Below are 230,686 nucleotides of genomic sequence, written 5' to 3'. Positions count from 1 at the left end.
CCACGCGGCTGACCGGCGGGCGGCCGAGCAGCGACGCCACAATGTTGGTCGCGGCAATCAGCCTGTCCATATCGACGCCGGTCGCGATCCCCATGCCTTCCAGCATGTACACCACGTCCTCGGTCGCGACATTGCCGGTCGCGCCCGGCGCATAGGGACAGCCGCCGAGGCCGCCGGCGGCGCTGTCGATGACGCGCGCGCCCTCTTCCAGCCCGGCATAGAGATTGGCGAGCGCCTGCCCGTAAGTGTCGTGGAAATGCATCGCCAGCGCGGCCATCGGCACCGCCTCGGCGCAGGCGCGCAGCAATTCGCGAACTTTCTTCGGCGTGCCGACGCCGATGGTGTCGCCGAGCGAGACTTCGTAGCAGCCGAGATCCCACAGCGTGGTCGTGGCGTCGACCACCGCCTGCACCGGCACGTCGCCATCGAACGGACAGCCGAGCACGCAGGAGACGTAGCCGCGCACTTTGATATTGTCGGCCTGGGCGCGCGCGATCACCGGCCTGAAGCGCTCGATCGATTCCGCGACCGAGCAATTGATGTTGGCGCGCGAAAATCCTTCCGAGGCCGAGGCGAACACCGCGACGACTTGCGCGCCGGCGGCGCGCGCGGCGTCATAGCCCTTCTCGTTCGGCACCAGCACGTGGAATTCGCCTTGCAGCTTCAGCGACGCGCGCAGCACTTCGTCGGAACCTTGCATCTGCGGCACCGCCTTCGGCGATACGAACGCGCCGACCTCGACGGTGGAAAGCCCTGCGCTGACCAACGCTTCGACAAAGGCGATCCGATCGGCGACGCTGACCGGCGTCTTCTCGTTCTGCAGCCCGTCGCGCGGGCCGACTTCGACGATGCGGACGGTGTCGGTCATTGGACTACTCTCAAGCAGTCGTCATGGCCGGGCTCGTCCCGGCCATCCACGCCTTACGCGTTGCTACGCAGAAAGACGTGGATGCCCGGCACAAGGCCGGGCCTGACGGTGAATGGTTCATTCCGGGTCCGGCTCGAGCTCGGCGAGCTCGGCGCCTTCCTGCACGATATCGCCGACCTTGCACTTGATCGCCTTGAGTGTGCCCGCGAACGGCGCGCGCAGAGTCTGCTCCATCTTCATCACTTCGAGCGTCAGGATCGCGGCGCCCTTTTGGAGTTTCGAGCCCAGCTCGGCGAGCAGCGCCACCACGGTGCCGGGCAGCGGCGCGACGATCTTGTCCTCGCCGACGGCCTCCTCGCTCTCGCCGCCGAACGGGTCGACGAGATGCAGCTCGAACCGGCCATTGCGGGTGCGAACATACAGCTCGTGGCCGTCGACCACGGCGGAGACGCGAGACCGCGTTCCGCCGAGCGTGACGTCGAGGCCGTCGCTGCTCGCCGCCGAGGCGAACGGCAAATCGCGGCCCTCGATCGTCAACGTCGCGGCGCCGCCCCCGTAAGTCAGTTCGACCTTGTGGTCGGTGTGTTCGGCGCCCTGCCCGCGCCGGAACACGAAGCTGCGCTTGCGCCGCCCGACCGGCATCCAGCCGGATGCGCGCCACGGAGTCGGCCCTTCGGCGCGCGCAGCGTCGTCCTCGCTGCGCAGGATCGCGGCGACCGAAGTCGCCAGTTCGAGATCGCCGAGCGTCGTCTGTGCCGCCGTCAGCGCCGCGAGATTGCGTTCGATGAAGCCGGTGTCGATGGCATTGGCGCGCACGTCCGGATGCGTCACCAGCGCCGACAAAAAGGGAATGTTCGTCACGACGCCGCGGACATCGGTCTCGTTCAGCCCGCGGTCGAGCCGGTCGATCGCCGCTTCGCGGGTCGGCGCGAACGCGATCACCTTGGCCAGCATCGCGTCGTAATACGGCGACACGCTGTCGTCGGCGCGGTAGCCGGCGTCGATGCGCAGGCCGTCGACCTCGGCCGGCGTGCGCCATGTGCTGATGCGTCCGACCGAGGGCATGAAGTTCTTCGCCGGATTTTCCGCATAGACCCGCGCCTCGATGGCGTGGCCGTTGAGCGCGAGCTGATCCTGCGTCAGCGGCAGCTTTTCGCCGAAGGCGACACGCAACTGCCATTCGACGAGGTCCACACCCGAAATCAGCTCGGTGACCGGATGCTCGACCTGCAGGCGGGTGTTCATCTCGATGAAAAACACGTCGCGGCCGTCGGAGACGAATTCGATGGTGCCGGCGCCGACATAGTTGACAGCGCCGGCCGCGCGCCGCGCCGCTTCGCAGACCTTGTCGCGCCCTGCCGCGTCGAGCGTCGGCGACGGTGCCTCCTCGATCACCTTCTGGTGGCGGCGCTGCAGCGTGCATTCGCGCTCGAACAGCGAGACGAGATTGCCGTGGCTGTCGCCGACGATCTGCACCTCGATGTGGCGCGGATTGTCGACGTATTTCTCGATCAGCAGCGTATCGTCGCCAAACGCCGCCTTGGCCTCGCGCTTGGCGCTGACGATCGCCTCGGACAATTCATCCGCCTTGCGCACCACGCGCATGCCGCGACCGCCACCGCCGGCCGAGGCCTTCACCAGCACCGGGAAGCCGATCCTGTCGGCCGCTTTCGCCAGCGTCGCGTCGTCCTGCGCCTCGCCGTGATAGCCCGGGACCAGCGGCACGCCGGCCTTTTCCATCAGCGCCTTGGAGCCCGATTTCGAGCCCATCGCGGTGATCATCTGCGGCGTCGGGCCGACGAAGACGAGGCCGGCATCGGCGCAGGCTTGCGCGAACTCGGCGCTCTCCGACAGAAAGCCGTAGCCGGGATGGATCGCCTCGGCACCGCTCGCGCGCGCAGCCTCGATGATGCGCGCGATGTTCAGATAACTGTCGGCCGCCCGCGCAGGTCCCAGCAGCACAGCTTCGTCGGCCTCGCTGACATGCAGCGCACCGGAATCAGCTTCGGAATACACCGCGACGCTGCGCAGCCCCATCGCGCGCGCGGTGCGGATGACGCGGCACGCGATCTCGCCGCGGTTGGCGATCAGCAGCGTGCGGAAGCGCTTGTACAAGCCTGTCGTTGCCATCATCACATCCTGAACAGGCCGAATGTCGTCGGCTCGATCGGCGCATTGCTCGACGCCGACAGCCCGAGGCCGAGCACGAGCCGCGTATCGGCGGGGTCGATCACGCCGTCGTCCCACAGCCGCGCCGTCGCGTAATACGGGCTGCCTTGAGTCTCGTATTGCGCGCGGATCGGCGAGCGGAATTCCTCTTCCTCCTCCGCGCTCCAGGCGCCGCCCTTGGCCTCGATATTGTCGCGGCGGAGCGAGCTCAGCACCATCGCCGCCTGCTCGCCGCCCATCACCGAGATCCGCGCGTTCGGCCACATCCACAGAAAGCGCGGCGAATACGCCCTTCCGCACATGCCGTAATTGCCGGCGCCGTAGGAGCCGCCGATCACGATGGTGAATTTCGGCACGTTGGCGGTGGCGACCGCCGTGACCAGCTTGGCGCCGTCGCGCGCGATGCCGCCGGCTTCGTACTTCTTGCCGACCATGAAGCCGGTGATGTTCTGCAGGAACACAAGCGGGATGCCGCGCTGGCAGCACAGCTCGATGAAATGCGCGCCCTTCAGCGAAGATTCGCTGAACAGGATGCCGTTATTGGCGATGATGCCGACCGGGAAGCCCCAGATATGCGCGAAGCCGCACACCAGCGTGGTGCCGTACAGCTTCTTGAACTCGTCGAATTCGGAGCCGTCGACGATCCGGGCGATGATATCGCGGACGTCGAACGGCTTGCGGCTCTCGGCCGGGACAATTCCATAGAGCTGCTCGGCCGGATACAGCGGCTCGCGCGGCGCGCGCATGTTGAGCACCGCCCGCTGCGGCGGCTTCAAGGTGCCGACGATTTTCCGCGCGATGCCGATCGCATGCGCATCGTTCTGCGCATAATGATCGGTGACGCCGGACTGCCGCGAATGCACGTCGGCGCCGCCGAGTTCTTCCGCCGACACCACTTCGCCGGTCGCGGCCTTCACCAGCGGCGGGCCACCGAGGAAGATGGTGCCCTGGTTGCGCACGATGATGCTCTCGTCGGACATTGCGGGCACATAAGCGCCGCCGGCCGTGCACGAGCCCATCACCACCGCGATCTGCGGAATGCCCTGCGCCGACATGTTCGCCTGGTTGAAGAAAATCCGGCCGAAATGCCGCTCGTCGGGAAACACCTCGTCCTGCTGCGGCAGAAAGGCGCCGCCCGAATCCACCATGTAGATGCACGGCAGATGGTTCTGCCGCGCGATGTCCTGCGCGCGCAGATGCTTCTTCACCGTCATCGGATAGTAGGTGCCGCCCTTCACCGTGGCGTCGTTGGCGACAATCATGCATTCGCGGCCAGCGACCCGGCCGACGCCGGTGACGATCGACGCCGAATGCACGTCGCCGCCATAGAGGCCGTTGGCGGCGAGCGGCGACAATTCGAGAAACGCGGTGCCGGGGTCGAGCAGCAGGTCGACGCGGTCGCGCGCCAGCAGCTTGCCGCGCGCGGTGTGCCGGGCGCGCGATACCTCCCCGCCTGCGCCGGCGACGCCGTCGAGCTTGTCCTTCAGCTCCGCGACCAGTGCGCGCATCGTCTCGGCATTGCGCGCGAATTCGGCCGATCCGGGATCGATCTTGGAATGCAGGGACATGGCGTTTCCGCTTTTATGGCTCGCCCCGGGGAGGAAGCGTTCGGGTCATGGTGTCATCGCGCGGGCGCAGGATGCAACCCCAACCTGCTGCGCTCCGAACAGGCGCAGCCCATAGCGGCACGGCTCGCAGCCGGCTTGCGCCGACAGGTCACGCGCCGGCCGATCAAAACGCTCTGCGCCGGAGCCTGCCATCGGCGGCAGTCCGGCGGAGAGTCCGGTCGGCGGATCCGGTCAGTGCGTCCAGGGCTCGCCGCGGCGAAAGGCGAAATTGTCGGCATAGGCCGCGCGCCGGCGGACCGGGAGCTTCGGCTCCAGCACCTGATACGGGATGCCCTCGCGCTCGCAATAGGCGATCGCCTCCTCGCGGGTGTCGAAGCGCAGGCTGATCTGCTGCTGCATGTCGGTGGACGAGGTCCAACCCATCAGCGGTTCGATCACCCGCGGTTGCTCGGGTTCGTAGTCGAGTTGCCAGTCCCGGGTCTTGGCGGTCCCGGATTGCATCGCGTTCTTGGCGGGCTTGAAGATCCGTGCGGTCATCGAAGGTTCGGGCCTGTCAGCTGCATTGCGGCGGTTTGGTGAAAGCGGCGCTCATAGTGTATCTTGGTGTGTCTTTCGAAGTCGAACATTTGCGTCACATTATAAGGGTCACGAAACGCAGCAGTTCGTGATCGGCACCGGCCACTTGTGATTCCGTCGCGAGGCGGTTGGTTTCAGAATTGGGTATATTCGGTCCCCGACGTCATGACAATCGATCGGGACCGACTACAACGGTTTCATAAAAAGACACGGGACGAACGGCTCCATGGAAATTCAGGCAATTCTCCCCGGCAAGGGCCGCGATCTGCGGCTGGACCTGTTCCGCGGCGTGGCCAACTGGGCGATCTACCTGGATCACATCCCGGACAATGTGGTGAACTGGATCACCACCCGGAACTACGGTTTCAGCGACGCCGCCGACCTGTTCGTGTTCATTTCCGGCTACACCGCGTCGTTCGTCTACGCCAAGATGATGCTGGAGCGCGGCTTCATCGTCGGCGGCACCCGGCTGACCAAGCGTGTCTGGCAGCTCTACGTCGCCCACATCGTGCTGTTCGTGATCTACATCGTCGCGATCGGCTACGTCGCGGTGCGCTTCAGTGACCCCGACATCATCAACGAATTCAACGTCGCAGGCCTCGTCGACAACCCGATCGAGACGCTGCGCCAGGGCCTGCTCTTGAAGTTCAAGCCGGTCAATCTCGATGTACTGCCGCTCTACATCGTGCTGATGGGGCTGTTTCCGCCGGTGCTGTGGCTGATGCTGCGCAAGCCCGATGCGGTGATGATCGCGTCGTTCGCGCTGTATTTCGCCGCGCGGCAGTTCGACTGGAATCTGCCGTCCTATCCGGCCGGCACCTGGTACTTCAACCCGTTCTGCTGGCAGTTGCTGTTCGTGTTCGGCGCCTGGTGCGCGCTCGGCGGCACCACGCGGTCGCGCTCGATCATCAATTCCAGCTATATGCTGTGGTTCTGCATCGCCTACATGATCTTCGCGCTGGTGATGACGATGGCCGGCCGGTTTCCGACCCTCGGCGAAATGTTCCCGACCTGGCTGTTCGACGCTTTCAACCCCAACGACAAGACCAATCTGGCGCCCTACCGCTTCCTGCATTTCGCGGTGCTCGTCGTGCTGGTGGTCCGCTTCGTTCCGAAGGACTGGAAGGGGCTGGAATCGCCGATCTTCGACCCGCTGATCAAATGCGGCCAGCAGTCGCTCGCGGTGTTCTGCGTCGGCGTGTTCCTGTCCTTCGTCGGCCATTTCGAACTGATGATGAGCTCGGGCTCGCTGCTGGCGCAGATCATCGTCAGCGTCACCGGCATCGCGCTGATGACGCTGGTGGCCTACTACATCACTTGGTCGAAAAAGCAGGACAAGCCGATGAAGCCGGCGATGGCGACGGCCGCGCCCGCGGCCCAGCCGGCCGGCATGGCGGCCTCGGCCGCGACCGTGGCGGCGGCCGGGCTCGGGCCGAATGCGCCCGGCGCGCCCGCCTCGGCCGCCGGCACAGTTTCTCCGGCAGCGGCGCAATCGGTGCCGTCGGCCGGATCGGGGAAGACGTGAGATTGAAAGGCTGACAACGGTCGGGAACGGCGGTGCGGACCTTCCGTCGCGAAAGTGGTCGGGGCAACAGGATTCGAACCTGTGACCTGCAGTACCCAAAACTGCCGCGCTACCAGGCTGCGCTATACCCCGATGCCGTGTCGGTTCGCCGTCGATACACGCTTCGGCGGACCCCAGCAAGCCGCCGGTTCAGCGGCCCTTGAACAACGGATGCCCGACGCGGTCGCCGGCGGCGATGCCGAGTTTCTTGGCGGTGCCGCCGATCACCTCCAGCACGCCCGTCACCGGACCGCCGGAGGCGATGATCTTCGTCGACATCGGCTCGGTATTCTCGGCGATCCGCAGGATCCGGCCGTCGGCGCGGATGAAGATCATGTCGAGCGAAATGTAGGTGTTCTTCATCCACATCGACACAGGCTGCTCCGGCCGGAAGTCGAACAGCATGCCCTGCCCTTCGGGCATCTGCTTGCGATACATCAGGCCGGTCTCGCGCTCCTGCTCGGTGGTCGCGATCTCGACGCTGAAGACATGCACGCCGGTCTTGGTGACGATCTCCAGCGTCTCCATCTTGGCCGCCTGCGCGTTCTGCGCGGCGAACGCGCACAGCAGCAGCAAGGCGACCAGCGCGCTCAGCACCCGGCCGGCATATCCGCAACGAAAGCTTGTCATCGACGCAACCTGTCCCGTCCAGTTCAATCCGGGACGACCCTAGCGCGACGATCATGGCGAACACCAGACCGCGCCGCGCAGAATGTCCGCGCGCCGCCGGCAATGGTCAAATTTTCAGGATCCGGCGCGGCGCGTCAGTGCGAGGACAATCCCGGGGCGCCATTCTCGGGCTGGATCTCCGCCGCCATCATCCCCTTGGAGCCCGGCCCGAACCGCACCAGCACATACTGGCCGGGACGCAATTCGGTCATGCCGTAGCGCCGCAGCGTCTCCATATGCACGAAGATGTCCGGCGTGCCCTCGCCGCAGGTCAGAAAGCCGAAGCCGCGCAGCCGGTTGAACCATTTCACCTGGGCGCGCTCGAGCCCGCTGGTCGGCGTCACGCTGACATGGGTGCGCGGCGGCAGCATCTGGGCGGGATGGATCGCGGTCGACTCGTCCATCGAGACGACGCGGAACGCCTGATAGCCCTTGGCGCGCTGGACGCATTCCACGACGATGCGGGCGCCCTCATAGGCGGTCTGGTAGCCATCCCGGCGCAGCACGGTCACGTGCAGCAAAACATCTGCCGCGCCATTGTCGGGGACGATGAAGCCGTACCCCTTCGAGGCGTCGAACCATTTGATGACGCCACCGATTTCGACCAGGTTCCCCGATTCGGCGATGCCCGCGAAGGCGCCCCCGACGCCGTCGCGAGGCAGGTATGCGTCGCGAGGCGCGAATTCCACGGCCCCGGACCGTATGGCGCCGGCGGCTGTCGATACGCCTGGCTTTTTGGACTCAAAACCGTCCGACCCCATGACCCCGGACCCCGCGCGTCAGAATTACAACCGTGTCGCCACCGCGACGCCAGCAATCCGCGTGCCCCAGTTCCATGACCAATCAGGATTGCGCCGCCGCGAATCTATTAATGCAAAGATAACACCGCGATGCCTCTCGCAAAGACAAAAAACGCGCGAGGCGACAGCTATGAACAGGCTTGAATACCTGCGAATCATACGGGGATTCAGTTGCCGACGAACGGTCCGAGCGTTTCGCCGATGTCGTGCCGGATCACCAGATCGGCGATCTCGTCCTGCTCTGTCGGCTCGTTGTTGATGATCACGAGCTTGGCGCCGGACTCTTTCGCGAGCATCGGAATCCCGGCGGCGGGCCACACCACCAGCGACGATCCGATCGCCAGAAACAGATCGCAATTCTGCGCGAGCTGGCTGGCATAACGCATCTCGTCGACGGGCATCGCCTGACCGAACGAGATCGTCGCGGTTTTCACCGGCTCGTCGCAGGCGGTGCAATGCGGCGCATGGCCGGCGCGCTGGAACCACTGCCGCACCCAGTCGAGTTCGTGGCGTTTGCCGCAGCCGATGCAGCGCGCATAGGTGGTGTTGCCGTGCAGTTCGACGACGTCGCCGGCACCAATGCCCGACGCCTGATGCAGATTGTCGATGTTCTGGGTGATCACCGCCGGCACCTTGCCGGCCTTGTACAGCGCGGCGAGCGCGCGATGGCCGCGTCCCGGCCGCGCCGCCGCGAAGGTGTCTTCCATCGCGAAGCGCCGCCGCCAGGCCTCGTCGCGCGCGTCCTGCCGCGCGACGAATTCCTCGAACGGGATCGGCCGGTTGCGGGTCCACAGCCCGCCGGGCGAGCGGAAATCCGGAATCCCCGACTCGGTTGAAATCCCGGCGCCGGTGAACGGCACGATCACCGAGGCGCCGGCGATCATGTCGCCGAGCTGTTCAACTCCGCTGCGCAGGTCGGGTGCGATCATGGCTGCAACATCCAACAAACATCAGACCCATCGCAATTTGCCCCGCCCGGCGCAAGCCAGGCCGGCGCGGGACGGATATGCCGATGTCGGTGCGCGAGCTGGCGCCGATCACGAATGGGTTCCGTTGCACGGATTCGAACCCACATTTTTTTGAATTGCAACCTGAGCATACCCCGTCGATAGTCGGGTGTCTCTACGGATGACCTCCCCGAAAAGAGCCCCGTGACCTCCAAGGCGGGGCTCTTTTTTTGTCGGCGGTTGTGGCCGGTTCGCCGGCTTCGGTTTCTCGTCGACTGGGTCATCTTCGTTTTCGTCCGGTTCGCCGCATTCCCCTGCATGCGATATCATCGACAAGTGACGGGCCCCGGAGCATCGCTCCGGGGCCCGTGTGTCTTCGCAGCGCCGGGTTCATCGATTGCGCGTGCGAAGCGGCGCACGGAAATGCCCGCACGTTCGGCCCGCGCTTTCCAATCCCGCGGTTTCGTCGCAAGATCGCGCTGCCACCCGCCTCACGGAGACACCACCATCATGCGTTTTCTGCACACCATGCTGCGCGTCCGCAATCTCGACACCGCGCTGCAATTCTTCTGCGGCGCACTCGGCCTCAAGGAGGTCCGCCGCATCGACAACGACAAGGGCAAATTCACGCTGCTGTTTCTGTGCGCGCCCGAGGACGAGGAGTTGGTCAGGCAGTCGAAGGGACGCCCGGCCCCGACCATCGAGCTGACCCACAATTGGGACGAGGAGACCTATGGCGAGGATCGCTTCTTCGGCCATCTCGCCTACGAGGTCGACGATATCTATGCGACCTGCGACCGACTGATGAAGATGGGCATCACCATCAACCGCCCGCCGCGCGACGGCCAGATGGCGTTTGTGCGCTCGCCGGATCTGCATTCGGTCGAACTGCTGCAGAAGGGCGACGCGCTACCGCCGCAGGAGCCGTGGGCCTCGATGCCAAACACCGGCCACTGGTAATCACCAGTGTAGCGCGACGTGGCGAACTAACACGTCGCGTACACGTCGCCGCGTTTTGTTCCGGATCGAGCGCGTTCGAAAACAGTCGCCCTCCAGGAACCAGCGTCGCTGCATGACGTTGGTTCTGCAAATCATGGAGGTTGACATGGCACGTGGACTACTTCTCTGGCTGATCGGCATTCCGATCCCGATCATCATTCTGCTCTGGCTGTTCTTCGGCTGATCGCGATCGCTGCGAACGCAACAGGCCCCGTCATTGCGGGGCCTGTTTTGCGTTCGAGAGGTTGTCGATCGACCGGTGACGTTGCGTCCTGTCGTTCAACTGACGAATTTGACGCCGACCGTCGTGCCGCGCCGCCACACCACTTCGCAATTCCGGCCCGTGCGGGAATCACGCGAAAACGCCAGCCGCAGTTTCGGCCCAAGCGAGATCGCGTCCGCGAGGGTGAGCTTGGCGCCCGAGGTCGACAGATCGACGACCTCGCAGGGCCGCGCCGCGAATCCGCCGTCCAGCGTGATCCAGCCGCTCTGTCGCACCGACTTGCGCGAGTCGCGCTTGTTTCGTTCTTTGGCCATGTCCGCTCCGTTACCCTTCGGTCTAGGCTCGCGGCCTTGAAAAAACGTTGCAAACTTGATCGAATTTTCGGGGTATTTGCGGTTCTTGGCGCGGCGGACTTGCCCGGCCCGGCAAACGCCACTATACGTTCGCCCGCCGCTGACGCACGGGGCCCCATGGCCGCTCGCTCGGAGGCGCCGCCAGTCAGCGCACCGCGTTGATATGGTTCGAGAATACGACGTACGACCGTGCGTTTCCGCCGGCCAGCGACCCCGAATCCGGTTCGCGCGCCACGCGGCTTCGCTCCCTTCGTCTATCGGTTAGGACGCCACCCTTTCACGGTGGAGAGAGCGGTTCGATTCCGCTAGGGAGCGCCAAAACTAACCCCCTGAAAACATTAACGGGCGCCTTCGCGGTCATTCAACGCGATCCGCCGTGGCTCAGCTGTAGAGGGTGAGGACGTCGAGATCCTCCTGGCTGAGGTCGAGCGCCGAGAAGTCGCTCGGCGAATAGCGGCGCTCCGAGTGACTCGCCACGGAACGGCAGGCGTCCGCCTCGACGGCGATAGCCCGCAGCAGCCGCTCGATGGTCGCGGCGTCATGGCCGGCGCCGAATTCGCAGCGGATCACCAGCGCGTCGTTATCGAGCCAGCAGTTGAAAGCAAGGCGGTGGGGGCGAACCGCCCGCGCGGCCCGCTCCCGGCCCGCGGACAACCGGATCAGCGGCAGCCCGGCATGGCCGAACCGACTGATGTCGCCCAGATAGTTGAACGACAGTTGCGGCCGCGGCCCGGTCAGCGGGACCGCGGCCCAGCGCAGCAATCCGTAACCCATCGACCGCGCCGCCGCAGCCCGCGCGATGTCCTTGACGGCCAGCAGCCAGCCCGGCAGATCGGTCGCGTCCGCCGGCAGCGCCAACGGATAGCGGGTGGTGAACCAGCCGATGCTGCGCGACAGATCGATGTCCGCATCACCCGGCTCGCGACCATGTCCTTCCAATTCGAGCTGCACCGCGCCTCCGGTCCAGCCGAACAGCGCGCGGGCGACCAGCGCCAGCGCGCTCTCATGCGGCTGGTGGCCGAAGTGTTCGGTGAGATCGGCGAACAGCGGCTGGCACAGTTCCGCGGCCAGTCGCAATTCACGGCATTGCGCGTCGCCTTCAAGATCCTCGTTGGTGGAGTGATCAAGCGGCACCGTCACCGATGTTTCCGCCACCGCCTGCCAATACGGACGATCGACCTCGAAGGCGGCGACCGTCGCCGGTTGATGGCGGCACCACCACGACCACGCCGTCGCCGGCGCCACAACCGGCCGCGGCGGGTCGGACAGTGCGTTGGCGAGATCGTCCGCCAGAATTGTCCAGGAGACCATGTCGAACACCAGATGATGCACAGCCACGACCAGGCGCCGCGCGGCGCCGGCTTCCACAAGCCCCGCGGCGAACTGACGTCCCGCAGCGGGGTCGAGTTGCGCTATCAGGCGATCGGCCATCCGATCCTCGGCGGCGGAAAATTCTTCGACGGCAGTTATCTGCTGCTGCAGCAATGCCGGCGAGATCTCGGCTGCTTCCACCTGCTGCAGCTGCGGATCGCCATCGCACAGCCGGGCGCGTAGCGCATCGTGACGCTGATGCGCCGCCGCGAGAGCCGTGCTGATAGCGTCCATCGTGGCACCGGGAGGAAGAGCGAACACCGCCGTCAGCGCCCAATGGCGGCGGTCGGGCATCGCGATGTCCATGAACCAATGCTGGATCGGCGTCAGCGGCACCGCCTCCGCAACCGGCCCGCGATCCACGACGGCGCGCGCCGAGACCGGCTGGATGATGGCGGCCAGGCCGCGCGGCGTCGGCGCGGTGAAGATCTGCGTCGGCGACATCAGCCAGCCGGCCGCCCTCGCTCTGCCGGCGAGCTGGATCGCCATGATCGAATCGCCGCCCAGCGCGAAGAAATCATCGTCAGCACCGATCATCTCCGCCGGCTCTCCAAGGCCGGCGAACAACTCGCGCCATAGCGCCAGGACCGTGGCGAGCACGCCTTCGGCGCGAACCGGCGCAGCGGCCGCAACGGCACGGGGCGCGGCGAACAGCTCCAGCAGCGCGTTGCGATCGACCTTGCCGTTGGCGTTGAGCGGCAGTGCCTCGACGATGATCAGGCGGGACGGACGATGCGCTTCGGGCAGCCGGTCGGCGAGGAGAGCGTCGAGGCTTTCCGGGCGCTGGCCGGGCGCCACGACGGCGCCGAACAGACGCGCCGCGCCGGCGTCGTCGCGCTTGACCAGCACCGCCGCATCAACGACGCCGGGGCAGCCGCGCAGCACCGCCGCCACGCCATTGGGATCGACCCGATGGCCGCGAATCTTTGCCATGTCGTCGTTGCGGCCGAGGAAGCGGACCAGGCCGTCGGCATCCATGCTGCCGAGATCGCCGGTGAGATAAGCGCGCGCGCCGTCGGCGCGGCGGATGAAGCCGGGCGCCGCATCCGTCGCCGGCGCCAGATAGCCCAGCGCGACGCCCGCGCCGCTGACGCGGATTTCGCCGGTCTCGCCGGCCGCAAGCACCGTGCCGTCGGCATCGACGATCTCCACGATGGCGCCGTCGAGCGGATGGCCGATCGGCACGCGGCCATCCGCCATCGCGCTCGCAAGCGCCGCGGTGACTTCCACCATGGTGCAGCCGATGGTGGTCTCGGTGGGGCCGTAGTGATTGAAGATGCGCAAGCCCGGCCGCAGCACCGTCAGCCGTTGTACCAATGCAAAGGTGAGCACGTCGCCGCCGCAGATCAGCGCGCGCCGCGGCAGCAGCGCGGCGGCGTCCGGATGCGTCAGCAGCGCGGCGAGATGGCTGGGGACGATCTTCAGCACATCGGCCGGCGCTTGCGCCATCCGGGCGATCAAGGCCGCAGGGTCGCGCGCGGTGGGCGCATCCACCACATTGAGCGTGCCGCCTGAAGCGATGGCGCCGATCACGCTGGTGTAGCCGAGGTCGGCGGCGAAGGAAGTGACGATCGCAAATACAAGCGGGCCCGGCATCGCCAGCCGGCGCAGCATGGCCTCCGCATAGGCGTGCAGGCCGCCGCAGGACACCATGACGCCCTTCGACCGCCCGGTCGAGCCGGAGGTGAACAGGATGTAGGCGAGATCCGAAGCGCCGCAGACAACGCGCGGTGGCGCCGCTATGGCCGGTGCATCGCGGCTCCAGCCCAGCGTCGGAACCGATGCCGTCGCGCTTCGCGTCGATGCATCCGTCACCAGCACCAAGGCACCGGATTCGGCGAGGAGCGTGGCGCGGTGCGCGGCGGGGTGCTCCGGCTCGAGCGGCACGAAGGCTGCACCGAGCCGGCTCGCGGCCGCCATCGCCACCAGCGAACCGGCGCCGCGCTCGAGGCAGAAGCCGACCCGGTCGCCATGTCCGACGCCAAGCCCCGCCAGCCGGGCCGCGAGATGTTCGCTCGCTTGCGCGAGTTGAGCCCAACTCAGCGTGCCTTCGTTATCGATCACCGCCGGCGCATCGGGCCGCTGCACAGCCCATTGCGCCACGTAGTCGGCGATCGTGCTAACTGGTGCCTCCGGTGCTGCGGGCTCCGCGCCGATGTCGTCCAGCAATTCGCGATAGCGGGCGACCCAGCCCTCGACCCGGGCGGCATCGAACAGGTCGGCGTTGAAATTCGCCTCGATGGCGAGGCCCGCTTCGCTGAGTTCGAGATTCCAGTTCAAATCCCAGCGCACGCTGCCATGGGCGTTGGCGCTGATTGTTGGCGCGAGGGCGCCGAACGCCGCGAGCGACTCCAGGCGGTCGAGGTTGAAGGAGACGCTCGCCAGCGGCGGGCGCGACGGATCGCGCCGTCCGCCGCTCGCCTTGACGATGGCGGACAGCGGATAGGCCGGATAGGCCATCGCCTGCGCCATCGCCGCGCGGGTCACGCCGAGCGCATCCGCGCCGCCGATGCCGGCGAGTCGCACCGGCACGGTGGAGATGCAATAGCCGGTCAGTCCCGGCTCGCCCACCATCGGCTGGCCGGCGGCGAAGATCGCCACCACCAGATCGTCCTGCCCGGAAAGTTCGGCCAGCAGCCGCCCATAGGCGGCGAGGCACAGCGTGAACAGCGAGCAATTCTGCGCCCGCGCTTGCGCCGCCAGCCGTTCGGCAGTGGCCGGCGGCAGCAGCGCAGCGATCCGCCCGCCCGCAAAACTCTGCAGCGGCGGCCGCGCCCGGTCGGCGGGAAGATCCAGCGGCGCGGGCAGACGGGCGAAGGTGCCTTTCCAATGCGCCGCGGCGTCCGGGTCGGCGGCCGCCACGCGGGCAAAGTCCGCGAAGCGCTGATAGCTGGCCGGCGCCGGCAGGCTCGCCGGGATCGCTGCGAGGCGAGCCGAATAGAGCCGGCCGAATTCGTTGGCGAGCACCTGCATCGACCAGCCGTCGGTGACGATATGCGGCTGGATCAGCACCAGCGCGCATTCGCCTGCGCCGATCCGCAGCAGATCAACTCTAAGTAACTGCCCGCCCGCCAGATCGAACGGCCGCGCCGCCTCGGACCGCACCCAGGCTGCAGCAGCCTCGACATCAGGCAGGTCGGCCTCGTCCAGCGTGATGGTGGCGGCGGTGGCGATGTGGACTTCGCGGCCGCCCTCGGCAAAATTCATCCGCAGGCTGTCGTGCCGCGCCGCCAGATCGGCCAGCGCGGCTCTGAGCATCTCCGCATCGAGTGAGCCGTCGAAACGCAGCAGCAGCGTCTGGTTATAGGCCGCAGCGCTTTCGGGGCTGAAGGCGGCAAGCGTCCACAGCGCCTGCTGTCCCGGCGAGGTGGCGATGGTCGCGGGCGCCGCCGGCCGCGGCGACGAGCCCATCAGGCCGACCGCCGTCAGCGCGCGGGCGCTGTCGCGCACCGCCTGCGCCACCTGGTCGAGATCGGAATCGGTATGCGCCGTGGAGAGGAAGCAGGTGCGCCCTTCCCAGACGTAGACGCCGCGCGAGATCAGCTGGCTGTAGAACAGATCGCTCGCACCCGCAAAGCGCAGCACCGAAGAGAAATGCTCGACCCGCAAGGCGCTGCCGTCGCGTTCGAGCGAGGCGTTGAGGTCGCGGCAAAAGCTGTCGGTGCGCGCGTTGAGGCGCTCCTGCAAAGCGGGGCCGGACGCGTCCAGGTGAGTAAGCACGGCGGTTGCGGCCGCCATCGCCAGCGGGTTTTTATTGAACGTGCCGGCGAAGAAGGTTCGGTCGGCCTGCGGACCGCCGGCGCCCTGCAGCGGCCATTGGCCGCCATCGATGCCGTCCAGATACGCGCGGGTGCCGGCAACGACGCCGATCGGCAGGCCGCCACCGACGATCTTGCCATAAGTCACAAGATCGGCCCGCACGCCGGCCCAGGCCTGCGCCCCGCCGCAGGCGACGCGAAATCCGAGCAGCACCTCGTCGAAGATCAGCGCCGCGCCGGCCCGGCTGGTGAAGCCGCGCAGCCATTGCAGGAAGTCGCGCGGCTGCAGGCTCGGGCGCCGGCTCTGCACCGGCTCGACGATCACCGCCGCGAGCCGGTCCGACAGCGCCTCCAGCGCGGCATGGCTGCCCTCGGGGTCGGCATAGTCGAGCACGACGACGTCGGCCAGCATGCCGAGCGGCGTGCCGCTGGCGAGCGGCAGGCTGCCGCCCTCGGCGGCGCGCGCCAGCGTGCCGTCGAAATGGCCGTGATAGGAGCCGGCGAACATCGCCACCAGCGGCCGGCCGGTGGCATGGCGGGCCAGCCGCAGCGCCGTCATAACCGCTTCGGTCCCGGTGTTGCAGAACAACACCCGCTCATTGCCGGTGAGCCGGGCGATCAGCGCCGCCGCCTCGCCGGCCTTCTGCGCCTGCGGCCCGAGGAACAGCCCCTGCTCCGACAATTGCCGCTGCATCGCCTCGACCACCATCGGCGGGTTGTGGCCGAACAATTGCACGCCGAAGCCCATGGTCAGGTCGACATAGTCGTTGCCGTCGGCATCGATGATGTGGCTGCCCTGCCCCTTCATGCCGATGATCGGATAGAGCATCGACTTGGTCTCGGGCCGGAAGCCCGCCACCGCGCGACTATCCGCCAGCACGGCACCGTAGGTCTCGCGCTGCCGGCGCGACGCTTGCCGGGCTGCGCCATAACTTGCGGCGAACTCCGCGATGAAGGTCTTCCCCTCCGCGCTCATCGGCTCTGCCTGCGGCTGAGCAGCCGCGATGCGCGTGACGGGCTGCAATGCGGGCGTCGACGCGGCTGTTACCTGCCCCATGGCGGACGGCGCAGTAGCCGTTTCAGGTGCGCGGGCCTCCACCTCGCTGACGACGCGCTCCAGCAGCGCGCGCGGTGTCGTCAGCGTCTCGAATAGTTCGCGGCGCGGGATTGCTACCTTCCAACGCCGTTCGAGCGTCGACATGGCTTCCATCAAAGCGAGCGAATCCACCCCGAGCGTGAAGAAGCCGGCATCGCCGGCCAGCGCCGCCTCGTCCAGTTGCAGGCTGCGCCGCAGGCTCGCCGAAATGCCGGCGCGCACTTCGTCCGGGCTCAGGGCCGGCGTCGCCGCCGGATGCGGCGCGGGCAGCGGCGCTGCGACCACGGCATCTTGCACGACAGCCGGCCGGTGCGGTGCCGCGATCCAGTGGCGCTCGCCGGCGAAGGGATAGCCTGGCAGGCTGACGCGCGGCGCGCCGCTCATTGGCCAGCGGATATCGATCCCGGCCGCGAACAGCCGGCAGAGCGCGAGCGCCAGAGTATCGGTCGCCGCACGGTTGCGACGCATGGTCGGAATGAAGTGCGTCGTAGCATGTTGGAAACCGGATGCGCGCTGGGCAAAGCCGACCAGCGTCGCGGCGGGGCCGATCTCCACCACCACATCCGCGCCGAAAGCGGCGATGCTGTCGAGGCCGTCGCCGAACCGCACAGGCTGGCGGATCTGCCGACCCCAATAGGCCGGGTCGAGGAAGTCAGCCGCAAGCGCCCCCGTCACATTCGAGACCATCGGCAGCCGCGGCTCTGCCAGGCCGGCGTCGCGTACCACCTGCTCGAACGGCGCAACCGCGGCGTCCATCAGATGCGAATGGAAGGCGTGGCTGGTGGCGATGCGCTGGCAGCCCATCCCTTCGGCGTCAAGATCCGCAAGTAACGACGCGATCGCCTCTTTGTCGCCCGACACCACCACCTCGTCCGGCGCATTCAGCGCGGCGACGTCGAGGCGCGAACCGAAACGCTCCATCAGCGGCGCGACGCGCGCGATCGGCGCGAACACCGCCGCCATCTCGCCGTCGCCCGGCAGCGCGCCCATCAGCCGGCCCCGCGCGGCCACCACATCAAGCGCAAGATCGAACGGCAGCATGCCGGCGACGCAGGCGGCAGACCATTCGCCCAGGCTGTGCCCGGCAACAATATCAGGCACCACACCGAACGACGCGAGACGCTCGGCCAGCGCATATTCGAGCACAAACAGCGCCGGCTGAACCTCGGCGGTGTCGGGCGCCCGCCCCCCTGCTACCGGATCGAATCGCAGCGCGGCCGGATCGGCGTCGAGCCGGCGCGTAGCGGCGTCCAGCCGGTCACGGAAGATCGGGTCGGCGGCATAAAGCTCCGCCGCCATGCCGGGCCATTGACTGCCCTGCCCGGAAAACAGGAAGGCGATTTTCGGCTGTTCGGCCCCCCCGAATCCGATGGCCCCGGCGATGGGCTGCTCGCCCTCCGCAATGCTGCGCAGACCCGCGAGCGCTTCGTCGTGACTGCGCGCGAGACAGGCGGCGCGATGGGCGAAGCGTCCGCGACCGCTGGCGAGGGTCGCGGCGACGGCCGCCAGCGGCGTCTCCGGATAGGCCGTCAGATGATCCGCCAGTGCGGCGGCGAGCCGGCGCAAGCCGCCATCGTCGCGCGCGGACAGCGCCAGCATGGTCGGCAGAATTTGTTCGGCTACTACACCGTGGCGCGGCGGCGCCTGCTCGACAATCAGATGCGCATTGGTGCCGGAAAAGCCGAAGCTGCTCACCCCGGCTCGCCGGTGCGTCGCGGAGGGCCAATCCATCGGCTGGTCGACGACGCGGACGGGCAGATCGCTCCAGGCGATGCGCGGATTGGGGGTGGACTGGTGCAGCGTCGCCGGCAGGCGCCCGGCCTGCAGCGCCAGCGCCATCTTGATCAGTCCGGCGATGCCGGCCGCGGCCTCCAGATGGCCGATATTGGTCTTGGCCGAGCCCAGCAGCAGCGGCGCGCCGCGATCCGCCCCATAGGCGGCGGCGAGCGCCTGCACCTCGATCGGATCACCGAGCGGCGTGCCGGTGCCGTGGCATTCCACGGCCTGGACATCGCGCGCCGACAGTCCCGCATCGGCCAGCGCCGCGGCGATCACCGCCTGCTGGGCGGCGCCGTTCGGCGCAGTGAGCGCGCTGGAATGGCCGTCATGATTGATGGCGGAGCCGCGGATGATAGCGCGGATGGCGTCGCCGTCGCGTTCGGCGTCGGCCAGCCGCTTCAGCACCACGAGCCCGCCGCCCTCGCCGCGCACATAGCCGTCGGCCGCCGCATCGAAGGTGCGGCAGGCATGGCCCGGTCCCAGCATCCCGGCGGCGGCGAGCGCCGCGGTGACGTCCGCATCGAGTACGAGGTTGACGCCGCCGGCGAGCGCGAGGTCGCATTCGCCGGTGCGCAGCGCGAGGCAGGCGGCATGCACCGCCACCAGTGACGACGAACAGGCGGTGTCGATCACCAGAGCGGGGCCGGTGATGTCGAGCCAATGGCTGATCCGACCGGCGGCGATCGATCCGGCGTTGCCCAGGATGGCCGCGGGCGACAGGCCGTCGGTGGCGTGAAAGCGGGCGTCGTAGTCATTGGCGCCGAGGCCGAGGAACACTCCGGTGGCGCGCGGGCGCAGCGCGGCATCCGCATAGCCGGCATCCTCCAGCGCCTGCCAGGCCAGCATCAGCGCGAGGCGGTGCTGCGGATCCATGGCGTCGGCCTCGACCGGCCGCAGCCCGAAGAAGGCGGCATCGAAACGCTCGACGCCGTCGAGATAGCCGCCCGGCGGCAGTCCGTCGCGCTCCGGCCGGTCCGCGGGCGCAGCACGGACCGCATCGCGCCCCTCGAACAGCATTTTGCCATAGGCTTCCGCCGAGCCGGCGTCGGCGAAACGGGCGGCCAGCCCGACGATCGCCAGCGGCTGGCTGGCCCGCGCCGTCTCGGTTCGCAGCCCGTCGATGCGGCCTTCCAGCGCCAGCATCAGATCGGTGATCTGCTCCGGACGCAGCCGGCCGAGCCGCTCGGTCAGGCTCGCATGCCGCTCCTCAGTGGCCGCCACGGCCGCCTCCCTCGATCATGGATAGCAAGTCTTCCAGGTCCCCGCCGGAAGCGGGTGGCGGAGACGGAGGTGGAGACCTGGCCGGGGCCGCCGGCGCTCCGCACAGATGCGCCACCAAGGCGCTGATGGTCGGGTGATCATAGGCGAGGGTCTGCGGCAGCTTCCGGCCGAGATGCGCGCCGAGCGCGCCGGCGAGTTCGACGGCATGGACCGAAGTCAGTCCGAGTTCGCCGACGCCGCGATCCACCCGCACCTCCGACAGCGGCAGTTCGAGCCGCCGCGCAAACCATTCGCGCAGCCATCGGTCGAGCGCCGCCGCGTCGCCCGTCGGGAGCAAGTTGGTCGTCGCCGTCGCGACCTCGCGAATCTGCTCTCCCGCGACGCGCCATTCGGCGATGACGGGAAGTGCGCCGTCACGCCAGGCCTGGCGGTTGGCGGCGCGCTGGATCTTGCCGCTGGAGGTGCGCAGCACTGCGCCCGGCTCCACCAGCACGATGCGCGACACCTGAAGCTCGAGCGTCTGCCAGACCGCCGTGCTGATCGCGCTGAACAATGGCGCCGGATCGGTGCGACGCTGGGTACGTTCCAGCTCCTGCACCAGCACGACCTGTTCGGCGCCCTGCTCGCCCGCAATGCCGAACGCGGCGCCGCTGTCGACGCGCAGCGCCGGATGCGCGGCCTGCGCGGCCCGCTCGATATCCTGCGGATAGTGATTGGCGCCCGACAGGATGATCAGATCCTTGATGCGGCCGGTGACGCAGAGTTCGCCATCGATCATCGCGCCGAGATCGCCGGTGCGAAGATATCTGATCGGGTCGTCTTCGCCGGCGATGCGGACCTCGAAAGTCGCCGCACTCTCGTCCGGCCGTCGCCAGTAGCCGCGCGCGATGGTCGGACCGCCGAGCCAGATTTCGCCGACCCGGTCGGCAGGCTGTCGGCGTCCGGTCGCCGGATCGACGATGGCAACGGCGACGTCGGCCAGCGGCGTGCCGGAGCCGGCAATTGTAGTACGTCGGGCAGCAGCACCGTCCAAGACGATCCGCCCGTCCTCCAGGGCGGCCGCATCCAGCGTGAACAACCGCGGCGCTACACCGACCGGGCTCGCGGTGACGGCGAGCGTGGATTCCGCAAGGCCATAGGCTGGTGCGAAGGTGGTGTCGCGGAATCCATGCGGGCCGAAAGCGTCGATGAAGTTATGCATCACCCGCGGATCGATCGGCTCGGCGGCATTCATCGCCATCACCAGACTGGAGAGATCGAGCCCCTCGCGCCGCTCGGGCGGAATCCGGCGGGCACAGAGATCGTAGGCGAAGCTGGGCGCGGCGGTGTGGGTGCCGCGAAAACGACTGATCGCCTCAAGCCACGACGCCGGACGCTGCAGAAAACTGTTCGGCGCCATCTGCACCACCGGGCAGCCGCTGAACAGCGTCTGCAACAGGCCGTAGATCAGGCCGAGGTCGTGGAAGGCGGGCAGCCACGTCACCATCGTGCTCGACGGCGACAGCCCCCAGGCGTCCTGCATCCGCGCCATGTCGGCCATCAGATTGGCATGGCTTACTTCCACGCCCTTGGGCAGCGCGGTGGAGCCGGACGTGTACTGGATGAAGCAGGTGGCGGCCGGATCGACCTCGCGCAGCGGGCCGGCCAGCGCCGGGTCGCGGTCGATGTCGCCGATGTCCTGCCAGCGGATCGCCGCGAGCACCGCGCTGTCGGCCTGCCACAGCGCCGCCTCCGCGACGCCGCCGGTCAGCGCCACCGCGGCGCCGCTGTCGGCCGCCACCGCCTGAAGCCGCTGGATCAGCCGGTGCCGGCGCGGCGGGTTGATCGGCACGGCGAGACGTCCCGACCATTGGCAGGCGAGGAACGCCACAAGGAAATCGACCGAAGGCTGAAACACCAGCAGCACCGGTGCGCCCGGCGCGCTGTCGCGCTCGAGGAAGCCCGCCACGGCGGCGGCCCGCGCCGCCAGCTCCGCCGCGCCGCAGCGTTCGACCACCGCGCCCTGGCTGTCCAGAAAGCTGATCGACCAGCGGTTGTCGGACGCGGCGGCGAGCGCCGCGAGACGGGTGGCGATGGTGCCGGCGGGCGCGTCAGGGCTCATTGCGGCCGCGCATGCGGCTGCAGCTTCTGCCAGGCGCAGTATTGCGTCATCGCCTCGTGGCGCGCCGACAGCGCTGTGACGATCCGTTGCTCGATAGCCGGATCCTCGGCGAGCAGCGCCCGCAGTGCCGTGTGATCGATCGTCAACAACTGGCAGGCCTTTCGCGTCACTACGCGGGTGAACTCCTCGGCTCTGTCCAGCGCCGCATATTCGCCCACCGCATCGCCGGCTTCGAGCACCTCGACCGCCATGAAGGTGCCGTCCGACAGACGCATGCTCTGCTGCGCCTCGCCCTGGGTGATGAAGATCAGGCGATCCGCCGGCTTGCCGTCCTCGATCAGCACGGTGTCGGGCCCGACCGCTTCCACCGTCATGCGGGCGAGCAGACCTTCGACGAAGTCGGCCGGCACGCCCTTAAGGATCGGACGCTTGCGCAGCCGGTCGAGCAGTTGCGCGTGGGGTACGGTGCCTTCGGCTCCGGCGATCACGCTGCGCTGCCACAGATCCGCATAGACGCCGTCGGCGGCCAGCAACGCCTGGTGGGTGCCGCTCTCGACCACGCGACCGGCCTTCACCACATAGACCAGATCGGCATGTTCGCACTGGGTGAGGTCGTGGGTGACCGAGACCACGGTGCGCCCGGCCGTGACCTTGCGCAACGTCGCCTCCACGGCGACGCGGCTCGCCGGATCGAGCGCCGAGGTGGCCTCGTCGAGCAGCATGATCTGCGGATTGTGCAGGATGGCGCGGGCGATGGCGAGGCGCTGGCGCTGCCCGCCGGACAGCTTGTTGCCGGCCTCGCCCACATTGGTGTCGTAGCCGTCCGGCAGCGACATGATGATCGGGTGGATGTCGGCGGCCTTGGCTGCGGCCTCGACCTCGGCGTCGGTGGCGTCGAGCTTGCCCATGCGGATATTCTCCCGCACCGAGATCTGGAACAGCATGGTGTCCTGCGGCACCAGCGAGATCAGCGAGCGGACCTGCGCCTCGCCGAGCAGGCGCAGATCGACGCCGTTGAACCGGACGTGGCCGCTGCCGGGCGAGAACTGGTTCTCGATCAGGCGCAGGATGGTGGACTTGCCGGAGCCGGACGGCCCCACCACCATCACCCTCCGCGGGCAGTCGATCGTCAGGGAGATCTTGTCCAGCACCGGGCTGCTGCCGTCATAGCTGAAACTCACCTCATCGAATTGCAGCGAATGCACCACCGCGCCGATCGATTCCGGCCGTTCCGGATCCGGCGCGGCATCGGGCTTGCCGAGCAGGTCTTGCGCACGCTCGAGGCCGCCGACGCCCTGAATCAGCAGCGGCAACTGCGCGCCGATGAACCCGGCCGCGCCGCCGATGGTGATCAGCAGCGTAATGAAGGCGACGATCGTGCCGGAGGACACCAGCCCGTCGACCGACTGCACGGCACCAAGCCCGATCACCAGCAATTGCGCGGCGCTGACGCCGAAGCTGGTCAGGCGGCCGACCAGGCCGGACGAAAAATACTGATGGTAGCTCGCGGAAAAGACCTCGCCCACCTGCCCGGCAAACAGCTTCGACCGCAATTCGCGCAGACCGAAGATGCGGATCACCCGCTGCATCAGCAGCGTCTCCTTGACGATCTGGGCAAGCCTGGCGTCCTTGGCGCCGCGCTCGTAGTTGTAGCGCACCGCGCGCTTGCTGACGCCGCGGGGGAGCCAGAACGCGAAGATCAGCGTGACAAGGGTGACGATCGCGAGTTGCCAGTCGAGCGTGAACGCCACCACGACGGAGCCGATCAGCATCAGGCCCTTGGAGAACAGCCCCGGGACCGCCCAGATCACGGCCTTTTCCACCACGGTGATGTCGTTGGAGAAGTGGGCGATGATCTCATCGGTGCTGGAGCTGGCGAGTTCGCGCGCATCGATGGCGTTGATCTTGCGAAACATCCGTTCGCGGAGGTCGTTGAGGATGCGCGGTCCGAGCTTGGCCAGCGTGTAGTCCAGCACCACGCCGAATCCGGACGCCGCCAGAAAGCCCAGAGTGAGGTAGGCCAGATACAGGCTGATGGCCTCGACATCGCTCGGCTTGATGCCCTTGTCGAACAGCGACTGCAACAGAACCGGCACGGTGACGGCGTAGAGAATCTGCACCGCGTTGGCGAGCAGGAACCAGAACAGCAGCACCCTGTGCTGGGCTGCCGCCCGCGCCACCCAAATCACCAGGTGCACAGGTCCCTTGCGGACCGGACCGCCGTTCGACGCTTGCTGCCATTTCAGCTCGAGGGCGGCCGTCGAGACGCCCGCCGCCGCCTGGCTGGCGGACTCCACTGTCCCATCGATACCCATCTCGCGCCCGAACTTGATGAAGCCCTTCGGTCCCTGCGCAAGCAGCAGATAGTCGACGAAGGCTGCGGCCCGGCGGACGTCCTTCTGGTCGACCTCCGGCAGCAACAGCCGGTTGGCGAGACCGTCGAGATCCTTCGCCTCGGTGCGCGGGATCACCACCGGCGTCGGCTTCTTGCCGTCCTCCCGGGCAACTTCCTGAAGCACCGAATGCAGCAGACCGAGCCCGAGTAGGCCCCAGGCGCCGCTGGGCATCGCCAGTTTGTAGGTGAACAGGTGATGCGCCAGGCGGCGCACGGGATCGCGTCGGGCAGCCTCCGGGTTGGCGGCCATCGCCTCGGCGATGAAGCCGCCGTCCGGCGTCAGGGCCAGACGGTCGCATGCGAGGCCGTAGAGGCGCTGCAGCTTGTGCTGCACCTCGTCGTCCGTTTCGGATTTCTTGAACCAGTCGAAATGCCGGTTGGACATGGCGCCCTTCAGGGTTTTGGTGTTGGCAGGGGGATGGCGGACCGTGCGGCCGAAGCCGGCCCAGGGTCGGCGGAAACCGGGCGCGTGACCGCGATCAGCTCCGTAACAAGGCCGGCTAAAGCGGCCGTGGCGCCGCTCCAGGGAAAGTGGCCCGAGTCGAGCGCGCGGAAGCGGACGGGGCCGGCGCAGATGTCGCGCCACGCCTCGTATTCCTGGTCAGAAACCGACGGATCGGCGAGCAGCCGGATGACCGACAGCGCGCAGCGCAGCGCTGGCGCATCGCCGGGCCGGTAGGTCTCGCAGGCCTCGATGTCGGCTCGCAATTCCGCTTCCTGCGTATCGCCGATCAAATCGCCGAGGCCCGGTCCGACGGCTCCGAAACACTCGCGCAATTCGGCGAGCAGGCGGGCGCGAGGCAGTCGGTGCAGCGGAGCGTCGCATGGCGGCCGGCTCGGCGAGCGGAATCCGGAGACGACAAGATGCAGCCGCTGCGCGACGGGAGCTTCGAGCCGCTCCAGCGCAACGGCCGTCTCGAAGGCGAGCAAGGCGCCGAAACTGTTTCCCAGCAGCGTCAGCCCGGCACTTTGCGGATCCAGCGCGAGGGCGATCTCCCCGGCCACCGCACCGGCGATCCGCCTCGCATCCGCAATCAGCCGGCCGCACGGCTGTCGCGGGACAGCCACCGTGGCGATGGCCAGATGATCAGGCAGCGCGGCTGCGAGGCCCATGCAGGACAGCACGGATCCGCCCGCATGGGGAAAACAGATCACCACCGGGGCGCCCTCGATCCGCCGGATCCAGCGCAGGATCGCGGGCGCCGGGGGCTTGTGGTCGGGTTCGGTGGACGGCCTCGCCTGAATCGCCGTCACGAAATCGATCGCGGCTGGACAGTGCCCTTCGATGTGCCGCATCGTGTGCGCGTCGTGGTCGATGGCCGCCCGGCAGCGCGCCCGGCGCTTTGCTCTACCCGCGCTTGCCCGCGAGGATGCAGGCCGGACAGAACGTCTTGCCGCAGACCATTGCAGGAGATTGCATGCCGAATCACACCGCGGCCATGGACGAAGACGCCATCCAGGCTCTCGACCGGGACGGCGCGATCTGCCTGAAGGGCGCCTTCGCGCAGCATTGGGTGGACGTCGCGGCGGAAGGCATCCGGCGCAATCTCGAGCACCCGAGCCCGATGTTCCAGAGCTTCTCGCCGGAAGGCCAGGGCGCGTTTCATTCCGACATCTGGTCGCGCCGGATCATCCCGCAGTTCGAAAGCTTCGCGCTGGAATCGCCGGCAGCCGCGATCGCCGCCCGCTGCCTGCGCACCAGCACCGTCCGGCTGCTGCAGGACACCTGGTTTTCCAAGAGCCCCGGCACGCAGGCGCGCACGCCCTGGCACCACGACAATGTGGTCCTCGGACCGTTCTGCTCGGTCTGGGTCACGCTCGATCCGCTGCCGCGCGAGGCCGCCCTTGAATTCGTGCGCGGCTCGCACCGCTGGAATCAGCTGTTCATGCCCGCAAACTTCTTCGAGAACGCCGAGCAGGACCTGCCGGCGGTCGAGGAATTTTACGCCCGCTATCATGGGCAGTTCGACATCGCGGCCAGCGAGACGTTCTCCCGCGTGCCCGACATCGAGGCCCGCCGCGATGACTACGACATCCTGAGCTGGGACATGGAGCCGGGCGACTGCCTCGTCTTTCACGCCCGGACACTGCACGGCTCTGCGGGCAATACCCTCGCGCACGACACCCGTCGCATGGTCACCCGCTGGGTCGACGAAACCGCGGTGCTTGCCCCGCATGGCCGCACGGTCGTCGACCGGCTGGTATCCGATGGATTCGAGGTGGATCTCGCGGTCGGCGCGCCGATTCGCGGAAATCTGTTTCCGGTCATCTCGCCCTTCGCCTGACGGATGACAGGGCCTGTGAGACGACCTGCGGGCCCCGCCGTCCGGCGCAGGCGGCCGCGCTCCGGTCCGCCTCGGGGATTCCGCGCCAGCCGCGAAGCGGCTACGCAAGGCTGACTTCGGACCCGCCATTCCCATCCTTTGTTCGGACGACCACCGACCCATCGCGGTAAGCGGGCTCCTGTGCCATTGTACCGTGACACTTTGCACGCTTTATGTGATTCGCACGCAATAGTTGATGCTTTCATTCAGTCGCAATTTTGAATTGCCTTATCTACTAATTGAAAACATTACGTGAAAATACTGATAATAAACAAAAAATATGCCAGTTGCGATTCAGTCTTCGCGCCTGTATGCCGACTCTACAACTTTGGATGGAGGAATCGCTGTGGCTAGTATGTTTATGACAATCTCTCGCTGTCACGTTAAGGCCGGGAGCGAGAAGGATGCGCGCGCCCTTCTCGAAAAGGAAATGCTCCCCAACGACGGCAAGAAGCCGAAAGACGTCGTCGAAGGTCTGGTGGGCTTTGGACTGATGAAGTCCAAGAAGGATCCGTCCATGTATGGCATCGCCACGGTGTGGGAAAGCGAAGCCGCTTTCGACAAGATGTCCTCCAACCCACGCGCCAAGGACGGCGGCGGGATCGTCGAAAAGCTGCAGAAGCTGTGCGACGGCGACATCAAGGGCGAAGGCTTCTACATCGAAAGCCTCTGATACTTCCCGACGGCGGACGATGATCCGCCGACGATCAGGCGACTCGCAAGGCCGGCGTCGATATGCCGGTTGCGGGTCGCCTTTGTAACTTCGTGCGTGGCCGGCACGTCGCGGCGCAAGGATAATGCCAGCCATTTCGGCGCGGCATCCTGGATAGAAGCCGACAGGCAGTGGCTTCCCGGCCGTCTCACGCTGAACCAGCCGGGGCACTGCAGTCCTACAAAGGAAAAAATGGCCCGAGGTCCGATCGAAGACATCTACGGCCTTACCGAAATGCAGCGCGCGATGCTGGTGCGGTGCGTCAGCTATCCTGATCAACCACTCTACATGGGCCAATGGTGGGCGCTGCTGACCGGTCCGCTCGATGCGCCCGGGTTCTGCGCGGCATGGGCGGCGGTCGTGGCACGCCACGCCGCACTGCGTTCGGGCTTTCACTGGGAGCTCAAGGGGCCGCCGGCCCAGATGGTGCTTCCAGCCCCCGCCTTCCAGGTCGAGCGCGTCGACTGGACCACGCAGACCAATTGGCGCTCGGCGCTCGATGTCCTGCTTGAGGACGACCGCGCCAATCCGTTCGATGTGCGGCGTCCGCCGCTGATGCGGGTCCGCCTGCTGACGCTCGCGCCCGACCGCCATCTGCTGGTGTGGACTCGCCATCACCTCACGGTCGACGGCTGGTCGCTGGGCGACATCCTGAACGAGGTGCTGACGCTCTACCAAGGCGCAAGCATTCCGCCCGCCGCCTCGTTCCGCCGCTACGTGGAATGGTGGCAGGGCCGCGACGGTGCTGCCGCGTCTCGGCACTGGGGCGCCGTGCTGGCCGACTATGCGCCGGACCCCGCGATTCGCAATTTCGCTGGATCGACACCGCGCATCGGCGAGGCGGCAAGCATTCTCCCCGCCGAAATCGCCGAGCGTCTCAACCAGGTCGCGCGAACCGAGCGGCTCACCTTGAGTACCCTGGTGGAAGGCGCGTGGGCACTGGTGCTGGCGCGCACCAGCGGTGCCGACGACCAGGTGTTCGGGTGCGTGGAGACGGTGCGTCCGCCGGAACTGCTGGGCGACAGCTCGACCCATATGGTCGGCCCGCAGATCGGCGTTTTGCCCAGCCGAATCCGCCGCGACCGGACGCCGCTACGTCAATGGCTGGCCGAGCTCCAGGTCGCCCGGGCGGCGGGCCGCGAGGCCGGACCGATCGGGCTCGACACGATGCGCGACCTGCTCGGCCTGCCAAGCGACGCGCTGCCGCTCCGCAGCCTGATTGCGGTTCAGACCTATCCTCTGGCGCTTGCCACCGCCTTTCGGGCAGCCCGCCTGGAGATCGCCGACAGCGGCGACGTCACGCTGCCGGACATGCCGATCAACCTGATGGTCGAGATCGGCGAGACCTTTCAGCTCCGCTTGATGTTCGACCACCAGCATGCGTCGGCGGAAGACGCCAGCCAGTTGCTCGACATGCTCGCCACGGCGCTGCAGCGGCTGCCGGCGGGGCTGGATGCGCCGGCCGAGGCGCTCGACGTGATGCCGGCAGTGCTGCGGACCAAGATCGAAGCCGCGCTGCAGGGCCGGCCGCTGCCCGCGCCGGCAGGCACGGTGCTGGACCTGATCCTCGCGCAGATGCGCGCGCAACCGGACGCCCCGGCCATCATCGCGAACGGCCGCATCTGGTCCTATGCCGATCTCGGCGCCCGCGCGGCTGCCGTTGCGGCGCGACTGGCAGCGGACGGCGTGCAGCCCGGCGCGCGCGTCGCCCTCATGCTCGATCATGGCCCGGAAGCGGTGGCCGCCATTCTCGGCATTTTGTGCGCCGGCGCGGCCTATGTGCCGCTCGATCCCGATGCGCCGGCCGAGCGGCGGTCGATGATCCTCGACAGCGCCGGCATCGTGGCGGTGGTGACCTGCCGGGCGTCGGCCGACGCATTCCCCGGCGTCGCCACCTTGTTGGTGGAGGATATCGAGCCGGGGCCGTTTGGTCTGGACGCAATGAAGCAAATGGCCGCCGCCGACGAGGCCTATGTGATCTTCACATCGGGCTCCACCGGGCAGCCGAAGGGCGTCAGCGTCGGCCACGATAATCTGCGCTACCACGTCGCAGCCAGCGCGGCGGAGAATGCCGACCTGCCGATCGACCGCTTCCTGCTGACATTCCCGATGTTCTTCGACGGCGCCGTGACCGGGCTGTTCTGCACCCTGTGCGACGGCGGCACGCTGGTGATGCCCGATGCCGCCGCGTCGCGCGATGTCGATGCGCTGGTCGCGCTGATCCGCGGCGCCGACGCTACTCATGTCTGCATGACGCCGTCGCTGTGGGCGATGCTGCTCGATGCCGCCGGTCCGCAGGGCCTCGCGGGCGTGCGGATGGCCAAAGTGGCTGCCGAGCCTTGCCCACCGGCCCTGGTAACAACTCATGCGGCCCGCGCCCCGCAGGCCGTGCTGTGCAACGAATACGGCCCGACCGAAGCGACCGTGTGGGTCTGCGTCGAGCGCTGTCGGCCTGAGACCACCGGCGCGAGCGTCGCCATCGGCCATCCGATTCCCGGCACGCGCCTGCATGTGGTCGATGCCGAAGGCCGACCCTGCCCGTTCGGCACGATCGGCGAACTGATCGTCTCCGGGCCGGCGGTGGCGCGGGCCTATGTGGGCGCGGCGCCGGGTGTCGAGTTGCGGACGACGCCTTTTGGCAGCCCGACATATCGCACCGGCGATCAGGTCTCCCTCGGCTTCGATGGGCGGCTGTCCTTCCATGGACGTCGCGACCGGCAGGTGAAACTGGCCGGCTATCGTATCGAGCCGGGCGAGATCGAAGCCGTTCTGCAGGCCCAGTCGGGCATTCTGGAAGCCGCCGTGGTGGTCGAACAGACCGACGGACAGCCGGCGCGGCTGGTGGCGCATCTCGGAGCCGGAGCCGACGCGCCGGATGACGCCGAACTGCGCCGGCAACTCGCCATCAAGCTTCCCGCCTACATGATCCCCCGCGCCTACCTGCGGCATCGCCGCCTGCCGCGCAGTGCGAACGGCAAGGTGGACGCGGCGGCGCTGCCTCCTGCGCCTCTGTCGATCGCCACCGATGCCCCGCCGCAGGGTCCGCTCGAAACCGCGCTGGCCGCGATCTGGAGCGAACTCCTCGGCGGCGCCAAAGTCGGGCGCCAGGACCACTTCTTTGCGCTCGGCGGCAGCTCGCTGCTCGCGATGCGGATGATCGCCCGGGTGCGCCGGGATCTCGCGCTGCCGGCGACGCTGGCGGACCTGTTCGAGGCGCCGCAACTGTCCGCTCTGGCGGAACGGCTCGATGCGGCCTCCGACAAGGTGGAGCCGGGCCCCGCTCTGGCCGTGCGTCGACGCACGCGGGTGGAGCTACCAACTTGATCGTCTCTCACCAGCCGGGATGCCGCTGATGGCGAACGGCTATATCGCGGGGCTCTCGTTCGGCCAACGTCAGATCCGGATGGCGGAGTTGCTGCGGCCGGGACGCACGCTGTTCGCGATGCCGCTGCTCGTGCACATCTCCGGGCGGGTCGATATCAATGCCCTGCGCGCCGCTCTCGATACGGTGGTGCGGCGCCATGACGGCCTGCGCGCCGCCTTTCCGCTGGTGGACGGCGCCCCGGTGCAGGCCGTGGCCGACGACTGCTGTTTCCCGCTCCCGGAGATTCGCAGCGGACTTCCCTTTGCCGGCGCAGCCTTCGAGGCGGAGCTGCGGGCGCGGGCGCAGGCGATGGTGGACGAGCCGTTCGATCTCTCCGCCGGACCGCTCGCCCGGTTCTGCCTGCTGATCGCCGCGGATGCAGGCGCAGCACTGGTGGCGGTGTTTCACCACATCGTCTGCGACGGCGCCTCGCTCGAGCTGTTCCTGCGAGACCTGACCGCAGCCTATGACGACGTGCTGGCCGGACGCAGCGATGCCCGCCCGGCTTTATCACTGCAATTCCCCGATTTCGCCGATTGGGAGCAGGAACGTTTCGGAACGGCAGGGCCCGCTTCGGACGCCGCAATGGCGGCTTGGCGCGACCGCCTGCGGGGCGCGCCGGCGCGGCTCGACCTGCCCTATGGCCGGCTGCCGGGCGACACCGCCGCCCGGTCGGCACAGGCCGATCTGCACCTGCCGGGCGGCGTTTCGACCGCCCTCGCCGCTTTGGCGCGGCAGCACAACACCAGCGAATTCAGCTTGTATCTCGCTGTGCTGTTCGTCGTGCTGCGGCGATGGAGCGGCCTGGAAGATCTTGTGGTGACCATTCCCGCCTCCCGGCGCGACCGGCCCGAGCTTGCGGACCTGATCGGGCTGATGGTGGATACCCTGCCGATCCGTGCCGCGGTGGCGGCGGATGCGCGCTTTCCCGCGGTTCTGGCCGAGGTGCGGGATGCGCTCCGCGCCGCCATGGCGCATCGCGAGCTGCCGTTCGAACGCATCGTCGAGGCAAGCGGCGTCGAGCGGCGCGGCGACGCGGCGCCCTTCATGCAAGTGCTGTTCGGAGCCGCCGAGGCGCCTCCCGCACCCGTCACCGCACAGGACGGCAGCCGTTTCGAGATCCTGCCCGAGCAGCTGGAGCAGGAAGCGAAGGCCGATCTGTCGATCGTGTATGCCAGCTCGGCGGCCGGCCTGCGGCTGTGGTGCCGTTACGACGCAAGCCTGTTCGACGCCGCCAGCATCGACGCCGTGCTCGGCTGCTTCGGCCGCATCGCCGAAGCGCTTGCCGCGCAGCCGGAGCAACTGGTCCTGGAGATCCCGCTGCAGTCGGCCGCGGACGGCGCGGCGCTGGTTGCACGCTTCAACACCTCTGCGCTGGCCTATGAGCGCGACACCAGCGCCATTGATCTGTTCTTCCGGGATGCAGCGCGGCATCCCGACGCGATCGTGATCGAAGACAACGGCATCTCCCTGAGTTTCGGCGAACTCGCCGCGCGGGTGCGCCGGCTGGCCACCGTCCTCGCCGCCGAAGGAATGCTGGCCGGCGACGTGGCGATCCTCGCGCTGCCGGTCTCGGCAGCGCTCATCGAAGCGCAACTGGCGGTGCTGGCGCTCGGCGCCGCCTACGCGCCGGTCGATCCGTCCCTCGCTTCGGAGCAGCGCGACCTCCGCGCGCGCGGCGTCGGGGCCCGGCATGCCGTGGTGCTCGACCCCGCCCAGGGCACGGCGGGATGCACCACGCTGCACTGGAGCAAGCTCGTCGCCGATGCGGCGACGGCGGCGCCGTTCAGCGGATGCGCAATCGCGGCGGCAAGCCCGGCCTATGTGATGTTCACCTCCGGCTCCACCGGCGCGCCCAAGGCCGTATCCGTGCCGCACCGCGCCATCGTGCGTCTGGCGCGCGCGCGCGGCCTCGCGGCGCCGGGACTGCGCGCCGCGGTCTATTCAAATCCCGCCTTCGATGCCTCGACGCTGGAGATCTGGCTGCCCTTGCTCAACGCCGGCACGCTGCTGCCGGTGGATCGGATGGTGGTCATGGACCCACGCGCCCTGCGGCTGTTCCTGGCCGAGGCGCGTATTTCGCTGCTGTGGGTCACAGCCGGGCTGTTCCAGCAGATCGCCGCCATCGACCCATCCGCCTTTGCCGGCCGGCGCCTCGTCATCACCGGCGGCGACGTGGTCAATCCGGTTGCGGCGCGGGCGGTTCTGGCGGCCGGCCGCGAGCAAGGACTGGTGCTACTCGATGGCTACGGCCCGACCGAGAACACCACTTTCAGCACCACATTCGACCTTGCCGGCCTGCGCGACGACGAACTCAGCGTCCCGATCGGCACGCCGATCTCCAACAGCACCGCTTATGTGCTGGATCCCGCCGGTCGGCCGCTGCCGCCGGGCCTGCTCGGCGATATCTGGGTCGGCGGCGACGGCCTGGCGCTGGGCTACACCGGCGACCCGGAGCTGACCGCCGAGCGGTTTCGCCCGGACCCGTTCGCGACGTCCCCCGACGCACGCATGTATCGCACCGGCGACCTCGGCCGCTGGCGGACGGACGGCAACATCGTCTTCCTCGGCCGCGCCGACAGGCAGGTGAAGATCCGCGGCTTCCGGGTCGAACTGGGCGAGATCGAAGCGGCGCTCGCCCTGCACCCCGCCGTCGGCGAAGCGGCGGTGGTCGCGCCCCGCCGGGCGGGAGGCGACCGCGACCTGCTGGCCTACGTCTCCGCCAGGCCGGGCACCGCGCTCACTGCGTCGGAGCTGCGCAACCACCTGCAGGCGCGCCTGCCGCGGCCGTTGTTGCCGCAGGCCTTCGTGATCCTGGACCGTCTGCCGCTGAATGCGAATGGCAAGATCGACGCACGGGCGCTACCTCCGGTCGAACTGGCCGATCCACCGACCGAAGCGCCGCTCGAACCCCGCACGCCGGAAGAGCGCATCCTGGCCCGGATCTGGGGCGATCTGCTCGGCAGCGCACAGATCGGCGTGCAGGATAATTTCTTCCATGTCGGCGGCGATTCGATTCTCACCATCCGCCTGGTGGCCCGCGCTTACGAGGCCGGCCTCGACATCGAGCTGAAGCACGTCTTCGAACAGCCCACCATCGCCGGCCTCGCCGCCATCGCGGTCAGCCGCAGGCGCGCGGTGCAGGCCGAGGGCCACGGCGCCCGCCTCAGCGTCGAGCTGGTCGCCGCCGCCTGCGACGACCGCAATCCGTGCCGCTTCGTCAGCATCGCCGTCGGGTCGAAGGTCTCGGCGGTGGATGTCGGCTATGCGATCCAGCGCCTGGCCGAGCGGCACGACGCGCTTCGCCTCGTCGTCGTCGAGGATGCCAGCGGACGCTCCATCGCCGTGTCGGACTTTCTGCCCGCCGTCCCGGTGCGCTACGTCGATGTGCCGGCTGGGACGCTCGACGATCTCGAGCGCTGGATCGCGGATCATAGCGGCCGGCTTTCGCGCGGCATCGACCTTGCGGCCGGGGTGACCATCGCGGCCACGCTGGTGCAGCAGCAGAGTTCGTCGGGCGCCGGCTACACCGTCGTACTCGCTTTGCATGAGGCGGTGGCGGACGACCGCGCTTTGCTTCTGCTCGCCACCGAACTCGAAGCCGCGCTGGCGGCGGGACCTGACAGCGCCCGCCTGCCGGCTCCGCCGTTGAGCTTTTCCCATTGGCTTGCCTGGCTCGCCAGTCACGCGGCCAGCCTCGCCGTGCGCGATGCGGCCATGGCCTGCGAAGCCGCACAGGTCGATGCGCCGCCGCTCGTCCTTGACGCAGCGGAGCCCGCCGTGCCCGGGGCGCATCTGTTGCTGGACGGCGGCATATCGCGGCGGCTGCTCGATGATCTGCCGGGCCGACTCAGCGTCTCGCTGCTGGACGCGCTGCTGGTTGCGCTCGGCGCGTCGCTGGGCGGTGCACCGGCGATCGAGGTCGTGGACGGACGCCGCATTCTGCCCACGGAGGCGCCGGCCGCGGCCGGCCTGATCGCCAATCTGGATGCCGTGCTGCCGCTGCGGGCCTGCGCGCCCGGGCCGAGCTTCGGCATCCGCCTGCGCGAAGCCAAGGCGGCGCGGCAACGCGCCGAGCCGCTCGGTCTCGCCTTCAGCGCGGTGCGGTCGGCGTTTCGCCTGGCTCAAGCCGAGATCGGCCTTGCCGTCATGCCGGCACCGGCTCAGGACCCAGCGATCCGGCTGCATCATTTGCCGAGCTTTTCTCCCTCGGTGCGCGCGAGCCTGACTGCGCAGGTAACCGGCGGGCGCATCGCGCTCGGCTGGTCGGGGGCAACACCCGGACAAACGCCGGCGGCGATGCTGGAGCAGATCTCCGCTACGCTGCACGCGATCGCGGACTGGTCCCGGGCGCAAGACGCTCCCCTGCTCACGCCCGAGGACTTTCCGCTCGCCGGTCTCGACGCCGCGACGCTCGACCGCGTGGCGGGATCGGCCACCGACATCGAAGACATCTACCCGCTGTCGCCGATGCAGGAAGCGATGCTGCTGCATTCCCTGAGCCGGCAGCACTCGGTGGTGAATTTCGAGCAGAGCTGCATGCGGTTTCGCGGCCCGCTCGACATCGCCGCCCTGCGCAAGGCCTGGACGCTGGTGTTCGACCGCCACCCGGTGCTGCGCACCGTGTTCCGCTGGCGCGGATTGGACCGTCCGCTGCAGCTGGTCCGCCGACTCGCCGGCCCGCCGGTGGAGCTGGAGAGCTGGCCCGCCTTCAGCGCCGAGCGCCTGCAGCAACGTCTGGCCGAGGACCGCGCCGCGGGTTTCGACCTGAAAGCCGGTCCGCTCGCACGCCTGATCTTGATCCGCGTCAGCGGCAGCGAGGCCTACCTGATCGCCAGCTTCCACCACATGCTGGCGGACGGCTGGTGCCTCGCCCAGTTGGAGCGCGAGGCGCGTGCCGCCTACGAGGCGTTCCGCCGCGGCATCCCGCCGGCGTTGCCGCCGCCCGCCCGCTTCCGCGATTTCATCGCCTGGAGCAGCACCGTCAAACGCGCCGGGATGCGCGACGCCTTCGTGCCGCTACTCGCCGGCGCGCCATCCCAACCGGCGCTTTGTCCGGCGGGCAACGGAGCTGCCTGCTACGTCACGGTCCGGCGCCAGCTCTCGGCGCAGGACAGCAAGGCGCTACGCGATCTGTCGCGGCGGCGCGGCCTCACCATCGCGGCGCTGGCGCATCTCGCCTGGGGGCTGTGGTCGGCGGCGCGGCGCGGCTGCCGCGACACCGTGTTCTGCACCACCGTGTCCGGCCGGCCGCCCGAGGTGCCGGGCGTGGAGCAGATGGTCGGCCTGTTCATCAACAATCTGCCGGTGCGGCTGCGCTTCGAGACCGGCAGCACGGTGCTTGCGCTCGCCGAAGACATGCAGCGGCAGATCGCAGCCCTGCAGAGCCAGTCGCAGGTCTCGCTGATGGAAGTGGCGGAGGCTGCAGGCATCGGCGATCGCGCGTCGGATCTGTTCGATACGCTGCTGGTCGTGGAGAACATGCCGTCCGGGTCAGACGCCTGGACCGGCGCGGGCCTCCGGGTCGACAGCGTCCACAATGCGCTGAAGTCCGCTTACAGCCTCACCGGCGTGGTCGTGCCCGGCGAACGCATCGGCCTGTCCATGGTGCTGCCGGACGCCGATGGCACCGCCGCCGCGATCGGTGAGCAGATGATCGACGAATTCGCGGCCGTGTTCGCCGCCTTGCCGGGCGCCATCGATCAGTTCGTATCGGCCATGCCGCTGCCCGCGGCGGCCCCCGTCGCTCGCGTGATCGCCGTGAAGCCCAGCGAGGCCGCCGGCAGCGCCGCACCGATCCAGCTCCGTCCGCGCCATCCGGACTCATCCGAGCAGACCGTTCTCGACGTGCTGTCGACCATCATCGGACGCCGGCTGGGAGTCACGGAGGACTTGCTGGCGGCTGGGCTCTCCTCGCTCGGCCTCGCGACCGCCGCGGCACGTCTGTCGACAAAGCTCGGGCGGCCGGTGCCGGTCACCGCGCTAATCGAGCATCGCAGCGCCGCCGCGCTGGCGCGCGCCGTGACGGCGAAGCCGGTCTGGGATGCGGTGGTGCCGCTGACCGCCGGCCGCGGCGAGCCCTTCGTCTGCGTGCATCCGATCGCCGGCGATGTCAGTGCCTTCCTCGAAATCGCCCGCGCCTTTCCGCCGTCGACGCCGTTCTGGGCGCTGCAGGCGCCCGGGCTGGAGCCCGGCCAGCAGGCGCCCGGCTCGGTGGCCGAACTCGCGACCGCCAATCTGGCGGCGCTAGCCCGACGGAATCTGCCTGCCCCGCGGCTGCTCGGCGGCTATTCGTTCGGCGGCATTGTCGCCTATGAGATGGCGTGCCAACTCGCCGCGCGCGGCACGCCGCCCGAGCGTCTCGTCATCATCGACACGCCCGCCCCGCTCGGCAGCCACTCCATCCTGCCGCACGACCCCGACCGCGCCGAGGCGGAATGGCTGGTGCGGATGGCCGGCGTGCGCGCCCGTCATCACGGCACCGCGTTGAGCCTCGGCATCGACGAGCTGCTGCCGCTCGGCACCGAAGCCCGGTTCGAATTCGCCACGGCGCGGATGCTGGACGCCGAACTGATCGCTCCAGAATCCGATGCCGCCTGGCTCGGCCGCAGCTATCGCGCCAGCCGCGCGCTGTACGATGCGTTCCTGGCCTACTCCCCGGCGCCGGGCGCGCCGGGCGCGCCGCGCGATCTGCCGCTGGGCCTGGTGCGCGCCTCTTCGGTCGGCCAAGGCGACCTCAGCGAAGCCGACATCGCCATCCTGTCGGCGCCCGACATGGGCTGGTCCCGGCTGGTTGATGGCATCCTCGGCGTGCGCACGGTCCAGGGTGATCATGTTTCGATTCTGTCGGGAGCGGCGGCCGCGCAAACGGCGGCCGCCATCGCCGGCTTTATCGCCCGCCCACGCGCTGCATTCGGATAGGATCACGCATGGGAGCAACGGCGATTCGCCACCGAGGGACGCACGAGCGCAGCGCTGGTCGATGCGGCATCGCTACGGCAGCGCCGCTCGGGCCGATCTGGGCGGTCGCGGGCTCCCTGCTGCTTGCCGGCTGCATGGTCGGCCCCGACTTCGAGCCGCCACTGCCACCGGACGCGAGCGGCTACACCCCGCAGGCAAGGCTGCGGCCGGCGATGGCGAGCGAGATTGCCGGCGGCACGCCGCAGAGTTTCGTGGAGGCGCGCGACGTCGGCGGGCAGTGGTGGCGGGAGTTCGGCTCTCCCCAGATCAACGCCTTTGTCGAAGAGGCCGTGCACAACCACCCGAATGTGCGGGCCGCGCAATATGCCCTGCGCGCGGCGCGCGAAACGGCGCTGCAGACCCGTGGGGCACTCGCTCCCCAGATCGATGGCACGGGCTCGGCAACACGCCAGCAGGTGCCCGCCGCCTCCGGCGGCACCACCGGCCCGCCGTCGATCTACAATCTCTACTACGCGACGGTGAATGTCAGCTACACGCTCGACGTGTTCGGTGGTCTGCGGCGCCAGGTCGAATCCGCCGAGGCGCTGGCGCAGTACCGGCGGTTCGAGATGGAGGCGACCTATCTGGCTCTGACCGCCAATGTCGTCACCTCCGCCATATCGGACGCCTCGCTGCGGGCGCAGATCGCCGCCTCGCAGGAGATCATCAAGGCGCAGACCGACCAGCTGCAACGCGTCCAGCGGCAGTTCGAAGTCGGTGCCAATTCGCAGGCCGAAGTCCTCGCCCAGCGTGCGACGCTGGCGCAGACCCAGGCCACCCTGCCTCCGCTGCAGAAGCAATTGGCGCAGGGCCGCAACCAGTTGATGGCCTATCTCGGTCGTCTGCCGCACCAGGACCGCGGCGAGAGCGTGCATCTTTCGAGCCTGCGGCTGCCACGCAAGCTGCCGGTGACCTTGCCGGCATATCTGGTGCGGCAGCGGCCCGATATCCGCCAGGCCGAGGCGACGCTGCACCAGGCGGCGGCGCTGGTGGGCGTCGACACCGCGAACCTGCTGCCGCAATTCACCATCACGCCCCTGGTGGGCACCGACGCCCTCACCGTCGGCCAGTTGTTCACGCCGCAAAGCCTCGCCTTCACCCTCGCCGCGAATATGGGGCAGAAGCTGGTCGACGGCGGCCAGGCCTATCGCACCAAGGAGGCGAGCGTCGCCGCCTTCGAGCAGAACTACGCGCTCTATCAAGGCACCATCATCACCGCCTTCCAGAATGTGGCGGACGCGCTACGCGCCGTGCAATTCGATGCAGCCACACTCCGCGCCCAGGCGCTGGCGGAGAAGGCCGCTCTGGACAGCCTGAAGATGTCGCAGGAGCAGTTCAAGTCCGGCGCCATCAGCTACGCCATCATCATCACCGCCCAGCAGACCTACCAGAACGCCCTCATCGCGCGCATTCAGGCTCAGGCCATGCGCTACTACGACACTGTGGCGCTGTTCCAGGCGCTGGGCGGCGGATGGTGGAATCGCTTCGACGAAACCCGAGAGGCCTTTCCCCGCAACGGCGGTTACTTCCAGGGGCCGGACGGGCCCGCGCTGTCCGCAACCCGGGAAGGCGCCATCAGCGCGCCCGCACCGTCTGCGGCGGCCGACACTGACATGGAGCGTATCCGGTGAGTCAAAAGCGTATCATCGGGTGGCTGGCGGTCGCGCTGCTGGCGGGAGCGGTCGTCTACGGCGTGAGGGACTACATCACCGGGCGCCACGCGCCAGCGGCCCGCCACGGCGCCCCGGCGCAGACGGTCTCGGCGCAGGCCGCAGAGCTGCAGACATGGCAGCCCGCGATGGATCTGGTGGGAGAGTTGCGCGCCTCCAAGGGCGCCGATCTCGCGCTCCAGGTCTCCGGCATCGTCCGTAGCCTGTCCTTCGAGTCCGGAGACGTGGTGCAGGCCGGCGCGCCGCTGCTGCAGCTGGTCGCCGACGACCAGATCGCCAAGCTCGACTCGCTCAGGGCCACCGCCGAACTCAACGCCCTGACCCTGAAGCGCGACACCGAACAGCTCAAGATCAAGGCCGTGAGCCAGGCGACGGTGGAGAGTGACGAAGCCAATCTGAAGAACTCCAGGGCCCTCGTGGCGCAACAGCAGGCGCTGGTCGCGCAGTACAGCCTCACCGCGGCCTTCGCGGGCCGCCTTGGAATCCGCAGCGTCGATCTGGGCCAGTATCTGAGCGCCGGCACGACGATCGTCACCCTGCAGGCGCTCGATCCGCTGTTCGCCGATTTCTTCGTGCCGCAACAGTTTTTCGGCCGCCTGCAGGTCGGGCAGCCGGTCAATGTGAGGGTCGACGCCTATCCGGGTCAGGAGTTCGCCGCCACGGTGAGCGCCATCAACGCCAAGGTCGAGAGCGGCAGCCGCAACGTCAAGGTGCGCGCCGTGCTGAAGAATCCGAAGGGACAGCTGGTGCCGGGCATGTTCGCCCGGGTCGGCCTCGAGATCGACGCCGCCGGACAATTCGTGACGCTGCCGCAGACCGCCATCGTGGCCAATCCCTACGGCTCGACGGTGTTCGTGCTCGAGAAGGGCGCCGACGGCAAAGGCCTGGTGGCGCGGGAGACCTTCGTCAAGCTGGGACAGGCGCGCGGCGACTTCGTCGCCATCGTGTCCGGGCTGAAAGCCGGCGAGACCGTGGTGGTGGCCGGCCAGATCAAGCTGCGCAACGGCACCCCCGTCGTGGTCGACAACAGCCATCTGCCGCAGGCCAAGCTCGATCCCAAAGTGTCGGACTGACAGGAGCCGCGATGCCCATCACCGACCTATTCGTCCGGCGTCCCGTGTTGTCGCTGGTCGTGAGCGCGCTGATCCTGGTGATCGGCCTGCGCGCCATGTTCTCGCTGCCGATCCTGCAATATCCACAGATGCAGAACGGCGTGGTGACGATCACCACCACCTATGCGGGCGCCGATTCCGACATCATCGCCGGCTTCATCACCTCTCCGCTGGAGAACGTGATCGCCCAGGCCAACGGCATCGACTACATGACCTCGTCGAGCCAGACCGGCGTCAGCGCCATCACCGTGCATCTGCGGCTGAACTACGACAGCGGCAATGCCCTGACGGAGATCAGCACCAAGGTGAGTTCGGTGCTGAATCAGTTGCCGGCCGGCACCCAGCAGCCGATCCTCGCTCTGAAGATGGGCGCCACCATCGATGCGATGTATATCGCCTTCTCCAGCACCGTGCTGGCCGAGAACGAGGTGACGGATTACGTCGCCCGCGTGGTGCAGCCCAAGCTGCAGGCGGTCGCCGGCGTGCAGGTGGCGGAAATTCTGGGCGGCAAGAATTTCGCGCTGCGCGCCTGGCTCGACCCGGACAAGATGGCCTCGCTCGGTCTCACCGCCACCGACGTGGCGACCGCGCTCAAGACCAACGACTACATCTCCGGCGTCGGCACCACCAAGGGCCAGCTGGTGCAGGTCAAACTGTCCGCCGCCACCAACATGCGCTCGGTCGACGAGTTTCGCGAGCTCATCATCAAGAACGTCTCCGGCGCCGTGATCCGCCTGAAGGACGTGGCCAACGTCACGCTCGGCAGCGACGACTACGATTCCAGGACCAGCTTCAACGGCAAGTCCGCGGTCTATATCGGGATCCAGGTCGCGCCCTCCGCCAACCTGCTCGATGTCATTCAGGGCGTGCGGCAGACGCTGCCCGGCATCGTCTCGGACCTGCCCACGGGGCTGTCCGGCACCGTGCTCTACGACGCCACCAATTTCGTCAACACCTCGATCCGGGAGGTGGTCACCTCGCTGTTCGAGGCGGCGCTGATCGTCACGCTCGTGGTGTTTCTGTTCCTGGGATCATGGCGTTCGGTGTTCATCCCGATCGTCGCCATCCCGCTGTCGCTGATCGGCAGCTTCGCGCTGATGCTGGCCTTCGGCTTCTCGATCAACCTGCTGACCCTGCTCGCGCTGGTGCTCGCCATCGGCCTGGTGGTGGACGATGCCATCATCGTGGTGGAAGGCGTCAACCGCCACATGGAACAGGGCCTGAAACCGATCGATGCGGCGATCACGGCGGCCCGGGAATTGTCGGGGCCCATCATCGCGATGACGGCGGTGCTGATCGCCGTCTATGTGCCGGTCGGCTTCCAGGGCGGTCTTACCGGCTCGCTGTTCTCCGAATTCGCCTTCACGCTGGTGGCGGCGGTGATCGTGTCGGCGGTGGTCGCCCTGACGCTGTCGCCGATGAGCTGCGCCTTTCTGCTGGCGCCGCACGATGCGTCCGCGCGCACGCTGGAGGCCCGCATGGTGCGCGCCATCGACGGCGTCATGACGTCCGTCACCGCGGCCTATCGCACCGTGCTAACGGCCTCGCTGCGGCTGTTGCCGCTCACCATCCTGTTCGGCGCCGTGGTGCTGTCGAGCATCACCTGGCTGTATTCCACCTCGACCTCCCAGCTCGCGCCACCGGAGGACCAGGGGGTGATCCTGACCATGATGTCGGCGGCACCGAACGCCACGCTGGCGCAGCGCGAAACCTATGTGCAGCAGATCTACGGCATCCTCGACAAGCGGCCGGAGACCGATCTGGTGTTCCAGATCGACATGCCCGGCCAGGTGATCGGCGGCTGGGTGCTGAAGCCGTGGGACCAGCGCAGCCGGTCGGCACTGGCGCTCGCCCCGCTGATCCAGCAGGACTTCAACAAGATCGCCGGCGTGCGCGTGGCGGCGTTCCAGCTGCCGCCACTGCCGGGCAGCAGCGGGCTGCCGATCCAGTTTGTATTGAAATCCAACGATTCCTATGCACGGCTCTATCAGGCGTCGCAGAACTTCCTCAGCGAGGCGATGAAGAGCGGCAAGTTCATCTTTCTCGACAGCGACATGAAGATCGATCAGCCGCACGCCAGCATCCATTTCGACCGCGACAAGGTGTCGTCGCTCGGCCTGAACATGAGCGACGTCGGAGCCGCGATGTCGACCATGCTGGGCGGCAGCTACACGAATTATTTCGACCTCGGCGGACGATCCTACAAGGTCATTCCGCAGGTGATGCAGCAGCATCGGCTGAACACCGATCAACTGCTCAATTACTACATCCGGGCCGCGGACGGGACCTCCGTCCCGCTCTCCACCATCGCCCGGATCGAAACCAGGACGGTGCCGCAGTCGCTCAACCATTTCCAGCAGCTCAACTCCTCGACCGTCTCCGGCATCGCGATGCCCAACGTGTCGGACGGCGACGCGCTGGCGGAGTTGAGGGCCGTCGCTGCCCGGTCGCTGCCGTCCGGATACAGTTACGACTATGCCGGCCCGTCGCGGCAGCTGGAGAACGAATCCAACGGCTTCGTCACCACCTTCGCGTTGGCGCTGCTGATCATCTTCCTGGTGCTGGCAGCGCTGTTCAACAGTTTCCGCGATCCGCTGGTGATCCTGGTCTCGGTGCCGATGTCGCTTGCCGGCGCGCTCGTCTTCATCCGGCTCGGGGTCGGTGGCGCCACCATCAACATCTATACCCAGGTGGGCCTCGTCACGCTGATGGGCCTGGTCAGCAAGCACGGCATCCTGATGGTGGAGGTGGCCAACAGCCTGCGCAAGGAGGGCCGGAGCAAGCGCGACGCCATCATCGAGGCGGCCACCATCCGGCTGCGCGCGATCATGATGACGACGGCGGCGATGGTGCTGGGCGTGACGCCGCTGATCATCGCCACCGGCGCGGGCGCCAATTCGCGCTTCGACATGGGCCTGGTCATCGCCACCGGTCTGGCGATCGGCACGCTCTTCACGCTGTTCGTGGTACCGGCCTTCTATCTGCTGCTCAGCCACCGCGACCAGCCCCAGCCGGCGCCCGCCGTGGCGCACGCCTGAGATGGCGGCGTCGCCATTGTCCGGATTCGAGCGGGGCGCCATCGTGCTGCTGCACGAAGGCGGTCGCACGTTGCGCTGCGCGATCTCGCTGGTGGATGCGCCGCTGCCGGCGCTGGAAGAAGCCACCCGGGACATCCTCGGTCCCGAGGAGGAGTCCCTGCTGACCGACCGTCTCGCGCCGGCCCGCCGTCAGTCCCTGCTCGCCGGGCGCCGCGCGGCGAAGAACGCTCTGTGCCTGCTCGCGCCCGGCGTTCCCGCCCGCGACATCAGCGTGCTGCCGGGCCTGCTGCAGCAGCCCGTCGCCTGCGTACCGGGCCGGTCGAATCTGCAGGTGACACTGGCGCATGCCGGCACTGCAGCGATGGCGGTGGCGCATCCCGAGGCGTGCCCGATGGGCATCGACCTCGAACGGGCCGCGCCGGAGCAGCAGTCGGCTCTGATTGAACAGACAACACCGCGCGAGCGGGCCCTGGCGCAGACCGTCCTGCCTTACGACGAGCATCAGCGACTGCTGTTGCTGTGGTGCCTCAAGGAGGCGCTCTCCAAGGCGCTGCGTTGTGGACTAACGGTGCCGTTCAGCCTGCTCGAGATTGCGAGCCTTGCGCCATTGCCGGGAGGCGTGCGCGCCCGTTTCGAGAACTTCACCCAATATGAGGGCGTCGCGTTCTGCGCCCCCCCGCTCTCGGCGGCGCTGGTCATGCCCCATACGGTGCGATGGGAGAGCGCCGGTGGGGCCGCCTCACCTCAGATGCTTCACGACTGGCTCAGGGAGATCGTCGCGCTGCACCACCATCGAAGCGGCTGAACTCGTCGCCCGGAGGGCGGCCGACACTAATCAATCTCGGGTTGGCCGCGCCGCCGGCCTGCCCCGCATGCTCAGCAGCACCGAATACGACCCCGGTCCGGCCTTGACGGCGTAGCGATCGACCTGGCCGCAGTTCGCGCATTCGAAGGTGCGCAGTTCGTGGATGCGCTCGATCGGCGACACCCGCGCCAGCGCCGTCCGCGCGCCGCATGCGCTGCATCCGGGCCGTGGTCGACAGTCCATGAAACATTCCTGACCGGATAGCAGCGGGGGTCGGCGGCGAGCCGACTGTTCGCCGCTCAACATAGTTTCGAAACCCTTGCGCACGTTGACGCAGAGCAAGCGACGGCTTGAATCAGCAACAATTCGAGGCCGCCGACCTCGGGTTGGCCTCGACGACCGTCGCGTTGCGCACCAGCCCTGCGCGTCCCGCGGCACCAAATCGCAATACCGGCGAACATTTCGCGCCACGGCTCGTTGCGCAGGGGTATGTTCCCGCGTGTTCACGGCACAGGAGATTCCCATGACACTCTCGGACGGACCGGCAGACGGACCGGAGCGGCTTCAAGCCACGGTCGAGGCGGCGATCGGCAAGCACTGGAAGGCGTATCTGATCGAAGGCATCCTGCTTCTGATCTTCGGCTTCGCAGCGATCCTGCTGCCGCTGCTCGCCAGCCTCGCGATCACCATCATGCTGGGCTGGCTTTTCCTGGTCAGCGGCATCGCCGGCCTCGCCTTCAGCTACTGGGCAAGGCAGGCGCCGGGCTTCTGGTGGTCGCTGGCCTCCGCGATCCTGGCGGTGGTCGCGGGCATCGTCCTGATCGCGATGCCGGTGCAGGGCACGCTGACCCTGACCTTCGTGATCGGCGTCTACTTCCTCGCCGAGGGCGTGGCGACCATCATGTACGCACTCCAGCATCGCGGCCGGCTGTCCGAGCGCTGGGGCTGGATGCTCGCCGCCGGCGTTCTCGACATCATCGTGGCGTTCATCATCATCTCGGGATGGCCCGGCACCGCGGTTTGGGCGCTCGGCCTGCTGGTCGGCATCAATCTGGTGTTCGGCGGCACATCGCTGATCGCAATGGCGCTCGCCGCCCGCAAAAAGACGTCATGAAGCCGTCCACATCTGCCGCGGCTCAGCAGCCGCGGCAGATGCTCTTGATCTTGCGGTCGAGCGCGGCGTCGGCCGGATCGACCTGGTCGATCGACCGCTCGGGCGGAACGTCCATGCGGCGCGGCTGCCGATGCCCGACGGGCGCCTGGCCGGTGACGCGCTGATCGTCCGTCAAGGCCGGCGGCACCGACGGATTGGCCGGACCGCCCAGCCCGCCGGCGCCGCCGCTTCGGCCACCAGACCCCATCCCGCCGCTCGTGCTCGCGCCGCCGGAGCTTCCGCCGGACGAACCACCGCCGGACTGCGCATACGCCAAGCCACCGCCCGCGAGCGTCAGGGCTGTGGCCGCAATGATCAGCTTTCTCATCTCGATCTCCTTGCCTGCGCGCTGCCGGGCCGCATCTGGGCAACAACGCGTTGTCGACGTTGCGGTTGCCGTCTCCGGTTGCGGCCCGAAGTCGCTCGTCACGACCCGGGCGGATAGAGATGGACGTCGCCGCAATAGTCGGTGACACGATAGCGCGAATCCGCACCGGTTCCATCGTGTAAATAGTTCGGGCCGACCGGCGCCTTGCCGTAGCCGCCCGGAATGTCGAGCACGTATTCCGGCTGGCACAGGCCGGAGACGCGGCCGCGCAATGCCCGCATCAGCGCCTGCCCTTCTGCGATCGTGGTGCGCAGATGCGCGGTGCCGGGCGCGAGGTCGCCGTGATGCAGGTAATACGGCTTGATCCGGCACTCGACGAAGGCCCGCATCAGCGCTTCCAGCGTCTCCGAATCGTCGTTGACGCCGCGCAACAGCACCGACTGGCTCACCATCGGAAGGCCGGCGTCGATCAGCCGCGCACACGCGGCGCGCGCAGCCGCGGTGAGTTCGCGCGGGTGGTTGGCGTGCAGCGCGACCCAGGTGGTTTTACCGGATGTCTGCAACGTCCGCACCAGCTCCGGCGTGATCCGCGATGGATCGGCCACAGGGACGCGGGTGTGGAAGCGGATGATCTTGACATGATCAATCGTCGCCAGCTCGGCCATGATCTCGGCCATCCGGCGCGGCGACAGCATCAACGGATCGCCGCCGGTGAAGATCACCTCCCAGATTTCCGGATGGGCGCGGATGTAGTCGAGCGCCGCCGCGGTCGCCTCGCGCGACAGCGCGTTGTCCTTGCCGGGTCCGATCGTCTCGCGGCGGAAACAGAACCGGCAATACACCGCACAGACATGCACCAGCTTCAGCAGCACGCGGTCGGGATAGCGATGCACGATGCCCTCGACCGGCGCGTGCGCGCCATCGCCGATCGGGTCGTCGCGCTCGATCGGCAGCGTCGCGAGTTCCTCGGCGCGCGGAATGTATTGCCGCGCGATCGGGTCGTCGGGATCGTTCGGATCGATCAGCGCCGCGACGTCGGGCGTCACCGCGATCGCGTAGCGCGCCGCGACCTTGTCGAGGTCGCCCTGCGCACCGGCAAGCGCCAGTCCCTGCGCGATCAGTTCGGCCGGCTGGCGCAGTGTTGTGGCGGCGGGCGTTTGCAATCGTGTGACCTTGCTCATGACGCCTCGCCCGCCGGCGGTGTCCACACCACCTGATCGATGCTGGTCGCGCCCGCCGCCAGCATCACCAGCCGGTCGAAGCCGAGCGCCACGCCGCTCGCCTCGGGCATCTGCCCGACCGCGGCGAGGAAATCCTCGTCGAGCGGATAGCGCTCGCCGTAGCGGCGCTGCTTCTCGTCCATCGCCGCGGTGAAGCGTGCGCGCTGCTCGACGGCGTCGGTGAGTTCGCCGAAGCCATTGGCAAGTTCGACCCCGCAGGCATAGACCTCGAAGCGCTCGGCGACGCGCGGGTCGCTGGCCTTGGTCCGCGCCAGCGCCGCCTCCGGCGCGGGATAGTCGCACAGCGCCGTCAGCCGCCCCTCGCCGAGCCGCGGCTCGACGTGCTCGACCAGCACCTTGCTGAAGATATCCGACCAATTGTCGTCATCGGCGACCCGCACCTTCGCCGCAGCCGCGTGCGCCAGCGCGTCGCGATCGCCCTCGCCGTCGATGATGGTCGCCAGCAGATCGATCGCGGCGAAGCGCCCGAACGAATCTGCGACCGTCAGCATCTCGGCCTCCGCCTGCGGATCGCAGCTCCGGCCACGAAACGTGAAGCCGCCGATGCCCGTGGTCCGCGCCGAAAGCGCGATCAGCGCGACGCAATCGGCGATCACCGCCTCATAGCTCGCGCCGGCCCGGTACCATTCCAGCATGGTGAATTCCGGCAGATGCAGCCGGCCGCGTTCCCGATCGCGGAACACGCGGGCGAATTCGAAGATCCGCGCCTCGCCGGCCGCGAGCAGCTTCTTGCAGGCGAATTCCGGCGAGGTGCGCAGGTAGCGCGTCCGGCGCTCGCCGTCGGGCCCGAGCAATTCGGTGCGCGGCGCGTGCAGATGAGTCTCGTTGCCGGGCGACAATTGCAGGATCGCGGTCTCGACCTCGGCGAAATCTGCAGCGGCGAACCAGTCCCGTGCCGCCCGGGTCACGGCGCTGCGCGCGCGCAAAAAAGGCTTTCGGTCCAGATACCTGCCCCGGTCCCACCACGGCGACGCGCCAGCCTCGCTTTGCATCTCAAGTCGCCCCCGCGGCAAAGCGCAAAACGCTGGCATAGTCGGGGCAAATGGGTATGTTGCGGCCCGAAACCGTTTCGCAGGCCGCCGGATGCCAACGCCCGGATCGGGCCCGGACCTGAACCACAGGAAATATTCCTTTGAGAGTCATCGCCAGTTCTATTCGCAAGGGCAACGTCCTCGAGCAAGATGGGAAGCTTTACGTCGTCCTGTCTGCCGAAAACATCCATCCCGGCAAGGGAACTCCGGTCAGTCAGATCGAAATGCGCCGAATCAGCGACGGCGTGAAGATTTCGGAGCGCTACAAGACCACCGATCAGGTCGAGAAGGCCACGATCGAAGAGCGCAACTACACCTTCCTGTACGAAGACGGCGAAGGCTTCCACTTCATGGAACCGGAATCCTTCGACCAGGTCCAGGTGACCAAGGACGTGATCGGCAACTCGGCGCCGTATCTGGCCGAGAACATGGTGGTGAAGCTGTCGATGCACGACACCGTCGCGGTCGCGATCACCCTGCCGCAGCGCGCCACCCTCGAAGTGGTCGAGACCGAGCCGGTCACCAAGGGCCAGACCGCGTCGTCGTCCTACAAGCCGGCCGTGCTGTCGAACGGCGTCCGCACCGCGGTTCCGCCGCATGTCGGCGTCGGCACCCGCATCGTTGTGCTGACCGAAGACGGCTCCTATGTCGAGCGCGCCAAGGACTGACCTGGACTGACGCGCCAAGGCGCCTCGAAGCCGATCCAAGCCCGCCGCATCCCGGCGGGCTTTTTCGTGGGCTCAGGGACCATGCACCCTCTGCGGACCTCCCGGGCTTGGCCGTCGGGCGAAAATACCGGTAGATTGCCTCCGAAGTGCAGGAGACGCGTCGCTTGAGATCGGTGTCGGTCGGCCAGATACTGCTACGGAGCCTGCGCGGTCTGCCGCTGCTGCTGATCGCCGCTCTCACCGCCACTGCGCCGGCCGACGCCGACAACTTCAGCACCCCGACCGTGACGACGCTGCGGACCGATTGGGGCGCAGCCCTGAGCCAGTTGCGCTCCGAACTGGGCGGCAGGCCCGCCGTCGCCGCCGAATTCATCTTCAGCGGCCGCCGTGGGCTGCGGGCCTATGATCCGCGCCGGATCCCGGCGCTGGTCCGGCTCAACGCCATCAGCGCGCGGTTCTTCCCCGGCATCGGTCGCAGCGCGGTGCCCGTGCTGCTGCCGTTCGACGTCGCCGCGCTGCTCGACGCCGATCCGAAGGCCGAACCGGATCACGAATTGCTGGCGCGCGTGCAGGCCGGCTTCCGCCCGGTCGAGATGTTCGACGCCGGCCCCTCCGGCTACGACGCGGTGTTCGCGCTCGAGCCCGGCGCGGGCGACGACACGCCGCCGCGGGTGTTCGCCAGCCCCGTCGAGGTGCAGATCACCGGCTCGAACCTGATTTACGACATCGCCGATCCGCTCGGCGGCAAGGGCGAGCCGGTCAAGGCGCTGGCCGCGCAATATCCGGACCTGCGCCGTTTCATCCGCGAGGGCCATGTGCGCTACGCCTTCACCCGGTTCGGCGCGGCCTATGTGGTGTCGATCCAGTGCCTCGACTCGGTTCCGAAGGCGCGGCGCCTCGCCTGCCGCGAAAGCTATCCGGTGGCCGAGCGTTTCCTGTCGGCGCTGCGCATCGCCGGCGGCCGGCCGCATCGCCCGCGCCGCGATATCGAACCTGCGATCGCCGAGCGGCCGACCGCGCTGTCGCCGGATTTCGGCTATCGGCCGAGCGGCGACATCATTGCGAATTCCGGCTTCCGCAAGCAGCAGGGCCGCCCCGATTTCACCGTCTACGCGCAGATGCGGTTTCCGATCGAGAAGTCGCCGGCCTATGCGCGGTCGCAGTCCTATGCGCGGCATCGGCCCGCGGTCGGCGGCAACGGACCCTATGCCTATCCGTGGCGGGACAATTTCTGCGAGAGCCGCGGTTTCGGCGTCGGCCAGTGTGCCACCGGCTTCGGCCATCAGGGTCAGGACATCCGCCCCGGCGCCTGCCTGCCCGGCCAGCCCGATTGTGATGTGAAGCAGCAAGGCGTGGTCGCGGTCCGCGACGGCGTGCTGATCCGCTCGCCGAAGCAGCAGGCGGTGACGCTGCAGGTCAACACCAGCCGCGAGCACATCCGCTTCCGCTATATGCACATGAATCCGTCGGAGCTCGACGCCGACGGCGTTGTCAACGGCCGCGTCGTCAGCGAGGGCGAGCGCTTCGGCGTGGTCGGCAACTATCTCGATTTCCCGAACGGCACGTCGCGCCATCTGCATTTCGACGTGCAGGTGTTCACGCCGGACGGCTGGCTCTGGGTCAATCCCTACGTCACGCTGATCGCCGCTTATGAACGGCTGCTCGGCGAGCGGGGCCGCGAGATCGTGCCGGAGGCCGCGTTTCCGCCCGCGGTCGCGCGCGCGGCTCCGGAGGATTGAACAATCCAGGTGAGCGGCACGTCTCAGTCGCGCGGCGGCGTCTCCTTCGGAACGAACACGCTGACGGCTTTCGGCAGCATTTCGAACCGGGCCGGAGTGGAGGTGACGATTTCACCGTCGGCATTGATCGGACGTCGCTTGCGGGTGTGGATTTCAAACGACACGCCGCGCTCGGCCCGGACTTCGCGCCACATCACGTGCCGGCCTTTGCGGAAATCATAGGCCATCGCCAGCAGCTTCCACAGCCGGCCGAATTCGAGCGAGTACAGATCGAAACGCGCATCGTCGATCTCGGCGGTCTGCTCGACCGTCATGCCGCCGCCATAATAGCGGCCGTTTCCCACGGCGATCTGCAACGTCCGCACCCGGACCGAAATGCCCGACGCAACGATCACGGCGCGAAACGGCCGCATTCGGCTCAGCACTTTCGCCGCCGTGATCGCGTAGCTCAGGCGGCCGAACCGGCGCTTGCTCTCGCTGCTCAGTTCGCGCGCGAGTTCGGTGCTCAGCCCGACGCTGGCGACGTTGAAGAACTTGTGGCCGTTGACCGAGCCGAGATCGATTCGCTTGCGGTGACCGGCCGCGATCACGTCCGCCGCGGCCTCGATGTCGAGCGGCAGGCAGAGCGTCCGCGCGAGATCGTTCGCCGTGCCGGCGGGAATGATGCCGAGCGGCAATCCGGTTGTCACCAGCGCGGGCGCGACCGCATTGAGCGTGCCGTCGCCGCCGGCGACCACCACCGCCTCGGCGCCGTCGGCATGGGCTTCGATCCAGCGCGGAAGGTCGTCCGGTTTGCCCGGCGGGGATACCAGCACGTCGAAACCGGCGGCCCTCAGCCGCGACTCCGCGATGCCCCCGGCCTCGCCGCCGGACCGGCTCCCGCCATTGACCACCATCAGGACGCGGCGCACCGAAATGGCCGCCGGGCCGCCCCCCTCTTCCGCCCCGCCGGTTTCGGTGGCGAGCGGCAGCTCTTCCGGAGTCGGAATGACGCGAGTTTCGATCATGCATGATCCATCTGGACGGAAACTGACAGGGCAAGCGCAGTGGTGCCGGAATGGCGACAACATGGGTTAACGCCCCGCAGCTGAAAGGTGCCGCCCCGAGACAACTTGTCGCTTCTCCCGCTGCAACCCTGCGCCTCGACCGCGGCCGCCTGCCCCGCGCTCGGCCCTCGGCTCTGGCGGCCTGCAGCAAAGCCGTTAAACTCGCGCAATGACACGCTCCGATTCCAGTTTCCTGCCGACCCGTCGCCTTCTGCTGCAATCCGCGCTCGGCGCAGCCGTGATGTGGCCGGCGGTGGCGCGCGCCGCCCCGGCCGGCTTCGAGGAATGGCGCGACGGGTTCCGCGGCCGCGCGCTCGCCAAGGGCATCTCGGCGCAGACCTGGGACCGCGCGATGGCCCGGGTCGAGCCGGACATGAGCGTGTTCAAGAAGATGCAGAAGCAGCCGGAATTCCACGAGCAGCTCTGGCAATATATCAACCGCCGCGTCTCCGACTGGCGCATCACCAACGGCCGTGAGGCGCTGAAGAAACACGAGCCGCTGTTCGCCCGGATCGAGCGCGATTATGGCGTCGAGCGCGGCACGCTGCTGGCGCTGTGGGGCGTCGAGAGCGCCTATGGCGACCCTTTGGTGCAGCAGAACCACATGCGCCCGGTGTTCCCCTCGCTCGCAGCATTGGCCTGGAACGAGCCGCGCCGCCGCGCCTATTGGGAAACCGAACTGATCAACGCGCTGAAGATCGTCGACCGCGGCTGGTCGACGCCCGACGAGATGCGCGGATCCTGGGCCGGTGCGATGGGTCACACCCAGTGGATGCCCGAAGTCTGGCTCAATGTCGGGATCGATTACGACCGCGACGGCCGCGTCTCGCCGTTCGGCCGCCCCGACGACGCGCTCGGCTCCAGCGCCAGATATCTCGTCAATCGCGGCAAGTATCGCCGCGGCGAGCATTGGGGCTACGAGGTCCGCGGCCCCGGTGGCGCGATCAGCGGCAGCCGCTCTTATCTCGCCTGGTCGCGCTCCGGCGTCGCCCGCGTCGACGGCGAGCCGTTTCCCGATCCGCAAGCGATGGCGCAGATGTGGGTGCCGGTCGCGGGCGGCCCGCAATTCCTGCTGGGCCCGAACTTCTACGCGGTGCGCAGCTACAACCCGTCGATGAACTACGCGCTGGCGATCTGCCACCTCGGCGACCGCATCCTCGGCGCGGGCCCGTTCGCGAACGCGTTCCCGGGCTCCGAGCGGGCGATGACGCTGGCCGAGGTGCAGGAAATGCAGACCCGGCTGACGCGCGCCGGCTTCGACACCGGCGGCACCGACGGCCGGGTCGGCAACGACACCATGAAGGCGGTGCGCGATTATCAGACCCGCGCCGGGATGCAGCCGGCCGACGGCTATGGCGGGCTCAAGCTGCTGGCGCGGCTGCGGCAGGGTCCGTAGGTCGCCCGCGATGCGGCATCACTGGACCTGGCACCGGGTGAAGGCGCTGGCGCACGAAGAGTGGCGCGCGCTGGTCACCATCAATCCGAGCGACCGCCCCTGGCAGATGCCGGCCTCGGTCGCGCTCGCCGCCGGACTGCCGATGCTGATCGGCGCGTATTTCGATCACCTCGATTACGGCCTGATATCCTCGCTCGGCGGTATGGCGTTCCTGTATCTGCCGCGCACGCCGCTGCACCACCGCATGGCGGCGATGATGGCGGCGTCGTTCGGCTTCCTCGCCTGCTACACGGTCGGACTGATTGTGCATCTGCTGCCCTGGCTGCTGGTGCCGGCGCTCACCTTCGTCGCCATCATGGTGACGATGGTGTGCCGGTTCTATCGGGTCGGGCCGCCCGGCAGCCTGTTCTTCGTGATGGCCGCCTCGATCGCCGCCTACACGCCGAGCGAGCTGATGCAGGTGCCGCTGAAGGCCGGGCTGTTCGCGATGGGCAGCCTGCTCGCCACCCTGATCGCCCTGGTCTACACGCTGTACGTCTCGCGCATCCGCGATCCGCTGCCGGTCGAGCCGCTGGCGCAAGCCGATTTCGATGTCGTCGTGCTCGACTCGGTGCTGATCGGCGCGGCGGTCGGCGTCTCGCTGGCGCTTGCCCAGGCGCTGCAACTGGAGCGGCCCTATTGGGTGCCGGTGAGCTGCCTCGCGGTAATCCAGGGCCTGTCGGTGCGGGCGATCTGGAACCGACAGCTGCACCGCATCCTCGGCACCGTGCTCGGCCTGGTGATCGCCACCGGCCTGCTGTCGCTGCCGCTGGAAAAATGGAGCATCGCGCTGCTGGTGCTCGGGCTGAGCTTCGTGATCGAGACCGCGGTGATCCGGCACTACGGCTTCGCGGTGATCTTCATCACGCCGCTGACGATCTTCCTCGCCGACGCCGCCACGCTCGGCCACGGCGTCCCGGTCGAGATCATCGAGGCCCGGCTGATCGACACCGTACTCGGCTGCCTGGTCGGATTTTTCGGCGGCATCCTGCTGCATAACGCCAATTTCCGCCGCTGGGTGCGCCCCGCGATCCGCCGGCTGACGCCGCTGCGGCTGGTGCCGGACCGCCCACCGCAGCAGCCGTGACAAAATCCACCGAAAGTCCGGGTGCGGATCGCCGCGCGCCGTGGAATAATACCCGCCTTCGCCCTCACCGCTGGATATGTCGCTGGATCGTGCCGTGACCGATATACGCCCGCAGGCCGAGACCTTTCAGGCTCCGCTCGACGAGATCGTCTGGAACACCGCCTTCCGCCGCGGCTTCGCCGAGGCGCGCTCCGGGCGGCTGCCGAAATTCGACGACGAGCTGATGTTTCAGGACGGGCTGGCCTGGGTCTACGAATGGGGCCGGCAATTCGCCATCCTCGCCCCGCCCGACCTGCCGCTGGTGCTGCCCGACGAAGGCGCGCTCAACCCGAAAGCCGTCGAGCTGTTCCGCGAGATGGTGATGCAGGGCGAGATCTGTACGTAACAGCGAGTCATTCCGGGGCGCGAGCAAAGCTCGCGAACCCGGAATCTCGACGTTCGGGGCGCTCAGCCCCTCGCATGCAGAACATCTCGGGATTCCGGGTTCGCGCCTTCGGCGCGCCCCGGAATGACGATGTCACCTGATCATCGCCGGCCCGGGGTCCGGCACCGCGACGTCGATCACGCGAAACTGCACGCGCTCGGCGCCCTGCCAGCGATCGATCGCAAGACAGCCGGCAACGTGGAGTTGCTGTCCGCGGTTCTCGGTGAGCGCCTGACCGAGCTTCTGGCCGACGCTGCGAAACGCGATGCCGTTGACGATGGCGCCGTCGCCGGACCTGAACCGCAGCCGCAGATGCGCCTGCCCGACTTCGTCGGCATAGACCAGTTGATGCGCCGGCAGCGCGATGACCGGCTCGGGATTGCCGGCGCCGAACGGCCCGGCGCGATTGAGCGTGGCGGCGAATTCCGGCGTCACGCCGCGCGCCGACACCGCGCCGTCGATCGACAATTCGTTGACGTGGCGCGACTTGGCGACGTCGGCGGCGAGTGCGGTCTCCAGCCAGCCGCGGAATTCGGCGAGGCGTTCCTTGCGCAGCGTCACCCCGGCGGCCATCGCGTGGCCGCCGCCTTTCATCAGGATGCCCTCGCTCACCGCCTGGCGCACCGCGCGGCCGAGATCGACGCCGCCGATCGAGCGGCCCGAGCCGGTGCCGATGCCGCCGGGCTCCAGCGCGATGGCAAAGGCCGGACGGCCGAATTTCTCTTTCAGCCGCGACGCGACGAGCCCGACCACGCCGGGGTGCCAGCCCTCCGACGCCGTGACGATCACCGCGCCCTTGTCCTCGAGCCCGAGCGACGCCATCGCCTCGGCTTCCGCCTGCGCCTCCGCCATCTGCTCGATGACGCGGCGCTCGGTGTTGAGCCGGTCGAGCTCGGCGGCGATCCGTGCCGCCTCCGAGACGTCGCCTTCGAGCAGCAGCCGCACGCCGAGATCGGCGCGGCCGATCCGGCCGCCGGCATTGATCCGCGGGCCGAGCATGAAGCCGAGATGCCAGACCTCCGGCGGCCCGTTGAGCCGCGCCACGTCCATCAGCGCAGTGTGGCCGACATGATCGCGCCTTCGCAGCGCGATCAGCCCCTTGGCGACGAAGGCGCGGTTGAGCCCGATCAAGGGCGCGACATCGGCGACGGTGCCGAGCGCGACGTGATGCAGCATGTCGAGCAGATTCGGCTCAGGCCGTTCCACCGTCCAGAAGCCGCGATGCCGCAGCTCGCGATTGACCGCGACCAGCGTCATCATCACCAGCCCGACGGCGGCGAGATGGCCGAGACCGGAGAGATCGTCGGGCCGGTTCGGATTGATCAGCGCCTCGACCTCGGGCAGTTCGTCGCCGCATTGGTGATGGTCGATCACCACCACCGACATGCCGAGCCGGCGCGCTTCGGCCAAAGGCTCCAGGCTGGTGGTGCCGCAATCGACCGTGATCAGCAGCGTCGCGCCCTTGTCCGCCAGCATCCGGATGGCGTCGACATTCGGGCCGTAGCCTTCGAAGATGCGATCGGGAATGTGGATCAGCGGATCGAGGCCGCAATGCCGCAGATGCCACGCCAAAAGCGCCGCCGAGGTCGCGCCGTCGACGTCGTAATCGCCGAAGATCGCCACCTTCTCGCGCTTCGTCGCGGCATCGGCGATGCGCGTGGCGCCGGCCTCCATCTGCGTCACCGTCGATGGATCCGGCATCAGCTTGCGGATGGTCGGATCGAGGAAATCGGCGACCGCGTCGATCTCGATGCCCCGCCCCGCGATCACCCGCGCCAGCATCTCCGGCAATTGATAGCGCTGCGCGATCGCCTGCGCCTTCGCGGTGCCGCGCCCATCCAGCCGGTCGCGCCACAGCTTGCCCGTGGCGGAGCGGCTCACGCCGAGAAACGCCGACACGGGATCAGGCGGCAATGCGGATGCGGGCAAGGTCATGGCGCGTGGAGATAAGCACGAAGCGAGGGCGAGGCAAACCGATGCCTCACCTCATGCATCGAGTCGTCATCCTGAGGTGCGAGCGCAGCGAGCCTCGAAGGATGCGGCGACAAGCGCCGTGCCGGCGGCACATCCTTCGAGGCGCGCAAGGGCGCGCACCTCAGGACGACGGAAACCTTGTGGCAGACTTGAAGATCAGCACCCCAGCCGGTCGGCGATGCCGCCGAAATCCGCGGCGACGATGTCCCAGGCGCCGGTCGCCTCGTAATCCTGCTTCTGCAGCGGGCCGTATTCGGTCGGACGGGCCACGAAGGCGGTCTTCAGGCCGAGCTTCTGCGCGGCGTCGAGGTCGTTGTTGTGGGCGGCGACCATCATCACCTGTTCAGGCGCCAGGTTCAGCAGCCGCGCCGCGCCGAGATAGGTCTCGGGGTCGGGCTTGTAGTGCTCGAACAGGTCGCCGCCGAGGATCAGGTCCCATGGCAGCCCGACGGTCTTGGCCATCCGCGTCAGCAGACCGACATTGCCGTTCGACAGCGGGCTGATGATATACTTCGTCTTCAGTCGGGAGAGGCCGGCGACCACATCCGGCCACGGCTTCAGCCGGTGCCAGCCGGTCGTCATGTAGTGCAGGTCGTCGTCGGTCAGCCCCGCGATGCCGAACTCGACCACCAGCTTCTCCAGCGAGCGGCGGTGCAGATCGTCGAGGATGATGAAGCCGCGCGACGGATCCTTGCGGACCGCGTCCATCGACGGCACATAGGCCTGCCGCCACGCATCGACCAGCCCGGCCCAGTCGCCGGCGACGCCGCGCTTCGCCGACCACGCGGTGAAGTCGGCGATCAGGCTGCTGCGCCAGTCGACCACGGTGCCGAAGATGTCGAACACCAGGGCCTGCACGTCTGTCGGTTCGGCTCTTCCGGCCATCGCTTCTCTCCCTTGCTACGTATACCGACCTCATGGTGAGGAGGCGCGCAGCGCCGTCTCGAACCATGATTTCCAGCCACTCATCCTTCGAGACGCGGCCGAAGACGGCCGCTCCTCAGGATGAGGGCCTTGCCCGTTGTTCTGGTCATTCCGGGGCGCGCGAAGCGCGAACCCGGAATCTCGAAGGCCAATGCCGGTCTCAGATTCCGGGTTCGCCCGCAGCTTCGCTGCGTGCGCCCCGGAATGACGAACTAGAACACCTTCCGATATTGCATGAAGCCGGAATCGTCGGCGATGCGGTCGTATAAGAGGCGCGCGGTGGCGTTGCCGGTTTGCGTGAGCCAGTGCACCCGGCTGCAGCCGTCGGCCTTGGCGCGGTCGTACACCGCCTCGATCAGCTTGCGGCCGAGGCCGAGCCCGCGCGCGCTGTCGGCGACGAACAGGTCCTGCAGGTAACAGTAATCGCCCGCCGTCCAGCACGAGCGATGATACAGGAACTGCACGATGCCGGTGAGCTTGCCGTCCACATAGGCGCCGAGCAGATACATCGGCTCGGCGGCATCGTGAAACCGCGCCCAGGTGACGTCATTGGTCCCGGGCGCGAGCGTCGCCTTGTAGAAATCGAGGTAGCCCGCCCACAGCGGCTCCCATGCGGCGCGCTCGTCGGGGCCGACGGGACGGATCTCAACGGCCATCGGCGTCATCCTCAATCCAGGTGGAATTTCTCGAACTGACGATGATCCGCCTTGATGTAGCGGACGGTGCCGGTCACCGAGCGCATCACCACGGTTTCGGTCTGGATCACATGCTTGCGGAACTTGACGCCCGAGAGCAACGAGCCGTCGGTGACGCCGGTCGCGGCGAACAGGCAGTCGCCCTTCACCATGTCCTCGATTTGATAGACGAAGTTCGGGTCCTCGATGCCCATCGACTCGGCGCGGTTGCGCTTCGAATAGGTGTCGAGCAACAGCCGGCACTGCATCTGGCCGCCGATGCAGCGCAGCGCCGCCGCGGCCAGCACGCCCTCCGGCGCGCCGCCGGTGCCCATGTAGATGTCGACGCCGGTGTTGTCCGGATCGGCGCAGTGGATCACGCCGGCGACGTCGCCGTCGGTGATCAGCTGCACGCCGGCGCCGGTGGCGCGGATCTTGGCGATCAGCTCGGCATGGCGGGGCCGGTCGAGCACCAGCACGGTGATGTCGTGCACCGACACGTCCTTGGCATTTGCCAGGCGGCGGATGTTGTCTTCGGGCGGTGCGTCGATGTCGATCACGTTCTTGTCGTAGCCCGGGCCGATCGCGATCTTCTGCATGTAGACGTCGGGCGCGTGCAGCAGCGTGCCGCCTTCGGCCATCGCCATGGTGGCGATCGAGCCCGGCATGTTCTTGGCGCACAGCGTGGTGCCTTCGAGCGGGTCGACCGCGATGTCGACCTTCGGGCCGCCGTCGATGCCGGCGCCGACCTTCTCGCCGATGAACAACATCGGCGCCTCGTCGCGCTCGCCCTCGCCGATCACCACGGTGCCTTCGATCGGCATCTTGTTGAGTTCGCGGCGCATCGCGTCCACCGCGGCCTGGTCGGCGCCCTTCTCGTTGCCGTGGCCGCGCAGCCGCGCCGCCGACACCGCAGCACGCTCCGTCACACGCACGATCTCGAGCGTCAGGATGCGCTCCAGCAACAATTGCGGCGGAACGGAAATGGTGGTGGACATCGGCCCTCTCCTCAAACTCTGCCCGCACCCCAGCGGCGCGGGCGTACTTGTCTCTGGCGTCTTCTAGTTCTTTTCGATCCGGATGACCTGCGGCCGGCCGCTGATCACCTTGTCGCGCTGCACCGCCTGCAAGGCGCGGCGCACCGCGTCCTCGCTGGTCGCATAGGTGATCAGGATCACCGGCACCGGCGCGGATTTCAGCGGCTTGCCGTTCGCATCGGTGGCGCGCTCGGGCTGGCGCTGCACGATCGATTCGATCGAGATGTCCTGCTCGGCGAGACGCGTCGCGATCGTCGCCGCGGTGCCGGCATGGTCGCGCGCCATCAGGCGCAGATAGTAGCCGCCCTCGTGGCGCTGCATCGGCGCCTTGGTGATCGCGGCGAGCTTGCCCACCGGGCGGCCGAACGGCTCGGCGCGGGTGCCGCGCGCGACATCGGCGATATCGGCAACGACCGCCGAGGCGGTCGCGGCCGCGCCGGCGCCGGCGCCGACCAGCGTGATCGGCGGAATGCCGTCGCCGTCGATGGTCACCGCGTTGGTGACACCCATCACCTGCGCGATCGACGAGGACTTCGGCACCATGGTCGGATGCACGCGCTGCTCGATGCCCTGCGGGGTACGCACCGCGACGCCGAGCAGCTTGAGGCGATAGCCGAGGTCGGCGGCGGCGCGCAGATCCTCCGGCGTGATCGAGGTGATGCCTTCGACATGAACCGCGCTCTGCGCGACCTTGGTGCCGAACGCGAGACTGGCGAGAATCGACAGCTTCTGCGCGGTGTCGTGGCCGTCGACGTCGAACGACGGATTGGCCTCGGCATAGCCGAGCCGCTGCGCGTCCTTCAGGCATTCGTCGAACGACAGACCCTCCTGCTCCATCCGGGTCAGGATGTAATTGCAGGTGCCGTTGAGGATGCCGTAGATGCGATGGATGTCGGTGCCGGCGAGGCCCTCGCGCAGCGTCTTGATGACAGGAATAGCAGCGCCGACGGCGGCTTCGTAGTTCAGCGCGACGCCGTGCTTCTCGGCGAGCGCCGCGAGCTTCAGGCCGTGCTTGGCGATCAGCGCCTTGTTGGCGGTGACGACCGACTTGCCGGCGGCGAGCGCCGCCTCGATCGCGGCCTCCGCCGGATCGCCGGCGCCGCCGATCAGTTCGACGAAGCAGTCGACCTCGGGATCGGTCGCGATCGCCAGCGGGCTCTTGGCCCATTTGATGCCGGAAAGGTCGATGCCGCGCTTCTTGGTCTTCGACCGCGCGGTGACGGCGACGACGCGCACGGGACGACCGCAGCGCGCCGCGAGCGTGCGCTGCTGCTGTTCGATGACGCGGACCACTTCGGCGCCGACGGTGCCGAGACCCGCAATACCCACTCTGAGTGGCGCGACCATGACGCGCTGAACCTGCTGCCGGAAGGCTGAAAAACCGGAAAGCCCGAGACGAGGAATCCGGGGCCGACGAACCGGGCCGAAGGCCGCGCGGGCCTTCGGGAACCGGGTCCTATCGCCGGGTGGCGAGAGGAACCACGTTGTGCAACGTTTCGACGCCGCTTTCAAGGAAGCGCCGGACCCCGCGCGCCGCCTGGCGGATGCGCTGCTCGTTTTCCACCATGGCGATGCGGACGAAGCCTTCGCCGTGCTCGCCGAAGGCGACGCCGGGCGACACTACGACGCCGGACTTCTCGACCATCAGGGTCGCGAACTGCATGCTGCCGAGCTCGCGGAACGCCGGCGGCAGCGGCGCCCAGGCGAACATCGAGGCCGACGGCGGCGGGATCTCCCAGCCGGCGCGGCCGAAGCTCTCGACCAGTGCGTCGCGGCGCTTCTTGTAGGTCTCGCGCATTTCCTTGATGCAGTCGTCCGGGCCGTTCAGCGCCGCGGTGGCGGCGACCTGCACCGGGGTGAAGGCGCCGTAATCGAGATACGACTTCACCCGCGCCAGCGCCGCGATGATGCGCTCGTTGCCGACCGCAAAACCCATCCGCCAGCCGGCCATCGAGAACGTCTTCGACATCGAGGTGAACTCGACGGTGACGTCCATCGCGCCCGGCACCTGCAGCACCGAGGGCGGCGGGTTGGAATCGTCGAAATAGACCTCGGCATAGGCCAGATCCGACAGGATCATGATCTCGTGCTTCTTCGCGAACGCCACCAGGTCCTTGTAGAAATCGAGGCTGGCCACATAGGCGGTCGGGTTCGACGGATAGCACACGATCAGCGCGATCGGCTTGGGGATCGAATGGATGATCGCCCGCTCGGCGGCGGCGAAGAACTCAGGGGTCGGCTCCGACGGCACCGAGCGGATCACGCCGCCGGCCATCAGGAAGCCGAAGGCGTGGATCGGGTAGCTCGGATTCGGGCACAGCACCACGTCGCCGGGCGCGGTGATCGCCTGGGCGACGTTGGCGAAGCCTTCCTTGGAGCCCAGGGTGGCGACGACCTGGGTGTCGGGGTTCAGCTTCACGCCGAACCGGCGGTCGTAATAGGCCGCCTGCGCCTTGCGCAGCCCGGTGATGCCGCGCGAGGCGGAATAGCGGTCGGTGCGCGGCTTGCCGAGCGTCTCCTTGAGCTTCTCCAGCACATGCGGCGGCGCCGGCAGATCCGGATTGCCCATGCCCAGGTCGATGATGTCGGCCCCGGCATTCCGCGCGGCTGCCTTGGCCCGGTTGACCTGTTCGAACACGTAAGGCGGCAAGCGGCGAATGCGGTAAAATTCTTCCATGGTCCTCGACTCCGGGGTGCGGCTGGATCGTTACCGCGTTCTTGATCGGAGGGGAATCCGATTCAGGCGCAGAAACGCTCCCATTGGCACGATTTTGCGGCGGATCAGGTCGAGGACGGTGTTTGTGCTGCGTCGGCCTGCGAACGGTGACCCACCACCGTCGCCGTTCGTGCTCCGGCGACGCTGACGGCTATTTGGCGGCGGCCGGCTTGGCGGCGCTGGCATTGGCGTTGGCCTGGCGCTCGCGGGCGGCGATCAGCTCCTGCTCGATCTTGTTGCGCTCGGCAGGGGCCAGCACGGCCTCGTCCCGGTTCGCCGGCAGGTCGTTGACCGCCGGGAAAGCCTCCACCTCTTTCGGCTTCTCGACGCTGTCGCTGGCGCCCATCAACGGCATGTCGGACAGCGAGATCGAGCAACCGCCGAGGCATGCCCCGGCCAGCAGCACGGCAAGAACCATGGCGGCGCGCCGGCTCGCGCGATCCCGGCTGCCGTCCCGCGCGACCTTTGCCCCCGTCTCTCGCATCACCCGCAAAACGCTGTTCCTTTGCTAGCGGCATCGACCCGCCGCTCGCCGAAGCAATCTTCGTCATCCGCCCGAACCAGGGCGGCCGTAAAACCTTAACGAACGACGACGACCCTCGCCACCCCGACCCTAGGCGACAAGGTCAAGTCAGTGGGATGCCAATGTGGCCAAATCAAGCGCGAATTGTCGCAGTGCAGCACATCGATTTCAGCGCCGTTCACTGAACTATGCCATCATCGGCGCGACAACGACAAAATCGTAAGCGACACGACCGTAAAGCGACAAAAACCGTATCAAGACATTCGAACAGGGTTGAAGCGTCCAGGCCATGAGCGACATGCTACCAGAAACCACGACGGCGAAGACGTTCGATCCCGAGGCTTTCGCGCGCAACCTGTCGCAGGCGATGGAGTGCGGCAGCCAGGCGCTGGCGACGATGATGAAGCCGCGCGAGACGCCGAACGCCGCCGAGCCGCCGGCCGAACTCACGGAAATCGTCAAGACCCTCACCAGCGTCGCGAACTACTGGATGTCCGATCAGGCGCGCGCCGCGGAGCTGCAGGCCAGGCTCGGCAAATCCTATCTCGATCTGTGGGGCAACGCCTCGAAGAAGCTCGCCGGCGAGAAGGTCGAGCCGACGATCGAGCCGCCGCCGCGCGACAAGCGCTTCGCCGACCCGGACTGGCGCAAGAACCAGTTCTACGACTTCATCATGCAGGCCTATCTGCTGACCTCGCAATGGGCCAACGAGCTGGTCGAGAAGGCCGACGGCCTCGACCCGCACACCAAAAGGAAGGCGGCGTTCTACATCCAGCAGATCACCAACGCGCTGGCGCCGTCGAACTTCGTGCCGACCAGCCCGGAGCTGACGCGGCATACGCTGGAGAGCAGCGGCGACAATCTGGTTCGCGGCATGAAGATGCTGGCCGAGGACATCGCCGCCGGCAAGGGCCATCTCAAGATCCGCCAGTCCGATCCTTCCAACCTCGAAGTCGGCGTCAACATGGCGACGACGCCCGGCAAGGTGATCTTCCAGAACGAGATCATGCAGCTGATCCAGTATCAGCCCGCGACCGAAACCGTGCTGCGCACGCCGCTCTTGATCGTGCCGCCGTGGATCAACAAATTCTACATCCTCGATCTCAAACCCGAGAAGTCGTTCATCAAGTATTGCGTCGACCAGGGTCTCACCGTGTTCGTGATCTCCTGGGTCAATCCGGACAGGAGCCTCGCCGACAAGAGCTTTGCCGACTACATGAAGCTCGGACCGCTGACCGCGATGGACGTGATCGAGAAGGTCACCGGCGAGATGAAGGTGCACACCATCGGCTATTGCGTCGGCGGCACCCTGCTCGCCTCGACGCTGGCGTGGCTGGCCGATCGCCGCCGCCAGCGCGTCACCTCGGCGACCTTCCTGACCACCCAGGTCGATTTCACCCATGCCGGCGACCTGATGGTGTTCGTCGACGAGGGCCAGATCTCGGCGCTGGAGCGCGACATGCAGGCGACCGGCGTGCTGGAGGGGGCGCGGATGGCGATGGCCTTCAACATGCTGCGGCCGAACGACCTGATCTGGTCCTATGTGGTCAGCAACTATCTCAAGGGCCAGCCGCCGTCGGCGTTCGATCTGCTGCACTGGAATTCCGACGCCACCCGGATGCCCGCGGCCAATCACTCCTATTACCTGCGCAACTGCTATCTCGACAACAAGCTGTCGGCCGGCACCATGGTGCTCGACGGCACCACGCTCGATCTCGCCAAGGTCAAGGTGCCGATCTACAACCTCGCCACCCGCGAGGACCACATCGCGCCGGCGGAATCGGTGCTGTACGGCTCGCAATTCTTCGGCGGCCCGGTGAAATACGTGCTGTCCGGCTCCGGCCACATCGCCGGCGTGATCAATCCGCCGGCGGCGAACAAATATCAGTACTGGACCAACGACAACATCCGCGCCGGCTCGGTCGCCGAATGGCTGAAGGGCGCGCAGGAGCACAAGGGCTCGTGGTGGCCGGACTGGCGGCAATGGGTCGGCAGCTTCGACCCCGAGCAGGTCCCTGCCCGCGCCATCGGCAACGAGACCTATCAGCCGATCGAGGACGCCCCCGGCAGCTACGTCAGGGTGCGGTCCTGAACGTCTCCGCAGTGCGCCACCGCGACGAAGACTTCGGGCGCGCTGCGGAGCCGCGGGCTTGCACCGGGCGTCAATTCGCCAATTGTGCCTCCACCGCCCGGGCAGCGCGCAGCAGACGGGTGTCCTCGCCGTGTCCGCCGACCAGTTGAATGCCGAGCGGCAGTCCGTGTGCCGAGACGGCGATCGGCATCGTCAACGCCGGCACGCCCAGCATGGTCCACACAGCGCAGAAACTGGCATCTCCGGTGTAAGCCAGCCCCTCCGGGGCCTCCCCCGGCGCGGGGGCCGTCAGGATGCCATCGAGGCCGCTCAGGTGCTGCGGAAATTCGGCCTGCAATGCCGCTTGCAACTGGCGTGCCCCGATATAGCGGGTCGCTGCGATCGCATTGCCGGTCGCGACCAGTTCCTTCAATTGCGGGCTCGTCCGATCGGGAAACCGCGCGATCAACGGATCGAAGATCGCGGCCGCCTCCGCCGCGAGGATGATTTCGGCGGCTTCGAACCCCTGCCAGTAAGTCGCCGGCAGTTCCAGCGGCACCACCGTGGCGCCGGCACGCCGAAGCTTATCCAAGGCCTGCTCGAACGCCTGGTTCTGCTCGCTGCTGACGCGATCCCAGTTCGGCGGCCGCACCACCCCGAGGCGCAGCGATGACGCCGCCGGGACGTCGTCGGCGACATCGGCTATCGGCGCCGAGCCCGATGCGTCGGACGCGTCCGCCAGCAGAGAGAACGCAAAGGCCGCATCCTCGACCGACCGCGTCAGGACGCCGACGTGATCGAGCGACTGCGCGAGCGGATGCACGCCGTCGCGCACGATCGCGCCGAAGCTCGGCTTGAAGCCGACCACGCCGCAATACGCGGCCGGGCGGATCACCGAGCCGACGGTTTGAGTGCCGAGCGCGAGCGGCACGATGCCGGCCGCCACCGCAGCCGCCGAACCGCTCGACGAGCCGCCGGGCGTATGATTCCGATTGTGCGGATTGACCGTCGGCCCGGGGCAGCGCCATGCGAATTCGGTGCTCACGGTCTTGCCGAAGACGATGCCGCCCAGCCGCTTGATACGCCCGACGATCGGCGCATCCTGATCCGGGACGTGATCGGCATAGACCCGCGATCCGTTGGTGGTCGGGATGCCGGCGGTGGCGATGATGTCCTTGATGCCGACCGGGATGCCGGCCAGCGCGCCGTCTCCGGCGACATCAAGTTGGTCGGGGGACACCCGATAGCTGAACGCCTTGAGCCACGGCTCGACCTCGTCGGCGCGCTCGGTGCAGGCTGCCAAGTAATCGGCGCGGCTCAGCGTTCCTGCGCGAAACGCACGATGGACGGCAAGCAGTCCCAATGGAAACGACATGATGCGGGGGTCCTCAACAGAAAAAAGATGCCGACGGTCGTCGCCGACCGCCGGCTGCGCGGCTCATTTCGGCAGTGCGAGCGCGTTCTTCACATAGTCCTGCACGACGAAATCCTCGTACTTCGGCGCCTGCTTCAGATTGCCGAGCGCGATCTGGGTCTGCATTGCCGTCTCGAAAGCCTTCGGCGTGGTCTGTACGCTCGTCGGATAGACGCTTTCCTTCATCATCCGCCGGACCGCCGCCTCGACGATCTTGCCGTCGAGAGTCGGGAATTCCTTCTGGGCGATCGCGACGGTCTCGTCGGGATTGGCTTGCATGAAGCGCAGCGCCAGCTCCATCCCATTGACGACGGCCTGTGCGTCCTTCGGATCGACGTTCTTGCGCGCCGTGATCGACGAGAAGGCATAAGGGCCGTAGGCTTTCGGAAAGCCGACCACGACCTTCATGCCTTTCGAAACGACCTGATCGAGGCCCGGCTCGTAGAGCACCGCCAGCTTGGCCTGTCCGCCGAGAAACGGGCCGGGCTCGGAGCCGATCTGCACCTGCAACAGATCGACGTCGGAATCAGGCTTCATGCCGTTGTCCTTGAGCAGCTTCAAGAACAGCGACGTGCTGGTGGTCGGCATCAGACCGGCGACGATTTTCTGCCCCTTCACGTCCTGAATGGTCTCGAACTTGAAGTCCGGCGTCGCCGCGATCCAGACCGCCGCCCCATTCACGACATTGGAGATGATGTTGACATCGGCACCCTTCGAATTGGCGATTGCGGTCCACTCCGGCCCGTGGATTGAAAACGCCGCACTGCCGGACAACACCGCCGACAACGCCGTCGTCGGCGAACCCGCGGTCTCCTTGTCGACATCCACTCCCTGCTGTTTGAAGAAGCCCTTGTCGATCGCGACGTAGAACGGCAGGTAGAGCATGGATTGGAAGGCCTGGGAGATCTTGACCTGCTTTGCCATCGCGGATGTCGGCATCGCAGTCGACATCGCCAACGACGCCGTCACGGTGACTGCACCGATGATTTTTCCGATCGAACGCATGGGAATTCCGCTCCGTTGTTGAGTGAGGGCTTGGTGGTTGCGTGCGCGTCGCGTCTAGGCCTGGACGCGGGTGTGTCCGATGTCTTGCTTCCAGGGGAGCAAGTATCGCTCCAGCGCATCGATGCCGTGATAGAGCACGAAGCCCATGAACATCAGGACGAACAAACCGACCCAGACCGAATTCAGGTCGTAGAGGCTCGATGCGTTGTAGACGAGATGCCCGAGGCCGCGCTTCGACGAGATGAACTCTCCGACCACCGCGCCGACGAGGGCGAAGCCGATGTTGATCCGAAACGTCGCGATGATCGCCGGCAAGGAGGAAGGGATGATGACGCTGTAGAAGATCTGGTGCTTGGAGCCGCCCATCGACACCATCAGCGACTGCAGATCCTTGTCGGCGTCCTTGGCGGCCTGATAGGCGGCGATCAGCGCGACCAGCGCCGTCATCGACACCACGAGAACCACTTTCGACAACAGGCCGGTGCCGAACCACAGCAGAATGACCGGCGCCAGCGCGATCTTGGGGACGCTGTTCAGCGCCACGATGAACGGTTCGACCATTCGCGCCACGAAGATCGAGTACCACATCGCCAGCCCGAGAATCGATCCCACGATCGTGCCGACGACGAAGCCGATGATGGCTTCGTACAGCGTGTATCCGCTGTCGACGATCAGAGAACCGTCGAGCATCTGCGCCTGGAAGCGCCACCAGATGCCGGATGGTTTGCCGACCAGAAACTCGGATATCCAGCCCATCTCGACGCCGAACTCCCACAGCAGGAAGAAGGCCGCGACGGCGACCGTCTGCAGCGCGGTGCGGCCGATATGGGTATCGAGCGTGATCATCAGCCGTCGTTTCGATTTGATCGGCTGGAGGTCGGAGCGCACGGCATTGCCGCCGGACGTCGACGAGGCTTGTGTGATGCTGCTCATCAGTTGGACTTCGCTTTTCTGGTCTGAATGTCGAGTTCGCCGCAAAGCATGTGGAAATATTCGGAGAAGCGATGGTCGCTGCGCGCCTCGACCGGTCCGGCGCGTTCGATATCGATGTGGTGGACGTTCTTGACCCGCGTCGGCCGCCCGCTCAGCGCCACCACCCGCTTGGACAAGGCCACCGCCTCGTCGACGTCGTGGGTGATCAGAATGACGGTCTTGTTGAAGGTCTCGACCGCCTCCATCAACACGCCCTCGAGATACAGACGCGTCTGGTAGTCGAGCGCTGAGAAAGGCTCGTCGAGCAACAGAATGTCCGGATCCATAATCAGCGTGCGGATCAACGCCACCCGCTGACGCATTCCGCCCGACAAGGTCTTCGGATAGGCCTTCTCGAAGCCCGAGAGCCCGAAGGTCGAGAGGTATTCGCGCGCGGTGTCGAGCGCTTCGGCGTCGGCGACGCCACGCACCCGCAGGCCGAGCAGGACGTTTTCCAGGACCGTGCGCCAGGGAAACAGCAGATCCTTCTGCATCATGTAGCCGATGCGGCCGCGGAGGCTGCCGACCTGCTCGCCGCGATAGATCAGGCTTCCGCTGTCGGCGTCGAGCAGTCCGGCGATCACATTGAAGATCGTCGTCTTTCCGCAGCCGCTGGGCCCGATGATGCTGACGAAGTCTCGCTCGTAGATGTCGAATGACAATCCATCGAGCACCGGCACCTCGCCCCCCTTCCCGGGAAACACTTTCCGGATGTCCCGGACGCTCAGCTGGATCTGCGGCTCTGCCATGGAGTTACTCCTTTGCAAATGCTTAGCAAAGGCTATGCCAGCGCCCAGAGGCGTCCGCGTGAAGCGAAAATTCTACGTTCCTGTAGGGCGTTAGGTCGAACCACCGGAGTCGGAGGCGCCGCCGGTCCGCGACCGTCCACCGCTTCAATGCATTGTGCATTATGCACATTAATGCGGCGGCGGCCCGCCGACGACATGTGATAGTGCTTGGGCATTGAACGCGTTCGCCGCGTGGCACCGGAAGTCGACGATGGCCCGGGGTTGAACGGCCATGCGTGACGATTTCAGGGAGTGATCGATGCGGGGACGTGGACAGCCCACCACCGTCCGTCAACATGTCCTGCTGAATTTGCGGACCAGAATTCTGCAGGGACGCTACGCGGCGGGATCGCGTCTGCGACAGGAGGAGATCGCCCGCCAGCTCGACGTCAGCACGACACCGGTGCGCGAAGCCTTTCGGGACCTGCTGTCCGAAGGCCTGATATCACTCGATGAACGGCGCGGCGCAGTGGTTCGCGGATTGACCCTGGACGACGTTCAGGAGATCTATCAGATGCGGATCCGGCTGGAGCCGTTGCTGGCGGCCCGCACCTTCGACGGGATCAAGGACGACGACCTCGCGCGCGCGGAGGCCTGTCATCGCAAGATGTGCGGCAAGGTGTCGGCGCAGAGTTGGGCCGGCTTGAACGAGGAGTTTCATGCGGCGCTGACGGGAAACAGCAATAGCGGTCGCCTCGGCAGCGTGGTTTACAACCTGGCCCATGCGGCGTCGCCCTATGTGGTCCTGTCGATGTTCGCCGAGCCCGACATTCGCGACATGAACAATCGCGACCACGCCGAATTGCTGACGCTCTACCGGAACCGTGACCGTGACGGCGTGGTCGACAAGACCGAACGTCATCTGGCGCAAACGCTGCGGCTGATCGAACAAGAAGCGCAACTCAAGTCCGCTCTCGTGCACCATGACGACAGCGAACTCCTGCACACCGCACCGTGAGCCCGACAGTCTCCGGATCGGCTACGAACCCGACACCCAGGCCAGCACCAGGGCGAAGCCGGCGAGGCCGACGGTGACGTGGGTGCCGAGCAGCACGTTGGCGGCGACCGGGGAACGGCGCGCCAGCGCGGCGACGAAGCCGGAAAACGCCGACACCGCGAACAGGCCGGCGGCGATCTTGCCGAACGAGAGGCTGCCCGCGGGATCGGCGCCGTCCGGCGTGCCGTGCAGCAGCATCACCAGCGTCTCCAGCCCGCCGAGCCCGAGCAGCAGATGCAGCGCCACCAGCCCCTGCCTGCGCTCGCCGCGCATGACGAGGAGCAGGAGATACAGGCCAAGCGCCGTCGCGGCGCTGAGGATCACCAGAACGGGAGTTGACGTCATTCCGCCTCCGCATGCCACCCGACGCAGCCTGCGGATTAGAGCAGGAGGCGGATAGTTCGTAAATCCGCCTGAAGGCTGGGTCAGGCGCCGCCAACAGAACCCGTCATGGCCGGGCTTGTCCCGGCCATCCACGCCTTTCTCGCGGCTCCGCGGCAAGACGTGGATGCCCGGCACAAGGCCGGGCATGACGAGTTGAAACGAACGTGCGGACTTCATTGCCCGCATTTTCGGGCAGGCGCTCAGGATGATGCCTGCCTCTGCGCGGTCACGTGCAGGATGGTCACCGCCTCATTGTCGTAGCCGACGTCCTGATTGGCCTCGATCGTGAGCGACGACCACGCGCCGGCCTCGACGTAGCGTTCGCGCAGCCAGTCTTCGGTCGGGTAGTTGTAGTACCGCGAAAGCTTGTCGCGGCCCTCGCCCACGCCGGCCTTGTAGCTCGCATAGAACAACCCGCCGGGCTTCAGCGCGCGCCGGATCCGCGCCAGCACGTCGCCGAGCTGGTCGCGCGGCACGTGCAGCAGGCAGGCATTGGCCCAGACGCCGTCATACAGCGCGTCGGCATCGAGCTGATGAAACAGCAGCGTCTCGACCGGGCGGCCGAGCTTCAGCGCGGCCTGCGCGGCCATCTGCGGCGAGCCGTCGGTCGGGCGCACGTCGAAGCCCTGCGCGATCATATGCGCGCTGTCGGCGCCTGCGCCGCAGCCGAGTTCCAGGATCGACGCGCCTTGCGGCAGCGTGTCGAGAAACTGGTTCAGCCGCACATGGCGGTGCTTGCTCCACGCCGCGTAGTCCGCGGCGTTGCCCTGATAGAAGGCGAGCGTCTCCGGATCGAATGCGTCGGACATGGCAGCGACTAGTCCAGACCCGGCGTTTCCGGCAGCCCCAGCATCAGCCGCATGTTCTGCACCGCGGCGCCGGAGGCGCCCTTGCCGAGATTGTCGAGCCGCGCCACCAGCACTGCCTGACGATGCGCATCGCTGCCGAACACGCAGAGTTCGAGCCGGTTGGTCTCGTTCAGCGCCTCCGGCTCGATCCGGCCCTGGGTCAGCGGCGCGCTGTCCTGCGGCAACACCGAGACGTAGGCGCTGCCGGCGTAGCGCTGCTCCAACGCCGCCTGCAGATCGGCGACCTTCGGCTTGCCGGGCAGCGTATCGAGATGCAGCGGCACCGACACCAGCATGCCCTGCCGGAAATTGCCGACCGACGGGATGAAGATCGGCCGCCGCGTCAGCTTCGCATAAAGCTGCGTCTCGGCGAGATGCTTGTGCGCGAAGCCCAGCCCGTAGAGTTCGAACGCCGGCGCGGTGCCGGCCTCATAAGCCGCGATCATCGCCTTGCCGCCGCCGGAATAGCCGCTGACCGCGTTGATCGACACCGGATGGTCCGCCGGGATCAGGCCGGCATCGACCAGCGGCCGCAGCAGCGCGACTCCGCCGGTCGGATAGCAGCCCGGATTGGAGACTTTTCGCGCGGCGCGGATCTTGTCGGCCTGGTCGGGCGCCAGTTCGGCGAAGCCATAGGCCCAGTCCGGCGCGACGCGGAACGCCGTCGATGCGTCGAGCACCTTCGGCGCATCGCTGCCCATGCCGTCGATCGTCGCCACGGTTTCTTTCGCCGCATCGTCCGGCAGGCACAGGATGACGAGATCGACCTCGGCCATCAGCGCGCGCTTGGCGGCCGCGTCCTTTCGCTTGTCGTCGGCAATGTCCTTCACCACGACCTGGCCGTGGCGGGCGAGCCGCTCGCGGATGCCGAGCCCGGTGGTGCCGGCGGCGCCGTCGATGAACACGACCGGCTTGCCGCTCCTGCCGGATGCGGCATCGTTCGTCGTGGTGTCGGTCAGGGTCATCTCGGGTTCCTTCACTCTGCGGGCGCGAACGCCGTCGCGTGCTCTATGTAGTCCAACTGCGGCCGCAGCGCGATCATCTGCGCGGCGATCTGTTGCGCCGCCGGATCGCCCTGCCGCGCCAGCGCACTCGCCACCGCGACGTGATCGGCGTCGGATTTGTGCTGGTTCAGCTTGAAGCTGCCCTCGACCAGATCCACCCGCATCATCACGCCGACGATCGCCTTCTTCATTGCGCTGCGCCGCCCGGCCGTCATCTTCGCCGCCGTCCACGGCCGCTTTGGCGCCAGTGAGCTTTCGAAGACCGCGCTGACCTCGTCAAGATGCCCGTCGAGCTCGGCCTCCGACATCACCGCCGCCGGGCCGCTCAGATGCACGCTCTGATACAGCCAGGTCGGGACCTGATCCGGCGACGCGTACCAGTCGGCCGACACATAGGCCCCCGGCCCGCTCACCGCCATCAGCCACGAGCCGCGGCTGTCGGCGAGCGCCGCCAGCGGATTGCCGCGCGCGACGTGAAACGACAGGAGCGGCGTGCCGTTGCTGGAGTAATTCAGCGAGAACGGCAGCGGCGACGCGACCGGCTTGCGGCCGTCATGGGCGCAGGCGAGACCGAAGCCGCGCGCCGCCGCAAAGGCAAGGCATTGCGACCGGTCGGGCTTGAAGGGTGGCGGCACATACATGGCAGGCTCCTGTGTCGGGACGGAGCCGCCGGGATCAGTTCGCGTTTGGAAGGGGGGAGAAGATCAACCTGCCGCGGACCGAAACCGGCGGCAGGGGCAACGCTGTCAGACGCAGACAGCCGCTCCCACCGCGCAAATGCGGCGGCGGTTGGCTTTGGCGGTGGCAACGGCGTTGATCATGGCGCGTTGATAGTTGCAGAAACTGATACCGTCAAGCCGCGATGCCGCTCCGCAACACTGCTTTGACAAAACGGTGGCAGCGCCCGTCATGCTTGCAAATCGACCGGGTGCGCTGTATTTCCCCGCGCACTGGTCGGCAGTTCACCAAGGCGTCGCTGTCCCGCATGGGAAGCTAAACCTGCCACGTTCCCTGATCCGGCAGACACTTGTCCCGTGCCGCGTCGAAAGTCAGCGACCATCGACATTTTCGTTCGGCACGATCGAGGATGAGGTCATGACCAGAACCGTTTTCCCTTATGCCGCGCCCGATGTCTCGACGCTGGCGCGTGCACTCGGCCGCGAACTCGAAGCGCAGGACCGCAAGCTCGGCCACGTCCAGCTCCTGAACCTGCTGACCCGCGCCGCCGGTTTCCGCAACTTCCAGCATTTCCGCGCCCAGTTCGACGCCGCAGATCAGTTGCAGCGGCAGCCCGAACCGGAGCCGCTGGCCGATCTGCAGAAGGTCGCCCGCGTCGCCCGCTATTTCGACGGCACAGGCGGGCTGACACGCTGGCCGAAGAAGGCCAGCCATCGCGTGTTGTGCCTGTGGGTGCTGTGGTCGCGGGTGCCTTCGGGACTGGAGATGAGCGAGAAGCAGGTCAACGAATGGCTCGCCGCGCATCACGGCTTCGGCGACCACGCGCTGCTGCGCCGCGAGTTGTGCGATCAGTGCCTGATGACGCGGACGCGCGACGGCCGGGTCTATCGCCGGATCGAACAAAAGCCACCGCCCGAAGCCGTGGCCCTGATCCGCGCGCTCGCCCCGCGCCGCGCCGCCTGACCGCACGCCGGCTCACAGCTTCAAGAGGCATACCATGTCTGCTCCCCTGAAGCGGGGCCGCGCCGCTGCGCGCGCTGCCCTGCCCATCCTCGTGCCCACCGCGCGAGGCGTCATCGAACTCGCCGCATCCGGCGACGGCGCTGCCGTGCTCGCGCTGCATGGCGGCATGGGCGGCTGCGACCAGAGCCTGCTGCTGGCCCGCGCGACGCTCGGCGACGCGCCGCGCTATCGCGTGCTGGCGCTGTCGCGGCCGGGCTATCTCGGCACCCCCCAGGCCGGCGGCGAGACGCCCGAGCTACAGGCCGATCTCTATGCCGCGCTGCTCGACGCGCTCGGCATCGACCAGGCGATCGTGATCGCGGTCTCGGCGGGTGGGCCGTCGGCATTGCATTTCGCGTTGCGCCATCCCTCGCGCTGCGCCGGCGTGGTGCTGGTGTCGTGCTGCACCGGCACGCTCGAGGTGCCGCCGCAGGTGCGGTCGCGGCTGCCGATGATGAAATGGATCGCCCGGCTGCCGGGCCTCGTCGCGCTGATGCGCTGGAGTGCTGCGCGCGATCCGGACAAGGCGGCGAGCCGCTCGATCCGCGATCCACAGCTGCGCGCGCGGACGCTCGCGCATCCCATCGCCGGCGCGATGCTGGACGAGCTGCAGACCAGCGTGTTCACCCGGATGGCGCAGCGCCTGCCCGGCACGCTGACCGACACCGCGACCTTCGCCGCGATGCCGCCGATCGACGTCGCAGCCCTGGCGCCGCCGCTGCTGGCGATCCACGGCACCGCCGACGCCGTGGTGCCGTTCGCACACGCCGACCGCGTGGCTCGCGCCGCGCCGCACGGCGAACTGCTGGCGATCGAGGCCGGCGAGCACGTCAGCCTGTTCACGCATCTCGACGAGGTGCGGACGCGGGTGCGTGATTTTTTGACGAAGTCCGTCCCCGCGTCATCGCTCGCGATCTGACCTCGGCGTCAGCCAAGCCGCCAGCGAACTCCCTCTCCCACTGGCGGGAGAGGGTTGGGGTGAGGGGCGACGCGAGTCGCTGTCTCTCGGCTCCGCCGCACAAGACATGCGCTCGGCTCCGTCGAAACGCCCCCTCACCCGGATCACCGCTTCGCGCTGATCCGACCTCTCCCCGCACGCGGGGAGAGGTTCCTTCCCGTCATTGCGAGGAGCGAAGCGACGAAGCAATCCAGAATCCTGTGCTCGGCGCACTGGATTGCTTCGCTTCGCTCGCAATGACGATATCAGCGCGTCTCCGACAGCCGTCAGATCACCGGGCTCCACGGCGCCGGCACCAGGCGGTAGCCGCTGCCGTCTTTCTGGACGTAGCCATTGGCCGGGAACGGATAGTGGAAGCCCTGCACCCGCATCTTGTCGGCGACCAGCATGTCGTAGACCTTGCGGCGGGTGGCCTCGGCCATCGCCGGGTCCTGGTCGAACATCAGGTGCCAGCCCGGATTGGCGACGAACAGCGCCGGATGGTTGGTGACGTCGGACTGGATGAATACCTTGTCGGCGCCGGACGACAGCACGAACGAGGTGTGGCCCGGGGTGTGGCCGACGGCCTCCACCGCCAGCAGGCCCGGCGCGACATCCTTGCCCCACTCATAGGGCGTGACCTTCTTGTTCAGCCCGGCCTCGAACACCCGGCGGGCGTTCTTGAACACGCCCTGCATCCGCTCGTTCGGGGCACGGCTCATCTCGCCGTCGTCCATGAAGTACTTCCACTCCGCCGCCGGCACCAGCACCTCGGCATTGGGGAACACCGGCTGGTTGTCGGCGCTGAGCAGGCCGTTGATGTGGTCGCCGTGGAAATGCGAGATCACCACGATGTCGACCGCCTTGGGATCGAGGCCGGCGGCCGCCATGTTGCCGGCGAACTGCCCGACATTGCCCTTGCTCGACGCGAACGCGGCGGGGCCGTTGCCGGTGTCGACCACGACCAGCTTGCCGCCGGTGTTGATCGCCAGCGGGTTGAACACGATCGTCATCTTGTCCTTCGGCATGAAGGCCCGGTCGAGCGCGGCGTTGACCTCGTCCTTCTTGGCGTTGAGAACCAGACCGTCGGGCAGCGGGAAGGTGTTGGCGCCGTCGGAGATCACGTTCACCTGCGCATCGCCCACGTTGTAGCGATAGAAGCTCGGCGCCTGCTTGTCGGCGAGCGGCGCGGCCGCCTCGGCGGGAGCGCTGCGCAGCATCGGCGCGGCGGCGAGTGCCGCGGCGGCAGTGAGGGCGTGACGTCGTGTCATATCCATGGCTTGTCCTTGATGGGGTTGGTTCGAGCCTGCGGCAATCTACGCCGCGGCCGGTGACTTGTTCGCGTCATGACGACAGTTTGATCGGACAAGGTGACATACGCGCCGCCTGCGTCAGATCGACCGCACCAGCCAGTTCACGCCGATCGACAGCGCGTCGCCGAACAGCAGCAGCACCGCCGACCACACCAGCGCCGACAGCACATTGGCGATCTGGAACTGCCAATACGGCATCTCGAAAATGCCGGCCGCGAGCGGCACCGAGGCGCGCAGCGGCCCGAAGAAGCGGCCGATGAAGATGCTCGGCACCCCCCATTTCTGAACGAAGTCCTCGCCGCGCAGCAGCAGCCCCGGGAACTTCGACAGCGGCCACATCTGCGCGACGCTGTCCTTGTAGCGGTAGCCGAACCAGTACGACAGCCAGTCGCCCAGCGAGGCGCCGAGCGCGGCCGCGAGCCACACCGGCCAGAAACTGATGCCGCTGGCGCCGACCAGCGCGCCGATCGCCACCAGCGCGCCCCAGGCCGGAACCACCAGCGAGATGAAGGCGAGCGATTCCCCGAACGCCAGCACCAGCACCACCGGCGCGGCCCAGGCCTGATGCTCGCGAACGAAATCGATGAGGCCGCGAAAAGCTTCTTCCATTGTCCCTTCCGACCTGCGGGCGACCCGCCGGCGGTTCATCTTGCTGTCGCATAGCACGGTCCCCCGCCCGGTCGACAAGCGCCGCCCCCCGTGACGGATTGCCCGGGGCCGGCCGCGACACGGTTCTGGACCCTTGGCCGGCGGTTTGCACCTCACACAGCCGCGACTGCTCCGGAGCAGCGGTATCATGCGGCCGCTGACGCCGGCGGTGCCCTTCCCATATCCCCGGCTCCGGCCTATATGCCCGTTCCAGCGGCAGACGGCCGCCGCCCTGCCGGCGTCACCATCCACAGCGCTTCCATGGCATAGTTGAGCCTAGCGATTCGCCCGGCGCGCGCCGCCGGCAGCAGCACCCACGATCTCCGGACCGACTTCAGGACAGCTTCAAGACTCATGGCCAAGGCATTGAAGGCTAGCTCAAAATCCAAAACCGCCGGCGACCTGTTCGGGGCCGCGCCGAAATCCGGCGCACCGCGCCCGGCCGCCAAGCCGACCGGCGGCGCCGAGGCCGGCTACACCGCCGCCGACATCGAGGTGCTGGAAGGGCTGGAGCCGGTGCGCCGCCGCCCCGGCATGTATATCGGCGGCACCGACGAGAAGGCGCTGCACCATCTGTTCGCCGAAGTGATCGACAACTCGATGGACGAGGCGCTGGCCGGCCACGCCACCTTCATCGAGGTCGAGCTCGGCGCCGACGGCTACCTCACCGTCTCCGACAACGGCCGCGGCATTCCCGTTGATCCGCATCCGAAATTTCCGAAAAAATCCGCGCTCGAAGTGATCATGTGCACGCTGCATGCCGGCGGCAAATTCGACAGCAAGGTGTACGAGACCTCGGGCGGCCTGCACGGCGTCGGCGTCAGCGTCGTCAATGCGTTGTCGTCGCGGCTTGAAGTGGAGGTCGCGCGCGGCCAGCAGCTCTACCGCATGGTGTTCGCGCGCGGCATCCCCCAGGGCAGGCTCGAGAGTCTGGGCAAGATCAACAATCGGCGCGGCACCCGCGTCCGCTTCAAGCCCGACGCCGACATCTTCGGCGCCAAGGCGGCGTTCAAGCCGCAGCGGCTGTTCAAGATGGCGCGCTCCAAGGCCTATCTGTTCGGCGGCGTCGAGATCCGCTGGAAATGCGATCCCGAATTGCTGAAGGGCCTCGAGGACGTTCCGGCGGAAGACACCTTCCACTTCCCCGGCGGCCTGAAGGACTATCTCGGCGCGGCGATCCACGCCGACACGCTGGTGCATCCCGACATCTTCTCCGGCAAGAGCGGCCGCAACGGCGCCCACGGCGCCTGCGAATGGGCGGTCGCCTGGACCGCGGACGCCGACGGCTTTCTGTCCTCCTACACCAACACCGTGCCGACGCCGGACGGCGGCACCCATGAAGCAGGCATGCGCAGCGCCCTGCTCCGCGGCCTCAAGGACCACGCCGAGCGCGTCGGCCAGGGCAAGCGCGGCGCCTCGATCACCTCCGAGGACGTCATGGTCGGCGCCGCGGTGATGCTGAGCGTGTTCGTGCGCGAGCCGGAATTTCAGGGCCAGACCAAGGACCGCCTCGCCACCGCCGAAGCGCAGAAGATCGTCGAGCAGGCGATCAAGGACCCGTTCGATCACTGGCTGTCCGGCAATCCGGTGCAGGCCAACAAGCTCCTGGATTTCGTCGTCGAGCGCGCCGAGGAGCGGCTGCGCCGCCGCCAGGAAAAGGAAATCTCGCGCAAGACCGCGGTCAAGAAGCTGCGGCTGCCGGGCAAGCTCGCCGACTGCACCAACACCGCGGCCGAAGGCTCCGAGCTGTTCATCGTCGAGGGCGACTCGGCCGGCGGCAGCGCCAAGCAGGCGCGCGACCGCAAGACGCAAGCTGTGCTGCCGTTGCGCGGCAAAATCCTCAACGTCGCCTCGGCCACCAAGGACAAGGTGGTGGCGAACGCCCAGCTCTCCGACCTGATGCAGGCAATCGGCTGCGGCACCGGGGTGAACTACCGCGAGGAAGATCTGCGCTACGCGCGCATCATCATCATGACCGACGCCGACGTCGACGGCGCCCATATCGCCTCGCTGCTGATCACCTTCTTCTATCGCCAGATGCCGAAGCTGATCGACGAGGGCCACCTCTATCTGGCGGTGCCGCCGCTGTATCGGCTGACCCACGGCGCCAAGACCGTCTACGCCCGCGACGACGCCCACAAGGACGAGCTGCTGAAGAAGGAATTCAACGCCAACGCCAAGGTCGATGTCGGCCGCTTCAAAGGCCTCGGCGAGATGATGCCCGCGCAGCTCAAGGAAACCACCATGGACCCGGCCAGGCGCACGCTGCTGCGCGTCAGCCTGCTGGACATCGACCGCGACGGCACCGCCGATTCCGTCGAGCGCCTGATGGGCACCAAGGCCGAAGCGAGGTTCGCGTTCATCAGCGACAAGGCGGAGTTCGCCAGCGAGGATTTGCTGGACGTGTGAGTGCGGCCGCGGTCACGCCACCTCGGCCGGCCTCACCTGCCGGTCGATCTCCGCGCCCTTGTCGCGCTCGATCACCGCGATGTCGTACTGGCTCTGCAGATCGAGCCAGAACTGCGGAGCGTTTCCGAAATAACGTCCAAAACGGACCGCCGTATCGGCGGTGATCGAGCGTCGGCCATTCAGGATATCGGTGATCCGTCCCGACGGCACGCCGATGTCGATCGACAGCCGATTAGCGCTGAGCTTGCGCGCCGTCAGTTCACGCTTCAGCAATCGACCTGGATGCGAAATGGGGGCCATTCGCGTTCCTCTTCTTACCCTTTGTGATAATCGACGATCTCGACGTCGAATGCATCGCCCTTGCGAAACTCGAAGCAGATCCGCCAGCGATCATTCACGGTCATCGCCCATTGCTTGCTGCGGGCGCCTTTCAGCCTGTGCAGCCCCACGCTGCTCAACGGACTGAGGTCCTGAAGCGACTTGGCGGCGTTCAATGCCAACAGAAGATCAATCGCCGCCTCGGTATCGAGACCGCGAAACTGGTCGGATCGGGTGCCATCCCACAACTTCCGGGTGGCAGCGTTTTGCCAAGACCGGATCATGGCAAAATCATACTACGGCAAACGGTGAGATGCCAGCGTCAAAATCTGTCCGCCTGCTGTGGTGTCGACAGTTCGTCATGCCCCTTGAATCCACACCGAAAGAAGTGCGTAATCGCATCATGCGCATTCTGTTCCTCGTCATCGGCATCCTCGCCGTCGTCATGGGCCTGGTCTGGACCGGCCAGGGCGCCGGCATTATCCGCTGGCCGGCCGAGAGCTTCATGATCGATCAATCGCCCTGGATGTGGTACGGCGCCTCCACCGCGTTCGGCGGCCTTCTGCTGATCCTGATCTCGCGGAAGGTGTGAGGCCGCGGCGGCAATGCCGCCCGGCCTCGCCGCCCTCAGCTCGCAACGTCAAGCTTCTCATAGTCCATCGCCTCGAGGTCGGAGATCAGATCCGACCCGACCGGCGTCCAGTTCAGCCGGCTGCGCGTCCAGGCGCTCGAGGCCTGCATGTCGAGGGCCATGAACGGCGCCATCCAGCCGAAGTGATCGGGGGCCTGATCCGGCGTCAGCGCGACGACCGGCACGCCGAGTCCGGCACCGATGGCCTCGGCGATCCGGCGCAGACTGACGCCTTGCTCGGCGACCGCATGATAGCGGGCGCCCGCTTGGTGATGATCGAGAGCCAGCCGGTACAGCCGCGCCGCATCGTCGATATGGACCGCCGGCCAGCGGTTGCTGCCGTCGCCCACATAGGCCGACACGCCCTTGGCGCGACTGATCTGGATCAGCGGCGAGATCAGGCCTTGCCGCTCGGTGTCGTGCACCTGCGGCAGCCGCATCACGGCGACCGAGACGCCTTTCTCCGCGGCCTCAAAGCCGGCACGTTCGCTGGCAACACGTGGCAGCGCGTGCGCCCAATCCACCACGTCCTCGACCGCGAGCTGGCCCGCACCTCGGCTCCCCATGCCGGTCGCCGAGGTGATGATGAACGGCCTGTTCGAACCCGCCAGTTCTTCCGCCATCGCGCCGATGACGCGGGCGTCTTTTGCGCAGTTCTCGGCATAGCGTGAGAAGTCGTGGTCGAACGCCGTGTGAATGACGGCGTCCGCCTTCGCTGCGCCGCGAGCCAGGCCGGCGGCGTCTTCCAGCGAGCCGCGATAGGCTTGAGCTCCGGTTTGCGCCAGCCAGCGTTCGCCGGCGTCGGACCGGGTCAGCCCGAGCACCTCATGGCCCGCGGCAAGGAGCTGCTCGAGAACGCGCGAACCGATGAAGCCGGTCGCGCCAGTCAGAAAGACACGCATGAGAAACCTCCGAGTTGGTCGGCGGCGACTTTGGCGGGATAAGTCGTCGTGTTAAAGTCGTGAGGTTATCCTGGTATAAGTCTCAACAGGTTCGCTCATGGCCCGTGATCAGAACAACCTCGGCTCCTATTTGCGCAGTCGCCGAACACGGCTCGATCCCGCGGCCTTCGGGTTTGCCGCCGGCCGGCGGCGCACGCCCGGATTGCGGCGAGAGGAAGTCGCGCAGCGCGCCAATATCAGCGCGACCTGGTACACATGGCTCGAACAGGGCCGCGGCGGTGCGCCGTCGGCCGCGGTGCTCGATCGGATCGCCAAGGGGCTGATGCTGACCGAACCGGAGCGCGAGCACCTGTTCATGCTCGGCCTCGGCCGCCCGCCCGAGGTGCGCTACACGCCGGCCGAAGGGATCACGCCGCGGCTGCAGCGGGTGCTCGACGCGATGCCGCTCAGCCCGGCCATCATCAAGACCGCGACCTGGGACGTTGTCGGTTGGAACAAGGCCGCCGCGGCGCTGCTCACGGACTACGGCAAGCTGCCGCGCGAGCAGCGCAACATCCTGCGCCTGCTGTTCGGCAATGCGCGCAAGCGGGCCCGGCAGGAGGATTGGAGCAGCGTGGCGCGTTTCGTGGTCGGCGCATTCCGCGCCGACGTCGCCCGCGCCGGTGCCGGCGCGACCGACGAAGTATCCCGGCTGGTCGATGAGTTGTGCCGGCTCAGCTCCGAATTCGCAGCGCTGTGGCAGGACAACGAGGTGGTCGCGCACGGCGAAGGCGTCAAGTGCATCAAACATCCCGAAGCGGGTCGTCTCGACATGGAGTTCTCATCCTTCGCAGTCGAAGGCCGCCCCGAACTCGGCATGATCGTCTACAATCCGGCATCGCCGCTCGTAGCCGAGCGCGTGCGTGCACTGATCGAGTCGAAGGCCGACTGATCGGTCGCCCGGTGAGCGCGATGATACTGCGGCTTCAGGCATGCCCGCAGCATCGCGTCCACGCCGCCCCTTGAAAGAAGCCGACGATCGTCACCGCCGGAACGTCTTGATCTCCGATACGCTGCCGTCGCGATAGGTCAGTTCGACTGAGACCGACTTCACGCCCGGCGCCAGCTTCAGATAGGGCGTGGCGCTGCTCGGGATCGCGACCGGGTCGCGCATGTCGCAGGCGGGCAGCTTCAGCGCCTTGTCGGGCACCGCGCTGTCGATGCCGATGCGCGCCTCGCGGATCGCGCAGCGATACGACATCAGATGCGTGTAGTAGACCAGCAGCCCGTTGTAGTCGCGGAACGACAGCCAGCTCGTCGCGGTCATGTCGAGGATCTTGCGCTGGTCGCGCAGCAGCGCGGCCTCCGGCTCGAACCGGATCGGAAACGGCCCCTGCATCTCGCCGAGCGCGTCGACATAGCGGACCTCGATGGTCGCGGCCTGGGCGTCGGACGGGAGCTGGATCGACGGGTTCGGCATCCGCTTGCGGGTGCGCGGATCGAGCGTGTCCATGAAGCCGGTCTCGCGGAACTCGCCGCTGTCGCCGAGCCGCCACGAAATGCCGAGCGTCGGATCGGCGATCGAGAACACCACGGTCCAGCCGCCATTGTGGCGCGAGAAGCTGGCGATCGGCGCGTTGAGACTTTCCGAGGTCGGGGGCTTCAGCGGCGCCACCGGCGGCAGCGCCGCGACCTTCTGCGGCGGCTCGGCGGACGCTGCCGACGCGGCTGCGCCGGGCTTGGCCGCGCCGTTCAGAAACACGTCGTCGACCATCTGGTCGAAATACACCGGCACCTGCCGATGCCCAACGGTGTCGGCCATCTCGCTGACCGCGCGGCGCGTTCGCTGCGCCACCTGCACCAGGTTCTCACCAGGATCGAGCAATTGCTTGGCGAACACCCGGGTGAACACCGAATTCGGATCGGCGTCGGTGTCCGACAGCCGGTCGAGCGCGGTCTGCCGCGGCCCGGCGGAGAAGATCGAGAACACGCCCTCCGGCAGCGTGGTCATCGGCGCCAGCCCGCCTCGGCCGGAGAGCGCGCGGACGCCACGGCGCTCGAACGGATTATTGCGGCAGGCGTCGAACACCAGGATCGCGGTGCGTGCGCCGCGATTCTGCAGCCGCTCGACGATGCGGTCGGCGAGGATCGCGGCGTCGCGGACCAGTTCCTCCTGGCCCTCGGTCGCCGCCGGCACGTCGGTCGGCAGCAGGTAGTTCTGCCCGGAAATCTCGAAGCCGTGGCCGGCATAGAAGAAGAACGCAGTGTCGCCGGGCTCGATGATATTGTCGAACGCCAGCAGGCTCCGGCTGAACGCGGTGCGATTCTGATTCTCCGCGATCATCACTTCGAAGCCGAGCGTGCGCAGCGCATCGCCCATGGTGCGGGCGTCGTTGACCGCCTTCTGCAGCTTCGGCACGTTGCGATAATCGTTGTTGCCGACCACCAGCGCGACGCGCTTGGCGGCGTCGGCCTGAGCACAGCAGATCAGCACCGCGGCGATCGCTCCGATCGCCGATATCCCCCGCCGCGCCAGCGATCGCATTCCAGGTCCCCGAATAGCAAGGCGGCCGGATCGCGCCGCCTGCGCCATAGTCGGTCAGAACAGGAGCAGGGTTCAACCGATTTCGGCGGGGGGTGGCGGCGGCGATCCGGCCTGGGGGTGGCGCGGACCTTGGGGGAGGTCCGCGCCGCGTCCGCGCTCACGCTGCGCGGACGGTCTCGAGGAACTTGCCGACTTCGAGCTTGAGGCGGTTGCTGTCGTTGGCGAGCGACTGCGCCGCCGACAACACCTGGCTCGACGCCGAGCCGGTTTCGCTGGCGCCGCGCTGAACGTCGATCACGCTGGACGACACCTGCTGCGTGCCCTGCGCTGCCTGCTGCACATTGCGCGAGATCTCCTGCGTCGCGGCGCCCTGCTCTTCCACCGCCGAGGCGATCGTCGAGGCGATCTCGGACATCTTCGAGATCGTCGCGCCGATCTCCCGGATCGCCGACACCGACTGATCGGTCGCCGCCTGAATGCCGCTGATCTGCTGGCTGATCTCGCCGGTGGCCTTCGCGGTCTGTTCGGCCAGCGCCTTCACTTCCGAGGCGACCACCGCGAAGCCGCGGCCGGCATCGCCGGCGCGCGCCGCCTCGATGGTGGCGTTGAGCGCCAGCAGGTTGGTCTGGCCGGCGATGGTGTTGATCAGGTCGACGACGTCGCCGATCCGCGCCGCGGCGGCGGACAGTTCGCCGACGCGCTCGTTGGTGGCCTGCGCCTGCCCCACGGCTTCCTGGGCGATGCGCGCGGACTCCTGCACCTGGCGGCTGATCTCGGTGACCGAGGACGCCATCTCTTCCGTGGCGGACGCCACCGACTGCACATTGGCCGAGGCCTGCTCGGACGCCGCGGCGACCGTCGTCGTCACTTCCTGCGCGTGCTGCGCGTTCGAGGTCAGCGTCGTCGCCGACGCCTCCAGTTCGGTCGAGGCCGACGACACCGTCTGGATCACCTCGCCGACCGCGGCTTCGAAGTCGTGCGCGAGCCTCGCCATGTCCTGCTTGCGCTGCGCGGCGAGCTTGCGGTCCTGATCCGCCTTGGCCGCGGCGTCCTGCTTCGCCTTGTCGTCGAGCATCAGCTTGATGCCTTCGACGGCGTTGGCGGTCTGGCCGATCTCGTCGCCACGCTCGGTGCCGGAAACCTCGACCGTCTCGCCGCGCGCCATCGCCTGCAGATCGCCGACCAGCCGGCCGATCGGGCGCGCGATGCCGAACTGCACGATGGCGAAGGCGATCGCCAGCACCGCGAGGAAAGCGCCGCCGATCGTCAGGACGGTGAGGCGAATGGTGGTCGAGACGTCAGCGGAAATCGCATCGGCTCGCTTGGCGAGGTCCTTGTCGACCCGGTTCGTGATCGCAGTCTGCGCATCGCGCAACGCCTGATTGTCCTCGCCCATGCTTTTTGCCAGCCGGACGGCCTCGTCCTTCTGGTTGGCGATCGCCGCCTTCTCGACCTGCGCGTATTTTCGCGCCACGACATCCTCGAACTGTCGGACGATCCGGTCAAAATCATCCGCGTAGGCCGGAAGCCCCTGCTTGGCCTGCGCGATATAATCAATGAACTCCTTGCGGGTCGCCGCAGCTTCCTGGCTGACCTTCTGCAATTCGGCCGGATCGGTCTCGGCGATGACACGCCATGACAGACGGCCGATATTGTAAACGCGCGCATTGGCACGGATGTTAGCCTTCATGCCCTGCACGTCGTTGCCGAGCATGTCGGAATACAGCTTGTCGATCTCGCTCATCTTCTCGGCGGCGTGCCAGATACCAACTCCGACCACGACGCTGAGCAGCAGGAAGCACGCGGCGATTTTGTAGATGATCTTGACGTTGGAGAGATTCATTCCAGTCCCCTCGATAGCCGTGCCGACATGTCGCGCCCCGCAAGGCGCTTGCTTGCGTGTGATGTCCGTGCCGCCAGAACCGCTCCGCAATGCGAGCGCCGCCTGTTCGGGGCGCCGGACTCGGGGTCATCCCGAGGTGCAGTCATTTTTTGCAGATCAGCTCACCGTTACGTGCAACACCCAGCCGTTAACTATCCCAAGACCGCTAAGCTACGGTAAGTACGAATTCGGTCATTCAGGACAGCACGCAATAGTGCCGGCTGAACTCCGCTCCATAGTAGGAATGCGCGCGGGTTCGGCGTAGTCGGTTGCTCATGAACGCCGAGTTGCTGAATGACGAGCCGGAGCCACTGCGGGACTTTTCGATCCTGCGAAGCCGAGACCCAATTGAAGCGCGCGACGTGATGCGACGCTACGGCGTCGAAGTGACGGCGACCGCCCGTGACGGCTTCTTTCTGCGAACCAATCTCGCCGAACTTCCGCATGTGGGGCTGTATTTTCTCGGCAACGCGGCTCCGACCAGAGTGTTGATCCCCGAACGTTCGATCGCGCTGGTGCATGTCTGCCTGCACGGCCATGCGCAGCTGACCAGTGGCGCGCATCGCCTCGAATTCACCAAGGGCGCCGCGTTCGTGTGCTCGCCGGGGCGCCGCGTGCAGCTCGATCTCGGGCAGGACTTTCGACAGCTTGTTCTGCGGATTCCCCAGCAGGCGCTCGAGCGCACGATGGCATCGCTGATCGGCTTCACCCCGCACCGGCAGATCGCCTTCGAACCGGCGATCGCGAGCAACGATCCCCGCTATCTCGGTTTTCGGGACCTGCTGAAGCTGCTCGCCAGCCGGCTCGATCCGGCGTTCTCGGCCTGGCCGAACAAGGTCCTGCTGCAGCTCGAGCAGGCCTGCATCACCTCGCTGCTGTGTTGCAGCCGCCACAATCTTGGTCACTTGCTGGACGACACCGATCGCGACTCGACACCGCCCTGGGTGTTGCGGGCAGAGCATTACGCCGAGACCCATTGCGAGGCCGGCATCGGCGCCGAAGATCTGGCGAGCGCCGCGGGAGTCAGCGTCTCGACGCTGACGCGCGCCTTCATCAAACATCGCGGCTGCTCGCCGGCCGCCTTCATCAAGCGGGTCCGGCTGTCGCGCGCCAAGCAGTTGATCGAGACGGGCGCGGCGACCACCGTGGTCGGCGTTGCGCTGCGCTGCGGCTTCGCCAATCCGAGCCGCTTCGCCAAGGATTATCGCGAGGCGTTCGGGGAGTCGCCGACGGAGACGCTGCGGCGACGACGCCCGCAAGGCTGACGCGCGTTCGCCGGGACCATCGCGCTCGACCGGGCTCCGAGAAGGCCGCCGCCCGCACGTTGACAGCAAGGTCTTTGTGGGTTGTCATGCAGATACTACAACAAGCCGATTCAAATCGACACGTTCGCTGCGATAGCGGACAAGCTCCGAGGGAGGCTCTCTTTGAAAAAAATGCTGACGCTCATCGCGCTTACTTTGCTGACTGCCGTGATGATTTCCGAGGCGGCTTTCGCCGACAGGTGCGGCCCCGGCAAGCGCTACTACAACGGCCGCTGCGTTTGATGGGCCATCAGCATGATCCCGAGAAACGGATGCCGGTTTTCGGAGACGATCATGCCCAAACGAGAATCCGGAGCGCGTGACGATCCGAACAAAAGTCATCGCGTTCTGGTAATCGCGTTCCAGTATGAGCGTCTGGAAAGGTCCGCGCTGCGGGCCTTTCTTTTTGTCGGAGCCTCGGCTTTCCGGAATTTGCAAATCCGGCCTGCGTGCGCAGGCCGTCGCGCACCGGCTCCTCCCGCCCGGCGGTCGCCGCCGGAATGTCGGTCGGCAGCAGGAATCTCCCGGCAATTCATCGCCACGCGGGTCGGAGCAGCCGCCGTATTTGACATCAGCGCCGCTGTGGCAGTGCGCCGCACCACGTCTTCATCGCGGACGCTGTCCTGTTGATTTGTTGCTAATTCAGCACACACAGCCCAAACATCGCACGCTCCCCAGAAAGACATGAGTTCCACATGGGCTTAGCAGAGCTGGCGAGCTACTCGTTGATGCGCGATTCCTTCCACGAGCGATCGGACCAAGAGAGATGGCGCACGCTACGGCTCGGCATCGTTTGTCAGGTACATGTTCGCTTGCCATCCTGCTGTCGACCTCGGCGCTTTGCACCCTGGCGCTTGACACCCTGTGGATAGCTGGTCCCGCCCAAGCTGCCGACGCCATCTGGCTCGGCGGGACGGCCGCCAATGACTACGGTACCGCCGCCAATTGGAGCCCGACCGGGCCGCCCGCCGACACGGCGGTGTTCGGCGCCTCGGCAAACACCAACGTCACACTCGCTTCGAACGCCACCCTCGGCGGCTGGACGTTCAATGCCGGCGCCATTGCCTACAACTTCGCAGGCGCGGGCGAATCGGTTTTCCTCACCGGCGCCGGCATCCTCACCGACGGCAATGCCGTCACCATCACCAGCGATGCCAACCTGAATTTTCGCAATACCAGCACGGCGGGCGACAGCACCGTGACGATGGTGGCGGCGGGTTCCGTGGCCTTCCTCAACAGCAGCAGCGCGGGCTCCGCCAACCTGACGTTCAACATCCTCGGATCGTTTACGGGAACATCGACCGCGGGCAGCGCCGTGATCACCAACAACAGCCCCAGTACGTTGTCCTTCGTCGGGACCAGCACGGCCGGGAGCGCCGCGATTTCCAACAGCGGCACCGTGCGATTTGCCTCCAATGGCACGGCGGGCGATGCCGTCATCACCAACCGGGCCGGCGGCGTCGTCACTTTCGCGGCCAACGGCAACGGCGGCAACGCCGCCTTCGTCAATGTCGATACCGCCACCGTTGATTTCAGCCAGTCCTCGTTCAACACCAACCGGCTCACCGCCGGTTCGCTGGCGGGCGGCGGCGTGTTTTCGCTCGGCCAGAACCAACTCACCGTCGGCAGCAACAACCAGTCGACCACCGTCACTGGCGTAATCGCCGATGGCGGGCTCGGCGGCGGCACCGGCGGTTCGCTGGTCAAGGCCGGCACCGGAACGATGACCCTGTCAGGGGCCAACAGCTATTCGGGTGGCACCGTCGTCGCTGCCGGCACGCTTGCGACCGGCACCGTGGCGCTCGGACGCTTCGCCTCGCTCGGCACCGGACCGGTCACGATGGCCGGCGGCACCCTGCGCACCACGGCGACCGGCGTGCTGACCAACGACATGGTGTTCGCCACCGGCACCACCAGCGTGCTGGCGGCGGCGACCGGCACCACGATGCTGATCGGCGGACCGGCGAGTAATTTCTCGCTCGGCGCCGGGGCCACCGCGGTGTTCGGCTCGACCACCGACACCGGCACCATCCTCTTCAGCGGCGTGCTGCCGTTTCCGGCCGGCCCCCTCCCCGACATCCATCCCGGCTCGGCGGTCGTGGTCGCCGGCGGCACCTTGCAGGTCAACCAGATCAACCTGTACCGGATGCTGGGCTTCACCGGCTCGGTGACGGTCGATGCCGGCGCCACCATCGACATGAGCGGCTCGGTGCTGGAAATCATCAACAATCTCGGCGGCGCCGGCACCGTCGTCACCGGCGCGGCGGCGGCCACCCCGCTGCTGCTCACCAGTTTCCCGAATCGCAGCAACCTGTTCGCCGGCACCATCAGCGGCGACCGCGCGGTGCAGACCGATGGCGACTACACGTTCTCCGGGACCAACAGCTACACCGGCGGCACCATCATCTGCAGTTGCGGCACCTTGCGGCTCGGCGATGGCGGCACCACCGGCTCGATCCTCGGCAATGTGCAGAACGACGGCATGCTGGTGTTCAACCGCAGCGACAGCTACGGCTTTGCCGGCGTCATTTCCGGCACCGGCGCGCTGGTGCAGGCCGGCACCGGCGTGACCGATCTCACCGGCATCAGCAGCTACAGCGGGGCGACCCTGGTGAACGCCGGCACGCTCAGCGTCAACGGATCGATCCTCAACTCGACGGTGGTGGTGAACGCCGGCGGTACGCTCGGCGGCAATGGCAGCGTCGGCAGCACCCTCATCAATGGCGGCACGCTGGCGCCCGGCAACTCGGTCGGCACGCTCAGCATCCAGGGCAATCTCGTCTTCACCGCGGCTTCGACCTACATGGTCGAAGTCGACAACGGCGGAGCCGACCGCGCCAACGTCACCGGCACCGCGACACTCGGCGGCGCCACCGTGCAGGCGGTGTTCGCGCCCGGCAGCCATGTCCAACAGCAATACACCATCGTCAATGCCACAGGCGGCGTGATCGGCACGTTCGGCAGCCTGGTCAACACCAACCTGCCGAGCAGTTTCAGGTCCAGCCTCAGCACCGACGCCAACGCCGCCTACCTCAATCTGGTGCTGGATTTCACGCCGACGCCCACACCAACGCCCACACCAACGCCAACGCCAACGCCGATGCCGACGCCGCGCAACAGCGGTCTCAACATCAACCAGACCAATGTCGCCAACGCGCTCTCCGACTATTTCGGCCGCAACGGCAGGATTCCGCTGGCCTACGGCTTGCCCAACGCGGCCGGGCTCACGGTCGCCTCCGGCGAGACCGCCGTCGCCGCGCAGCAATCCACCTTCGATGCGATGACGATGTTTCTCGGTCTGCTCACCGATCCGTTCGTCGCAGCGCGCGGCGTCGCGGTGGCAACCGACGCCGCACCGCCGCAGGCCTTCGCGGCTGCCGCCGATGCGCTCGCCTATGAGGCGACCGGACGCGGGCGCTCCGCCTCCGAACGCCGGGCCCATAGCATGATCAGCAAGGCCGCGCTGCCGCCTGCCCCGGCCATCGCCCGGCGCTGGAGCGTGTGGGCGTCTGGCTTCGGCGGCGCCCAGACCACCGACGGCAACGGCGGCCTCGGCTCCACCACCACCACCAGCCGGATGGCCGGCGGCGCAGTCGGCGCCGACTATCGGATCTCGCCCTCCACCTTGGCCGGGTTCGCCATGGCCGGCGGTGCGACAAATTTCAGCGTCGACGGTTTCGGCAGCGGCCGCTCCGATCTGTTCCAGGCCGGCGGTTTCGTGCGGCATGAGGCCGGCACGGCCTATCTCACCGCCGCGGCGGCCTATGGCTGGCAGGACGTCACCACCGAGCGCAACGTGCTGATCGGCGGGTTCAGCCGGCTGCAGGCCAAATTCAAGGCCCAGTCATGGTCCGGCCGGATCGAGGCCGGCACACGCTACGCGACGTCGACGTCATGGGCCGGAGCATCGGCCGGGCTCACACCCTACGCCGCCGGCCAGTTCACCACCTACGACGCCCCCGCCTACGCCGAACAGGCTTCGGCCGGCACCGGAGCCTTCGCGCTGAACTATCAATCGGCCAGCGTCACCGCCTCGCGCTCCGAATTCGGGCTGCGTTCCGACGCCTCCTGGGTGGTCAATGACGCGCTGCTGACGCTGCGCGGCCGCGCCGCCTGGGTGCATAATTTCGACACCGGCCGCGCGCTGACCCCCACCTTCCAGGCGCTCCCGGGCGCCAGCTTCGTCGTCAACGGCGCCGCGCCGGCCCGCAACGCGGTGCTGACCACAGCCGCCGCCGAACTGCGATTCGCCAGCGGCATCGCACTGGCCGCGGTGTTCGAGGGCGAGTTCTCCGACGTGACCCGCAGCTATGCCGGCAAGGGCGTGGTGCGCTACGCTTGGTGAGCGGCGCAGTTCCTCTCCGTTTCGGCTCCGATTCCTGCCGAAACATTAAGCTTTCCGCCGTTCTCGCCGTCTGGCCGATTGACTTTGGCCGATTCAGCCCTATGTTCCGGCGAGACGCGGCCCGGTATCGAAACGCGATATCTTGAGTAAGCCGCCTGTCTGCGATCCGAGATCCCCGTGCAAATATGCTTGCCGCTCCGGGATTGAGCGCGACAGTTGATTCCAAGATCCCAAGCGGCGGTGTCGTCCCGAGGCATGGTACCGAAAACGGTCCTTCCGGTTTCGGATTGGATCATGCCCCCATAACAGAGGCTCAATGTCCTTTTCCAATCTCGGCCTTTCAGACAAGGTCCTCGCCGCTGTCGCGGCCAGCGGTTACACGACCCCCACCCCGATCCAGGAACAGGCGATCCCCCACGTGCTCGCCCGGCGAGACGTTCTCGGCATCGCCCAGACCGGCACCGGCAAGACGGCAGCCTTCGTGCTGCCGATGCTGACGATGCTGGAAAAGGGCCGCGCCCGCGCGCGGATGCCGCGCACCCTGATCCTCGAGCCGACCCGCGAACTCGCCGCTCAGGTGAAGGAGCAGTTCGACAAATACGGCGCCGGTCAAAAGCTCAACGTCGCCTTGCTGATCGGCGGCGTCTCGTTCGGCGATCAGGACCTCAAACTGACCCGCGGCGTCGACGTGCTGATCGCCACCCCCGGCCGCCTGCTCGACCACACCGAACGCGGCGGCCTGCTGCTCACCGGCGTCGAGATGCTGATCATCGACGAGGCCGACCGGATGCTCGACATGGGCTTCATTCCGGACATCGAGCGGGTCTGCAAGCTGGTGCCGTTCACCCGCCAGACGCTGTTCTTCACCGCGACGATGCCGCCGGAAATCCGCCGCGTCACCGAGACCTTCCTGCACAATCCCGAAAAGATCGAAGTCTCGAAGCCGGCCTCGACCGCCGTGACAGTGGCGCAGTCGCAGGTCCCCTGCGGTCGCGAGCCGCACGAGAAGCGCGAGACGCTGCGCCGCCTGATCCGCGCCGCCACCGACCTGCAGAACGCGATCATCTTCTGCAACCGCAAGCGCGAAGTGGCATTGCTGGCGAAATCGCTGCAGAAGCACGGTTTCAGCGTCGGCGCGCTGCACGGCGACATGGACCAGAGCGCGCGCACCGCCGCGCTCGAGGCCTTCCGCAAGGGCGAACTGCCGATCCTGGTCGCCTCCGACGTCGCCGCCCGCGGCCTCGATATTCCGGAAGTCAGCCACGTCTTCAATTTCGATGTGCCGCACCATCCCGACGATTATGTCCACCGCGTCGGCCGCACCGGCCGCGCCGGTCGTCTCGGCACCGCGATTTCGATCGTCGCGCCGTCCGACCAGAAGTCGATCGCCGCGATCGAGAAACTGATCGGCAAGGAAATTCCCCGCGTCGACCCCGGCCCGGCCGGCGACGCCGACGAGGAACAGACCGAGCAGGTCGAGCGCCCCGCGCGGTCGTCGCGCCGCTCCTCCGAGTCGCGCAGCCGCGAGCCGCGTGGCGAAGACCGCCCGGCCCGCGAGGCGCGTGGCCCCCGCCGTGAAGGCCGTGGTGAAGGTGGACGTGGCGAAGCCCGCCCTGCCCGTGAGCCGCGCGAGGCCCGTGCGCCGGCGCCGGTCGAGGCCCGTGAGGTTCGCGAGCCCCGTGAACCGCGCGAGGCCCGCAAGCCGCGGCGCGAACGCAACACCCCGGCGGCGCCCGCCGCTGCACCGGCCGCCCACGCCTCGTTCGGGTCGGCGCCGCCGGCGCGCGACGTGTCGTCCGAGCCCGGCGATCACTCGCATCTGCCCGCCTTTCTGCTGCGTCCCGTGCGCGCACGGGGCTGACGCGAGGTCGATTGACCCCGGAAATTTACCGGGCATTCACCCTCGCGACGTAGCGTTCAGCCCACGATGGAGGGTTGGGGGCAATCCCCGACGACTGGGGATCTGGCCGCTATGCAGAATGACCACGAGCGCACGTTGGCCTATGCCGAGCTCGCGCTGAACCAGATCCGGGCGCTCCGGCACGGAGCGATGCCGCGCAATTACGAGATCTGGTACGTCTACTCCACCGGCTACAATGCGGACCTGAACAAGGCGATCAACGACACGCTGGCCGAGCAAGGCCGGCTGTCGGACGCCGACCTCGAACAATTGCACGAAACCTATCTGTCGCACGGCCGCACCCACGAACGCATCGACCGGATCGGTGCGCGGGTCGTCAGCGAGATCGACGACATGATGTCGCTGCTGGCCGATACGCTCGGCACCACCGCGACCTTCGGAGACAATCTGAAGGGCGCCAGCCAGAAGCTGTCGCTCGCCACCGACCACGAACAGATCAAGGCGATCGTCGAGCGGCTGGTGGCGTCGACCCGCGAGATGCAGCACGCCAACACCGCGCTCGAAGAGCGGCTGTCGACCTCCCGGCAGGAAATCACCAACCTGCAGGCCAGCCTCGAGGCGATCAGCGCCGAGAGCCTGACCGATCCCCTGACCGGCCTCGGCAACCGCAAGCATTTCGATCGCGTCGTCAACGAAGCTGTGCGCAGCGCCGCCGTGAGCCGGCTGCCGCTGTCGCTGCTGATGATGGACATCGATCACTTCAAGTCGTTCAACGACAATTACGGCCACCTCACCGGCGATCAGGTGCTGCGGCTGGTCGGGATGACGTTGAAGCAGAGCATCAAGACCAAGGACATTCCGGCGCGCTACGGCGGCGAGGAATTCGCCGTGGTGCTGCCCAACACGCCGCTGCGCCAGGCGCTGGTCGTCGCCGACGACGTCCGCCGGACGGTGATGTCGAAGGAATTGAAGAAGAAGTCGACCGGCGAAATCCTCGGCCGGGTGACGCTGTCGGCCGGCGTGTCGACGTTGAAGCCGGACGACGACGCCTACGCCCTGATCGAACGCGCCGACGCCTGCCTGTATTCGGCCAAGCGCAACGGCCGCAACCGGGTGATCTGCGAAACCGATCCGGAATTCCGCAGTGTCGAACCGGCCAAGGTGGCGTAGTCACACGACGCGAACGATCCAACGCGGCGTCGTCGTAACTATCAACGCCTCAACTATCAACGCGTGACGGGACGTCGGTCCGCCGGCTTGCGTTTCTGCTTCGCCGGCTTCGCAGCGACCTTTTTCGCCACCTTGCTCGTCGCGCGCTTCACTGCGCGCGGCTTCTGCGCCTTCGCCAGCGCCGCCCGCTCCGCAGCGGCGAACGCGGCCCGTGCCCAGGCGACGAATTCGTCGGCATCGTCGAGCAGCCGGTCCGGCAGCCGCCAATACGAGCCGACCGTGACGGTGCGAAGGCGCGTGCTGTAGGCGAACGGCCTGCAGCCCTCCGCCTCGAATTGCGGGATCGTCGCATCGTCCGCGCGCAGATAGATCGCGCCCTGGATCACCAGCGCGAAATTGACGCCGTCGGCAGAGATGCCGAAGCCGGAGAACATCCGCCGGATCGTCACCGCCCCGAACGGCTCGAACAAATCGGCGAGATAATCACGATCCATCGGCGCCAGGCCCTGCCCCCTGCTCGCGATCAGCATATCGACGCCACCGACAAGTGCAACGCGCCGCTTCTGCCGCAACACCCATTCCCGGATCGCCCGCGAAAGCTCACTCCCGTCATCGCCCGCGAAAGCGGGCGACCCAGTATTCCAGAGCGCCTGCGCAATCAGGCGTCGTCGCCGAGCCTCTCTCGCTCTGCAATACTCGACCACCCGCCTGCGCGGGTGATGACGGCGGTGATGTGGAGCGTCGCCTTTCGACCCGTGTCACGGGCTGCGGACTACTTCTTCACCGGCGCATAGAACGTCCCGTCGATTTCGGCGATGTCGCCCTGGTCGAGTGCCGGCACCTGCAGCACGGTGCGCGGCGGGTACGGACCGTCGCCCCAGATATCCTTCTGCACCTTGTTGACCACCGGCCGATACTTGGCGACGTCGGTGACGAACACGGTGAGCCGCACCGCATCGTGCCTGCTTGCGCCGGCGGCCTCGGCGGCGGCCAGCATGTTGTCGAACATCCGCCGAACCCGCGCCTCGTCGCCCTCGACCATCTTGCCTGTGACCCGGTCGGTGCCGCGCATCCCGCCGATGAACACGAAGTCGCCGGCGCGCGCGCCGATGCTCCAGGTCCCGCTCGGGGTGATGGTCTTGTCGGTCGGAGCGATGATCTGCACGGCGGACTTGTCCTGCGCCGATGCGACGCCGGGCGAGGCAGCGGCGACAGCGGCGACCGCGAACAGCGCGCGGAGCGGACGGATCATGTGAATCTCTCCTTGTGATCGGTTTCGGGGGATTTGATCTGCCGCCGGCGCCAGAACGGCGCGGCGGCGAAACGCGGTTCCGAGGCGTACATCGCGTTCTGGGTCGCGAGCTGATGCGCGACGCCCTGCAAGTAATCGCGCTCATAGGCTGCGCCGGCATCGGCATGCCCCTCGGCCAGGCCGAGCGCGGCGCCGGCCGCTTGGGTGCCGCTCCACAGCGCGGTGGCGAGGCCGTTGGCGCCGATCGGATCGAGCGTCGCGGCGGCATCGCCTGCCCGCACGATGCGGCCTTCGATGAGACGGCCGACGGTGATCGACGCGGCCGGCGCGATCGCCGGCGGCGTCTCCGCCGCGGACGCCTCCAGCCCGAGGCTCGCGAGCCGCGGCGCGATGGCGATCGTGCCGGCTGCGAGACCGGCCCAGCGCACGCCGTCCCGCGCGACGCCGGTGGGGACGAGATCGCTGTCGGTGAACAGGCCGAGCATCATCCGCCGGCCGGGCAGCGGCGACATGTACCACCAGCCGAGCTCCACCGCTTCGACCAGCGTCGCCGGAACGGTCTCGGCATCGTCGGGCAGATCGAGCACGCGCCACGCCGCGATCAGGCGGTCGAGCCGCCGGCGCTGCGCGGCCTCGCCGGACGACAGCGCCGCGCGTCCGGTGCAGTCGATCACAGCGGGCGCCGAGATCACCGCCCGATCGGCGAGCGTCAGCTCGACGCCGTCGGGACGGTGCGCGATCGCGGTCACGCCGGTCCGCACCCGCTCGAGCTCGCCCGTGAACAGCGCCGTGCGCATCAGCCGCTCGAACTGCGCGCGATCCAGATGATAGCCGAGCCCCACGTGATCGGGCGCCTTGCGCAGCGTGGCATCGCCCCATACCGAGAACCGACCTTCCCCGAGCAAAGTGCTGTCGGCGTCGAGCAGATGCGGCCATTGCAGCGCTTCGAGCAGCGTCGCCGCTTTCGGCGACAGCGTTTCGCCGCGGTTCGGCACCGCGATATCCGGGGCGATCAGAACCGGACGATGGCCCGCCAGGACGAGCCGCCGGGCGGCGGCCAGTCCCGCCACGCCGGCGCCGACGACGGCAATGCGGTCCATCCGCTAGCGCTGCGGGTTCGGTTCGATGATATCCATCGAGCCGCGCTGCACCTCGACGAACACCTGCTCGGGCACGCCCGGAAGCCCCTTCGGCCCGGGCCGCTTCACCACCACGCCCATCCGCGTCCACAATTCGATCATCCGGCGCAGGCCGTCGGTGTAGCCGGCCTCGACATGCAGGCCGATGCCGGCCGCGCCGCGCGCCCACGGCACGCGCGTGTGATAGAACCGCAGCCGCTCCTCTTCGGACAGATCGGTGCGCATCATCTGCTTGTAGAACGCCTCCGGCAGCACATCGACCGGCAGCAGCGCCGGCCACCACACCGGCGTCGGGAAGCCCGACGCGGTCAGCACCGCCTGGCAACTGAACGCGTCGCCCTGCCACGGCACGCCCATCCAGCGCGTCAGATCGCCCGGCGCCTGCGGGCCGATCGGCGCGCCCTGATCCGGCTTGTCCGGATTGCCGGCGAACACGTTCACCGGATTGAGCTGCAGCCCGAGATCCTGATTGAGCGATTTGCGGTTCGACAGTGCGATCCGGAACGGCAATCTGGTTTCGTTGGGGCCGCGATACAGCGCCTTGTGGCGGATCGGCCAGGTGATCTCGACGCCGGGATGAAACGCGCCGCCCGAGCAGGCATCGAGCGCCGCGCGCGTCATCGCCTCCGGCCGCAATTCCACCGGCAGATCGTCGAGCGTCCTGACCGCATCGACGGCGGCGTTGCTGTAGTCGGCCTCGAACCTGCCGTCGGCCCACAGCTCCAGCACGCGATATTGCGTCGGCGTCAGCGTCAGCCAGGAATGCCGGCTGTCCGGATAGTTGACGCCGTCGCCGAGCATGATCGGCACCGCATAGGCGCGCTGATCCTCGCCGCCGGGCCTACGGAAGATGTCGAACACCTTCTTGCGCGCGGCCCTGGTATCAGCTGTCGGCTTCGCGAGCCCCTCGATGATCGCGGGGTCCGACAGATCGCCGACGTCGTGCCACGCCGCGCCCAGGAACGACGCCGCCGCGACCCATTGCATCGCGCCGGCGCGGCGCAGGATCGGCAGCACGTCGCGGCGGAACGAGACCTTGTCGGCCGGCGCCTGCAACTGGCCGGAGCCGATCATCGCCTCGCGCGCGGCGTCGTACAGCGTCACGATCGGCTCGAGCTGCGGCGCGAATTTCGGCCCGCAGCACACGATCCACGCCGGCTCGCAGTCGAAGGTCTGGCCGTCGACCCTGACGTCGGCCTTGACCCAGCCGTCGGCCCAGTCGTCGTGCCAGCCGTCATTGTTGGTGAAGTCGCGCACCGGATTCTGCGGCAGCGAGGAGCGCGACACGCCGTCGGCGGCGAACACCAGCAGGCGTCCCTTGTCGTCGGTGCGCAGATGGCCGAGCGGCACGTCGAGCTTCTGCCAGAACCGGCCCTGCATTTTGTAGTTGTCGTCGCCGCCCGCGCCGTTGACGCCAGCGCCGGAAATCGCCACCGCGCCGGGATCGATGCACAGCATCGCGTCGCGCTTGTCGAGCACGATGAAGGCGTTGCGCTGCGCGCCCGGCACCCCCGGCGCCGCCTGGCCCTGATCCATCGCGTTGACGAAGCCGTACCAGGAGGCCTTGGTGTTGGCGACGTGCACGCTCCACTTCGCCTGCGCGGCGTCGATCTCGCGCACCACGCGGCCCTGATCGTCATAGCCGAACAGCCGGAAGCGCTGCACCTGCTTCTTGATGCGGCCGCGCGCATCCTTGAAGCCGCCGTCCGGCTCGGGCAAAAGGCCGGGCACTTCGGGCGCGAGGAACCATTCGTCCGCATTGCCGACGCGCGAGAAGCCGATCGCCGGGAAGACCGCGACCTTGGCGATTTTGGCGCCCTGCGGCGCGGCCTGCTGCGCGTGCAGCGACGAGATCGCGGCCTTGCCCAGCAGCGGCCCGCCAAGGCCCAGCGCCGCGGCGCCCAACAGAAAATCCCGACGCTTCATACCGAAGCTCTCCCCTGCAAATAATACCTGCAAGGTCTTCGCAACTGGAACTTAAAGCTGGATTAATGCCGCTGCAGTTCTGGAGTGAATCGAACGCTTTTCGGGTGTTTTCTGTGGAGGCGCCCGGCGCCGAACGCCCGGCGAAGCCGCCGGGGCCGCTCAGCCGTCGATATTCGCCGGCACCAGTTCGACCGATTCGCCGCAGCCGCAGGCCGAGATCTGGTTCGGGTTGTTGAACACGAACTGTGCCTGCATCTTGTCGGCCTTGTAGTCCATCTCGGTGCCGAGCAGGAACAGCACGGCCTTGGGGTCGATCAGGATCTTGACGCCCTTGTCCTCGATCACCTCGTCGCTCGCCTTCAGGTCGTGGGCGTATTCGACGGTGTAGGACTGCCCGGCGCAGCCGCCGTTCTTGATGCCGACGCGCAGCCCGACGATCTCGCTGTCGGCGCGCGACATCAGGTCCTTGACGCGGCTCGCGGCGGCGTCGGTCAGGCGCATCACCTGCGGGCGCTGCCGGCGCGCGGGCTTCTCGGTGTTGGAAAGCGGTGTCATCTCCGACATGTGTTCACGTCCTCGTGGCGGTTCAAGGCCGCCCGTGTGTGACATTGTTCTTCTCAGTCAGTCCCGTCATTGCGAGCGAAGCGAAGCAATCCAGGGGCGGCACGCGCGGCGCTGGATTGCTTCGTCGCTCCGCTCCTCGCAATGACGGCCAATCGTCTCACCACATATTCAGCACGAGGCGGGCCTCGTCGCTCATCCGCTCCGGCGTCCACGGCGGCTCCCAGACGATCGCGACGTTGACCACACCGACGCCCGGCACGGTGGCGACCGCGTTCTCCACCATGGTCGGCAGCTCCGCCGCCGCCGGGCAGTTCGGCGTCGTCAGCGTCATGTCGACGTCGACGGTGCGGTCGTCCTTGATCTCGACCTTGTAAATCAGGCCGAGTTCGTAGATGTCGGCCGGGATCTCCGGATCGAACACCGTCTTCAGCGCCGCGACGATCTCGGTGCCGAGCCGCTCGGTTTCCTCGGGCGGCAGCGCCGAGACGGTCTGCATATTGGCCTTGGCTTCGATCGTATCGGTCATGCGAACAGGTCCCGCGCCTTGATCAGCGCATTAGCGAGTTGGTCGACTTCCTCACGGGTATTATACATGCCGAAAGACGCTCGGCACGTGGCCGTGACCTGGAACCGCTCCAGCAACGGCATCACGCAATGGGTTCCCGCCCGCACCGCGATGCCCTGGCGGTCGATCACGGTGGCGATGTCGTGCGGGTGAGCGCCCTTCATCTCGAAGGAAATCACCGGTCCCTTGCCCCGGGCGGTGCCGATGATCCGCAGCGAATTGATCTCGCGCAGCCGCTGTTCCGCATACGTCAAAAGATCGTGTTCGTGCGCGGCGATGCGCTCTTTTCCGATCGAATTGACGTAATCGATCGCGGCCCCAAGCCCGACCGCCTCGACGATCGCCGGCGTGCCGGCCTCGAAGCGGTGCGGCGGGTCGCCATAGGTGACCCAGTCCTGCGCCACTTCGCGGATCATCTCGCCGCCGCCATTGTAGGGCCGCATCTTCGCGAGCACATCGTACTTGCCGTACAGCACGCCGATCCCGGTCGGGCCGTACAGCTTGTGGCCGGTCATGATGTAGAAGTCGCAGTCGATGTCCTGCACGTCGATGGACAGATGCACCGCGCCCTGGCTGCCGTCGACCAGCACCGGAATGCCGCGGTCGTGCGCCAGCTTCACCACCTCTTTGACCGGCACGATGGTGCCGAGCGCGTTCGACATCTGGGTGATCGCGACCAGCTTGGTCCTGGGCCCCAGCAGCTTCTCGAACTCGTCGATCAGGAAATTGCCGTCGTCGTCGACCGGCGCCCATTTGAGAACAGCGCCCTGACGTTCGCGCAAGAAATGCCACGGCACGATGTTGGAATGGTGCTCCATGATCGAGAGCACGATCTCGTCGCCCTCGCCGATATTCGGCGCGCCGAACGACGAGGCGACGAGGTTGATCGCCTCGGTGGCGTTGCGGGTGAAGATGATCTCTTCCGGCCGCTTGGCGTTGAGGAAATGCTGCACGCGGGTGCGGCCGCCCTCATAGGCTTCGGTCGCGGCGTTGGCGAGATAATGTAGGCCGCGATGTACGTTGGCGTATTCGCTCTCATACGCCTTGGTCATCCGCTCCAGCACCACGCGCGGCTTCTGCGCCGAGGCGGCGTTGTCGAGATACACCAGATCCTTGCCATAGACCTTCAGCGCCAGCGCCGGAAAATCCTCGCGGACTTTGGCGACGTCGTAGGATCCGTTTGAAACCGCGGGATGCGCCATGTCAGGCCTTCCAACTCGAGAGCGATCGCAGCAGTGCCGCATCGACTCCCTCTCCCCGCGCGCGGGGACAGGGCTGGGGTGAGGGGGCGTCTCCGCGAGGCCGAGACTCGGCGAGACGCCCCCTCACCCGGATCATCGCTACGCGACGATCCGACCTCTCCCCGCACGCGGGGAGAGGTGAAGTGCGTGCTCGCTTCTGGCTCCGGGACGCCGACTGCATGATTGTCCGCCCTACCCCCGCGCCGCCAGCCAGCGCTCGGCGGCGCCGATCGCGAGTTCGCGCAGATTGTCGTCGGCGATCGCCTCGATCGCCTCGCCGACGAAGGCCTGGATCAGCAGCGCTTCGGCTTCCTTCTCGGCAAGGCCGCGCGCGCGCAGATAGAACAGCAGCTGATCGTCGAGCGCGCCGATCGCGGCGCCGTGGCCGCAGGTGACGTCGTCGGCGAAGATCTCGAGCTCCGGCTTGTTGTCGGCCTCGGCCTCGTCGGACAACAGCAGCGCCCGCGTCATCATCTTGGCGTCGGTCTTTTGCGCCGGCTGGCGCACATTGATCCGGCCCTGAAACACCGAATGCCCGCGATCGTCGGCCACCGCGCGGAAACCTTCGCGGCTGACGCAATGCGGCACGTCGTGATTCATCACCAGCGTGGTGTCGGCGTGCTGCTTGCCGTTGAGCAGGTTGACGCCGTTGGTCTCGACCTGCGCGTGTTCGCCGACGATCGTCACGGTCGACGAATAGCGGCTGACCAGCCCGCCGGTGGCGATTCCGACGACGTTGTAGTGTGCGTGCGTGCCGACACGCACCTCCGCCGCAGCGATGTTGAAGGCCTCGCGCGAATCCTCGATCAGCCGGACGTGATCCAGCCGCGCGCCGTCGCCGATCGTGATCACCGCTGCGTCGTGCACCTGATACACGCCGGCGCTTTCGCCGGCGACATAGCTCTCGACCACGGTCGCCGTCGCGTTGTCACCAAGCGCGATCAGCGAGCGCGTGAACATCGCCGAAGGCACGCCGCCCGAGGCGATGTGCAGGATGTGCAGCGGCCTTGTCAGCCTGGCGCCGTCGGCGACCTCGATCACCACGCCGTCGGTCATCAGCGCGGTGTTGAGCGCCGTCATCGGATTGGCATTGTCGAGCGACAGCAGCCGGTCGTCGCCGGCATCGAGCGCATCGCGCAGGCTGCGGATCGACAGCCCGGCCTCCAGCGACGACAGATCGGACAGCGCCGGCACCAGCGCGCCGTCGACCACCACCAGCCGGCGGACGCCCTCGATCGCGTGCAGCCTCACCGCCGCCTCGGCACGCGCCAGCGCCGCGGCGTCGGGCGCAGGCGCCACCGGCAGCACCTCGCGCATCAGCGCGCGCAGATCGGTGTATTTCCAGTCCTCGATCCGGCGATGCGGCAGGCCGATGCGCTGGAACGCGCCAAGGGCCTCGCGGCGGGCGTCCGCGACCTTGCCGGCCTCCGGCTGGCGCGCCGCGACGCTCGCAAAATTCGCGCCCGCCATGTCCATCTTGTCGGTCTTCGCCACTGCGATATTCATCTGATCCGTCCGATCCGCCTTAGGCCGCCGCTTCCTGATATTGCGCGTAGCCGTTGGCTTCGAGTTCGAGCGCCAGTTCCTTGCCGCCGCTCTTCACCACCTTGCCGCGCGACATCACGTGGACGTGGTCGGGCACGATGTAGTCCAGCAGCCGCTGATAATGGGTGATCACCACCATCGCGCGGTCCGGCGTGCGCAGCGCGTTGACGCCTTCGGAGGCGATGCGCAGCGCGTCGATGTCGAGGCCCGAGTCCATTTCATCGAGGATGCACAGGCTCGGCTGGAACAACGCCATCTGCAACACTTCGTTGCGCTTCTTCTCGCCGCCGGAGAAGCCGACATTGACGCCGCGCTTCAGCATCTCCTGCGGAATGCCGAGCGAGCTTGCGACCTCGCGGACGCGCTTGAGGAAATCCGGCGTCGAGAGTTCGACTTCGCCACGCGACTTGCGCTGCGCGTTCAGCGCGGTGCGCAGGAACGTCATGGTCGCCACGCCGGGAATTTCGACCGGATATTGAAACGCCAGGAACACGCCCTTGGCGGCGCGCTCGTCCGGCGCCATCGCCAGCAGGTCCTCGCCCTTGAACAGGATCTCGCCGCCGGTGACTTCGTAGCCCGGCTTGCCGGCGATCACGTGGGAGAGCGTCGACTTGCCGGAGCCGTTCGGCCCCATGATCGCGTGCACCTCGCCGGCATTCACGCTGAGCGTCAGCCCGTGCAGAATTTCGCGCTCGGCGACGCGGACCTGGAGATTTTTGACTTCGAGCAGTGCGGACATTGCCAGCCTTCCTGTGTGGCCCTCGTCCTGAGGAGCGCGCCTCGCGCGCGTCTCGAAGGACGAGTTGATATGACTTTATCGTTGCCATCCTTCGAGGCGGCCGCTTCGCGACCTCCTCAGGATGAGGGCTTCCGGATTATCCGACCGAGCCTTCGAGACTGATCGAGATCAGCTTCTGGGCCTCCACCGCGAACTCCATCGGCAGTTGCTGCAGCACGTCCTTGACGAAGCCGTTGACCACGAGGCCGACCGCCTCTTCCTGGCTGAGGCCACGCTGGATGCAGTAGAACAGCACGTCCTCGGAGATCTTCGACGTGGTGGCTTCGTGCTCGAACAGCGCCGAGGCGTTCTTGGCCTCGATATACGGCACGGTGTGCGCGCCGCACTGGTCGCCGATCAGCAGCGAGTCACAGGCGGTGAAGTTGCGCGCGCCCTTGGCCTTGCGGTGCGCGGTGACGAGGCCGCGATAGGTGTTCTGCGATCGGCCGGCCGCGATGCCCTTGGAGATGATCCGGCTCGTCGTGTTGTTGCCGAGATGGATCATCTTGGTGCCCGAGTCGACCTGCTGATAGCCGTTCGAGATCGCGATCGAGTAGAACTCGCCACGCGAGTTATCGCCGCGCAGAATGCAGCTCGGATATTTCCAGGTGATCGCCGAACCGGTCTCGACCTGGGTCCAGGAGATCTTGGAATTGTTGCCGCGGCAGTCGCCACGCTTGGTGACGAAGTTGTAGATGCCGCCCTTGCCTTCCGAATTGCCCGGATACCAGTTCTGCACCGTCGAGTACTTGATCTCGGCGTCGTCGTGCGTGATCAGCTCGACCACGGCGGCGTGCAGCTGGTTCTCGTCGCGCTGCGGCGCGGTGCAGCCTTCGAGATAGCTGACGTAGGAGCCCTTGTCGGCGATGATCAGCGTGCGCTCGAACTGGCCGGTGTTGCGCTCGTTGATGCGGAAATAGGTCGACAGCTCCATCGGACAGCGCACGCCCGGCGGCACGTAGACGAACGAGCCGTCGGAGAACACCGCGGAGTTCAACGTCGCGTAATAATTGTCCGAGGTCGGCACCACGGTGCCGAGATATTTCTTCACCAGCTCGGGATGCTCTTTGATCGCTTCCGAGATCGGCATGAAGATCACGCCGGCCTTCTTCAGCTCGGCCTGGAACGTGGTCGCCACCGACACCGAATCGAACACCGCATCGACCGCGATCTTGCGGCTCGGCGTGTTCGGCTCGCCCGGACGCGGCTCCACGCCTTCCAGCAGCGCCACTTCACGCAGCGGAATGCCGAGCTTCTCGTAGGTCTTCAGGATCTCGGGATCGATCTCGTCGAGCGAGCCGATCGTCTTTTTCGGCTTCGGCGCCGAATAGTAGTAGAGATCCTGGAAATCGATCTTCGGATAGTCCACCCGCGCCCAGGTCGGCTCGGTCATGGTCAGCCAGCGACGATAGGCCTCGAGCCGCCACTGCAGCATCCAGTCCGGTTCGTTCTTCTTCGCTGAGATGAAGCGGACGATGTCTTCCGACAGCCCCTTGGGGGCCTTGTCGGATTCGATCAGCGTCTCGAATCCATATCGATATTGATCGACGTCGATCTGGCGAACCCGATCGACGGTCTCTTGGACGGCAGCCATTTAAACCTCCGCTCGCGGTTTCAAGGACCGCGGTGGATCTGCTGGAACATGCTTACACGATCCGGCGCGGGATGAAACCCTCTTAGAACCGTTCAAGCACTGTTTCATGATCCCTTTTAGTTAGGTTGCCTGCAAGCTTTCGCCAAGCCTGCAGGCATCGATCAATGTCGGATTCGCTACTCGACCAGCCGAGACTGAGCCGTATCGCGGACTGAGCAAGTTCCGGACCAAACCCCATCGCCTCCAGCACGTGCGACGCGCGAACTTTGCCCGACGAGCACGCCGACCCGGACGACACCGCGATTCCGGCGAGGTCGAAGCCGATCACCGCGGTCTCGGCGCGAAGTCCCGGCACCGCGAACAGCGTCGTGTTCGGCAACCGCGGCACGGATTCGGCGATGATCACGCTGCCTTCGGTTTGCCGCAGGTTTGCCTCAAGCCGATTGCGCAGTTTTTCGACCCGCGCCATGTCCTCGGCCATCGTTGGTATCGCCGCCGCGACCGCCGCACCGAAGCCCGCAATACCAGCGACATTCTCTGTCCCGGCACGCCGCCCCAGCTCCTGCCCGCCGCCCCGCAGCACCGGTTCCGGAGCGACAAGATTGTCCCTCAGCACCAAAGCGCCAATGCCCTTCGGTCCGCCGACCTTGTGCGCCGACAGCGACACAAGGTCGGCTCCCAATTCCTTGAGCGTAAAGCGGATTTTGCCCAACGCCTGAATCGCATCGACATGCAGCAGGCCATCCGCGGCATGGACGATTTCGGCAATATCATGAATGGGTTGCTGCGCGCCGGTCTCGTTGTTGGCGAGCATCACCGAGACCAGCGCAGGGCGCGCGCCCGCCAGCAGGCTGCGCAGGTGATCCAGATCGACAACGCCTTCACGTGTCACCTGAACCGTCGCGACGCCCGTATGCGGAAACCGCCCGCCGGCCAGCACCGAAGCGTGCTCGATCGCCGAAACGACAAGCCGGTCAATTGTTTGAGAACCGATCCGGAGTCCGGGCGTGAGCGCCAGCGTGTTGGCTTCTGTCCCTCCTGACGTAAACACGACATTCCGCGGCTCGGCTCCGACCGCTGCCGCGACCGTTCCCCGCGCCTGCTCGACCAGGCCGCGCGCGGCCCGGCCCTCGGCGTGAATCGAGGAGGGATTTCCGGCCATATCCAGCGCAGTCGCAATCGCCGCCCTGGCCTCCGGCCGTAACGGCGTTGTCGCATTCCAGTCGAGATACACCCGGTCGGCCGTCACGAATTGCCTGTCCTTCTGTAACAGCCTGAGCCGGTTCCATTTTCGGGAACCTGCGATCCGGGATCGGATCTGGCGCGCTGCAATGTTCAATATGCTTGCAATTGGCCCTGCGCTCCATGCTAGAACGCACTTCCCCGTTCATTCCGCCGTTGCCTGATCTGCCGGACGGCGGCCAACGGCCGTTTTGGCAGGGCCCGCGTGCGCCCGACGCGCCAGGCCCACCCCAATCTACCAAGGATCGCTGATGCCTGAAGTCATTTTCACCGGTCCCGCAGGCCGACTCGAAGGCCGCTACCACCCGGCCAAGCAGAAGAACGCGCCGATCGCGATGGTGTTGCACCCGCATCCGCAGTTCCGCGGCAGCATGAACCATCCGATCGTCTATCAGGTCTATTACGCCTTCGTGGCGCGCGGATTCTCGGTGCTGCGCTTCAATTTCCGCGGCGTCGGCCGCAGCCAGGGCTCGTTCGACCACGGCACCGGCGAATTGTCCGATGCCGCTTCGGCGCTCGACTGGGCGCAGACCATCAACCCCGAAGCCCGCGCCTGCTGGGTCGCCGGCTTCTCGTTCGGCGCCTGGATCGGCATGCAACTGCTGATGCGCCGCCCCGAAGTCGAGGGCTTCATCTCGATCGCGCCGGAGCCGAATCGCTACGATTTCTCGTTCCTGGCGCCCTGCCCGTCGTCCGGCCTGATCGTGCACGGCGAGAAGGACATTGTCGCGCCCGCCAAGGACGTCAACACGCTGGTCGAAAAGCTGAAGACCCAGAAGGGCATCGTCATCGACCAGCAGACCATCCCCGGCGCCAACCACTTCTTCGAAGACAAGATGGAGCCGCTGATGGAAACGGTGACGTCCTATCTCGACATGCGGCTCGCCAACGTCCGCTGACGCTTCCGCCCGTCATTGCGAGGAGCGCAGCGACGAAGCAATCCAGCTCCGTGCACGGCGCTCTGGATTGCTTCGCTGCGCTCGCAATGACGCAGACGGGCTAGGGTCGCGCCAGCAGCCCGCCGGTCATCGGATAAGCGACGCCGGTGGTCGCGGGGTAGCTGAGCGGCAGGCCTTTCAGGCCCCGCGCGGCCAGGAATCCGAACGCCTGCGCTTCCATCGCATCGGCCGACCAGCCCAGCGCATCGGTGCTCTCGACCTGCGCCGGCGCGAGTTGCTCGCGCAGCATCCGCATCATCGTCAGATTGCGCGCGCCACCGCCGGTGACCACGAAGCTATGCGGCGGCTTCGGCAGCAACGGCACGATGGCTGCGATCGCGCCCGCGGTGAACGCCGTCAGCGTCGCCGCACCATCGGCCGCCGACCAGCCCCGCAGCGCCAGAGTCGCGAAATCGTTGCGATCCAGCGATTTCGGCGGCGGCTGGACGAAGAACGGATGCCGCAGGGCGTCCGCAACCCAGCCTTGGTCGGGCGTGCCCTGCGCCGCCAGCCGGCCCTCGCAGTCGAACGGCTGGCCGATCGTGCGGAACATGAAATCGTCAAGCAACGCGTTGCCAGGCCCGGTGTCGCAGGCGATCAGCGCGTCGTTGCCGTCGATATAGGTGATGTTGGACACGCCGCCGATATTGACCACCACGATCGGCCACTCGCGACCGAGCGATTGCGCCAGCGCGCGGTGATAGACCGGGACGAACGGCGCCCCCTGACCGCCGGCCGCGACATCGGCGGCCCGGAAATCGTGCATCACCGGAATCCGGATCGCCTTCGCCAGCGCCTGCGCGTCGCCGATCTGAACCGTCAATTTCGAAGCGGGCCGATGCAGCACGGTCTGACCATGGAAACCGACGATGTCGATGGCGCCGGCGGAAATCCGGTTCTGCGCGACGAAGGCCGCGACCGCCTCGGCGTGCGCGATCGTCACCGCGCGCTCGGCCACGGCGAGAATGCCCGGGCGCGCGTCGCGCCGGTCGAGATGCGGGGCCTCGGCCAGAGCCTGACGCAGCAGCCCGCGCTCGGTCTCGGTGTAGGCCCGATAGCCGGAGGGCCCGAGCGCGGACACATGCCGGCCGTCCGTCTCGATCAAGGCGACGTCGACCCCGTCGAGCGAGGTCCCGCTCATCAATCCGATCGCCGTCAACATCATGGCATCGCGCCTTTCGGGCCGCCGCGGAACGTCCAACTTGTGTCAAACACGCGGTTCTTATAATGCCACACGGTAACGCGATCGAAAGCCCTCACGGGCATCCAGCGCAGGCGATCTGCGCGATGCGTGAAATAACAGTGATCAGAGATCGATAAAGATGACCGCTTTTAAGTCTGATTTTATGAATGTGCTCCAGAGCCGGGGCTTCATCCATCAGATGTCCGATCCGGACTCGCTGGACGCGCTGGCGGCGCGCGGCGAGGTGGTCGCCTATGTCGGTTACGACTGCACCGCGGCGTCGCTGCATGTCGGTCATCTGCTGTCGATCATGATGCTGCACTGGTTGCAAGTCACCGGTAACAAGCCGATCGCGCTGATGGGCGGCGGCACCACGCGGGTCGGCGATCCCTCCGGCCGCGACGAGACCCGCAAGATCCTGACCTACGAGCAGATCGACGCCAACAAGGAGTCGATCAAGGGCACGTTCTCGAAGTTCATCCACTTCGGCGACGGCGGCAACAAAGCGGTGATGGCCGACAACGCCGAATGGCTGACCAGGCTGAACTACATCGAGATGCTGCGCGACATCGGCCGGCACTTCTCGATCAACCGCATGCTGACGATGGATTCGGTGAAGATGCGGCTCGAGCGCGAGCAGGAGCTGTCGTTCATCGAATTCAACTACATGATCCTGCAGTCCTACGATTTCGTCGAGCTGGCGCGGCGCTACAATTGCAACCTTCAAATGGGCGGCTCCGACCAGTGGGGCAACATCGTCACCGGCGTCGACCTCGGCCGCCGGATGGGCACGCATCAGCTCCACGCCCTGACCTGCCCGCTGCTGACCACCTCCTCGGGCGCCAAGATGGGCAAGACCGCCGCCGGCGCGGTCTGGCTCAATGGCGACATGCTGGCGCCCTACGATTACTGGCAGTACTGGCGCAACACCGAGGACGCCGACGTCGGCCGTTTCCTCAAACTGTTCACGCTGCTGCCGATGGGCGAAATCGAGCGGCTGGCGAAGCTGCAGGGCGCCGAGATCAACGAGGCCAAGAAGGTGCTCGCCACCGAGGCGACCGCGCTGATGCACGGCCGTGACGTCGCAGAAAAGGCGGAGGTGACCGCGCGCACCACCTTCGAACAGGGCGGCACCGCGCAGGATCTGCCGAGCGTCGATATCGCGCGCGCCGAACTCGACGCCGGCATCGGCGTGCTCGCGGCGTTCGCCGAGAAGGCCAATCTCGTCGCCTCCAACGGCGAAGCGCGCCGGCAGATCAAGGCCGGCGGCCTGCGGGTCAACGACGTGCCGGTGACCGACGAGAAGATGGCGCTGACCGCGGCGGACCTCACGGCCGACGGCGTCATCAAGCTGTCGATGGGCAAGAAGAAGCACGTGCTGCTCAAACCCGCATAGCCCCATTCGCCGCCGGCGCTGTTCATTCCCGCGGAAACGCGCTCCATGGAGCCAACGTCTTCCGGGAAGGATCGACCTTGGATCAGCGCATCTCGCAGCGGACCGGCCTCGTCGTGCTCGGCGTGTGTTTCGTGCTGTCGCTGCTCGGCCGCGGCCTCGGCGAAAGCTTCACCGTCTTCCTGCTGCCGATCTCGCAATCCTTCGGCTGGGACCGCGCCGAGGTGGTGTCGATCTATTCGCTGACAGCGCTGTGCAGCGGCCTCGCTTCGCCCTTTGTCGGCCGGCTGTTCGACCGCTCCGGCCCCCGCGTGGTCTACATGCTGGGTCTGCTGCTGCTCGGCGGCGCCTTCCTCGGCGCGGCCATCGCCCAGCAACTCTGGCAATTGCAGATCGCCGTCGGCCTGTGCGTCGGGCTCGGCATCGCGCTGACCGGCACTGTGCCGAACTCGATCCTGCTCGGCCGCTGGTTCGGGGCGCGGCTGCCCACCGCGATGGCCGTGGTGTATTCCGCGACCGGCGCCGGCGTTCTGCTGATGCTGCCGATCGCGCAGGTGTTGATCGAACGCTCCGGCTGGCGCGGCGCCTACGAAATGCTCGGCGCGGCGATGCTCCTGCTGCTGGTGCCGCTGCTGATGCTGCCATGGCGGCGCTTTGCCGCCGGAGCTCCCCGCGCGATGCGAGCAGCGACGCTCGACGCGCCGGACGACGGCTGGACGCTGCGCGCGGCGATACGCCACCACGCCTTCTGGGCGCTGTTCGCCACCTTCTTCTTCACGGCCATCGGGATGTACGCGATCGCTGCCCAAGTCGTCGCCTATCTGGTCGACGCCGGCTTTCCGCCGCTGCAGGCGGCGACTGCCTGGGGGTTCTCCGGCGTGGTGCTGGTGATCGGCATGCTCGGCGTAAGCTGGCTCGACGGCGTGATCGGCCGCCGGCCGTCGATCCTGTTCAGCTATGCGATCTCGATCGCCGGCATCGTGATGCTGTGGCTGCTGAAATGGCATCCCAACTACGTCCTGCTGACCGGTTTCGTCCTGTGCTTCGGCAGCATGATAGGCTCGCGCGGACCGCTGATCACGGCGACCGCGATGCGACTGTTTCGCGGCAAACAGGTCGGGCTGATCTACGGCACGATCGCGGTCGGCAGCGGGCTCGGATCGGCAATCGGCTCCTGGTGCGGCGGCCTGATCCACGATCTCAGCAACAGCTACGACCCGGTGATCGGCTTCGCGCTGGTCAGCGTGCTGATCGGCATGATTCCGTTTCTGGTGGTGCCGGCGCTGCGGGAGCGACAATAAGCGCTCGCTACTGCTACGCAGTAGCAGACATCGGTCATGATTTCGCAATCGCTGGCGTGGCATAGCCCCGGCATTGGCGGCACGCGCGCTCCCGTGATCAGCAAAATGTGTTCAGCGGATTTGCGCTCGATCACATCGCCCAAGCCACGAAGCCGGGCACCATCGCCCGGTGAGCTGCTGACCCCTTGGGCTGCTCGCGCCGCGCTTTCGTTTCGGAGACATCATGACCACGACAACTCTCGACACCGCCGAAAAACGTCCCAGTGAATACGGCGCCCTCGCCGTCACAATTCATTGGGTGATCTTCTTCGCCGTGATCGCGCTGTTCGCCTCCATGAACTACGCGCAGGACCTTGACAAAGCCGACCCGCTGCGTCGCACGCTGTATGACTGGCACAAGGCGATCGGCGTGGTCGTGCTCGGCCTGGCTTTGCTGCGCGTTCTTTGGATCAAGATCCACGGCGCGCCGGATCTGGTGCCGTCGCCGCGCTTCAGCAAGGTGATCGCCCGGATCAGCCACGGCCTGTTGTATCTGCTGCTGCTCGCCCTGCCCGCCACCGGCATCGGCATGACGCTGTTCTCCGGCCGCGGCATCGATCTGCTCGGCATCCCGCCGCTGCTCGAAGCCGACAAGGCGGTGGCCGGCGCGCTGCACGCGGCCCACGGGCCGCTGTTCCTGGCGACGGTCATCGTGGTCTTCATCCACGTCGTCGGGGCACTGTGGCATCAATACGGGCGCCACGACTCCACGCTCGGCCGCATGGTGCCGTGGCTGCGCACCAAGGAGTAAGCGTTTCGGCGCGAAGTTCGAAATCAGTTCGGCGGCGTCGGGAAATCGGCGCCGCTGTTCTGTCGGCCAGTGTTGAACTCGAAGATCTTGCGCAGCACGCCCGGCGCCATCGCCGAAATCGGATTGATGCGCAGCACCGGCTGACCGGGCGTCCCGACCACTTCATAGGTCACGCCGATCAGGCCCTCGTTGCTGCCGCCACCGAGGAACAGGCCGACGATCGGGATCTGCCCGAACATGTTGTTCAAACCGTACATCGGCACGAAGGTGCCGCTCATCCGGACCTGATTGGCCGGATAGTCGATCGAGCCCTCGATCGTCGCGCCGATGGTCGGCCCCTTCACCACGCCATCGCGCACCGAGAGCTGGCCGTTCTCCCGGGTGAACTCGGCACGCAGCCGTGAGAACGCCAGACCCGCCGAGGTGCCGCCGGGCGCGCCGGCGGCGGCGCGTTCGAGGGCGGCTTCACCCTTGACGGTGAAGTCGCGGACGTTGATCAGCCCTTCCTTCGGGCGGGGCTCGGCGGTCGGCGGCTCGACCGCCAGCGCGAGCTGGCCACCATACATTTTCGAGTAGGTGTCGGAGAAGCGCAGGAATGCGCCGGCGTCGTTGGTCTCGAGGTAGATCACCTCGCGGCCGCGGTTCTTGCCGCGCAGTTCGGCGGTGATCGGCGTATCGCGGCCGAGCTTGCCGCTCAGCGTGAAGATGCGGAATGCACCGTTGCGACGGACCATCTTCACGTCGACGCTGCGCAGCGCCTCGCCGAAATAGCCCGCGACAGCGCCGAGCTTGAGATCGAGGTCGAAATCGAGGCTCTTGGTCTTGGCCTTGGGTTCGACCTGGGTGCCCGACAGCGCCGACTTGATGAAACCGCGGCCGTCGAACACGTCGCCGCGCATCACCACTTTCAGCGCGCCGTCCTGGCCGCGCTCGGCTTTCAGCGTGGTCTTGTCGCCTTCGGACGGCGAATACACCGGGAAGTTCGCGTTGATCAGGTCGCCGTCGTCATCGACTTCCAGCGAGCCCTTGATCAGCGTGCCGTTGCCTTCGATCTGAATGTCCTCGAACCGGATCGCTTGCGGCTTCTGAATGACGTTGAACGTCGCGCGCGTCGTCTTGCCCGACGGCTTGGTCCAGCCGGGAAGGATGTTGTCGAGCTTCACGGCGGTGAGGTCCGCGTCGATGCCGAACCTGGTCTCCTGCCCGTTGTCGCCGATCTTGCCGACCAGCTTCACAGGCACGGCGCCGGAGACCGCGCTGCCGAGATCGAGCCCGAGCTTGGCGCGGCTGGCGTCGTCCAGCGTCGACTGCAGCCGGACATCGGCCTCGCCCTCGGCCGGCTTGCGATAATCGAGCGTCGCAGCCTGGCCGTTGATCTTGACGTCGCCCTTGACCTGATAGCCCTGATTGCTGGCGATCACCTTGAGCGTATTCGCCTCGAGCTTCTGCCCCATCACCAGCTTGTCGGCAGAGAAGCCGGTGACGTCGGCATTGATCGAATAGGTGGTGTCGGCCTTGGTCAGCTCGCGCTGGATCGGCATCCCGAGCATGATCTGCGCGTTGACGGCGCCCTTGCTGGTGTTGGGATCGATCGGCACGTCACTGACGTCGCTGAGACGTCCCGACGACAGCACCTCGGCGACGGCCGGCACCGGCGCGTCGAGCTTGAACCTGATCCGCGACGGCGACGGCTTCGGCGCCATATCCGGCACCTCGAACAGGATATCCGACAGCGCGATCTTGCGGCCGCTCTGCGTCTCGGAATTCGCCTGCGCGATCGCGACTGCAGCGGAGCGGCCGGTCACGCGGACCCGCATGTCGGCGTCGCGTACCCATGGCATGCCGTCCACCGGGTGAATCATCGCGCCGGTGCCGACGATGTTGACCAACAGCCCCTCGTCCGGAATCGGCGGCCCGCGCCGCGACAGGTTCTTCACCGGCGAATTGACGGCGATGTCGATGCTCTGGATCGAGCCCTGGTCGATCCGACCGTTGACCCATTCCCGTACTTCCGGGACGACCAGGATCGGCCACATCCGCTTCAGCGCCGAGACCGACATCGGCGTGCCGGCCAGTCCCAGCTGCAGCCGCGGCTCGCCGCTGTAGTCGATGCTGCCGGAGCCGGCGACGCCGATCTCGCCGTTGTTGATGTCGGCCTGGGTCAGCAGCACGCGGCGATGATCGGTATCGAAACTGACACGGACGGCGATGCGATTGAAGATCAGCGGCGCCTCGCCTTCCGCCCCGGGCAGCACGATGGTCCCGCCGGACAGCGCGAGCCGCCAGTCGGGTGCGCTGCCGTTCGGCGGCTCGAGCGCCGCCAGCAGCGTGACGCGATTGGCGCCGGCAATGATCTTGAACGGCGCCATCAGCACACGCCGATTGGCGTCCCATTCGAAATTGAACTCCGCCTGATCGATCGCCATCGGATAGTCGGGCGTGTCGTAGTCGATCACGGTGCCGGCGCCGGCGACCAGCTTGCCGCGGAAATAGGTCGGCAGACCGTCGCGGCCAATTTCGCCCTTGAGGTCGCCGGTGAGCGGGAAGTCGGCGCCGTAGGTCAGGTTCTTCAGCCGCAGCGCCAGCAGGATGTTGCGCGTCGGCACCTGATTGGCGTGTAGTTCCACTGCGCGGACGCCGTCCTGCGGCGGGCCGACCTGAACCCGCAGCGACCACGCCTTGGTCCCCTCCTCGCCGAAGCTGAGTGCGACGCCGCCGCGGCTGGGGCGCCGCAGGCTGAGACTGATATTCTCGAAGCTCCAGCGATTGCCGCGCTGCTGATCGTCGACGACGAGATTGCCGTTCTTCAGGCCGATCTCGTTGAGATTCTGGCCGTCGAGCCCTGTCAGGCTCAGGCTGTCGAGCCAATCCAGCCCGGCGAGCAGGCTCTTCATCGCGTCGTCTGAATCAGCTGCAGCGGATGACGCCGGGCTGCCCGGCTGCGCCGGAGACGATATCGCGTTGCCTTGGCCGGGCGCCGTGGCGGCGGCGGGCGACTGGCCCGGCAGCGTGAACTCAGGCGGCTTGCGGATCGAGGCGACGCCGGTTGCGATCGGGCGCTCGGTGTCGCCCGTGGACACAGTCACCTGACCATCCGGCGTGATCCGGATCGCCAGCTCGGCGTCGACCAGGCGCAAGCTCTCCGCACGCAGTTTTCCGCTCAGCAGCGCCCGGCCGGACAGCCGGACTTCCGCTTTCGGCGCAGTGGCGACAATGACGTGGTCGCGGTCGCGCACCACGATATCGCGGATCCGGACCGCGACACGGATCCGTCCGACCCGCTCGATCTGGGTGCCGCCAACCTCGACGGTGTTTCCGTTTCCGATGTTCTCTGCGATCGCATCGGCGAGCCAGGGCGTCGCGATCGCCAGATTGATCGGTCCGGTGCCGAGCCGCAGCCACAGACCGCCAAAGCCGGCCGCCAGCACGAACCCGACCACCAGCACCGCAATCGCGGTCCGCCTCAGCCAGGGGGCTCCGGACAATCGGTTCTGCCAGCGCCGCACCGAATCGTCGACCCGGTGAAAGCCGAGATTGCGCCGGGCCAGCAGTTTGCGGGCGCGATGGCGTCCAGCCTCCTCGTGCTCGGGATCCCAGCCGCTGTCCTGCCAGTGATCGGCGCCGTGATCGTCGCGGTAAGGATGCGGCCCGGATGCGTTTTGCGATGGGTCGCTGGCCATGGCCTCTCGGTGCACGCGCTCTGTCGCAGCCTGATCGCCGAGGGAGGGTTTTGCGCCGACGCGCAGGATACGCTCCTGTGGCGGCATTGCTGCCAAATCCTCGGTTGAACTCTTGACTCGCTGCCCGCCAGCGGGCCGACGCAACAATCGGATGGTCTGGACGCCGAATCCTTGCAACCATATCCCGAGGCCAGCGGATTTGCCCAGCAGCGGCAGTGCCGCAGCGATCTCCGGAGCGCCCTGTTTGACCCGTCGAAAGCGACGAAAGGAAGGCGTATGTCCAAGCAAACGCGCAAGAATCCCTCGAAATCCGAAGCGATGAAGAAGCCGGCGACGAAATCTGCGGCCGCCGTCTACAAGTCTGCAGCGACGCCATCGGCGAACAAAGCCGCCGCCAAGGCGAAGCCGTCGGGCGGGGCCAAGGCCAAAGCCAAAGCGCCCGGACAGACTGCCAACACAAAGCCTGCAGCCCCGGCCGCCGGCCCCGCCGAGGGCGCCAAGGCGCCGGCCTTCACCCTGCCCCGCGACGGCGGCGAAACCGTCACGCTGGCAAGTTTTTCCGGAAAGAAGCTCGTGCTCTTCTTCTACCCGCGGGCGAACACGCCGGGCTGCACCAGGGAAGCGATCGACTTCACCCGGCTGAAACAGGCCTTCGAAGAGTGCGGCACGGCTGTTGTCGGCGTCTCGGCGGATTCGGTGAAGGCGCAGGATTCCTTCCGCGACAAGCACAGCCTGGCGACGCCGCTATTGTCCGATCCCACCCATGCGATGCTCGCGGCCTACGGCGCCTGGGGCGAAAAATCCTTATACGGCCGGAAGTTCGAGGGCATTCTTCGGAGCACGGTGCTGATCGACCGGGACGGCAAAATCGCGCGCGTCTGGCGCAATGTGAAGGTCGACGGGCACGCCGATCAGGTGCTCGCTGCTGCACAATTGCTTTGAATCCATTTTCCTAAAATTAACCATGACGGGGTCAAATCTGCCCGCGCGTTGAGCCGACGAAATGTATCCGTCCGGCGCGGGAGTATCGATGTCCTACCGTTCCGGTCACCATTCCGAGCATCAGCAACACCACGCCCCGCACGGCCGGCAAACGCCGTACCGGGCGCATCGCCCGCAGCCAGGGGGCCAACCTGCTCAGGCCGCGGCCGAGGCCTCCAGCTACACCTTCGCCCATGCCGGCAGGCAGGTCCGGATCGGGCCCGTGCTGTTCTGGATCGTGGTCGGCACCATCGTCCTGCTCGGCTGCTGGTCGGCCGCCACCGCGACCTATTTCGCATTCCGCGACGACGTCCTGACCCGGCTGATCGCGCGCCAGGCCGAGATGCAATACGCCTATGAGGACCGCATCGCCGAGCTGCGCGCCAAGGTCGACCGCACCACCAGCCGGCAATTACTCGACCAGGAGCAGTTCGACCACAAGCTCGACCAGGTGATGCGCCGCCAGACCATGCTGGAGTCCCGCGCCAGCGCGATGAGCACCCTGCCCGACGTCGCCGTCACCGGCAGCATCAAGAGTTCACGGACGCCCGCACCGGACAGTGCGCCCGCCGGGCCGCTGAAGCCGTCGCCGATCAACGACACCGTGATCTTCATTGCGCCGCCGGATCGTGAAGCGCGGCTGGAGTCGCGCTCGCCCGTAGCGGTGCCGGCGCTGCCGACCACCCAATACGCCAAGGTTCAGGGTCTCGACACCGCGCTGACGAAACTCGAACAGTCGCTCGACCTCGTCGAGAAGCGGCAGATCGCGACGCTCGGCTCGGTCGAGGAAACGTTCGAATCCCGCGCCCGCCGGATGCGCGGCGTGCTGACCGATCTCGGCCTCGACGCCCGCGGGCTGGAAGCCGCAGCGCCGCGCGCCGGTATTGGCGGTCCGTTCGTGCCGCTGAAGGCGCCGTCTGCCAATGCCAGTGCGTTCGACCGCCAGCTCTATCGGATCAATCTCAGCCGATCGCAGCTCGACCGCCTCAATCGCGCGCTGACGCTGGTGCCGTATCGCAAGCCGGTGCTGGGTGATGTCGAATTCTCGTCCGGCTTCGGCGTCCGCACTGATCCGTTTCTCGGCCGCCCGGCGATGCACACCGGCCTCGACTTCCGCGCCTCGTCCGGCGACCCGGTCCGCGCCACCGCGATCGGCAAGGTCGTCAACGCGGGCTGGCAGGGCGGCTACGGCCAGATGGTCGAAATCGACCACGGCAACGGCCTGTCGACGCGCTACGGCCACCTCTCGAAGATCATCGCCAGGGTCGGCCAGAGCGTCCAGATCGGTCAGATCATCGGCGAAGTCGGCTCCACGGGCCGCTCCACCGGCCCGCATCTGCACTACGAAACCCGCATCGACGGCGAAGCGGTCGACCCGCAGAAGTTTCTAAGGGCGGGGGTTAGGCTGGCGGGGGCGAGCTAAGGTCGCTCTGTCCGCCACCTGCGCGCTTCGAACCACGCAAAGGCACGGCCGTCGATGATAAGAAGCGCGCTGGCAATCATGCTGCCGCCCATCAGTTCACGAAGGCCGATATTTTCGTGCAGCACGACGGTGCCGAGCAGAACGGCCGTGACTGGGATCAGGAGCGTCACCAGCATGACGTTGGTCGACCCGGACCGCGCGACAATCCGGAAGAACAGCACGTAGCCGAGCGCGGTCGAGAGTGTGCCGAGCGCCACCACGGCCAGAATGACCGACAGGCTAGGAACCGGCAGGCTCAATGGCTGATCGACACACGCCGCGACGACGCCCGTGATGATGGCCGCCGCCAGCATCTGCGAAGTCGCCGTGGTAAGCGGCGCGAAACCGATCAGAAGCCTTCGGGCCAGTAGCGCCGAAAGCCCATAAGAGAGCGCCGCGCAAAGACACAGTGCCACGCCGATCCCCGTCTCGGCTTCCCGCAGGTCCAGGCCACGGAGGACGGCGACTCCGACCACGCCAGCCACGACTCCGATGACACGCCGTGCCGTCAGCCGCTCCTCTCCGGCTACCGCCATGATGACAACCGTGAACAAAGGTGTCGTCGCATTGAGCACGGACGCCAGTCCGGTTGAGATGAATGTCTGCCCGGTCACGAGGCAGGAGAACGGAACGACGTAGTTGAGACAGGCCATTCCGACAAAGGGCCACCAGCCGGCGACTCCGCGCGGCATCGGAATCCTGCGGGCCCAAACGATCGGGAACAGGACCAGCGCAGCGATCGCGGCTCGGAGGAAAACGATGGTGAAAGGCGGCAGCTCCTTCAGAGCTACGCCCACGAAAAAGAATGATGCGCCCCACAGGATCGACAGCGTGACCAGCAGCGCCCAATCCCGTGGATGAATAGGATGAATTCCTGACGCCATGATCGCACCTCGCGACGTCAGTCATCTTCGAGAGAGTGCCGCCCCGCCACCCGAATTCCGAATGCCGGTCGAACACCGCCGTTCAACGGCGCGGTGCCGCTTGCTACTTGCGCGGGCGTGACGTCGAGACGACCTCGACGATTTTTGCCTCGTCGTCGTCGGGCGCGGCATCGGTGGCGCGCGCATAACTCGCGACCGCTGCAAGCGACAGCGGTAGCTCCAATCGCAGCGCTTTCGCCAATTCGATCGCGTAGCGTGCGTCCTTGTGTCGGAGCGCCGCGGTAAAGGTGGCGTTGGTGAAGTCGCGGTCGATCATCCGAGGTGCCTGCCGCAGCACCTGCGGACTGGCAACGACACTGCCCGCGAGCGCTTCACGCACCAGCGCCATGTCGAGGCCGGCCTGCTCGGCGATCGCGATGCCTTCGGCGATGCCGGCTATCTGGATCGCGCCCATCAGATTGTTGATCAGCTTGTAGACAGTGCCGGCCCCGACGGGACCGAAATGCCGGATGATCCGTGACAGCGGCGCGAGATAGGGGCGCGCCGCGTCGAGATCGCCCGGCTCGGCGCCAATCAGCAAGGTGAGTTCACCGCGTGCGGCAGCGTCGGGCAGGCCCGTGACAGGACAATCGATGTAGGTCAATCCACGCGCACGCAGCGCCGCGGCGAGTTCGAGCGCATGTTGATGCGAGACGGTCGAACATTCGATCGCGACTGCACCAACCTTGGCCGTCGTCGCGACACCATCGGCGCCGAGCCAGACGGCTTGCGACGCCTCATCGTCGGCGACCATGGTCACGATCGCATCGGCGGCGTGTGCGGCCTCGGCCGGCGTCGCAGCGCGGCGCGCGCCGCGGCTGATCAGAGCGTCGGCCTTTGCCGGATTGCGATTCCATACCGCGACGTCGAAGCCGGCGTCGAGCATCCGGCCGGCCATGCCATGGCCCATCTTGCCGAGACCGATGAAGCCGACTTTTGCGGGAGCGCCCACGCTTAGTCCACGTCCTCAACTGACCCCGGCCCGGTCCCGAACGCACGCTGCGCCAGGGTCGCGGCCATGAATTCGTCGAGGTCGCCGTCGAGCACGCCGGAGGTGTCGGAAGTCTGCACGCCGGTGCGCAGGTCCTTGACCATCTGATAGGGCTGCAGCACGTAGGAGCGGATCTGGTGGCCCCAGCCGATCTCGGTCTTGGCGGCTTGATCGGCGGCGGCCTGCTCCTCGCGCTTCTTCAGCTCGATCTCGTACAGCCGCGCGCGCAGCATGTCCCACGCCTGGGCGCGGTTCTTGTGCTGCGAGCGGCCGGCCTGACAGACCACCGCAACGCCGGTCGGGATATGGGTCAGGCGCACCGCGGATTCGGTCTTGTTGACGTGCTGGCCGCCGGCGCCGCCCGACCGCATGGTGTCGACGCGAACGTCGGACTCCGCGATATCGATCTTGATCGAATTGTCGATCACCGGGAAGATCTGCACCGACGAAAACGAGGTGTGCCGCCGCGCGTTGGAATCGAACGGCGAAATCCGCACCAGCCGGTGGACGCCGGCTTCGGTCTTGAGCCAGCCATAGGCGTTGTGCCCCGAGATCTGGATCGTCGCCGATTTGATGCCGGCTTCTTCGCCCTCGGATTCTTCGAGATACTCGACCTTGAAGCCGTGCTTCTCGGCCCAGCGCGTGTACATCCGCAGCAGCATCGAGGCCCAGTCCTGGCTCTCGGTGCCGCCGGCGCCGGCGTGGACTTCGAGATAGGTGTCGAAGCGATCGGCCTCACCCGACAGCAGCGCTTCGAGCTCGCGCCGTGCCACTTCCTTCTTCAGCGCCTTGAGCGCCGCCTCGGCCTCGCGGACGACGCCCTCGTCGCCCTCGGCCTCGCCGAGTTCGATCATCTCGACGTTGTCGGTCAGCTCACGCTCGACCTTGCCGATGCCGGTGAGCGAATCCTCCAGCGAGGTTCGCTCCTGCATCAGCTTCTGGGCCTTCTGCGGATCGTTCCAGAGGTCGGGGTCCTCGGCGAGCTTGTTCAGCTCCGCGAGGCGGACGGTCGACTGGTCGACGTCAAAGATGCCTCCTCAGCAGCCCGACTGACTGCTTGATCTCTTCGACGAGGCGTTCGGTTTCTGCGCGCATGGAATCTCTGCTGGGCGGCGGCCCTCGAAAGGTGGCCGCAAAAGTGTGAGACGCGATTTAGCGGGCGACGCGGCAAAGCGCAATCGCCCCGATCAAGCGGCCCGTCAGTACAGGCCGCCCGTCCCCGGTCGCATGAAGCCGCGATCGTCCGGCGGCGGGGCCTGCTGCTGGCGCCCGTCGACGTCGGCGACGCCGATCACAGAATAATTGTCCGGCGGCGCAGTGCCCGGCTTGAACGCCTCGAGAATGGTGCGCCCGCCGTCGCCCGGGCCGGCGCGCATGCCGGACTTGGCGTCGACGCGGACCAGCTTGATGCCGGCCGGCACGCGGAACGGCACCGCCGGCTTGTCGGCGAGTGCGAGCTTGAAGAAGTCCTTGGCGACGGGCGCCGCGAGATGACCGCCGGTGGCGCCGCGGCCGAGATTGCGCGGCTTGTCGTAGCCGAAATAGATCCCGACCACGAGGTCCGGCGAGAAGCCGATGAACCAGGCATCCTTCTCGTCGTTGGTCGTGCCGGTCTTGCCGGCGATCGGCTTGCCGACCTCGCGCACCACCGTCGCGGTGCCGGCCTGCACGACGCCTTCCATCATCGACGTGATCTGGTAGGCGGTCATCGGATCGAGCACCTGCTCGCGGCGATCGACCAGTTGCGGCTCCGGCTGATTCTTCCAGCCCTCCGGCGCGTCGCAGCCGCGGCATTCGCGGGCGTCGTGCTTGAAGATGGTGCGGCCGTAACGATCCTGGATGCGGTCGATCAGCGTCGCCTTCACCCGCCGTCCGCCATTGGCGAACATCGAATAGGCGGTGACCATCCGCATCACCGTGGTCTCGCCGGCGCCGAGCGCATAGGACAGATAGTTCGGCAGTTCGTCATAGACGCCGAATCGCTTGGCGTATTCGCCGATCAGCGGCATGCCGACGTCCTGCGCCAGCCGCACCGTCACGGTGTTGAGCGAGCGCTGCAGCGCGTTGCGCAGCGTGACCGGACCGTAATACTTGCCGGTCGAGTAGTTCTCCGGCCGCCACACGCCGGCGCCCTGCCCCTGGTCGATCTCGATCGGCGCGTCGATCACCACGGTGGACGGCGTATAGCCGTTGTCCATCGCGGCCGAATACACCAGCGGCTTGAACGACGATCCGGGCTGGCGATACGCCTGCGTCGCGCGATTGAACTGACTCTGGTCGAACGAGAAGCCGCCGACCATCGCCACCACGCGCCCGGTCCACGGATCCATCGCCACCATCGCGCCCGACACTTCGGGGATCTGTCGCAGCCGATACTGCCCTTCGACGGGCTTGCCTTCCTTGTCGAGCAGCGGATCGGCATAGATGACGTCGCCGGCCGACAGCACTTGCGACACCGAACCCGGCGTCCGGCCGCGCTGCGGACCGGCCGCGGCTTTCGCCCATTTCACGCCGTCGAGCGCGATCAATCCGGACTCGCGCTTCTTCGACACCGCGCCGCCGAGTTCGCGGCCGGGCTGGAAGCCGATCCGCGCCGACTTATCGGATGTCTCGAGGACAACGGCCATTCGCCACGGCGAGATGTCGGACAACGACTTGACCTCGGCGAGTTTCACGCCCCAGTCGCCGCTGATATCCAGCTTCGAGACCGGGCCTCGCCAGCCCTGGGCTTCGTCGAATTTGACGAGGCCGGCGGTCATCGTCTTGCGCGCCTCGACCTGCAGTTTCGGGTCGAGCGAGGTGCGGACCGACAGGCCGCCTTCGTAGAGCTTCTTTTCGCCGTAGCGCTCGAGGATATCGCGGCGGACCTCCTCGGCGAAATACTCGCCGGCAAAAGTATGCGCGCCGGTGCCGCGGCTGGTGACGGTCAGCGGATCCTTGCGCGCCTTGTCGGCGTCGGCCTGCTTGATCCAGCCGTTTTCCACGAGGCGGTCGATCACGTAGTTGCGGCGCTCGACCGCACGGTCGTGGTTGCGGATCGGATGCAGCGCAGCGGGCGCTTTCGGCAGCGCTGCCAGATAGGCCGCTTCCGACAGGGTCAGTTCGTTGACCGATTTGTCGAAATACACCAGCGATGCGGCGGCGACGCCGTAAGCGCCGAGCCCGAGATAGATCTCGTTGAGATACAGTTCGAGGATGCGGTCCTTGGAATAGGCCCGTTCGATCCGCATCGCCAGCAAGGCTTCCTTGATCTTGCGGGTGAACGACACTTCGTTCGTCAGCAGGAAGTTCTTGGCGACCTGCTGGGTGATCGTCGACGCACCCTGGGGCCGCCGATTGGAACCGATGTTCTGCGCGTACAGGATCGCGGCGCGCGCCATGCCCTGATAGTCGATGCCGCCGTGCTCGTAGAAATTCTTGTCTTCGGCGGCGAGGAAGGCGTTGATCACCAGCTTCGGCACGGCCTGAATCGGCAGATACAGCCGGCGCTCCTTCGAATACTCGCCGAGCAGCGAGCCGTCCGTGGCGTGGACGCGCGTCATCACCGGCGGCTCATAATCCTGGAGCTGAGAATAATCAGGCAAGTCCTTGGAGAAGTGCCAGATCATCCCGGCCGCGGCGGCCACGCCGACCAGAAACACGATCGTCCCGGCTGCGAACAGAAAGCCGAAAAACCGCAGCAGCAAGCGCATCAGTTGAGTTCCGTTTCACCGAGGACCGCCCGACGCGGCGAAATTCCCTTGGACGAGATTGGCATTGTCCGCAACCTGCCCCATCGCCGCCGGGGCCGGCCTCAAGTCTGCACCGAATAATCTGGACCGAAATCGCGAACTGCACTGCGGTCTTATAGAACTTCCGCTGTGGCCAAACTAGGGCCCGGCCGCGCCGAAACGCCGGCTCAGTTCGGCCTGCCGGCCGAGACCAGCCGCTTGGCAAAAAACGAATCGATCGCCTGCGAGACCGCGCCGACCGTCTTGGTGCGCCACTGTTCGGAGACCAGTTGCTTGAGGTCGCCTTTGTTCGAAACGTAGCCCAGTTCGATCAGCACCGACGGCACGTCGGGCGCCTTCAATACCCGGAAGCCGGCGGATTTGAGAGGATTCTTGTGCAGCCGGGTCGTGCCCTTCATCTCCCGCATCAAGGTCCGGGCGAACCTGTTCGAAAACGTCTTGGTCTCGCGCTGCGCGAGGTCGATCAGGATGTCGGCGACTTCGGTCGGCTCCTCGGTCAGGTCGACGCCGCCGATCGCGTCGGCCCTGTTTTCGGCGTCCGCCAGCCGCTGCGCTTCTGCATCCGAGGCCTTGTCGGACAGCGTGTAGATGGTGGCGCCCCGGGCGTCGCCCTCGCCGCGCGGCAGCGCGTCGGCGTGAATCGACACGAACAGCGCGGCGGACTGGGCTCGGGCGATCTTCACCCGGTCGTTAAGAGGGATGAACGTGTCGTCGACGCGAGTCAGCACCACGCGATACTTGCCGCCCTTTTCCATCTGGTCGCGCAGCGCCAGCGCGAATTCCAGCACCAGCGCCTTTTCGGCGACGCCGCTGGCGGATTGCGTGCCGTTGTCGATCCCGCCATGTCCGGGATCCAGGACGACGACCGGCCGCGGGTCGTCCTTAGCCGCATCGGCGCCGGCCGCTTCAGTTTTGGCGGCGGCCGCCCCGACAGGCACCGCCGAGGTGGCATCGGCCATGCTGACCGAGGGGCGCAGTTCCGGGGCCTTCCCGGCGCCCAGCGACTCGACGAAGGCGGTGCGATCGACCGAATCGAGTTCGACCACCAGCCGCGCCGGCTGGCCGTTGGCGGCGTCGAGCATGTCGGCCCTGGCGATCTTCGCCGGCCCCGCCAGTTCGAGCACGATCCGCGAGCCGCCCGGCATCACCAGACCGTAGCGAAATGCCTTGATCAGGCCGCGGCTTGTGTCATTGACGCCGGACGGAAGACGAAAATTGATCTGCGGCAGGTCGATCACGACGCGATAGGGATCCGCCAGCGTGAATGCGCGCACGGGAACCTTGCTGTCGAAATCAACGATAAAGCGCGTCTGTTTGTCGTCACCAGCGAGGCGAGCGTCGGAAGCGACCGGAAAGCCGTTCACCATTGGCGCCGCGGCGCTGTGGGCCGGAGCAGCGTCCCGAGCTTCGGCCGCGCCCCCCTGGGTCGGCACCGCGCACATCCATACTGCAGCGCACGCAACGGTTGCGCTGAACAAAACAAAATGATTTGCGCGCCCCTGCAACGAATCCCGCCCCCGTCAGCTGGTCCTTTTACTGCATTAGAACCGCGTGGTTAATCGCCGCTTAAGCAATGCGATTCGAATTAGATGCAGTGTTGCCGGGCAGCGACGCTCTCCTTGCAAGCGAGAGCCAATCCACGTATGTATCTGGTGCTGACGGTCTAATCTTCCGGTTGTGTCGCGTTCAGCCTTTCGGCGCAGCGTGGAATCCCTCGACAATCGAGCAGCGGGATTTTGCGTCTTTTCCGTCCCCTCCGAGTCAGCGCAGTGCGCGGCCAGGCAGGTGCGTCGGTTCAGCCCGAGCGGCGTCCGGTCCCCGGGCCTCTATCCTACCAGGGACGGTTCAGACTCTTCATGACCGACCAGTCCGGCCTTCCGGCCGGATGATCATGCCGGTGAGCGCTTCGGCGCGAGGCCGGTCCTTCAGCAAGAAGACACGGCGGATGCTTTGCCGCCACTCGTTCAGACGGGCCGACGCTTGATGCGCCATATTGCGATGCCGAACCGGACCCACGCAAAGGCCGCGCCGCCGCGAAGCAACAGCTTCGCCACGCGCAACGCCTCGGGTTCAACGCCGGCACGGCGCGGTGAAGTGCGTTTCGGCCTTCCCCTCACCCCCGAATCAGGTGGACCGTCGCGTTATCCGGCCGCGCCTTTTGCGCTGGCCGTCTCGCGCGCTTTCCGCCGCCAAGAGTTCAAAAATGCCCAACAAGATGCTGATCGACGCCACCCACCCGGAAGAGACCCGGGTGGTCGTGGTCCGCGGCAACCGCGTCGAAGAGTTTGATTTCGAGACCGCACAGCGCAAACAACTGCGCGGCAACATCTACCTCGCCAAAGTCACACGGGTCGAACCGTCGCTGCAGGCCGCCTTCATCGAATATGGCGGCAACCGGCACGGCTTCCTCGCCTTCAGCGAAATCCATCCGGACTACTACCAGATCCCGGTCGCCGACCGTCAGGCCCTGATCGAGGCCGACGAGCGCGCGCATCGCGAGGCCGAGGAAGAGAGCGAGCAGCGCTCGACCCGTCGCCGGTCGCGGCATCGCAGCCATCGCCGCCGCGGCAATGGCGAGCGTGTCACGAGCGAGATCGTCGAGGCTTCGGCTGACGTCGCGGCCGAGCCGCACGATCAATCCGCCGACCACGCCGACGCCAGCCACACCGACACCAGCCTCACGGACAACGGACACGAGCACGCCGACCACGAACGCCTGATGCACGAGTTCCCGGCGCACGAAGCCGGCGATGCACCGCAGGCAGCGTCGGACGAAGCCGAAGGCCATGACGGCCACCACGATGCCGAACGCCAAGAGCATCAGGCCGATTCGGTCGGGCACGACGAGACGGCCGTTGCGCCGAGTATCGTCACTGACGAACAGCCCGCCCTGCCCGACTTCGCCACCGCTGCAGCGCCGATCGCGCCGGAAACCGAGTCCGACGATCACGATCCCGATAACGGTTACGCCGAAGACGCGCCGTTCCCGATCGCCGAAGGCGACGGGCATGAACACGGCGACGATCCGGCCGACGCCGAGGGCGACCTCGACTCCGAGGAGGACGCAGAGTCCGATTCCGAAGCGGACGACGACGAGGACGACGAGTCCGAGGAAGACATCGTCGAATCCGTCGGCGGCGACGATGTGCTGGAAGAGGTTCCCGAGCGCGCCTTCCGGCCGCGCCGGCAGTACAAGATTCAGGAAGTGATCAAGCGCCGCCAGGTGATGCTGGTGCAGGTCGTCAAGGAAGAGCGCGGCAACAAGGGCGCGGCGCTGACGACCTACCTGTCGCTCGCCGGCCGCTACGCCGTGCTGATGCCGAACACCGCGCGCGGCGGCGGCATCAGCCGCAAGATCACGTCGGCGCAGGATCGCTCCCGCCTGAAGGAAGTGGTGCAGGATCTCGACGTGCCGGAAGGCATGGGCATCATCCTGCGCACCGCAGGCGCCTCGCGCACCAAGCCGGAAATCAAGCGCGACTTCGAATATCTGATCCGGATGTGGGAGACCGTCCGCGACGTCACGCTGAAGTCGCAGGCGCCGACGCTGGTCTACGAGGAAGGTTCGCTGATCAAGCGCTCGCTGCGCGATCTCTACAACAAGGAGATCGACGAAATCCAAGTGGCCGGCGAGCCCGGCTATCAGGAAGCGCGCGATTTCATGCACATGCTGATGCCGAGCAATGTGCGCGCGGTGAAGCTGTATCGCGACGGCCAGCCGCTGTTCTCGCGGATGGGGGTCGAGAGCCAGCTCGACGCGATGTTCTCCCCGACCGTGCAATTGCGGTCCGGCGGCTACATCGTCATCAACCAGACCGAGGCGCTGGTCTCGATCGACGTCAATTCCGGACGATCGACCCGCGAGCACCATATCGAGGACACCGCGCTCAAGACCAATCTGGAGGCTTCCGAGGAAGTCGCCCGGCAGTTGCGTCTGCGCGACCTCGCCGGCCTGATCGTCATCGACTTCATCGACATGGACGAGAAGCGCAACAATCGCGCGGTCGAACGCAAGCTCAGCGACTGCCTGCGGCAGGATCGCGCCCGCATCCAGGTCGGCCGGATCTCGCATTTCGGCCTGCTCGAAATGTCGCGCCAGCGCATCCGCGCCAGCGTGCTGGAAAGCTCGACCGAGCCCTGCCCGCATTGCGGCGGCTCCGGCCATGTTCGTTCGGTGTCATCGGTGGCGCTGCAATTGCTGCGCGGCCTCGAAGAAATCCTGATGAAGGGCGCGACCCACAATCTGATCGTGCGCACCCGCGCCGATGTCGCGCTCTACGTCCTCAACCAGAAGCGCGGTCACCTGCGTGATCTCGAAACCGGCTTCAAGGTGACCTTGTCGGTGATGGCCGACCCGACCGTCACCGGTCAGCAGTCGTTCGTGATCGATCGCGGCGAGCAGGTCCACACGCTGGAATCCGCCAAGGCGCTGCTCGCAGCGCAGGTCGCGGCTTACCCGGTGCAGGCCGAAGAGCCGTATGAAGACGACGAGGGCTACGAGTTCGAGGCCGAGATCGAAACGGACGAGACTGTCGGCCTGGCCGACGAGCAAGCCGGCGACAGCGCCGAGGCCGAAGGTGAAGGCGACGCCCGCAAGCGCAAGCGCCGCCGCCGCCGCCGCCCGCGCACCGGCGAGGCCCGCGAAGCGGGCGCGCCGCGCGAGGATGGCGACGCCGCCCCTGCTCCTGAAGGCGTAGCAGCCATCGCCGAGGACGACAGCGAAGACGGTGACGACGGCGCCGACAGCGCTGAAGGAGACGTCGAAGCCCAGGCCGATCCGGCGAACGGCGAACGCCGTCCGCGTCGCCGTGGCCGCCGTGGCGGTCGCCGCCGGCGCGGCGCTCCCGAAGGGGGCCTCGACGACGGCGCCTCCGGCTCGATCGTCGACGATCTCGGGGAGTTGGAAACGTCGGAGGCCGCCGAGGCTGCAGCCGATATGGACGGCGGCGGATCGGACGATCGCCTGCTCGGCAGGCGGCACGAACCGGACATCGATGACGATGAGACTGCCGAGCCAATGGCGACTGCGTCTTCGCCCGCTATCAGCGAGCCGGAACAACGCGCAGAGCCGGAACAGGTGGTGCAAAGCGAGTCGGTCGGCTCTGCGTCTGCCCAGGAAGCCGCACCGTCGGCTCAGACCCAGGATGATGCCGCAGCCGAGCGGGCTGCCGCCCGCCGTCGGTCCACGGTGCGCGAAAAGGTGAACTTTGGCTCGCCGGAGCCGAAGCCGGAGGTCTCGACGCCGCTGGCGATCGAGCCGGCCGCGCAACAGCCTGAGCCCGCGCAACCGGCCCCCGCGCCGCAGGCCGCTGCCGAGCCGGCTTCGGAAACTCCCCGTCGCGCCGGATGGTGGTCGCGCCGCTTCGGCGGCGGCAACTGACCAGCCGCGCAACAACCCGACAAAAAACCGCCCGGCCAAAAGCCGGGCGGTTTTCGTTTCAGGGACCGCTGATCAGCCGGTGGTGATTGCGGTCTCGACGTCGGACGGGTCGACCGTCTTGTTGAGGTTGGCATGCAGCCGGTCGTGATCGAGTTCGCCTTCCCACCACGACACGAACACCGTCGCGACGCCGTTGCCGGTGATGTTGGTCAGCGCGCGCACCTCGCTCATGAATTTGTCGATCGAGAACACGATCGCCATGCCCGGCACCAGAGCCGGATTCACCGCCGCAAGCGTCCCCGCCAGCGTCACGAAGCCAGCGCCGGTGACGCCGCTCGCGCCCTTCGACGTCAGCATCGCGACCAGCAGGATGGTGAGTTGTTCGGTGAATGACAGCTCGATGCCGAGCGCCTGCGCGATGAACAGCGTCGCCAGCGTCATGTAGATGTTGGTGCCGTCGAGGTTGAACGAATAACCGGTCGGCACCACCAGCCCCACCACCGACTTCGAGCAGCCGAGCCGCTCGAGCTTTTCCATCAGCTGCGGCAGCGCGCTCTCGGACGACGAGGTGCCGAGCACGATCAGCAGCTCGTCCTTGATGTAGCCGAGGAACCTGAAGATGTTGAAGCCGACGAATTTCGCGATCAGGCCCAGCACAACGAACACGAACAGCGCCGCGGTCGTGTAGAACAGCGCGACCAGACCGACCAGATTGCCGAGCGCGGCGGGGCCGTATTTGCCGATGGTGAAGGCCATCGCGCCGAACGCCCCGACCGGCGCCGCCTTCATCACGATCGCGATCACGCCGAACACTGCATGCGCGGTGTCGTCGATCACGTCGCGAAGCCGATGGCCGCGCTCGCCGAGCGCCATCAACGCGAAGCCGAACAGGATCGCGAACAACAACACCTGCAGGATGTCGCCCTTCGCAAACGCCCCGACGACGCTTTCGGGAATGATATTGAGAAAGAAGTCGACCGCATGCATGTGGCCGGCTTGGTCGACGTATTTCGCCACGGCTCCCGGGTCCGGCTTGGCGGCGAGCCCGTGCCCGACCGGCACGAGATTGCCGACGACGAGACCGAGGATCAGCGCGAACGACGAGACCACTTCGAAATACACCAGCGCCTTGATGCCGACCCGGCCGACCTTGCGGGCGTCCTGGATATGCGCGATGCCGGAGACGACGGTGCAGAAGATGATCGGCGCGATCACCATCTTGATCAGTTTGACGAAGCCGTCGCCCAGCGCCTTGATCCACGGATTGGTTGCCAGATGCGGGGACAGCCATCCGACCAGAACGCCGAGCGCGATCGCAATCAGCACCTGGATATAGAGCACCTTGTACCAGGGCTTCGCGTTGGCTTGATGCGACGTTTCAGGAACGCCGACATCGGTCATCGTCGACATGGCTCACTCCGCTGGTCTCGATATGCCTGGCTTGACGACGTCGGGACGACCACAGGCAGACCGGTCGGCCAAATCGATTGGGAATTGAACGGAAGCTGTCCGGATCACCCTCGCCGGCTGTCGAACAGCCGCCGAACTGAGGGCAGAATCGCCGCGCCGAGCGCGTTCTTGAGCAGCACGCCGGCGAGGACGATCAGGGCGATCGCCCGAATGATGTCGACCTGCGATCCCGCGCGCTGCGGCCACAGCATCGCGGCAGGCGCGATGTGCCGCCCGGAGGACGGTGGCGCGGATGAACCGATCTGCAACGGCTTTCTCCAGGATGGAATTATTCGCGGTGCCTATTGCGACGAAATGCCGCTGAGATCAAGCCTCGAATCTGCATCCCTCGGTCACGCCGCCGGGAGGGTCACCGCAGCCAGGCTGTGATGCGGCGCACCGCCTCGCGCATGTCGTCCGCCGAGCGGGCGTAGGAAAACCGGACAAAATTCTTGCCCCGGACCGGATCGAAATCAGTCCCGGGAGTCGCCGCCACATGGGCTTCGGCCAGCATCCGCTTGGTGAAATCGAAACTGTCGGCGGTGAATTTCGAGACGTCGGCATAGAGATAGAACGCGCCGTCGGCCGGCAGGAAATCGGCGAGTCCGGCTTGCGGCAAACCTGTGATCAGGATCTTGCGGTTTTCCTCGTAGCCGCGCTTCACCGCTTCCATCTCGTCGCGGCCGTCGAACGCCGCTTCGGCCGCGATCTGCGACAGCGTCGGCACCGAGATCGCCAGATTCTGCTGCAGCCGCTCGACCGGCCGCACCAGCGGCTCGGGCAGCACCATCCAGCCGACCCGCCAGCCGGTCATGCAGAAGTACTTCGAGAACGAATTGATCACGACCGCGTTCGGCGACAGCTCGGCCGCGGTCACCGCCGGGAACGCGTAGTCGAGGCCGTGGTAGATCTCGTCGGAGATGAAGCGGATGCCCTCGCTCTCGGCGACCGCGATCAGTTCGGTCAACGCCCCACGCGTCATCATCGTGCCGGTTGGATTGGCGGGACTGCCGACCAGCACACCCTTCAGCGGCGCCTTGCGATGCGCCGCGAGCAGCGCCTCGCCGGTCAGCGCGTGCCGCGTCTCGCTATGGGTCTCGACCAGCACCGGCTCGCAGCCGAGCGCGGTGAGGATATGGCGATACGGCGGATAGCCGGGCACGGTCACCGCGACCCGGTCGCCCGGTTCGAACAGCGCCAGGAACGACAGGATGAAAGCGCCGGAGGACCCGGTGGTGACGACGATCCGATCGGGATCGACCTCGGTGGCGTAGACGTCGCGATAGTGCCGCGCGATCCGCGCGCGCAGCGACGGGAGGCCGAGCGCCGAGGTGTAGTCGATGCGACCCTGCTCCAGCGCCCGATGCGCGGCGGCGAGCGCCGCGCGTGGTGCGGACGCCCACGGCTGACCAACCTCCATGTGGATCACGTGGCCGCCGGCGGCCTCGATCCGCTCTGCGGCCGCCATCACATCCATCACCATGAAGGGCGGTACATCGCTCCGGGCGGACGCCGTCAACAATTGACGCGCCGCCGCTGTCTTGGTCGCATCGCGCATTGAAATCTGCTATCTCCCGCGCGGTTCGGTTCGGCGAAACCCGGCGGACGTCGCGCTGCTGCCGTATTGCTGGGCTGATCAGGGGAATATCCGGTATTCGAACCTCGGCCAATGCCCAAAGTGACGGTTGAAACTCTGCTCGAAGGATTGCGCCGGAAGGCCCGCGCGCAGGCGTCCCGGCTGGTGGCGATGCTCAGCGCCGCCGCGCTGGCGCTCGCCCCGGTTCCCAGCCTCGCGCAAGCGCCGCAGCAGAAGGGCCCGCCGCTGCTGCGCGACACCGAGATCGAGAATCTGCTGCGCGACTATACGCGGCCGATCCTGCGCGCCGCAGGCCTCGAAAAGCAGAACATCCGGGTCGCCATCATCAACGATCCGAATTTCAACGCCTTCGTCGCCGACGGCCGTCGCATCTTCGTGAACTACGGCGCGCTGATGCAGTCGCAGACGCCGAACCAGTTGATCGGCGTGCTGGCGCACGAGACCGGCCACCTCGCCGGCGGCCATCTGTCCAAGCTGCGCACCCAGCTCGCGCAGGCACAGACGCAGATGATCGTCGCGATGCTGCTCGGCGTCGGCGCGATGGTCGCGGGCTCCAAGGCCGGGCCGAACAGCGGCGCCAGCAATATCGGCGCAGCCGCGATCTCGGCACCGCAGGAACTGATCCGGCGGAATCTGCTGTCCTATCAGCGCCAGCAGGAAGAGAACGCCGACAAGGCCGCGGTGAAATTCCTCGACGCCACCGGCCAGTCGGCAAAGGGCATGTACGAAACGTTCCGTCGTTTCACCGACGAGAGCCTGTTCGCCGCACGCGGTGCCGATCCCTATGCGCAGTCGCATCCGATGCCGGCCGAACGTGTCCGTGCGCTGGAAGAGCTGGCTCGCTCCAGCGCCAACTGGAACAAAAAGGACGATCCCGCGCTGCAGCTCCGCCACGACATGATGCGGGCCAAGACCTCCGGTTTCATGGAGCGTCCCGACACCGTGTACCGGCGCTATCCGCCGTCGGACACCAGCCTGCCCGCGCGCTACGCCCGCGCCATCTCGACCTATCTGCGCGGCGATCCGCGTTCGGCGCTGGCCCAGATCGACAGCCTGATCCAGACCGAGCCGAACAATCCGTATTTCTACGAGCTGCGCGGCCAGGCATTGCTCGAGGGCGGCCGACCGCAGGAAGCGATCGCGCCGCTGCGCAAGGCGTTGTCGCTCAGCCGCAGCGCGCCGCTGATCGAGATGCTGCTCGGCCAGGCGCTGGTCGCCTCCGGCAACAAGAACACCACCGACGAGGCGATCCGGATTCTGCGCGCCGCGTTGTCGCGCGAGGGCGAAGCGCCGCTCGGCTACAGCCAGCTCGCGATGGCTTATGGTCGCAAGGGCGATTACGCCGAAGCCGATCTCGCCTCGGCCCAGGCGGCCTTCCTGCGCGGCGACAACAAGACCGCACGAGAACTGGCGTCCCGCGCAAAAACCCGCTTCCCGGTGGGCTCACCGGGCTGGGTCAAGGCCGACGACATCGTCGAAGCCAAGATGCCGGGACAGAAGTAGAGCTCGCACGCCTCCAAGCGTTGCCGACGCCGCAGCGGCTTAATCCCTACGATTGTCTTGCCATCCCGGCTCTGGCACACTCCCCGCGCGGCGAAGTTGTTTGACCGAATCGCGTCCGCGCACGGATCGACATCACATCAGATCCATTCGCATCGCCGCATGATCGATCCGGCTACGCGCGGCGGCAGCGAGGGAGATACACCCATGGTGAACTATACCGGGAAGACGAGCAGATCGCCGCGCAAGCTGATCACGCGGATGCTGGCGGGCGCCGCGCTGCTGACAATCTACGGACTGGGCTTTGTCGCCACGACCGGCATCGCGCTGACCGCTGCCTCGACGCCGGCGCATGCCTGGCGTGGGCGCGGCCGGGGACGCGGACGTGGACGTGGTTGGGGTCCCGGCCCGGCGATCGGACTCGGCATCGGCGCTGCGGTGATCGGCGGCGCCATCGCAGCCAGCGCGGCGGAAGAGGCGCGGCGTCGCGATGCGATCGGCTACTGCGCGCAGCGCTACCGCTCGTTCAACCCGGCCACCATGACCTATATCGGCAACGACGGCCGGGCTCGCCCCTGCCCGTAGTCGAAACGCGTGGTTGATCTGCGTTGAAAGCACTGACCAGGGTGCGCGATCGTTCGCTATAGTGAATTGGTGATCGCGCACCGCCCCGCCTCGACACGGCTTGAGCCGTTCCCGCTTTCACGGTGCCACGAAGCGTCACTCGGGCTCCCGCGCCGCGCGGGCTTGCTCATTTCATAGGCACACAGGAGTTCAATCGATGTCTCTCCATATCGGCGACACCGCGCCCGATTTTACCGCCGACACCACCCAGGGGCCGATTTCGTTTCACGACTTCATCGGCGATTCCTGGGTCTTCTTCTTCAGCCATCCCGCCGACTTCACGCCGGTCTGCACCACCGAGATGGGCAGAACCTCGAAGCTCGCGCAACAGTTCGCCGCCCGCAACGTCAAGCCGATCGGGCTGTCGACCGACACCGTCGACGAGCACATCAAATGGATCGCGGACGTCAACGACACCCAGCAGACCGATCTGCAATTCCCGATCGTCGCCGATAAGGAACTGAAGGTCGCCAAGCTCTACGACATGATCCACCCGAACCAGAGCAACACCGCGGCGGTGCGTTCGGTGTTCATCATCGATCCGAACAAGAAAGTCCGCCTGACCATGACCTACCCGATGAATGTCGGGCGCAACTTCGATGAGATCCTGCGCGTGATCGATGCCTTGCAGATGGCCGACAAGTACAACGTCGCCGCGCCGGCCGACTGGCGCCCCGGCGACAAGGTGATCATCCCGCTGTCGCTGCAGGGCGAAGACGCCGTGAAGGCGTTTCCCCAGGGCTGGGACGCGCCGCGTCCCTATCTGCGCCTGACCACCGTCAAGTAGGCCGCTGCAGCGTCACCCGGTCAGAGCGCCGGCGCTCGTGCGACGAGCGCCGGCGGACCCGATCGATCCGGCCCCGCCGTCTCGCGGCGCGCCGGCGTGCTGCGCCTGACTGAAACGTGTTCACAAATTGCGCGTAATTGGGCGGGAAAAGCGCTATGAAGCGCACGAATCCGTGCGCCATTCGTATCCGATTGTCCGTCTGAAGGGATTGCCCATGCCGTCGTTCCGCCGCTTAGCCGCCGCCCTGCTCGCGCTCGTTCTGATCGGCGCACCAGTTGCTGCCGCGGCGCAAAAATTCTCCGACGAGCAGCGCGGCCAGATCGAACAGATCATCAAGGACTATCTGGTGTCGCACCCCGAGGTGCTCGAAGAAGCGTCCGACGAACTGAGCAAGCGCCAGGCCAACGCCGCCGCCGAGAAACATCAGGCCGCGATCAAGGACAATGCCCAGGCGATCTTCAATTCGCCGCGCGGCGTGACGCTCGGCAACAAGGACGGCGACGTCACCTTCGTCGAGTTCTTCGATTACAATTGCGGTTACTGCAAGCGCGCGATGACCGACATGCTCACGCTGATGAAGGAAGACCCGAAGCTCAAGATCGTGCTGAAGGAATTTCCGGTGCTCGGCCCGCCCTCGGTCGAAGCGGCGCAGGTCGCGATCGCGGTGCGGATGCAGGCCCCCGACGGCAAGAAATATCTCGACTTTCACCAGAAGCTGATGGGCGGCCGCGGCCAGGCCGACAAGGCGCGCGCGATGGCCGCCGCCAAGGACGCCGGCTTCGACATGGCCCGGCTCGAGAAGGACATGGCGAGCCCGGAAGTCCGCGCCACCATCGAAGAGAGCTTCAGGCTCGCGGAAGCGATGGGGATGAACGGCACGCCGAGCTACGTGATCGGCAAGCAGGTGGTGGTCGGCGCGGTCGGCCTCGACACGCTGCGCCAGAAGGTGGCGCTCGCCCGCTGTGGCAAGGAACAGTGCTGAGCGTTGCGGACATCACGACCGATCAGGCCTCGCGAGGTGATCGGCATCGAGACCGCCTCCGATCGGCGGTCTTGATCGCGTGGTGCTCCGCCCTCGTCGCCCCGGAAGCCGGCTACGTGTGAAGGTCGGTTTCGGCGACCTGAACGCGGTCGGCATGGAGCGACCATTCATTCAGCCGCTCCATCTGGCAGAATTTCTGTTTGGCGATCTCAGTGGCATCGCGGCTGTTGGCCGCCTCGATTTCCAGCGAACTCTGGCAAATCTCGGCCTGCCGGCCGTTCTCGCCGAGGATGTCCTTCATAAATCGCACGATATATCGGGCCATAGTGCCTCCCGTTGAGCGTCTTTGCGATGCAAGCAGCATGCCTGGTATCAGGCGTGTCGGACCGCGGCGTCTGCTCGGGCGGTCCGGCCTCGTGCGCGTCGCCGCGTTAGCGGCGGCACCGATTTCTTGAATTCGAACCTACGCCTCCGGTTTCCGATTTACCAAAACAAAACCTCGACATTTGCCGCACCAGAAATTCGGGCATCCGATGCGGACCAAGGGCGAGAACCGGGGCCTTGATAGAACGGGATCTCGCGACTCTGGTTCCGTCGGCGACGGGCCCACTCCCGGCCTAACCGATCCCGGCGGCGGCCGGAAACGCCGGATCACGCTTTTCTGTGTGCCGACCAGCCGCCGGGATTGTCCGGATCATCATCCACTGCGAACGGATCGCAAAGCATTTGCGCAGGCTTGGCCTGCCATGCTCGTCCAAAGCATCAGCCGATTCAGGCGTCGGTGGAACGTGTTCAGGCTTCCCCTCAGCCGTGAGGTTACCTATAACGCCGGGCAATCAAGTGAATTTTGCCTGGACCCGGCGCTGCAGCGCCGGTTTTTGGCCCGACGGCGAGTCCGCCGGAGACCTTTGCTGACATTGCCGGAAATTCGGATGCCGCAAACGATTTACGTGCTCAATGGCCCGAACCTGAATCTGCTCGGGACCCGGGAGCCGGAGATTTATGGCCGCGCGACGCTGGCCGACGTCGAAAGGTTGTGCACCGAGACCGCCACCGGCTGCGGCCTTTCGGCCGTCTGCCGGCAATCCAACCACGAGGGCGAACTGATCGACTGGATCCACCAGGCGCGTGCCGAGCAGTCCGTGGGGATCGTGCTCAACGCCGGCGGCTACACCCACACCTCGGTGGCGCTGCACGATGCGCTGGTCGGGGTGCAGATCCCGACCGTGGAAGTCCACGTTTCGAACGTTTTTGCGCGCGACAGCTTCCGCCACCATTCCTTCATCGCGAAGGCCGCCTTTGCCAGCCTGTGTGGCTTCGGCATCGACGGCTACCGGCTGGCCATCCTTGGCCTCGCCGCGAAAATCGGCGCCAACGCCTGACCCGAGGCCTGACCCGCCCCATTCACTCAAGACATCTGGATCGAAACATGGCCCGCCAGCCTGACACCAAGACCGACGCCAAGCCGAAGGACGCCGCAACCGAGGACAAGGCGGCGACCGGCGACAGCACGCTGATCCGCGAACTCGCGCTGTTGCTCGACGAGACCAATCTCACCGAGATCGAGATCGAGCGCGCCGGGCTTCGCGTCCGCGTCGCCCGCAACGTCAGCATCGCGGCATCGGTGCCGATGGGCTACGCCCCGGCGCCCGCCTCCGGAGCCGCGATCACCCCGATCGAGACCGCCGCAATCGATATCGCCAAGCATCCCGGCGTGGTGCCCTCGCCGATGGTCGGCACGGTGTATTGGGCGCCGGAGCCCGGCGCCAAGCCGTTCATCGAGGTCGGCTCCCGGGTGTCCGCGGGCGAGACGCTGTTCATCATCGAAGCGATGAAGACGATGAACCAGATCCCGTCGCCGCGGGCCGGCACCGTCACCCAGATCCTCGTCGAGGACGGCCAGCCGGTCGAGTTCGGCGAGCCGCTGGTGGTGGTTGAGTAAGAGCGACCAGGGAGTTGTCGACGAGCGAAGAGAGCGGCGCCCCGGCGTCCTTCCCATTCGCTATTCGCTACTCGCCATTCGCCCCTTTGGCCCTTACAGCTCGGTAGTCCGATGTTCGACAAGATCCTCATAGCCAATCGTGGCGAGATCGCCTTGCGGGTTCTGCGCGCGTGCAAGGAGCTCGGCATCGCCACCGTCGCGGTGCATTCGACCGCCGACGCCGATGCGATGCACGTCCGGCTCGCCGATGAAAGCGTCTGCATCGGCCCGCCGCCGTCGAAGGACAGCTATCTCAACATCCCCTCGCTGCTCGCGGCCTGCGAGATCACCGGCGCCGACGCGGTGCATCCCGGCTACGGCTTCCTGTCGGAGAACGCGCGCTTCGCCGAGATTCTCGCCGACCACAATCTGCAGTTCATCGGCCCCAAGGCCGAGCACATCCGCCTGATGGGCGACAAGATCGAAGCCAAGAAGACCGCCAAGCGGCTCGGCATTCCGGTGGTGCCGGGCTCCGACGGCGCAGTCGGCCCGGACGACGACGCGATGACGATCGCGAAGGAAATCGGCTTCCCGGTGCTGGTCAAGGCCGCCGCCGGCGGCGGTGGCCGCGGCATGAAGGTCGCGCACACCGCCGAAGACCTGTCGATGGCGATCTCCACCGCCGGCAACGAGGCCAAGGCCGCCTTCGGCGACGCCTCGGTCTATCTGGAAAAATATCTGCAGAAGCCGCGCCACATCGAAATCCAGGTGCTGGGCGACGGCCGCGGCGGCGCGATCCATCTCGGCGAGCGCGACTGCTCGCTGCAGCGCCGGCATCAGAAGGTGTGGGAGGAAAGCCCCTCCCCGGTGATCAGCGCGGAAGCCCGCGCCCGGATCGGCGGCATCTGCGCCAAGGCGATGCAGGACATGAACTATGTCGGCGTCGGCACGATTGAATTCCTCTACGAGGACGGCGAGTTCTATTTCATCGAAATGAACACCCGGATTCAGGTCGAGCATCCGGTCACCGAGATGATCACCGGCATCGATCTGGTGCTGGAGCAGATCCGGATCGCCGCGGGCGGCGACCTGCCGGTGTCGCAGGACGAGATCGTGCTCAACGGCCACGCCATCGAGTGCCGGATCAACGCCGAAAATCCGGTCAATTTCCGCCCGTCGCCCGGCAAGATCGCGCGTTATCACCCGCCCGGCGGCCTCGGCGTCCGGATCGATTCCGCGGTGTTCCAGGGCTACACCATCCCGCCTTATTACGACTCGCTGGTCGGCAAGCTGATCGTGCACGGCAAGACCCGCGGCGAATGCCTGATGCGGCTGCGGCGGGCGCTGGACGAGATGGTGGTCGACGGCATCGAGACCACGCTGCCGCTGTTCCGGGCGCTGGTGCGCGAGCCCGGGATCATCGACGGGGATTATCACATCCACTGGCTGGAGCAGTATCTCGCCGGCGGCGCGCTCGAGGCCCGCTGAAAAATTCTCCGGACCGTGGAACCGAGTTCCGGCTTCGGCGTTAGGCTGGTTCCAGATTTGGCCGCCTTGCGGGGAATGTACTTGTTCTGTTTCGGGATAGCGGAGACCGCGCGGTGACGCCGGAATCCACGCGGCGACGCGCTTTCATCCAGATTTCCCTGCTCTCGCTCTCCTTCGCCGTGCTGGTTCTGATCAGCCTGGCGTCGGTGTTTCTGTTGCAGAAGGCCCGCACGGACGGCGCCTCGGTCGCCCACACCCTGGAGGTCGAGAACCAGATCTCGCTCGCCCAGTTGCAGATGCGCCGAGCCGAGAGTTCGGAGCGCGGCTTCCTGCTGACGGGGCGTCCTGAATTCATCGAGGAGTTCGAAAACTCGTCGGGTCAGGTCGTGCCGATGCTGCGGCGCCTGCAGCTGCTGGTGGCCGACAATCCGGTGCAGCGCCCGCTGATCGAGCGGAGCATCACACTCGCGCAGGTCAGGATCGACAAGTTCAAGCAACTGATCTCGCTCGCCCAGCTCGACCGCGCCGAAGAGGCCCGGCGAGTTGTTCAGGACGACAGTGGCCGCGAAGCCATGAACCAGTTCGCCAGCTTCATGGCCGCGATGCGGGCGGAGGAAAACCGGCTGTTCGTGATGCGGACGGCGGCGGCCGATCGCAGCCAGTCGCTGACGTCGATCGTCACGACCGCGGGCTCCGGCCTGGTGCTGATTCTCGCCGGCCTCTCGATCTTCCTGGTGCGACGCTCCGCGCGCGCCCGCGACGAAGCCGAGGCTCTGCTGCGCGAGAACAATCTCAACCTCGAAAGCACGGTTTCCGAGCGCACCGCCGACCTGCGCGAGGCCAACGAGGAGATCCAGCGCTTCGCCTATATTGTGAGCCACGATCTGCGCTCGCCGCTGGTCAACATCATGGGCTTCACCAGCGAACTCGAAGAGCTGCGCAGCGACATCTTCCGCCGCATCGCGACGCTGAGCCGGGAGGTCGCCGACAAGCAGATGCCCGAGAAGGCCGACAGCGACGGTGAGCCGGAGCTGGAGCCGGCCGACAAGCAGCTCTCGGAGGATTTCACCGAGGCGCTCGGCTTCATCAAGTCGTCGATCGGCAAGATGGACCGGCTGATCAGCGCGATTCTCAACCTCACCCGCGAAGGCCGCCGCCAGTTCCAGCCGGTTCAGATCGACACCAGGGAGCTGATCGAGAACATCGTCTCGACCGTGGCCCATCAGGCCGGCGAGGCGAATGCCGAAATCCGCGTCGAGCCGTTGCCGGACATCGTCAGCGACCGGCTCGCGCTCGAGCAGATTTTCTCCAACCTCATCGACAATGCTCTGAAATATCTCAAGAATGGGGTTCCCGGCGACATCCGCATCCGCGGCCGCCAGAAACTCGGCTTTGCGATCTTCGAAATCGCCGACAACGGACGGGGGATCGATCCGAAGGACCATCAGAGAATCTTTGATCTTTTCCGCCGTGCCGGTACACAGGACAGGCCCGGTCAAGGGATCGGGCTCGCCCATGTTCGCGCGCTCGTTCGCCGGCTGGGCGGAACCATGTCGGTCTCCTCCGCGCTCGGCGAGGGTTCGACCTTCACCATCACGTTGCCGATGAAATGGACCGCGGCGACCAAACGGGAATCCCGCTCATGAGTAATCCAGTCACCATCATCATGATCGAGGACGACGAAGGCCACGCGCGCCTGATCGAACGCAACATTCGCAGGTCCGGCGTCAACAACGAGATCGTTCCGTTCACCTCCGGTACAGCCGCGCTGAACTACCTGTTCGGCGCCGACGGCTCGGGGATCGAACATCAGAACCGCGCGCTTTTGGTGCTGCTCGATCTCAACCTGCCAGACACCAGCGGCATCGATATTCTTCGCCGCGTCAAGGAAAACGATCATCTCAAATGCACGCCGGTAGTGGTGCTGACCACGACGGACGACGCGCAGGAAATCAAGCGTTGCTACGAGCTCGGCTGCAACGTCTACATCACCAAACCTGTGAACTACGAGAGCTTCGCCAACGCGATCCGTCAACTTGGCCTGTTCTTTTCCGTGATCCAGGTTCCTCAAACCGAGGCTCCATGACTCCTGCTGCGCCGACCCTGCTGTATATCGACGACGACGAGGCGCTCGGGCGTCTGGTCTCGCGCGGCCTGAAGCGGCAGGGCTTCTGCGTCGAGCACGTCTTGAGCGGCGAAGCCGGGCTGGAGCGGCTGCGCGAGGGCGGCATCGACGTGGTGGCGCTGGATCAATACATGCCCGGCCTCGACGGGCTGGAAACGCTCGAGCAGATCCAGAGCATTCCCAACGCGCCGCCGGTGGTGTTCGTCACCGCGTCGCAGGATTCCAGCATCGCCGTGACCGCGCTGAAGGCCGGCGCGGCGGACTATCTGGTGAAAGACACCCAGGGCGATTTCGTCCCCCTGCTCCAGGTCGCCGCCGATCAGGCGTTGCGTCAGGCCGTGATCCGGAAGGCCCGCGATGACGCCGAAGCCGAAGTCCGCGCCTCGCGCGACCGCTACGCGGCGCTGGCCGCCGAGCGCGAAATGTTGCTGCGCGAGGTCAACCATCGGGTCGGCAACTCGCTGCAGATCATCGCGTCGCTGCTGCATCTCCAGGCTTCGTCCAGCAAAGAGAGCGAGGTCAAGGCGGCGCTGACAAATGCGATGGGGCGCGTCGCCGCGGTGGCGCAGGTGCACCGCCGGCTCTACACCTCGCACGACCTGAAAAGCGTGATGCTGAACCAGTATCTCGAAGCGCTGCTCGAGGATTTGCGGCGTTCGGCCGAAGGCAACCGGATGTCGCGCCTGACGCTGGAGGCGGAGGCGGTCGAGATCGATCCCGACCGCGCGGTCGCGATCGGCATCGTCGTCAACGAGTTGGTGATGAACGCGGTGAAGTACGCCTATCCGGAAGGCAAGGGCCCGATCCACGTGGTGCTGAAGGCCCGGGGCGACGATCTCGAACTCGCGATTTCGGATGACGGCGTCGGCCTTGCGGTCAAGGCCAATCCGCACTCGACCGGAATGGGCCAGCGCATCGTCAATGCGATGGCGACCAAGCTCGACGCCAGCGTCGAGCGCGACCCGGCACATTCCGGCACCCGGATGGTGCTGCGTTTCCGCCGCACCAAGAGCCCGGCGCCGGCACCGGCCCCAGCGACGGCCTGACGCGTCGATACCTATCCCAGCCTTGTGCCGACCAGCCGCGCCTTGCTACGGAAGCGATGCGAAAGGCTGCCATGCCTCGTCGCAAGTTCAAGATCAGACACCGGCGACATCTCGCGAGTAATCCGCATGCTTCCCTGGACCAGATTGGCCACCGCACCGATCCCAGGCGGCGACGAACTCCGGCTGATGCAACGCGGCGCTGAGTTCTCGATCCGGCTGGGCGCCAACGAGCTGATGAACAGCCGGCTCGGCGGCTCCGAGGAAGCGCTGGCGACCCTTGCCTGCAAGAAGCTGGACGGCCGACGCCAGCCACGGGTTCTGATTGGCGGTCTCGGCATGGGCTTCACGTTGCGCGCTGCGCTGGCGGTGTTCGGAAACGACGCCGCCATCGAGGTCGCCGAGCTCGTGCCTGAGGTGATCGACTGGGGCCGCGGCCCAATGGCAGAGCTGTTCGGCGACAGCCTGGACGACCCGCGCGTCAGCATCGTCGCGCGCGATGTCGGCGAACTGATCCACGCGGCCGCAAACGGTTATGACGCGATTCTGCTCGACGTCGACAACGGCCCCCAAGGGCTCTCCCGGAAATCGAACGACCGCCTGTACGATGCCGCCGGCCTGGCCGCCGCCCACGCCGCCTTGCGCGACGGCGGCGTCTTGGCGCTGTGGTCGTCGGGGCCGGACGACGACTTCACCCGACGGCTGCGGCGGATGGAGTTCGCCGTTAACGAAGTGCCGGTGCGAGCGGTCGGCAAGCGCAGCGGGTCTCGGCACTGGATCTGGCTCGCCGTGCGGAGCTGACCGACAGGTCGATCGCCACGTTGCGGGTCGACGCCCGGGGCCCTTTCTGATCCGCTGAACCTGCAGCCGCGCGAGGTCGCCCGATCGCATGAGCCCTGCTATGCTCGGCTATGACGTCCCGCGACTCCGCCTCCGCCGAGATCACCCCCGAAGTGCTGCTGCGCGCCTATGCCTGCGGTATCTTTCCGATGGCCGAAAGCGTCGACGATCCGACGCTGTTCTGGGTCGAGCCGGAACTGCGCGGCATCATCCCGCTCGGCGGCTTTCGCGTCGCCTCGCGGCTCGCCCGCACGGTCCGTTCGGATGCTTTCACGGTCACCGTCGATCGCGACTTCAGGGGCGTGATCGACGGCTGCGCCGAACCGCAGCCCGGCCGCGACGACACCTGGATCAACCGCCGGATCCGCGAGCTGTATATCGGCCTGCACGATATCGGCCATTGCCATAGCGTCGAGGTCTGGCAGGACGGCGACCTCGCCGGCGGGCTGTACGGCGTCAGCCTCGGCCGCGCATTTTTCGGGGAGAGCATGTTTCATCGCGCCCGCGACGCCTCGAAGGTGGCGCTGGTGCATCTGGTCGCGCGGCTGCTCGCCGGCGGCTACGAACTGCTCGATACCCAGTTCGTCACCGACCATCTGCGCAGCTTCGGCGCGATCGAAGTCCCGCGGCAGCGCTATCGCTCGCTGCTCGACGACGCACTGCAGGGCATCGCCGCATTCGATGCGCTGCCTATGGATCAGCCTGTGACGGGCGCAAAAGCCCTCGAAATCATCGCGGCGCACTGAGCGCACGATGATCAACGATCCTCCGCCGTGGTCTAGAGCGTTTCATCGATTGATTGAAGCGATCTGTTGAAGCGATGTGGCCCTTGCCAGATGCACTGACTCCTCATCCTGAGGAGCCCGGCGAAGCCGGGCGTCTCGAAGGATTGGGCGACGCAGGGCCGGCGGCGCATGGTTCGAGACGGCGCTGCGCGCCTCCTCACCATGAGGTTGTGCCTGCGGCGAGGATCCCTGAACGCCAGCGCTGATTCCATCGGAAACAGAACGGCTCTAAATGCAGCTACTGCCTGAAGGCCGGAAATGGCGGCGGCGGGGCCTGCTGCGTTTGACGCGGCGGCGTCTGCCGGCGACGCTGTTGCGGCTGCGCGGCGGCGGGCTTCGGCGGATCCGGCTCGGCGTTGACCACGGTCGTCTCGGGGTTCTTACAATCCGTCAGCCAGATATCGTAGATCGGATGCTCGACCGCGTGCAGACCGGGGCTGGCCGCGAACATCCAGCCGGAGAAGATCCGCTTCACCTCGCCCTGCAGCGTGATCTCGTCGACCTCGACGAAGGCGTCGGTGTTGGCGGCCTCGGTCGACGGCCGCGTGTAGCAGGCGTCGGTCTTCACCCGCAGCGCGCCGAACTGCACGGTCTCGCCGATGTCCGCATCGAAGCTGATGGTGCGGCCGGTGATCTTGTCGAGGCCGGTGAAGCTGGCCTTCTTGTTGACGATCTTCTGCGCCGGCGGCTCGGTGACGATTTCGTCGCCGGGCTGCAGCGTCGCAGGCGTCGGCGGCGCGCCGCGCGGCTGGCGCTGGCCGGGCGGCAGGCCCGGCAGCGGATTGGCCCCCGGCGGCGCGGTGGCGATGCCGTTGTCGGGCTGGCCCGGCGGCACGTTGGCGGTCGCCGGCGGCGACTGCGGAATGATCGTGGTGCCGGGCGGCGGCGGCAGTGGCTGAGACTGCACCGGGCCGGGCAGCGCCGAGCCGAGCGGCGGCCGGGTCGGTGCCGGCAGCACCCGCCCCTGCGGCGGCAGGTCCGGAACCTCTTCCTCATCGTCCATCGGCGGCGGCGCGCCACGGGGGATCGCACCGGGCGGACGCGGCGCCGGATCGGAAAAGATATTGCCGATCTGCGCCTGCGCCGGCGGCGCGAGCGTGATCAAGGAGGCGGCGATCAGCGCCGCAAGACCGACAAAACAGAGGCTTCGGGACATTCCGCGCGGCTTCAATGACGAATCAGGCTTGCGACATTCTACAGCTTGGGCCGCTTGCATCGGTCCCGGTTAACACGCCGAATACGGCGGGGGAAGGGCGACCGCCGGCGGCCTGCCCGCTGGCCTTCGGTCGCCGCACCTGAAATAATCGGCGCAGGCGCAAGCGCGGGATCAACCCGACGCCGCCACCATTCCGGATCGAACCGGAAGGAACCGGGGAGACGACGGGCATGACCGACCGAATTCGGCTGGACGGCAGGGTGGCGCTGGTCACCGGAGCCGCAGGGGTGATCGGCCGCGCGACCATCCAGCTTCTCGCCGAACGCGGCGCGCGCATCGTCGCGATCGACCGCGATCAGAACGCACTCGATCAGGCGGTCGCCGCCCTGCCCGCCTCGGCGCAACCGCTGGCGCTCATCGCGGACGTCACCCAGGAAGATCAAGTCGCGGCCTATGTTCGCACCGCGATCGAACGCTGCGGCCGGATCGACGTGTTCTACAACAACGCCGGCATCGAGGGCGATATCACCCCGATCGTGCGCACCTCGCTCGACGCCTTCCGCCGCGTGCTCGACGTCAACGTCGTCGGCGTGTTCCTCGGCATGAAACATGTGCTGCCGGTGATGCTGCAGCAGGGCTCCGGCAGCATCGTCAACACCGCCTCGATCGCCGGTCTGATCGGCTCCAACGACATCGTCGCCTACACCGCCAGCAAGCACGCGGTGATCGGCATGACCAAGACGGCGGCGCTGGAATGCACCGGCACCAACGTGCGCGTCAATTGCGTCTGCCCGGGGATGATCGACAGCCGGATGCTGAGCGCGATCGTTGCGGGCCGCAATCCAGGATCGACGCCGGTGCCGGCCGACAAGGTCGTCGAGCGGATACCGGCGCGGCGGCTCGGCACTGCCGCGGAGGTCGCCTCCGTGGTGGCGTTTCTCGCCTCCGACGAGGCGAGCTACGTGTCGGGCGCGGCCTACACCGTCGACGGCGGCCGCACCGCGAGTTGATCATTCTCTCTCACCAGGTCCAGCAAAGCCATGCCAGCAAAACTCGATCCCGACGCCGCCGCGGTCTACAAGGCGTTCCAGGACGCCGGCCGCCCCGCCTACGAAGATCTCACGGCCGAGGAAGCGCGCGCGTACTACGACGCCGCCCGACTCGTCAGCAATCCCGACCCGCGCGAACTCGCCTCGATCCAGTCGATCGCGATTCCGGGACCCGCGGGCGACATCCCTGCCCGCGTCTACACGCCGAAGACGCTGCGTCAGGACAACGGGCTGGCGCCGGCGCTGGTGTTCTTTCACGGCGGCGGCTGGGTGATCGGCAATCTCGACACCCATGACGTCGTCTGCCGCGCAATCGCCGACGAAGGCCAACTGATCGTCATCTCGGTCGACTACCGGCTCGCCCCCGAGCACAAGTTTCCCGCCGCTGTCGAGGACGTGATCGCTGCGACCCAATGGGTCGCCGACAATGCGCGCAAGCTCGGCATCGACCCCGAACGCCTCTGCGTCGGCGGCGACAGCGCCGGCGGCAATCTGGCGGCGGTGGTGACGATCCACGCCCGCGACCATGGCGGGCCGATGCTCGCCGGCCAGGTGCTGATCTATCCGGCCACCGATTTTGCGATGAACCATCCCTCGCATAGCGAACCGGAGACCAGCGTGCTGCTGACGCATTCGGTGATCAGATGGTTTCGCGATCACTATCTCGGCGGCGCGCCGGTCGAGCACGACTGGCGCGCCTCGCCGGCCCGCGTCGAAACGCTCGCCGGTCTGCCGCCGGCCTTCGTGATGACCGCCGGCGCCGATCCGCTGCGCGACGAAGGCGACGAATACGCACGACGTCTCGCGGATGCCGGCGTGCCGGTGACGCATCGCGCCTATCCCGGCCAGTTCCACGGCTTCTTCACGATGGGCAAGCTGCTGCAGAAGGCGAATGTCGCGGTCACCGAGATCGGCGACTGGCTGAAGGCGCTGTAACCGGCGCGGATTGACCGGCGTCAACGTCGCCGCGCGCCGAACCGGCGAGGTTGGCCCTCCGCAATCAGAGGGCCGCCGACGCGCGGCGCAACGGCGTTCGATGACCGACATTCCAAGAACCCGCTGGGGCGGCCTCGCCGACGGCAAGGCTGCGGCCACCGGCTTTTTCCGCGTCGAACAGATCGACGGCGTATGGTGGTTCGTCGACCCCGACGGCGGCCGCTTCCTGTCGAAGGGCGTGACCGCGGTGAATTTCGACCACGACAACGTCAGGGGCACCGAGCGTCATCCCTATCGTGAGGCATGCCTGCACAAATATGGCAGTCGCGACGCCTGGCGCAGCGCCGTCGCCGATCGCCTGCACCGCTGGGGCTTCAACACGCTGGGCGCCTGGTCGGAGCCGGAGCTCGCTTCCGCAGGCCACACCCCGCTCGCCTCTGCCGCCGGCGTGGTCTATCTCGCCACCGCCTACAGCGACGGCCGCGGCTGGCCGCAATCCGATCCGTTCGCTCCGGCCTTCGAGACGTTCGCGCAGCAACGCGCCCGCGAGATCTGCGCGCCGCGGCGCGACGACCCGAGCGTGCTCGGCTGGTTCATCGACAACGAACTGCAATGGGGCCCGGACTGGCGCGGCGAGAACGAACTGCTGCCGGTGATCCTGCGCGACAACGCGGCGCCGCATTCACGCGAGGTCGCCGTCGCGCTGCTGCGCAGCCGCTACGGCAGCGTCGGCGACTTCAACGCGGTGTGGGGCAGCTCGGCATCATCGTGGGACGCGCTGGCGACCGCGCCGATCACGGCCCCACCCTTCACCCGCAATTTCTTCACGCATGATCACGCGCAGGAACGCGATCCGTTGCGCGGGCGTTACTTCGCCGATTGCGACGCCTTCGCCGGGCTGCTGGCCGAGCGCTACATGGCGGTGAGTGCTGCGGCGATCCGCGCCGCCGCGCCGCACCATCTCGTGCTCGGCAGCCGCTTCGCCTACGCGCCGCAGCCGCAAGTGATCGCGGCGGCCGGCCGGCATTGCGACGTCATCAGCATCAATTGCTACGACGCTCTGCCGGACGCGGTGATCGACGCCTATGCCGGATGCGGCCGGCCGTGTCTGATCGGCGAGTTCTCGTTCCGCGGCGATGACGCCGGGTTGCCCAACACGCAAGGCGCCGGGCCGCGCGTCGAGACCCAGGCCGACCGCGCCGCGGGCTTCGCGCGCTATGTCGGCGCCGCGCTGCGCCATCCGAACCTGATCGGCTATCACTGGTTCCTGCACGCCGATCAGCCGGCCGAGGGTCGCTGGGACGGCGAGAATTCCAACTACGGCGTCGTCCGCATCGACGACGAGGTCTACGCCGAACTGACCGAGGCGATGCGGGTGGTCAATGACGACGCCGAGTGGCTGCACGCCGGAGCCGCCGCGGCCCGCCGCCACGTCGCGACCCAGCCGGCGGCCTGATCACGCCGCCCGTGCCGCGCGGCGCAAGGCCTGCGGTGGCTGGCCGAAGGCGCGGATGAAGGCGCGGCGCATCCGTTCCGGATCGCCGAAGCCGGTCGCCTGCGCGACCTGCTCGATCGCTTCGCCGGACGCCTGCACCCGGCTCTTGGCCGCTTCGATCCGCAGCCGCTCCACCGCTTTCGCCGGCGTCGACCCGGTCTCGGCGATGAAGGCGCGGGTGAAATGCCGCGTGCTCATGCCGGCCTGCTCCGCCAGCCGCTCGACGGTGAGGTGTTCGCCGAGATGCTCGCGTACCCAGCCGAGCAAGGCGGCGAACCGCCCGGACGGCGCCTGCAGTTCCAGCAGCGACGAGAATTGCGACTGCCCGCCGGCGCGGCGCTGTGCCAGCACCAGTTGCCGCGCGGTGTCGCGCGCGATCGCGTCGGAATGCTGCTCGGCGATGATCGCCAGCGCCAGATCGATGCCGGCGCTGATCCCGGCCGAGGTCCAGACCTCGCCGTCGCGGACGAAGATTCGGTCCGGCTCCAGCCGGACCCGCGGATAGCGCTCGAGGAAATCGCGGGTGCGGCTCCAATGCGTCGTGGCGCGCCGGCCATCGAGCAGGCCGGCCTCCGCGAGCAAGTAAGCGCCCGAACAGACACTGGCGATGCGGCAGCCGCGCGCTGCCGCGGCGCGCAGGAACGCCAGCGTCCGGGAGCAGCCGGCGGCGGCGCGCACCCCGTCGCCTCCTGCGATGATCAGCGTCCGCATCGCCCGGTCGTGCCGCAACCCGCGCGCCAGCATCTCGACTCCGGACGAACTCCGCACCGCACCGGGCGTCGCGGCGATGATCCTGATCGGCTCCGCGGATCGGGCATAGCGGCCGGCGATCTCGAACGCGGCGATCGGACCGGCCGCATCGAGCAACTGGAAGCCGGGATAGATCAGAACGCCGATCAATACGTCCTCCGCGGTTCTGTCTGGAATCGAGGGATATCCGCCATTTCGGACATCAGACCACCATGTCAGGATCACCTCGTCAAGCGCCGTTCAGGCATAAGGAGAATCCCATGGCCCAGTTGCAGATCGGAATGTTGCTGTTTCCCAACCTCACCCAGCTCGACCTCACCGGGCCGTTGCAGGTGTTCTCGCGCTTACCGGATACGACAGTGCATCTGGTGGCGAAGACGCCGGAGCCGGTGCAGAGCGACACCCCGCTGTCGCTGCCGCCGACGACGACCTTCGCCGACTGTCCGCAGTTCGACGTGATTTGCGTGCCCGGCGGCGGCGGGACGGACGATCTCGTCAATGACGAGGACACGCTGAGCTTCCTGCGCAAGCAGGCGGAAGGTGCACGATACCTGACCTCGGTCTGCACCGGATCGCTGGTGCTCGGGGCCGCGGGCCTGCTGCGCGGCTATCGCGCCACGACGCACTGGACGGCGATCGACGATCTCGCGGCATTCGGCGCAATCCCGGATCGCAGCCGCGTCTGCATCGACCGCAACCGCGTCACCGGCGGCGGCATCACCGCCGGAATCGACTTCGCGCTGACGCTCGCGGCGCTGCTCGCGAACCGCACCACCGCAGAGTCGATTCAATTGATGCTGGAATACAACCCCGCGCCGCCGTTCAATGCCGGCTCGCCGGAAACCGCCCCGGCCGAGGTTCTGAAGATGATGAAAGAGCGCATGCAAGGCGCACGCCAGCGCCGGATCGGCGCGATCGCCCGCGCCGCGGCCCGTCTCAATGCGGATGCAGAACCGGCGGCCTGAGCCGCCACCGGATCAGTTACCCGGAGTCCAGGGCTGATAGTCGCCGGTCGCCTTCGGCCGGCGGCCGGTCGACAGCGTCGAGCCGGACGGACGATACGCCATCGGCGTTCCGGTCAGATTCGGCTGGTGCGGCTTCTGCCACTCACGCGGCTGATAGGTCTCGTCGGTCGGCGGCACATCGACGATGTGATGCAGCCAGCCGTGCCACTCCGGCGGCACCCGCGTGGCCTCGGCATAACCATTGTAGAGCACCCAGCGCCGCTCAAAACCGAGCGTCGGATCGATCTTGCCGCCCTTGGTCCGAAAGTAGCGGTTTCCACCCTCGTCGGTGCCGACCAACTCGCCGAACCGCCACGTCCACAATTGGGTGCCGAACGTAAAACCGTTCCACCAGGTGAAAATCCGCAGCAAAAACAGTTTCATGGGACGCATCCATCGGCAGCGACAGTGTCCCCTGATGCCACTGGCGACCGAGAATGTCCAGCCGTTGCGAGTGGTTTCGAACATCGAGATTCAGCGGTTCCGCAAAATGAACGCAATCCGTTCACGACTGATACACGCGAATGTTGCGAACCTCGGGCCGCGTCGGCGGAACAGACAGGAACGACGACACCTTCAGCGTGTTGTGGTCACGAACGTGTTCCAGACGATTTCCGATTGATGGAGTCCATGATGTTGAATCTCAAGACATTGACCGCTGTGGCCGCGATCGCGATCGCGATGCCGCTGGCGACCGCTGACCTCAGCTTCGCCCAAGGCAGCATCGGCGGTGGTGGGGCCGTCGGCGGCGGTGGTGGCGGTGGCGGTGGCGGCGGCTCCATCGGCGGCGGTGGCGGCGGCAGCATCGGCGGCGGTGGCAGCATCGGTCGTGGCGGTGGTCCCGCGATCGGTGGCGGCGGTCCCCGGATGGGGGGCGGCGGTCCCGCGATCGGCGGTGGTCCGCGGATGGGCGGCGGCAGCGTTGGAATCGGCGCCGGCCCGCGCGGGCCGGGATTTGCCGGCGGCGGTCCCCGTGGCCCCCGCTTTTACGGTGGCGGTCATCGCGGCCCCCGGTTTTCGGGTGGAGGCTATCGCGGCGGCTATTACGGCGGCGGCTTCTGGCCGGGCGCGTATGCAGGCGCCTTCCTCGGCGGCTCGTCCTACTACTACAACGACCCTTATGGCTACGGCTACTACGACGAACCCTCGGTGGTCGTCGTTCCGGGCGAGGATCGCGACGACGCTTATTGCTCGCGTCGTTTCAAGTCGTACGACCCGGCCTCGGGCACCTATCTGGGCTATGACGGCAAGCGTCACCCCTGCCCTTAAGCAACAGGCCGCAACGTAGCTCCTTGAACGGCGCCCATCCGGGCGCCGTTTTCGTTTTGCTCAGAAGCGCAACGCCAATGCGACGCTGCCCAGCGTCACCGTCAGGGCGATCACTTCGCGCAGTCCCAAGGGCTCGTGCAGCATCGCAGCCGACGCAAGCACGCCGACCACCGGCACCAGCAGCGTGCCGATCGAAGCCGTCGCGGCCGGCAAGCGCTCGAGCGCCGCGAACCAGCAGACGTAGCAGACGCAGAACTGCACCAGCGTCATATAGACCACCGACGCCCAACCGACCGTCGACAAGGCCGCGAAATGCGGATCCTCGAGCGCGAGCCCGGCCACCGCGACCGGAATGCAGCCGAGCCCGATCTGCCAGGCAGCAAGCGACAGCGGCGGCAGCGCCAGAGGAAAATGCTTCGTCAGCACGGTGCCGGATGCAACGCAGACCGCGCCGGCGACCGCAAACAGGATGCCGGGCAGTTTGTCGAGACTGGCGTCGAACCCCCCGCCGCCGATCAGCACGGTGATGCCACCGAGCGCGATCAGCAAGGCGACCGCCCGGGTCGCCGACAGCCGCTCGCCGAGCACCGGCCACGCCAGCACGGCGACCCACAACGGAATCGAAATGCCGAGCACCGCAGCGTCACTTGCGCGCAGCCACAACAGCGCAAGCCCCATACACGCGACCCATCCGCCGATCGTCAGCAGCGACACCAGGATCAGTCGCGACCATAGGACGCGCGGCACCGTGATCGTCTGCCCACGCCAGACAGCGATCGACGCCAGCGCCAGTGCGCCGACGATCCCTGCCAGCCCTCGCGACGACAGCGGCGGCAGTTCGGTCAGCAGGTGCTTCATGATCGGGAAATTCAGGCCCCAGCCGATCGATGCGACGCCGAGAAACGCCAATCCGAGCGGCGAAATCCGGCCGCGCGCAGCCGCGTCTTGAACCGTCGTCATGCAGGCGTTGCCCCCGGTGTGCTTTTGACGCCACGATGACCGAAATCCGGCGGCGCGGCCATCCTGAATGTGGCCCGGGGCGAGGCGGGGTATTTCGTCGCGCCACAGGGCAGATCGCGCCGCAAGACGGCTTCCGCCCTGTTTTCGCCGCTGTATTCGGGTGCAAGCGCGAGATGCGTACGTTCCAGGACGCCGGACCGCCTTCACTTGTGCGGCCGATACTGACAGAATCGCGCGAATCGCACGCTCACCGGGGACAGTGATTGCATAGCAACCAACCCATCAGACGCGTGACCTGCATCGCCGCCCTGTTGCGCGCGTCGACGGCGACGCTGGCGTTGAGCATCGGGCTCGGCGGGTTTTCGATCGAGGCCCAGGCCTCACCGAAGAAGGTCCCGCTGCCAAAGCCGCGGCCGATCTCGCGCAGCGTCGTGCCGAAGACCACGCCCGCGACAGTCGCGTCCATCCCCAGGCCCTCGGCGACGCTCGCGACCGCAGCACCCACGGCGCCGTCGATCGATCCCGCGCGTCCGCATGCGGCAGCGCCGATGGTGACGCGCAAACCGGCGACGCGTTCGGCGGTGGCCGCGACGGCGCAGACATCGCAGGCCGACGCCAACGCGCTCGAAAACGTCATCGAGCAGGTCCGCAAACGCAAGGCCGCCGATGCGACGCAGATCGCCGACACGATCTCCGATCCGCTGGCGCGCAAGCTGGCAGAATGGATCATCCTGCGCGCCGAATACAACGGCGCCAGCGTCGAGCGCTACCGCGCCTTCGTGCGCGCCAATCCGAGCTGGCCGTCGCAGACATTCTTCCGCCGCCGCGCCGAGGCCGCGCTGTGGGACGACAACCGCAACGACGACTCGGTACTGGCCTATTTCGACAACGAGAGACCGCTGTCTGCGAAGGGCAAGCTGGCGCTGGCGCGCGCGGTGCTGGCGCGCGGCGACCGGCGCACCGCCGAACAGCTCGTCCGCGACGCCTGGCGCAATGATTCCATGTCGGGCGCGCTCGAAACCGCCGCGATGGAGATGTTCGGCGCGCTGATCACTCCGGGTGATCACAAGGCGCGGATGGACGCTTTCCTCTACGGCAACGACAACGATCCCGGCCTGCGCGCCGCGAAACGGCTGGGTGCCTCACAGTTCGCGCTGGCGAAGGCCCGCCTCGCGGTGGACAACAAGTCCGGACAGGGCAAGGCCTTGCTCGATGCGGTGCCTTCCGATCTGCACAGCGATCCGGGTTATATGTTCGCCAGGATCCAGACGCTGCGCCGCGACGAAAGGATCGCCGAAGCCGGACGCCTGATGCTGACCGTCCCGCGCGACCCCAACCGGCTGTACAATCTCGACGAATGGTGGATCGAGCGGCGGCTGCTGGCGCGCAAGCTGATCGATATCGGCGATTATCGGCTGGCCTATCTGGTCGCCCGCAATGCCGCGACGCCGACGCGCGAAGTCTACAAGACCGAACAGGAATTCACCGCCGGCTGGATCGCGCTGCGATTCCTCAAGGACCCGGCGACCGCCGCCCAGCATTTCGCCCGGATCGGCACCGACACCACCAACCCGACCGCGCTGGCGCGCGCCGGCTATTGGCAGGGCCGCGCCGCGGAGGCGCTGGGCCGGACGCAGGATGCCCGCGCGGCCTATTCGGCGGCGGCCGCACAATCGACCAGCTATTACGGGCAATTGGCCCGCGCCAAGCTCGGCCTGCCGCATCTCGATCTGAACGGCGCGCCGTCGAGCCATGGGCGCGGCGTCGAGCGCCTCGAAGTGGTCCGCGCGGTGCAACTGCTCTACGCGATCGACGAGGGTAGCGTCGCGATTCCGATCTTCGCCGATGTCGGTGAGAATGGCGATACCGACGCCCTGCTCGGCCTGTCCGAACTCGCGGCCCGCAACAACGATGCACGCGCGATGCTGCTGGTCGGCAAGGCGGCGCTCAACCGCGGCCTGCCCTTCGATCACTACGCCTATCCGATGGTGGGCATTCCGCAGTTCAAGCAGTTCGGCCCGGAGGTCGAGCGCAGCATCGTCTACGCGATCGCCCGCCAGGAGAGCGGTTTCAATCCGGCTGTGGTTTCGCCGGCGCAGGCCTATGGTCTGATGCAGGTGACGCCCAACGCCGCGAAATATGTCTGTCGCCGTCACGGCTGCACCTACGACGCCGGGCGCCTGAAGGGCGATTCGGTCTACAACGCCGCGCTCGGCGCGGCCGAGTTGGGCGGGCTGATCGACGATTACCGCGGCTCCTACATCATGACCTTCGCCGGCTACAATGCCGGCCGCGGCAGTGTCCGCAAATGGGTCGAGCGTTACGGCGACCCGCGCGATCCCAAGGTCGATGCGGTCGACTGGGTCGAACTGATTCCGTTCTCCGAGACCCGCAACTACGTGCAGCGCATCATGGAGAACCTGCAGGTCTATCGCGCGCGATTCGGCGGCGGCAGTCGCCTGCAGATCGACGCCGACCTGCGCCGCGGCGCCGCGGCGGTCGAGTAGCGACCCACCCGAGCCATCCGCGTTGGGCATCAGGCCGGCGGCGGCGAGGCCCAGTCTGGAGTTCAGCAGATTTTCCGCTTGCGGAACGCCTGCCCGAGGTTTGCCACCGGTTTGCCGCAAGACGTCGAGGGCCGCGTCGGCCATGTCGATCGCCGACGTCGGCATTTCCGCGCCCACCTTGCGATCGAATCACCAATGGATTCGCGCCAGCCGATTGATGCGCGCGAGCCAGATCCGGCCGGCAGCGGGCCCGCCTTCCCCTGCGCCGGTGATTCGCCTCCGCCCCCGCCGACCCGGAGCGCCCCGGGGGCCCGGCCCCCGCGCCTTCCGTCAAATGCTTATGCCACAACGAAAAACCCCGGCGGTTGCCCGCCGGGGTTTCGTGAGGTTCCTTGCGGAACGATCAGGTCAGGATCAGAACACGCGCTGAACGCGGAGGTTGCCGCTCCAGGTACCCTGGTCCTTGAGCTCGTAGGCCACCGGAGCGGCCACGGTTCCCGGCTTGGTTCCGCCCGGAGCCAAGCCCACAATACCGGAGTGGCTCTGGTCGAGGTAGGTGTACATCACTTCGCCCGAGAAGGTCAGGTTCTTGACCGGGGTCCAGCGGGTGACGGTGCCGATCTGAGCGATGCGGAAGTCCGGGTTACAGGTGAACCCGACAGCCGTGGCGCAGATCTGGGCGGTCGCGGTGCCGTTGTAGTCGATCGAGGTGTACGAACCAAACAGCGAGGTCGACCAGAAGGGGCTCCAGTTGTGGTTGAACGCACCACGGACGCCCCAGGCCTGGGTCTTGGTGATGCCCGTGCCGTTGATGTTGTTGGTGCCCGAGAAGACGCCATCGGCCGCGCCCGCCAGAGCGATGCTCTGATAGGCGACGCCGGAGTTGCCGTACATCGCGAACGAGGTCGGGCTCACGCCGCCGAGCACGTAACGGGTCGCACCGTCAGAATAGGTCGCCGTGAAGTTGATGCTGTCGCCGGGGCCGGTCGGCAGGTTCTTGAGCGAGATCGCGCCCTGCACCGCGTAGCCCCAGGTGTCGCTCGGATGACCCGAGGTCTCGAGGGTCGGCGTGTAGTAGCTGGCGCGAACCTGGTGGGCCGCGGCCGACACCTGGAACAGACCCCAGGCCTGGTCGACGCGGATCTTGCCGACGATGTCGGGGATCTGCGTGCCGGCGTAGGAGTTCGTCCCGTACACGCCCGCGGCGAAGCCGGCGTTGGTCAGGCCCGAGGTGTTGTACAGCGCCGACTGCAGATAGGACGACTGGTCTTCGAGCGAGATCGAGCCCGACACGCCGTTGCCGAATTCCGCGGTGTAGGCAACCTGGTTGATGCCGGTGACGTCGTCGTAGCCGCCGATCAGGAACGAGGTGTTGTTGCCCGGATAGCCGGTCCAGGGCGTGTCGAACTGCGACACGGCCTTACCGAAGGTGAAGCCGGCGAACTGGATGAAGGCGTAGTAGACGCCGAGCGTACCGGCGGCGACGCCGTCACCCGTGGTCCAGTTGAAGGTCGCATCGAAGTAGGTGCGAACCACGCCGTATTCAGTGGCGGTGCGGGTGTCGATGTTGATGTCCTGGCGCGAACGGAAGATGGTGTTGTTCGCAAGGCGGTTCTGCTGGCCGGCATTGCCGTTCCAGGCCGGGGCGTTATAGGCGGCCCCACCGTACATCGTGGCGTCGGCGCGGAGATAGCCGCCGAGCTTGATGCAGGTGTCGGTGCCCGGGATGTAGTAGAAGCCGGCGCCGTAGATCGAGCAAACCTTCACGTACTCGACCGCTTTGGCCTTCAACGGAAGATCGGCCGCCTGCGCGCCACTCATGGCGACGAGAGCCGCCGCGGAGCCAAGGAAAAGGCTCTTAACCATGTTCATGTAAACCTCCAAGTTTGCTCTCTAGGGAAGGTTCCTGACCGCAGGATGCGCATGGCTCCCGCAGGGTGGTCCCCTTGTCCCAATCAAACCCGCCTAGCCGCTTCGCGCCTTCGGACACACCCGCTGAACGCGAGGGACTTAAGCGAACCACCTAATCCGGGACGACCTCGGGATGCCCCCCTCCGTCGCAGTCACGAGAATTACCTAAGCGTGATGCACACGCAACAAAGGAACGCCTCAGAAGCGCTGAAGCCTCGCCCTTTTTGAGGGGGTGTTGCACAAATAACACTCGTACGTTGACTTGGGAACTTAAGCAACATATTGATTTTATGTCGCATTTTGAGTTCCTCGCGCGACACGGCTACCGCTCTGCAGCATTGGCGAGCAACGTCCGGACAAGCCGTTGCACGAACAACGCGGGTCGGTTTGGCCGGTTTGGAAGCGGATTCCTTGAGAAACGAATCCTTTTTGGAACGAATCCCCCGCCGTCACCCGGCCGGATTGCGTTCAGCGACGCCCCCGGAAACTGGTTGAAACGGACTCGCCATTTTTGGCGGCCGGACGCGGTCAAGCCGAACTGGTCTTGAAGTCGCGGCTATCGAGCATGGAATCCCGCTTGCGGGCCGCGACCGCGTCGGGCATATCGAGCCAGCCGGAGACGTGGCCGAGTGGCTGAAGGCGGCGGTTTGCTAAACCGTTATAGGGTTGTAAAGCCCTATCGAGGGTTCGAATCCCTCCGTCTCCGCCACCAAACCTCTGATTTTCCACAAGGATATGCCGCTCCGCCGGACGCGGCGCGATTCCGGGCCATCCCGGATTAAAGAGAATCAGCGCCCTTGTCCGGCTCCCGCGATTCTCAGCGGGGACGAGGCCCCTTTACGTCGGTCGCGCGTGGGCGCGCCAGATACGCAACCGTCTCCGGCCGCTGCTTCAGCCAGCCGCCCCAGCGATCGAAGATCTTCGCCATCCGCCCGGGCTCGACGCCGAGCTGCTGCATCGCGACGCCGCCATTGACCGATTCGCGATACTCGCTGAACAGGCCGTCGCGCACGACGAAGCGGCTCATGCCGTCGATCACGACGGACCGGCCTTTGAACTGCGGCACCAGCGAGGTGAAGCTCGACAGCGACCAGGCGTAGCCCATCGTGCCGTCGAACACCGGATCGAACATCTCCCAGCGATAGTCGTCGCCGGCATCGCGCCGGAACAGTTCGACCAGCATATGGGCGATCTCCTTGCGGCCGCGATGCGCGCCGTAGATATAGTCGTAGTAGACGCCGTCCTCGGTGAAGCAGCGCGCGAAGCGATCGCCGTCGCCGGCCTCGGCTGCGAGCGTGAATTCGGTCAGCAGGCGCCGAAAGTCGTCGAGGGTCATGCCGGTCTCCGCGTGCGTGTCCATGCCGCGGCATCGTATCGGCGATTTGCGCCGCGCGACACCGCGTACGGAACACTCTGTTCAGAACGCCCCGGCCAATGTCAGCCGGACGGCCAACGGCTCGGCCGGATGGACGTGACGATCGCCGACGCCGCCGAGCGGCTCGCCCGGCAGCCGTGAGAGATAGTAGTACTCGATCTGATTGGTTCTCGCGTTGAACAGGTTGAGCACGTCGAGCTGAAAACGCAGCCCGTTGTCGAAGCGATAGCCGGCGCGGGCATTGAAGATCAGCGACGCCAGCGAGCGTTCGCTGCCATCCTCGATCAGCGGCCGGGGTCCGAAATAGCGGCCCTTCAGCGCGCCGAACCAACCGGTCCGGCGTCCGAAGGTCAGCCCGGTGCTCGCCACCCAGGCCGGCGCGCCGGGGATCAGATCGCCGGCCGGATCGACATCGGTGAAACGCGCCCGCGTGTAGGCGACGTCCAGATCGAACCCCAGCCATGGCAGCGGCCTGTACTGGCTGGTCCATTCGACGCCGACGCGGCGGCTCGGCCGGCTCGCCTCGGTGGTACCGGCGTCGCCGACGAACAGCAGCTCGGAGTCGAAGTCGAGCACGAACACGGCCAGCGACGTGGTCAGTCCCGGGACGGCGCGATTGCGGACGCCGAGTTCGGCGCCTTTCGAGCGCACCAGCAGCGGCACGCGATCGGCCGGCGTGGTCTTGTCGGCCGGATCGAGCGTGATGGTGGCGCCGCGGATGTCGTTGCTGTGCAATCCAGTTCCGGCATTGCCGAACAGCTCGGTCGCCAGCCACGGGCCGAGCACGATGCCGATTTTGGGGCTGGTCATCGTCGCCGACGCCGAACCGGAATTCGCCGGCGTATCGCTGACCACGCGGCCGCCGACATAATCCTCGCGCACGCCCGCTGTGGTGCGCAGCCAATCGGTCCAGCGCACCGTGGTGTCGGTCCACAGCCCGAGCGATTGCTCGGCGACATCGTCGGCGCGCACCGTCGACAGCCAGTCGCGCTGCAGCGTCTTGGCGAGGCCGAGGCTGATACTGTCGGCACGGCCCTGCAATCCGATGCGGGTCTCCACCGGCAGCCCGGCGAAGCGGTAGTCGAAGCGCTGGGTGCCGTTCAGCCCCAATACAGTGCGGCGGTCGTACTGGTTGAACTGATCGCCGTTGATCGGATCGTCGAGATCGTAAGTGAAGTTGTTGTAGAGCTGCATCGACGAGCGGATCACATAGGCGTTCAGATCGGTCTGGCCGATGGCACTCGAGCGCGCGAACCGGCCGGACAGGCTGAAGCGGCTGGCGTTTCCGCCGTCGGTCGGATCGAGCGAGCCGTAGCGGCCGATCACGCCCTGATCGATCGCGCGCTGCGCCACCTGATCGGTCGAGGTCCAGCGGTTGGCATAGGCCATGCCGGTGAGCGAGAAGCCGTCCGTCATCGTGCCCTGGCTGTAGCGCAGCACGCCGTTCAGCTTGCGGACATTGTCGGGCACGTCCCAGGGGCCGTTATAGGTGTTGGCCTCGAACGCGGCGAGCAGCGTCCCCTCGCCCGCTCTGGTCGAGCCCGCCCCGAGCAGCCTTCGATAACCGAAGCTGCCCAGCGTCACTTCGGCGAGGTTGTTCGGCATTGCGCGCAAGTAATCGATACTCACCGCGCCGGCGGAGCCGAAATCGCCAACATCGGCGAAGTACGGGCCCTTGCGCAGCGTCAGCGTGCTGATCAGCTCCGGGATCATGAAATTGATATCGGCGTAGCCCTGGCCGTGGCCGTGGGTCGGCATATTGACCGGCATGCCGTCGACGCTGATCGCAAGATCGGTGCCGTGGTCGAGATTGAAGCCGCGCAGAAAATACTGGTTGGCCTTGCCCTCGCCGGAGTGCTGGGTGACCACGAGCCCGGGCACCGCTTCGAGCACCGCGCCGACTCGCGAGACCGGCATCGCGTTGACGTCGGCGCCGCTGATCACGCGCGCGCTCGCGGTCTGGTTCTGCGGCGCGCCGGGCGGGGTCAGTCCGGAGTCGGCCGACGGCGCGGCATCTGCGGCTGCGGTCGGGACAGGGGCCGCGCGTCGAGGCGTCGTGGAATCGCGACGAGGGCGGCGGACCAGGCTGCGCGCGCCGCGCGATGGTGCATCGATCGCAATCGGGGGCAACGCCTCGACCCGCGTCCGTGGAGTCTGCCCCTGCGCCGGAGCGGATGCCATGGCGGTGCCGAAGATCACGCAACCGGCCGCTACGCCGCGCGCCATCCTCCGGAGGTTTGTACCAAGCACGCTCGCCCCCGTCGCATCTTGCCTGGTTGCAAGACGCGCGCGCTCAAGATCTGCTATCGCAGGCGGTCCCGGCAGATCGCCCGAGCCGGTAGCGTGGCACGGTCGGTATGACAATGTCAATAAAACTGCATACAAAAACGAGGCCCGCGATGCACCGCGTCACCGTCACCTTGGACGACGATCTGATGAACAAGCTCGACGCCATCATCGCCGCGCGCGGTTACCAGAACCGTTCGGAAGCGATCCGCGATTTGGCGCGGATCGGCATTCAGCAGACCACCTCGGAGGACAACGGCGAGAACTGCGTCGGTGCGATGGTCTACACCTACGATCATTCCAAGCGCGATCTTCCGCGCAAGCTGACGCAGAGCTTCCACAATCACCACGAGCTGTCGCGCGCGACCATGCACGTGCATCTCGACCACGACCAATGCCTCGAAGTCACCATCCTCGACGGCAAGGCGAGCGAGATGCAACATTTCGCGGATCACATCTTCTCGGAACGCGGCGTGCGCTATGGTCGGCTGGTGACGATCCCGGCGACCGGCGACGGCCACGACTGACGCACTCCGCTCGTCGAGCGCCCGACCCGCGAGTCGGCGCCTTCGGGTGGAGCGATCATGGCGGCGGGCAGATGTGCGGGGGCGAAGCAGAACTCCAGGATGGAGTGCAAATGCATTAGCAAAGCCGTAAACCTACGGTGGTAGACAGCCACATATTCACCGAATCCGAGATTTGACATGACAAATAGTCTCAAGGGCTTTTACAGGGCCGAATTTGAAACGGCGCGGAAGAAGGCGCGTGGAGTCGTGTTGCTACAGGACGGTCAGATCCGCGGCGGAGATTCCACATTCGCGTATATCGGGTCGTACACTCAGGAAGGCGTCACGGTATCGGGTAGCGTCCGCGGGGTCCGGCACGCCAATATCCACCGCCCCGACCATGTTTCGGTTTTCGGCATCGATCCGGTCGAGGTCGTGTTCGACGGCGTCGCCAAGGACGGCTACGTTTCGATCGAAGGCGTCGCCCGCGAAACGCCGAGCCTGTCGCTACGCGGCCTTCTCACCCGGATCGGGGACTAAAGCGCTTCATCGACGGATTGAAGCAATGCGCCTTTCTCGGGTGCAAAGACGTCATCCTGAGAGCCTGCCCCGAACGTGATCCGGGGTGCGCGCGTAGCGCACCTCGAAGGATGCGCCGCGCACAGCGCGGCCCCAGCGGACCTCGAAGAATGACGGCGGCAGCCGGATTGGGAGCCCTGACTCCATCAAAAGCAGACCTGCTCCAGCTCGCCGACTTCGTGCTGCGTGCTGCGTGCCGGCCGATCAGCTCGGTGCCTTCAGTTCCGGTGACGACAACCATCCCCGGATGTTGGCAGCGGTATCAAGTTCGCGTGCCTGATCGAGCAGGCGCTCGCGTTCGGCATTCGCCGCCGGATCGCCGGCCTGATGTCGCGACTGCTCGGCCGGCTCGGTCAGGCGTTGACCGAGCGACTTCGGATTGAGGGGCGGTCTTGGATACATCAGACTTTCTCCCTGTCCTTCGGAAATGGCGGGAGCGCAATGCGCACTCACATCACCGTTGGATCCCGATGCCTCGCGGCGATGATGAACAATATGGGGCGCAGACTCCGCATTGCCAGTGACAATTAAGTGCAGACAGTGCGGCAATCCGCTCCATTCTCAAACAGCTGCCGACGCAACGAGGCGAAGGCGCGAGACGCGGCATTGTTCCGACAGCGCGAACGGATTCGGTATTTCCGTGTGAAATCCGATCGACTGATCGCGTTGCGTTCAGCACATCGTAACGCTGTGACACGCCACGCCGGCGACCATCGCGCGGTTCCAACTCCTTTTTAACGCCGGCCGCCGAAACTCGGCTGCGAGGGCTAACAACAACCCTTGCAATCGAGTCAAAACAAGTGGGAAGGCAGTCATGGCAACGTTCGAACACCTGTCGGATCAGCTCGACAATCACGGAGTGCTGTATCGTGGCCTCCACAATTTCCTCGCGCAGTTCGTCGAACTGCTCGAAATCGATCGACGCTGAGCATCGTCACTAAACGGTCGCCGTCGCGTCGATCAATCGAGACGATCAGGAAGGCCTCGCGCGATGCGGGGCCTTTCCGGTTTCAGGCGTCACATTCACGGCGGGCGATGGCGAGCAGCCGCGGCACCTGGTCGCGGATCGCTGCCGTGACATGGCGATCGAGCCGGTCGAGCCAGCGCCTCGGAATCGCCGCCGGCCCATAGGTCGCGCCCGCGAGCATCGCCGCGAGTGCGCCGGTGGTGTCGGCGTCACCGCCATGGTTGACGGTTGCGATCACGCAGTCATCGAACGTCGTCGTGTTGAAGTAGTAATGCAGCACGGTCTGCATCGTATCGACCACATAGGCAGAGGATTGGCAACGGAACGGCTCGAACCTGAAGCTGCGGTGAGTTTCGACAAGTTCGTCCGCGACCGCGCGGGCGCCCGCGCGGCCTTCGCCCGCGAGCAGCGCCTGCAGCATCCGCACCAGCGCCAGCGCCGCGCCGTCGGACAACGGATGGTGATGGGTGATGTGGCCCTGCGCCACGGTCCATGCTGCCGCCTCCTCCGCCGGCCGGCCGAATGTCGCCAGCGCGAGCGGCAGGATCCGCATCGCCGCGCCGTTGCCGGCGTCGCCTTCGAAATACGGCCCTTCGACGGTGCCGCTGGTGATGTAGCGGCGGATACCACGGCGGCAGGTGCTGCCGACATCGACCGGTCCGGTTTTGAGCCAGGCGGCAAACTCCTCGCAGACGTCACGCACGTCGAAGCCGCCGCATCGGATCAGCGAGCGGCCGAGCGCCAGCGCCATGTCGGTGTCGTCGGTCACCTGCCCGGGCTTCAGCCGCAGCCAGCCGCCGCCGATGACGTCCTTGTGCACGCCGTGGCGCTCGATGATTTCCGACGGCGTCATGAACTCGACGGTGGCGCCGAGCGCGTCGCCGATGGCGAAGCCGAGATAGGCCGCAAGCGCCCGATCCTCGATGCTGGGCCCGGTCATTGCGATCCTCAGAAATAGCTCGCGGTGACGCGATAGGCGCCGCCGATCACCAGATACTCGCCCTCGCCTTTCAGCGGATGCGCGGCGAGCAGCCGGTTGAAGAACAAGATCTTGGGCACCGGCACCCGAACGGTCAGGATGGTGTCGCCGAAACAGTCGGCGACGCTGCGGTCCGACGAGAACGACGTCAGATTGTTCAGCCGCATCACGACGTGGCGCTTGTCGATGCGCTGCACGATCTGGTGTTCGTCGAACCCGTTGACGCCGCGATACAGCGTGACATGGGTGCTACCGGCGGCGGAAAAATGCGCCAGCGCCCATTGGCAGAATTCGAACAGCAGATCGAGTTGCACGTAGATCGCGTTGTTGTGGAAGCGGCTCGACATCTTCTGCTCGACATAGTGGGTCCATGGCGGGCTCGCGATCCGCCGGATCGGGTCCTTGTGAAACGTCGGAAAAATACCGAACCGGCTTTCGACCCAGCCCTTCAGCACCGCGCCTTCCGGCCCGTTGCTGTCGAAGCCCCAGCCCTTGATCAGGTCGAGGAACGACGAGCGGAAGCGGTTGCGGCCGTCCGCCCTGCGCACCCGCTGCTCCGCATCGATGCCGAACAGCGCGGCCATGTAGCAGGAAAACGCCACGCCGGCGTCGGCGAGATCCGCCGCCTGGCCGAGCATCTCGAACAGGCTCGGATTCATCTCGCGCACGCCGGCGATATGCAGCGGCACCGGCTGGTCGTTGAAGGCGACATCGGTGAGATATCCCATCGGCACGCCGACGAGATTGGTGGAATGTCCGATGCCCCCTGCTGAGGTCAATGCTGCCGGCTCTGCCGCTTGCGCCCGCGAGCGCTTCAACGAAATCACGCCTTTCGTCTAGCGGAGCCGGCCGCTGCTGCCTATGCGCATCTCGGCTAACCGTCGTGCGCCGCGGCCGCTGCTTCGCCCGCTCAGCGCGCGCGCGCCAGCGTCTCCGACGGCAATTCGCCGTGCTTCTGGCGATAATCGTGGGCGAAATGGCCGAGATTGCTGAAGCCGCAGGCAAACGCCACCGAAGTGACCGAGCGCGACGGGTCGCCCTGCAGCAGCATTTCGCGGGCCTTGTTGAGCCGTATCGTCTTGGCGAACGCCATCGGCGAATAGCCGCGGTGCTTCTGAAACGACTTGAACAGGCTGCGGACACCGACATTGGTCACGGCCGCGAGATCGTTGATGGTGATCGCCCTGTTCCATGCCGCCGCGATGAATTCCTCGGCGACGCGGACGTAGTCCGGCGCGGTGTCCGGCGCATTGCGATCGAGCTGGTCACTGAAATTGTGCCGCGCCACGCTCAGCAACGACACCATCAGCGTGTGCTCGAATTCGCGCAGCATCAGCGGCGGCAAAGGTGGCTTCGCCGGATCGACATGCCGGGCGAGAAACAGGCCGAAGTCGCGTAGCGCCAGCGCGCCGCAATCGTCGATCCGCACGGTCGGCGCGAACACCAGCCGGCCGCGCGGCTTGACGCCCAGCATCGCCTCGAGCGTGGCCATCAGTTTCTCATTGGAGAACCGGATCACCAGTTGCTCGTAGCCGGCGCCGTACTCGAGCCGCGACGGCGTGCCCGGCGACGACACGCACCAGCGCTCGCGATCGACCTCGACGCTGGAGCCGCCCGACGTGGTCCGGCCGTTGCCGCGCAACGCGATCTGCAGCCGGGCGAAGTCGGTTTCGGAAAATTCGACGACCGATTGCGAGGCGTAGCGGCAGAAGCCGAAGGCCGTCACGTCGAGCTTGACGAAGCTGCCGAACCCTTCGAACCCCTCGGCCTCCGCGGAGAAGGCCTGCGCGCCATAGAAATTGATGAGCGCATGGCGCATTTTCTCGGTGTCCGTCGTGTGGATGACCGGGTTCCGGTTCAGCGGATAATCAGGGTCAAAGGCGCTCGCAGAAGCGTCGGACATGCGGTGAGGACTCCGTCCAGGACCTGTTTCGCCCGGCTTTCGGCCCAGGCGCCGCACAAGCTAGTTGTGCGGCCCAGATCCCACCGCTCAATACCGAACACGTCCGCCCAATCACCGCTCTTATGATAAAATTACATCAAAACTGATGCAATAATGCCGCATTTATGAATGCGGCGTCGGCCACGATGCCCCCGCGCAACGAGTTCCAGCCGATCTCAGGGGCGCAGGCGTATCGACTGTGGCCTTGCGGACACCGGCGAAGCAGCCCCTCGCGCGGCAGACCGCTTAACACTTCCCCAGACGGATACGCTTTGCTAAGCCGCTGTCGCTCCAGCCTGGAAGGGTGGCCGAGCGGTTTAAGGCACCGGTCTTGAAAACCGGCGTGCCCGCAAGGGTACCGTGGGTTCGAATCCCACCCCTTCCGCCATAGACCGTTGATTGTATTTTGCAAAATCTGTTGACGGGCAAGCGCACGTTTTACAACCCATAACGCGAAATTCGACCTGCAACAATGCTGCAACGATTTTTCTGTTGCAGACGGCCCCGGCCGCGCCCACGTCGCTGAAGGATCTTCTGCGGAAGTTCTTGTAGTAAACCCTGGCGGATTCGACCGACAATTCAGGGCTCCCTTTCTTGAAAAGTACCCGCCCGCTTCGCTCAAACTCACAATGGGTGGCCACTGGTGGCGGTCTGGGCGCTTCCCGAAGCCAATCCCTTTTGCAGGGTCTCCGCGACAACGGCAGGCTCTGGGACTGCCTGCTCGGTCTGCTCGATCCCGAAACGAGCGCCCGATATCCCGATCCAGTGCTGCAAACGAATGTCGAATTCAGCTACATTAGTTACGTCGCAACGGCCAATACCCTGGAGCCGTTGCCGGCCGTACTACTCGACCGCTTCCGGATCATTGCATTCCCAAAGCCTACCCTAAACGATCTCGATGCCTCTTGCCCGGTTTGATCGAAGATATCGCTTCGAATCGCGGCATAGACCGACGCTGGATCACTCCTTTTGACGTGCACGAGCGCGCTGCAATCGAGGCCATCTGGTGCGGCGGATCAGTGCGCCGCCTACGTCGGGTTCTCGAGTCTGTCCTTCAGTCCCCCGATCGCATCGCCCCGAGACATTGACGGACGGAACATGTTTATCAGAGATGCGCTTGACGTTCGGAACACTAAGCTAAGACTCTTCATATTGTCCGCTTCTGACCCTAAGCGGACTAGCCGCGCTTCATCGCAGCGAGCCAAGCCTTCTTGAAGCTCTGTTCGCGGAATTCTTGACCATCCCGCAAAGCTCATCAATCGCCCGTGCGGAAAGCCGTTGGCGAGGCACCGCGCCGCTTAAGGCAGCAATGATTTCGCCGCTCGCGTCTCGAACGGGTGCACCGACGGCAAAGACGTTGTCGAGATTTTCCTCATCGCAGATGACGTAGCCGAGACGCCGGCCTTCCTTGAGGTCCTTGAGCAGCGCTGAAGTCGATCGTTTGGTCTTCTTGGTCAATTGCTTGAGAGGCGAGGTGCCGAGCAACTCGTGCACGTCATCATCCGCGTGGTCGAGCAGCAAAGCCTTTCCGAGAGCGGTCGAGTGCAGATAGGTCCGCGATCCCGGCGCATTGGTGATTGAAATCGGCCCCCCACTCTGCACCGCCGCCAGATACACGACGTCTTTGCCACGGAGTACTCCGAGGAAGCTGTTGACCTGATGTTTTTCGGCCAGCAGGTGCAGCTCGGGCGCGGTGGCGGCGTTCAGATCAGTCGCGGTCAGGAACGCGGAGCCGATCTGGAATGCCTTGTAGCCAATCTTCCATTTCGAACTGCCGAGCGACTTCTCGACGAAGCCGGCCTCGGACAGCGTGTTGATGAGTCGTTGCGCGATGCTCGGAGCCACGCCAAGCTGGCGGCCCAGTTCGCGAACCCCAAGTTCGCCATCACGGCCAAGCAACTCGAGCAGCGCCAAGGCTCGCGCCACCGTCTGGCTGCCGGTCGCTGTTTTGCTCTCGCTCGTCATCCAGATATCCATACTAACGAGCTGCCCAGCTCGCGTGATTATTCAGGTCGCACGCCTCTACGGATAGCCGGTCGTCCACCGCAGTCAAAAGCTTCTTTTGTCGAAGCCAGAACCACTGTCAGGCATTGCGGAGCGTTCGCGAGAGATCAAGGCAGCTTTGGGCGAGCATAACCCGGTCGTCTCGCGAGCGCATCACCGTCGGCACGACGTGCACCGCCATGCCAAGCGACGCAATTTCCCCAGCGAGCGCCCGGTCGCAATCGTCGATGACGATGCCGTCGGCAAGTCCGCGATAATGCGCGGCGACGCCGAATGCCGACACCGGCGCCTTGAGCTCCTGCATGATCTTGGCGGCCGGCCCCTTGATGGCGGCGCCGCCGACGATCGGCGAAACCACGATGATCGGGATACTAAGGCTTGTGAGCCACTGCCGGACACCCGGTACCGCCAGGATCGGATCGATGCTGAGATACGGATTCGACGGACATACAATGACGGCCTGCAGCTGCGGCAGCGCTCCGAGCTGGGGATTGAGGCGCGCGCGCTCGGCTCCCGAATAGGTGATGGCATCGACCGGCACATCGCAAGCCAGCCGCACGAAGTACTCCTGAAACGCGATGGTCCGCTCGCCGCTGTGGATCATGGTGCGCACGGGGTCGTCGGACATCGGCAGCAGCCGCGACGTGATGCCGAGGGCGGCGCAGAGTTCGGCCGTCACCTGGGTGAGCGTGGCGCCGCCGCGCAACCGCTCGGTGCGATACGCATGGGTCGCGAGGTCACGGTCGCCGAGCCTGAACCACGCCGGCCCGCCAAAGCGCGCGAGCTGCTCCATGAAGGCCCACGTCTCGCCTTCGAGGCCCCAGCCCTGCTGTTTGTTGGCGACGCCGCCCAGCGTGTAGGTCACTGTGTCGAGGTCGGGGCTGATGTGGAAGCCAAGGTGCTCGAAGTCGTCGCCGGTGTTCACGACGACGGTCAACTTGTCGCCGAGCAGATGCGCCAGCCCGTCCGCAAGCTTGGCGCCGCCGACGCCGCCGGCCAGCGCGACGATGTGATCTTCCGGTTTGGGGGTACTCATCGAAACAGATCCATGCTTTTCGGCCGCAGCAAATCGCGCGCGCTGCCGCTGCCGGACAGGTCGATGCCGCGCACCACAACAACCGGCGTCGCCTCCGCCGCCTGCCCCATCACCAGCGAGGCTGCCGCCGCGACTTCGTCAGCAGCACCGACCTCGGTGGTCTCGAGCTTGCGGCCGAACAGATCCGGCTGGCCGCGGAGGTCGCTGAGTGCAGAGATGCCGCTGGCGCCAATCGTGGTGCCAATCGTTCCGGTGCGCCAGGCGCGCCCGATGCTGTCGATGATCATCACGCCGACTTTTGCCACGGCCTTCTCGGCGATGCGTGCACGGATCCGCTTGGCCGAGCCGTCAGGGTCGAGCGGGAGCAGCAAGGCGGTCTCGCCTTCGACATTGGAACGATCGATGCCTGCATTTGCGAGCACCAGGCCGAGCCGGTGCTCAACGATAATCACACCGGGGCGCACACGCAGTAGCTCATTGGATTCTCCAAGGATCAGCTCGACGATTCGCGGATCCTTGTGCGCCTGCGCGGCGATCTCAATGGCCCGCGGCGAAGGTGTCACACCGGCGAGTTCGACGCTGCGGCCCTCGGCCTTGGACACGACCTTCTGGGCGATGACGACGACGTCGTGATCCTTCAGATGGTTCCCGGCAGATGCCAGCGCAGCCAGGATCAGACCGGCGAGGTCGTCGCCGGCTTTGACCAGCGGTATCCCCTCGACGGCATAAAGCTGCACGGAACGCTTGAACAAGGATCGGGTCTCCTCAGGGGAGACCGGTGATTCGTACTCCCGCGTCGGGAATCTTATAGAACTTGTTGATCCAAATCAGCGCCGAAGTGAGGCTCTCCGAGACCACCGAATTGATCAGCGGACCAATGTCGATGCCGCGCAAGCCGGCGTCAACGGCAAGCTGGATCACGACGGCGCGTGCTTCCTTGTCGTCGCCGGCGACCAGCACGTCGCAATCGATCATATGGTCGGGATCCTTGAGCTTATGTGCCGACACGTTCTGGAACGCCGACACCACCCGCACGCCGCCGCCGAGCAGCGTCTGCACCGCGACGACGCAGGAATCGGTCTCCGGCAGCTGCACCCGGGTGACCTTCGGCGGCACCAGCGGCACGGTGACGTCGATCAGGATCTTACCCTGCAGCGCGTCCTTCAGCCCCTGCACGGTCGCGATCTGCGCCTGATACGGCACCGTCAGCACCACGATGTCGGCCGCAGCCACGCCGGCGGCGCTGTCGAGGCCCTCGATGTGGCCCCCGCCGAGACGGGTCTTGAGATCTTCAGCCGCAGCCTTGGCCTTGGCGGCGTCGCGCGACGCGATGATGACGCGGTGGCCGTGCTTGGCCCAGCGCAGCGCCAGTCCGCCGCCTTCGGCGCCGGTGCCGCCGACAACGCAGATCGTAGGGGTGTTTGCAGTCATGGCGTCCTCTTGTTGTATTGTCGTGCCGTCAGACGGCGACGATGTCGCCGAGCCGCACGTAGCTACGACCGCCGATCCGGGCGAGCGGCGCGTACGCCTGTGGATCGATCTTGCAGTTGTTGGTCAGACCTTCGGCGATGTGCATCTCGACGACGCGGCCGACGACGAAATTGTTGGGCGCGTCACCGAATTGCAGCACCTGCTCGAGCTTGCACTCGAACTGGATCTTGCTGCCCGCGAGCCGCGGCGTCTTGATTCTGCGTGACGGCAGTGTCCTGAATCCGAGCAGATCGACTTCGCTGACGTGGCGCGGATGATCTTCGCTCGCCTGCTGGACGACCACCTCCCAGCCCTCGGGGACCATGTTGATGACAAATTCCCCGTTGTCCTTGACGTTGGCGACGGTGTCCTTGACGTCCTCGCTGCCGGTGCGCGGGCCGACCGAGAAGCCGAGCAGCCCCGGATCGACGGCCAGGATCACGAACTGGCTGAACGGCGCGCCGTTGACGATATTGTTCGGGCCGAGCGAAGTTACGAAGGCGATCGGCCGCGGGATCACCGCGCCGGTGAGGATCTTGTAACGGTCGGCGCGGCTGAGCGCGGCGAGGTCGATCGAGTCGAACTGCTGTTCTCCCGCCGTCGCCGCGAGCGTGCTCATGCCGGCACCTTGGCCATCACTTCGGTGCCGAACCATTCGATCTGCTCGTTCATCTCCTCAACCGTGTCGGCTGGAAACATCAGCGCACTGCAATGCTGCACGCCGATCGACCGCAGTTTCTCGATCTTCTCCAGGATAACGTCCGGCGAGCCGACGAGGTTGGCGATCACCTGATGGCCGAGATCGCGGCCGGTATAGGCCAGCGATACGCGATGAGCGACCAGACCGCTTTCCATGTAGCGCCTTTCCGCCTCTTCCATCGTCTTGGCGATGGTGCAGGAGAATTGCGGGGCGATCTCGATCGAAGCCGGATCGCGGCCGAGCTCGGCGGCGCGTGCCTTGAGGTCCTTGATGCGCTGCTCCATCTCGGTCAGCGGCCGCCAGCCCGGCAGCCAGCCCTGGCCGTAGCGAGCGGCCCGCTCGATCGCTTCGAGATTGTGCCCGCCGATATACAGCGGGAACGGCTGCGCCCGGCTCTTCGGGAACATCTCGACGTCCTTGAACGAGTAGTAGGCACCCTCGTGGCTGGCGCTCGGCTGGTTGAACAACATGTCGAGCGCGAGCAGCCCCTCGTCCATCATGTCGCCGCGGCGTGCCTTGGCGGCGCGCGAGCCGCCCCAGGCGAGAAACTCCTCGCGATAGGCGCCGAGCCCGACCGCCATGATGAAGCGGCCGTTGGACATCTGGTCGAGCGAGATCGCCTGCTTGGCGAGATACACCGGGTCGCGCATCGGCAGCACGGTCAGCGCGGTGCCTAGCTTGATGGTCTTGGTGGCGCCGGCGATTGCCGCCAGCACGATCAGCGGCTCATAGAAATTCGGCGGCTTTCCGGGAAACAGGTCGCGCACGTAGTTCTGGGTGGTGATGTGATCGTTGCCCCACACCGAATCATAGCCGAGGCGCTCGCAGAGCTGCGCCTGGGCGATGAAATCCTCCGGCCCCGCGAACGGGATCGGATACATCACGCCTTCGAATCCGGTCGACAGACAGACACTGAACTTCATGCGTTTCTCCTCGGCGTTTTCAATATGGCTTCGATCTGGGCGCAGCCGCGTACGCCAGCGATGACGATCTCGTCGAGGCCGGAGGCGTGATAATCGGCCAGCCGCCGGTGCAGCAGTTCCGGCGTGCCGCTGGCGGCGTGGCGCGCGACGATGTCGTCGCCGATCATCGCCTCGGCGGTCGCCCAATCCTCTGCTATCACCGCGGCGTTCAGCGCCGCCTGGTCGAGCACGCTGCCGGCGAGATCGAGATTCGCCCTGTGATGGGCGCCGCGCAGCAGGATGGCCAGGATGCGGCGCACCCGGTCGTTGGCGCGCGTGGCGTCGTCGTCGACCGAGGCATAGACGAGGCCCGAGGTCTTGATGTTGCGGCCCTTGGCGCCACGCGCCACGCTCTTCAAGGTCTGCTGCACAAACGGCACGGACGCGCCGGCGCTGATCAGAACGCCGTCGGCTTCGGCGCCGGCGAGTTCGAGCATCTGCGGCCCCGATGCGGCGAGCACGATCGGAATGCCGGCGCCGAGCGGCGCCAGTCGCCGGTGATCAACACGAAACGTCTCGCCCTGGAACGTCACCGTCTCGCCGGACAGCAGCGCGCGGACGAGCTGCAGCGCCTCGCGCATTGCGCGCAGCGGCTTGGCGCCATCGATACCTGCCGCGGCGAGATCGGCGGGAGCGCCGACGCCGAGGCACAGTTTGACGCGGCCGGGGAATTGCTCGGCCAGTGTCGCAACCGCCATGGCGATCTGCACCGGATGCTGGGTCAGAGGACTGATCGCCATCAGCGCAACCTTGAGCCGCTGCGTCTGGCTGAGCGTCAGCGCGCCGAGTACGGCGGGATCGCGCAGGAACAGATGATTGGCGATCCAGATGGTGTCGGCGCCACCGGCTTCGCCGGCCGCGACCTTGGCGCGAAACGCGGCCGGATCGTCGCGACCGTCGCTGGAGATCGAAAGCTCAGACAAGGCTCTTCACCGCTTCGAGGATCTTGATGTAGCCGGTGCAGCGACAGATGTTGCCGCGCAGATAGTGCCGGATCTCCTGCTCGGTCGGCTGCGGATGCTGCGCGAGCAGCGCCGTCGTGGCCAGCACCATGCCGGGCGTGCAGAAGCCGCATTGCATCGCCGCGTGGTCGACGAATGCCTGCTGCACCCTACTGAGTTCGCCGTTCTGCGCCAGGCCTTCGACCGTCACCACCGTCTTGCCGTCGATATCGGCGGCGAGCGAAGTGCAGCTACTCATAGGCAGGCCGTCGACCAGCACCGTGCAGGCGCCGCACACTTGCACGTCGCAGGAGCGCTTGGTGCCTTTCAGTCCAAGATCGTCGCGCAGGAAGTCGATCAGCAGTTCGAACGGCGCCACCGAACGCGTCTGCGGCGCGCCGTTGAGCGTGAAGGAAATGTCGAGCGAAGCGAGATCGGCCATGTCAGCGCCCTCCTGCCACGCCGGCGCTGTCCAGCACTGCGCGTCCGATGAACACGGCGGCGAGATGCCGCTTGTAGTCGGCGCTGCCGTAGATGTCGTCGGATGCCGGCAGTTCGGCCGCCATGGCTTGGGCCGCCTGCGGCAGGACGTCGGACAGCGCCTGCGGCGGTACGCCCGCGAGTGCCGCTTCGACCGGCTCCGCATGAATCGGGTTGTCGCCGATGCAGCCGATCCAGACGCGGTAGCGCGGCGCGCCGGCCTGTGACTGATACGCCGCCGCGACGCCGACTGCAGGGTATTCGAGGTGACCGAAGCTGCGATAGCAGAATTGCTCGCCGGCGGTCGGCAGCGGGACGCGGATCGCGGTGAGAATCTCGTCGTCGGCGCGCGCGGTGGTGAACGGACCGAGGATGAACTCGGCCATCGGCACGCTGCGCTCGCCGTTCGGCCCGTGCAACGTCACCGATGCGCCCAGCAGGCAGAGCAGCGCCGGGGGATCGGCGTGCGGCTCCGAGAAACACAGATTGCCGGCGAGCGTGCCCGATGCCCGCACGCGGATGTTACCGACGTTGTCGCTGAGCCTGGCGTAGGCCGGCAGGGATTCGCGGATCAGCGGGTCGGTGGCGAGCCGCAGATGCGTCACCAGCGGCCCAATCACCAGCTCGTTGCCGTCGCGCGCGAGCCGGTCGAATCCGGCGATGCGCTTCAGATCGATCAGATGCTCGTACCGCAGGACGCGCGCCTTCAGCGCCAGCAGCAGTTCCGTTCCGCCCGCATAATACGCGCTGTCGTCGCCGAATTGTTCGCGCAATGCCAGCGCGGCCTCAAGCTCGGTCGGACGATGCAACTGGAACGGGGCGAGCCGCATGGTCAGATCTCGCCCAGCCGCTTGCGGAAATTGGCCTCGAATTCGGCGAAGTTCTCCTGCGCCTTCTTCTTGATCATCGAATGGCCGAGCGACGCCAGCCGGCCGGCGATCTGCAGTTCGGCCTGCACCGCCAGCCGCGTCAGCTCCGCCGCGATGACCTCGAGCCGCAGGTCGAAATTCACGCGCAGCGTGGTGCCGGTGAACTTGTCCTTGCCGGTGGCCTGCGCGATCACGAATTCCAACTCGCCAAACGCCTCGACCACGATCTCGGCCGGCACCTCGAGCTTGAACGGCCCGATCTTCTGCTTCATCAGCGCCGAATAGGCCTTCAACCGCTCCTTCTCCTCGATCGTCTCGATGCCGGGAATACAGCCGGCCATCTCGCGGATGTCGAGCATGATCGGCCACAGCCGGTCCGGCGTGCAGGGTAGATCGGCCTCCATCCGGAATTCCACGTCAACTTTCCTTCTTGTCTTTCAGCGCGCGCCAGACGCGCTCCGGCGTCAGCGGCAGCTGCTTGACGCGGATGCCGAAGCCGGTCGCCAGCGCATTGGCGATCGCCGGCGCGATCGGCAGGATGGCGCCCTCGCCCATGCCGCGCATGCCGCCCGGCCCCGGCCCGCCGCCGTTTTCGATCAGCACGGTTTCGAACTGCTCGGGCACGTCGTCGATCGTCGGCACGTGATAGTCGATCATCGTGCCGTTGACCGGCTGGCCGTCGGCATAGATCAGTTCCTCGAACAGCGCGTGGCCGAGGCCCATGATCGCCGCGCCCTCGTCCTGGCCCTCGGCGCCGGTGCGGTTGATGGCGCGGCCGATGTCGGCGACGCTGACATAGCGCTTCACCGCGATCTCGCCGGTGTCCTCGTCGAGCGTGATGCCGCAGCGGCCGGCGGCCGTTTCCCAGAACAGCGGCGCCTTGGCCAGCGCGCCGCCGCGTGACCGCGGCGAGATCCGGCCGATGCCGATCAGTTCGCCGCTGTCGATGCCGAAATAAGGATGCAGCAGATCGGCGAAGCTGTAGCGCCGGCCTGCCGACGTAAAGCCGCCCGCGACCAGCGCGATACCGGCCGGATCGAGTCCGAGCGTCGATGCGGCGATGTCGCCGATCTGCGCCTTGATATCGGTAGCGGCGTCCTCGATCGCCAGCGCCATCATCAGCGACGAGCGGCTCGCGCCGGTGCCCCAGTCGAACGGCGCAATCGCGGTGTCGGGCGTCAGCGCGCTGACCATGGAGACTGGTTGATTGAGCTGTTCGGCGGCGACGCGGCACAGCACCTCGCGAATGCCCTGCCCGACCTCGATGCTGGAGGAGATCACCGCGATCGACCCGTCGATCTTGAGCCGCAGCAGCACGCCCGCGACCGGCGAGTTCGCCGGATCGGCGACGCCGAGCGCGGTGCCGTGGACGATCCTGCCGTGCGGCTCCTGCGCGTCGAGCCGGCTCATCGCCTGCGACGCCAGCCCCATCGCTTCCGCCATATCGACGTCGATCGGCGTCAGATCGGGGCGGACATGCTCGCCGCGTTTCAGCATGTTGCGGTAGCGCAGCTCGACCGGATCGATGCCGAGCGCGTCGGCGATGATGTCCATCTGGGATTCGGTGGCCCATACGCCCTGCGGTCCGCCGATCGACCGAAACGCCGCGCCGGGCACGGTGTTTGTGTAGACGGCCGTACTCTGCAGCCGCAGATTCGGAATCCTGTACGGGCCGATGGCGCGGATCGCCGCCTTGATCGCCACGGCCGGCCCGGTGTCCGCATAGGCGCCGCCGTTCATCAGCACCTCGACGGATTTTGCCTGCAGCATGCCGTCGGCGCTGACCGCCGTCTTCAGGTTGATCGTCGCGCTCAGCCGCCGCGCGGTCAACATCGATTCCGATGCGGAGAAGCAGATCCGCACCGGGCGGCCGATCTTCCACGCCACCGCCGCGACCAGCGGATCAATCTTCACCGAGGCCTTGCCGCCGAAGCCGCCGCCGATCAGCGGCGTGATAATCCGCACCTTGGCGATCGGCAGATCGAAGATGCGCGACAGCACCTTCTGCACCGCGGTCGGCGCCTGGCCGCAGCTCCACACCGTCAGCCCGTCGTCGCCGAACGACGCGATGCCGCAATGCGGCTCCATCGCGTAGTGATAGACCATCGGAAAGTCGAAGCTGTCTTCGAACACGCGATCCGCCGACGCGAATGCCGCTGCGACGTCGCCGGTCTCGTAGGCGTAGCTCTGGAAGATGTTGGTGCCGGCGACCGGCTTGGCTTCGCCCTTGAAGTAGAAGTCCTTCAGCGGCTGGACGGCGTCGTGCACCAGCGGCGCATCCGGCGCCAATGCATCGGCGGCCTCGGTGACGTAAGGCATCGGGTCGTAATCGACCATCACCGCATCGAGCGCCTCTTCGGCCGCGGCCTCGGTCTCGGCCACCACCACCGCCACCGGCTCGCCGACATAGCGCACGCGATCGATCGCAATCAGCGGCCGGTCCTTCAGCGACACGCCCCAGATCGCGTCGATGCCGTCGAAATCGGCGCCCGTGACGACGCCGATCACGCCCGGCATCGAAAGCGCGGCGGCGATGTCGATGCCGGTGATCCGCGCGTGCGGCATCGTACTGCGCAGCACCTTGCCGTGAACCATGCCGGGCACGACCAGATCGGAGATGAACGCGGCGCGGCCGGTCACCTTGTCGAGGAAGTCGACGCGATCGGGACGTGCCGCGGCGGTCATCTCAGCCCTCCGACGGCACGGCGCGGTGGCGCGTGCGGCCGAAATGCGACCACAGCTGGGCCGTCAGGATGACCGCGGCGATCAGCAGGATCGTCAGCGACATCGGCCGCTGCAGAACGATCAGCAGGCTGCCGTCGCCCATCAGCATCGATTGCCGCAGCGCGGTGTCGAGAATGTTGGCGAGGATGAACGCCATGATCAGCGGACCGGCGTCGAGGCTGGCCTTGCGCAGCAGATAGCCGATGCCGCCGAACAGCATCAGCGTGGTCACGTCGGCGAAATTGCTGCGCAGGCTGTAGGTGCCGAAGATCGCGATCAGCAGGATCGTGGCGCTGAGCAGCCAGGACGGCACGCGGAGCAACTGCACCCACAGCCCGACCAGCGGCAGGTTCAGCACCAGGAGCATGATGTTGCCGACATACATCGACGCAATGACACCCCAGAACACGTCGGGATTTTTCACCAGCATCAATGGGCCGGGTTGCACGTTCTGGATCAGCAGACCGGCGAACAGCACCGCGGTCACCGCGTTGCCCGGCAGGCCGAGCGTCAGCAGCGGAATGAACGACGCCGTGGCCGCCGAATTATTGGCCGATTCCGGCCCGGCGACGCCGGCGATGGCGCCGTGGCCGAACTGCTCCGGCGTCTTCGACAGCTTCTTCTCCAGCGTGTAGCTCATCAGCGAGGCGAGAATGGCGCCGCCGCCGGGAATCAGCCCGACGAAGAACCCGATCACCGAGCCGCGTGCGATCGGGCCACTGGAGTCGCGCCAATCCTGGCGGCTCGGAAACAGCCGGCCGATCTTGGTCGACAGCAGCGAGCCGCGCGATTTCTCCTCGAGATTGTGCAGGATCTCGGCGACGCCGAACAGGCCCATCAGCATCGGCACCAGATCGATGCCGTCGGTGATGGCCATGATGTTGAAAGTGTAGCGCTCGACGCCGGTGATGGTGTCGATGCCGACCAGACCGAGCAGCAGCCCGACCAGCACCATGGTGATGCCGCGGACCGGCGAGCCGCCGGACAGCGTGGCGCTCAACGACAGCCCGAACAGGGCCAGCGCGAAGTACTCGGGCGGCCCGAAGGTGACGGCGAATTTGGCGAACAGCGGGCCGACCAGCGCCAGCGCGCACACCGCGACGGTGCCGGCGATGAACGACCCGATCGCGGCGATCGCCAGTGCCGGGCCGGCGCGGCCCTTCTTGGCCATCTGATAGCCGTCGATGCAGGTGATCACCGAGGCGGCCTCGCCCGGGACCTTGAGCAGGATCGAGGTGGTCGAGCCGCCATACATCGCGCCGTAATAGATCGAGGCCAGCATGATGATGGCGCCGAGCGGCGAGCCGGCGTGATAGGTGAGCGGCAGCAGCACCGCGATCGTCGTCACCGGGCCGAGCCCGGGCAGCACCCCGACCAGCGTGCCGAGCACCGAGCCGATCGCCGCGTACAGCAGGTTCGACGGCTCGAGCGACAGCGAGATTCCGTAGCCGAGTTTTTCCAGGGCTTCGAACATCACCAGGCGGGCCCCAATTGCATGGGCACCTTGAGCAACAACGGGAAGATCACCAGCCCGCAGCCCGTGAGACAGCCGCTGGCAACGACCGCGCGCAGCATGCTCTGGCGATAGAATCCGCGAATCCAGATCGTCAGCAGGACGAGCGTCGCGATCACGAAGCCGGTGTAGGGCACGACGATCGCGTAGACGATCGTCGTCAGGATCGCCGCGCCCGGCGCGAGCGCGAAGCCGCTTTCGTCGGCCGGCAGCGGCTCACGCACCACGAGCACCAGCAGCCCCAGCAGCGCGATCGACACCGCCAGCGGCAGCACCCCCGGCCCCGGCGCGTCGTCGACCCAGAAGCCGAGGCGGAAGGCGCCGAGCCCGAAGGTCAGCGCCAGCGCCAGCAGCATCAGGACCGCGACGTAGGTCGGCGTCGTCAGCCGTGCCATGGCGGTGGGGCGGCTCATTTCGCCTTGCCGATGTCCTGCAGGATTTCGCGCGCCGAGGCGTATTCGCCCTCGACCAGCTTCTTGACCTCGGCGCCCGGCAGGTCGAGCGGCACCATGCCGAGCCGCTCCATCGTGTCCTGGAACGTCTTGTCGGTCATCGCCTTGCGGAAGGCGGTTTCGAGCTTCATGCGCACGTCTTCCGGCATCCCGGCCGGTCCGATGATCGCCTGCACCGACCGCAGCGATTTGAGCCCCTTCTCCGACAGGCTCGGCACGTCCGGATACGATTTCGAACGCTGCGGCGTGGTGACCGCAAGCAGCCGCACTTCCTTGCTCTCGATGAACGGCGCCCAGACCGACGTCTCCATGATGAAGTCGACGTGGCCGCCGAGCAGCGCCGGCACCGAAGCCGCGGAGCCCTGCTGCGGCACATGGACGAACTTGGCCTTGGTGGCGAACTGCAGCGCCTCGCTGGTGAGATGCTGGGTGGTGCCGACGCCGGCGGTGCCGTACTTGATCGCTCCCGGCTTCGCCTTGCCCTCGGCGATCAGATCGTCGATCGTCTTCCAGCGCGCATCGGCCTTCACGGCGATGCCGATCAGATTGTCGCCATAGTAGCTGATGTACGAAAACGCGTTGATCGGGTCGAAGGGCAACTGACGGCCCTGCAACGCGGCCAGATAGCTGGTGCTCGACAGCGTGCCAATGGTGTAGCCGTCCGGCTGGGCTTTGGCGAGGGCGGCCATGCCGATCGAGGTCGAGGCGCCCGGCTGGTTGATCACCACGATGGTCTGACCGAGCGAGGCTTCGGCCGCCTTGGCCAGCACCCGCGCGGTCTGGTCGGTGCTGCCTCCGGCGGCCCACGGAACGATCAGCGTGATCGGCTTGTCGGGATAGTCCGCGGCCGCCGCTTGCGGCAGGAGCGCCGCCAACACCAGACCGACAGCTCCGACGATTTTCGATTTCATGTCCATCTCCATCTCGCCTCAGTTGCTTGGAAATATTCCCGCCGATTGCAGGATTTGCCAGGCCGCCGACAGATCGGACGGCACCGCTATGGTGTCGCCCTGGGTGGCGGCAGTGACCGCCGGGTCTTTCAGACCCGACGCCGTCAGCAGCGAGACGACGACGTCGTCCGGCTTGATGATTCCCGATTTTGCGAGCCGCTCGACCGCGACCAGTCCGCCGGCGGACGCCGGCTCGAGATAGCGGGCCTCACGCGTCGCCAGCAGATGCTGCCATCGCATGGTTTCGTCGTTGGAGATCGTCACCGCACGGCCGCCGGATTTTCGCACGATCTCGAGCGCCTGATAGGTGCCCTGGACGGCGCCGATCGAGCCCGACACCGTGTCGAAGGTCTTCGGCATCGCCGGCGGCGCTTCGAGGTCGTCGTCGAGCGCCCGGCCGATCGAGCCGTAGACCTCCGCGGCGACCATCTTCGGCATCCGATCGATCCAGCCCGCCGCCTTCATCTCGGTGAAGCCCCGCCACATCCCGATCAGCGCGTCGCCGTAGCACACCGGCAGAATGCACCAATCCGGGGCCCGCCAGCCGAGCTGCTCGACGGTCTCGTAGGCCAGCGTCTTGTAGCCTTCGATGCCGTAAGGATTGGAGCCGACGGCCGGGCCGAAAAACGGCGAAGTCGGAAACCAGCCATACTGCCGCACAGCGTGCTCCATGAACCGCCAGCGGTCTTCCTTCTGCGGCACGGCGACGACCTTGGCCCCATAGGCGCGCATCTGCGTCACCATCGGCCCTGCGGCCCCCCCGAACGTAAACACCACGCAGGGGATGCCGGCTTTCGCCGCATAAGCGGCGGCGGCGGCGCCGGCGTTGCCGGATGAACTCGACACGATGGTCTTGGCGCCCATCTGCTTGGCGACCGACACCGCGATGCACGCGAGACGGTCCTTGAACGACCAGGTCGGATTGCCGCTCTCGTCCTTGCCGTAGAGCTGTTTGAGACCGAGCTGATCGCCGACCGCGCGCAGTTGGCGGAGCGGCGAACCGCCCTCGCCGAGCGACACCGCGTCGGCCTCGCTCACCGGCAGCACGTCGCCGTAACGCCACAGGCCGCTCGACGGCCCGGCGCCGGCCGCGTCCGGCCTGCGCAAGGCGAGCGGCTCATCGTAGACGACGACGAGATTGCTCCGCACCACCGGCCGGCAGGCCGGGCAGTCCTCGGCGTAATGATCCGGGGCATAAAGGGCGCCGCAGCGCAGGCACTGCAGCCCTTTGACCTTCGCCATCAGAGCACACGCAGCGCCGTGTTCGACAGCATGAACGACTCGACGCCGTCCTTGGTGACGACCAGCGTGTCCTCGACCTGCAGACCGGCGTAACCGATCTCGTAGTACGGCGTCTCGACGCAGATCACCATCCCCTCCTCGAACACGTCCTTGCTGGAGGGCGCGATGTTCGGCGCGTCGTAGCCGTCGAGACCGATGCCGTGACCGACATGGCTGCGCTGATAATGCGGGATGCCCTCGCGGCGCACGGCTTCCACCGCGGCATTGAACACATCGGCCGCCTTGACGCCCGGCTTGATCATCTCGATCGCGCGATCGAGGCCGACGCAGATCGCGCGATGATACTTGCGCGTCTTGGCGTCCGGCTCGCCGAGCACGCCGTTGCGGGCGATGTCGGCGCGGTAATGCTTGTAGCGGCCGCCGGCGTCGAAGCGGATGATATCGCCGGCGACCAGCTCGCGCTCGGTCGGCTGCACATTGGTCATCGCGCTCCGGGTACCGACGCCGATGCAGCCGAGCACGGGAAGCCCACCCTCGACGATGGTCTTGGTGTGAAATGCGCGCGCCAGATCGTTTTCGGTGGCCCCGACCTTGGCCACCGCGAGCGCCGCATCGATCGACATGTCGGCGATCTGCGCCGACTTGCGCAGCCGCGCGATCTCCTCCGGCGTCTTGATCGCCCGCCCGTAGCGGAAAATGTCCGCGGCCCTCACCAGTGTGGCGCCGGGCAGCGCCTCGGCGAGCTGATCCCAATATTGCGGCAGGATACCGATTTCGTCGACGCCGATCCGCGCGTTCTGCAGGCCGCGATCCTCGATCACCTTCACCAGGGCCTTGACGGCGTCACCGCAGTCGCCCTGCGCGAGCAATGCGTCGATGCGCCGATCCTGCGCATCGAGCTCCACGCCTTCGGTCTTGTTCACCGAGAACCCGCCGAAGCGGCGAATGTCCTGCACCCAGACTTCGGCGTCGGCGGCGAGATCGATCAGGCCGGTCGAGGCGATCACCGCCGGCTCTCCACGGCCCGGCGCCGGCAGCACCGCATAGGCCTGCGGACCGCGGCGGATCCACTGGCTCATCGCCCAGAAGCCACTCGCATAGGTGACGTTTTCCGGCATTGTCGCGACCAGCGCGGCGAGCGACGCCTGCTTCATTCCCGCGTTCAGCCGTTCGATATTGGCCAACATCTGAATTTGCTCAACTCATTCCGATAATAGGAACAACGTTCCCTTAGAGAGAACAGTACGAGACAACGCGGCGAAACGTCAAGTCGGTCGGGGCGGTTGGATGGCGATTAGTTGGGCGCACCGCCTATCAGTACGCCAGCGAAGCATCGAGCGCACTCACGTCGGCTGACCTGCACCGCAGCGCAGCCATCCGGCATCGCTTCAGCCGGGCCGGCGATTCAACAATCTGGCCGGTTCAGGCCGCGGCATCACCTACCCATCGGCGATAATCGTCCGGCTCGTCGAGATCGAAGGCGAGGCGCTGATCGATCACCACCGCAGGCGTCGTGCCCTGCGTCTGTCCCGCCTTGAAATGCCGCTGAAAACTTCCAGGACCATAGCCGAAGCGAAATGCTTCGGCGATTGCGCGGTCGATGCAAAGCAGATTGGTGCCGTCGAACTTGCGGTCGGGCACGATGACGACCGGCGCCTCCGCTGTCGCAATGCCGCGTAGCGTCTCGGCTTCGACGTACGGCAGATCGATTGGCAGGATCATCAACCGCGCAGGCGCGTCAGTGCGGCTCAACAGCCGATCACGGGCGGCAGCGAGCGCAGCATTGAGATCACCGGCGGAGTCATCGATGGTGGCAGCCGCAAAGGACGCCGCCATCCGACGGACCTGCGCGGCTGCGCTCACCACGCTCACGTACTCGGCGCCAAAGGCCGCCACGGCCGCGGCGAGCGTTTGGCGCAGCATGCGCTCGCACAGCCATTTCCGGCCGACGGCATCCAGCGCGCCGGCCAGGCGCGATTTGCCAAGCTCGAACGGCTTGCAGGGAATAAGGACGTGGGTCATCGTGCGATCGCCATTTGCTTCGGCACGAATGGCGTCATCACCAAGTCCTGCAGCTCCGGCGCCGCGAAGCTGGCGTCGCGCCGCTCGTCTGACACAGAGCGATATAGCGTGGAGCGCTGCTCGGCAATCCGTCCGGTGCGCGCAATCAGGGCTTCCATCGCTGCCGGCGCCAGTTCCTGGCCGTGCTGCGTACCGGCGGCGCGCGAGATGCTTTCGTTCATCAGCGTGCCGCCGAGATCGTTGACTCCGGAGCGCAGCAGGCTCGCCACACCGTCCTCGCCCAGTTTCACCCATGACGCCTGAATATTGGTGATCAGCGGATGCAGCACCAGCCGCGCCACCGCATGCATCAACCGCACTTCGCGCCAGGTTGGCCCGCTGCGCGCCTGGCCACGCAACGACATCGGCGCCTCCATGTGAATGAACGGCAGCGGCACGAATTCTGTGAAGCCGCCGGTCTCTGCCTGTAGGTCGCGGATGCGCAGCAGATGCGCCGCCCAACTATCATAGCCTTCGACATGGCCGAACATGATGGTAGCGGTCGTGCACAGCCCGACGCTGTGCGCAGCGCGCACGATGTCGAGCCAGATCTGCGTTGTCAGCTTGTCGGCACAGATGACCCGCCGGACCTTATCGTCGAGGATTTCCGCGGCGGTGCCGGGGAGCGACCCCAGCCCGGCATCGCGCAACATCGCAAGGAAGTGCTCGACCGGCAGGCCGAGCGTAGCGGCGCCCTGACTGACTTCGAGCGGCGAGAAGGCATGCACATGCATGTCCGGCACTTCGTCCTTCACGGCCCGCAGCAGGTCGAGATAGGTGCGGCCGGTGTAGTGCGGATTGATGCCACCCTGCATGCAGACTTCGGTGGCGCCGCGGTCCCACGCCTCGCGGGCGCGGCGTGCGACCTCTTCGAGCGACAGATCGTAAGGGCGCCCACGCAGATGATCGTGGGTCTTACCCTTGGAGAACGCGCAGAACTTGCAGGTGTAGCTGCAGACATTGGTGTAGTTGATGTTGCGGTTCACAACATAACGCACCGTTTCGCCGCTGGTCCGGGCGCGCAATGCATCGGCCGCCTCGCAGATCATGTCGACATCGCCGCCGCGCGCCGCGAACAGCGCCGTCACGTCCTGCTTGCCGAGCCGCGTTCCGGCGGCCGCGCGCACCACAAGCCGCTCGAGCGAGACGTCGCTACGCGCACCCTTGCGCTGCGGCGGAATTGGCACCAAGCCGCCCGGCATCCAGCCGTCGTCGCGCGCGCAGCCTTCGCCGTCGACGACCTTGAGCACCTTCGGCAACAGCGACAGATCGATCCATTGCGCGGCGTTGCGCACATAGGACGGATACACCGCGAGTCGGGGTTGCAGCACCAGGCCGGCGGACTCGGTGGCCTGCTTAAGCCGAGCGATATCCGGCCATGGTGCTTCCGGATTGACGTGATCGGCGGTGACCGGCGAGATCCCGCCCCAATCGTTGATGCCGGCCTCGAGCAGCCGCGGGTAGTTCGCGTAGCTTAAATTCGGCGGAACCTGGATGTTCATCGCCGGCCCGAACACCAGCCGCGCCACCGCTGCGGTCCACAGCAGATCGTCGAGCCCGGGCTCGTCGTGCCCGGCGAAGCGCGTCTCCGCCTTGGCGCGGAAATTCTGCACGATGATTTCCTGAAGATGACCGTAGCGTTCGTGCAGCGCGCACAGTGCCAACAGCGACTGCACTCGCTCCAGCCTTGTCTCGCCGATGCCGATCAGAATGCCGCTGGTAAATGGCACACGGAGACGACCCGCGGCTTCGATGGCTGCGAGCCGCACCGTGGGCAGTTTGTCGGGCGAGCCAAAATGCGCCTCGCCGCGTTCGCACAGCCTCTCCGAGACCGTCTCCAGCATGATGCCTTGCGACACGCTGACCTTGCGCAGCCGGGCGGTCTCTTCTTCGCTCATCACGCCGGCATTGACGTGCGGCAACAGACCGGTTTCTTCGATGATCAGCCGGCAGATCTTCTCGACGTATTCGACCGTGGAGCCGACGCCTTGCGCGGCGAGAAACTCTCGGGCGGCCGCGTAACGCAGCTCCGGCTTGTCGCCGAGCGTCAGCAGCGCCTCGTGGCAGCCCGCCGCTTGCCCTGCGCGAACGATCGCCAGCACTTCATTAGGAGACAAATACGCTGCTTCGACCTGGCGCGGCGTCTTGGCGAAGGTGCAGTAGCCGCAGCTGTCACGGCAAAGCCGGGTCAGCGGCACGAACACCTTGCGCGAGTAGCTGATCACGGCGCGATGGCCGTCGCGCCCCAGCGCCCTCGCCTCGCCCAGTAGCTCGGCCTGCGGCATCGCCTCATAGGTTCGCAACAGGTCTTCCGCCGATCCGTCCACCCGCATCTCAATCGACCCTCCACAGCTCCAGAGTGCCTCCAAGGCGTCGTCAGACCGCAAGCGCCCGAAGCTTTGTCTGTTTCACATACCGAAACAACGTTTTAATTTTGGCGACACTGCGTCGGCATGTCAAATCACGCTGTGCTGGGTGCGCGGACCGCTCCTTCGGGCGCTCAATTCGCGGTCCGCTTGCTAAACCGCAGGATCGGTCGGACCGGAGCTTCAGGCACAGGGAGGCGCCTCGCCTCGACCCGCACGCCATCGTCCATCCCAGCGTGCCGTGGCCCGAATTGATGTAGAGATTGCGATGCTGTGTGGCGCCGATAATCGGCGTGCCGTCGGGTGTCATCGGCCGTAGCCCGGTCCAGAACGAGGCACTCGACTGATCGCCCGCACCGCCGAACAGGTCTTCGACGGAGTGCTGCAGCGTGTCCCGCCTGGCTTGCGGCAGATCGAAATTGAAGCCGGTGATCTCGGCCATGCCGCCGACGCGAATGCGGGATCCCAGCCGCGTAATGGCCACCTTGTAAGTTTCGTTCATGACAGTCGACACTGGCGCGCGGGCCTCGTCGACGATCGGTAGCGTGATGGAATAACCCTTGAGCGGATAGCCCGGGACGCGGAGCCCGTCGCCAGCAAAGCCGGCGTATAGCTGCCCAACGCGGCGACGAACACATCGGCACGCTCGTCACCCAGGTCGCTATCGACAGACGTCACCGCACCGGACACCACGCGCAATCCGCGGATGCCGACGTTGAAGCGAAACTCGACGCCGATCTGTTCGCAAAGATCTTTTCAAAGCACTGGTGAACTTGAAGCAATTGCCGGCTTCGTCGTTAGGCAGCCGCAGTCCTCCGGCGATCTTGTCCTGCACCCAGCTGAGTCCGGGCTCGGCGGCCACACAACCCGCGGCATCCAGCAGTTCGAACTCGACGCCGTCATTCTTCAGCACTGCTATATCCTTGCCGACTGCATCGCTCGGCCCGTCTCATCGCGAACGGGCGCTGACCGTGATCATCAACATCTCGCTGGAGCGGCAGACCGAGGATTATCTGAGCCGGTTCGAACGGGCGATCCGCAAGCACCCCGAGATCCAGGAATGCTATCTGATGACCGGCGGCTCGGACTATCTGCTCCGTGTCGAGGTCGACAACGCAGCCGAGTTCGAACGCATTCACACCGACATTCTGTCGACGCTCCCCGGCGTGTCGCGAATTCAATCCAGCTTCGCAATCCGCAACGCCCTGGCGGGAACGAAGCAGCGAGCCACGCGACGCACGACAACGGACGCCGCACAAAAGGTGACCGCCGCGCAGTCCGATCATGCCGGCCTTGATCGGGCTGCCGGCCCCACACGCACAAGTCGCGGCGAGAAGCGATCAGCAAGGCACAGCGTGGACGGAATCTTATGACCAGCCGAAGACGCCTTTGATCTTCTGCCAGATCAGGTTCAACATCAGGGTGCCCAGATTGAGCGACTGCGGCGGAGCAGCGGCCTGAGGTCGTTCAGCCGACGCCGGCGTCGACGGGGACTGAGCTGGTGCGGACGAAGGCAATTCTGCAGACGAAACAGCGGCCGGCGCGGAGGCGGCCAGCATCGCTTCGAGATTGACGGCAAACACCTTGGTGATGCTGCCGGCGATCTCCTTGACGATGCCGGCGCGGCTGAATTGAGCCAGCGGTCCCGAAATCGAGTATTCCACCGATAGATCGATCCGGGTTGCCGCATCGCCGACGGCCTGCAACTGATACTTGACCAGGGCCTTCACACGCGTCGCGTTCTTGCCGTCTTTTCCAGCGCCGCTGATCGTGCCCGAATGCGTCGCCTCATCACGGACCACTTCGGCGTCACCGGCGAAGGCGGCCTTGATCGGCCCCAATTGAACCTTGAAGACGCCGGACGCCTTCTCGTTGCCGTCGACCTGCGTGATCTCTGCGCCGGGAATACAGGACGCCGTCGCAGGCAGATCACCCAAGCCGCGCCACACCGTATCGAGGGGGCGACCGACTTCGAAGGATTGATCGAGCTGCATGACTGTCTCCTCACGCTTTCGCGCGATTGGCCGCGTAGATATTCTCGACCGCCCGGATGATGCCTTGATAGCCGGTGCAGCGACACAGATTGCCGGACATTTCACGCGCGATATCGGCAGGGTCGAGATCGGGAAAACGCGTTACCAGGTCGTAGGCCGTCATCAGCATGCCGGGCGTGCAATAGCCACACTGCAGGGCATGCTCTTTCGAGAACTCGCTTCGGAGCGCGTTCATCTGAGCGTCGTCGCCGAAGCCTTCGATGGTGCGGATATCGCGGCCGTCGCAGGCCGCGGCGAGCGCGATACACGACCGCGCTGACACGCCGTCGATGTGCACCGTGCAGGCACCGCAGACGCCGTGTTCGCACCCGACATGCGTGCCGGTCAAATGCTGCTTCTCGCGGAGAAAATCGACGAGGGACAAGCGCGGCTCGACGCTGGCCTGCACCACCTCGCCGTTGATGGTGAGAGAGATTTCGATCATGCCAGGCCACCGATCTTCAAGGCACGCAGGACGGCCGCCGCGTGGAAATGAACATGCTGTCCTTCGACCCCCGGCGCTGCGTCACGCACCGCCTGACGCAGCCCCTCGATGCTGAAGCGCGCTGGCCAACCGTCCGAATACAGCTCCACCGGCGGCGCCGACAGCGCCCCCGCGATGATCCGGCGATGACCCGAACCGGTGTCGGACACCACGCAGCCGATTGCCTCGGCGAACTCACCGACCTTGCGACTGTGCTTGTAGTAGCCGAACTGCGTTGCGGGACTTAGCACCGGCACATCGATCCGTGCCAACAACTCGCCCGGCTCCAGGGCGGTGGTGAAGCTCCCGAGCATAAAGTCCGCGATCGGAAGCCGACGCGTGCTTTGCGGTCCGACGAGGTGAAGCTGGGCGCCCAGCGCCCGCAGGCAGGTCAACCAATCCGCCGCCGGATCGCAATGCGCGACGCTGCCGCCGATCGTGCCGCGATTGCGAACGCCCCGATAGGCGATGCCGCCCGCCACCTGGCGGAGCAGTTCGAAGGTCGCTCCCATGTAAGCCGAACGCTCGATTTGCGCATGCGTGACCATCGCGCCGATCGAGATCACGCTCGGCGAGATGTCGATGGTCGTCAGCTCGGCGATACGCGAGATGTCGATCACCGCTGTCGGCCGCACCAGGCGGAGATTGAGCATCGGCACCAGCGACTGGCCGCCGGCCAGAATGCGCGCATCGCCATCGTGATCGGCGAGCGCCTGCGCGGCTTCGGCCAGCGTGTTGGCGCGGATGAAATCGAAGCTGATCGGCTTCATGCTGCGCCTCGCGCGACGAAGCCAGCTTCCAATCCGACGGCGTCCAGCGCCTCCAATATCCGCGCCGGCGTCACCGGGACCTCCGCCACTTCGGCGCCGAACGAGCGCAAGGCGTCGTTGACCGCATTGACGATCGCGGCCGGCGGCGCGATCGCACCGCCCTCGCCGACGCCTTTGACGCCGAAACGCGTAAACGGCGATGCGGTCTGGAAATTGAGCAGCCGAATGGTCGGCACGTCGCCACAGCCCGGAACTAGATAGTCCGCCAGCGTCGAGGCTTGGGGCTGCCCCATCTCGTCGTAGCGCACTTCCTCGAACAACGCAGTGCCGATGCCTTGAACGATGCCGCCCCAGATCTGGCCGTCGACGATCATCGGATTGACCTGGATGCCGCAATCGTCGACCGCCACATAATCGCGCAGCTTGACGGTGGCAAAGTCGCGATCGATCTCGAGCACACAGACATGGCTCGAATAGGCGAACGCGCCGGAATCCTGCTGCGGACGATAGCCGCCGACCACTTCGAGGCCCGCGCTGTCGATACCTACCGGCAGCTCTGCGGGCTTGAAGTAATAGATGCGAGCGATTTCGGCGATCGTCATCGATGCCGCATCGGCGTGAAAGGCCCCGTCTCGGAACACAAGATCGTCCGGCGCCTTTTGCATCAGATGCGCAGCGGCCGCACGCAGCCGGACAATCAGCCGATCGCACGCATCCGCAATGGCGCCGCCGACCATGACCATGCCGCGCGACGCATAGGTGCCGGTGGAATACGGCGTCAGCGCGGTGTCGCCGTGGGTGACCTGAATCTGATCGGTGTGAATGCCGAGGACTTCAGACGCGACCTGCGCGAACGACGTCTCCATGCCCTGTCCGTGCGACTGCACGCCGGTGCGGATATCGGCTCCGCCATCGGGCGTGATGCGCACCGCCGCTTGCTCGTGGCCCGGCATCAGGCGGGTATTCATCCAGGCGAGCACGGACGTACTGATACCGGTGTGTTCGGTGTAGGTGGCGAACCCCACGCCGAGCAGCGAACGGCCGTCGGCGAGGCGCTCCTGCTGCTCCTTGCGCAAAGCCGCGAGATCGATCGCGCCGAGTGCGGTCTCGAGGCATTTGGGGTAGTCGCCACTGTCGTAGAGCTTCCCGGTCACCGACCGATACGGCATCAGCTCGACCGGAATCAGGTTCTCGCGGCGGACCTCGTGCGGCTCGCGGTTCACCGCACGGGCGACAGCATCGACGATGAGCTCGGTCGCAAAACACGCGCCGGGCCGCGCCACGGCGCGATACGCCTGGATCGGCGGCTTGTTGGTCGCGACGGTGCGTCCTGTAACGCGATAGTTCTTGATCTGGTACGGCCCCGGCAAAATGCCGGCGGCCTGAATCGCGTCGAAGGCGCAGGTATGCGGCCAGATCGAATATGCCCCTGCATCGACGACGATGTCGGCGTCGAGTCCAAGCAAATGCCCTTGCTCGTCCGCATAGGCCGTCATCGTGTAGATGTGCTCGCGCGAATTGGCTGCCGCCGTGAGATGCTCACGACGATCTTCCAGCCAACGCACCGGGCGGCGCAGTTTCATGGCGAGGAAACCGAGGATCAGTTCCTCCGGATGCAGGATGGCCTTGTAGCCGAAGCCGCCGCCGACATCGGGAGCGATTACCCGGATGCGATTCTGGTCGAGGTCGAGAAATTCTGAGAGCCCGGTGCGGATCAGATGCGGCGACTGGGTCGAGGAATAGACGATGAGTTGGCTGACACGCTCGTCCCACAGCGCAACGACGCCGCGGCCCTCGATCGGCACCATGGCCTGGCGCGCCAATTTGAAGGTCCGCGTGACTTTGACCGGCGCCGACTGGCGGATCGGCTCGAAATCGTCGCCCTGCTGCAGACGATGGAAGATGTTGTCCGGCAAGTCGGGATGTACCGCCGGTGCACCGGCCCGAAGCGCCGCTTCGGCGGAGGTCAATGGATCGAGTTCGTCGAAGTCGAACATGACCCGCTCGGCGACGTCCTCGGCATCGGAGCGGTTCTTGCCGACGCAAGCGGCGAGGATCTGGCCGACGAAATTGACCTTGTCGCGGGCCATCACCGGATAGGGCGTTTTCAGATAGCCCGGGATCGTGGCCTCGGCCAGAATCGGACGGACCGCGTCGAGATCCGAACCGGCGAACACACGGCTCCGGTCCGCGTCCTCGATGTCCGGTGCCTTCAAGATGGCATGCGCGACGGGACTGCGGACGAAGGCGACGTCGAGCATGCGCGGGAAAACCAGATCACCGACAAAGGTGCTTTGCCCATGCAGATGACGCTTGTCTTCCTTCCGCGGAACGCTCGCGCCAATTCCTGTGGACCCCATCTCGGACCTCCCGTCCCTCCGACTTGCCGCGGAGCTCATCCGCCCAAATACGCGGCTTTGATGCCTTCGTCATCCAGAAGCGCCGAGGATGACATCTGCTTGGAGACCGAACCTCGCTCGATCACATAGGCCAGCCGGCTGTACTCGAGCGCCATGAAGGCGTTCTGCTCGACAAGCAGGATCGAAACGCCCTGCTCGTTGATGCTCCTGAGCTTTTCAAAAACTTCCTCGACCAGATTCGGAGCCAGCCCCAGTGACGGCTCGTCGAGCAGCATCAGCTTGGGCCGGGCCATGATCGCGCGGCCGATGGCGAGCATCTGCTGCTGGCCTCCCGACAGCGACCATCCCAATTGCTTGCGGCGCTCGGCCAGTATGGGGAACAGCTCGAAGACGCGGTCGAGATCTTCGGCCGCCGACTGACCGCGACTGATCCATGGTGTCGTCGCTACGCGCAGATTGTCGTAGACGCTCAATCCCGGAAACACGCCTCGGCCTTCCGGCACCATGGAAATCCCGAGCTTGGCGATTTCGGGAGTCTCCCGCCCGAGGATCTCGGCGCCGTCGAACTTGATCGAGCCTTGCCCGCGCAGCAATCCCATGATGGCGCGCAGCGTCGTCGTCTTGCCGGCACCGTTGGCGCCGATCAAAGTCACCATCTCGCCCTGGTTCACGGCAAGGTCAATGCCGTGAAGGACTTCAACGCCATCCGCATAGGACGCGCTGACGGAATTGACCTCAAGCAAAGGCATTCTTCACGTCCTTGGCGGCGGCACGTTTTCCGAGATAGGCGCCGATCACTTCCGGATCCCGCTGAATCTGCGCCGGAGTCCCGTCGGCGATCTTCTTTCCGAAATTCAGCACCGTGATGCTGTCGGCGATCTTCATGACGAACGGCATGTTGTGCTCGACGATCAGCACCGTCAGGCCGATCGCCTTCATCTTGCGGACCTGCACCACCAGCCGCTCCACCTCCGTGGGGTTCATGCCTGCAGCCGGCTCGTCGAGCAGGATCATGCGCGGCCGCAGCGCCAACGCGCGGGCGATCTCTACCATCCGCTGCTGCTCGTGCGGCAAAGCGCTCACCTGGATGTCGCGCATCGACCACAGACCGACGAAGCGCAGCGCCGCCTCCGCCGTCGCTCGAAGTTCAGCCTCTTCGCGCGCGGCTGCCGAACTGGCGATCATCACCGACGACCAACTCGCGGGATTTGCGCCGCGGCAGCCCACCAGCACGTTGTCCATCACCGACAGCGAATGAAACGACCGGAGATTCTGAAAAGTTCGCGCGATGCCCGCCTTGGCGATGTTCCAGGACGACGTCGCCGGCAGCGTTTTGCCGGCAAATTGCATCACGCCCTCCTGACGCTGGTACACGCCGGAGACGAGGTTGATGAAGGTCGACTTGCCGGCGCCGTTCGGGCCGATCAGCGCATGAATCGTCCCAGCGCGCACCTGCATCGATAGATCGTTGATGGCCACAAGGCCGCCGAACCGACAGGTCAGGTTCTCGATTGACAGCATCACGTCGCTGCTCTGCGTTGCGACGCCCCTCGGGCGCAGCCGATCGATCGCCGGATCGTCGATCGCCAACTCTTCGATGGCGCCGTTGTCGCCGAGCTGCGGCACCTTCACCGCCTTGCGGCGACGCAGGAAGCCGAGAATGCCGTGAGGCAGAAACACCACCGCGAACGCCACGCCCGCGCCGTAGATGACCTGATAGTACTCTTTCGAAATCCTAAGTGCTTCAGGCAGCATGGTAATGAAGCCCGCGCCCAGAACCGGCCCGAAGGTGGTGCCCATGCCGCCGAGCAGCACCATGCTCAGAACCTGAGCCGTCACCTCGAACGTGAATGCGTCGGGGCTGATGAAGCCGACAAGATGCGCGTAGAGCGAGCCGGCGCAGCCGGCGATCACCGAGCTGATAACGAAGGCGAGAACCTTGACGCGCGTGACGTTGACGCCGGTCGTGCCGGCCGCCATTTCGGAATCGCGCAGCGCGGCGAAGCTGCGGCCGTATTTCGAGTTCTCGGTCCGGCGCGCGAGCACCAGGACGAGGCCGAGAAAGGCCAGGCCGAGATAGAAGAACCTCTGATCGTTGTCGAACTGGAAGCCGAACAGCGACGGGGCCGGGATCGCTGCGATGCCGTCACCTCCGTGGGTGAGTTCATGCCAGTTGTACAGAACGATCCGAATGATTTCGCCGAACCCGAGCGTGCCGAAAGCAAGGTAGTGCCCCTTCAGGCGCAGCGCCGGAACGCCGATGATCAGGCCGGCAAGACCCGCCATGACGCCGGCGAGTACGAATACGGGCCAGAACATCACGCCGGATCCGGCATGGGTGAGAATGCCGGCCGTGTAGGCGCCGATGCCAAAGAAGCCGGCATGGCCGAGCGAAATCTGCCCGGCGTAGCCAAGCACGAAGTTCAGGCTGATCGCCAGGATCGCGTAGATGATGCCGACATTGACCAGCCGCATCAGATAATCGTTGGGGACGATCGCGGGCACAATCAGCAGCGCCGCGCAGACAACCAGGATGACGAGCTTGCGCATCATCAGCCGCGTTCCTTGATCGCTTCGCCGAGCAGCCCGCGCGGGAACGCCACCAGGAAGACGATGAGGACGGCGATGCAGATCGCATCCTTGTAGACCGACGAAATGTAAACTGCGGTCAGGATCTCGATCAGGCCGACCGCAATGCCGCCGATCACCACGCCGGGAATCGAGCCGAAGCCGCCGATCACGACCGCGATAAACGCCTTCAACAGAACCGCCGCTCCCATGTCGGTATCGATCAGGAAGATCGGAGCCAACAACACCCCCGCCACGCCGGCGATAGCGCCCGACATGATGAAGGTGATGCCGATCATCCGCCGCGGATAGATGCCCAGGAGCTGCGCCATCTGCGGATTTTGCGCGGTTGCGCGCAGCCGGCGGCCGAGATCGGTGTGAAAGAACAACAGGTATTGGGCGAGGAGCAGAACAGCCGTCACGACGATGATGGCGACGTTTTCGGGCGACAGCACAACGGACCCGAACCTAATCGAGTCCGCCGATGTCAGCGCGGGTACCTTCAGCGGGTTCGGCCCCCAGATGATCAGCGCCAGATTGCGCACCAGGATCGAAAACCCGATCGTGGCGATGACGAAATAGAGGAAGGATCGATCCTTCAATGGATAGAACAGCAGCTTCTGAAACACCCAGCCGAGCAAGCCGACCGCGGCGATGGTGATGACCACGGCGAGCCAATAAGGGATCGGCATCGCCGTGGTCGTGTAGAGCACGAAGGCTCCCAGCATGACGAACTCGCCCTGGGAGAAGTTGAGGCCTCCCGAAGCATTGTAGATGAGGACAAAGGCGAGCCCTACGAGTGCGTAGATGCACCCCATCGCCACGCCTGATGCGATAATCTGCAAGATCCACAGCCCGTTTCTGAGAGACCGACAAAATTGTGCGAGTTACTTGCGGGCCACGACCTTGACCTCGCCGTTCGGCTGGATCTGCATGATCACCGAACTGTGCCAAAGATTGCCCTCTTCGTCCGCCTTGTAGGTGCCGAGGATGCCGTCATAGGATCTCGTGGCCATGCCCTCGCGGATCGCCTCACGATCGGCGCCCTTTTCCTTCATCACCGAGACCAGCATGCCGACCGCGTCATAATCCTGCGCGATGTACATGTCGGGCGCGAACCCGGCCTTCTTTTTGTAGGCCTCGACGAAGGTCTTCACGGCCGGACGATCGTTGATCGTGGGCAGCACGTCGGGCGCCTGGCAGTACTTGCCCGCCATATTGGCCGCGGACACCAGATCCCGCAGGAACGCCTTGCACAGGCTGGCCGAGGCGACGTAGTCCGCCTTCATCTCGAGCTGATTGAACTTCTTCACCACCAAGGCTTCGTCGACCGGATAGCCCTGGGTGTAGACGACGTCGGCGTCGGCACTCTTCATTGCCATGACCTGAGCGGTCATGTCCTTGTCGGTCGGCTGATACGACGCGACCGCCACAGGCTCGACGCCGAGCTTTTTGAGCTCCTGCGTCAGGAAATCACGACCGGAATAACCCCACTCGGCCATGACGTGCATGATGCCGACCTTGGTCTTCTTCAGGTCCTTGACGATGAAGTTCGCCAGCACGACCTTGTCGGCCTCGTCGTGCGAACTGTCGCGGAAGAAGTATTTAGCGCCCTGCTGGGTGACACGGCGCGTGCTCGGCCCGGCGATCAGCGGCACCTTGGCCTTTTCGGTCATCGGCATCATGGCCAGGATCTGCGTGCCGAGGCCCGGCCCGATGATGGCGACCGGCTGCGACTGAAGAACCTTGTTGAGCGCATTGATGGCCGTCGTGTTCGACGCCTGCGTGTCTTCGACGACGAGTTCGATCTCACGCCCGCCGATGCCGCCGGCTTTGTTGGCCTCGTCGACCGCGAGCGAGATCGCGTCGAGATTTGGCTTGCCGTAGGGAGCGAGCACGCCGGTCAGCGGCAGCACGACGCCGACGATGATCTTCGGCTTCGCCTGTGCGAACGCGTCGGGCGCGGCGACGGACGATCCGAACAGCGCGACCGCCGCCAAGGCGGCCAGTACGGAGGAGCGCCGACTCAGGTGTTTCATTTTTCAACTCCCGTTCAGTAGTGACAAGATTTTTGCTTAGTCGACGCGCGCGCAGAACAGCGTTTTTACGAGCGTACAGCGAAGCGTTCCGCAAGAAAAGAAGAAAAACGTTGTTTCTTTCAGAGAAACAGCGATATTATCCTCTCGCGGCTGACCACGGTCAATTCGGAAACAACGGGCACATCGGCGCAAATTATGAGCAACAAATGCCGCGCCGACGGGCGCGGCGCAGCGACGCAGGAAGGGCTACCAATGGTCTGCAGCGGCCCGTACTCCGCCCGCCTCAGCGATCGCGCGCGGTCGGCAGCGGCGTCGGTATGCGACCGCCGCAGCTTGTGGTACGCGCTTGGACAGCAGGCGCCTCGGATTCCGTTTTGCCCGGTGGACGACCGTTATTGACGAACTCGAATATTGGTCCGGACGATGAAAACACCATCAGAACCAGGAAATCAGTCGCTTCTCCGCGGCCTCAGGATCCTCGAGGCCTATACGTCCGATAAACAGGCTTGGGGAGTTCGCGAACTGGGGCGGGAGCTCGAGATCAATGCCGCCACGACCTATCGGCTGATCTCCGCCCTCGCCTCGCGGGGCTACCTCGAGCAGAATCCCGAGACCCAAAAGTATCATCTCGGCCCGAAGGTCGTCCAACTCGCGGCAAGCTACTCGGTCCGTAACTCGCTGATCGAAGTCGGGCTCCGCGTCTTCGCCAAGTACGAGCAGAAGTTCCCCTACAATTTCTACATCGGGGTCATTAGCCATCACGAGGTGATCTATGTGGCCGTCCACGAGTCGCGCGGTCCACTGAAGATCACCACCGAACCCGGCCAGAGCGTCAGCATCTACGGTTCGGCGCTCGGCAAGCTGCTGCTCGCCAATGAGAGCGATGAGTTCATCAAAAAGCTGGTGGCCGGCAACCCGGTCAAGAAGATCACGCCGCTGACCGTCGCCGACGAAAAGGAGTTGATGCGGCAGATCCGGCAGATCCGCAAGCTCGGCTACGCCATCAATCGCGGGGAAATCTATGCCGAGATCGCCTCCGTGGCGACGGCGATCCGCGGGCCCGATGGCGGGGTGATCGCCGGCGTCTCGTTGAGCTTTCCGATGCTCTATATGGAGACCGGCAAGATCGCGATCGAGGACGTCATCGAGTTGGCCCTGCAGGTCGGCGAGGAGATCTCGTCGATGAACCGGCGCACCGTGATCCGTTAGAGCACGGTGCTCCGTCCGCCGATCAAAGGATCACGAGTTCCTTCGGCGTACCCTTGGTGAGCAGACGATTGGGTTCGCCATCGCCGACCACGAACGGGTTTTCAACGTGCACGGCGCCGACGCCGAATTCGTAGTACGGCGTCTCGATATTGATCACCATGCCGGCCTCGATCTCGATATCGTTGCCGGGAGCGAGAATCGGCTGCTCGTAGACTTCGGCACCGATGCAATGGCCGACGTGATGCCGACGATAGCGCGGCTCGCCGTTGTCGCGCACCGCCTGCACCGTCAGATCGAACAGCTGGCCGCCGGTCATGCCGGGCCGCGTCTGGTCGATGCCGGCCTGCTCTCCGGCCACCATCGCGCGATACAGCTCGCGCACCCGCTGCGAAGGCTCGCCGAAGCTGAAGGTTCGCGCCAGATCCGACCAATAGCCCAGATAGGTTGCGCCGACATCGAACCAGATGGTGTCCCCGGCCGCGAGCGGCGTCCGATTTGACAGCACCTGACCGCTGACACTGTTGCGGCCGAACTTGATCATCGTGAACTCGGCACGCCCACCCTGCGACGCGACCGAGCGGTTGAACTCCAGATACAGCTCCTGCTCGGTCACGCCGGCGCGGGCAATCGAAACCGCGGCCGCGATCGCCTGTTCGGTGATCAGCGCCGCGGCGGCGATGCGCCTGATTTCCTCTCCGGTCTTGACACGGCGCACCCATGCGAATGCCGAAGCCGCAGCGACGAAATTGGTCGACGGCAATGCCTGGCGCAGCCCGGCCTCGACGCCGATCCGCAAGCCGTTCTCATCGATCCCGACTCGCTTCCCCGCAAGCCCGATCCGCTTGATCGCTGCGGCGAGCGCTGCGCCTCCGTTCGGCTGGGCAGGCTGATTGGTGAGCCGGTGCAGACGCTGTTCGTGATTCGGAAGTGCGCCGTCGTCGTAGTTCTCGCGATAGAAGGTACCGAAGTTGACGGCGTCGGCGATCTCGGCGGATGCATCGAGCACCTGATCGATTTCGCCGGTCGATGAAACCAGGGTGACCCGTTCGGGAGTGTCGCACGTAATGACGGCGTAACATTGCCCGAAATACGGATGAAGCTGCAGGGAGACGCTGCGAATGCCGGTCAGATATTGCACGTTCTCGGCAGTCGCGGCGATCAGACCGTCAAGATCGTCGTCGGCCATTTTTCGCTTCAGCCGTTCGATATTCGCCAGCACGTCGACGCTCCGCGTTTTAATAGTTGAAACAGTGGTTCAGCTTAAAGTTACACGCTCGTTGGATACCGTCAATCATCAGGCGCCGTCTGCCGCGGATTTCCTCATCCGCTCAGTCTATCAACACGTCGTGCGCTTGACGGCAGCGAAGTCAGCTGGTTCATTGTTGCCAACAGCGTTTCATCAAATGAAACAATCCATGGATTTTCCCAGGAGACGTCTATGAAGATCAGCGTCGGATTGCCCACCGGGATGGAAGGGCTGATGTATCCGGTCCCGTTTTCGACTCCCCAGGACATCATCGACATCGCGGTTCACGCTGAGCGCCTTGGCTACCACTCGGTATGGGGCAACGACCACATGACCACGCAGCACTATGTGCGTGAGGAGTTCGCCACCCCGCCGAACTATTGGGAGCCGCTGATTACCTACGGCTTCATCGCCGCCGCGACCAAGACTTTGCGGATGGGCACCGGCATGCTGGTGCTGCCGATGCGTCGCGATATCGTGGTGACCGCGAAACAGATCGCGACGCTCGACCAGTTCAGCGGTGGTCGGCTCGAGATCGGCATCGGCGTCGGCGCCTATCGCGAAGAGTTCGAGGCGCTTCAGCCGCACTTCAAGGCGCATCGCGGCAACATGGTCGACGAAGGCCTCGGGGCGCTTCGGCAGCTGTTCAGCGAACGCCTGGCGACGCACGAGGGCGAATACTATCAGTATCGCGACGTCGAGATGTTTCCCAAGCCGCTGCAGAAGGAGCTCCCGCTCTATCTCGGCGGCAACAACAAGAATGCGATCATTCGCGCCGCCAAGGCCGGCAACGGCTGGATGCCGGCCTGCGTCGAAGCGTCGAAGCTCCGCGAGTCCGTCGACATGCTGCACGAACTCGCAGCGAGCCACGGCCGCGACGGCTCGCAGCTCGAGGTCGCGCCGCAATACATCGTCTATCTGGGCAAGACCCGTGAAGCGGCGATCGCCAAGTTCAAGCAATCGCAGATGTACAACCACCTCGTCTCCCTCAGCAAATCGACACTGAAGGATCAGGGCGCGATCGCGCATGAAGACATCAATCTGGTCGGCGACGCCCAGCACATCATCGATCTCGGCCTCAAGCTCAAAGAGGCCGGCGCGACGCATCTGCTCGGCCTGTATTTCGCGGTGAACACCATGCCGGAATTGCTCGATCAGATGCAGCAGTTCGCCGAAGACGTCATGCCGCATCTGACCAAGGCTTGAGATCATGACCGCAGCCACGCTTCCGATTCTCTCCATCGTCGGCGGCACGGGGGATCTCGGCTCCGGGCTGGCTCGGACCTGGAGCCGGGCCGGCTACACCGTCGTCCTCGGCTCGCGCTCCGCCGAACGCGCCGAAGAAACGGCGGCCCAATTACGGTCCGACGGCTTCGCCAGTGTCAGCGGCCTCAGCAACGTCAACGCGGCCACGCGTGGCGACATCATCGTGATCGCCGTGCCGTTCTCGAATTACGAAGCCAGCCTGGCCGAGATCAAGGATGCGGCGAAGACCAAGATCGTGGTCACGGCCGTGGTCCCGCTCGTGCCGCCCAAGGTCTCGGTGGTCCAACTGCCGGCGGCGGGATCGGCGGGCGTGATCGCGCAGTCGCTGCTCGACCCATCGACCCGCGTGGTCGGGGCATTCCACAATGTCGGCTCGCAGAAACTCCACACCGGCGGCAAGGCGGATTGCGACGTACTGGTGTTCGGCGACGATGCCGAGGCCCGCGCCGAAGTCATCAAGCTCGCCGACGCGGTGAGCAATCGCGGCATCGACGGTGGCGCGCTGGCCAATTCGGCGGCCGCCGAAGCGCTCACCTCGGTGCTGATCTGGATCAATCGCAAATACAAAGTGAAAGGCGCCGGCATCACCATCTCCGGGCTGGCGTAACGGGTTCGACATGAACGCAATCGACCAACGACTGAACGCGCTCGGCGTCGAGCTGCCGACCCCCGCAGCTCCCCTCGCCAACTACGTCCCGGCCGTCATCCTCGGCAACCAGCTGATCATTTCGGGGCAATTGTGCCTCGATGCCTCCGGCAAGCTTCGCGACGCTCATCGCGGCAAGCTTGGCGAGGCCGTATCGCTCCAGGCTGGCCAGGCCGCCGCGCGGCTGTGCGCCATTAACGTGTTGGCGCAAGCCAAGGCGGCGCTGGGCGGCGATCTCGGGCGGATCAAGCGTTGCGCTCGCCTCGGCGGCTTCATCAATGTAGTTCCGACCTTTGCATCCGTGCCGCAGGTCATGAACGGCGCCTCGGACTTCATGGTCGAGGTGCTCGGTGATCTCGGACGTCACGCGCGGTCGACGATCGGCGTGGCTCAGCTTCCGCTTGATTGCGCGGTGGAAGTCGAAGCGACGTTCGAAATCGCCACCATCTGATCGCTTTCGCCGGAGCATCGATCCCATGGCTCGCGTTGTCGGCCTCGCCTGCGTCCGCTGCGGGACGCGCTATCCCGCGGACCACTACGCACAGGATTGTCCGGCGTGCCGCCCGGTCGCCCGAAGCAACCTGATGGTGGCCTACGAGGACACTTTGCGGGCGCCGCGTGCAAAGCCGAGTGCGACGGCCAGCCACGACCTGTGGCGCTACGGCGATCTGCTTCCGGTCGATCGATCCCAAGGCGTGAGCCTCGGCGAAGGCGGTTCGCCGCTGCACCTGCTGGATCGCCTCGGCGAGGAGCTCGGCCTGCAGCATCTCTTCGGCAAGGATGAAACCCGCAATCCGACCTGGTCGTTCAAGGACCGCCTCGCCTGCCTCGCCGTCTCATCGGCCAAGGCGATGGGCGCGCAGGTGATCGTGTCGAGTTCGTCCGGAAACGCCGGTGCGGCCGCCGCCGCCTATGCGGCGAAGGCCGGCCTGCCCTGTGTCATCTTCACCTTCAAGGGCACGTCGGGCCCGATGCTGACCCAGATGCGGGCCTATGGCGCGACGGTGGTCGCCTGCGATCACAAGGACGACCGCTGGAAGCTGATGGAACACGCCGTGCGCAATTACGGCTGGTTTCCGACGTCGCCGTTCTTCGGCCCGGTGGTCGGCAGCAATCCGTACGGCATCGAAGGCTACAAGACGCTCGCCTATGAGATCGTCGAGCAGCTCGATTGGCAGGTGCCGGATTGGTGCGTGCTGCCGGTGTGCTACGGCGATGCGCTGCTCGGGATGTGGCGCGGCTTCGAGGACATGCTGTCGTTCGGCTGGATCGATCGGATGCCGCGCATGGTGGCGGCGGAGACCTACGGCTCGATCGCAGCGGCGCTCGACGATGGCACGGACACGCCGCCGGATATCGCCAAGCGGGAGGATTCGATCGCGGTCTCGATCAACGCGACCCGTGGGACCTACCAGTCGCTCGACATCGTTCGCAAATCGAACGGTGCGGCCGTCACAACCGGCAATGACGAATTGCTGCGCTGGCTGGACCTGCTGGCGCGCCGTGAGGGTCTGTTCGTCGAGGCCTCGACCGCAGCCGCGCTGGCGGCCGTCGACCAGTTGCACAGAGCGGGAACGATCACGCGCGACCAGCGGGTGGTGACGCTGCTGACCGCGAGCGGACTGAAGGATCCGGGAACGGCCGCCTCGGCGCAGGGCGATGTTCTGGCCCTACCCGGCAATATCGAGGACGCGATCGCCGTGTTGCGCAACGAAGGGATCTTCCCGGCTTGAGGCCGGGCGTGTAGTTCAATCACCACAGCCGCAGCCACGTCGAGCTGTCGATCAAAACCGCAGAGAGAGCACATGCGCAGCCGGTTCGGAATCTCGCTGGAAGGCAACGAAGCGCTCGACGAGCTACGTGACATGGCCCGCCTCGCGGACGAGAGCGGCGCCTCGACCATCTGGCTCGCCTCGCACCTGTTCCAGCGTGAGCCGATCGCGACCGCCGCCATGGTTCTCAGCCGGTCCAAGACGGTCAAGATCGCCCTGATGGCGATGAGCCCCTATTCGGTCCACCCGGTGTACAGCACGATGGCTGCGGCCACGTTGAACGAGCAATTTCCAGGGCGCGTGATTCTGTGTTTCGGCGCCGGAGCCCCGCGCGACCTCGAAGCCGCCGGCCTCAAGGCGGATCATCCGCTCGGCACCTTGCGCGAATCGATCGATATCGCCCGGTCCCTGCTGAGCGGCGAAGTCGTCGCGCACGTTGGCGAACGCTTCAAGGTCAGCGGGCGGCGGCTTTCGTTCGGTGCGCAGGACGTCCCGATCTTCCTCGCCGCGTCCGGGCCGCAGATGCTCGAACTCGCCGGCGCTGCGGCCGATGGCGTTCTGCTGAGCGCCGCCACCTCCCCGGCGTTCCTGCGTTGGACGCTGGAGCTGGTGCGCAAGGGTGAAAGCAAAGCAGGACGGACGATCAAGAAGAGCGCGTTGGTTTACGTCTCGGCGGACCGCAGCGAGACCGCGGCCCGCGATCGGCTGCGGCGCACGCTCGGCTTCATTCTGCGCGGCCAACACCATGCCCGCAATCTGGAGATGGCCGGCACGACGCTCGACCAGGCCGCCTTGGCAGCCGCCTATGCGCGGGAAGACTGGGACGCCGTCTCGCGGCTGGTCGACGACAACGTGGTGAGGCGGCACAGCGCCAGCGGCACCCCCGAGCAGGTCGCGGCGGCGTTTCAGGCCTATGAAGACGTCGGCCTCGACGAGATCGTCTCCGCCGGCATGACCACCTCAGCTCAGCTCGCGGATGTCTTCAATTCGGTTATGGGGAAGTAGTTCGACGATGATGCCCGCGCCGGCAATCCTCGATTGTCATCCCCCTTCGCTGAGCGGCCGGGTTGTCGATGCAGCGTCATCCGCGCCCAAATTAGCACGAATGACCGACAAAGACGCAAGCCGTGCCGTGGGAATGAGCAGCAAGCCGGGATTGTCAAATTGACGGCAAGATGACGCCCCCTTAAGATAATCGGCACGGCGTTCTTTTTATCGGAACGCCGAGGTTCGACTGCGGGAAGCGATGGAAGTCAGCGCCACATATCTGCTGCAACTACTCCTGAATGGCCTGATGCTCGGGCTGATCTACGCATTGATCGCGGTCGGTCTCGCGCTGATCTTCGGTGTTCTCGAGGTGATCAACTTCGCCCATGGCGAGCTGTTGATGCTCGGTGGTTACGCCATGGCGCTGACGCTGCCGCTGGTCGGCCTCTCCTATTGGCCGTCGCTGCTGGTAGCGGTGATCGTCACATCGCTGGTCGGCGTGGTGCTGTATGAATTCTTCCTGCGTCATATCGGGCAGAAGGAATTCGAACGTAGTATCCTGACCACGCTCGGCATCTCGATGATCCTGCTGTACGGCATGCAGTATCTGTTCACGGCGACGCCGCTGATGGTGGACACTGCCTATGGATTTGACGGCGTCGAGATCGGTTCGATCCGCATCACGCTGACCCGCCTGATCGCCGCCGGCCTGTCGGTCGCCGCCTTCACGGGGCTTTATTGCCTGCTGAAATTCACACAGTTCGGCCGGGCCATGCGGGCCATCGCGCAAAACCGCGAGGCCGCTTTGATGATCGGCATCAAGCCGCGCCACGTCGCCCGCAACGCCGTCGCGCTCGCCGCCGCGCTGTGCGGCCTCGCCGGCGCCGCACTGGCGCCGATACAGCTGCTGCACCCGGCGATGGGGCAAGCGGTGATCTTCAAGGCGTTCGCGCTGGTCGTCATCGGCGGTCTCGGCAACATGACGGGCGCCGTGGTGGTCGCGATCGCTCTCGGCATGATCGAGAGCTGGATCGGCGGCTTCTTCAGCATCGTCTGGCAAGAAGGCGCGATCTTCGTCATCATGATCGTTGCTGTGCTGCTTCGCCCCGACGGCATTTTCAAACGCGGGAGCATGCGCGTCGGATGACGGAGCCCCGCTGGACACCCTACGCCGTCGCCGTGGCGATCGCCCTGTTGGCGGCGCTGCCCTGGCTGACCACTTCGAATTACATGATCGGCATCGCGATCTCGGGGCTGATCTTCCTTACGGCCGCAGCTTCACTCAATCTCGTCTATGGCTATGCCGGCCAACTATCCTTTGCTCAATTGGGATTTTGGGGCGTCGGCGGCTACTGCGCGGCGATCGCCGTAGTCGATCTCGGGCAGAGCTTCTGGGTAGGCGTCGCCTTCGCGGGGCTGGTCAACCTGCTGCTGTCGATCGTCATCGGCATCGTGATCACGCGCACGACGCGACACGCCTTCGTGGTGGTCACCTTGACCTTCGCGCTTCTCGCCGGACTGATCGCGCGCGACTGGGTCGGCGTCACACGCGGGCCGCTCGGCATCCCCGGCCTGCCGGCGCCTAGCTTGATGGGCTTTGTGTTCGATACCAGCGCTCGGTTCTATTATATCGCGCTGAGCTTTTCGCTGGTCGCGCTGGCGTTTTTGTACGCCCTGAAGACGTCGCGCATCGGCTTGATCTTGAAGGCCGTCAAACAGAACGACCCGCTGGTAGAATCTCAGGGCATCGCGCCCGGCCCTTACAAGCTCGCCGCATTCGTGATCGCATCGGTCATCACCGGCATGGCCGGCGGCATCTACGCGTTCAATCTGAAGCTGATCGACCCGAGCTTCCTCGATTTCTACTACATGCAGACCTTCCTGATCATCGTCATCATCGGCGGCGCCGGCAGCTTCTGGGCCGTCGTGCTGGCAGGCGCCGCGATGGTGGTGCTGCCGGAGGCCCTGCGCTTTTCCAACGAGCTGCGCATGGTGATCTACGGCGCGGTGTTGGTGGCGGTGATGATGTTCATGCCGCGCGGCGTGTCCGGCTGGCTCGAGGATCGACGCATCGCGGCGCTACGACAGGCGCTGCGATGACCGCCATCCTGAAGGTTTGCGAGGTCAGCAAGGCGTTCAGCGGCGTGCATGCCGTGCAAGGCGCCACATTCGAGGTCGAACAGGGCAGTATCACCGGCTTGATCGGCCCCAACGGCTCCGGCAAGAGCACGACGATCGATTGCATCAGCGGCTTTCAGCGGCTGGATGGCGGCCGCGTCCTGCTCGGAGATCGCGACATCACCGGACTTCGGCCCGCGGAGATCGCCAAGGCCGGCATGATCCGGACGTTTCAGAACGTTCGCGTCTACGACTCCTACAGCCTGCTCGACAATCTTCTCGTCGCCGAACAAGCCTTTCGCGAACTGAACTGGTTCGATGCGCTGGCGCGGACGCCGCGCTATCGCAAGGTGCGGGAGGCTGCCGAGGATCACGCGCGCGGACTCATCGAACTGGTCGGCCTGACCCCGCTGATCGACGTTCCGGCCACTGTGCTGTCCTACGGCCAGAAGAAGCTGCTCGCCTTCGCGGCGGCGATGATGGCGAAGCCGCGCCTCATCGTGCTCGACGAACCGGTCGCGGGCGTCAACCCGTCGCGCGTCAACGAAGTCGCCGACATTCTGCGCGGGGCCAACGCCACCGGCATCTCCTTCCTGATCGTCGAGCACAACGTCGAATTCATCAATAGCCTGTGCCGCAAGGTCATTGTGCTCGAACAGGGCCGCAAGCTGACCGAGGGTCCGCCTGCGTTGATCCGCAACGATCCCCGTGTTCTGGAGGCTTATCTCGGCATCGCACCGGCGGAAGCGGACGCGGAGGCGCCATGAGCTCCTACCCGAAACTTGAGATCATCGATCTGTGCGCCGGCTATGCCGACGTTCCGATCGTCCGCGATTTCTCCACCCGCCTCGCTCCGGGCACGATCACCACGCTGATCGGCGGCAACGGTGCCGGCAAATCGACGCTGCTGCGCGCGATTTACGGCACCAATCGCTGGTTCTCGGGCCAGATCGTGCTTGATGGCGAGCCGATCCAGCAGCTCGGCCCGGCCGAACGACTGAAGCGCGGCGTCGGCTTCGTGCCGCAAGGCCGCTGCAATTTCCCGCAGATGACGGTCGCCGAGAATCTGAAGATGGGCTGCTACACGCTGCCGGGCCGACAGCATCAATCGGCGATCGCGCGCGTGATCGGTCAGTTTCCGATGTTGGACCGGAAATGGTCGGAGCTGGCGGGCAACCTTTCCGGCGGCGAGCAGCAGGTGCTGGAAACCGCGATGGTGCTTCTGACCGATCCGCAGCTGCTGCTGCTCGACGAGCCATCGCTCGGTCTGTCGCCGAAAACACAGGCGGAAGTCTTCGCTGTTGCCAAGGAAGTCGCGAACGCCGGCGTGACCGTGCTGGTGGTCGAGCAGAACGTCCACGGCGCGCTGCTGGTTTCCGACACGGCGATCGTGATGGAGCTCGGCCGCAAGTTTCTCGAAGGCCCTGCCCGCGCGGTGCGTGACGATCCGCGCATCCGCGAGGCCTATCTGGGCGGAAATATCAAGGAGGCGACCGCGACATGACGCACCGCGAACCGGTGTCGATGTCGGCACCTTCACGGATCTTGCTCGCGCAGTGCGGGCGATGACCGATCGGGCGAAGCTGTTTCCGGGCAAGTGTGGACGCCTGGGCGAGCCGCTTTGTGTAACTTAACCTTGCAGTCGAAAGGCACGACGATGCTGATGAGAAGAATAATAGTGGCGATCGGGCTGGCGCTCGCGGCACCGATGGCGACCGCCCATGCGCAGAACATCGTGATCGGCGCCAGCATCCCCGACACCGGGCCGGCGGCCGCACCCGCGACATGGCAACGCTGGGGTTATCAGCTGGCCCTCGACGAGGTCAACGCGGCAGGCGGCGTGCTTGGCAAGAAGGTCGAGCTGCTCGCCTATGACAACCGCTGCAACCCCTCCGAAGCGGTCAACGTCGCCAACAGGTTGATCGAAGCGAAAGTCGTCGCGATCGTCGGCGCGCATTGCTCGTCGGCGACGCTTGCAACCATGCCCCTGATCGCTGCCGCCAAGATTCCGCTGCTGGACGGCGTTGCGTCGAGCCCGAAGATCACCGATCTGTCCGGCGTCGGCGGCAACGAATGGACGTTCCGCATCAATCCCTCGGACGACGACATGATGAACGCGCTTGGCATCTATCTGAGCAGCAGTTCGAAGATCAAGCGCGTCGCCGTGCTGGGCGAGGACACCGATTTCGGCCGGGGCGGCGCCGCGGCCTTCACGGCGGTCGCGGGCAAATACGGCATCGAGGTGATCTCCACCGACTTCCATCCGCAGAGCTATCCGGACTTCACGTCGCTGTTGACGCGCATCCAGCAAAGCAAGCCGGACGCCATCGCGACCTTCCAGCTGGCCGGCGATCAGCTCAACTTCCTGCGGAATGCGATGCAGCTCGGCGTAAGGATTCCGTTTATCGGCCGTTTCGACCCCGGCGGCAAAAATCTGCAGATCATCCAGGCTGGCGGCATGGAAGGATCAATCACCGCGTGGACCTACAGCTATCTGGTCGATACGCCCGCCAACAAGGCTTTCGCCGCGGAGATCGAGAAGCGGCACAAGACCACACCGGTGCTGCAGACCTGGGCCGGTTACGACGCTATGCGTTTGATGCTGGCGGCCATCAAAAATGCCGGCTCGACCGACCCGACGGCGGTCCGCGACGCGATCAAGAGCATAGATTTCACCAACGTCATGGGCGCCAAAGTCACCTTCGACGACCACAATCAAGGCGGTAAGGTCGTGCTGATCGAGGGCGTTGCCGACAAGAAGGTCAGGATCCTGAAGGAGATCTCACTAACGAAATGACAGCCACCAGACGCCGGCCGCTATAATCTTGGTTCTGGCTTCTGCCTCGGCGAAACGGTGAGCGGCCGCCTATATCCGGGCGGCCCTCCTTGTATCGGCGAGCGCTGCGATGCCCATCTTCGTTCGCTTGCTCGGTCCGTTTTTCGGAACGCCGCCTTTTTAAACGGAACAGCAAAATGATTTGGATTCCCGCCGTCAAGGCAGGGCGGCGGCTCCATCGGGTGGTGAGTTAGCTCCCGCGAAAAGCCGCTGCTACGCGATCAAACTCATCATGGCCGCCTTGCCCCGGCGATCCACGCATCATCTGAGTTGCGGCTCACGGCATGGATGAGTGGAACTGCACGGGCATGGCGGAGAGATCACGCCGCGGCGTGGTTTACCCACTGCCGATAATCGTTCGGCGCGTCGAGATCGAAGGCGAGGCGCTCATCGACGATGATGGCCGGCGTCACGCCGAGCGCCCGCGCCGCGTCGAAGTGCTGGTGAAAGCTGCGCGGGCCGTAGTGCAGCGGAAGCGCCGCCACGTAGCTTGCGTCGATGCACAGCAGATTGGTGCCGTCGAGTTGCCGATCCGGCACGATTACGACCGCGGCGTCCTCCGCCGCGACGCGGCGCAGCAGTTGCGGTTCGACATACGGCAGATCGATCGGCAAGATCAGCAACCGCGCGAGCGCCGGCACCTCACGCAGCAGCTCGCGCCGTGCGTCATCGAGCGCGCCGTTGAGATCGCTGCTGGTGTCGTCGATCGCGTCCACCTGGTACGACGCCGCGACGTGGCGAACCTGCGGGTCCGCGCTGACCACCCTCACCTGCCCGGCTCCGAACGCCGCCGTTGAAGCGGCCAGCGTCTGGCGCAGCATGCGCTCGCACAGCCAGCGCCGGCCGCACGGATCGAGCGCGCCCGCCAGCCGGGACTTGCCCTCATCGAGCGGCTTGCAGGGGATCAGGACGTGGGTCATCGCGCGATCGCCATCTGCTTCGGCGCGAACGGCGTCATTATCAACTCCTGAAGCTCCGGCGCGGCGAAGCTGGCGTCGCGGCGCTCATCGTCGACGGAGCGATATAGCGTCGTGCGCTGCGCGGGCTGCCGGCCGGCTCTCGCGATCAGCGCTTCCATCGCTTCGGGCGCCAGCTCCTGGCCGTGCTGAGTGCCGGCGGCGCGCGAGATGCTCTCATTCATCAGCGTGCCGCCGAGGTCGTTGACGCCGGAACGGAGCAGAGAAGCGACGCCGTGCTCGCCGAGCTTGACCCACGAGGCCTGAATGTTGGTGATCAGCGGATGCAGCACAAGCCGCGCCACCGCATGCATCAGCCGCACCTCGCGCCAGGTCGGGCCGCTGCGCGCCTGGCCGCGTAGCGACATCGGCGCTTCCATGTGGATGAACGGCAGCGGCACAAATTCGGTGAAGCCGCCGGTCTGTTCCTGCAGGTTGCGGATCCGCAACAGATGCGCGGCCCAGCTATCTGGGCCTTCGACGTGGCCGAACATGATCGTCGCCGTGGTCGGCAGCCCGACCTGATGCGCGCTGCGCACAATGTCGAGCCAGAGCTGCGTGGTGAGCTTGTCGGCGCAGATGATCTGCCGCACCTTGTCGTCGAGGATTTCGGCGGCGGTGCCGGGCAGCGAGCCGAGCCCTTCGTCGCGCAGCATCTTTAGATAATCCGCGACCGGCATGCCGAGCGTCGCCGCGCCCTGGCTCACCTCCAGTGGCGAGAACGCGTGGACGTGCATCTGCGGCACTTCGTTCTTCACCGCGCGTAGCAGATCGACGTAGGTCCGGCCGGTGTAGTGCGGGTTGATGCCGCCCTGCATGCAGACTTCGGTGGCGCCGCGGTCCCACGCCTCGCGAGCGCGGCGGGCGACCTCCTCGAGCGACAGGTCGTAGGGCCGACCGCGCAGATGATCGTGGGTCTTGCCCTTGGAGAACGCGCAGAATTTGCAGGCGTAGGTGCAGACATTGGTGTAGTTGATGTTGCGATTGACGACGTAGCGCACGGTGTCGCCGCTCGCGCTCGTGCGCAGCGTGTCCGCCGCCTCGCAGATCATGTCGACATCGCCGCCGCGGGCGCCGAACAGCGCCTGCACCTCGGTCTGCGCCAGCCGCGTGCCGCTCGCAGCACGCGCGACGAGGACATCGAGCGACAGATCACTGCGGCGGGCGGCGCGAGCCTGCGGCAGCGGCGCCAGACCGCCCGGCATCCAGCCGTCGTCGCGCGCAAAGCCGTCGGCATCCACCGTCTTCAGGACCTTTGGCAGCAGCGCCGGATCGATCCACTCCGCCGCGTTGCGCACATAGGCGGGATACACCGCGAGCCGCGGCTGCAGCGTCAACCCGGCGGCTTCTGTCGCTTGCTGCAGGCGCGCGATCTCCGGCCACGGGGCTTCCGGATTGACGTGATCGGCGGTGACCGGCGAGATCCCGCCCCAATCGTTGATGCCGGCCTCCAGCAGTCGCGGATAATCAGCGTAGCTGAGATTCGGCGGAACCTGAATGTTCATCTCCGAACCGAAGATCAGCCGGGCCACCGCCGTGGTCCACAACAGGTCGTCGAGGCCTGGCTCGTGATGGCCGGCAAATCGCGTATCAGCCTTTGCACGAAAGTTCTGCACGATGATCTCTTGCAGATGGCCGTAGCGCGCGTGCAGCTCGCGGAGCGCCAGCAGCGATTGCATGCGCTCCAGCCGGGTCTCGCCAATGCCGATCAGAATGCCGCTGGTGAACGGCACCCGCAGCCGCCCCGCCGCCTCGACCGCTTCGAGCCGCACCGCCGGTGATTTGTCCGGCGAGCCGTGATGCGCCTCGCCGCGCTCGCACAGCCGCTCCGACACGCTCTCCAGCATGATGCCCTGCGACACGCTGACCTTGCGCAGCCGCGCGGTCTCGGCCTCGCTCATCACCCCGGCATTGACGTGCGGCAGCAGGCCGGTCTCGGCCAGAATCAGCTTGCAGATCTGCTCGACATACTCGGCCGTGGTCGCGACGCCCTGCGCCGCGAGAAACTCGCGCGCCGCGGCGTAGCGCAGTTCCGGCTTGTCGCCGAGCGTCAGCAGCGCCTCGTGACAGCCAGCAGCCTGGCCGGCGCGCACGATCGCCAGCACTTCCTCGGGCGGCAGATACGCCGCCTCGACCTGGCGCGGGGTTTTGGCAAAGGTGCAATAGCCGCAGCTGTCTCGGCACAGCCGTGTCAGCGGCACGAACACTTTTCGCGAGTAGCTGACGACATGGCGATGACCGTCGCGGGCCAGCGTCGACGCCTCGGCCAGCAGCTCCGCCAGCGGCTTCGCCTCATAGGCTTGCAACAGAGCTTCGGCGTTGCGCGTGTCCCACAGCATCTCGTCAACCTTCATCTCAGATGCAGGCGCAGCAATGTGCCCCTGCAGATCAGTTCACCAGCGCGCTCCGGCGCTCAATAACGGGCGCGAATCGCCCATTCGTCCACCGCTCCCTCAGCCGACACGGCATGCAGCCGGCTAAACAGGTTGACGGTCGGATCGCAATGCGTCGCTCCGATCAGCACCCGCTGCCCCGGCCGCGGCGGCGCAGCGCCCGCCGGCAAACTGATCACGCCGTGCTCGTCGCCGGCGAAGCGATAGCTCGCTCCCTGCGGCAGCCCGCCGAACACATCCGGCAACGGCCCGTTCAGCGCCAACGCTTTGACGCCCGCATCGACCGTGAGCTCACCGGCGCGATTGACCGAGGTCACCGTCGCCAGCACGTACAGTGTCCGCCGAAACGGCAGCGCCCCCTCATCGTCTTGCACGCGACCGTAGTCCGCGTCCATGAAGATGTAGGAGCCGACCTGCAACTCGCTGAACGGACCAGCGACATCGAATGCGAAAGTGCCGGTTCCGCTGCCGGTGATATCGTCGACGACGAAGCCGGATTCGGTCAGCGCCTGCGCGTGACTGCGCAACATCGCCGCCACCGCGGCGTTGCCGGACCTGCGCTCCACCGGATCGTGCACGTGTTGAACCTGACCGGCAAAGCCTTGCAAGCCTCCGAAACCCGCGCCTGGCCATTCCTTTATCAGCCTGGCCAGAGCAACGCTATCGGCGACGTCGCAGACGCCAGTGCGACGCTGCCCGACATCGACGTCGATCAGGATGGTCAGCGGCCGCTCGCCGGCGGGCATCTGCTGGCGCAACAGATCGATCTGACTCGGGTGATCGACCACGACCGACAGCTTCGCCGATCGCGCGGCAACGATCAGCGTCGGCATTTTGGCGACGTCCTGCATCGGCGAGGTCAGCAGCAGATCCTGCACGCCACCATTGGCCATCGCCAGAATTTCAAGCGGCGTCGCACAGGCAACGCCACGCGCGCCGGCGGCGAGCTGGCGTTGCGCGATCTCGACGGTCTTATGCGTCTTGGCGTGCGGGCGCAGCTGAATGCCGGCCTGCTGTGCCTGCGCTGCCATCGCTTCGATGTTCGCCTGTAGCGCGTCGACATCGACCACCAGCGCCGGCGTCGGCACATGCCGCAGCGCATCACGCACGGTGCCAAGAAGACCGCCCATGTCGGGCACGCGGGCCATCTCAGCTTCCCGTGCGGCGCAGCGCTTCGCCCAGCAAGCGCATCTGATCGATCTGCGTCGGCCCTGAGAATGTCAGCGCCAGCTCGGTGACGCCGCCAGCCGCGTAGTCCGCCGCGCGGGCGAGGCAGGCTTCGGGCGTGCCGCACAACACGAAAGCCCGCGCGATGCGAGCGTCGATTTGCTCGGGCGATCCGCCGGACTGCAGCATCTGCACCGCGCTCTCGTACTCCTCGGCTGCCACCGTACCTTCCGACAGGATCGCATCGCGCGCAGAGGCCACGCGCTCGCCCATCCGCCAGAATGATGTCAGCATGTCGGCAATCGCGACCTTCGCAGCGCTCACCGCACGCTGCTCGTCTACATCGACCGAACAAGGCATGTACTGGACCGCGTGCGCCGCACCGGAGCGCCCGGCCGCGCTGCGAGCTGCATTGACCCGCTCCGCGGTGCGCGCGGCGAACGGCAGTGAGCACATATTCGAGATGATCACGCCGTCGGCGAGTTCGCCGCTCATCTTGGAGGTGATCTCGCCGCGACCCGCCACCAGGATCGGCAGGTCCGCGCGATTCGGATGTTCGAGTTTGACTCCTTGCGCAGAGAACCGCGCGCCGGCGTGATCCACAGTCTCTCCGGCGAACAGCTTGCGTAAGATGATGATTGTGTCGCGCAGCGCCGGCGCCGGCTTATCGGGATCGATGCCGAGCTTGCGCACCGCCGAGGCGATGCCGGCGCCGATGCCCAGCATGGTGCGGCCGCCGCTGAGTTCATCCAACGCGGCGACTTCCATCGCCATCAGCGTCGGGTGACGGCTGAACGGATTGAACACGCCGGCGCCGATGCCGATGCGCCGGGTCGCCATCGCGCAGCCGGCGGCCGACGGCAGGATGCCGCGCGCGAACGCGTTCTCGGCGAACCACAGTGAGGCGAACCCCGCCGCTTCGGCCACCTCGGCGAGTTCGACGCATTCCCGCGCGGTCAAGCCGCCGTGCAAGCGCACGGACAGCTTGGGCGGATTTCCGCCTGTCGGCATCGACGTCATCTGGCTCACTTCATCTTGCTGATATCGAACGCCATCGCCTGTTTGCGGATTTCATCCTTGTCGAACTTGTTGATCTCGGAAATCAGGTCGTTGGTGTAGACTCGGTCGAGCGGGATATCGGTCTTCAACACGCCGCTGGTCTTCATGTAGTCCAGCAGTCGCCGCCAATCGGCATCGATGAAGGTACCGAGCAGGCCCTTGGTCTTCGGCGAATCCCAGATCTCCATGCGCCGCTTGTTGACCATCACGCCGCCTGCGAGCGCTTCCTTAGGATCCATGTTCTTCGGTTCGGATTCCGGGAACAGCTTCCAGCTGATCTTCACCGCGGCCTCGGGATTGGCCAGCGAGAATAGATAGCCCTTGGCGACCGCCCGCGCGAAGCCGACCAGCATGGTGCGATTGCTGTCGAACGCTTCGCGGCGCGCCATCAGGCCGACGTCGGGCAGACTGGCGAAACCCTCGCCCGTGTCGAGATAGCGGATTTTGAAGCCGTTGGCCTCGAACTTGGAGGTCTCCTGCGAGGAGAACACCAGGGCGTCGACGACCTTCTGGTTCAGCGCCGTCATCGCCTGCGCGCCGCTGCCGACCGCGACGAAGGAGACGTCGCTGTTCGGGTTGAGCCCGGCCTCGGCCGCCATCGCCTTGCCGAAATTGCTGCCGGCGCTGCCCATCGCGGCGATGCCGATCCGTTTGCCTTTGAGGTCCTTCATGGTCTGGATCGGGCTGTCGGGCGCGACGGTGACGGTCCAGATGCTGCGATAATTGCACTCATAGAAGTACTTCAGATTGAGGCCCTGCTCCGACTGCAGGCCGACCAGCGCCTGGCCGGGCGACGCGGCGCCGACGTCACCGGCGCCGGAATTGATCGCCAGCGCCACTTCGTTGGAACCGCCGACGGCGATCAGATTGACGTCGAGACCTTCCTGGGAGAAATAGCCCATGTACTTCGCGACGCTGAATGGCGAGAACGCCTCGTTGATCAACTTCGCCGGGATCAGCGCTTTCACGGGGGTGTCGGCCTGAGCCGCGCCGACCGTCAGTAGCAGGCCGACAAGCGGCATGGCGACTCGGCAAAGTCTTGACGTCCGTTTCATCTCACCTCCTTACGATGGGTTTCACTGGAAGAATGCATCAGATGCCACAGGCGCGGTGGCGTGAACGGCAGGTGGCAGGGCTCGCAGCCAAACGATCGCAGCGCGCCCGCGATGGCATTGCCAACCGCGCCCCCCACGGCAATCAAGCCGCCCTCGCCTGCGCCCTTGGCGCCGAGCGGATTGTTGGGCGACGGACGCAGTTCGAGCGAAACAGAGCGAATGTTCGGAAAGTTCGCCACGCTCGGCAGCAGATAGTCGGCCAACGAACCCGTCAGCAACTGACCGTCTTCGTCGTAGTGAATCTGTTCGAGGAACACGCTGCCGAGCCCCTGCACCACAGATCCGATCACCTGACCGTGCAGCGTCGCCGGATTGATGATCTTTCCGACATCCTCGACCGTCAGATAGTCGAGGATCTCGACCTGTCCGGTACGCGGATCGACGGTGAGGTGCACCGCATGCGAGCCGTAGCTGTAAGTGTGCTTGGTGTTGCTGAACGTCGCCTCGGCGCTCACGCCCAGATGGGCCAACTCTCCAAAGCTCAGCTTGCGGTCGCAGAAGGCCGCCGCGCCGTCGGCAATCACCACCTGCTCCGACGCACAGGAGAATTCCGCCGCCGCCACCCGGGCGATCTCGCGCTTCAGCGCCTCCGCCGCGAGTCCGATGGCGTTGCCGCCCATCACGGTCGAGCGCGAATGAAACGATCCGAACCCCTCTTTCACCAGCGTGGTCGAGCCGTGGCGCACCGAGATTTGCTCGATCGGCACCTCGATCGCGTCCGAGGCGATCTGCGCCATCACGGTCTCGAGCCCCTGCCCGATGGCCGACGACCCCACATCGAGATCGACGCCGCCGCCCGGCCGCAGCGTCATCCGCGCGCTCTCGCGCGGCCCCGCGGCGCCACCCTCGATGAAGCAGCCGAGCCCAAAGCCGTGATACTTGCCGTCGATCAACCGACCCTGATCGACGACACGCCGGTGCCAGCCGAATTCCTCCAGGCAGCGCTCGAAAACGACCGCATAGACGCCGCTGTCGCAGGCCGTCTCGCTGCTCGGATCGACATGCCGGGTCCGCGGCATCTTGTACGGCATCTCGTGTTCGGCGATCAGATTGCGGCGACGGATCTCGTCGGGCGCAATGCGCAGATCGGTTGCGGCCATCTCCAGCAACCGCTCGAAGAAGAACGCCGCCTCGAACCGGCCGGGGCCGCGATAGGTGCCGGCCGGCGTCTTATTGGTGACGAACACTTCGGCGTCGACACCGACATTGGCGATGCTGTACGGCCCGCTGAGAAACTGCGCGACGTTGCGCGGCGCGGTAAAGCCGTTGGTGCGGACATAGGCGCCGATGTCAACTTCGATCGTGCCGCGCAGACCGATGACCTTGCCGTCGCTGCGACAGGCGATCTCCAGCGCCGCGGCCATTTCGCGCGCGTGGTTCATCGCCATGAAGTGTTCGCGCCGATCCTCGGTCCACTTCACCGGACGAGCCAACCGCTTCGCGGCGAACGGGATCAGGAAATCCTCGGGATAGAACTCGCCGCGGGCGCCGAACCCGCCGCCGACGTCAACCTCGATCAGATCGACCTGCGTCTCGGCGAGCCCGAGCATGCCGGCGAGCGTCCGGCGATTGAAGAACGGCACTTTGGCGGCGCCCGACAGCGTGAGATGTTCGGCGGCCGCGTTCCACTGCGCGAACAGGCCGCGCGTCTCCATGGTCATCGCGGTGTGGCGCTGTGTGCTGAAGCTGGCTTTGCGGACGTAGTCGGCGTCGCGAAACGCGGCCTCGACGTCGCCCATCTCGGCCCGCATCAGGATGGCGCGGTTACTGCTTGATGCGGCGAACAGCAACTGATCGTTGTTTCGCGCAGCCGCGACCCTGGCCACCGCCGGCAGCGGCTCGATCTCGACCTCGACCAGTGCCGCCGCATCTTCGGCCAGCGCAGCGCTCGCCGCGACGACCACGGCGAGCGGTTCGCCGACATAGCGCACGACGTCGTGGGCGATCACTGGCTGCAGATACGGCTCGCCTTCCGGCAGCACCTGCTGCCGCAGCGGGATCATCGGCACACTGCCGATGTCGCGCGAGGTGAGCACCGCGACGACACCCGGGTGCGCAGCAGCCCCGTCGACGTGGATGCGGATGATGCGGCCGTGGGCGACGTTGCTGCGGACGATCACCGCATGCACCGTGTCCGGCGTGACGAGGTCGCCGACATACTGGCCGCGCCCGGTCAGAAACCGCGCGTCTTCGAGGCGCTCGACCGCGCGCCCGACCAAGGTGTTAGACCGCTGCATCGGCGCCGCCCTGGTAAGCCGGCTGTGCCGCGCACGCCGCCTCGACGATCGCCAGATAGCCGGTGCAACGGCAGGCGTGTCCGCCGAGGGCCTCCTTGATCCGCTCCTCGCTCGCGTCCGGCTCGCTGCTGAGCAGCGCATGCAGCGTCATCAGTATTCCGGGCGTGCAGAAGCCGCATTGCAGCGCATGGCAGCGTTTGAACGCGGCCTGCAACGGCGACAGCGCCGCCAGTGTGCCGAGCCCTTCGACGGTCGTGATCGTGCAGCCGTCGCTTTGCACCGCGAGCGTCAGACAACCCCGAACCGGCGCGCCGTCGACGATCACCGTGCACGCGCCGCAGACGCCGTGCTCACATCCGAGATGCGTCCCGGTCAGTCGCAACTGATCGCGCAGCAAATCCGCCAGCGTCACGCGTGGCTCGACGTCGAGCTGCCGCGCTTCGCCGTTGACCATCAGGGCGATCTTCATGCCGCGCCCCCTCGGGCGTACGCCTGGGCCAGCGCGTCTTCGAGCATCACCCCGAGCAACGCCGTCCGATACACGCGATCCGCATTCAAATCGTCGACGCAGTCGACCTCGCCTGCCAGCACGTCCCGCATGTTCGCGAGGTCAACGTCGTTCACACGACGGCCGTCGAGATAGCGCTCGACCGCAAACAGCCGCTGCGGCATTTCCACCGCCGCGAAGGCGACGACGCGGCTATCGCCAATGACGCCGGCGTCGCCGACCGCATAGTGCAGACAGACGCCGGCGAGCGCGAAGTCGCCGGGACGACGCGCGAACTCCGCAAAGCCGTAACGCCGCCCCGCCATTGCCGGGATGCTGATTTCGGTGACGATCTCGGCAGCGTCCAGCGACGTCTCGAGCGGCCCGGTGAGAAATTCAGCGATCGAAATCTGGCGCGATCCCGACGGCCCGACCGCGGCAACGCTCGCATCGCAAGCCAGCGCGACGGCCGGAAGCTCGGCCGCCGGATCGGCATGCGCGATGCTGCCGCCGATGGTGCCACGGCTGCGGATCTGCAGATGCGCGACATGGCCGATCGCCTCGACCAGCAGCGGATGCACCTCAACCAACAGCGCCGACGCTTCGATCTGGCACCAACGCACGCCGGCGCCCAGCTTGATGGTCGCGCCCTCGACAGCAATCTGGTCGAGCCCCGGCACCCGCGCGATATCGACCAGCAGCCTCGGCGCGGCGAGCCGGAACGCCATCATCGGCAGCAAGCTCTGTCCGCCGGCAAGCACCTTGGCGTCGTCGCCTTGCAACAGGCCGATCGCCTCGGACAACGAGGTCGGGCGCGCATAGTCGAATGCCGGCAGCTTCATGGTGTCGATCCGTCTAGCCGAGGATCGGTGCGGGATCAGACCGCAGCCAGAAGATCATCCGCTTGCGGGCGAACTTCACCGCACTGTGCAGACTGAGACCGATCGCCGCGAGGCAGAGGAGCACGGCGAACATGCCGGCGACGTCGAGATTGAAATTCAGCGAGGTGATCAGGTAGCCAAGCCCGACCTGGGCGCCGACGAATTCGCCGACGACGGCGCCGATCACCGCGAGCACCGACGCAATCTCGAACCCGGCGAAGATCAGCACAAGCGCCGACGGAATGCGCAGTCGAAACAGCGTCTGCATCGGCGTGGAGCCGAACGCGCGCATCATCTCGAGCTGGCTTTTGTCCACCGACTGAAAACCGGAGACGACGCTGACCAGGATCGGGAAAAAGCAGAGCAGCGCGGTGATGACGATCTTCGAGGTCAGGCCGTAGCCGAACCACATCACGAACAACGGCGCGATCGCGATCTTCGGCACGGTCTGCATAGCCACCACGTAGGGATACACCAGCCGCTCGACAGCCGGCATCAGCGAGATCGCGCTGCCGACGACGAGGCCGGCGATGCCACCCGCGGCGAGACCGGTGAGCACCGACGTCAACGTCGCGACGAAGTGCGGCCACACCTCGCCGGTCGTCACCATCTCGTACAGCCGCACGATAACGGCGCTCGGCGCCGGAATGACGAACGGCGAAATCGCGAAGATCCGGACCACGCCCTCCCATGCGGCGAACACCGCAAGCAGCAGAGCCAGAGATTGCAGTTTCTGAATGGTCCGGCTGCGCATCGTCTGGCTCACATGTCCTGTCCGGGCACCGACGCTGCACCGAAATGCCGCCGCACGCGATCGCTGAGCTCGGCGAAGGCCGGCGTGCCCAGCGTGCGCAGATCGCGCGGCCGCGGAATGTCGACGTCGAGGATTTCCGAAATCCGCCCCGGCCGCGGCGACATCACCACCACGCGATCGCCGAGCAGCACGGCTTCGGGGATACTATGGGTGATGAACAGGACGGTCTTGCCCTCCTGCGAACACCAGCGCATCAGCTCGACATTCATGGTCTCGCGCGTCATCGCGTCAAGCGCGCCGAACGGCTCGTCCATCAGCAAGATCTTGGGATTGCGCACCAGCGCCCGGCAGATCGCGACGCGCTGCTGCATGCCGCCCGACAATTCGAACGGATATTTGCGCTCGAAGTCCTTGAGCCCGACGAGATCGAGCAACCCGTGTGCGCGCTGTTCGCTCGCCGGCGAACGATCACCCTTGAGGTGGGCCGGCAGCAAGACGTTCTGCAGAACCGTGTACCAGGGCAGCAGCGTCGCCTGCTGGAAGACGACCGAGACGTCGTCATTGGGGCCGCGAACCTTGTTGCCGCCGACCACGATCTCGCCGGAGGTCGCACCTTCTAGGCCCGCCAGGATCCGCAGCAACGTGGTCTTGCCGCAGCCGCTCGGACCGACCACCGAGACGAACTCGCCATGAGAGATGTCCAGGTCGAGGTCCTTGAGCGCGTGGACCGTCTCTTCCGACCGCGTCCGATAGATCTTGCCTGCCCCGCGCACCGAAATCATCGACCCCTGCTCCCGCAGGCTCGTTCGACCGTCTGTCTTGCGTAACGCGGCGATCGCCATTTGCGGGTTCTCAAGACCTTCACATTGTGCTCAATATCGGTACGCCGTTCCACGTACAGAGCTTATTCTCCGCTTCGCCGATTAGTCAACGTCGAATGTCGGCACGGTGGTCGCATGGCGAAGCGTGGAAGCCGCACTACACGTGCGGAAAGGTGACAAGCTAGGCATCTCGCGCTTGCGGAAACGGCAGAGTGCGCCGATCATGAGCAAACCGGTCGCCCATGCGCAGAACGCGGACGCGACTGCAGTCGCTGAAGATCGAAGGATGGAAGTAGAGATGACTCAAGAGACCGGTTCCGGCGCGGAGAATCAGTCGGTAGCGCGGGCGATCGCAATCCTCGATTTGCTGTCGGACTCGCCCCCGCTCGGCGTCCGCGAGGTCGCCCGCCAACTCGACATCGCGCCGAGCATCGCGCTGCGCCTGCTGAAGACGCTCAGCCGCGCCAACTATCTGGAGCAGTCGGGCGAGAATGCCCGCTACACGATCGGCTACCGCGCGTTCCGCACCGGCAACGCCTTTCTCGGCCAGAGCACGATCCACTCCGCGGCGATGCCTGCGCTGCACCGGCTGGCGGATCAGCACATCAACGGCTTTCTCGGCGTGCTGCGCGATCACGCGGTGGTGTATCTCGCCACGGTGCCGAGCAGCGGGCCGATCGCGCTCAACCATCGTCCCGGCGCGCAGACCTATTTGCACTCGACGGCGCTCGGCAAGGCGATCCTCGCCGAATACAGCGACGCCGAGGTGAAGCAGCTGCTCAGCGAAGCGCCGCTGCCCAAGCTGACGCCGCAGACCAAGATCCAAGTTCCGAAACTGCTGGCCGAACTGCAGGAGGTCCGCCGGCTCGGCTATGCAGTCAACGAGGAGGAAAATCGCGTCGGCGTGTATTCGGCCGGCGCGGTGGTGCGCAACGCCGACAACAAGGCGATCGGGGCGATCAGCGGCGGCGTCCCCAGCGCCGGGCTCACCGACAAGGAACGCGCCCGCGTCATCCAGCTGGTAGTGGACGCAGCGATGTCGGCGTCGCGCAAGCTCGGCGCCGACGTCGCTGGCGATTTTGTCGGCGCCGGCCGAGCGGCGGAGCGGCTGCGCGCCACGCCGCGCACCGCGGGGCGCGTAACTGACACCCAGCCGCGCCGCTGATCGATAGGCGCGGCTGCGTCGCGCTTACTGCACGTGCGGCATGATTTCTTCGGCGAACCAGCGCACCTGGTCGTCGTATTCCTGCTGCGAGTTGACGGCGACCACCATCGCGGCGCAGTGATCGACGCCAATCGCCTTCAGCTTGTGGACCTTCTCGATGATCGAGGCCGGTGAGCCGACCAGGTTCGCCGTGACCTGATGCACCGGGTCACGGCCCGTATAGGCCAGCGATACGCGATGCGCGACCAGGCCACTCGCCATGTAGGTCTTCTCGGCCTCGGCATCGGTCTTGCCGATCAGCAGCGAGAATTGCGGCGCAATCTCGATCTCGGCCGGATTGCGACCGAGCGCCTCGGCGCGCTGGCGCAGCTGTCCGATCCGCTCCTCGATCTCGTTGAACGGTCGCCAGCCCGGTAGCCAGCCACGCCCGACCGCCGCGGCGCGCTCGATCGATTGCATGTTGTGGCCTCCGATGAACAGCGGAAACGGCGTCTGCACCGGCTTTGGCGCCAGTTCCACGCCATGAAAGGAATAGTACTTACCGTCGAAGCTGGCCGACTTCTCCGAGATCAGTGCCAGGAACGACGTCAGCCCCTCCTCCATCATCTCGCCGCGGTGGAAGCTCTTGGCCTTGCTGCCCGCCCAGGACTCGAATTCCTCGCGATAGGCGCCGAGCCCGACCGCCATGGTGAACCGGCCGCCGGACATCTGATCGATGGTGCAGACCTGCTTGGCCAGATACACCGGCTCGCGCATCGGCATCACCAGCAGCGCGGTGCCGACCCGCAGCTTGGTGGTCGCCTGCGCGATCATCGCCATCACCACCAACGGCTCGAAGAAGTTCGGCGGTGTGTCGGGATACATGTCCCGCACGTAGTGCTGCGTCGTCATGTGGTCGTTACCCCAGACGCCGTCGTAACCGAGCTGCTCGCACAGCACCGCGGTCTTGACCAGATCCTGCGGGGCGCAGAACGGGATCGGATAGGCCAGACCCTCGTAGCCGGTCGCCAGGCACACGGAAAATTTCACATCGGTCTCCTTCGAGGTGCAGTTCGGGAATGTCGAGGGTCAGGTCGGCAGGACGCGCAGTCGCCCGTCGCGTGCCATGAGCGATTCGCTGCCGTCACGGGTGATCAGGATCATGTCCTCGACCTGCAGGCCGGCGAAGCCGAGCTCGTAGTACGGCGTCTCGACGCAGATCACCATGTTCTCCTGCAGCAGGTCGCCGGAATCGGCGGCGATGTTCGGCGGATCGTAGCCGTCGATGCCGATGCCGTGGCCGACATGACTGCGCTCGTAATGCGGGATGCCGTTGCGGCGCACGGTGTCCACGACTTCTTTGAACAGCGTGGCGACGCGCAGGCCCGGTTTGGCGATCTCGTGCGCCCGTTGCACGCCGAGCCACAGCGCGTTGTGATAGTCGCGCACCTTGGCGGTCGGCTCGCCGAACGACGCAATCCGCGAGATGTCGGAGCGATAATGCTTGTAGCGGCAGCCGACGTCGAAGCGGATGATGTCGCCGCGGCGCAGCGGCCGCGACGACGGCTGCACGTTGCTCATCGCGCTGCGATCGCCGAAACCGATACAGCCGGTCACCGGCACGCCGTCGAGGCTGGTCGTAGTGCTGTGGAACACCCGCGCCATCTCTAGCTCGGTCATGCCTTCGCTCGCCGCTTCCATGGCCCGATTGATTGACTGCTCGGTGATCGAAGACGCTTTGCGCAGGCGGGTGATTTCCTCCGGCATCTTGATCGCGCGGATCGCCTCAAACAGCTTGAAGGAGCGCACGAAGGTTGCTTGCGGAAGCCGCTGGGCCAGCTCTTCCATGGCCTGCGGGGTGATGCCGAGTTCATCGATGCCGAGCCGCGCCGAGGCGCCGACGGACTCGGTAATCGCGGCGGCCAGCGCCTCGACCGGTCCCTTGTATTCGGGCTGCGAAAACAGCGCGACCTGGCGCTGATCTTCCGCGCTGAGCGTCGCCGCCGGATCGACGTCGGTGCGGAAATACGAGAACCGCCGCACCTCGCCGCCCGGGTTCTGGTCGGCGACGAGGTCGAGCAGCGACGTGCTGGTGATGATGCAGGGCTCGGCCTTGCTCCGGCCATACAGCACATAGGCCTGCGGCCCGCGCCGCACCCATTGCGACATCGCCCAATACCCGCCGAGATACAACACGTTCTCCGGCGTCGTCGCGATCAGCGCGTCGAGCCCATTGTCTTGCATGATCGTCGCGGCGCGGGAGGCATTCAGCAGCATGACAGCCCTGTTTCTATTATCGGCACGGTGTTTCTAATTCTGACAATGACTGGCCGGCCTGTCAATTCAAGTGAAGCGTGAATTCTGAACTTGCGGGCCACAGTTTGCTCAAAAGAGGAGCAATCGGAGTGAGCTCAAGCCAGCGAGCCGCGCCGCGCGACGAGGGCGATAACGCGCCTCTCGAACTTGCCTACGAGCGCCCGCTCGATGGAAGATTGGAGCGTGGGAGGCTCCTGCCTGATTTTTCTTTCATCGACAATTCCGAAGAAGTCATTCTCAAGGGCCGGATCGTGGACGGCACGCGCGATGGGGGATTGGATAAACAGGATCGTTGGTCCGGTGGTGGTGTGAGCTTTCCGCCCCCCTAAACCGGCATCAAAGATTGCTGAACTAATGCGCCTTGAAACTGATCCGGACTTCAGAGTTTTGCGAGATGCACAACACTCCGACATTAGGTAGCAAACGCCACCAGACCAACATCGAGCGCGACTTCATAACAGCCCCATCAATATTCGGGGTTTTCGATGGATGTGGTTCGCGAACTGCGCTGCAGGCAGGATGATCGAAAGGCTGATCGAAAGGCGCTTGTCGATCAGATTGCGGAAATCGATAGGAAGATTGCCGCAGTCGATACGGTCATCCAGATTTACGAGCCGGGACAATCGCCTTGGAAGGCTGCCGCTCAAAGTGGCAGGAAGGGTGGCAAATTCCTCGGCGGATTGTTCGCTGCGCAATAGCACTCTTTGATCTTGCGAATGGCTTAGTTCTTGAATTTGGCTTGGCCGGACCTGCCGTCGGCGGCCTTGAGCGTCACCGAGACGGCTGTGCCCTTCGGGATGTCTTTCTTCGCCTCGCCCTTGAGCGCGTTGTCTGTGGCAACCAGCGTCAGCGTCTCCCGGTCACCGTCGGACGTCAGCAACGCGGATCCGGAAAACCCCTTGGTCGGGATCGGCTTGTTGGATTCATCGTAGACGTTGAACGAGATCGTGCGGCCGGTGGCGACCATCTCCACGTGTACGCCGGCGACATCCTCCATCGCGCCCCCGTTGGGGCCATTCTGATGGACATGCTGGGCGAATGCCGATCCCGCCAACAGAACCGCGGAGGCGACGAGCAGTATCTTCTTCATTCAGAGGACTCCTTTGATGGCTTGAACGGACGGCGCCCCGATGGCGGGCGGCGATTCCCGGCGGAACAGAACGTACAGCGCCGGAAGGACGAGAAGCGTGAGGATAGTCGACGAGATGATCCCGCCGATCACCACGGTCGCAAGCGGCCGCTGCACCTCGGCGCCGGCGCCGGTGGCGATGGCCATCGGGACGAACCCGACTGATGCGACGAGCGCGGTCATTAGGACGGGCCGCAGGCGCGTCAGCGCGCCTTCCCGCACGGCTTCGACGATGTTCATTCCCTCGACGCGCAGCCGCTCGATGAAGGAGACAATCACCAGGCCGTTCAGTACCGCGACGCCCGAAAGCGCGATGAAACCGATGCCCGCGCTGATCGACATCGGAATGTCGCGCAGTACCAGCGCCGCCACGCCTCCCGTCAGCGCCAGCGGCACCCCGCTGAACACCAACGCCGCGTCGGCCGCCGATCCGAGACTGATGAACAGCAACAGGAAGATCAGCGCCAGAGCTACCGGGACAACGATGGTCAGGCGTTTGGTCGCCGAGACCAACTGCTCGAATTGGCCTCCCCAACCGATCCAGTAGCCCGCCGGCAGCTTCACTTTTTCCGCGACCTGCTTTTGGGCGTCGCCGACGAACGAGCCGAGGTCGCGGCCGCGGACGTTCGCGGTCACCACGATACGGCGCTTGCCATTCTCGCGGCTGATCTGATTCGGACCCGGCGCGACTTCGATGCTGGCGACCGCCGACAGCGGCGTGTAGCGCATCTGAGTCAACGGCGAGTTGCCGTACGACGCTTTCGTCGCGGCGAAGGGCGTATCGACCGCTGGCAAAGGGACAGGCAGAGTCTTGATTGCCTCCACGTCCGAGCGCATCTGATCCGGCAGGCGGACGACGAGATCGAAGCGCCGGTCACCCTCGAAGACGAGCCCGGCGTTCTTCCCGCCGATCGCGGTCTCGACGACGCTCTGGACCTCCTGGACGCTCAACCCGAGACGGGAGAGAGCCGAACGGTCGAGCTTCACCGTGAGAACCGGCAGACCCGAGACCTGCTCGGTCTTCACGTCGGCGGCGCCCGAAATCCCGCGCAGCACGGACTCGACCCGCCCCGCCGTCTCCAGCAATCTGTCGAGATCGTCGCCAAAGATCTTCACGCCGACGTCACTCCGGACGCCCGAGATCAGTTCGTTGAACCGCATCTGAATCGGCTGCGTCAATTCGTACACGTTGCCGGGCAGCGTCTCGGCCTGCTTCTCGATTGCCGCGACCAGATCCGCCTTGCTCCGCGTCGGGTCGGGCCATTCGGCGCGCGGCTTCAACATGATGATGGTGTCCGCCACGTTCGGTGGCATTGGATCCGTCGCAACCTCGGAAGTACCGAGCTTGGAGAACACCTCCTTGACTTCGGGTAGCTGCAGGAGCGCCTTCTCCAACCGGAGCTGCATATCGACGCCTTGTGTCAGGCTGGTGCCGGGAATGCGCATCGCGTGCATGGCGACGTCGCCCTCGTCGAGGCTCGGGATGAACTCGCCGCCCATCCGGGAGGCGACGTAGCCGGTGACCAGCAGGAGAGCGACCGCGACGGCCGCGACGGCACCGCGGAAGCGGATCGACAGCCCCAGCAGTGGCAGATAGACGCGCCGCGCACCGCGCATGAAGAAGTTCTCCTTCTCCGTCACCCTGCCCGTCACCAGCAGCGCGACCGCCGCCGGCACGAAAGTCATGGAGAGGATCGACGCGCCGGCGAGAGCCATCAGCACGGTGAGCGCCATCGGGGTGAACATCTTCCCTTCCACCCCGGTCAGCGTCAGCACCGGCAGGTACACGACCGCGATGATCAACGTGCCGAGCAGGCTCGGTTTGATGACCTCCCGGGAGCCTGCAAGAATGGTCGCGAAGCGTTCGTCGCGGGTCAGCAGGCGCCCCTGCTTCTGCTGCTCATGGGCCAAGAGCCGCAGACAGTTCTCGACGATGATGACAGCGCCGTCGATGATGATGCCGAAGTCGATCGCGCCGAGGCTCATCAGGTTGGCGCTGACCTTGGTTTCGACCATCCCCGTGATGGTGATGAGCATCGACAGCGGGATGACGAGCGCCGTGGCAATCGCCGCCTTGAAATTCCCGAGGATGAGAAACAGGATCACGACGACCAGCAGCGCGCCTTCGACCAGGTTCTTCTCGACGGTCGCGATGGTAGCATCGACGAGCCTGGTCCGGTCGTAGACGACCTTCGCGAAGATGCCTTCCGGAAGCGATTTCCCGATCTCGTCGAGCTTGGCGGAGACGCGCTGCGACACCGTCCGGCTATTCTCGCCGACGAGAAGCATGGCAGTGCCGAGAACCGTCTCCTTGCCGTCGAGCGTCGCCGCGCCCGTGCGCAGGTCGGTTCCGATCTTCACGTCGGCGACGTCGCCGATTCGAACCGGCACCCCGCCGCGCGAACCGATCACCACGCGGCCGATGTCTTCGACGTCCGCGACCTGCCCCGGAGTGCGGACCAGATACTGTTCGCCATTTCGCTCGATGTAGCCGGCACCGACATTCGCATTGTTCGCCGCGAGCGCCGTCATGACGTCGCGAAAGCTGAGGCGGTACGCCATCAGCTTGCTGGGGTCCGGCAGGACGTGGAACTGCTTTTCGTAGCCGCCGATCGTGTTGACCTCGACCACACCCGGGACCGTGCGGAGCTGCGGCTTGACGATCCAGTCCTGGACGGTGCGCAGGTCGATCGGCGTCACCGCAGAGCCGTCGGCATTCCTGGCGTTCGGCTTGGCCTCGAGCGCGAAAGTGTAGATCTCGCCGAGCCCGGTCGAGATCGGCCCCATCGATATCTCGATGCCCGTCGGCAACTGATCCTTCACCTGTTGCAGGCGCTCGCTCACCTGCTGGCGGGCGAAATAGATGTTCGTCCCCTCGTTGAACACGATCGTGACCTGGCTCAGGCCGTAGCGGGATATCGACCGCGTGTATTGAAGGCTCGGGATGCCGCTCATACCCGTTTCGACCGGAAAGGTGATGCGCTGCTCGACCTCGAGCGGCGAATAGCCCGCCGCCTCGACATTGACCTGCACCTGAACGTTGGTGATGTCCGGGACTGCGTCGATCGGCAGGCGCGTGAAATTCCAGGCGCCGAAGGCCGCCACGGCCAGCACCCCTAGCATCACGAACCAGCGCTGACGGATGGAGAAGTCGAGGATGGCGTTGATCATCGCGTCACGTTGCTCCCAAGACGACGGCGGTCGCATGGGGAAGGTCAGTGGTCATGGGACGCTTCGCCTTTGCCGAGCTCCGCCTTCACGACGAAGCTGTTCCTGGCGGCATATTTGTCGCCGTCCATCACACCGGAGACGATCTCGACGTTCTCGGAATCGCGAGATCCGATCTCCACGTCGCGCGCCTCGAATTTCTCCCCGCTACGGACGAAGACCACGTTGCGGTCCTCCACCGTCTGCAGCGCCGAGCCCTTCACGGCGACCGGCACCTGCTTTGCCGACAGGATCAGCCTGGCCGAGACGAACAACCCGGTGCGAAGGCGCATGCCGTCGTTCGCCACGACGGCCCTGACAAGCGCGCTCTGGGTATCGGCGCTGCCGACCGGTGACACGTAGGACAGTTCCGCCTTGATGGGGTCGCCGCCGTCGCCGACATCGATCAGGATCGCATCGCCCAAACGAACGCGGGGCAGATCGCGCCTGTAGACCGAAAGATCTACCCAGACCGTCGAAATGTCCGCGACCACGAAGGCGGGCTTCTGCTCGGACGCATATTCGCCGAGCGAGATCTGTCGATCGATCACGGTTCCGGAGAATGGCGCACGCATCTCGTAGACGCTCAGGCTCTGGTTGCTCTCGATCTTGGCCAGAAGCTCGCCCTTCTCGACGGAGTCGCCGATACGTTTTTTGATCTCGCGGACCACACCCGGAAACCGGGGTGTCACCTGGACGAGCGCCTCCTGGTTGGGCTGCAGAATGCCGTTGAGGATGATAGAATCGTGCAACGTCGCGGGCGCAGCTGTCACGATCTCAATTCCCGCGGCGGCGACCTTGGCGTCGGTCATCTCGACGACGCCGTCGGCGCCATGACCTTCGTCATGGCCATTCTCGCCGTGCTTGGCATCCTTGCCCGGCAGAGCCGCGTTGCCGCTCGGTGCGTTGGGGTAGAGAAAAGCTGCTGCGGCTAGAACCGCGATGGCGCCGACGATCATGAGTAGAGGCTTCTTCATCGTGCGCTCCCCCGCGCCAGAGCAAACGGATTGCCGACAAGCGCCTCGATGGTCGCGACGGCGACGTGGAAATTCTGCTGGGCTTCCTGTTCGCGAAGCCGCGCCTGGGCGACGCTCGCCTGCGCGTCGAGCACTTCGAGAAGCGAGTAGCGCCCCTGACCGTAGCCCTCGAAGATCGCATCCGAAGCGTCCTTCGACTTCGGGATCGCGGTCTCGCGCAGAATGGCGAGTTCGCGCAGCGATCCCTGGAGCGTGTCGTAGGCACGTCCGGCCACGACAATCAGCATATTGCGGTTCGCTTTCCGCTCGGCCGCGGTCTTCGCGAGGCTCTCCTGGGCCGAAAGGATGTTGCCCCGGTTCTGGTCGAATACGGGGATCGGGATCGACACGGACAGCCGCGCAGCATCGTCGCCCGTCGAGTTGTAGTGGCGCCAGCCTGCGGAGACCGTCACGTCCGGATAGGGCTTGAGGCGCGCCAGAATCAGCTGGGCGTTCCGCTGCGCATAGACGGCCGTCCACCGCACCAGTTGCGGATTGGCATCGATGGCGGCGACGACCGTCTGGAAGGCCGGCGGCCGCCCCGTCACGTCCAGCCGTCCGGACAAGGCGCCGAACTTCGGCGCAGTGTCGCCCATCAGGATCGCAAGTTCGCGACGCGCGGTCGCGAGCGACGACTTCGTCCGCTCACGGTCAGCCTTGACGAGGGCGGAGGCGACTTCCGCACGTCCGGTTTCCGCGACGGACGACGCGCCGGCCTCGACGCGACGCTTCAGCAGCGGGGTGATCCGGTCGATCGAACTGACCAGTTCGTCGAGAATCTGGATCCTTCGCTGCAGGCCGAGCACATTCAGGAACGCGATCGCGGTCTCGCCCAGCACTTCGAGCCTCACCGCCTGCCGCTCGATCCCGGCCTGATCGAGACCGGCCTGCCCCGCGGCGATGCGCGCATCGCGCTTGCCCCAAAGCTCCAACATCTGACTGATCTGCAGCGTCGTCTCGCCCGAGCGTGTACCGCGATACGCGCCCGATCCGAAGGCGTCGTCCTGTTCGAAGGAGACCTCCGGATTGATCAGCGCTTCGGACTGGATCCGCTGTCCGCGGGCGATGCCGATGTCGCGCTCGGCAGCCGTCAGACGTGGATTGGTCGCGAGCGCGCGCTGAAGCGCCGCCCCCATGGTGAGGGTCTGCGAATGCGCGGCGTCTGCCTGCAGTAAACCTGCCAGCAAAGACGTCACGCACGCTAGACGCGTTGCGTGTTTAGAAAGCATGGGAAGACCTGACGAACGACCGAGTCAGGGCGCGATGCGCCCGGCGATTACGTTCAGGTCAGAGATTTGGGTGGGGGAGAGTCGAACCACGCGTGATCGGCGGCGAAAAACGATACGACCGACATCGTGATCGAGCTCGGCAGACCGCCTAGAGCGTCTGCTACTACCGGCGCGGGCATCAGCGCGGGAATGCATGTCGGGCAATGGTCGCAGAGCGTCAATTCGGAAGGCGATGAATCGTGGCCCGACGAGTTAGACACCTTTTCGATTCCAACAGGGGATGCGACGGCTTGATCGAAGCAGGACATCTCATGAGCGACGCCCACGAACACATAGACAAACGCAATGAACATCAGCAGGCAACGGCGCAAACTGCCTGCCTGTTTTTTCGATGCACCGGTGCGTGTCGACTGTTCCATGCGGCCCGAATATCAAATCGCTCGCGTGAACACTATCACAATTCCGCTCGGGGGTGAGGCTTTCGCGCCATCATCCGCGACGGATTGCCTCATGATCGCGTGAACCACGAACGCATCAGCTCACGTTGCCCAAGAACGGTTCGATGACGCAGGCCGGATGAAGCGGTCTCGTCGGCATCGCCGAGGAGTTGCTGAAATTCGCGCTGTTCACCGAACGCAATCCGGCGCTTGTGACCCAAAGCGGGCTCCGTCGCGGCGGGGTTGCGATTTCCCTTAGAGCGTGCAGATGCATCTTGTACGCTGTTCAAGACGGTGTTCACACCGCGCAGTAGCGTTCCTGGATTTCGCGGTCACCGGCCAGCGCGGCCGCGTCGCCTTCGAAAACGATCTCGCCCTGGTCGATGATCACCGCGCGGTCGGCGATGTTCAGCGCCCATTCGACGTTCTGCTCGACCAGCAGCAGCGTGGTGCCGTGCTCGCGCAACCCGCGAAACAGCCGACCCATCTCCTCGACCAGCACCGGCATGATGCCTTCGGACGGCTCGTCGAGCAGGATCATTTTCGGCCGCCCGATCATCGCCCGGGCGATCGCCAGCATCTGCTGCTCGCCGCCGGACATCGTGACCGCGATCTGGTCGAGCCGCTCCTTCAGCCGCGGAAAGGTCTCGGCGATCTGGTCGATCGCGACCGCTTCCTTGATCTCAGGATCGGCCTGCAGCAGCCCGAGCCGGAGATTTTCCCGCACCGTCAGGTCGGGGACGATCCGGCGGTCCTCCGGCACGTAGGCGAGCCCGAGCCGAAACCGCGCATGCGCCGGCAAGCTCAGCAGCTCCTGCCCGGCGAACCGTACCGAGCCCTCGACCTTGTCGATCAGCCCCATCACCGACTTGATGGTGGTGGTCTTGCCGGCGCCGTTGCGTCCGATCAACGCCAGCACCTCGCCGGCGCGCACCGCGAAGCTCACGCCGTGGACGACGTGGCTGGGACCGTAC

At 66.2% G+C, this 230,686-nt stretch carries 186 protein-coding genes, 4 tRNA genes and 2 pseudogenes (2 of these 192 only partly in view); 71 read left to right on the top strand and 121 right to left on the bottom strand.

What is annotated here, in order from left to right; translation table 11 throughout:
- From ACTZWT_RS15275 to ACTZWT_RS15260, 4 genes are all read right to left on the bottom strand, one after another.
- Positions 1–868: the 5' portion of a hydroxymethylglutaryl-CoA lyase gene (locus ACTZWT_RS15275; protein ID WP_444770524.1), read on the bottom strand. It extends 38 nt beyond the left edge of the window; the window shows 868 of its 906 coding nt (coding positions 1–868); the start codon lies at positions 866–868; its stop codon lies beyond the left edge, outside the window.
- A gap of 117 nt (positions 869–985) precedes the next feature.
- On the bottom strand, positions 986–3,001 hold the full coding sequence (locus ACTZWT_RS15270) for an acetyl/propionyl/methylcrotonyl-CoA carboxylase subunit alpha (RefSeq protein WP_444770523.1): 2,016 nt from the start codon (positions 2,999–3,001) through the stop codon (positions 986–988).
- The gene (locus ACTZWT_RS15265) at positions 3,001–4,605 is read right to left on the bottom strand and encodes a carboxyl transferase domain-containing protein (protein ID WP_444770522.1); all 1,605 of its coding nucleotides are present in this window, start codon (positions 4,603–4,605) and stop codon (positions 3,001–3,003) included. The genes ACTZWT_RS15270 and ACTZWT_RS15265 overlap by 1 nt, the downstream gene beginning before the upstream one ends.
- A 231-nt stretch (positions 4,606–4,836) precedes the next feature.
- The gene (locus ACTZWT_RS15260) at positions 4,837–5,142 is read right to left on the bottom strand and encodes an ETC complex I subunit (protein ID WP_444770521.1); all 306 of its coding nucleotides are present in this window, start codon (positions 5,140–5,142) and stop codon (positions 4,837–4,839) included.
- Positions 5,143–5,407: 265 nt separating this feature from the next.
- Between ACTZWT_RS15260 and ACTZWT_RS15255 the strand changes: the two genes are divergently transcribed.
- Entirely contained in the window at positions 5,408–6,706 is a 1,299-nt protein-coding gene (locus ACTZWT_RS15255; protein ID WP_444770520.1) for an OpgC domain-containing protein, read from the top strand.
- A gap of 55 nt (positions 6,707–6,761) precedes the next feature.
- On the opposite strand, the gene ACTZWT_RS15250 is transcribed toward ACTZWT_RS15255, so the two are convergent.
- The 4 genes from ACTZWT_RS15250 to ACTZWT_RS15235 all read right to left on the bottom strand — a co-directional run bounded on the left by ACTZWT_RS15250 (position 6,762) and on the right by ACTZWT_RS15235 (position 9,143).
- A tRNA-Pro gene (locus tag ACTZWT_RS15250) sits at positions 6,762–6,838 on the bottom strand.
- 57 nt (positions 6,839–6,895) lie between these two features.
- Positions 6,896–7,375 carry a DUF192 domain-containing protein gene (locus ACTZWT_RS15245; protein ID WP_444770519.1) on the bottom strand — a complete coding sequence of 160 codons (480 nt, stop codon included), beginning with the start codon at positions 7,373–7,375 and terminating at the stop codon, positions 6,896–6,898.
- Between the two features lie 134 nt (positions 7,376–7,509).
- Entirely contained in the window at positions 7,510–8,175 is a 666-nt protein-coding gene (locus tag ACTZWT_RS15240; protein WP_444770518.1) for a cold-shock protein, read from the bottom strand.
- Positions 8,176–8,381: 206 nt separating this feature from the next.
- Positions 8,382–9,143 carry an SIR2 family NAD-dependent protein deacylase gene (locus ACTZWT_RS15235; RefSeq protein ID WP_444770517.1) on the bottom strand — a complete coding sequence of 254 codons (762 nt, stop codon included), beginning with the start codon at positions 9,141–9,143 and terminating at the stop codon, positions 8,382–8,384.
- 528 nt (positions 9,144–9,671) lie between these two features.
- On the opposite strand from ACTZWT_RS15235, the gene ACTZWT_RS15230 reads away from it, so the two are divergent.
- Positions 9,672–10,121, top strand: coding sequence for a VOC family protein (locus tag ACTZWT_RS15230; protein WP_444770516.1), 450 nt, complete (start codon positions 9,672–9,674; stop codon positions 10,119–10,121).
- 318 nt (positions 10,122–10,439) lie between these two features.
- On the opposite strand, the gene ACTZWT_RS15225 is transcribed toward ACTZWT_RS15230, so the two are convergent.
- On the bottom strand, positions 10,440–10,697 hold the full coding sequence (locus ACTZWT_RS15225) for a PilZ domain-containing protein (RefSeq protein ID WP_322516925.1): 258 nt from the start codon (positions 10,695–10,697) through the stop codon (positions 10,440–10,442).
- Positions 10,698–10,979: 282 nt separating this feature from the next.
- Between ACTZWT_RS15225 and ACTZWT_RS15220 the strand changes: the two genes are divergently transcribed.
- Positions 10,980–11,054: transfer RNA gene (locus tag ACTZWT_RS15220), tRNA-Glu, on the top strand.
- A 63-nt stretch (positions 11,055–11,117) separates the two neighbouring features.
- Here the strand turns inward: ACTZWT_RS15220 and ACTZWT_RS15215 are convergent.
- From ACTZWT_RS15215 to ACTZWT_RS15200, 4 genes are read right to left on the bottom strand one after another with little or no spacing between them, the layout of a single operon-like run.
- On the bottom strand, positions 11,118–19,961 hold the full coding sequence (locus ACTZWT_RS15215) for an aminotransferase class III-fold pyridoxal phosphate-dependent enzyme (RefSeq protein WP_444770515.1): 8,844 nt from the start codon (positions 19,959–19,961) through the stop codon (positions 11,118–11,120).
- Entirely contained in the window at positions 19,948–22,062 is a 2,115-nt protein-coding gene (locus ACTZWT_RS15210; RefSeq protein ID WP_444770514.1) for an AMP-binding protein, read from the bottom strand. Before ACTZWT_RS15210 ends, ACTZWT_RS15215 begins: the two co-directional genes overlap by 14 nt.
- Positions 22,059–24,842: an ATP-binding cassette domain-containing protein gene (locus tag ACTZWT_RS15205; protein WP_444770513.1), complete on the bottom strand. Its 2,784-nt coding sequence runs from the start codon at positions 24,840–24,842 to the stop codon at positions 22,059–22,061. The genes ACTZWT_RS15210 and ACTZWT_RS15205 overlap by 4 nt, the downstream gene beginning before the upstream one ends.
- 8 nt (positions 24,843–24,850) lie before the next feature.
- Entirely contained in the window at positions 24,851–25,753 is a 903-nt protein-coding gene (locus ACTZWT_RS15200) for a thioesterase II family protein (protein ID WP_444770512.1), read from the bottom strand.
- 95 nt (positions 25,754–25,848) lie between these two features.
- Between ACTZWT_RS15200 and ACTZWT_RS15195 the strand changes: the two genes are divergently transcribed.
- The 9 genes from ACTZWT_RS15195 (at position 25,849) to ACTZWT_RS15155 (ending at position 45,556) form a co-directional block, all read left to right on the top strand.
- Positions 25,849–26,742 carry a phytanoyl-CoA dioxygenase family protein gene (locus ACTZWT_RS15195; RefSeq protein WP_444770511.1) on the top strand — a complete coding sequence of 298 codons (894 nt, stop codon included), beginning with the start codon at positions 25,849–25,851 and terminating at the stop codon, positions 26,740–26,742.
- A gap of 469 nt (positions 26,743–27,211) precedes the next feature.
- Entirely contained in the window at positions 27,212–27,454 is a 243-nt protein-coding gene (locus tag ACTZWT_RS15190) for an antibiotic biosynthesis monooxygenase family protein (RefSeq protein WP_444770510.1), read from the top strand.
- A 96-nt stretch (positions 27,455–27,550) separates the two neighbouring features.
- Positions 27,551–30,817, top strand: coding sequence for a non-ribosomal peptide synthetase (locus ACTZWT_RS15185; RefSeq protein WP_444770509.1), 3,267 nt, complete (start codon positions 27,551–27,553; stop codon positions 30,815–30,817).
- A gap of 28 nt (positions 30,818–30,845) precedes the next feature.
- Positions 30,846–37,778, top strand: a complete 6,933-nt coding sequence (locus ACTZWT_RS15180; protein WP_444770508.1) for an amino acid adenylation domain-containing protein — start codon at positions 30,846–30,848, stop codon at positions 37,776–37,778.
- Positions 37,779–37,786: 8 nt separating this feature from the next.
- Complete coding sequence (locus ACTZWT_RS15175; protein ID WP_444770507.1) at positions 37,787–39,448, top strand: efflux transporter outer membrane subunit; 1,662 nt, start codon at positions 37,787–37,789, stop codon at positions 39,446–39,448.
- Positions 39,445–40,560, top strand: a complete 1,116-nt coding sequence (locus tag ACTZWT_RS15170; RefSeq protein WP_444770506.1) for an efflux RND transporter periplasmic adaptor subunit — start codon at positions 39,445–39,447, stop codon at positions 40,558–40,560. Before ACTZWT_RS15175 ends, ACTZWT_RS15170 begins: the two co-directional genes overlap by 4 nt.
- An 11-nt stretch (positions 40,561–40,571) precedes the next feature.
- Positions 40,572–43,637 (top strand): efflux RND transporter permease subunit, encoded by a 3,066-nt coding sequence (locus ACTZWT_RS15165; protein ID WP_444770505.1) that lies wholly within the window; start codon positions 40,572–40,574, stop codon positions 43,635–43,637.
- A 16-nt stretch (positions 43,638–43,653) separates the two neighbouring features.
- Entirely contained in the window at positions 43,654–44,442 is a 789-nt protein-coding gene (locus tag ACTZWT_RS15160) for a 4'-phosphopantetheinyl transferase family protein (RefSeq protein ID WP_444770504.1), read from the top strand.
- A gap of 523 nt (positions 44,443–44,965) precedes the next feature.
- Complete coding sequence (locus ACTZWT_RS15155) at positions 44,966–45,556, top strand: HdeD family acid-resistance protein (RefSeq protein WP_444770503.1); 591 nt, start codon at positions 44,966–44,968, stop codon at positions 45,554–45,556.
- Positions 45,557–45,578: 22 nt separating this feature from the next.
- Here the strand turns inward: ACTZWT_RS15155 and ACTZWT_RS15150 are convergent, their stop codons facing one another.
- The 3 genes from ACTZWT_RS15150 to epmA all read right to left on the bottom strand — a co-directional run bounded on the left by ACTZWT_RS15150 (position 45,579) and on the right by epmA (position 48,156).
- On the bottom strand, positions 45,579–45,923 hold the full coding sequence (locus ACTZWT_RS15150) for a hypothetical protein (RefSeq protein ID WP_444770502.1): 345 nt from the start codon (positions 45,921–45,923) through the stop codon (positions 45,579–45,581).
- 98 nt (positions 45,924–46,021) lie between these two features.
- Positions 46,022–47,104, bottom strand: coding sequence for a lysine-2,3-aminomutase-like protein (locus ACTZWT_RS15145; protein ID WP_444770501.1), 1,083 nt, complete (start codon positions 47,102–47,104; stop codon positions 46,022–46,024).
- Positions 47,101–48,156, bottom strand: coding sequence for an EF-P lysine aminoacylase EpmA (gene epmA, locus ACTZWT_RS15140; RefSeq protein ID WP_444770500.1), 1,056 nt, complete (start codon positions 48,154–48,156; stop codon positions 47,101–47,103). Before epmA ends, ACTZWT_RS15145 begins: the two co-directional genes overlap by 4 nt.
- 140 nt (positions 48,157–48,296) lie before the next feature.
- Here epmA and efp point away from each other — a divergent pair, with 140 nt between their 5' ends.
- Positions 48,297–48,863 (top strand): elongation factor P, encoded by a 567-nt coding sequence (efp, locus tag ACTZWT_RS15135; protein WP_444770499.1) that lies wholly within the window; start codon positions 48,297–48,299, stop codon positions 48,861–48,863.
- 164 nt (positions 48,864–49,027) lie between these two features.
- Positions 49,028–50,602 (top strand): M23 family peptidase, encoded by a 1,575-nt coding sequence (locus ACTZWT_RS15130; protein WP_444770498.1) that lies wholly within the window; start codon positions 49,028–49,030, stop codon positions 50,600–50,602.
- A 23-nt stretch (positions 50,603–50,625) separates the two neighbouring features.
- Here the strand turns inward: ACTZWT_RS15130 and ACTZWT_RS15125 are convergent, their stop codons facing one another.
- The gene (locus ACTZWT_RS15125) at positions 50,626–51,609 is read right to left on the bottom strand and encodes a lipid kinase (protein WP_444770497.1); all 984 of its coding nucleotides are present in this window, start codon (positions 51,607–51,609) and stop codon (positions 50,626–50,628) included.
- 208 nt (positions 51,610–51,817) lie between these two features.
- On the opposite strand from ACTZWT_RS15125, the gene ACTZWT_RS15120 reads away from it, so the two are divergent.
- From ACTZWT_RS15120 to ACTZWT_RS15110, 3 genes are all read left to right on the top strand, one after another.
- Positions 51,818–53,044, top strand: a complete 1,227-nt coding sequence (locus ACTZWT_RS15120) for a lytic murein transglycosylase (protein WP_444770496.1) — start codon at positions 51,818–51,820, stop codon at positions 53,042–53,044.
- Positions 53,045–53,054: 10 nt separating this feature from the next.
- The gene (locus ACTZWT_RS15115) at positions 53,055–54,170 is read left to right on the top strand and encodes an FUSC family protein (protein WP_444770495.1); all 1,116 of its coding nucleotides are present in this window, start codon (positions 53,055–53,057) and stop codon (positions 54,168–54,170) included.
- A gap of 94 nt (positions 54,171–54,264) precedes the next feature.
- On the top strand, positions 54,265–54,555 hold the full coding sequence (locus tag ACTZWT_RS15110) for a hypothetical protein (protein ID WP_444770494.1): 291 nt from the start codon (positions 54,265–54,267) through the stop codon (positions 54,553–54,555).
- Positions 54,556–54,687: 132 nt separating this feature from the next.
- Here ACTZWT_RS15110 and recJ read toward each other — a convergent pair whose 3' ends face one another.
- From recJ to ACTZWT_RS15075, 7 genes are all read right to left on the bottom strand, one after another.
- Positions 54,688–56,529 carry a single-stranded-DNA-specific exonuclease RecJ gene (gene recJ, locus ACTZWT_RS15105; protein WP_444770493.1) on the bottom strand — a complete coding sequence of 614 codons (1,842 nt, stop codon included), beginning with the start codon at positions 56,527–56,529 and terminating at the stop codon, positions 54,688–54,690.
- Between the two features lie 195 nt (positions 56,530–56,724).
- Positions 56,725–57,453, bottom strand: a complete 729-nt coding sequence (locus ACTZWT_RS15100; protein WP_444770492.1) for a haloacid dehalogenase type II — start codon at positions 57,451–57,453, stop codon at positions 56,725–56,727.
- Positions 57,454–57,704: 251 nt separating this feature from the next.
- The gene (locus tag ACTZWT_RS15095; protein WP_444770491.1) at positions 57,705–58,148 is read right to left on the bottom strand and encodes a GNAT family N-acetyltransferase; all 444 of its coding nucleotides are present in this window, start codon (positions 58,146–58,148) and stop codon (positions 57,705–57,707) included.
- Between the two features lie 11 nt (positions 58,149–58,159).
- Positions 58,160–59,164, bottom strand: a complete 1,005-nt coding sequence (glpX, locus tag ACTZWT_RS15090; RefSeq protein ID WP_444770490.1) for a class II fructose-bisphosphatase — start codon at positions 59,162–59,164, stop codon at positions 58,160–58,162.
- A gap of 63 nt (positions 59,165–59,227) precedes the next feature.
- The gene (locus ACTZWT_RS15085; RefSeq protein WP_444770489.1) at positions 59,228–60,550 is read right to left on the bottom strand and encodes a homoserine dehydrogenase; all 1,323 of its coding nucleotides are present in this window, start codon (positions 60,548–60,550) and stop codon (positions 59,228–59,230) included.
- A 109-nt stretch (positions 60,551–60,659) separates the two neighbouring features.
- Complete coding sequence (locus ACTZWT_RS15080; RefSeq protein WP_444770488.1) at positions 60,660–61,880, bottom strand: LL-diaminopimelate aminotransferase; 1,221 nt, start codon at positions 61,878–61,880, stop codon at positions 60,660–60,662.
- 190 nt (positions 61,881–62,070) lie between these two features.
- A complete protein-coding gene (locus ACTZWT_RS15075) occupies positions 62,071–62,337 on the bottom strand; it encodes a hypothetical protein (RefSeq protein WP_444770487.1) in 267 nt (88 codons plus the stop codon).
- Positions 62,338–62,731: 394 nt separating this feature from the next.
- On the opposite strand from ACTZWT_RS15075, the gene phaC reads away from it, so the two are divergent.
- A complete protein-coding gene (gene phaC / locus ACTZWT_RS15070; RefSeq protein WP_444770486.1) occupies positions 62,732–64,534 on the top strand; it encodes a class I poly(R)-hydroxyalkanoic acid synthase in 1,803 nt (600 codons plus the stop codon).
- 70 nt (positions 64,535–64,604) lie between these two features.
- On the opposite strand, the gene ACTZWT_RS15065 is transcribed toward phaC, so the two are convergent.
- The 4 genes from ACTZWT_RS15065 to ACTZWT_RS15050 all read right to left on the bottom strand — a co-directional run bounded on the left by ACTZWT_RS15065 (position 64,605) and on the right by ACTZWT_RS15050 (position 68,653).
- Entirely contained in the window at positions 64,605–65,888 is a 1,284-nt protein-coding gene (locus ACTZWT_RS15065; protein WP_444770485.1) for an amidase, read from the bottom strand.
- A gap of 63 nt (positions 65,889–65,951) precedes the next feature.
- Entirely contained in the window at positions 65,952–66,932 is a 981-nt protein-coding gene (locus tag ACTZWT_RS15060) for an ABC transporter substrate-binding protein (protein WP_444770484.1), read from the bottom strand.
- Positions 66,933–66,986: 54 nt separating this feature from the next.
- The gene (locus ACTZWT_RS15055) at positions 66,987–67,865 is read right to left on the bottom strand and encodes an ABC transporter permease (RefSeq protein WP_444770483.1); all 879 of its coding nucleotides are present in this window, start codon (positions 67,863–67,865) and stop codon (positions 66,987–66,989) included.
- On the bottom strand, positions 67,865–68,653 hold the full coding sequence (locus ACTZWT_RS15050; RefSeq protein ID WP_444770482.1) for an ABC transporter ATP-binding protein: 789 nt from the start codon (positions 68,651–68,653) through the stop codon (positions 67,865–67,867). The genes ACTZWT_RS15055 and ACTZWT_RS15050 overlap by 1 nt, the downstream gene beginning before the upstream one ends.
- A gap of 298 nt (positions 68,654–68,951) precedes the next feature.
- Here ACTZWT_RS15050 and ACTZWT_RS15045 point away from each other — a divergent pair, with 298 nt between their 5' ends.
- Positions 68,952–69,650, top strand: coding sequence for a GntR family transcriptional regulator (locus ACTZWT_RS15045; protein ID WP_444770481.1), 699 nt, complete (start codon positions 68,952–68,954; stop codon positions 69,648–69,650).
- 21 nt (positions 69,651–69,671) lie between these two features.
- Here ACTZWT_RS15045 and ACTZWT_RS15040 read toward each other — a convergent pair whose 3' ends face one another.
- The 4 genes from ACTZWT_RS15040 to ACTZWT_RS15025 form a co-directional block, all read right to left on the bottom strand.
- Positions 69,672–70,034: a hypothetical protein gene (locus tag ACTZWT_RS15040; protein WP_444770480.1), complete on the bottom strand. Its 363-nt coding sequence runs from the start codon at positions 70,032–70,034 to the stop codon at positions 69,672–69,674.
- A gap of 239 nt (positions 70,035–70,273) precedes the next feature.
- The gene (locus tag ACTZWT_RS15035; RefSeq protein WP_444770479.1) at positions 70,274–70,882 is read right to left on the bottom strand and encodes a class I SAM-dependent methyltransferase; all 609 of its coding nucleotides are present in this window, start codon (positions 70,880–70,882) and stop codon (positions 70,274–70,276) included.
- An 8-nt stretch (positions 70,883–70,890) separates the two neighbouring features.
- Positions 70,891–71,886 carry an N-acetyl-gamma-glutamyl-phosphate reductase gene (gene argC / locus ACTZWT_RS15030; RefSeq protein ID WP_444770478.1) on the bottom strand — a complete coding sequence of 332 codons (996 nt, stop codon included), beginning with the start codon at positions 71,884–71,886 and terminating at the stop codon, positions 70,891–70,893.
- Positions 71,887–71,897: 11 nt separating this feature from the next.
- The gene (locus ACTZWT_RS15025; protein ID WP_444770477.1) at positions 71,898–72,566 is read right to left on the bottom strand and encodes an FMN-binding negative transcriptional regulator; all 669 of its coding nucleotides are present in this window, start codon (positions 72,564–72,566) and stop codon (positions 71,898–71,900) included.
- Between the two features lie 454 nt (positions 72,567–73,020).
- Between ACTZWT_RS15025 and ACTZWT_RS15020 the strand changes: the two genes are divergently transcribed.
- Together ACTZWT_RS15020 and ACTZWT_RS15015 are read left to right on the top strand one after the other, a co-directional pair.
- On the top strand, positions 73,021–73,566 hold the full coding sequence (locus ACTZWT_RS15020) for a DUF2087 domain-containing protein (RefSeq protein WP_444770476.1): 546 nt from the start codon (positions 73,021–73,023) through the stop codon (positions 73,564–73,566).
- A gap of 34 nt (positions 73,567–73,600) precedes the next feature.
- Positions 73,601–74,524, top strand: a complete 924-nt coding sequence (locus tag ACTZWT_RS15015) for an alpha/beta fold hydrolase (protein WP_444770475.1) — start codon at positions 73,601–73,603, stop codon at positions 74,522–74,524.
- A 305-nt stretch (positions 74,525–74,829) separates the two neighbouring features.
- On the opposite strand, the gene ACTZWT_RS15010 is transcribed toward ACTZWT_RS15015, so the two are convergent.
- Together ACTZWT_RS15010 and ACTZWT_RS15005 are read right to left on the bottom strand one after the other, a co-directional pair.
- Positions 74,830–75,819: an MBL fold metallo-hydrolase gene (locus ACTZWT_RS15010; protein WP_444770474.1), complete on the bottom strand. Its 990-nt coding sequence runs from the start codon at positions 75,817–75,819 to the stop codon at positions 74,830–74,832.
- Positions 75,820–75,933: 114 nt separating this feature from the next.
- Complete coding sequence (locus ACTZWT_RS15005; protein ID WP_444770473.1) at positions 75,934–76,464, bottom strand: DedA family protein; 531 nt, start codon at positions 76,462–76,464, stop codon at positions 75,934–75,936.
- Positions 76,465–76,857: 393 nt separating this feature from the next.
- Here ACTZWT_RS15005 and parE point away from each other — a divergent pair, with 393 nt between their 5' ends.
- Complete coding sequence (gene parE / locus ACTZWT_RS15000) at positions 76,858–78,912, top strand: DNA topoisomerase IV subunit B (protein ID WP_444770472.1); 2,055 nt, start codon at positions 76,858–76,860, stop codon at positions 78,910–78,912.
- Positions 78,913–78,924: 12 nt separating this feature from the next.
- Here the strand turns inward: parE and ACTZWT_RS14995 are convergent, their stop codons facing one another.
- Both ACTZWT_RS14995 and ACTZWT_RS14990 read right to left on the bottom strand, forming a co-directional pair.
- Positions 78,925–79,212, bottom strand: coding sequence for a HigA family addiction module antitoxin (locus ACTZWT_RS14995; protein WP_444770471.1), 288 nt, complete (start codon positions 79,210–79,212; stop codon positions 78,925–78,927).
- A gap of 14 nt (positions 79,213–79,226) precedes the next feature.
- Positions 79,227–79,514 (bottom strand): type II toxin-antitoxin system RelE/ParE family toxin, encoded by a 288-nt coding sequence (locus tag ACTZWT_RS14990; protein ID WP_444770470.1) that lies wholly within the window; start codon positions 79,512–79,514, stop codon positions 79,227–79,229.
- Between the two features lie 77 nt (positions 79,515–79,591).
- Between ACTZWT_RS14990 and ACTZWT_RS14985 the strand changes: the two genes are divergently transcribed.
- Positions 79,592–79,822 carry a hypothetical protein gene (locus ACTZWT_RS14985; protein WP_444770469.1) on the top strand — a complete coding sequence of 77 codons (231 nt, stop codon included), beginning with the start codon at positions 79,592–79,594 and terminating at the stop codon, positions 79,820–79,822.
- A 35-nt stretch (positions 79,823–79,857) separates the two neighbouring features.
- Here the strand turns inward: ACTZWT_RS14985 and ACTZWT_RS14980 are convergent, their stop codons facing one another.
- Positions 79,858–80,763 (bottom strand): SDR family oxidoreductase, encoded by a 906-nt coding sequence (locus ACTZWT_RS14980; RefSeq protein ID WP_444770468.1) that lies wholly within the window; start codon positions 80,761–80,763, stop codon positions 79,858–79,860.
- A gap of 97 nt (positions 80,764–80,860) precedes the next feature.
- Between ACTZWT_RS14980 and ACTZWT_RS14975 the strand changes: the two genes are divergently transcribed.
- Positions 80,861–81,694: a helix-turn-helix transcriptional regulator gene (locus tag ACTZWT_RS14975; protein WP_444770467.1), complete on the top strand. Its 834-nt coding sequence runs from the start codon at positions 80,861–80,863 to the stop codon at positions 81,692–81,694.
- Positions 81,695–81,784: 90 nt separating this feature from the next.
- On the opposite strand, the gene ACTZWT_RS14970 is transcribed toward ACTZWT_RS14975, so the two are convergent.
- Positions 81,785–83,287 (bottom strand): caspase family protein, encoded by a 1,503-nt coding sequence (locus ACTZWT_RS14970; RefSeq protein WP_444770466.1) that lies wholly within the window; start codon positions 83,285–83,287, stop codon positions 81,785–81,787.
- A 157-nt stretch (positions 83,288–83,444) separates the two neighbouring features.
- A complete protein-coding gene (locus ACTZWT_RS14965; RefSeq protein WP_444770465.1) occupies positions 83,445–85,130 on the bottom strand; it encodes a methyl-accepting chemotaxis protein in 1,686 nt (561 codons plus the stop codon).
- Positions 85,131–85,534: 404 nt separating this feature from the next.
- Between ACTZWT_RS14965 and ACTZWT_RS14960 the strand changes: the two genes are divergently transcribed.
- The 4 genes from ACTZWT_RS14960 (at position 85,535) to ACTZWT_RS14945 (ending at position 93,849) form a co-directional block, all read left to right on the top strand.
- On the top strand, positions 85,535–86,434 hold the full coding sequence (locus tag ACTZWT_RS14960; RefSeq protein WP_444770636.1) for an AraC family transcriptional regulator: 900 nt from the start codon (positions 85,535–85,537) through the stop codon (positions 86,432–86,434).
- An 832-nt stretch (positions 86,435–87,266) separates the two neighbouring features.
- The gene (locus ACTZWT_RS14955) at positions 87,267–90,818 is read left to right on the top strand and encodes an autotransporter outer membrane beta-barrel domain-containing protein (protein ID WP_444770464.1); all 3,552 of its coding nucleotides are present in this window, start codon (positions 87,267–87,269) and stop codon (positions 90,816–90,818) included.
- A gap of 316 nt (positions 90,819–91,134) precedes the next feature.
- Positions 91,135–92,679 (top strand): DEAD/DEAH box helicase, encoded by a 1,545-nt coding sequence (locus ACTZWT_RS14950; RefSeq protein WP_444770463.1) that lies wholly within the window; start codon positions 91,135–91,137, stop codon positions 92,677–92,679.
- 102 nt (positions 92,680–92,781) lie between these two features.
- The gene (locus tag ACTZWT_RS14945) at positions 92,782–93,849 is read left to right on the top strand and encodes a GGDEF domain-containing protein (RefSeq protein ID WP_444770635.1); all 1,068 of its coding nucleotides are present in this window, start codon (positions 92,782–92,784) and stop codon (positions 93,847–93,849) included.
- A gap of 56 nt (positions 93,850–93,905) precedes the next feature.
- On the opposite strand, the gene ACTZWT_RS14940 is transcribed toward ACTZWT_RS14945, so the two are convergent.
- From ACTZWT_RS14940 to ACTZWT_RS14890, 11 genes are all read right to left on the bottom strand, one after another.
- Positions 93,906–94,379, bottom strand: a complete 474-nt coding sequence (locus tag ACTZWT_RS14940) for a TfoX/Sxy family protein (RefSeq protein WP_444770462.1) — start codon at positions 94,377–94,379, stop codon at positions 93,906–93,908.
- Positions 94,380–94,621: 242 nt separating this feature from the next.
- The gene (locus tag ACTZWT_RS14935) at positions 94,622–95,101 is read right to left on the bottom strand and encodes a RidA family protein (protein WP_444770461.1); all 480 of its coding nucleotides are present in this window, start codon (positions 95,099–95,101) and stop codon (positions 94,622–94,624) included.
- Positions 95,098–96,201, bottom strand: coding sequence for an NAD(P)/FAD-dependent oxidoreductase (locus ACTZWT_RS14930; RefSeq protein WP_444770460.1), 1,104 nt, complete (start codon positions 96,199–96,201; stop codon positions 95,098–95,100). Before ACTZWT_RS14930 ends, ACTZWT_RS14935 begins: the two co-directional genes overlap by 4 nt.
- A 3-nt stretch (positions 96,202–96,204) precedes the next feature.
- Positions 96,205–98,166, bottom strand: coding sequence for a CTQ-dependent glycine oxidase GoxA (gene goxA, locus ACTZWT_RS14925; protein WP_444770459.1), 1,962 nt, complete (start codon positions 98,164–98,166; stop codon positions 96,205–96,207).
- Positions 98,167–98,325: 159 nt separating this feature from the next.
- Positions 98,326–98,730 (bottom strand): Fe-S cluster assembly scaffold SufA, encoded by a 405-nt coding sequence (gene sufA, locus ACTZWT_RS14920; protein WP_444770458.1) that lies wholly within the window; start codon positions 98,728–98,730, stop codon positions 98,326–98,328.
- Between the two features lie 157 nt (positions 98,731–98,887).
- Complete coding sequence (locus tag ACTZWT_RS14915; protein ID WP_011441875.1) at positions 98,888–99,256, bottom strand: SUF system Fe-S cluster assembly protein; 369 nt, start codon at positions 99,254–99,256, stop codon at positions 98,888–98,890.
- Positions 99,253–100,497, bottom strand: coding sequence for a cysteine desulfurase (locus tag ACTZWT_RS14910; protein WP_444770457.1), 1,245 nt, complete (start codon positions 100,495–100,497; stop codon positions 99,253–99,255). The genes ACTZWT_RS14915 and ACTZWT_RS14910 overlap by 4 nt, the downstream gene beginning before the upstream one ends.
- Before the next feature lie 231 nt (positions 100,498–100,728).
- A complete protein-coding gene (gene sufD, locus ACTZWT_RS14905; RefSeq protein WP_444770456.1) occupies positions 100,729–102,042 on the bottom strand; it encodes a Fe-S cluster assembly protein SufD in 1,314 nt (437 codons plus the stop codon).
- A 19-nt stretch (positions 102,043–102,061) separates the two neighbouring features.
- Complete coding sequence (sufC, locus tag ACTZWT_RS14900) at positions 102,062–102,820, bottom strand: Fe-S cluster assembly ATPase SufC (protein ID WP_444770455.1); 759 nt, start codon at positions 102,818–102,820, stop codon at positions 102,062–102,064.
- A 136-nt stretch (positions 102,821–102,956) separates the two neighbouring features.
- A complete protein-coding gene (sufB, locus tag ACTZWT_RS14895; RefSeq protein WP_444770454.1) occupies positions 102,957–104,453 on the bottom strand; it encodes a Fe-S cluster assembly protein SufB in 1,497 nt (498 codons plus the stop codon).
- 82 nt (positions 104,454–104,535) lie between these two features.
- On the bottom strand, positions 104,536–105,702 hold the full coding sequence (locus tag ACTZWT_RS14890; protein ID WP_444770634.1) for a cysteine desulfurase family protein: 1,167 nt from the start codon (positions 105,700–105,702) through the stop codon (positions 104,536–104,538).
- A 244-nt stretch (positions 105,703–105,946) separates the two neighbouring features.
- On the opposite strand from ACTZWT_RS14890, the gene ACTZWT_RS14885 reads away from it, so the two are divergent.
- Complete coding sequence (locus ACTZWT_RS14885) at positions 105,947–106,594, top strand: alpha/beta hydrolase (RefSeq protein ID WP_322516887.1); 648 nt, start codon at positions 105,947–105,949, stop codon at positions 106,592–106,594.
- 100 nt (positions 106,595–106,694) lie between these two features.
- Here the strand turns inward: ACTZWT_RS14885 and ACTZWT_RS14880 are convergent, their stop codons facing one another.
- Positions 106,695–107,798, bottom strand: a complete 1,104-nt coding sequence (locus ACTZWT_RS14880) for an anhydro-N-acetylmuramic acid kinase (RefSeq protein WP_444770453.1) — start codon at positions 107,796–107,798, stop codon at positions 106,695–106,697.
- A gap of 157 nt (positions 107,799–107,955) precedes the next feature.
- Between ACTZWT_RS14880 and tyrS the strand changes: the two genes are divergently transcribed.
- The 3 genes from tyrS to ACTZWT_RS14865 all read left to right on the top strand — a co-directional run bounded on the left by tyrS (position 107,956) and on the right by ACTZWT_RS14865 (position 111,300).
- A complete protein-coding gene (gene tyrS, locus ACTZWT_RS14875) occupies positions 107,956–109,212 on the top strand; it encodes a tyrosine--tRNA ligase (RefSeq protein WP_444770452.1) in 1,257 nt (418 codons plus the stop codon).
- Positions 109,213–109,289: 77 nt separating this feature from the next.
- Positions 109,290–110,510, top strand: a complete 1,221-nt coding sequence (locus ACTZWT_RS14870) for an MFS transporter (RefSeq protein WP_444770451.1) — start codon at positions 109,290–109,292, stop codon at positions 110,508–110,510.
- A 223-nt stretch (positions 110,511–110,733) separates the two neighbouring features.
- Complete coding sequence (locus tag ACTZWT_RS14865) at positions 110,734–111,300, top strand: cytochrome b (protein WP_444770450.1); 567 nt, start codon at positions 110,734–110,736, stop codon at positions 111,298–111,300.
- A 23-nt stretch (positions 111,301–111,323) separates the two neighbouring features.
- Here ACTZWT_RS14865 and ACTZWT_RS14860 read toward each other — a convergent pair whose 3' ends face one another.
- The gene (locus tag ACTZWT_RS14860; RefSeq protein ID WP_444770449.1) at positions 111,324–115,067 is read right to left on the bottom strand and encodes a YhdP family protein; all 3,744 of its coding nucleotides are present in this window, start codon (positions 115,065–115,067) and stop codon (positions 111,324–111,326) included.
- A 189-nt stretch (positions 115,068–115,256) separates the two neighbouring features.
- Between ACTZWT_RS14860 and ACTZWT_RS14855 the strand changes: the two genes are divergently transcribed.
- Positions 115,257–115,922, top strand: a complete 666-nt coding sequence (locus ACTZWT_RS14855; RefSeq protein WP_444770633.1) for a peroxiredoxin — start codon at positions 115,257–115,259, stop codon at positions 115,920–115,922.
- Between the two features lie 88 nt (positions 115,923–116,010).
- Positions 116,011–117,384, top strand: a complete 1,374-nt coding sequence (locus ACTZWT_RS14850; RefSeq protein ID WP_444770448.1) for a M23 family metallopeptidase — start codon at positions 116,011–116,013, stop codon at positions 117,382–117,384.
- Here the strand turns inward: ACTZWT_RS14850 and ACTZWT_RS14845 are convergent.
- The 5 genes from ACTZWT_RS14845 to ACTZWT_RS14825 all read right to left on the bottom strand — a co-directional run bounded on the left by ACTZWT_RS14845 (position 117,381) and on the right by ACTZWT_RS14825 (position 124,573).
- A complete protein-coding gene (locus ACTZWT_RS14845; protein ID WP_444770447.1) occupies positions 117,381–118,307 on the bottom strand; it encodes a DMT family transporter in 927 nt (308 codons plus the stop codon). The genes ACTZWT_RS14850 and ACTZWT_RS14845 overlap by 4 nt on opposite strands.
- 103 nt (positions 118,308–118,410) lie before the next feature.
- On the bottom strand, positions 118,411–119,298 hold the full coding sequence (locus ACTZWT_RS14840) for an NAD(P)-dependent oxidoreductase (protein ID WP_444770446.1): 888 nt from the start codon (positions 119,296–119,298) through the stop codon (positions 118,411–118,413).
- 2 nt (positions 119,299–119,300) lie between these two features.
- A protein-coding gene (gene prfB, locus ACTZWT_RS14835) for a peptide chain release factor 2 (RefSeq protein WP_444770445.1) occupies positions 119,301–120,432 on the bottom strand; the annotation gives its coding sequence in 2 pieces (ribosomal slippage) (positions 119,301–120,362 and positions 120,364–120,432; 1,131 coding nt in all).
- A gap of 104 nt (positions 120,433–120,536) precedes the next feature.
- A complete protein-coding gene (locus ACTZWT_RS14830) occupies positions 120,537–123,029 on the bottom strand; it encodes a penicillin-binding protein 1A (protein ID WP_444770444.1) in 2,493 nt (830 codons plus the stop codon).
- A gap of 206 nt (positions 123,030–123,235) precedes the next feature.
- A complete protein-coding gene (locus ACTZWT_RS14825) occupies positions 123,236–124,573 on the bottom strand; it encodes an N-acetylmuramoyl-L-alanine amidase (RefSeq protein WP_444770443.1) in 1,338 nt (445 codons plus the stop codon).
- 698 nt (positions 124,574–125,271) lie between these two features.
- Here ACTZWT_RS14825 and ACTZWT_RS14820 point away from each other — a divergent pair.
- Positions 125,272–128,448 (top strand): Rne/Rng family ribonuclease, encoded by a 3,177-nt coding sequence (locus ACTZWT_RS14820; protein ID WP_444770442.1) that lies wholly within the window; start codon positions 125,272–125,274, stop codon positions 128,446–128,448.
- Between the two features lie 72 nt (positions 128,449–128,520).
- On the opposite strand, the gene ACTZWT_RS14815 is transcribed toward ACTZWT_RS14820, so the two are convergent.
- The 3 genes from ACTZWT_RS14815 to ACTZWT_RS14805 form a co-directional block, all read right to left on the bottom strand.
- A complete protein-coding gene (locus ACTZWT_RS14815; RefSeq protein WP_444770441.1) occupies positions 128,521–129,858 on the bottom strand; it encodes a dicarboxylate/amino acid:cation symporter in 1,338 nt (445 codons plus the stop codon).
- Between the two features lie 104 nt (positions 129,859–129,962).
- Entirely contained in the window at positions 129,963–130,109 is a 147-nt protein-coding gene (locus tag ACTZWT_RS14810; protein WP_444770440.1) for a hypothetical protein, read from the bottom strand.
- Positions 130,110–130,267: 158 nt separating this feature from the next.
- A complete protein-coding gene (locus ACTZWT_RS14805; RefSeq protein WP_444770439.1) occupies positions 130,268–131,455 on the bottom strand; it encodes a pyridoxal phosphate-dependent aminotransferase in 1,188 nt (395 codons plus the stop codon).
- Between the two features lie 111 nt (positions 131,456–131,566).
- On the opposite strand from ACTZWT_RS14805, the gene ACTZWT_RS14800 reads away from it, so the two are divergent.
- The 4 genes from ACTZWT_RS14800 (at position 131,567) to ACTZWT_RS14785 (ending at position 135,387) form a co-directional block, all read left to right on the top strand.
- Entirely contained in the window at positions 131,567–132,997 is a 1,431-nt protein-coding gene (locus tag ACTZWT_RS14800; protein WP_444770438.1) for a M48 family metalloprotease, read from the top strand.
- 204 nt (positions 132,998–133,201) lie between these two features.
- The gene (locus ACTZWT_RS14795) at positions 133,202–133,579 is read left to right on the top strand and encodes a BA14K family protein (RefSeq protein ID WP_444770437.1); all 378 of its coding nucleotides are present in this window, start codon (positions 133,202–133,204) and stop codon (positions 133,577–133,579) included.
- Between the two features lie 196 nt (positions 133,580–133,775).
- Positions 133,776–134,405 carry a peroxiredoxin gene (locus tag ACTZWT_RS14790; RefSeq protein WP_444770436.1) on the top strand — a complete coding sequence of 210 codons (630 nt, stop codon included), beginning with the start codon at positions 133,776–133,778 and terminating at the stop codon, positions 134,403–134,405.
- 214 nt (positions 134,406–134,619) lie between these two features.
- Positions 134,620–135,387: a DsbA family protein gene (locus tag ACTZWT_RS14785; protein WP_444770435.1), complete on the top strand. Its 768-nt coding sequence runs from the start codon at positions 134,620–134,622 to the stop codon at positions 135,385–135,387.
- Positions 135,388–135,499: 112 nt separating this feature from the next.
- Here the strand turns inward: ACTZWT_RS14785 and ACTZWT_RS14780 are convergent, their stop codons facing one another.
- Positions 135,500–135,712, bottom strand: a complete 213-nt coding sequence (locus ACTZWT_RS14780) for a hypothetical protein (protein WP_444770632.1) — start codon at positions 135,710–135,712, stop codon at positions 135,500–135,502.
- A 607-nt stretch (positions 135,713–136,319) separates the two neighbouring features.
- On the opposite strand from ACTZWT_RS14780, the gene aroQ reads away from it, so the two are divergent.
- The 8 genes from aroQ (at position 136,320) to aat (ending at position 143,550) form a co-directional block, all read left to right on the top strand.
- Complete coding sequence (gene aroQ, locus ACTZWT_RS14775) at positions 136,320–136,769, top strand: type II 3-dehydroquinate dehydratase (protein ID WP_444770631.1); 450 nt, start codon at positions 136,320–136,322, stop codon at positions 136,767–136,769.
- Between the two features lie 47 nt (positions 136,770–136,816).
- Positions 136,817–137,329: an acetyl-CoA carboxylase biotin carboxyl carrier protein gene (gene accB / locus ACTZWT_RS14770; protein WP_444770434.1), complete on the top strand. Its 513-nt coding sequence runs from the start codon at positions 136,817–136,819 to the stop codon at positions 137,327–137,329.
- A 111-nt stretch (positions 137,330–137,440) separates the two neighbouring features.
- Positions 137,441–138,796, top strand: a complete 1,356-nt coding sequence (gene accC / locus ACTZWT_RS14765; protein WP_444770433.1) for an acetyl-CoA carboxylase biotin carboxylase subunit — start codon at positions 137,441–137,443, stop codon at positions 138,794–138,796.
- Positions 138,797–138,909: 113 nt separating this feature from the next.
- The gene (locus tag ACTZWT_RS14760) at positions 138,910–140,442 is read left to right on the top strand and encodes a sensor histidine kinase (protein WP_444770432.1); all 1,533 of its coding nucleotides are present in this window, start codon (positions 138,910–138,912) and stop codon (positions 140,440–140,442) included.
- On the top strand, positions 140,439–140,882 hold the full coding sequence (locus ACTZWT_RS14755; protein ID WP_011441908.1) for a response regulator: 444 nt from the start codon (positions 140,439–140,441) through the stop codon (positions 140,880–140,882). The genes ACTZWT_RS14760 and ACTZWT_RS14755 overlap by 4 nt, the downstream gene beginning before the upstream one ends.
- Positions 140,879–141,967, top strand: a complete 1,089-nt coding sequence (locus ACTZWT_RS14750; protein WP_444770431.1) for a histidine kinase dimerization/phosphoacceptor domain -containing protein — start codon at positions 140,879–140,881, stop codon at positions 141,965–141,967. The genes ACTZWT_RS14755 and ACTZWT_RS14750 overlap by 4 nt, the downstream gene beginning before the upstream one ends.
- Before the next feature lie 126 nt (positions 141,968–142,093).
- Entirely contained in the window at positions 142,094–142,765 is a 672-nt protein-coding gene (locus tag ACTZWT_RS14745) for a spermine/spermidine synthase domain-containing protein (RefSeq protein WP_444770430.1), read from the top strand.
- A 110-nt stretch (positions 142,766–142,875) separates the two neighbouring features.
- Positions 142,876–143,550, top strand: coding sequence for a leucyl/phenylalanyl-tRNA--protein transferase (gene aat / locus ACTZWT_RS14740; RefSeq protein WP_444770429.1), 675 nt, complete (start codon positions 142,876–142,878; stop codon positions 143,548–143,550).
- A 277-nt stretch (positions 143,551–143,827) separates the two neighbouring features.
- On the opposite strand, the gene ACTZWT_RS14735 is transcribed toward aat, so the two are convergent.
- Positions 143,828–144,745, bottom strand: a complete 918-nt coding sequence (locus tag ACTZWT_RS14735; protein WP_444770428.1) for a DUF2155 domain-containing protein — start codon at positions 144,743–144,745, stop codon at positions 143,828–143,830.
- A 230-nt stretch (positions 144,746–144,975) separates the two neighbouring features.
- On the opposite strand from ACTZWT_RS14735, the gene ACTZWT_RS14730 reads away from it, so the two are divergent.
- From ACTZWT_RS14730 to ACTZWT_RS14720, 3 genes are all read left to right on the top strand, one after another.
- A complete protein-coding gene (locus tag ACTZWT_RS14730; protein WP_444770427.1) occupies positions 144,976–145,755 on the top strand; it encodes an SDR family NAD(P)-dependent oxidoreductase in 780 nt (259 codons plus the stop codon).
- A gap of 30 nt (positions 145,756–145,785) precedes the next feature.
- Positions 145,786–146,730, top strand: coding sequence for an alpha/beta hydrolase (locus tag ACTZWT_RS14725; protein ID WP_444770426.1), 945 nt, complete (start codon positions 145,786–145,788; stop codon positions 146,728–146,730).
- Positions 146,731–146,830: 100 nt separating this feature from the next.
- Positions 146,831–148,186, top strand: a complete 1,356-nt coding sequence (locus ACTZWT_RS14720; RefSeq protein WP_444770425.1) for an agarase — start codon at positions 146,831–146,833, stop codon at positions 148,184–148,186.
- Here the strand turns inward: ACTZWT_RS14720 and ACTZWT_RS14715 are convergent, their stop codons facing one another.
- Complete coding sequence (locus ACTZWT_RS14715) at positions 148,187–149,125, bottom strand: GlxA family transcriptional regulator (RefSeq protein ID WP_444770424.1); 939 nt, start codon at positions 149,123–149,125, stop codon at positions 148,187–148,189.
- A 110-nt stretch (positions 149,126–149,235) separates the two neighbouring features.
- Between ACTZWT_RS14715 and ACTZWT_RS14710 the strand changes: the two genes are divergently transcribed.
- Entirely contained in the window at positions 149,236–149,940 is a 705-nt protein-coding gene (locus ACTZWT_RS14710) for a DJ-1/PfpI family protein (protein ID WP_444770423.1), read from the top strand.
- A 12-nt stretch (positions 149,941–149,952) separates the two neighbouring features.
- Here ACTZWT_RS14710 and ACTZWT_RS14705 read toward each other — a convergent pair whose 3' ends face one another.
- Positions 149,953–150,363 (bottom strand): NADH:ubiquinone oxidoreductase subunit NDUFA12, encoded by a 411-nt coding sequence (locus tag ACTZWT_RS14705; RefSeq protein ID WP_444770422.1) that lies wholly within the window; start codon positions 150,361–150,363, stop codon positions 149,953–149,955.
- Between the two features lie 249 nt (positions 150,364–150,612).
- Here ACTZWT_RS14705 and ACTZWT_RS14700 point away from each other — a divergent pair, with 249 nt between their 5' ends.
- Positions 150,613–151,248: a BA14K family protein gene (locus tag ACTZWT_RS14700; protein WP_444770630.1), complete on the top strand. Its 636-nt coding sequence runs from the start codon at positions 150,613–150,615 to the stop codon at positions 151,246–151,248.
- Positions 151,249–151,308: 60 nt separating this feature from the next.
- Here the strand turns inward: ACTZWT_RS14700 and ACTZWT_RS14695 are convergent, their stop codons facing one another.
- Both ACTZWT_RS14695 and ACTZWT_RS14690 read right to left on the bottom strand, forming a co-directional pair.
- A complete protein-coding gene (locus tag ACTZWT_RS14695) occupies positions 151,309–152,208 on the bottom strand; it encodes a DMT family transporter (protein WP_444770421.1) in 900 nt (299 codons plus the stop codon).
- A 247-nt stretch (positions 152,209–152,455) separates the two neighbouring features.
- The gene (locus ACTZWT_RS14690; protein WP_444770420.1) at positions 152,456–152,770 is read right to left on the bottom strand and encodes a hypothetical protein; all 315 of its coding nucleotides are present in this window, start codon (positions 152,768–152,770) and stop codon (positions 152,456–152,458) included.
- Here ACTZWT_RS14690 and ACTZWT_RS14685 point away from each other — a divergent pair.
- Positions 152,757–154,715 carry a lytic transglycosylase domain-containing protein gene (locus ACTZWT_RS14685; protein WP_444770419.1) on the top strand — a complete coding sequence of 653 codons (1,959 nt, stop codon included), beginning with the start codon at positions 152,757–152,759 and terminating at the stop codon, positions 154,713–154,715. The genes ACTZWT_RS14690 and ACTZWT_RS14685 overlap by 14 nt on opposite strands.
- 414 nt (positions 154,716–155,129) lie before the next feature.
- Here the strand turns inward: ACTZWT_RS14685 and ACTZWT_RS14680 are convergent, their stop codons facing one another.
- Positions 155,130–156,587, bottom strand: a complete 1,458-nt coding sequence (locus ACTZWT_RS14680) for a porin (RefSeq protein WP_444770418.1) — start codon at positions 156,585–156,587, stop codon at positions 155,130–155,132.
- A 654-nt stretch (positions 156,588–157,241) separates the two neighbouring features.
- Between ACTZWT_RS14680 and ACTZWT_RS14675 the strand changes: the two genes are divergently transcribed.
- Positions 157,242–157,335 (top strand) — tRNA-Ser (locus ACTZWT_RS14675).
- Positions 157,336–157,443: 108 nt separating this feature from the next.
- Here the strand turns inward: ACTZWT_RS14675 and ACTZWT_RS14670 are convergent.
- Together ACTZWT_RS14670 and ACTZWT_RS14665 are read right to left on the bottom strand one after the other, a co-directional pair.
- Complete coding sequence (locus ACTZWT_RS14670) at positions 157,444–157,962, bottom strand: nuclear transport factor 2 family protein (protein ID WP_444770417.1); 519 nt, start codon at positions 157,960–157,962, stop codon at positions 157,444–157,446.
- A gap of 81 nt (positions 157,963–158,043) precedes the next feature.
- A complete protein-coding gene (locus tag ACTZWT_RS14665; RefSeq protein WP_444770416.1) occupies positions 158,044–160,182 on the bottom strand; it encodes a TonB-dependent receptor in 2,139 nt (712 codons plus the stop codon).
- A gap of 218 nt (positions 160,183–160,400) precedes the next feature.
- On the opposite strand from ACTZWT_RS14665, the gene nikR reads away from it, so the two are divergent.
- Both nikR and ACTZWT_RS14655 read left to right on the top strand, forming a co-directional pair.
- Entirely contained in the window at positions 160,401–160,814 is a 414-nt protein-coding gene (gene nikR, locus ACTZWT_RS14660; RefSeq protein ID WP_444770415.1) for a nickel-responsive transcriptional regulator NikR, read from the top strand.
- Positions 160,815–160,991: 177 nt separating this feature from the next.
- On the top strand, positions 160,992–161,333 hold the full coding sequence (locus ACTZWT_RS14655; RefSeq protein WP_444770414.1) for a GrlR family regulatory protein: 342 nt from the start codon (positions 160,992–160,994) through the stop codon (positions 161,331–161,333).
- Positions 161,334–161,576: 243 nt separating this feature from the next.
- On the opposite strand, the gene ACTZWT_RS14650 is transcribed toward ACTZWT_RS14655, so the two are convergent.
- From ACTZWT_RS14650 to ACTZWT_RS14635, 4 genes are all read right to left on the bottom strand, one after another.
- Positions 161,577–161,774 carry a hypothetical protein gene (locus ACTZWT_RS14650; protein ID WP_444770413.1) on the bottom strand — a complete coding sequence of 66 codons (198 nt, stop codon included), beginning with the start codon at positions 161,772–161,774 and terminating at the stop codon, positions 161,577–161,579.
- 608 nt (positions 161,775–162,382) lie between these two features.
- On the bottom strand, positions 162,383–163,279 hold the full coding sequence (gene draG / locus ACTZWT_RS14645; protein WP_444770412.1) for an ADP-ribosyl-[dinitrogen reductase] hydrolase: 897 nt from the start codon (positions 163,277–163,279) through the stop codon (positions 162,383–162,385).
- 8 nt (positions 163,280–163,287) lie between these two features.
- A complete protein-coding gene (locus ACTZWT_RS14640) occupies positions 163,288–164,097 on the bottom strand; it encodes an NAD(+)--dinitrogen-reductase ADP-D-ribosyltransferase (protein ID WP_444770411.1) in 810 nt (269 codons plus the stop codon).
- Between the two features lie 131 nt (positions 164,098–164,228).
- Positions 164,229–165,137 carry an AraC family transcriptional regulator gene (locus ACTZWT_RS14635; RefSeq protein WP_444770410.1) on the bottom strand — a complete coding sequence of 303 codons (909 nt, stop codon included), beginning with the start codon at positions 165,135–165,137 and terminating at the stop codon, positions 164,229–164,231.
- A 421-nt stretch (positions 165,138–165,558) separates the two neighbouring features.
- Here ACTZWT_RS14635 and ACTZWT_RS14630 point away from each other — a divergent pair.
- Positions 165,559–165,648 (top strand) — tRNA-Ser (locus ACTZWT_RS14630).
- 800 nt (positions 165,649–166,448) lie between these two features.
- Here ACTZWT_RS14630 and ACTZWT_RS14625 read toward each other — a convergent pair.
- The 20 genes and pseudogenes from ACTZWT_RS14625 to ACTZWT_RS14530 form a co-directional block, all read right to left on the bottom strand.
- Positions 166,449–167,225: an IclR family transcriptional regulator gene (locus tag ACTZWT_RS14625; RefSeq protein ID WP_444770409.1), complete on the bottom strand. Its 777-nt coding sequence runs from the start codon at positions 167,223–167,225 to the stop codon at positions 166,449–166,451.
- A 118-nt stretch (positions 167,226–167,343) separates the two neighbouring features.
- Positions 167,344–168,300, bottom strand: coding sequence for a 2-phospho-L-lactate transferase (gene cofD, locus ACTZWT_RS14620; RefSeq protein ID WP_444770408.1), 957 nt, complete (start codon positions 168,298–168,300; stop codon positions 167,344–167,346).
- Positions 168,297–169,052 carry a coenzyme F420-0:L-glutamate ligase gene (cofE, locus tag ACTZWT_RS14615; RefSeq protein WP_444770407.1) on the bottom strand — a complete coding sequence of 252 codons (756 nt, stop codon included), beginning with the start codon at positions 169,050–169,052 and terminating at the stop codon, positions 168,297–168,299. Before cofE ends, cofD begins: the two co-directional genes overlap by 4 nt.
- A gap of 13 nt (positions 169,053–169,065) precedes the next feature.
- Positions 169,066–169,731, bottom strand: a complete 666-nt coding sequence (gene npdG / locus ACTZWT_RS14610; RefSeq protein ID WP_444770406.1) for an NADPH-dependent F420 reductase — start codon at positions 169,729–169,731, stop codon at positions 169,066–169,068.
- Positions 169,732–169,759: 28 nt separating this feature from the next.
- Positions 169,760–170,389: a flavin reductase family protein gene (locus ACTZWT_RS14605; RefSeq protein ID WP_444770405.1), complete on the bottom strand. Its 630-nt coding sequence runs from the start codon at positions 170,387–170,389 to the stop codon at positions 169,760–169,762.
- Positions 170,386–171,393, bottom strand: coding sequence for an LLM class flavin-dependent oxidoreductase (locus ACTZWT_RS14600; RefSeq protein WP_444770404.1), 1,008 nt, complete (start codon positions 171,391–171,393; stop codon positions 170,386–170,388). The genes ACTZWT_RS14605 and ACTZWT_RS14600 overlap by 4 nt, the downstream gene beginning before the upstream one ends.
- A complete protein-coding gene (locus ACTZWT_RS14595) occupies positions 171,390–172,355 on the bottom strand; it encodes an LLM class flavin-dependent oxidoreductase (protein WP_444770403.1) in 966 nt (321 codons plus the stop codon). Before ACTZWT_RS14595 ends, ACTZWT_RS14600 begins: the two co-directional genes overlap by 4 nt.
- Complete coding sequence (locus tag ACTZWT_RS14590) at positions 172,348–172,815, bottom strand: (2Fe-2S)-binding protein (RefSeq protein WP_444770402.1); 468 nt, start codon at positions 172,813–172,815, stop codon at positions 172,348–172,350. The genes ACTZWT_RS14595 and ACTZWT_RS14590 overlap by 8 nt, the downstream gene beginning before the upstream one ends.
- 1 nt (position 172,816) lies before the next feature.
- Positions 172,817–173,683 carry an FAD binding domain-containing protein gene (locus tag ACTZWT_RS14585; protein WP_444770401.1) on the bottom strand — a complete coding sequence of 289 codons (867 nt, stop codon included), beginning with the start codon at positions 173,681–173,683 and terminating at the stop codon, positions 172,817–172,819.
- A 2-nt stretch (positions 173,684–173,685) separates the two neighbouring features.
- Positions 173,686–174,138, bottom strand: a complete 453-nt coding sequence (locus ACTZWT_RS14580; protein WP_444770400.1) for an SRPBCC family protein — start codon at positions 174,136–174,138, stop codon at positions 173,686–173,688.
- Between the two features lies 1 nt (position 174,139).
- Positions 174,140–176,407: a xanthine dehydrogenase family protein molybdopterin-binding subunit gene (locus tag ACTZWT_RS14575; protein WP_444770399.1), complete on the bottom strand. Its 2,268-nt coding sequence runs from the start codon at positions 176,405–176,407 to the stop codon at positions 174,140–174,142.
- 1 nt (position 176,408) lies between these two features.
- Positions 176,409–177,920 (bottom strand): tripartite tricarboxylate transporter permease, encoded by a 1,512-nt coding sequence (locus ACTZWT_RS14570; RefSeq protein ID WP_444770629.1) that lies wholly within the window; start codon positions 177,918–177,920, stop codon positions 176,409–176,411.
- A complete protein-coding gene (locus ACTZWT_RS14565) occupies positions 177,920–178,372 on the bottom strand; it encodes a tripartite tricarboxylate transporter TctB family protein (protein WP_444770398.1) in 453 nt (150 codons plus the stop codon). The genes ACTZWT_RS14570 and ACTZWT_RS14565 overlap by 1 nt, the downstream gene beginning before the upstream one ends.
- Positions 178,369–179,322 carry a tripartite tricarboxylate transporter substrate binding protein gene (locus ACTZWT_RS14560; RefSeq protein WP_444770397.1) on the bottom strand — a complete coding sequence of 318 codons (954 nt, stop codon included), beginning with the start codon at positions 179,320–179,322 and terminating at the stop codon, positions 178,369–178,371. The genes ACTZWT_RS14565 and ACTZWT_RS14560 overlap by 4 nt, the downstream gene beginning before the upstream one ends.
- Before the next feature lie 18 nt (positions 179,323–179,340).
- On the bottom strand, positions 179,341–180,603 hold the full coding sequence (locus tag ACTZWT_RS14555; protein WP_444770396.1) for a pyridoxal-phosphate dependent enzyme: 1,263 nt from the start codon (positions 180,601–180,603) through the stop codon (positions 179,341–179,343).
- On the bottom strand, positions 180,603–181,790 hold the full coding sequence (locus tag ACTZWT_RS14550) for a M24 family metallopeptidase (RefSeq protein WP_444770395.1): 1,188 nt from the start codon (positions 181,788–181,790) through the stop codon (positions 180,603–180,605). The genes ACTZWT_RS14555 and ACTZWT_RS14550 overlap by 1 nt, the downstream gene beginning before the upstream one ends.
- Before the next feature lie 235 nt (positions 181,791–182,025).
- On the bottom strand, positions 182,026–182,625 hold the full coding sequence (cofC, locus tag ACTZWT_RS14545) for a 2-phospho-L-lactate guanylyltransferase (protein ID WP_444770394.1): 600 nt from the start codon (positions 182,623–182,625) through the stop codon (positions 182,026–182,028).
- Positions 182,622–184,997 (bottom strand): 5-amino-6-(D-ribitylamino)uracil--L-tyrosine 4-hydroxyphenyl transferase CofH, encoded by a 2,376-nt coding sequence (cofH, locus tag ACTZWT_RS14540; RefSeq protein WP_444770393.1) that lies wholly within the window; start codon positions 184,995–184,997, stop codon positions 182,622–182,624. Before cofH (ACTZWT_RS14540) ends, cofC (ACTZWT_RS14545) begins: the two co-directional genes overlap by 4 nt.
- A 235-nt stretch (positions 184,998–185,232) precedes the next feature.
- A pseudogene (locus ACTZWT_RS14535) lies at positions 185,233–185,663 on the bottom strand (FAD-dependent oxidoreductase); the annotation flags it as partial.
- Between the two features lie 28 nt (positions 185,664–185,691).
- Positions 185,692–185,943, bottom strand: coding sequence for a hypothetical protein (locus tag ACTZWT_RS14530; protein WP_444770392.1), 252 nt, complete (start codon positions 185,941–185,943; stop codon positions 185,692–185,694).
- Between the two features lie 52 nt (positions 185,944–185,995).
- On the opposite strand from ACTZWT_RS14530, the pseudogene ACTZWT_RS14525 reads away from it, so the two are divergent.
- Positions 185,996–186,265: pseudogene (locus ACTZWT_RS14525) on the top strand (Lrp/AsnC ligand binding domain-containing protein); the annotation flags it as partial.
- A 132-nt stretch (positions 186,266–186,397) separates the two neighbouring features.
- Here ACTZWT_RS14525 and ACTZWT_RS14520 read toward each other — a convergent pair.
- The 8 genes from ACTZWT_RS14520 to ACTZWT_RS14485 form a co-directional block, all read right to left on the bottom strand.
- On the bottom strand, positions 186,398–187,024 hold the full coding sequence (locus ACTZWT_RS14520) for an SRPBCC family protein (RefSeq protein WP_444770391.1): 627 nt from the start codon (positions 187,022–187,024) through the stop codon (positions 186,398–186,400).
- A gap of 10 nt (positions 187,025–187,034) precedes the next feature.
- A complete protein-coding gene (locus ACTZWT_RS14515) occupies positions 187,035–187,508 on the bottom strand; it encodes a (2Fe-2S)-binding protein (RefSeq protein WP_119858453.1) in 474 nt (157 codons plus the stop codon).
- Entirely contained in the window at positions 187,505–188,317 is an 813-nt protein-coding gene (locus ACTZWT_RS14510) for an FAD binding domain-containing protein (protein ID WP_444770390.1), read from the bottom strand. Before ACTZWT_RS14510 ends, ACTZWT_RS14515 begins: the two co-directional genes overlap by 4 nt.
- A complete protein-coding gene (locus ACTZWT_RS14505) occupies positions 188,314–190,677 on the bottom strand; it encodes a xanthine dehydrogenase family protein molybdopterin-binding subunit (RefSeq protein ID WP_444770389.1) in 2,364 nt (787 codons plus the stop codon). Before ACTZWT_RS14505 ends, ACTZWT_RS14510 begins: the two co-directional genes overlap by 4 nt.
- A gap of 35 nt (positions 190,678–190,712) precedes the next feature.
- Positions 190,713–191,420 carry an ABC transporter ATP-binding protein gene (locus ACTZWT_RS14500; protein ID WP_444770628.1) on the bottom strand — a complete coding sequence of 236 codons (708 nt, stop codon included), beginning with the start codon at positions 191,418–191,420 and terminating at the stop codon, positions 190,713–190,715.
- Entirely contained in the window at positions 191,413–193,230 is a 1,818-nt protein-coding gene (locus tag ACTZWT_RS14495) for a branched-chain amino acid ABC transporter ATP-binding protein/permease (protein WP_444770388.1), read from the bottom strand. Before ACTZWT_RS14495 ends, ACTZWT_RS14500 begins: the two co-directional genes overlap by 8 nt.
- Positions 193,230–194,069, bottom strand: a complete 840-nt coding sequence (locus tag ACTZWT_RS14490; protein ID WP_444770627.1) for a branched-chain amino acid ABC transporter permease — start codon at positions 194,067–194,069, stop codon at positions 193,230–193,232. The genes ACTZWT_RS14495 and ACTZWT_RS14490 overlap by 1 nt, the downstream gene beginning before the upstream one ends.
- Positions 194,070–194,132: 63 nt before the next feature.
- Entirely contained in the window at positions 194,133–195,284 is a 1,152-nt protein-coding gene (locus ACTZWT_RS14485) for an ABC transporter substrate-binding protein (protein ID WP_444770387.1), read from the bottom strand.
- 423 nt (positions 195,285–195,707) lie between these two features.
- Here ACTZWT_RS14485 and ACTZWT_RS14480 point away from each other — a divergent pair, with 423 nt between their 5' ends.
- Positions 195,708–196,493, top strand: coding sequence for an IclR family transcriptional regulator (locus ACTZWT_RS14480; RefSeq protein ID WP_444770386.1), 786 nt, complete (start codon positions 195,708–195,710; stop codon positions 196,491–196,493).
- Between the two features lie 22 nt (positions 196,494–196,515).
- Here the strand turns inward: ACTZWT_RS14480 and ACTZWT_RS14475 are convergent, their stop codons facing one another.
- A complete protein-coding gene (locus tag ACTZWT_RS14475) occupies positions 196,516–197,712 on the bottom strand; it encodes a M24 family metallopeptidase (protein ID WP_444770385.1) in 1,197 nt (398 codons plus the stop codon).
- A gap of 219 nt (positions 197,713–197,931) precedes the next feature.
- On the opposite strand from ACTZWT_RS14475, the gene ACTZWT_RS14470 reads away from it, so the two are divergent.
- From ACTZWT_RS14470 to ACTZWT_RS14425, 10 genes are all read left to right on the top strand, one after another.
- Positions 197,932–198,945, top strand: a complete 1,014-nt coding sequence (locus ACTZWT_RS14470) for a TIGR03619 family F420-dependent LLM class oxidoreductase (RefSeq protein WP_444770384.1) — start codon at positions 197,932–197,934, stop codon at positions 198,943–198,945.
- A gap of 4 nt (positions 198,946–198,949) precedes the next feature.
- Entirely contained in the window at positions 198,950–199,612 is a 663-nt protein-coding gene (npdG, locus tag ACTZWT_RS14465; protein WP_444770383.1) for an NADPH-dependent F420 reductase, read from the top strand.
- A gap of 10 nt (positions 199,613–199,622) precedes the next feature.
- Positions 199,623–200,102, top strand: coding sequence for a RidA family protein (locus ACTZWT_RS14460; RefSeq protein WP_444770382.1), 480 nt, complete (start codon positions 199,623–199,625; stop codon positions 200,100–200,102).
- Between the two features lie 25 nt (positions 200,103–200,127).
- Entirely contained in the window at positions 200,128–201,384 is a 1,257-nt protein-coding gene (locus tag ACTZWT_RS14455) for a pyridoxal-phosphate dependent enzyme (RefSeq protein WP_444770381.1), read from the top strand.
- Positions 201,385–201,456: 72 nt separating this feature from the next.
- Entirely contained in the window at positions 201,457–202,428 is a 972-nt protein-coding gene (locus tag ACTZWT_RS14450) for an LLM class flavin-dependent oxidoreductase (protein ID WP_444770380.1), read from the top strand.
- Between the two features lie 241 nt (positions 202,429–202,669).
- On the top strand, positions 202,670–203,557 hold the full coding sequence (locus tag ACTZWT_RS14445) for a branched-chain amino acid ABC transporter permease (protein ID WP_444770379.1): 888 nt from the start codon (positions 202,670–202,672) through the stop codon (positions 203,555–203,557).
- A complete protein-coding gene (locus ACTZWT_RS14440) occupies positions 203,554–204,510 on the top strand; it encodes a branched-chain amino acid ABC transporter permease (protein WP_444770378.1) in 957 nt (318 codons plus the stop codon). Before ACTZWT_RS14445 ends, ACTZWT_RS14440 begins: the two co-directional genes overlap by 4 nt.
- Positions 204,507–205,295 carry an ABC transporter ATP-binding protein gene (locus tag ACTZWT_RS14435; RefSeq protein ID WP_444770377.1) on the top strand — a complete coding sequence of 263 codons (789 nt, stop codon included), beginning with the start codon at positions 204,507–204,509 and terminating at the stop codon, positions 205,293–205,295. The genes ACTZWT_RS14440 and ACTZWT_RS14435 overlap by 4 nt, the downstream gene beginning before the upstream one ends.
- A complete protein-coding gene (locus ACTZWT_RS14430) occupies positions 205,292–206,032 on the top strand; it encodes an ABC transporter ATP-binding protein (RefSeq protein ID WP_444770376.1) in 741 nt (246 codons plus the stop codon). The genes ACTZWT_RS14435 and ACTZWT_RS14430 overlap by 4 nt, the downstream gene beginning before the upstream one ends.
- 93 nt (positions 206,033–206,125) lie before the next feature.
- Positions 206,126–207,325: an ABC transporter substrate-binding protein gene (locus ACTZWT_RS14425; RefSeq protein WP_444770375.1), complete on the top strand. Its 1,200-nt coding sequence runs from the start codon at positions 206,126–206,128 to the stop codon at positions 207,323–207,325.
- A 359-nt stretch (positions 207,326–207,684) separates the two neighbouring features.
- Here ACTZWT_RS14425 and cofC (ACTZWT_RS14420) read toward each other — a convergent pair whose 3' ends face one another.
- Genes cofC (ACTZWT_RS14420) through ACTZWT_RS14375 form a run of 10 tightly spaced genes read right to left on the bottom strand, consistent with a single transcriptional unit; the run spans position 207,685 to position 219,195 of the window.
- Entirely contained in the window at positions 207,685–208,284 is a 600-nt protein-coding gene (cofC, locus tag ACTZWT_RS14420; RefSeq protein ID WP_444770374.1) for a 2-phospho-L-lactate guanylyltransferase, read from the bottom strand.
- Complete coding sequence (gene cofH / locus ACTZWT_RS14415; RefSeq protein ID WP_444770373.1) at positions 208,281–210,674, bottom strand: 5-amino-6-(D-ribitylamino)uracil--L-tyrosine 4-hydroxyphenyl transferase CofH; 2,394 nt, start codon at positions 210,672–210,674, stop codon at positions 208,281–208,283. Before cofH (ACTZWT_RS14415) ends, cofC (ACTZWT_RS14420) begins: the two co-directional genes overlap by 4 nt.
- Before the next feature lie 59 nt (positions 210,675–210,733).
- Complete coding sequence (locus tag ACTZWT_RS14410) at positions 210,734–211,861, bottom strand: DSD1 family PLP-dependent enzyme (protein ID WP_444770372.1); 1,128 nt, start codon at positions 211,859–211,861, stop codon at positions 210,734–210,736.
- A gap of 1 nt (position 211,862) precedes the next feature.
- Positions 211,863–212,891 carry an LLM class flavin-dependent oxidoreductase gene (locus ACTZWT_RS14405; protein ID WP_444770626.1) on the bottom strand — a complete coding sequence of 343 codons (1,029 nt, stop codon included), beginning with the start codon at positions 212,889–212,891 and terminating at the stop codon, positions 211,863–211,865.
- 14 nt (positions 212,892–212,905) lie between these two features.
- A complete protein-coding gene (locus ACTZWT_RS14400; RefSeq protein ID WP_444770371.1) occupies positions 212,906–213,961 on the bottom strand; it encodes an ABC transporter substrate-binding protein in 1,056 nt (351 codons plus the stop codon).
- Positions 213,962–213,990: 29 nt separating this feature from the next.
- Positions 213,991–216,291: a xanthine dehydrogenase family protein molybdopterin-binding subunit gene (locus tag ACTZWT_RS14395; RefSeq protein WP_444770370.1), complete on the bottom strand. Its 2,301-nt coding sequence runs from the start codon at positions 216,289–216,291 to the stop codon at positions 213,991–213,993.
- Positions 216,278–216,760, bottom strand: a complete 483-nt coding sequence (locus ACTZWT_RS14390) for a (2Fe-2S)-binding protein (RefSeq protein WP_444770369.1) — start codon at positions 216,758–216,760, stop codon at positions 216,278–216,280. Before ACTZWT_RS14390 ends, ACTZWT_RS14395 begins: the two co-directional genes overlap by 14 nt.
- Positions 216,757–217,620 carry an FAD binding domain-containing protein gene (locus ACTZWT_RS14385; RefSeq protein ID WP_444770368.1) on the bottom strand — a complete coding sequence of 288 codons (864 nt, stop codon included), beginning with the start codon at positions 217,618–217,620 and terminating at the stop codon, positions 216,757–216,759. The genes ACTZWT_RS14390 and ACTZWT_RS14385 overlap by 4 nt, the downstream gene beginning before the upstream one ends.
- A 13-nt stretch (positions 217,621–217,633) precedes the next feature.
- On the bottom strand, positions 217,634–218,425 hold the full coding sequence (locus ACTZWT_RS14380; protein ID WP_444770367.1) for an ABC transporter permease: 792 nt from the start codon (positions 218,423–218,425) through the stop codon (positions 217,634–217,636).
- Positions 218,422–219,195, bottom strand: a complete 774-nt coding sequence (locus ACTZWT_RS14375) for an ABC transporter ATP-binding protein (RefSeq protein WP_444770366.1) — start codon at positions 219,193–219,195, stop codon at positions 218,422–218,424. Before ACTZWT_RS14375 ends, ACTZWT_RS14380 begins: the two co-directional genes overlap by 4 nt.
- A gap of 337 nt (positions 219,196–219,532) precedes the next feature.
- On the opposite strand from ACTZWT_RS14375, the gene ACTZWT_RS14370 reads away from it, so the two are divergent.
- Complete coding sequence (locus ACTZWT_RS14370) at positions 219,533–220,399, top strand: IclR family transcriptional regulator (protein ID WP_444770365.1); 867 nt, start codon at positions 219,533–219,535, stop codon at positions 220,397–220,399.
- 24 nt (positions 220,400–220,423) lie between these two features.
- Here ACTZWT_RS14370 and ACTZWT_RS14365 read toward each other — a convergent pair whose 3' ends face one another.
- Both ACTZWT_RS14365 and ACTZWT_RS14360 read right to left on the bottom strand, forming a co-directional pair.
- Positions 220,424–221,428 (bottom strand): LLM class flavin-dependent oxidoreductase, encoded by a 1,005-nt coding sequence (locus ACTZWT_RS14365; protein ID WP_444770364.1) that lies wholly within the window; start codon positions 221,426–221,428, stop codon positions 220,424–220,426.
- 39 nt (positions 221,429–221,467) lie between these two features.
- Positions 221,468–222,655: a M24 family metallopeptidase gene (locus ACTZWT_RS14360; RefSeq protein ID WP_444770363.1), complete on the bottom strand. Its 1,188-nt coding sequence runs from the start codon at positions 222,653–222,655 to the stop codon at positions 221,468–221,470.
- 128 nt (positions 222,656–222,783) lie between these two features.
- On the opposite strand from ACTZWT_RS14360, the gene ACTZWT_RS14355 reads away from it, so the two are divergent.
- Positions 222,784–223,023, top strand: coding sequence for a hypothetical protein (locus tag ACTZWT_RS14355; RefSeq protein ID WP_444770362.1), 240 nt, complete (start codon positions 222,784–222,786; stop codon positions 223,021–223,023).
- Positions 223,024–223,146: 123 nt separating this feature from the next.
- On the opposite strand, the gene ACTZWT_RS14350 is transcribed toward ACTZWT_RS14355, so the two are convergent.
- From ACTZWT_RS14350 to ACTZWT_RS14320, 7 genes are all read right to left on the bottom strand, one after another.
- Positions 223,147–223,395 carry a hypothetical protein gene (locus ACTZWT_RS14350; protein WP_444770361.1) on the bottom strand — a complete coding sequence of 83 codons (249 nt, stop codon included), beginning with the start codon at positions 223,393–223,395 and terminating at the stop codon, positions 223,147–223,149.
- 20 nt (positions 223,396–223,415) lie between these two features.
- On the bottom strand, positions 223,416–223,784 hold the full coding sequence (locus tag ACTZWT_RS14345) for a hypothetical protein (RefSeq protein ID WP_444770360.1): 369 nt from the start codon (positions 223,782–223,784) through the stop codon (positions 223,416–223,418).
- Positions 223,785–226,994 (bottom strand): efflux RND transporter permease subunit, encoded by a 3,210-nt coding sequence (locus ACTZWT_RS14340; protein ID WP_444770359.1) that lies wholly within the window; start codon positions 226,992–226,994, stop codon positions 223,785–223,787.
- A gap of 44 nt (positions 226,995–227,038) precedes the next feature.
- Positions 227,039–228,007, bottom strand: a complete 969-nt coding sequence (gene ihpB, locus ACTZWT_RS14335; protein WP_444770358.1) for a divalent metal ion exporter adaptor subunit IhpB — start codon at positions 228,005–228,007, stop codon at positions 227,039–227,041.
- A complete protein-coding gene (gene ihpA / locus ACTZWT_RS14330; RefSeq protein ID WP_444770357.1) occupies positions 228,004–229,275 on the bottom strand; it encodes a divalent metal ion exporter subunit IhpA in 1,272 nt (423 codons plus the stop codon). Before ihpA ends, ihpB begins: the two co-directional genes overlap by 4 nt.
- Positions 229,276–229,328: 53 nt before the next feature.
- Positions 229,329–229,694 (bottom strand): hypothetical protein, encoded by a 366-nt coding sequence (locus ACTZWT_RS14325; protein WP_444770356.1) that lies wholly within the window; start codon positions 229,692–229,694, stop codon positions 229,329–229,331.
- A gap of 316 nt (positions 229,695–230,010) precedes the next feature.
- Positions 230,011–230,686 carry the 3' portion of an ABC transporter ATP-binding protein gene (locus ACTZWT_RS14320; protein ID WP_444770355.1) on the bottom strand. It continues 29 nt past the right edge of the window, so the window shows 676 of its 705 coding nt (coding positions 30–705); the start codon falls outside the window, past its right edge; it ends in the stop codon at positions 230,011–230,013.

It is taken from the genome of Rhodopseudomonas sp. NSM, from assembly GCF_052445935.1.
Lineage (GTDB): Bacteria > Pseudomonadota > Alphaproteobacteria > Rhizobiales > Xanthobacteraceae > Rhodopseudomonas.
This window is presented reverse-complemented; position numbering and strand designations above follow the sequence as displayed.

Coding starts and splice junctions, on each gene's coding strand:
- ACTZWT_RS15270 (WP_444770523.1), bottom strand. CDS start 3,001: ATGATGGCAACGACAGGCTTGTACAAGCGCTTCCGCACGCTGCTGATC.
- ACTZWT_RS15265 (WP_444770522.1), bottom strand. CDS start 4,605: ATGTCCCTGCATTCCAAGATCGATCCCGGATCGGCCGAATTCGCGCGC.
- ACTZWT_RS15260 (WP_444770521.1), bottom strand. CDS start 5,142: ATGACCGCACGGATCTTCAAGCCCGCCAAGAACGCGATGCAATCCGGG.
- ACTZWT_RS15255 (WP_444770520.1), top strand. CDS start 5,408: ATGGAAATTCAGGCAATTCTCCCCGGCAAGGGCCGCGATCTGCGGCTG.
- ACTZWT_RS15245 (WP_444770519.1), bottom strand. CDS start 7,375: ATGACAAGCTTTCGTTGCGGATATGCCGGCCGGGTGCTGAGCGCGCTG.
- ACTZWT_RS15240 (WP_444770518.1), bottom strand. CDS start 8,175: ATGGGGTCGGACGGTTTTGAGTCCAAAAAGCCAGGCGTATCGACAGCC.
- ACTZWT_RS15235 (WP_444770517.1), bottom strand. CDS start 9,143: ATGATCGCACCCGACCTGCGCAGCGGAGTTGAACAGCTCGGCGACATG.
- ACTZWT_RS15230 (WP_444770516.1), top strand. CDS start 9,672: ATGCGTTTTCTGCACACCATGCTGCGCGTCCGCAATCTCGACACCGCG.
- ACTZWT_RS15225 (WP_322516925.1), bottom strand. CDS start 10,697: ATGGCCAAAGAACGAAACAAGCGCGACTCGCGCAAGTCGGTGCGACAG.
- ACTZWT_RS15210 (WP_444770514.1), bottom strand. CDS start 22,062: ATGAGCCCTGACGCGCCCGCCGGCACCATCGCCACCCGTCTCGCGGCG.
- ACTZWT_RS15205 (WP_444770513.1), bottom strand. CDS start 24,842: ATGTCCAACCGGCATTTCGACTGGTTCAAGAAATCCGAAACGGACGAC.
- ACTZWT_RS15200 (WP_444770512.1), bottom strand. CDS start 25,753: ATGCGGCACATCGAAGGGCACTGTCCAGCCGCGATCGATTTCGTGACG.
- ACTZWT_RS15190 (WP_444770510.1), top strand. CDS start 27,212: ATGCTCCCCAACGACGGCAAGAAGCCGAAAGACGTCGTCGAAGGTCTG.
- ACTZWT_RS15180 (WP_444770508.1), top strand. CDS start 30,846: ATGGCGAACGGCTATATCGCGGGGCTCTCGTTCGGCCAACGTCAGATC.
- ACTZWT_RS15175 (WP_444770507.1), top strand. CDS start 37,787: ATGGGAGCAACGGCGATTCGCCACCGAGGGACGCACGAGCGCAGCGCT.
- ACTZWT_RS15165 (WP_444770505.1), top strand. CDS start 40,572: ATGCCCATCACCGACCTATTCGTCCGGCGTCCCGTGTTGTCGCTGGTC.
- ACTZWT_RS15155 (WP_444770503.1), top strand. CDS start 44,966: ATGACACTCTCGGACGGACCGGCAGACGGACCGGAGCGGCTTCAAGCC.
- ACTZWT_RS15150 (WP_444770502.1), bottom strand. CDS start 45,923: ATGAGAAAGCTGATCATTGCGGCCACAGCCCTGACGCTCGCGGGCGGT.
- ACTZWT_RS15145 (WP_444770501.1), bottom strand. CDS start 47,104: ATGAGCAAGGTCACACGATTGCAAACGCCCGCCGCCACAACACTGCGC.
- epmA (WP_444770500.1), bottom strand. CDS start 48,156: ATGCAAAGCGAGGCTGGCGCGTCGCCGTGGTGGGACCGGGGCAGGTAT.
- ACTZWT_RS15125 (WP_444770497.1), bottom strand. CDS start 51,609: ATGATCGAAACTCGCGTCATTCCGACTCCGGAAGAGCTGCCGCTCGCC.
- ACTZWT_RS15120 (WP_444770496.1), top strand. CDS start 51,818: ATGACACGCTCCGATTCCAGTTTCCTGCCGACCCGTCGCCTTCTGCTG.
- ACTZWT_RS15115 (WP_444770495.1), top strand. CDS start 53,055: ATGCGGCATCACTGGACCTGGCACCGGGTGAAGGCGCTGGCGCACGAA.
- recJ (WP_444770493.1), bottom strand. CDS start 56,529: ATGACCTTGCCCGCATCCGCATTGCCGCCTGATCCCGTGTCGGCGTTT.
- ACTZWT_RS15100 (WP_444770492.1), bottom strand. CDS start 57,453: ATGGCCGGAAGAGCCGAACCGACAGACGTGCAGGCCCTGGTGTTCGAC.
- ACTZWT_RS15095 (WP_444770491.1), bottom strand. CDS start 58,148: ATGGCCGTTGAGATCCGTCCCGTCGGCCCCGACGAGCGCGCCGCATGG.
- glpX (WP_444770490.1), bottom strand. CDS start 59,164: ATGTCCACCACCATTTCCGTTCCGCCGCAATTGTTGCTGGAGCGCATC.
- ACTZWT_RS15085 (WP_444770489.1), bottom strand. CDS start 60,550: ATGGTCGCGCCACTCAGAGTGGGTATTGCGGGTCTCGGCACCGTCGGC.
- ACTZWT_RS15080 (WP_444770488.1), bottom strand. CDS start 61,880: ATGGAAGAATTTTACCGCATTCGCCGCTTGCCGCCTTACGTGTTCGAA.
- ACTZWT_RS15075 (WP_444770487.1), bottom strand. CDS start 62,337: ATGGTTCTTGCCGTGCTGCTGGCCGGGGCATGCCTCGGCGGTTGCTCG.
- phaC (WP_444770486.1), top strand. CDS start 62,732: ATGAGCGACATGCTACCAGAAACCACGACGGCGAAGACGTTCGATCCC.
- ACTZWT_RS15065 (WP_444770485.1), bottom strand. CDS start 65,888: ATGTCGTTTCCATTGGGACTGCTTGCCGTCCATCGTGCGTTTCGCGCA.
- ACTZWT_RS15060 (WP_444770484.1), bottom strand. CDS start 66,932: ATGCGTTCGATCGGAAAAATCATCGGTGCAGTCACCGTGACGGCGTCG.
- ACTZWT_RS15055 (WP_444770483.1), bottom strand. CDS start 67,865: ATGAGCAGCATCACACAAGCCTCGTCGACGTCCGGCGGCAATGCCGTG.
- ACTZWT_RS15050 (WP_444770482.1), bottom strand. CDS start 68,653: ATGGCAGAGCCGCAGATCCAGCTGAGCGTCCGGGACATCCGGAAAGTG.
- ACTZWT_RS15045 (WP_444770481.1), top strand. CDS start 68,952: ATGCGGGGACGTGGACAGCCCACCACCGTCCGTCAACATGTCCTGCTG.
- ACTZWT_RS15040 (WP_444770480.1), bottom strand. CDS start 70,034: ATGACGTCAACTCCCGTTCTGGTGATCCTCAGCGCCGCGACGGCGCTT.
- ACTZWT_RS15035 (WP_444770479.1), bottom strand. CDS start 70,882: ATGTCCGACGCATTCGATCCGGAGACGCTCGCCTTCTATCAGGGCAAC.
- argC (WP_444770478.1), bottom strand. CDS start 71,886: ATGACCCTGACCGACACCACGACGAACGATGCCGCATCCGGCAGGAGC.
- ACTZWT_RS15025 (WP_444770477.1), bottom strand. CDS start 72,566: ATGTATGTGCCGCCACCCTTCAAGCCCGACCGGTCGCAATGCCTTGCC.
- ACTZWT_RS15020 (WP_444770476.1), top strand. CDS start 73,021: ATGACCAGAACCGTTTTCCCTTATGCCGCGCCCGATGTCTCGACGCTG.
- ACTZWT_RS15015 (WP_444770475.1), top strand. CDS start 73,601: ATGTCTGCTCCCCTGAAGCGGGGCCGCGCCGCTGCGCGCGCTGCCCTG.
- ACTZWT_RS15010 (WP_444770474.1), bottom strand. CDS start 75,819: ATGGATATGACACGACGTCACGCCCTCACTGCCGCCGCGGCACTCGCC.
- ACTZWT_RS15005 (WP_444770473.1), bottom strand. CDS start 76,464: ATGGAAGAAGCTTTTCGCGGCCTCATCGATTTCGTTCGCGAGCATCAG.
- parE (WP_444770472.1), top strand. CDS start 76,858: ATGGCCAAGGCATTGAAGGCTAGCTCAAAATCCAAAACCGCCGGCGAC.
- ACTZWT_RS14995 (WP_444770471.1), bottom strand. CDS start 79,212: ATGGCCCCCATTTCGCATCCAGGTCGATTGCTGAAGCGTGAACTGACG.
- ACTZWT_RS14990 (WP_444770470.1), bottom strand. CDS start 79,514: ATGATCCGGTCTTGGCAAAACGCTGCCACCCGGAAGTTGTGGGATGGC.
- ACTZWT_RS14985 (WP_444770469.1), top strand. CDS start 79,592: ATGCCCCTTGAATCCACACCGAAAGAAGTGCGTAATCGCATCATGCGC.
- ACTZWT_RS14980 (WP_444770468.1), bottom strand. CDS start 80,763: ATGCGTGTCTTTCTGACTGGCGCGACCGGCTTCATCGGTTCGCGCGTT.
- ACTZWT_RS14975 (WP_444770467.1), top strand. CDS start 80,861: ATGGCCCGTGATCAGAACAACCTCGGCTCCTATTTGCGCAGTCGCCGA.
- ACTZWT_RS14970 (WP_444770466.1), bottom strand. CDS start 83,287: ATGCGATCGCTGGCGCGGCGGGGGATATCGGCGATCGGAGCGATCGCC.
- ACTZWT_RS14965 (WP_444770465.1), bottom strand. CDS start 85,130: ATGAATCTCTCCAACGTCAAGATCATCTACAAAATCGCCGCGTGCTTC.
- ACTZWT_RS14960 (WP_444770636.1), top strand. CDS start 85,535: ATGCGACGCTACGGCGTCGAAGTGACGGCGACCGCCCGTGACGGCTTC.
- ACTZWT_RS14950 (WP_444770463.1), top strand. CDS start 91,135: ATGTCCTTTTCCAATCTCGGCCTTTCAGACAAGGTCCTCGCCGCTGTC.
- ACTZWT_RS14940 (WP_444770462.1), bottom strand. CDS start 94,379: ATGCTGATCGCGAGCAGGGGGCAGGGCCTGGCGCCGATGGATCGTGAT.
- ACTZWT_RS14935 (WP_444770461.1), bottom strand. CDS start 95,101: ATGATCCGTCCGCTCCGCGCGCTGTTCGCGGTCGCCGCTGTCGCCGCT.
- ACTZWT_RS14930 (WP_444770460.1), bottom strand. CDS start 96,201: ATGGACCGCATTGCCGTCGTCGGCGCCGGCGTGGCGGGACTGGCCGCC.
- goxA (WP_444770459.1), bottom strand. CDS start 98,166: ATGAAGCGTCGGGATTTTCTGTTGGGCGCCGCGGCGCTGGGCCTTGGC.
- sufA (WP_444770458.1), bottom strand. CDS start 98,730: ATGTCGGAGATGACACCGCTTTCCAACACCGAGAAGCCCGCGCGCCGG.
- ACTZWT_RS14915 (WP_011441875.1), bottom strand. CDS start 99,256: ATGACCGATACGATCGAAGCCAAGGCCAATATGCAGACCGTCTCGGCG.
- ACTZWT_RS14910 (WP_444770457.1), bottom strand. CDS start 100,497: ATGGCGCATCCCGCGGTTTCAAACGGATCCTACGACGTCGCCAAAGTC.
- sufD (WP_444770456.1), bottom strand. CDS start 102,042: ATGAATATCGCAGTGGCGAAGACCGACAAGATGGACATGGCGGGCGCG.
- sufC (WP_444770455.1), bottom strand. CDS start 102,820: ATGTCCGCACTGCTCGAAGTCAAAAATCTCCAGGTCCGCGTCGCCGAG.
- sufB (WP_444770454.1), bottom strand. CDS start 104,453: ATGGCTGCCGTCCAAGAGACCGTCGATCGGGTTCGCCAGATCGACGTC.
- ACTZWT_RS14885 (WP_322516887.1), top strand. CDS start 105,947: ATGCCTGAAGTCATTTTCACCGGTCCCGCAGGCCGACTCGAAGGCCGC.
- ACTZWT_RS14880 (WP_444770453.1), bottom strand. CDS start 107,798: ATGATGTTGACGGCGATCGGATTGATGAGCGGGACCTCGCTCGACGGG.
- tyrS (WP_444770452.1), top strand. CDS start 107,956: ATGACCGCTTTTAAGTCTGATTTTATGAATGTGCTCCAGAGCCGGGGC.
- ACTZWT_RS14865 (WP_444770450.1), top strand. CDS start 110,734: ATGACCACGACAACTCTCGACACCGCCGAAAAACGTCCCAGTGAATAC.
- ACTZWT_RS14860 (WP_444770449.1), bottom strand. CDS start 115,067: ATGCCGCCACAGGAGCGTATCCTGCGCGTCGGCGCAAAACCCTCCCTC.
- ACTZWT_RS14855 (WP_444770633.1), top strand. CDS start 115,257: ATGTCCAAGCAAACGCGCAAGAATCCCTCGAAATCCGAAGCGATGAAG.
- ACTZWT_RS14850 (WP_444770448.1), top strand. CDS start 116,011: ATGTCCTACCGTTCCGGTCACCATTCCGAGCATCAGCAACACCACGCC.
- ACTZWT_RS14845 (WP_444770447.1), bottom strand. CDS start 118,307: ATGGCGTCAGGAATTCATCCTATTCATCCACGGGATTGGGCGCTGCTG.
- ACTZWT_RS14830 (WP_444770444.1), bottom strand. CDS start 123,029: ATGCGCTTGCTGCTGCGGTTTTTCGGCTTTCTGTTCGCAGCCGGGACG.
- ACTZWT_RS14820 (WP_444770442.1), top strand. CDS start 125,272: ATGCCCAACAAGATGCTGATCGACGCCACCCACCCGGAAGAGACCCGG.
- ACTZWT_RS14815 (WP_444770441.1), bottom strand. CDS start 129,858: ATGTCGACGATGACCGATGTCGGCGTTCCTGAAACGTCGCATCAAGCC.
- ACTZWT_RS14810 (WP_444770440.1), bottom strand. CDS start 130,109: ATGCTGTGGCCGCAGCGCGCGGGATCGCAGGTCGACATCATTCGGGCG.
- ACTZWT_RS14805 (WP_444770439.1), bottom strand. CDS start 131,455: ATGCGCGATGCGACCAAGACAGCGGCGGCGCGTCAATTGTTGACGGCG.
- ACTZWT_RS14800 (WP_444770438.1), top strand. CDS start 131,567: ATGCCCAAAGTGACGGTTGAAACTCTGCTCGAAGGATTGCGCCGGAAG.
- ACTZWT_RS14795 (WP_444770437.1), top strand. CDS start 133,202: ATGGTGAACTATACCGGGAAGACGAGCAGATCGCCGCGCAAGCTGATC.
- ACTZWT_RS14790 (WP_444770436.1), top strand. CDS start 133,776: ATGTCTCTCCATATCGGCGACACCGCGCCCGATTTTACCGCCGACACC.
- ACTZWT_RS14785 (WP_444770435.1), top strand. CDS start 134,620: ATGCCGTCGTTCCGCCGCTTAGCCGCCGCCCTGCTCGCGCTCGTTCTG.
- ACTZWT_RS14780 (WP_444770632.1), bottom strand. CDS start 135,712: ATGGCCCGATATATCGTGCGATTTATGAAGGACATCCTCGGCGAGAAC.
- aroQ (WP_444770631.1), top strand. CDS start 136,320: ATGCCGCAAACGATTTACGTGCTCAATGGCCCGAACCTGAATCTGCTC.
- accB (WP_444770434.1), top strand. CDS start 136,817: ATGGCCCGCCAGCCTGACACCAAGACCGACGCCAAGCCGAAGGACGCC.
- accC (WP_444770433.1), top strand. CDS start 137,441: ATGTTCGACAAGATCCTCATAGCCAATCGTGGCGAGATCGCCTTGCGG.
- ACTZWT_RS14755 (WP_011441908.1), top strand. CDS start 140,439: ATGAGTAATCCAGTCACCATCATCATGATCGAGGACGACGAAGGCCAC.
- ACTZWT_RS14750 (WP_444770431.1), top strand. CDS start 140,879: ATGACTCCTGCTGCGCCGACCCTGCTGTATATCGACGACGACGAGGCG.
- ACTZWT_RS14745 (WP_444770430.1), top strand. CDS start 142,094: ATGCTTCCCTGGACCAGATTGGCCACCGCACCGATCCCAGGCGGCGAC.
- aat (WP_444770429.1), top strand. CDS start 142,876: ATGACGTCCCGCGACTCCGCCTCCGCCGAGATCACCCCCGAAGTGCTG.
- ACTZWT_RS14735 (WP_444770428.1), bottom strand. CDS start 144,745: ATGTCCCGAAGCCTCTGTTTTGTCGGTCTTGCGGCGCTGATCGCCGCC.
- ACTZWT_RS14730 (WP_444770427.1), top strand. CDS start 144,976: ATGACCGACCGAATTCGGCTGGACGGCAGGGTGGCGCTGGTCACCGGA.
- ACTZWT_RS14725 (WP_444770426.1), top strand. CDS start 145,786: ATGCCAGCAAAACTCGATCCCGACGCCGCCGCGGTCTACAAGGCGTTC.
- ACTZWT_RS14720 (WP_444770425.1), top strand. CDS start 146,831: ATGACCGACATTCCAAGAACCCGCTGGGGCGGCCTCGCCGACGGCAAG.
- ACTZWT_RS14710 (WP_444770423.1), top strand. CDS start 149,236: ATGGCCCAGTTGCAGATCGGAATGTTGCTGTTTCCCAACCTCACCCAG.
- ACTZWT_RS14705 (WP_444770422.1), bottom strand. CDS start 150,363: ATGAAACTGTTTTTGCTGCGGATTTTCACCTGGTGGAACGGTTTTACG.
- ACTZWT_RS14700 (WP_444770630.1), top strand. CDS start 150,613: ATGTTGAATCTCAAGACATTGACCGCTGTGGCCGCGATCGCGATCGCG.
- ACTZWT_RS14695 (WP_444770421.1), bottom strand. CDS start 152,208: ATGACGACGGTTCAAGACGCGGCTGCGCGCGGCCGGATTTCGCCGCTC.
- ACTZWT_RS14685 (WP_444770419.1), top strand. CDS start 152,757: ATGGTGACGCGCAAACCGGCGACGCGTTCGGCGGTGGCCGCGACGGCG.
- ACTZWT_RS14680 (WP_444770418.1), bottom strand. CDS start 156,587: ATGAACATGGTTAAGAGCCTTTTCCTTGGCTCCGCGGCGGCTCTCGTC.
- ACTZWT_RS14670 (WP_444770417.1), bottom strand. CDS start 157,962: ATGACCCTCGACGACTTTCGGCGCCTGCTGACCGAATTCACGCTCGCA.
- ACTZWT_RS14665 (WP_444770416.1), bottom strand. CDS start 160,182: ATGGCATCCGCTCCGGCGCAGGGGCAGACTCCACGGACGCGGGTCGAG.
- nikR (WP_444770415.1), top strand. CDS start 160,401: ATGCACCGCGTCACCGTCACCTTGGACGACGATCTGATGAACAAGCTC.
- ACTZWT_RS14655 (WP_444770414.1), top strand. CDS start 160,992: ATGACAAATAGTCTCAAGGGCTTTTACAGGGCCGAATTTGAAACGGCG.
- ACTZWT_RS14650 (WP_444770413.1), bottom strand. CDS start 161,774: ATGTATCCAAGACCGCCCCTCAATCCGAAGTCGCTCGGTCAACGCCTG.
- draG (WP_444770412.1), bottom strand. CDS start 163,279: ATGACCGGGCCCAGCATCGAGGATCGGGCGCTTGCGGCCTATCTCGGC.
- ACTZWT_RS14635 (WP_444770410.1), bottom strand. CDS start 165,137: ATGCGCCATGCGCTCATCAATTTCTATGGCGCGCAGGCCTTCTCCGCG.
- ACTZWT_RS14625 (WP_444770409.1), bottom strand. CDS start 167,225: ATGACGAGCGAGAGCAAAACAGCGACCGGCAGCCAGACGGTGGCGCGA.
- cofD (WP_444770408.1), bottom strand. CDS start 168,300: ATGAGTACCCCCAAACCGGAAGATCACATCGTCGCGCTGGCCGGCGGC.
- npdG (WP_444770406.1), bottom strand. CDS start 169,731: ATGACTGCAAACACCCCTACGATCTGCGTTGTCGGCGGCACCGGCGCC.
- ACTZWT_RS14605 (WP_444770405.1), bottom strand. CDS start 170,389: ATGAGCACGCTCGCGGCGACGGCGGGAGAACAGCAGTTCGACTCGATC.
- ACTZWT_RS14600 (WP_444770404.1), bottom strand. CDS start 171,393: ATGAAGTTCAGTGTCTGTCTGTCGACCGGATTCGAAGGCGTGATGTAT.
- ACTZWT_RS14590 (WP_444770402.1), bottom strand. CDS start 172,815: ATGGCCGATCTCGCTTCGCTCGACATTTCCTTCACGCTCAACGGCGCG.
- ACTZWT_RS14585 (WP_444770401.1), bottom strand. CDS start 173,683: ATGCGGCTCGCCCCGTTCCAGTTGCATCGTCCGACCGAGCTTGAGGCC.
- ACTZWT_RS14575 (WP_444770399.1), bottom strand. CDS start 176,407: ATGACCGCCGCGGCACGTCCCGATCGCGTCGACTTCCTCGACAAGGTG.
- ACTZWT_RS14570 (WP_444770629.1), bottom strand. CDS start 177,920: ATGTTCGAAGCCCTGGAAAAACTCGGCTACGGAATCTCGCTGTCGCTC.
- ACTZWT_RS14565 (WP_444770398.1), bottom strand. CDS start 178,372: ATGAGCCGCCCCACCGCCATGGCACGGCTGACGACGCCGACCTACGTC.
- ACTZWT_RS14560 (WP_444770397.1), bottom strand. CDS start 179,322: ATGAAATCGAAAATCGTCGGAGCTGTCGGTCTGGTGTTGGCGGCGCTC.
- ACTZWT_RS14555 (WP_444770396.1), bottom strand. CDS start 180,603: ATGGCGAAGGTCAAAGGGCTGCAGTGCCTGCGCTGCGGCGCCCTTTAT.
- ACTZWT_RS14550 (WP_444770395.1), bottom strand. CDS start 181,790: ATGTTGGCCAATATCGAACGGCTGAACGCGGGAATGAAGCAGGCGTCG.
- cofC (WP_444770394.1), bottom strand. CDS start 182,625: ATGACCCACGTCCTTATTCCCTGCAAGCCGTTCGAGCTTGGCAAATCG.
- cofH (WP_444770393.1), bottom strand. CDS start 184,997: ATGCGGGTGGACGGATCGGCGGAAGACCTGTTGCGAACCTATGAGGCG.
- ACTZWT_RS14520 (WP_444770391.1), bottom strand. CDS start 187,024: ATGCAGCTCGATCAATCCTTCGAAGTCGGTCGCCCCCTCGATACGGTG.
- ACTZWT_RS14515 (WP_119858453.1), bottom strand. CDS start 187,508: ATGATCGAAATCTCTCTCACCATCAACGGCGAGGTGGTGCAGGCCAGC.
- ACTZWT_RS14510 (WP_444770390.1), bottom strand. CDS start 188,317: ATGAAGCCGATCAGCTTCGATTTCATCCGCGCCAACACGCTGGCCGAA.
- ACTZWT_RS14505 (WP_444770389.1), bottom strand. CDS start 190,677: ATGGGGTCCACAGGAATTGGCGCGAGCGTTCCGCGGAAGGAAGACAAG.
- ACTZWT_RS14495 (WP_444770388.1), bottom strand. CDS start 193,230: ATGATGCGCAAGCTCGTCATCCTGGTTGTCTGCGCGGCGCTGCTGATT.
- ACTZWT_RS14485 (WP_444770387.1), bottom strand. CDS start 195,284: ATGAAACACCTGAGTCGGCGCTCCTCCGTACTGGCCGCCTTGGCGGCG.
- ACTZWT_RS14480 (WP_444770386.1), top strand. CDS start 195,708: ATGAAAACACCATCAGAACCAGGAAATCAGTCGCTTCTCCGCGGCCTC.
- ACTZWT_RS14470 (WP_444770384.1), top strand. CDS start 197,932: ATGAAGATCAGCGTCGGATTGCCCACCGGGATGGAAGGGCTGATGTAT.
- npdG (WP_444770383.1), top strand. CDS start 198,950: ATGACCGCAGCCACGCTTCCGATTCTCTCCATCGTCGGCGGCACGGGG.
- ACTZWT_RS14460 (WP_444770382.1), top strand. CDS start 199,623: ATGAACGCAATCGACCAACGACTGAACGCGCTCGGCGTCGAGCTGCCG.
- ACTZWT_RS14455 (WP_444770381.1), top strand. CDS start 200,128: ATGGCTCGCGTTGTCGGCCTCGCCTGCGTCCGCTGCGGGACGCGCTAT.
- ACTZWT_RS14450 (WP_444770380.1), top strand. CDS start 201,457: ATGCGCAGCCGGTTCGGAATCTCGCTGGAAGGCAACGAAGCGCTCGAC.
- ACTZWT_RS14445 (WP_444770379.1), top strand. CDS start 202,670: ATGGAAGTCAGCGCCACATATCTGCTGCAACTACTCCTGAATGGCCTG.
- ACTZWT_RS14440 (WP_444770378.1), top strand. CDS start 203,554: ATGACGGAGCCCCGCTGGACACCCTACGCCGTCGCCGTGGCGATCGCC.
- ACTZWT_RS14435 (WP_444770377.1), top strand. CDS start 204,507: ATGACCGCCATCCTGAAGGTTTGCGAGGTCAGCAAGGCGTTCAGCGGC.
- ACTZWT_RS14430 (WP_444770376.1), top strand. CDS start 205,292: ATGAGCTCCTACCCGAAACTTGAGATCATCGATCTGTGCGCCGGCTAT.
- cofC (WP_444770374.1), bottom strand. CDS start 208,284: ATGACCCACGTCCTGATCCCCTGCAAGCCGCTCGATGAGGGCAAGTCC.
- cofH (WP_444770373.1), bottom strand. CDS start 210,674: ATGAAGGTTGACGAGATGCTGTGGGACACGCGCAACGCCGAAGCTCTG.
- ACTZWT_RS14410 (WP_444770372.1), bottom strand. CDS start 211,861: ATGGCCCGCGTGCCCGACATGGGCGGTCTTCTTGGCACCGTGCGTGAT.
- ACTZWT_RS14405 (WP_444770626.1), bottom strand. CDS start 212,891: ATGCCGACAGGCGGAAATCCGCCCAAGCTGTCCGTGCGCTTGCACGGC.
- ACTZWT_RS14400 (WP_444770371.1), bottom strand. CDS start 213,961: ATGCCGCTTGTCGGCCTGCTACTGACGGTCGGCGCGGCTCAGGCCGAC.
- ACTZWT_RS14395 (WP_444770370.1), bottom strand. CDS start 216,291: ATGCAGCGGTCTAACACCTTGGTCGGGCGCGCGGTCGAGCGCCTCGAA.
- ACTZWT_RS14390 (WP_444770369.1), bottom strand. CDS start 216,760: ATGAAGATCGCCCTGATGGTCAACGGCGAAGCGCGGCAGCTCGACGTC.
- ACTZWT_RS14385 (WP_444770368.1), bottom strand. CDS start 217,620: ATGAAGCTGCCGGCATTCGACTATGCGCGCCCGACCTCGTTGTCCGAG.
- ACTZWT_RS14375 (WP_444770366.1), bottom strand. CDS start 219,195: ATGATTTCGGTGCGCGGGGCAGGCAAGATCTATCGGACGCGGTCGGAA.
- ACTZWT_RS14370 (WP_444770365.1), top strand. CDS start 219,533: ATGACTCAAGAGACCGGTTCCGGCGCGGAGAATCAGTCGGTAGCGCGG.
- ACTZWT_RS14360 (WP_444770363.1), bottom strand. CDS start 222,655: ATGCTGCTGAATGCCTCCCGCGCCGCGACGATCATGCAAGACAATGGG.
- ACTZWT_RS14345 (WP_444770360.1), bottom strand. CDS start 223,784: ATGAAGAAGATACTGCTCGTCGCCTCCGCGGTTCTGTTGGCGGGATCG.
- ACTZWT_RS14340 (WP_444770359.1), bottom strand. CDS start 226,994: ATGATCAACGCCATCCTCGACTTCTCCATCCGTCAGCGCTGGTTCGTG.
- ihpB (WP_444770358.1), bottom strand. CDS start 228,007: ATGAAGAAGCCTCTACTCATGATCGTCGGCGCCATCGCGGTTCTAGCC.
- ihpA (WP_444770357.1), bottom strand. CDS start 229,275: ATGCTTTCTAAACACGCAACGCGTCTAGCGTGCGTGACGTCTTTGCTG.
- ACTZWT_RS14325 (WP_444770356.1), bottom strand. CDS start 229,694: ATGGAACAGTCGACACGCACCGGTGCATCGAAAAAACAGGCAGGCAGT.